Source organism: Herbaspirillum sp. FG34 (assembly GCF_057809315.1).
This window is the reverse complement of sequence record NZ_JBMDJS010000002.1, coordinates 284,708-467,009: the sequence shown is the minus strand read 5'-3', so window position 1 is coordinate 467,009 and position 182,302 is coordinate 284,708. Positions and strand designations below refer to the sequence as shown.

Below are 182,302 nucleotides of genomic sequence, written 5' to 3'. Positions count from 1 at the left end.
ACGCGGCGGTTCATGGCGCTGACCTCGCGCTGGGCCACCGAGTCCTGGCAGGTCGAACGACGACCGCGCGGGGTGAAGCTGTCCGGGAACAGGACGTTGTAGCCGGCATCGGTCAGAACCCGTGCCATGGCCAGGTGGCGCGGCGTGAATTCGCCGCGACCATCCTTGATGATGCTGTACAGTCCGCCGCAGCCATGCAGCGCGATCACGGTCGGATACGGTCCCTTGCTGTTGAGCGTCCTGCGTGCCTTGATCCACACCCCATAGAGCGCGGTGGCCTTGCCCCCCTTGTTGTCCACGCTGGTGAGCGATACGCGGCGCGCTTCCAGTGGTGGCGGCGGCGCCGAATAGGCGGCCGCCTGCGCCCAGGCGCCGATCACGGCCAGCGATGCTGCAATGCAGAACGCAGCCAGTGGTTTTCCCCAATGTCGCATGATGTCTGATTCCCTGTTTCGATGCCTGATCGTCGCCCGGCAACCATTCCCACCGTGGAAGAACATGGTCGCTGAAGCAATATGCTTCATGGATTGCAACGATTATGTGTATTTGAATTCTTCATCTTACATTTTACAAAAGTGAAGCGCTGAGCGGCAGGATGGATTCAGTTTTGCGGTGCAAAAAAACTGATCCATTACAAAAGCGTGGGCGCATTTGTGCGCCGCCCGCAACAGCTTGTCGCTTCGTCAAATGTCATCACAGCCATCTGTTATCGGCATGCAAACGCTGAACTTGAGACGGGGCGTCTCCTGGCAGCAATCCAAGCGAAAAGGGCCGCCCGCATCGGCGGGCAGCCCTCTTGTTGGCATGACGACAGCTTGGCTCAGCCGGTATTGCGCAAGCCGGCGGCGACCCCGTTGATGGTGAGGTGGATGCCGCGCTGCACGCGCTCTTCCGGCGTACGCTTGGCTGCAGCGGTGGCACGATGGCGCTTGATGAGCTCGACCTGCAGGTGGTTCAGCGGGTCGAGATAGGCGAAGCGGTTCTTGATCGAACGTGCCAGCAGCGGATTGCCCGACAGCCGATCCTTGGTTCCGGTGACGGACGAGAGCATGGCGCTGGTGCGTTCATGCTCGCCGGTGATGCGGCCAAAGATCGTGTTGCGCAGCTTGCGGTCCGCCACCAGCCCGGCGTAGCGCGAGGCCACGGCCAGGTCGGTCTTGGAGAGCACCATGTCCATGTTCGACAGCAGGGCCGCGAAGAACGGCCATTCCTTGCACATGGCGCGCAGGGTGGCCAGGCGTTTTGCGCTCTCCCTGACGTTGCCGGCTTCTTCCAGCCAGCCCGAGACCGCGCTGCCGAAGCCATACCAGCCCGGCAAGAGCAGGCGGCACTGGCCCCACGAGAAGCCCCAGGGAATCGCGCGCAGATCCTCGATGCGCTGGGTGGCCTTGCGCGAGGCCGGACGCGAACCGATGTTCAGTTGCGCGATCTCGGCAATGGGCGTGGCGGCGAAGAAGTAATCGGTGAAGCCCGGGGTCTCGTAGACCAGGTTGCGGTAGGCACGATAGGCACGTTCGGAGAGTTCTTCCATGACGCGCTCGAACTCGGCCAGCTTCTTGGCTTCCTTGCCGTCGGCGGCGGCCGGCATCAGGCTCGCTTCCAGGGTGGCGGCGACCAGCAGCTCCAGGTTGCGGCGGCCGATTTCCGGATTGGAGAATTTGGAGGCGATGATTTCGCCTTGTTCAGTCAGGCGGATCTGGCCGTTGACGGTACCCGGTGGCTGCGCCAGGATGGCCTGGTAGCTGGGGCCGCCGCCGCGACCGACGGTGCCGCCGCGACCATGGAAGAGGCGCAGCGTCACGCCGGCTTCATTGAACAGTTCCACCAGCTGGTTTTCGGCCTTGTAGAGCTCCCAGTTGGAGGTCAGGAAGCCGCCATCCTTGTTGGAATCCGAATAGCCCAGCATCACTTCCTGCAGCTTGCCGTGCTTGGCGATCAAGCCCTTGACCTGCGGCAGGGTCAGCCATCCACGCATGATCTCGGCGGCGCAGCGCAAGTCGGGAATGGTCTCGAAGAGCGGAATGACCATCAGCTCCAGCGCGTGCAGCTGGTTGCCTTCGATGTGCAGCAGCCCCGTTTCCTTCTGCAGCAGCAAGACTTCCAGCAGGTCGGAGAGGGTTTCGGTGTGCGAGATGATGTAGTTGCGGATGGCGCGCTCGCCATAGCGGCGGCGGATTTCACGCGCCGCACGCAGGATGGTCAGCTCGGAATTGGTCTCATCGGCGTACTGCAGGTAGGGCGAATACAGCAGGCGCGGCCTGGACAGTTCGCCCAGCAGCAGGGCGATCTTGCGTTCTTCAGTCAGGCCCGCATAGTCGGCCTCGACCTGGGCCTTGGCAAAGAGCTCGGCCAGCACGCGCTCGTGGACGTCGGAGCTCTGGCGCATGTCCAGCGTGGCCAGGTGGAAGCCGAAGATCTCCACGGCACGCTTCAATCCGGCCAGGCGCGGCTTGACCAGGGCGGCACCGTGATGAGCCTGCAGCGAGCTCACCAGCACCTCCAGTTCGGCCACGCATTCGGCCGGGCTGGCGTAGGGGGCGGCGGTACCGATTTCCTGGCGCAGGATGTTGACCACGCCCAGCGCACGGGCGGTGGCGGCCAGGCGCGCATAGATGCCGATGAGGGCACGGCGGTAGGGTTCGTCGGCGCGGTGCTCGGAATGGTCTGGCGAGGCATCGGCCAGGGCCAGCAGTTCCGGGCTGGCATCGACCATCAGGGTGGAGATGGACAGCTCGGCGCCCAGCGTGTGCACTTCGTCGAGGTAGTAATCGAAGATGGTGGTGGACTGGCGCTTCAAGGCATGCTGCATGGTGGCGGCATTGACGTTGGGATTGCCATCGCGGTCGCCGCCGATCCAGCTGCCCATCTGCAGATAGGGCGGCAGTTCTGCGGTGCGGGTCTTGGCGCGTGAGGGGAACTGGCTGTCGATCTCGGCTTCGATGTCGTCATACAGGGCCGGCAGTTCGCGCAGGAAGGTGATGCGGTAGTAGGAGAGGGCGTTCTCGATCTCGTCGGCCACCGTCAGCTTGGTATAGCGCAGCATGCGCGTCTGCCACAGCGTGGCGATGCGTGCGCGCAGCAGTTCGGTGTTGTGGCGCAGTTCGCGCGGTGTCAAGGGCAGGTCGCGTTCTGCCACCAGGCGGGCGATCTCGCGCTCGGCGTCCAGGATGGACTTGCGCTGCACTTCGGTGGGGTGGGCGGTGAGCACCGGCGAGACCAGTGCTTCCTTCAGGAAGCTGCGCACTTGTGCGCCCGAGACACCGGCATCATCCAGCCGCGACAGGGCATAGGCCACGCTGCCGGGCTGGGCTTCGGAGCCGGCCAGCAGGTGCGCGCGGCGGCGGCGGTTGTGGTGCTGGTCTTCGGCGATGTTGGCCAGGTGCGAAAAATAGGAAAACGCGCGCACCACCGAATTGGTCTGGTCGCGGGTCAGTTTCTTCAACAGCTTGTCCAGCTCGGCGCCGGCCTTGGCATCGGATTCGCGGCGGAAACGCACGGCAGTCTGGCGGATGGTTTCCACCACCTCGAAGACGTCATCGCCTTCCTGTTCCCGCACGACTTCGCCCAAGAGACGTCCGAGCAGGCGGATGTCTTCCTTCAGCGGCGCATCCTTGTCGGTGCTGCGGGCGGGTTTGCTGATGGTCTTGCTGGCCGGGCTGCTCTTGGTGGCAGCGGTGGCGCGGGGGGTGGAGGGAGTGGAACGGGCACTGCGTGGTGTTGGATTTTTGGTCGCCATGATCAACGGTTGCTGCGGTTTTCGGAGGAGAAAGTCGTGCTTGTGGATCGGATTGCCGTGGGTGTGCGTGCTAGAATTTGGCTCGTTTGTTTGCCTCGTTTTTGGTGTGCGTCTCGCTTCTGGTCTCTGTGATCGATGTTCGTTGCTGCTTGCCCTCGATCGCTTTTTTTAATCGTATTGTTCAGTCTGGATTCGCCGGTCTCCTGCTTTCCCTGTCTCCTCGGCCGCGGGTGCCACGACTGAATCGGAAAGCCCGTCTTGAAAGAATTTCCTCCTTCCAACATCGTCATCGTCTCGCGTGAGAGCCGCCTTGCCATGTGGCAGGCCGAGTACGTGCGGGACCGTCTGGCCGCATTATATCCGCAGTGCAGCATCAATATCCTCGGAACCACCACCCGTGGCGACCAGATTCTTGATCGCGCGCTCTCCAAGGTCGGCGGCAAGGGCCTGTTCGTCAAGGAGCTGGAGGTGGCCATGGCCGAAGGCCGCGCCGACCTCGCCGTGCACTGCTTGAAGGACATGCCCATGGACCTGCCCGAAGGCTTCGAGCTGGCCGCCATCCTGGAGCGCGAAGACCCGCGCGACGCCTTCGTCTCCAACGATTACGATTCGCTGGACGCGCTGCCCGCTGGCGCCATCGTCGGCACCAGCAGCCTGCGTCGCCAGGCCATGATCGCCGCGCGTTATCCGCAACTGGTGGTCAGGCCGCTGCGCGGCAATCTCGATACCCGCCTGGCCAAGCTGGATCGCGGCGACTATGCCGCCATCATCCTGGCCGTGGCCGGACTGAACCGCCTGGGTCTGAAGGCGCGCATCCGCTCCTTCCTCGATCCCGAACAGAGCCTGCCGTCGCCCGGCCAGGGCACGCTGGCCATCGAGATCCCCGAGGGCCGTGACGATATCAAGCGCCTGCTGGCCCCCCTGCATGACGAGCCCGCCGCCGTGGTCTCGGCCGCCGAGCGCTCGGTCTCGCGCATCTTTGGCGCCAGCTGCCAGATTCCGCTGGCGGCCTATGCCACGCTGGAGGGCGAGCGCCTGCACCTGCGCGCCATGATCGCCACCCCCGATGGCGCGCAAGCCGCCGCCGCCGAGGCCGAAGGTTCGCCGGATGCGCCCGAGGCGCTCGGTGCGCAAGTGGCCGAGCTGCTCAAGGCGCGCGGCGCCGATGCCATTCTGGCGGCCTGCAAGGCCCAGGCTGATGCCGCTTCGGCCTGACCCCCCCGCATCGTTGCCAGTGGTCGTGACGCGGCCACTGCAACAGGCCGGCAGCTTTGCCGAGCGCGTGCAGCAGTTGGGCCGGCGTGCCGTGGTGTTTCCGCTCCTGGTCATCGGTCCGGTGGACGATGACAGCGAACTCAAGGCCACGCTGGCGCGCCTGCAAGACTTCGCACTGGTGGTCTTCGTCAGCCCCAATGCCATCGATGCCGTCTTTGCCCATCTGCAGCAATGGCCGCGCGATGTGCCGATCGGCATCGTGGGAGAGGGCAGCAGGGTGGCCTTGCGCGGACATGGCATCGATGGGGGCAATGCCACCATCTACGGCCCCCAACGCGCCGACAAGATGGATTCCGAGGAATTGTTCAAATCCCTCCCTTTGGAACAATTGCGCGGCAGGCGTGCTCTGATCGTGCGCGGCCAGGCCGGCCGCGATTTCCTGAGTGAAGCTTTGCAACAACAGGGCGTGGAGGTTCAATTCCTCACCGCCTATCGCCGCCTGGCCCCCGAACTGGATGCGCCAAGCCGCCTGCAACTGCTGGATTTGCTCGATGGCGGGGCCGACTGGGTCATCACCAGTTCCGAGGCCTTGCGCAATTTGCTTCACTTGGCAAGACTAGCCGGAGGTGAGGAACGTGTGGTAAAACTGCAACGACAACGCATCGTCGTCTCTCACCACAGGATCGCCGAGACCGCGCGGGAGCAGGGTTTCGTGCAGGTGGTCCTGACCGGATCGGGTGACGAACGCCTGCTTGCCGCCCTTGCTCCACCCGCTCCCTGAGCGGCCGCGTAATTTGCCGCGTTACAATCCAGCCCATGAACGAACAGCAACCCACCCCCCAATTGCCGGAGCCTCAACCGCAAGCCAGCCACAACGCTGGTGCAGCGGCGCCGCAGGCGTCCTATACCTTCACCCCGCCCGATGGCACGGCGGTGCTGCGTCGCCGCCAGCGTGCGCAGACCATCGTGCTGCTGCTGGTCATCGCCGGCCTGGGCGCGCAGTGGTGGGTTTCGCATACCGAACTGCGCGACCTGCGCAGCGAAGTCGCGCAGCGCCTGCAGAATGGCGACAACAACAGCAATGAACTCAAGGGCGTGCTCAAGTCAGTGCAGGAAAGCACCAAGGAGCTGCAATCCAAGGTCAGCGTGCTGGACAGCAAGCAGGCCGAATCCCAGAGCCAGCAGCTGGCGCTGGAGCAGATGTACCAGGACTTGAACAAGAACCGCGACGACTGGGCCCTCTCCGAAATCGAGGAAGTGCTCTCCACTGCAGACCAGCAGCTGGAGCTGGCTGGCAACGTGCAAGGTGCGCTGATCGCCCTGCAGAATGCCGACAAGAGCCTGTCGCGTTCGGACAAGGCGCAGTTCATCGTGATCCGTCGTGCCATTGCGCATGACATCGAGCGCCTGAAGGCCCTGCCGACGGTGGACATCGCCGGCATCGCCGTGCGCCTCGATAGCGCCATCGGCCAGGTCGATACCCTGCCGCTGCTGGTGGACGAGCATCCGGTGGAGTCGGCCAGCGAGCCCAAGCCGCAGCCGGTGAAGGCCGCCGCCAAGGGCGAGACCAAGCATGGCAAGACCCGGGCCGAAGCCGCACCCGCCGAAGCCTCGGCCTGGTCGCAATGGCTGGCCGGTGCGCGTGAGACCTGGCAGAGCATGAGCACCGAGATGTGGTCCGAACTGCGCCAGCTGGTGCGCATCCGTGAAGTGCAGACACCGGAAGCGATCCTGCTCTCGCCGGGCCAGGCCTACTTCGTGCGAGAGAACCTCAAGCTGCGCCTGCTCAATGCGCGCCTGGCCCTGCTTTCGCGCAACGAGTTCGCCTTCCGCAATGACCTGTCGTCGGCCCAGGACACCATCGCCAAGTATTTCGATACCCGCGCCAAGCAGGTCCAGACTACCCAGGCGCTGTTGAAGCAGGTACAGGGCAGCAATGTCTCCATTCAGTTGCCCACGCTGGCCGAAAGCCTCAACGCCGTGCGCAACTACAAGGCCCGTCCGTGAGCCGCTGACGGGAACCTGATATGAAAATACTGCTCTGGCTTCTGACCCTCTTCGCGTCCGCCATCGGCCTGGCCGTGCTGGCGCGCTTCAACCCGGGCAATGTGGTGCTGTTCTATCCGCCGTACCGCATCGACCTGTCCCTGAACTTCTTCATCTTCGCCGTGCTGGCGGTGTTCCTGACCATCTACGTGGTCATCCGCGCCATCCGCCTGACGCAGAAGCTGCCCGGCCGCGTGATCGCCTATCGTCGTGCCAAGCGCGAGAATGAAAGCAACAAGGCCCTGCGCGATGCCCTGAAGGCCTATTTCGAAGGCCGCTTCGGCCAGGCCGAGAAGTCTGCCACACGCGCCTCCGACCTGCCCGACAACGCCGGCATCGCCGCCTTGATCGCAGCCCGTGCCGCGCACCGCATGCGCCAGGGCGAGCGCCGCGACATCTGGCTGGCCAGCACCGAAGTCGATCCGACCTTGAAAGCTGCGCGCCTGATGACGGCACTGGAACTGCAAGTGGACGAACATCACTTCAAACAGGCGCTGGAAACGGTGGAAGAGTTGAACGCCAACGGCACCCGCCACATCCAGGCCCTGCAGTGGGCCTTGAAGGCCAACCAGCAAGCCAAGAACTGGCCCGAGGTACTGCGCCTGGTGCAGACCCTGGACAAGCGCAATGCCCTGCATCCGGCCCTGTCCAATCGCCTGCGCGAGATGTCCTACGATGCCTTGCTGTCGGACCGCTCGCACGATGCCGAATCGATTCGCCTGCTCTGGAATGGCGTACCCGGTGCCGACAAGTTGAAGCCCTACATCGCCGTGCGGGCGGCCCAGGCCTTCTCCAGCCGTGGCCTGCATGACGAGGCGCGCAGTCTGCTGGAACGCGCCTTGGCTGCCGACTGGGATATCCGCCTGCTGCGCGCCTATCGTGAGTCGACCGCCGAAGCCGGCTCGCCGGCCTTGCTGTCGCAGATCGAGCATTGCGAATCCTGGCTGGCCAAGAACCCGACGGATGCCGAACTGGCGCTGACCCTGGGCATGTTCTGCCTGCGCCAGAAGCTGTGGGGCAAGGCCCAGCGCCATCTGGAGCAAGCCCTCTCGGACGCCATCGAACCCCGCACCGTGCGTGAATCGCACCTGGCCCTGGCCCAGCTGCATGAGGCCCTGGACCAGCCCGACCAGGCCGCTGCCCACTACAAGCAATGCGCCCTGGCGACGGCCATCCGCTGAACTTGTTGTGCGGGTCAATGACCAAGGCGGAAGCGGCGCAAGCCCTTCCGCCTTTTTCATGACCATGGCCGGGCGCTGTCATGTTGGCGTAAGTTGCACCGGCCAAGATGCCGGACTGAGCCTGAATGCCGCTATAATTGCGGCTTTCCGGTGTTGGCACGGCCTGGTTTGAGCATTAAGCCCAGCTTAATGCTTATTGCATCGAGCATTAAGCTCAGGCGGTGGCGACCCGAAAACCGCTTTTCGTTTCTTTCCCTAGTGAGAATCCCATGAGCCTGAACAACGTCCCCGCTGGCCGCGACCTGCCCAATGACTTCAACGTGATCATCGAAATCCCGATGAACGCCGATCCGATCAAGTACGAAGTGGACAAGGACACCGGCGCCATCTTCGTCGACCGTTTCATGGGCACTGCCATGCACTATCCGTGCAACTACGGCTACATTCCCCAGACCCTGTCGCAAGACGGCGACCCGGTCGACGTGCTGGTAATCACCCCGTTCCCGCTGATCCCGGGCGTGGTGGTGCGCTGCCGCCCCATCGGCGTGCTGAAGATGGCCGATGAATCGGGCATCGACGCCAAGCTGCTGGCCGTGCCGGTCGACAAGATCCTGCCGATCTACACCCACTGGCAAAAGCCGGAAGATTTGAACGAACTGCGTCTGAACCAGATCAAGCACTTCTTCGAACACTACAAGGATCTGGAAAAGGGCAAGTGGGTCAAGGTCGAAGGCTGGGAAGGCCCGGACGCTGCCCGTGCTGAAATCCTGGCCGGTGTGGAAGCGTTCAAGAACGCCAAGTAATTCCCCATCAGCAAGGCATAAAAAATCGCCCGACAGGTTTGCGCCTGTCGGGCGATTTTCATTTCATGACCGGCGCGGGCCGGTCGATGCGCTCAACGCCTGGTCAATCCAGCTTGGCCGCGTGCTCACGGGTCGCATGGAAAGTGATCTCGGGCCAGCGTTCCTGGGTCAGGCGCAGGTTCACGCCCGAGCTGGCCAGGTAGGCCATGTTGCCGGCTGCATCGATGGCCAGGTTGGCGCCGGCCGAGGACTTCTCGAAGTCGGCCAGTTTCTTCTTGTCATCGCAGCTGATCCAGCGGGCGCTGCTGATGCTGGTGCCTTCAAACACCGCATCCACGCCATATTCGTTCAGCAGGCGGCTGGCCACCACTTCGAACTGCAGCACGCCCACCGCGCCCAGGATCAGGTCGCTGCCGGTCACCGGTTTGAAGACCTGCACCGCACCTTCTTCACCCAGCTGCTGCAAGCCCTTGTGCAACTGCTTGATCTTGAGCGGATTGCGGATGCGCGCCACGCGGAAGAAGTCCGGTGCGAAGTAGGGAATGCCGGTGAACTGCAACATCTCCCCTTCGGAGAAGCTGTCGCCGATCTGCATGTTGCCGTGGTTGGGCAGGCCGATGATGTCGCCGGCATAGGCTTCTTCCACCTGCTCGCGGCTGGAGGCCATGAAGGTCACCACCGAAGACACCTTGATGTCGCGGTTCAGGCGCAGGTGCTTCAACTTCATGCCGCGCTCGAAGCGACCCGAGCACACGCGCAGGAAGGCGATGCGGTCGCGGTGGGCCGGGTCCATGTTGGCCTGGATCTTGAAGACGAAACCGGAGAACGGCTCCTCGGTCGGCTTGACCTCGCGCACGGTGGCATCGCGTCCGCCCGGACCCGGTGCCCAGTCCAGCAGCGCATCGAGGATCTCGCGCACGCCGAAGTTGTTGATGGCCGAGCCGAAGAAGACCGGGGTCTGCACCCCGGCCAGAAAGTCCTCCAGGTTGAAGGGGTGGGAGGCGCCATGCACCAGTTCCACTTCCATCTTGAGCTGTTCGATTTCCAGCGGGAACATCTCGGCCAGCTTGGGATTGTCGATGCCCTTGATGATTTCCACGTTGCCGTTGGCGCGTTCTTCACCGGCCTTGAACAGCATGATCTCGTCACGCAGCAGGTGATACACGCCACGGAAATTCTTGCCCATGCCGATCGGCCAGGTCACCGGTGCGCACTGAATCTTCAGTACCGATTCCAGCTCATCCAACAGCTCCAGCGAATCGCGGGTTTCGCGGTCCAGCTTGTTCATGAAGGTGATGATGGGCGTATTGCGCATGCGGCAGACGTTCAACAGCTTGATGGTCTGCTCTTCCACGCCCTTGGCGGCATCGATCACCATCAGCGCCGAGTCCACGGCGGTGAGCACGCGATAGGTATCTTCCGAGAAGTCCTGGTGGCCGGGGGTGTCGAGCAGGTTGACCACGTGGTCGCGGTACTCGAACTGCATCACCGAACTGGCTACCGAAATGCCGCGCTGCTTTTCGATTTCCATCCAGTCGGAAGTGGCGTGGCGACCGCTCTTGCGGGCCTTCACGGTACCGGCCAGCTGGATCGCGCCCGAGAACAGCAGCAGCTTTTCGGTCAGCGTGGTTTTACCGGCGTCAGGGTGGGAGATGATGCCGAAGGTGCGGCGGCGCTTGACTTCGCGCGCGATCAGGTCGGACGAGACCTTGCTGCCGCTGCCGGGCACACTGACGGCATCATCGCAGGCGGCGCCGGCGACTTCGGGGAGTTCGTTGCTGGGTTCTTGCATGGCGGATCGGTCGGGGTGGGAGCCCGCAGGAACGCGGCCCCTGGCGCGGCTGGACAATCCAACCCGCATGGCCTCGGGCTGCGCGCACTGGTCCTTTGACAAGGAGGCGCCGCACGCCCTGTTCCGTAAGCTCTGGAAAACCCGAGATTATAACTGAAGCGGCCCGCTTGCCCGCATGTTTGCTGATGGGTAACGTGCGGGCGGCGGGCTGCTCAGGGCCGGGCGGGCGGCGTTGTGACCAGATCACGAGCGCTCGTCGCGCCGGTCGTCACGGCGCGGATGGGCTTCATGCTGCCGCGTCTGCTGCTGGTGCTGCTCACGTTGCGCGACCTCATGTTGTTGCTGTTGCTGCTGCCGGGCCTGCTCCATCTGGCGATGCTGCTGCTCGCGCTGCTGGTTCAGCATCTGCTGCTGGCGCATCTGCTGCTCGCGCTGTTGTTGCTGCAATTGCTGTTGCTGTCTCTGCTGCTGACCTTGCTGGTGCTGCTGCCACTGCCGTTGCTCGGCCTGTTGCCGTTGGCGCTGCTCTTGGGCTTGCTGCTCGCGCTGGTGTTGCTGATCGCGGATCATCTGCTCACGCTGGCGTTGCTGGTCATTGGCCTGTTGTTCGCGCTGGCGTTGCTGCTCGACGGCCTGGCGCTGGCGGAACTGGTCTTGCTGGGCCAGGCGCTGCTGCACGTTGTCGACCACCGGCAGTGGCCGCACAGCCGGTGCATGGTGTCCCGGCGGCGGTGCCACGGCGGGCGCGGATGGCTGGGCATAGCGCCCACCGGCATAGCGTGGATCGTGGTGCCATACCACCGGGCGCTGGTTCATCGTCACGTTGCGGTTGACGGTGACATTGTTGACATAGCGTTGATGGATGATGTTGGTGTTGGTGACGTTGGTGACGTTGGTGATGCGGGTCTGCGTCACCAGCACCTGGCGCTGGCGCCAGTCCGGCCGCGCCTCACCGAAGACGGCACGCATCACGCCGATGCCCACCCCGAAGCTGATGCTGGCCGAGAAGCCCGGTTCATAGCTGGGCGGCCGATAGCGCGGCGGCGGTGCCCACACCACTGGCGGGGCCGAGGGCCACCACCAGCTGCCATAGACCACGGTCGGGTTGTAGTAGGGCACGTAGACCACCTGCGGATTGACCGGCACGATCTCGATCATCTCATCCTGCACCACCACGCGCTGCTGCGGGCTGGATTCGAGCGTGCCGGCAATGCGGGCACGCTCGCGCAGGTTCTGCACCGTATCCATCACGGGGGCTTGCTGGCCGAGGAAGGCCTGGCCCAGTTGCTGGGTCCAGTCCAGGCGGTCATTGAGCATGGCCAGCACCGAGGGAAACTGCACCAGCGCCTTCACGCTCGGGTCCCAGGGCATGGGGGCCACGGCGCGGGCCAGCCCATCGCCTTGCAGACCAGGTCGGGCTTCCACGAAGCGCTGGGCCTGCACCACCTCCAGCGGATAGGTCGAGGCCATCAGGACCTGGGCCAGCAGGGAATCCGGGTAGAGCGCCACCGGTGCCAGCATCTGGTCCAGCTGCTGCTGGGTATAGACCGGTGCAGGTGGCGCATAGGCCGTCTGCGCCTGCACGGGCAGGCCCGAGACCAGCGAAAAGACCAGGCAGGTAGCCCAGGCCAGGGATATCTTGTTCATGTCGTTCTCCTTGCCAATGGCGTGCGCGGGAGCCATACGGGTGATCGTGGTCGCTGCCGTCGCACCGAAGTGAATTCATGGTCTGCCAGCTTGAGTCGACAAGGTGTAACGGAAGTGCAAGCAATGTTTCAGCCGAAAGCGTCAGTCAGACGCTCTTGCTCGATGGAAAGCCTTGCGCAAGGCGGGGGCGGCTGTGGCATCATGAACGGCCACGGAACGAATCTCATCCACGGAAAAGATAAATCGGGCGATTTTTTGCACTGTCGCAGATCCGTCGTCAAGCCCGTCAGCACGCGCTGCAGCAGCTCGCCAGGGCGGGTTGGCGTGCCCATTCCGGAAGAGGAGAAACGTTCTAAATTGTTTTCGCAGTAACAGGCAACATGCACCAGGGCAAACTTTTTACGACAACAAGCCATCAAGCTAGGAACGACCATGAGCCATCACCTGATCTGGCGGCGCGATGATTTCCTCATCGACACCGATCCCGACCGGCTGGACATCCCTCTCATCCACGACGTACTGACCCATTCGAGCTGGTCCCCCGGCATCGACCTCAACACCGTGCGTACCGCCTTGGCCAACAGCCTTTGCTTCGGTCTTTATCGCGGCAAGCAGCAGATCGGTTTTGCCCGCGTGGTGACCGACCATGCCACCTTCGGCTACCTGTGCGACGTCTTCGTCGTCGGCGACTTGCGCGGCCAGGGTCTGGGGCGCTGGATGATCGAATCGGTGAACCAGCATCCGACCCTGCAGAAACTGCGTCGGGTCATGCTGACCACTTCTACCGCACCGTGGCTATATGCCAGCTGTGGTTTCGAGGCCATCAATCGCGGTGACTTCGTGTGGCATATCTCGCGTCCGGATATTTATCGGCAGGGCGCATAGCAGCAGATTCATCGTCTTCTGAATCAGCGGAGCGCAGGATGGCTCCGCTGTTTTCTTTTCCGCGTACGCCAAAGGCATGGCGAAAAACTTAGTTTTTCTTGCCTTTCTTCCGGCTGTACTTTCTTTCTCCCTGGTTCGATCCATTGATCTCACTGGCTGAATTGAGCTTGCGGGGACTATTTTCTTTTGCCGGATTTACTAATTCTTTTTATTGAATGAGTCCACTTATACGCGCTTTTGCGGAGGATGCAACTTAGTTTTTACGTTCGTTTGATCCAGCGTCGTTTTCCAGGCAGCAATCATGATTCGCATCAAGATGCGGGCACATGTGGATTTTCCATATTTTTTGCGGACATATAATTTTTTGGCGTCAACCCAACCCATTTCAGTCCATCCACCTGATGCGCGTCCACATCGAGCGCAGGAAACCTGATCATGACCATTGCCAATAAAATCCGTCTGCTTCTGCTCGCCGTCGTTCTGGGCCTGGCCGGCGTCACCGGTTTGAGCATCTATCACAGCAATCGCATTGCCGATGCGGCCAGCTATTCTTCGGTCAACACCGTGCCCAGTCTGCTGGTACTGGGCGAGGCCAGCGAGGCGATTTTCGGTATCCGTGTCGGCATCTGGCGCTATGCCGCCGCGACCGATGCCACCGCCCGCCTCCAGCTGGAAAAATCCATGATCACGCTGCGTGACCAGGTCATTGCCACCTTTGATCGTTACGAGAAGGACGTCCTCTCCGATGCCACCGACCGGCAGTTGCTGCAGGCAGACCGTGATGCCTTTGCCGAGTATGAGAAGAACCGACAGCGGGTCATCGCGCTGGGTGCCGAAGGCAAGAACGAGGAAGCGCTGGCGGCCGTGGAGCACTACGTGGTTCCGCCCGGTACCAAGCTCATCAACGCGCTGGCTGCACATCGCCGCCATAACGAGCAGCTCGGCCAGCAGGGTGTGCAGACGGCCCAGAACAGTTTGCGTTCGGCGATCTACCAGGCCGTGCTGATGAGCCTGTTCGTGTGTGTGGTGGTGGTGCTGGTGAGCCAGCTGATTTCGCGTGCCATTACCACTTCGCTGGGTGAAGCCATCCTGACTGCGCGCGCCATTGCCACGGGCGATCTCAGCACCCGCATCCGTCATCGCGCCAATGATGAGGTCGGCCAGTTGATGCAGGCCATCCAGCAGATGACCGACAGTCTGGTGCGCATCGTGAGCAATGTGCGCAATAGCGCCAATACCATTGCCACTGCCACCGCAGAAATCGCGGCTGGCAATCTGGATCTGTCCAGCCGCACCGAATCCCAGGCCGGGTCCATTGAAGAGACCGCTTCGGCCATGGACCAGCTCACCGCTGCCGTGCGCCAGAATGCCGATAATGCCCAGCAGGCCAATGCGCTGGCGATTTCTGCCTCCGGTGTGGCCAGCGAGGGTGGTCAGGCGGTACAGGAGGTGGTCAAGACGATGGAAGAGATCAATGCCTCGTCTCTGAAGATCGTTGACATCATCAGCGTGATTGACGGTATCGCTTTCCAGACCAATATCCTTGCCCTGAATGCCGCCGTGGAGGCGGCGCGGGCAGGCGAGCAGGGGCGCGGTTTTGCGGTGGTCGCCTCCGAGGTGCGCTCACTGGCGCAGCGCTCGGCAGCGGCGGCCCGCGAGATCAAGGAGCTCATCGATGATTCGGTCGGCAAGGTGGAAAGCGGTAGCCGTCTGGTGGCGCAGGCGGGTACGACGATGCAGCAGGTCGTGGGCAGTGTGCATCGCGTGGCCGATATCGTGGCCGACATCACGGCCGCCAGTGCCGAACAGAGTGACGGCATCGTCCAGGTCAATCAGGCCATTGGATTGATGGATCAGGCGACGCAACAGAATGCGGCGCTGGTGGAGCAGGCGGCTGCGGCGTCGCAGTCCTTGCAGGAGCAGGCGGTACAGTTGGCGGGGGCGGTGCAGGTGTTCAAGCTTGATCCTGAAAGGGACAAGCCCATTGAGATGGTGTCCGCAGCCACGCCCGTGGCCGTGGCACCAGTCGCGGAGCGCAGCGGTGAAATGCTGCTGGTCGGTGCGCACGCGCATGGGTGAAGACAAGAGGGACGCAGCGCGGCGTCCCTCTTGTCTTGCTGTTCTTCAATGCGGAATCAGCGAGCTCATTTCTTTGGGTTCGCTGAACAATGGTGGCTGGTGGTCAGTCATTGCCTGCCATTGCATTGATGGTCGATGCAGATCAGGCGGTCACCACTGATCCTGAGCGCCGCGGTTGCGTGTGCTGCAATGAAAATGCCGGGAAATGTGGCCTGCCCTGAGGGACTCGAACCCCCGACCTATGGCTTAGAAGGCCATTGCTCTATCCAGTTGAGCTAAGGGCAGTTCGGCGTGGCTGACGGTGTGATGCTGCGCCAATGCGCTACCGTCAACGATCCAGAAAAGAAAACGGGCTGTCCACGACAGCCCGTTTTTGATGAGTGGTCGGAGTACAAGGATTCGAACCTTGGACCCCCTGGTCCCAAACCAGGTGCGCTACCGGGCTGCGCTACACTCCGAGAAGCGAGATAATAGCAGCATCCCTTGCAAACGGTCAACAAACATCGTAATCCACGCTGCGAGGCCCTAGGCCGCCGTCTCACGCTCCCGTGCTTCGGCCTCGGCCACTACCTTGATCTCCACCATCAGCTTCTTGATCTCCGGCACGCACGAGCCACAATTGCCGCCCGCCTTCAGGCAGGCCGTCACCTGGCTCACTTCGCTCAGGCCCTGCGCGCGGATGGCGTTGCAGATGGTGTTGCGGCCCACGCCAAAGCAGGAACACACGGTCGGTCCGGTATCGGCACCTTTCTCGATGGGCTGGCCTACCAGCAGGCCGACGCGGTCCGCTTCTTCCAGTTTCTCCTTGGCAAAGAGCCCCGCCAGCCACGAGCGCGAGGGCAGGTCAGGTCGCGCCGACATGAACAGGCACATGTCGATGCGATCCTCCACAACGTGGACCGCGCGATAGCTGCCATCGCTCAAATCTTCATACTCCAGCCAGTCCGCATCATCGGCCTGCACACCCAGCAGTGCGCGCGCCCAGGCCGTATGGTCGCTGATGTGATTGCGTCCGGCCAGTTCATATCGCACAAAGTCGCGGCCCTGTACGCGCGTCCAATGCGTAATGTCGTCCAGGTCCAGCGCATGGCGCGTGAGAATGAAACCATGCCAGCCCACACGGAACTCCTCGATTGCTACCGGCGTGTGCTTGAACTCCGGTTCGCCCGAGACCGGGTCGACCACCGGATTGACCACCGCACCCACGCGCGCATCGGAGGCCGATTGCCCGTTCCAGTGGATGGGCACGAACACGTTGCCACGCGGAATGCCGCCGCCATGCTGCACGCGCGCCACCATCGCGCCCCAGCGACTGCTGATGCGCGCCAGGCCACCTTCACGCACGCCATACAGCAACGCATCCTGCGGGTGGATGTCGATGAAGGATTCAGGAATATGGCTGGCCAGCGTGGCCGACTTGCCGGTGCGCGTCATGGTATGCCAGTGGTCGCGCACACGACCGGTGTTGAGGATCAGCGGGTAATCCTCGCAGGGCGCATGCCCCGGCGCGCGCGGCGCGGTCGGTACAAAACGCGCACGCCCATCGGCGTGCGAGAAACGATGATCCTGCAAGACGCGCGCCGTGCCGCTCACGCTGCCATCGGACAAACGCTGCACCGGCCACTGGATCGGTGCCATGGCGTCATACGCAGCCTTGTCCATGCCGGTCAGGCCGGACAGGTTGAAGACACGCCGTGCACGCCCGCCATCGGTCTCGCCATTGCGATGGGCGGAGAGCCGCGCATGTTCATCGAAGATCGCATGCGGGCCGTCGAAATCGAATCCCGCAAAGCCCATGCGTCGTGCGACCTCGCAGATGATCTGCCAGTCACCGCGGGCTTGACCCGGTGCGGTGAGGAAAGCGCGCTGCCTTGAAATGCGGCGCTCGGAATTGGTGACCGTGCCGTCCTTCTCGCCCCAGGCCAGTGCCGGCAGCAGCACGTGGGCCAGCGCATTGGTATCGGTCTGCATGACGACGTCGGAAGACACCACCAGCTCGCACTTCTGCAGCGCGCGTTGCACCAGGTCGGCATCAGGCAGGCTCACCAGCGGATTGGTGGCCATGATCCACACCGCCTTGATGCGACCCTCCTCGATGGCGCGGAACATGTCCACGGCCTTGAGGCCCGGCTTGTCCGCGATGCGCGGGGATTGCCAGAAGTCCTGCACGATCTCGCGATGCAGGGACTGATCCAGATCCATGTGTGCGGCCAGCATGTTGGCCAGGCCACCGACCTCGCGTCCGCCCATGGCATTGGGCTGTCCGGTGATGGAGAACGGCCCCGTGCCCGGCTTGCCGATGCGGCCCGTGGCCAGGTGGCAGTTGATGATGCTGTTGACCTTGTCGGTGCCCACCGAGGACTGGTTCACGCCCATGGAAAAACCGGTGACGACTTTCTCGGTCTCGGCAAAGGCTTCGTAGAAGGCCAGCAGGTCTTGCAGATCCACCTTGCACAGACGCGCTACCGTGGCGGGATCGGCGCAGTCGGCATCGGCTACCGCCAGTGCCTCGTCAAAGCCGTTCGTATGCGCAGCGATGAAGGCGTTGTCACGCAGGCCGCGATGGGCCAGATAGCTCATCAGGCCATTGAAGAGCCACACATCGGTGCCTGCCTTGACCGGCAGGTGCAGGTCCGCCAGCTCGCAGGTCGCGGTGCGGCGCGGGTCGATCACGATCAGGCGCATGGACGGCCTGGTTTCCTTGAGCCTGGCGATGCGTTGGAAGAGGATGGGATGGCACCACGCCGCATTGGATCCGACCAGCACGATCAGGTCGGCCAGTTCCAGGTCTTCATAACAGACCGGCACCAGGTCTTCACCGAAGGCGCGCTTGTGGCCGGCTACCGCCGAGGACATGCACAGGCGCGAATTGGTATCGATGTTGGCGCTGCCGATGTAGCCCTTCATGAGCTTGTTGGCGATGTAGTAGTCCTCGGTCAGCAATTGTCCCGAGACATACAATGCGACGGCATCCGGACCATGTTCGGCGATGACGGCTGAGAACCTGCTCGCCACCTGCTCCAGCGCCTGATCCCAGGAGACCTGCTGCAATGCGCCTTGCGCATCGCGCACTTGCGGATGCAGCAGGCGGCCATCCAGATCCACCGTTTCCGCCAGGGCCGATCCCTTCACGCAGAGGCGGCCGAAGTTGGCCGGATGCTGCACGTCGCCCTGCACGCCGATGCGCCCATCGTCCTTGAGCGCAGCCGTCACGCCGCAGCCCACCCCGCAGTAGGGGCAGGTCGTCGAGGTGGTGGCCACGGCCAGGGCCAGCGGAGTCTGTGCAAGATTCATTGGTATCCTTTGTTACTGATTGCCGTCGGTAGCCTGCCGGCTAGGCCGCATGCTGGCACATGGCCTGTCCGAAGGGCAGTTCGCGCCGGAAGGCGCTGATGTCGCGGCCACTCTGGATCAGGTCGAAGTACCACGGGCCATCCTTGACATCGCCGTACAGCACCGCGCCGACCAGCCGCGAGCCGCGCAATACCAGGCGCTTGTAGATGCCGCGGCGAGGATCGCGTACCACCAGGTCTTCGGTATCCTCACCGCCGATGAAATCACCCGCCGAATAGAGGTCCACGCCCGTGACCTTGAGCTTGGTCGCCGTGGCCTGCTGCACATAGCGGCGATGACCGGCCCCGGCCAGATGTGCACCACAGACACGGGCCTGATCCCAGATCGGCGCTACCAGTCCGAAGGTGGCCTTGCGGTGCTGCACGCATTCGCCCACGGCATAGATGCGCGGGTCATAGGTTTGCAGGGTATCGTCGACGATGATGGCGCGTTCACAGTGCAAGCCTGCCGATTTGGCTAGCGCAATGTTGGGGCGCACGCCCGCTGTCATCACCACCAGGTCGGCGGGAATGCTGCTGCCATCCTTGAAACGCACTGCGCTCACGCGATCCGGGCCGACGATTTCTTCGGTATGGGCATTGAGCAGGAAGCGCAGGCCCTTGTCTTCCAGTGCCTTCTTCAGCAGGGCGGCGGCGGGCTTGTCCAGTTGCTGGTTCATCAGCGCGTCAGTGACGTGCACCACGGTCACGTCCATGCCCTGGCGCATCAGGCCATTGGCCGCTTCCAGTCCCAGCAGGCCGCCGCCGATCACTACCGCATGACGGTGCGTGCGCGCCGCTTGCAGCATGATGTCCACGTCCTGAATGTCGCGGAAGGCGATCACGCCCGGCAATTGATGGCCCGGCACCGGAATGATGAACGGCGTGGAGCCGGTCGCCAGCAGCAGGCGGTCGTATTTCACCGTGAGGCCAGATTGCGCGTGGACGGTGCGCTGGCGGCGGTCGATCTGGATGACGGGATCGCCCGCATGCAGGGTGATGCCGTTGTCCTCGTACCAGGCACGCGGGTTGAGCATGATGTCATCGATGCTCTTGTCACCGGCCAGCACCGGCGAGAGCATGATGCGGTTGTAGTTGCCGTGCGGCTCGGCACCGAAGACGGTGATGTCGTAGAGGTCCGGCGCCAGCTTCAACAATTCCTCCACCGTGCGCATGCCGGCCATGCCATTGCCGACCACCACCAGCGAGGGCCTGGCTTGCGTGTTGTCGGCCGCGGTCACCATCTCAGCCACCGATCCAGACTTTGCCGCCATCGATGCGCGCCGGCCAGGCCGGCACCGAGTGGGCAGGTTCTTCCAGGCACTGGCCGGTGGTCAGGTCAAAATGATGCTTGTAGATGGGCGAGGCCACCACGATGCGTTCGCCCAGATTGCCCACCAGCCCACGCGAGAGCACGGCGGCCTGCGCATTGGGATCATAGTTGCCGATGGCGAAGACGCGCGGTTGCGCCTGGCCCTGGCTGCGGTCGATGACATGGAAGATGGCTACCTGCTGGTCACCGATCAGCGCGGCCACACCGGTGTTGGGGACGATCTCGGCCAGTTCGCAGACCGGAGTCCATTGCTTGATTTGTTGGTCGCTGTGCATGCTGGGCTCCTTCTTACACGGTCTCGGCGACGACGGGAATATCGAGCAGCTTCTTCTCGGCCACCGTGGCCGGACGGATCTGCCCGCGTTCCTCGACGAACTTGATGTTGCCATCGGCCGCCTTGCTGTTGACGAAGTGGCGGAAGCGCTTGCGCGTTTCCGGATCGGTGACGGCCTTCTTCCATTCGCACTGGTAGGTGTCGACCACGCGCTGCATTTCGCTCTCCAGTTCGGCGGCAATGCCCAGCTTGTCATCGATGACCACGCTCTTGAGATAGTCCAGTCCGCCTTCCAGGTTCTCGCGCCAGGTGCTGGTGCGTTGCAGGCGGTCAGCGGTGCGCACGTAGAACATCAGGAAACGGTCCACATAACGTGTCAGGGTGTCTTCATCCAGATCGGAGGCGATCAGTTCGGCATGGCGCGGTTTCATGCCGCCATTGCCGCAGACGTAGAGATTCCAGCCCCTCTCGGTGGCGATGATGCCCACGTCCTTGCCTTGTGCCTCGGCGCATTCACGGGTGCAGCCGGAGACGCCGAACTTGATCTTGTGCGGCGAACGCAGGCCCTTGTAGCGGTTTTCCAGACGCACCGCGAAGCCCACGCTGTCACCCACGCCATAGCGGCACCAGGTCGAGCCGACGCAGGACTTCACCGTGCGCAGCGACTTGCCGTAGGCATGGCCGGTCTCGAAACCGGCAGCGATCAGTTCTTCCCAGATGTCCGGCAACTGGTCCACGCGGGCACCGAACAGGTCCACGCGCTGCCCGCCGGTGATCTTGGTGTAGAGGCCGTATTTCTTGGCGATCTGGCCGACCGCGATCAGACCATCGGGCGTGACTTCGCCACCGGCCATGCGCGGCACGACCGAGTAGGTGCCATCCTTCTGGATGTTGCCGAGGAAGTAGTCGTTGGAATCCTGTAGTCCCGCGTGTTCCTTCTTGAGCACGAAGTCGTTCCACAGCGAAGCCAGCACATTGGCTACCATTGGCTTGCAGACATCGCAACCCAGACCCTTGCCATGCCTGGTCAGCAGTTCATCGAAGCTCTTGATCTGGCCCACGCGCACCAGGTGATGGATTTCCTGGCGCGAGTAGGGGAAGTGTTCGCAGACGTGGTTGTTGACCGCCAGACCCTGTTTCTTCATCTCGGCCTTCATCACCTGGGTGACCAGGGGCACGCAGCCGCCGCAGGCGGTGCCGGCCTTGGTACAAGCCTTCAGATCGCCGATAGTGGTGATGCCCGAGGCGACGGCTGCGCACAGCTGGCCCTTGGAGACGTTGTTGCAGGAGCAGATCTGCGCCGATTCCGGCAGTGCATCCACGCCCAGGCCTGGTTTGGCCTTGCCGTCCGATTGCGGCAGGATCAGGAATTCCGGCGACTCCGGCAGCTCGATCTTGTTGAGCATCATCTGCAAGAGCGTGCCGTATTCCGAGGCATCGCCCACCATCACCGCGCCCAGCAAATGCTTGCCGGATTCGGAAACGACGATCTTCTTGTAGATCTGCTTGCGCTCATCGGTGAACTGATACGAACGGCTACCGGCTTGCTTGCCGTGGGCGTCGCCAATGCTGGCCACGTCCACGCCCATGAGTTTCAATTTGGTGCTCATGTCGGCGCCGTTGAAGGCGGGCACTTCGATCGCTTCATCGCGGTGCGACAGCAGATGTTTGGCGGCGGTGCGGGCCATGTCGTAGCCGGGGGCGACCAGGCCGAAGATCTTGCCGTTCCACAGCGCGCATTCGCCGATGGCATACACGGCCGCGTCGGACGTGAGGCAGCTGTTGTCGATGACGATGCCGCCACGCTCGCCCACCTTCAGGCCGGCCTGGCGCGCCAGTTCGTCACGCGGGCGGATGCCGGCGGAGAAGACGATCATGTCGGTTTCCAGGTGCGAGCCGTCTTCGAAGTTCATGCGATGGGTGTGCTGCTTGCCATCGACGATCTCGACCGTGTTCTTTTGCGTATGGGCCGTCACACCCAGTTCCTCGATCTTCTGGCGCAGGATGCGGCCACCGCTTTCGTCGACCTGCACCGCCATGAGGCGTGGGGCGAATTCGACCACGTGCGTTTCCAGCTTCAGGTCGCGCAGGGCCTTGGCGCATTCCAGCCCCAGCAGGCCACCGCCGATGACCACGCCGCTCTTCGAACGGTTGCCGCATTCCAGCATCGCTTCCAGGTCTTCGATGGTGCGATAGACGAAGCAGTCCTTGCGCTGGTTGCCTGCCACCGTCGGCACGAAGGGGTAGGAGCCAGTGGCCAGTACCAGTTTGTCATAGGACAAGGTCTCTTCTGCGCCAGCCACGTTGACCAGTACCTGCTTGCGTTCCAGGTCGATGTGCTGGGCCTTGGCATTGAGCTTGAGATCGAACTGCACCGGACTGCGGCCTGCATCGAAGAAGCCGGGCGCGACCAGTGACAGGTCTTCTGCGCTCTTGCCGGCGAAGAATTCGGAGAGATGTACGCGGTCGTAGGCCGGGCGCGGTTCTTCGCAGAGGATGGTGACCTTCAGATCGGTCGCGCCGCTCTCGGCCAGGCATTCCAGGAATTTATGGCCGACCATGCCGTGGCCGATGACGATGATGTTCATGGCGTATCTCCTCAGGCGGCAACTTTGCTGTCGGCCAGGACGGCATCGCCGTGCTTGTCCGAGGCGGTGAAGCGGATGGCCACCGCGCACAGGGCCGAGATGGTCACCAGCACGCCCAGCATCGACAGGGTCTGCTGGGTATTGCCCAGGCCCTTCATCAGGAAGCCCGCCGCCACAGCCCCCACGTTGCCGCCAGCGCCGATGATGCCAGCCACGCCACCGAGCGCCTTGCGGTCGATGAAAGGTACCAGCGCATAGGTCGCGCCGCAGGCCATGTGGGTGAACAGTCCGAAGCACAGCATGGCGATGATCGCCGCCACCACGCTGCCGGCATGGGCGAACCACAGCAGTCCCAGACCTTCACCCAGCATCATCACGAAGAGCAGGGTGGCACGGCGGTTCAGACCGCCACGCAGGGCCACCTTGTCGGAGATGAAGCCGCCCAGGGCACGGGCAAACAGCGCCAGCAGGCCGAAGCTGGCCGCAGCGATGCCGGCCGACTCCAGCGAGAGCTGGAAATGTTCGACGTAGTAGATGGCGGCGATGTTGTGGATGAAGATCTCCACGCCGAAGCAGGCGCCGTAGGTGATGAAGAGCATCCACACCCGATAGTTGGCAGCGGCCGCGCGGAAGCTGGCCCAGCCGCCGCGCTTGCCGCTTTCGATGCTCACGCCGGCGGCGCGCAGATCGTCATAGTTGCCTTCCGGGCAGTCCTGGGTAAAGCGCCAGTAGAGTGCGGCCATTACCAGCATCAGCACGCCCGGCACCAGCAGTGCCGCGCGCCAGCCCCAGCTGTGCGAGACGCCCAGCATCAGCATGGCCGCCATCAGCAGGGGCATGACGCCCTGCGCCACGCCACCGCCCGCATTGCCCCAGCCGGCCGTGGCCGCGTTGGCCGTGCCGACCACGTTTGGGGCGAACATCACCGAGGTGTGATATTGGGTGATGACGAAGCTGGCACCCACTGCACCGATGAGCAGGCGGAAGAAGAGGAAGCTCTCGTAGCTCTGCGCGAAGGCCACGCCGATGACGGGCACCGCGCCGATCAGCAGCAGGCCGGTATAGGTCTTGCGCGGGCCGAAGCGGTCACACATGGGGCCGATGATCAGGCGCACCAGAATGGTCACGGCCACCGCCGCGATATTGATGTTGGCGATCTGGCCGGGGGTGAGGTGGAGCTCCCCCTTGATGACCGGCATCAGCGGCGCGCAGGCGAACCAGGCGAAGAAGCAGACGAAGAAAGCCATCCAGGTCAGATGGAAGGCGCGCATCTGGGGCGTGCCCAGGGAGAACAGCGCGATACGATTGGATTTGCTCATGTCGGGTCCCTTGAAAACAAAAAGGCGTCCGCTCAAAACCGAGGCCTTGCCTCGTTTCAAGCGGACGCCATTGTCCGTGTGCATTGCAGATCCATCGTTAGATCGGCATCAGATTGGGGGATCGTCCTTGATCCCGATGATCATTGAGCAAGGGTCGTGCCAGCCGGCGGGATTGGACCGAGAGGGCCGTCGCGAGAGGGTTTGCGGGAGGAAGGGTGGGGTCGAAGCGCGACATTGGGCGAAGCCAGCATCACCGATATATATCATTGCATGATGTATTCAGGTGCGGCCTGCGCGTTCGTGGTGCAGTGCATCGTGGCAGTGCGAGCTGGAAATGGGCAGGGGCAGTGCAGGAATGGAGGGGTGGTCTTGCCGCAGGGCCATGTGGCGCTTCAAGGGCGGATGACAATGTGTTTGCAGGCGTGATGCGGTCTCAGTCTTCTTCGCGGGCGCTGATGTCGGCGCGCTCGACATCGCTCTTGCGCAGCCATTGGCGGTGCAGGAAGTGTTCCAGCGGGCGGCCCACCACGAACAGGGCCAGGATCAGGCCGGTAGCCATGAGCGCCACGCGCCACCAGCCGGCCCCGCAGACGATGCCCACCGCCGCCGTGACCCAGATCGAGGCCGCCGTGGTCAGTCCGCGCACCTTTTCGCTGCGCTGCTCATGGATGATGACCCCGGCACCGAGGAAGCCGATCCCGGTGATCACGCCCTGGATGGTTCGACTGATGGCATCGCGGTTCTCGGCCGTGGCCTCCAGCGCAAAATTCATGGCGGCCATCGTCACCAGTGCCGAGCCCAGCGATACCAGCCCCAGGGTCTTCATGCCGGTGGGCTTGCCGCGCAGGTTGCGGTCGATGCCGATGACGCAACCGATGAGCATGGCGAAGAGCAGTCGGTAAAAGATTTCCAGGTGATCGGTCATGAGTAGGCGTGTGCAGTGCGCGAAGGCGACATTGTAACCTTCGGCGGGCCCCATTCTGGCGTGGCCTGCAGGTCGGATACACGCGATCGGATACACGCGATCGGATGCAGTCTCCATCGCGTGGTCCACCGGACGCGGGGACGTATTCAGGGCAGGGTCTGACGCAATTCGCTGGGACTGAGTCCGTAGTGCTGCCGAAAGCGCATCGCGAAGCGCGATGGCGAGTCGTAGCCGCATGCCGAGGCGATATCGGCGATGGGTAAGGAGGAGGCCTGCAACTGGTCCAGCGCCAGTCCCAGTTGCACCTTGTCCAGCAGTTCCCGAAAGCCGGTTTGCTCCCGTGCCAGCCGCCGTCGCAGGGTCGAGACGCTGCAGTGAAACGCCTCGGCCACGCGTTCCAGGCTACGCTGCTCGGGAGGCAGCATCAGCAGGACCTGTTCGATATGGTGGCTGATGGCGTCGCCGCGCTCACGCAGCAGGCCGCCGATGGCGCCGCGCAGGCTCAGAGCCAGCAACAGACCCTCGGCTGCCTGGCATTGCAGCTCGCTCGCGGCGTCGTCGCGGATGCAGTCCTGCAGATGACGCCAGGCGCGCAGGATGTCGGCATCCTGCGCTACGCTGCTGACGGCGCTGACATCGCGCGCCTGCACGCCCTGGCCGGGATAGTGCAGACGGAAGCGCTCGATCAGTGCCGGCGGCAGCGAGATCATGTCCGCGGCATACTCGCCGCCCTTGGGCAGGTTGGCGACATTGACCCGGGTGCCGGCAGCGATGAGCACCAGTACATCTTGTGCGCACACCAGATGGCGGTGGCCCCACTGTAGCCGCTTCTTGCCCTGGCGCACGTGGCAGATGCTGGCCAGGCCGATGAAGACCTGGCGCAACTGCTGTTCATGACGGGCGCGGATGCGCGTCAACGCTGGGCGGGGACCATGGGTGAAGGGCAGGATGGCAATGTCACTTTGCATGCGGGAGGTCACGTCCGTAGTAGGCGGTCAGCCGGGCCTGGCCGAGGGCGGAGGCATTGAGGAAGAAGCCGAGCATAGCACCGCTGGCTTGCGCATCCAGTGGCAATTTTTCGGTATTGAGTGCCCAAATGACGAATTGATAGCGATGCGGCTTGTCGCCTGGCGGCGGGCAGGCGCCGCCGAAGCCGCTGCTGCCGAAATCGGTGCGACCCTGCATGGCCCCTGCGGGCAGGCCACGACCTTGGGCATCGATACCGCCCGGCAGGCTGGTGGTGGAGGCCGGCAGGTTGAACACGGTCCAGTGCCACCAGCCGCTGCCGGTGGGAGCATCCGGATCATAGACGGTCACGGCAAAACTCTTGGTGCCGGCCGGCGCGCCCGACCACGACAACTGCGGCGAGCGGTTCGCGCCCATGCAGCCGAAGCCGTTGAAGACTTCAGAGATCGACAGCATCTGGCCGTCCTTGATGTCGGTGCTGCTGACCGTGAAATCGGCGGCCTGGGCCGACAGTGCAGAAAACGTCAGGGCCGCTGCGGCCACGCAATTGCGGAGAAAGGACATGAAAGCGCTCCAGTGAAGGTTGAGAAGCGCCCATGGTAGAAGGCCGATGACAGATACATGGTGCAGAAAACGTCAGCCTCGGTGCAGAAAGCGTCAATGCACCCGATAGCGAGACCGGGCGGGCTTGTGTCACACTGGCGTGGATGGTCTGCCTTCGGAAGGTCAGGCTCTCCGGTTTTCCTTCCTTTTCCTTTTCCTTTTTCTTTGTCATGGCTGCTGTCCGTTCCGTTTCGTGTTCTTCTGCTGGCGCAGCGGTTTGCGCGTCGGACCACGCGGTGCCGCGCCTGCGCGTGCAAGACCTTGGTTCGGCCGTTGTGGCACCGCTCAGTTTTTCGGTGCAGGCCGGCCAGTGCCTGGCGGTGGAAGGCGCATCCGGCGCCGGCAAGACGCGCCTGCTGCGCCTGATCGCCGATCTTGACGAAGGGCAGGGCGAAGCCTGGCTGGAGGGCCGGTCGCGCAGTGCCATGCCGGCCCCCCAATGGCGGCGCCAGGTGCTGTATCAGGCGGCTGAGGCGGCGTGGTGGGACAGCAGCGTCATGGCGCATCTACAGCCGCAGCAACGCGAGGCCGCCTGTACGCTGGCGATGCGCCTGGACTTGCCTGCCAGTCGCCTCGAAGCCGATCTGACGCAATTGTCGACCGGTGAGCGCCAGCGTGCCGCGCTGATCCGGTCTTTGCTGCAGCGGCCCGCCGTGCTCATGCTGGATGAACCGACCAGTGCGCTCGATGCCGATAACGTGGCCCGGGTGGAAGCCGTCTTGCGGGAGGCCATGCAGCAGGGCATGGCGCTGCTGCTGGTGACGCATGCGCAAGAGCAGGTGCAGCGTCTGGCCAGCGGTGTGCTGCGCGTGATGAAGCGGGAGCGCGCATGAGCGTCCTGGAATTGTCCTCTGGCGACCTGGCCTTGTCGGCCATCCTGGTGCTGGTCAACGCCATTGCGTCGCTGGCGCTGGGTTTGCAGATTCACCGTCCACTGCTGGTAGCGGCGCTGCGTATGGTGGTGCAACTGCTGCTGGTGGGGCTGGTGCTGCGCTGGATTCTCGGCCATCAATCGCCCTGGCTGACGGCGGTGGCGGTGCTGCTGATGATCGCCGCCGCCGCACGCGAAGTCGCCAGCCGTCCGCGTACGCCGCTGGCGGGCAGCGCCGGACTGCGCATCAGCGCCGTCGTGGTGGGTACGGCCTCCCTGCTGACGGTGGGATTGGCCTTGTCCACGGCGCTGCGTCCTGATCCCTGGTACGACCCGCGCTATGCCATCCCGCTGATGGGGATTGTGCTGGGCAGCGTCCTCAATTCGGCCAGCATCGCGCTGGACGCCTTCCTCACCGGGGCACGCCAGTCGACGGCCATCATCGAAGCGCGGCTGGCATTGGGCCAGACCCGCCAGCAAGCCTTGCGTGCGCCGCGCATGGCGGCCATCCGCAGCGGCTTGCTGCCGGTCATCAACCAGATGTCGGCGGCGGGCATCATCACCCTGCCGGGCATCATGACCGGCCAGGTGCTGGCCGGCATGGATGCCTTGTCGGCCGCCAAATATCAGATCCTGTTGATGTTCATCCTGGCCGGGGCCAGCGGGTTGGCTGCCTTTGGTGCGGCGACGCTGGCCATGTGGCGATTGACGGATGGGCGGCAGCGGTTGCGGTTGGATCGGTTGCGGGATCAGACTCGGACATAGCAATAGTTGCTTGATCATTGTTGAGCACGGTTGCTGATCGGAGGGACGGTGAAGGCCTCTGGCTCTGCTGCTTGGCCAGCATTTGCAGTCGAGCTTTTATAATGATCTCGCCTCCATACTCTCAGCGAGTCATCATGAACCTCACCCCCCTAGCCATCCTGCTGGTCTTCCAATGCCTGGGCGAAGGCGCCGCGCAATTGCTGGGCCTGCCCATTCCCGGTCCGGTGATCGGCATGCTCCTGCTGCTGATCGCCTTTCTCTCATCCCCGCGTCTGGCGCAGCTGATGGAGCCCACTTCCTGGGGCATCCTGCAGCATCTGTCGCTGCTGTTCGTACCCGCCGGGGTTGGCGTGATTGCCGCCGCCGGCCAGCTCAAGGGCGATCTGCCGGCCATCGTGGTGGCGCTGGTGGTGAGTACGGTATTGGCCATCGCCGTCGGTGCGCTGGTGACCAACGCCGCGATGAAGCGCTTCTCCAGCGCGCGGCAGGCAACCGGCGATGAGGAGGAAAACTGATGCACGGCATGGCTCGTCTGACCGATGTCTGGGTCTATCTCGCGGCTTCGCCGCTGCTGGGGTTGACCACCACGCTGGTGGCCTATCTGTTCGCGTTGTGGGTTTACCGCCGCCTGGGCTACAACCCGCTGGCCAATCCGGTGTTGATCGCCATTGCCATCGTGGTCAGCATCCTCACCCTCACGCATACACCCTACAAGACCTACTTCGAGGGCGCGCAATTCGTCCACTTCATGCTCGGCCCGGCCACCGTGGCGCTGGCCATGCCGCTCTACAAGCAGTGGCACAATTTCCGCCGCGCGGTGCTGCCGCTCTTGCTGGGACTGGCGGCAGGGTCGGTGACCGCCGTGGTCTCGGCAGTCGGCATTGCCTATGCGATGGGGGCTTCGCGTGACATCGTCATTTCCATGGCTCCCAAGTCCGCCACCACACCGATTGCCATGGCCATCTCGGAACGCTTCGGCGGCCTGCCTTCACTGACCGCCGTGCTGGTCATCTGCACCGGTATTCTGGGCGCAGTGCTGGCGCGCTACGTGCTCAACTTCCTGCGCATCGACAGCCACCCCGTGCGCGGCTTCGCCCTGGGCGTGGCCTCGCATGGCATCGGTACCGCGCGTGCCTTGCAGGTCAGTGCCGAAATGGGCGCATTCGCCGGACTGGGGATGGGGCTCAATGGTGTCTTCACCGCCGTGCTGGTGCCGGTGCTGATGCCCTTGTTCCTGCGCTGGACTGCGCATTGAAAATGAAATAAATGATTTACGCCGCAGGTCGGGGGCACCACGGCGGTACCTTGAATTGTTCCACCAGGAAGTCACGCATGCGCTGCACCTTGGGCGGCAGATGAGTGCGGGTGGGATAAAGCGTATGCACCACCAGTTGCTCACCGGTGCTCCAGCCCTCGAACAGCTCCACCAGTTCTCCGGAGCGGATGGCAGCATTGACGATGAAGTCTGGCTGAATCGCAATGCCCTGGCCGGCCACGGCCATGGCACGGCAGGTGGCACCGTTGTTGACGTAGACGGTGGAGCGCACGCGTACCTGGCAGGTGTCGCCGTGCTCATGCCTGAAATGCCACTCGTCGCCGCCATTGCGGTAGCTGTAGGAGATGAAAGGGAAGTCACGCAGCTCGGCCGGAGTCTGCGGTGTGCCGTGCCGTTGCAGGAAGCCCGGTGAGGCGCAGGCGATCATGCGCACCGGCGCCAGCGGGCGCGCGACCATGCGGCTGTCACCCAGGGCGCTGATGCGGATGACCATGTCGAATCCCTCTTCCAGCAGATCGATGGTGCGATCCGACAGGGTGATGTTGAGCGTGATCAGGGGATTGCTCTCGGTGAACCTACCCCACAGCGGTGCCAGCTGTTCCACCCCAAAATCCTGCGGCGCGCCGATGCGCAGCCGTCCACAGGCCTGGTCGGAATTGAGCCCGACTTCGCTCTCCACATCCTGAATCGATTCCAGCAATTCCTTGCAGCGAGTGAAGTAGACGCGGCCTTCATCGGTCAGCGAAAGCCGTCGCGTGGTGCGATGAAGCAGGCGGATGCCGAGAAACTGTTCCAGTTCCGACACTTGGCGCGAGACCGCCGGTTTGGAGAGGCCCGTGACATCCACCGCGGCCACGAAGCTGCCGCTCTCGACCACGGCCACAAAGGTTTCCATCGCTTGCAACTTGTCCATGGCTGCCTTCCGATCCGCAAGAAAAATACCGGCCAGACTGCCACAGGCAAACAGATTTGCCCATGCTACGTTTGGATAATGGCGCGCTGACGCAATACCTTCATCGCACCGTGGCCGCCCAGGCCACGACCTCGCCAGCCAGCCGCGCCGAGGCGCTGCCAAAGGCGCTGACCACTTCCGGTACCTTGCTGCCAGCCACCGCTTCCACCACCGCAAAGCGTCGCGCCGCCAGTTGCTGGCGCGTGGCGGCGTCCACCAGGCGGGCGTCGTAGACGATCACCACGCTGGGCGTACCATGGCGATACTCGGTCTGGAAGGCCGTCAGTGCGCCATCGAGTTCGACCTCGGCAGCAATGTTGGCATTGTCGCCGGACAGACGCGGGAAGCGCCCGTCGGCCTGGAAGGCATCCAGCAGGCGGTCACGCAACAGCTGCGGTGCCGGATCACTCCAGCGTACTCCCGCATAGGACTTGATCACGTCGCCCTCAGGCAGCACCAGGATGCGTTCACTGTCGATGCTGCGACTGGCCGCAGGCGTGGCGATACGCAGCGCGCGATACGCAGTGCCGCTGGCCGGGGTGGCGCCGGAGGCCAGCGGCGGCAGGCGATAGACCGCCAGCGGATCGGCCTTGGGAAGGATGGAACACGCCGTCAGGGCCAGGCTGGCGGCCACCAGGGCGGTGCGCAGGAGCGGGGTCATCATGGTTGGAATTCCTGGAGATTGTCTTGGCCCAGCAGATAGGCGCCGGGATTGCTTTCCAGCTTGCGGCTGATGGTCCGCACGGAGGCCAGCGTGCTGCGCAGTTCGGTGATGGCCGGGCCGATCTCGGCCACACCCTGGGCGCCGTTGTTGAGGGCGGCCTGGTTCTGCTGGATCAGCTTCTCGATCTGCTGGCTGCTGGCGGCCAGCGAACGCATGGCTTGCTGCAGGTTGCCCATGGCGTCGTTGCCGCGCGTGGCCAGCAACTGGTTGGCGGACTGCATGGCCAGGTTGGCCTGGCGCGCTGCGGCTGCCAGTTCCTGCATGGCCGTGCCGACATTGCCGCGCTGGGAGGCCAGGGTGTCGGTCAACTGTTCCAGATGGGCCAGGGTCTGGTTCAGGCGCCGCGCATTTTCCGGGGCCAGGAACTGCTTGGCGTTGAGCAGCACTTCATTGACGTTGGAGAGCAGGTCTTCGCCGTTGGAGAGCAGAGACGACAGCGGCGAGGGCGAGGCGATGATGATGGGGTCATTGCCATCCTTGGATTCCAGTCGCGGACTGGCAGGCGAGCCATTGGTCAACTGGATCAGCGCGGTGCCGGTGATGCCGGCCAGGGCCAGCTTGGCGCCGGTGTCTTCCTTGATGGGAGCCTTGCCGGTGACGCGGATGCGGGCGCGTACCTTGCGCGGATCGGCGGGGTCCAGGCTCAGGCCGACCACGTCGCCCACCTTGATGCCGCTGTACTGCACCGGGCTGCCGCGCGAGAGACCGCTGACGGCTTCGTTGAAGATGACCGTGTAGTAGTCGACATCGCGATCCTGTCCGGCCTTGGTCAGCCACAGGCAGAACAGCAGCGCCGCCAGGGCGACCAGGATGGTGAACAGTCCGATGAGGACATGATGGGCACGCGTTTCCATTAGGCGTTTCCTTGATGCGTTGGGGTGGCCGCCGCACGCAGCGCGGCCTGGCTGGCGGCCCGTCCGCGCGGGCCCTGGAAGTATTGCTGTATCCACGGATCATCGAAGGCCGCCACGGCCTCGATGCGGTCGGCCACCAGCACGCGCTTGGCCGAGAGGACGGCAACGCGGTCACAGATGGCGTAGAGGGTGTCCAGGTCATGGGTGACCAGGAACACGGTCAGTCCCAGCGCATCGCGCAGGGTCAGGATCAGGCGGTCAAAGGCGGCTGCGCTGATGGGGTCCAGGCCGGCCGTGGGTTCGTCCAGGAACAGGATGTCCGGGTCCAGCGCCAGCGCCCGGGCCAGCGCGGCGCGCTTGATCATGCCGCCCGAGAGCGCGGCCGGATACTTGTCGCCAGCGGCGATGGGGAGTCCCGCCAGGGCCAGCTTCATGGCCGAGACGCCGCGCGCCTCGTCGGCATCGAGCCCGCCGTATTCGGTCAGGGGCAGGGCGATGTTTTCCAGCACCGTCAACGAAGAGAACAGTGCACCCTGCTGGAACAGCACCCCGAAGCGCCGCTCGTACTGCGACCGTGCCTCGTTGGAGAGGGCCGCCAGGTCCTGCCCGAACACCCTGATCTGGCCTGCTGCGGGCGCTTGCAGGCCGACGATGCTGCGTAGCAGAACCGACTTGCCGGTGCCGGATCCGCCGACCACGCCGAGGATTTCACCGCGCCGCACCTGCAGGTCCAGCTGGTCGTGCACCACCTGGGTACCGAACTGGTTGCGCAGGCCGCGCACGTCGATGATGGACTCCACGGCGCTCTCGTCGTGAACACGATTCACCATCCCATCTCCATGAAGAACAGGGCTGCCAGCGCATCCAGCAGGATCACCACGAAGATCGACTGCACCACGCTGGAGGTGGTGTGCTGGCCCACCGACTGGGCGCTGCCGCTGACCTTGAAACCTTCATTGCAACCGATGATGGCGATCACGAAGGCAAACAGCGGCGCCTTGACCATGCCCAGCAGGAAATGACGGATGCCGACATCCTGCTGCAGCAGCGAGAGGAACATGGTCGGGCTGATGTCCAGCGACAGTGCACAGACCATGGCTCCGCCCAAGAGGCCGGACATCATCGCGATGAAGGTCAGCAGGGGCATGGAAATCAACAGGGCGATGATGCGCGGCAGCACCAGCAGATTGACCGGATCCAGGCCCAGTGCGCGGATGGCGTCGATTTCCTCGTTGGCCTTCATCGAGCCGATCTGCGCCGTAAAGGAACTGGCAGTACGTCCGGCCATGAGGATGGCGGTCAGCAGCACGGCGAATTCGCGCAGGAAGGAAAAGGCCACCAGGTCCACCGTATAGAGACTGGCGCCGAAATCGGCCAGCACGGTGGCGCCCAGGAAGGCGACCACGGCACCCACCATGAAGGTCAGCAGGGACACGATGGGTACGGCATCCAGCCCGGTCTGTTCGACCTGGGCCACCACGCCGGTAAAGCGCCAGCGCGAGGGTCGCCAGAACGAGGCGGCCAGCGTTTGCAGGCACAGTCCTGTAAAACCCAGCAGGTCGCGTGTACAGCTGCGCAGATTGAGGGTAGCCATGCCCACGCGTTCCAGCATGTCGGTAATCCACGCCTGCGGCGGCGGGGCGGCCTTGGGCATGGCGATGGCGCGGGCCTCGGCCACGGCAGCCAGCAGACCGCGCCAGGCACGCGGCAGGGTGCTGTGCTCGCCGGTCTGGCGCAGGGCGCCCGGGACGCCCAGCAGATCCACCAGCAGCTTGGCACCGACGGTATCGAAGGCGGTCAGTGCAGAAAACGTCAATTCCGTTTCCTCGTTCATGGCTGGCCGCTGCTGCGCAATCTGGCGCGACAGGGCGCGGTAGTTGCGCAAGGTCCAGTCGCCTTCCACGTGCAGCACGGGCGGGCTGGACGGTTCGAGGCGGAAGGTGGCGGCAGTATTCAAATCAGGTCGTGCCAGCGGGCAGGGAGTGGGAAGGGGGCAGTGTAGCGAACTTGCCGGCCCATGTGCAAAAAGCGTCAGCAGGCTGCGGCAAGTATGGCATGCAGGGAGGCTTCGCGCCAGCGGTCGGGCGGTACGGCGGCACACTATCCCAAGAGGTAATTGTCGGGGGCGTGGCCTATCCATCGGCCCCGGCTGACGACAGCAGCCAGAACGTCGTGCGCATCGGTTTGCGGCACAGGTTCTGAGTCCGGTGCCGGGCGGGCGCACGCTACGCCTCGCCCGGCGTTGCATCTTTTTCATTTCAGCCAGAAAAGGAGGAAGATTTCTTCGCTTGCGATTTTCGCAGGCTTATTCATATAAATTATTTTGGTTCGACTTGCCCGTCTAGGGCGAGGATGAACAAGTTTTCATCTGGCCCAAATGCGGCGGTGTGGCGGGCCTGTCAGGACGCAGCATCTCGGCACCATGGTGCGATTGTCGGCAGCGGCAAGCTTGGGTTGAATGGCAGCGGGAAGAAGTTTTACGAGTTTTGACACGAACAAATTCGAGATGAGGCTAGAGGCGCCGGGATGTCAGCAATGCCATCCGCACAGTGCGACCTTGGCCCGACAACAAGCTCGATGCGTGTCATTGCCATCGATTCACACTGCTCAGGGAAAACACCATGACCATCACCATTGTCCCCAATCGCCTTTTGGCATTGGCTTCCGCGCTGCCGACCACGGCCCCGCGTCCACTCAAGTCGACCTCTGCCGTCATCACCAGGACCGCCAGCTTTGCCCACGCACCGCGAGTAGCCGAGGAGGGTATCACGCCCGTCTCGGTCTTTGCGATGGACCCGGCTGCCGAGACTCATTCGCTTCCCGGTTCGACCACGGCGGCGCAGACAGCCCGCACAAGCCGGCGTGAACGGGCCGCACGCGCCAGGGCGGTGCAGGCGCAGGAGATGGCAGCGCCGAGCATCTCGGGGACTGCGGGTGCCGGCTTGCCGGCCTGGAGCGAGACTGGCTCGTCCGAGCTCGCGCAGGCCGATCTGCTCAAGGGACGCACCGTTGGCCCTGCCTCGGACAAGCTTCCGGTGGCGTCGGGCGAGGTCATGCCGGGCTTGTCGGCGGCTCCGGCAGCGCCAGCGCTGGCTCCGGCTCCGGCTCCGTCGGCGCTGGTACCCGGATCCGCGTTGCCGGTCCCCGCTGCAGCTCCCACGGTCTGCCCGGTCATCCAGACCGTGCCAGCGCAGGTCCCGCCTTGCAATGCGCCGGTCCAGCCGCCTTGCTGGACGACCGACCTGGTACCTTTGGCGGATGCTTTTCCGCCGGATGTGATCCTGATTTCCGATTGCGTACCCGTGCCGATCTCCTCGCTCGTTCCGCCTCCGGTATGTATCCCTGTCCCGGTTCCGGCACCGCGCGTCTCGCCTGCGGTACCCGCCAGCTCTCCCGCAGTGGCGGCGCTACCTGTGTCCGCGCTGCCGCCGGTGGCCTCACCGCCGGCAGCGCCCGCACCAAGCGCCTACGTGGCGCCGCCCGCTGCGGTCTATGTGGAGGCACCTGCGGAGCCACCGGTCCCCGACAGCCATTTCCGCGACTTGCGTGACGATGACAGTGCCTTCAAGCTCGACAATGGCCGCACGGTGAACTTCGGACCGGACCAGATCAAGGCGCTCAACAGCAGCCCCGGCTACCTGATCGGTACCGACGGCAAGGACCTGCTCGATCCCAACCTCGGCACTGGCAACTACAACGTCAACGTTCAGGCCGGGCCCTTCAGACAGTTGGCCGGTGGTGGCGGTGACGACATGATCAATGGCAGCAAGCTCGATGACACTCTCTGGGGCGGCGATGGCAAGGATCTCTTGTGGGGGAAGGAGGGTGACGACCAGCTCTATGGCGAAAACGGCAACGACCAGTTGGTCGGCGATGACGGTAATGATCTGCTTTCAGGCGGCGCCGGTGCCGACCGTGTTTTTGGTGGTCTGGGCAATGACCGCATCTGGGGTGGCGACGGCGATGACGAATTGTATGGCAATGACCTGAACTTTTTCGGCATCAAGGGCTTGCAGGCCGGACAGACCGATGACGACCAGGTCGCGGGCGGTGCGGGCAACGACAGCATCTCGGGCGGCCTCGGCAATGACCAGCTGTGGGGCGGGATCGGTGACGACAGTCTTTACGGGGATGACGGTGATGACAAGCTCTATGGTGACGAGGGCAACGACCGCATTTTTGGCGGTGCCGGCAACGATGTCCTCCAAGGCGGCGACGGCGATGATGTGCTCTATGGTGACTACATGCGCGCCTACGCCGCAGTCACCAATGACATCGGTGGCAATGACCTGCTTTATGGCGGCACCGGCAATGACACCCTGTATGCCGGCGTGGGCAACGACTTGCTCGACGGCGGTGCGGGCAACGACTACATGGAAGGCGGCAAGGGGGACGATACCTATGTGGTCGATTGCGGCGGCGACACCGTGGCCGAGGATGCCAACGAAGGCCACGATACCGTCATCGCCTCCTGCGACTACGCGCTCACGGCCAAGGTGGAGGATCTGCACCTGGCCGAAGGTGGCAGCTTCAATGGCACTGGCAATACCCTTGACAACCTGATCACCGGCAACAGCGCTGACAACCTGCTCGACGGTGGCCAGGGGGCCGACACCCTCATCGGCGGCCAGGGCAACGACACCTATGTGGTCGACAACATCGGCGACAAGGTGGTGGAGATGGCCGGCGAAGGGATCGATACCGTCCGCGCCAAGATCAGCCATACCCTGGGCGACAACCTGGAAAACCTGAGCCTGATGGACAGCACCAGCGCACAAGCCGAGACCATCAACGGCAAGGCCGTGCTGGTGTATGGCTTTCCGCGCAATTACGACCTGGACTATTCGCAGGGCGACGAAGTGCCCGGCTACAAGGGCACTTGCGGTGAGACCAGCGTGGCCAACATCTGCATCATGTCCGGCCTGCAGGAGACCGAGGCCGATGTGGTCAAGCGCGCCATCGCCAATGGCTGGTGCCGTACGCAGGGCAGCAGCGACGCTTCGCGCGGGGGCTGCAATCAGTACGATCAGGTGAACCTGCTCAAGAGCTTCGGCCTGCAGGCGGATTACAGCAACGGGTATGACCAGGCCAGGCTGGCCAGCCTGCTCAAGGATGGCCGTGGCGTCCTGATCGCCGTCAATGCCGGCAAGCTGTGGGGCGATCCTGACTATATCCAGGGCGGTGTTCTCAACCATGTGGTGACGGTCACCGGCGTGGCTTGCGATGCCGACAGCGGCAACGTGCTCGGCTTCTATATCGCCGACTCCGGACGCGGCCAGGCCAGTGATGCCAACCGCTACCTGTCGGCCGACGACATGCGCAATGTGGCCGACGCATACGGCGCCAACATGGTCTATACGCTTGATCCCATCAAGGTCCGCAACGAGAACATCGATGCCACCGGCAATGCGCTGGACAACGTGATCACGGGTAACCGCGGCAGCAACATCCTCACCGGTGGACGGGGCGACGATATCCTCATCGGCGGCGCCGGCAACGATACCTATGTCTTTGCCCGTGGCGATGGTCGCGACCAGATCATCGACAGCGATGCCACAAGCGGCAACCAGGACGTCCTGCAGTTCAAGGACATCAACCAGACCGACCTCTGGTTCAGCCAGGCCGGCCAGGATCTGCAGATCGATGTGCTGGGCAGCAAGGACGGCGTCACCATCAAGGACTGGTACGTGGGCGGCAAGAGCGGTACCGATCATCACATCGAGCGCATCTGCACTGCCGATGGTTATACGCTCTACGACACCGATGTGGCCCAACTGGTGCAGGCCATGGCCAGCTTCGCACCGCCGCCGCCCTTGCAGGCCGAATGGAGCAGTGGCCAGTCCAGCGCGACGGGCAAGGTCCTGCTGACAGTCAACCACTGAACGGGCATGTGGACGGGCACGGCAGTGCCTTCGCGCCTTCGATCACGACGACAGCCGTCTCGCCATCTTCGGGAATTCTATGAACCAGAGTGATAACGACCCCGGCCAGGCCGGCACGGACAGCGGCCTGCTGTGCCTGATCCTGCTGGCCAGGCTGCATGGCATCGCTGCCGATGCGCAACAATTGCAGCACCGCTTCGGCCGTCAGCCCTTCGGTGTGCAGAACATCCTCCTGGGTGCGCGCATGCTGGGCATGAAGGCACGCTGCATCCGCCAGCATCCCGCGCGCCTGGAGCGCACCCCCTTGCCGGCCATCGGCATCGACCATGCCGGCCGTTTCTTCGTACTGGCCAAGATCGAAACCGATCCCAGCCAGCCCGTGGCCGCCGCGCGCATGCTGATCCAACGGCCGGGACAAGCGCCGCAGGTGATGTCACGCGCGGAGTTTGCCGCCTTCTGGTGTGGCCAGGTGATCCTCATGACCAGCAAGGCGAGCTATGCCGCTGAATCGGCGCGCTTCGACTTCACCTGGTTCATTCCGGCCGTGGTCAAGTACCGCAAGGTGCTGGGCGAGGTCTTGCTGATCTCGCTGGTGCTGCAGATCATCGGCCTGGTCACGCCGCTGTTCTTCCAGGTGGTGATGGACAAGGTGCTGGTCAATCATGCCATGATGACCTTGAACGTGATTGCAGTCGGCTTGGTCGCCGCCACCATTTTCGAGGCCTTGCTCAATGGCATCCGCACCGCCATCTTCGCCAAGGCCAGCAGCAAGATCGATGTGGAGTTGGGGGCGCGCCTGTTTGCCCATTTGCTGAGCCTGCCGCTGGCTTACTTCCAGGTGCGTCGCGCGGGCGATTCGATTGCCCGCGTGCGCGAGCTGGAGAACATCCGCAGCTTCCTCACCGGCAATGCCATGACGCTGGTGCTGGATCTGGTGTTTTCCTTCATCTTCCTGGCGGTGATGCTTTGGTACAGCGTCCCCTTGAGCCTGATCGTGCTGGCCTCCATCCCGGTGTATCTGCTGCTGTCGCTGATCTTCACACCGCTGCTGCGCGCGCGCCTGAACGACAAGTTCAACAAGAGCGCCGAGAACCAGTCCTTCCTGGTGGAGACCCTCACCGGCATGGATACCGTCAAGGCCATGGCCGTGGAGCCGCACTGGCAGCGCAAGTGGGACCAGCAGCTGGCGGGTTACGTGGCTGCCGGCCTGACCACCACCAACATCAGCCTGTTGGCCAGCGGCGGCGTGAGCCTGGTCAGCAAGCTGGTTGGCGTGGGCATCATGTGGTTGGGAGCGCAGCAGGTCATCGACAATGCCTTGTCGGTCGGCGAGCTGGTGGCCTTCAACATGCTGGCCGGGCAGGTGGCCGCGCCCATCCTGCGGCTGGCGCAATTGTGGAACGACTTCCAGCAGGTCGGCATTTCCATGAGCCGCCTGGCCGACGTGCTCGATGCCCGCAGCGAAGTCGCCGGCCATCGCACGCGCTTGCCTCGCGTGAACGGGGCGATCGCCTTCGACCGCGTGAACTTCCGCTATCGTCCCGAGACACCGGAAGTCATTCGTGGCCTGTCGCTGGAAATCCGGCCTGGGGAGGTCATCGGCATCGTCGGCAGTTCCGGTTCCGGCAAGAGTACCCTGGCCAAGCTGGTACAGCGGCTCTATGTCTGCGAGAGCGGGCGCATCAGCGTGGACGGGCAGGATATCGCCATCATCGATACGGCTTCGCTGCGTCAGCAGATCGGCGTGGTGCTGCAGGAGAATACGCTGTTTTCGCGCTCCATCCGCGACAACATCGCCCTGGTCGATCCTTCGGCGCCGATCGAGGAGGTGATCGCTGCAGCCCGGCTGGCGGGTGCGCATGACTTCATCTGCGAGCTGCCCGAGGGTTACGACACGCTGGTGGGTGAGCAGGGAACAGGTCTGTCCGGCGGCCAGCGCCAGCGTATTGCCATTGCGCGCGCCCTGATCAGCAATCCCGGCATCCTCATCTTCGACGAAGCCACCAGCGCGCTGGATTATGAATCCGAAAAGATCATCCAGGACAACATGCGCCAGATCTGCGCCGGCCGCACCGTACTCATCATTGCGCACCGGCTCTCGGCGGTGCGCGAGGCCGACCGCATCCTGGTGATGGAGCGCGGCAATGTGGTCGAGAGTGGCCGCCACGAAGAACTGCTGCGGGTAGCCAACGGGATCTATGCGCACCTGCACGCGTTGCAGGCGGGCAAGCCGCTTCGGGGGGGATCAGCATGAGTCTGCATTATCGTTCCCAGGCCTGGATGGCCTTGTGGCAGCGCTACGTACGTCGCTTCCTGCACGCCTGGCGTGAGCGCCACCAGCATCCAGCGGGCCTGTTCCAGCAGCAGGAAGCGGAGTTCCTGCCGGCCGCGCTGTCGCTGCAGGAAGCGCCCGACTCGGCCAGCCTGCGCTGGACGGCACGGGTGCTGGTCGCCATGGTCGTGTTGACGCTGGTGTGGTCGGTGATCGGACAGATCGATATCGTCGTCAGCGCCAATGGCAAGGTCATTCCCTCCGGCCGGATCAAGACCATTGCCTCGGTCGAGGTGGCCAGCGTGCGGGCACTGCTGGTGCGCGAGGGCCAGCACGTGCAGGCCGGGGAGGTGCTCATGGAACTGGATGCCACCAGCAGTGACAGCGAGCGCGACAAGGCCGCCGACGTGCTGGCCCAGGCGCGCCTGCAGGCGGCACGTGCGCAGGCCATGATGCAGGCAGTGCAGCAGCTGCGTGCACCGCAACTGGAGGAGGTGGCCGGCGTGACGCAAGCGCAATGGGATTCCGTGCAGCGCCAGTTGCAGGGGCAGTACCAGGACTTTCACGCCCGCCTGGTGCGCCTGGATGACGAAATCGTCCGCTACGGCGCGGCGCTGCGTCTGGCCAGTCAGCGTGCCAGCGACTATCGGGATCTGATGAGCGACCATAGTGTTTCCAGGCACGCCTGGCTGGAGAAGGAACAGGCGCGTGTGGATGTACAAGGCCAACTGGCCGAGGCCCGCAATCAGCGGACTGCCCTGCTGGCACAGACCCGGAAGGAGGCGCACGACAGCCGCATCGAGGCCGAGAAGATCATCGAGAGCGCCCGCCAGGACCAGCGCCGCGCCGAAGAGCACAGCAAGCTGCTGCGCCTGACCGCACCGGTCAGCGGCACAGTGCAGCAGCTCGCCGCGCACACCATCGGCGGAGTCGTTGCGGCCACCCAGCCGCTCATGCAGATCGTACCGGAGGATGGCGACATCGAAATCGAGGCCCAGATCGAGAACAAGGATGTGGGCTTCGTCGAGGTAGGGCAGGAGGTGGAGGTGAAGGTCGATGCTTTCGACTACACCAAGTACGGCACCCTCCCGGCCAGGGTGGTATCCGTGTCGCGCGATGCCATCCAGGATGAGAAGAAGGGATGGATCTATATCGCCCGCATCGTCCTCTCCAGGAACAGCCTGGACGTAGATGGACGCAGGCTGCCTCTGTCAGCGGGTCTGGCGGTCAATGTGGGCATCCGCACCGGTAGCCGCAGGGTGATTGAATATGCCTTCTCCCCGTTGTTGCGTCATCAGAAGGAGGCACTGCATGAGCGCTGATCATCGGCACCGTCGGATGGCCGCCCTGGGTATGGCTGCCGCGTTGCTGGCGGTGTCACCAGCACGTAGCGGCGAGCCTGGGCGTTTCGATCCGCTGCTGGCGCGACCGCCTGAACTGGACCATGGCAAGCCCTTGCCCGGTGATGAACAGCCGATGGTCTGTACCAGCAGCAGCTTCGCGCCCGGCAAGGTACTGACCCTGGCCGATGCCGTGGATCTGGCACTGTGTCACCAGCCCCAGATACAGGCTGGTTGGGCCAGCATCAAACTGCAGGCGGCGCAGCTGGGGGAGGCGCGGGCCGCCTATCTCCCCACCCTGGGCGCTGGCGCCAGCCGCTATCGTGGCAGCACGAGTTCGGATCAGGGCAGCAGCAGTCGTTCCATCGGCACGCTCTATGCCACGTTGACCTGGCGTCTGCTGGATTTTGGCGGCCGCAGTGCCAACCAGCGCGCCGCCGACGTCTTGTTGCAGGCGGCCTTGGCCAGCCAGGATGCCGCCCTGCAAAAGGCCATGGCCGGGGCGGTCGGTCTGTACTACGACGCCCACAGTGCCCGTGCGGTGGTACAGGCGCGTGAGCGCGGCCTGCAGCTGGCGCGGCAGGTGCTGGAGACCGCTATCCGGCGCGAGCAGCGCGGCGTGGGCGCCTTGCCGGAAACCCTGCAGGTGCGCAGTTACGTCGCCAGAGCAGAACTGGAACTGGCGCGCGCCAACGGTCAGCACAGGCGCAGCCTGGTAGCGCTGGCGGTGGGCTTGGGCTTGCTGGATGAGGCAGGGGATGCGCCGGCGCTGACGCTGTCTTCCGAGGTTGAGGAAGATCCGCTCGGGTTGGAGCAGAATCTGCCGGGATGGCTGCAGTCGGCCAAGCAATACCATCCGGCCATCCTGGCGGCGCGCGCCCAAGTCGAAGCCGCTCGTGAGAAAGTGACAGTGGTGCGCTCGGAGGGATTGCCGACGCTGGATCTGAGTGCCAGCCGCTTCGTCAATGGTCGACCCAATCAAGGCGGCGGCAATCGCGGTGATCGTGAAACCGTGGTCGGGCTGAATCTGAATATTCCCATCTTCGAAGGCTTTACGCGCAACTACAAGATCGACGGTGCGCAGGCCCAGGTAGAGTTGCGCGAAGCCGAGCTGCGCGACGTCCAGGCCCAGGTGCTGGGCGACATCGCCATCACCTATGCTGAGGCGACCACGGCCTTGCGCAGCCTGGCCTCCTCGCGCAGCCTGCTGGAGGCGGCGCAACGGGCGCTGCAATCGGTGCAGCGCAAGTACGATGCAGGTAGCGCCGACATCGTGGAAATGCTCAACGCGCAATCGGTACTCAGCGAGGCCGAGCTGGAGCGCATTCGTTCGTTGTCGGACTGGCGCTCGGCACGGCTGCGACTGTTGGCCAATGCCGCCGAAATGGGGCGCAGCAGTTTCACCACGGCGTCGCGCCGCTGACCCGGCTCGCGCGGCTTCAGTGGTGGCGGTGTGGTGCGCGGCGCCAGGTCTGCCAGCCTGTGAGCAGGCACAGCAGGGCGCCCAGGGTAAAGACCAGGCCGCTGCAGAAGCGTTGCGTGATGGCCAGGGTCAGCACGGTCGGCAACAAGACCACGCCGATGAAGCCGGCAAAGACGCACAGTCCGGTCGCCCGGCCCACCTCTTCGCGCGCAACGACGATGGCAATCTCGGAGAACAGCACGCCATTCCACGCGATGACTGCGATACCCAAGGCTGCCGCTGCCAGGTAGAGCATGAACGCGGGTATCGAGGCGAAGGCGGCCCAGGCCAGGATGGTGAATCCCGATGTGCCGAGCAGGCCGGAGAGCGCCAGCATGTGCAGCGCCGACACACCACGGTCAACGCAGCGGCCCCAGACCAGGCGGAAGATCACGCCCACCAGGTTCACGAGCGTGAGCAGCCAGCCTGCCTGTGCGATCGTCATCTGCTGGAAGCCATGCAGGAAGGGCACCAGCATGGCCAGGGTGGTCACCTGCAGTCCGGAGAACAGAAAGGCTACCACTGCCAGGATGCGTAGTGGCGGATAGCTGGCCAGGAGCGACCAGACGCTGGCGGGTTTGGCGACGGCGTGGGATTGTGCTGCCTGGCTGCGCTCCTGCGGGGATCGGCTGGTGAAGGCCGCGGCGCCCGCCAGGCCGATGATGCCCGGTGCGATGAAGGCCCACGACAGTCCCAGATGCTGCGTCATGGCCGGCACCACCAGGGCGGCCAGCGCAGCCCCGGCGGGCACGCCGCTTTGCCGGATCGAGAACAGCAGGCTGCGATGCTTGATGGAGGTGCCCTGGCTCAGGAAGTACGAACTGGCCGGTGTGATGCCGCCATATCCCATGCCCATGAGCACACTGCCGGTCAATACGCCCGCGATCCGCGAGCTGGCGATGAGCAGCATGCCCAGCGCACACAGTGCCAGGCACCAGCGGCTGACCTGGAAGGCACCGAGCCGATGCACACGGTTGCCGAACCAGATCGAGGAGCAGGCTGCTGCCGCATAGAGCAGCGCCGTGTAGACACCGACCCAGCGTGCCGACACGGCCAGCGAGTCCGCCAGCAGAGGAGAGATGGTCAGCACGGCGGTGGCGGCGAAGGAAGTGGCGATCTGGATGATGGTCAGCAGGAGCAGGGCGGTGAGCGCATTCATGGAAGGGAGCGTGGTGGCGTTCTGTTGGGGGTGGCAGGCAGGGAAACCTGTCGCCCTCGGGAGCAGAACGCGCTTGCGGGGGGAAGTATCAAAGGCATGATTGTAGGAAAAGATGCGACATCGTGTTTTGCCCGATGGATTCGATGCCCATCAATAGCCGGGCCTCATGCGCGGGACAGGCATGGACCTGTATGACGTGATGCGCATGCAGGCCGGCATGCTTTCCAGACCAATCATCTTTCCGAGGCAGCATCATGGATTTTCAGAGCGCGGCTGGATGGGCTGCAGCAATCATCATCATCTTGATTCTGCTCAGGCTGCAGAGGCGATGGCGCAAGGGCCATTGCATCGATGCCGGACTGGGGTGGTCCGGCGCGGCTGGTCCGGGCAACAGGATCTACCTGTACAACCTGACCGCGCGCGCGATCGTGGTGAAGCGATGGAGTCTGCACATCACCTGCGGCCGCTTCCGACGGCGCCGCGTGCTCGAGATGGCAGACGCCGGCTGGCCCTTGGAGGAGATTCGCATCGAAGCTCATGGGGCTCATGTGCTGTACTTCTGGGATGCGGGATTTCTTGCAGGAGAGGCTCACCGGGGGCGGCGGGGAAGGCTCTATATCAAGCTCGGGATCCTCGGCGGAAGGTCACGTACTTGTTGCCTGTATCCGGTTGGAAGCGCATTGCCGGGGTACGGTCTTGGCGTGAGGTGCAGCTGATGGGACGAACGAATTGATTCTCCAATCGGGGCGGTTCACTACTCCAGGTATCAAGGTAGGTGCCCAGAAATTTCTGGGCACCTACCCCAAGAATCGTGATGGGGTAACGAAACGTTATCCCCTTCAACCTTTAGAGGTTGACTATGCCGCAACTGCTTTAGGCGGCTTGATCAAGCTTTCTGCAGGGATGCCGAGCCCCTGGTTGAGCTTCCAGATCATACCGAGTGTAAGGGGGCGCTTGCCATTGAGGATTTCATAGACTCTGTTGGAACGGCCAATATACGGTTCCAGATCTTTAACAGTCAGGCCAGCCTGCTCCATGCGAAATTTGATGGCCTCAACAGGGTCAGGCAGGTCAATTGGATAGTGCTTGGCCTCATAGGCTTCAACCAGCGTGACCAAGACGTCCAAGCGATCACCTTCCGGAGTGTTCAGTTTGGCCGTCATCAGGCCTTCAATCTCCTTCAGGGCAGCGCGGTAATCGGCGTCAGTTTTGATGGGTTTGATATCCATGATGTTCTCCGTTAAATCGTCTGTGCGTCGATGTCATCGTACTGAGCATGGGTGCCGATGAAGCGCACATACACAACGCGAAAGTCATAATTGATCCAAACAACAAGTCGATACTTGTTCCCGGCAATGTTGAAGACAGCGCGGCCGTCTTTCAGGATGCTTGCATTGCCAAATGTTGCTTTGACCTCATCGGGTTTGCTCCAATCTGCCTTCAACACAACTCGATACCACGCTAAGCCTGGTTCCTCTGCGTCAGCATAATCTGGCGATTCCCAAAATTCCTTGAGTGTCGAGAGGGCAATAATGCGCATGAACTTGATCAAATTTGACTATGAAAGCATAGTAGTCCCAAATTGGGACTTCTGCAAGGTTTAAGGCAAAGTTGTCGAGCTATGGCGCAGGAGCATTTTTTATCGTCGGCGCTTTCGAATTCTAAGCGGCGGGTTTTGTTACCCTAGTTGTTACCTTGCCGATTAGGGTAACAACTAGGGTAACAAAACAGGGTAACAACTCAGGTAACGATCCGAATTTTCGGGCGCAGGCAGCGTATCCGCCAGGGAGGGGAGATCATCGTCGCCCCGCGCCGCGGGCTGATCGATGCTGACGGCGTACCTCACCGATTTGCCGGGGCGGACAGACTGGTTGTAGACGGTGGCCAAGATCCAGTCTTGATCTTGCTTGTTGGAGAAGTCAATTTCTGACTTTCTCTTCTCTCCCAATTCTGAAGCTACGACCCACGCGCTGCTCTGGAGCTCTTCAAGTTCAACCTGTCCGCGAGCTTGTCGAACCATGCGGCGGAAGTCTGAAATCTTCTCTGATAGGAATTTTTTGAACTGCTGGTACATCAGTTTGCCCGAGGTCTATGAGTTGCCTCGCAGCATACTTTCTCGATGTTACAGGCGTATGAGCGCCTCGCTACCACGCTTTAGTTTGTGGGTGAATTTGTGGGTAGAAATGATAAACGGGCCTGTGGGGCCGGTTCTATATGATGTCCTGGCGGAGGCTGTGAGATTCGAACTCACGGACGGGTCACCCCGTCGGCAGTTTTCAAGACTGCTGGTTTAAACCACTCACCCAAACCTCCTTGTGCTGCAGCCGGGCATGGCGCCCGTCGCACGAGGGCCGCATTATACATCACATCACTTGCTTTGCATCCATCCCTTTCCGGCATGCCATGCGCCAGCGCAGCAGACCGGCCTCAGAACGTCCCCGGATAAGCCCCGCCATCCATCAACAGATTCTGTCCCGTGATGAAACCCGCCTGAGCACTGCACAGATAGGCGCAGGCATCGCCAAACTCGGCCGGATCACCGAAGCGCCCGGCCGGGTTGAGCTTGCGCCGCTCCGCCAACACTTCATCCACGCTGCGCCCGCTCTCGGCGGCGGCACCGCTGGCGGTGGAACGCAGGCGATCGGTCTCGAACGGCCCCGGCAGGAGATTGTTGATCGTCACGTTGTGCGCCACCGTCTTGCGCGCCAGTCCCGCCACAAAACCGGTCAGCCCCGAACGCGCACCATTGGAGAGTCCCAGAATGTCGATCGGCGCCCGTACCGCGCTGGAGGTGATATTGACGATGCGCCCGAAGCCGCGCGTAATCATGCCATCCACCGTGGCCTTGATGAGCTCGATGGGCGTGAGCATGTTGGCGTCCACCGCCGCAATCCAGTCCTCCCGCGTCCACTCACGGAAGTCCCCAGGCTTGGGGCCGCCGGCATTGGTCACCAGGATGTCCGGTGCAGGGCAGGCAGCCAGCGCCAGGGCGCGTCCTTCCGGGGTGGTGATGTCGCAGACGACGGCGGCAATGACGGCGCCGGTGGCGGCGGTCTCCGCGCGGATCGCCCGGGCCGTGGCTTCCAGCGCCTCGGCACCGCGCGCCAGCAGGGTCACGTGGACGCCCTCACGCGCCAGCGAGAACGCGCAGGCGCGACCAAGTCCCTTGCTCGATGCGCAGACCAGCGCAGTTTTACCTTTGATGCCGAGATCCATTCTGTTGTCCTTTGCTTGAGGGGGATGGCAGAAAAACACAAGCGGCCGGGACAGCATGGGCCGGCTGCGCTACACTGTCGGGCCTGAACGGCGGCGCTACTTCTTCATCACCATGTAGATGGCCAGCGCAATGAGGGCGATAACGCCCATCTCCAGCGCAAACACGATGACGCCGCTCATGTCAGTCTCCTTTTTTATCCTTCGATGCGGCCACTGCATCCTGCAGCCGGCCAGCAGAGGCATCACTGTACACCGATGACGGCTTCCTTGTTTTTCTCCGGCGTAGTCAACTTCCTGCTCGGTGGCCTGCTGGGCGCCATGGGCGGTCTGTTCGGGATCGGCGGCGGGCTCATCGCCATTCCGGTGCTGGGCTACCTCTACGGCATGGACCAGCAACTGGCCCAGGGCACGGCGCTGGTGATGATCGTGCCCAATGTCGTCATCGCCTTCTGGCGCTACCGGCAGCGCAATCGCATCCAGTGGAGTACGGCCGCGATGATGTGCGTGCCCGCCGTCGTGACCACCTACCTCGCGGCCCGGATAGCCACTGCCATGGCCGCACGCAGCCTGCATGTCTGCTTCGCCGCCTTCATGGGGCTGCTCGCGCTTTACTACCTGTGGACGCTGTTGCGCAACAAGCGCAGCGTCGAGTCGTCCATGGTGCTCTCACGCCGCTACATTCCACTGGTGGGGATGTCGGCCGGAGCCTCGGCCGGTTTCTTCAGCGTGGGCGGCGCCATCGTGGCCGTGCCCATGCTGACGGCCTTGTTCGGCGTGACGCAGACCGCCGCGCAAGGCCTCGGACTGGCCATGGTCACGCCCGGCACCCTGGTGGCGCTGTGGACCTACGCCCAAGCGGGCCACGTGGACTGGTCAGTCGGTCTGCCCATGGCGCTGGGCGGCGTGCTGAGCATCTCATGGGGCGTGGCGCTGGCGCACCATTTGCCGGAACGGCGTCTGCGCATCCTCTTCTGCGCGGCATTGTTGTTGCTGTCGGTCTGGATGATGATCGGCGGCTGAGCGTTTCTCTTCCGGCCAGCACCACCTCAGGCGCTCTTCCTTGCACGAGCGACAGGCTTGCCTGCATCGGGCGCGGATAGTTTATCTTCGTCATTGTCCGGCATCATCTGCTCGCTGATGAACTCCACCAGGTTGCGGGCATGCGGCGAGAGCGTCTCCATGTTCTGAAACACCATGCTGCGCTCGCGCACGCTCCACGGATCGCTCAATTCCACCACCGATAACTGCATGGTCTGCTGATGCCGCTGTGCCGCTGAACGCGGCACGATGCCGATGCCGACATTGGTCTCGATCATGCGGCACATGGCTTCGAAGCTGCGTACCTGGATACGCAACTTGAGCCGCTGGCCATGCCCGGCCACGATGTTGTTGAGGAAATGGTGCAGGGTGCTGCCCTCGTGCAGGCCGATGTGTTCGTATTCCAGCGTGTCCTGGAAGGGAAGGCTGCCAGCGCCGGCCAGCGGGTGTTCCAGCGCGGTGGCCAGGACCAGGCGGTCGGTGGAGAAGTTGAGCACCTGCAATCCATCTCCCTGTACCGGACCGGCGACGATGCCGATGTCGGCCGTGCCTTCCTGGATGCCGCGCAGGATGTCATGGTTCAGGCGTTCTTCCAGGGCGACATTGACCTGCGGATACCTGGCCAGGAACTTGCCGAGAATCTCGGGCATGAATTCGGTCACCGCCGTGGTGTTGGCGAAGATGCGGATATAGCCCTTGATGCCGTTGTTGTACTGCTGCATGTCGCTCTTGAGATGTTCCATCTGCTGCATGAAGAGCTGTGCGTGATGCAGCAAGGTCTGCCCGGCCGGTGTCAGTTGCACGCCCTTGCTCTCGCGATAAAGCAGGCGCGTACCGAAACGTGTCTCCAGTTCCTTGATGCGGTTGCTGGTGGCGGCCAGCGAGAGATTCATGCGCTCGGCGCTGCGGGTGAGGCTGTTGAGTTCGGCAATCAGGATGAACAGGCGCAGGTCGGTCAGATCGAAAAGCATGATGTCTCCCGGAAAGGATCAGTGAGGATCTCGCTTGCATTCCGGCAAGCCGCCCTCTCTTGTGTTGCGGCACGTTCCCGCGTTCGTTGCGCGCGTGCCCTCGGTGGCTGCTCATGGTACGCCGATTTGTCCGAGCGCATGCAGAGAAATCCCTGGCGCGCGTGATGCGATGCCGCATCCGCATCCTGGGCGTGACTTCAGTTCTGCGTAAGCCCCCCTTCCAAAAATACAGATTGTTTGCCGCGTCGGCTGGCCACAGACTGGCGCCCATTGCACAACAACGACACGAGCAGACATGTCGCATCCCGACCTGGATATCACCTTGCTGCGTCAGTGGCTGGACAAGACCGAAACGCGCCACGACCAGATCAATCCTGCCTTTGCGGCAGCGCTGGCGGCGACGCTGGACGGTCCGCGTTATCCCGTCGCCGGGGATGCGCTGCCGCCCTTGTGGCACTGGATCTATTTCTGGAACGTGTGCCCTCAGTCGGAGGTGGGCGCGGATGGGCATCCGCAGCGTGGTGGCTTCCTGCCGCCGGTACCCTTGCCGCGGCGCATGTGGGCCGGAGGCCGGCTGCGCTTTGCCGCGCCGCTACCCATCGGCGCACAGGCCGAGAAAGTCTCGCGCATTGCCAGCGTGGACGTGAAGCAGGGACGCACCGGCGCGCTGGCCTTCGTGACCGTGCAGCACACCATCCATCATCAGGGCCAGCTCTGCCTGAGCGAAGAGCACGATATCGTCTATCGCGATTTGCCGCAGCCTGGTGCACCGGTGGCGGTAGCCCAAAGCGCGCCCGCCGATGCGCGCTGGTCGCGCCGGGTGGTGCCCGATCCGGTGCTGCTGTTCCGCTATTCGGCACTGACCTTCAACGGTCATCGCATCCATTACGACCGCAGCTATGTCACCGAGGTTGAGGGCTATCCTGGCCTGATCGTGCATGGTCCGCTGATCGCCACCTTGCTGGTCGACCTGCTGGCGCGCGAGATGCCGCAGGCGGTGCTGCGCGAGTTCAATTTCCGTGCCGTGGGCAGCCTGTTCGATATCGAGCCCTTCACGCTGTGCGGCAAGCCCGCAGCCGATGGCAGGAGCGTGGCGCTGTGGGCGCAGAACCAGCGCGGCGAGCTGGCGATGCAGGCGCAAGCCCTGTTGGGCTAAAAAAATAAATCATTTACACAATATTGAGCCGGAGTCCCTCATGTCGTATCAAACCGTCCCCGATGCCTACACCGACCTGCGCGATGCCGTGCGCGACCTGTGCCAGACCTTCCCCGCAGAATACTGGCGCAAGGTCGACGAGGCACGCGGCTATCCCGAGCAGTTTGTCGATGCTCTCACCAAGGCCGGCTGGATGGCCGCGTTGATTCCGCAGCAATACGGCGGTTCCGGATTGGGGTTGACCGAAGCCTCGGTCATCATGGAAGAGATCAACCGTACCGGTGGAAATTCCGGGGCCTGCCACGGCCAGATGTACAACATGGGCACCTTGCTGCGTCACGGCTCCGAACGGCAGAAGCAGCAGTACCTGCCCAAGATCGCCAGCGGTGAACTGCGCCTGCAATCGATGGGCGTGACCGAACCGACCACCGGTACCGATACCACGCGTATCAAGACCGTGGCGGTGAAGAAGGGCGATCGCTACGTGGTCAACGGCCAGAAAGTGTGGATATCCCGAGTCCAGCATTCGGATCTGATGATCCTGCTGGCACGGACCACGCCGCTGGACCAGGTCAAGAAGAAATCCGAAGGCATGTCCATTTTCCTGGTCGATCTGAAGGAGGCCATCGGCAAGGGGCTGGAGGTGCGGCCCATCCTGAACATGGTCAACCATGAGACCAATGAACTCTTCTTCGACAACCTGGAAATCCCCGCCGAGAATCTGATCGGCGAGGAAGGGCGGGGCTTCAAGTACATCCTCGACGGCCTCAATGCCGAACGCACCCTGATCGCCGCCGAGTGCATCGGCGATGGTTACTGGTTCATCGACAAGGCTACCGCCTATGCCAATGAGCGCGTGGTGTTTGATCGGCCCATCGGCATGAACCAGGGCGTGCAGTTCCCGATTGCCGACGCCTACATCGAGATCGAAGCCGCCAACCTGATGCGCTACAAGGCCTGCGAACTCTTCGATGCGCACCAGAATTGTGGCGCCCAGGCCAACATGGCCAAGTACCTGGCAGCCAAGGCCTCGTGGGAAGCGGCCAATGTCTGCCTGCAGACCCATGGCGGCTTCGGCTTTGCCTGCGAATACGACGTCGAGCGCAAGTTCCGTGAGACGCGCCTGTACCAGGTGGCGCCGATTTCGACCAACCTGATTTTTTCCTACGTGGCCGAGCACATTCTCGGTCTGCCGCGTTCCTTCTGAGGCAAATCATGCAGGCCATTGCAGAAAACTCCACCCTTGGTGCAGAAAACGTCAGGCCCGATGAGCATCCCTCGCGCCTGCTGGCGGCCTTTCTGGCCGGGCTGCGTTACGAGGATATCCCGACGGCGGTGATCGCCCGTACCGAAGATCTTTATCTCGATTGGTTCGCCTCGGCGCTGGCCGGCAAGACCGCGCGCCAGGTCGGCATCATCGAACGCTATGCGGCGCAGATGGGGCCGCAGCAGGGACCGTCGACCATCCTCACCAGCCGTCGCAGTACCACGCCGTATTTTGCGGCGCTGGTCAATGGTGCAGCCTCGCATGTAGTGGAGCAGGATGACGTGCACAACGGTTCGGTGTTCCATCCGGCGGCCGTGGTATTCCCGGCTGCGCTGGCTGCTGCGCAGGCACTGGGCAAGTCCGGTGCGGACTTGCTGGTGGCCGCCGTGGCAGGCTATGAGGCCGGCATCCGCATCGGCCAATTCATGGGGCGCTCGCACTACCGGGTCTTCCATACCACCGGGACAGTGGGCACGCTGGCCGCTGCGGTGGCGGTGGGCAAGTTGATGGATTTCGATGCGCGACAATTCCTGCATGCCATGGGTTCGGCCGGAACCCAGGCCGCAGGGCTGTGGGAGTTCCTGCGCGATGCGGCCGATTCCAAGCAACTGCATACCGGCAAGGCCGCTGCCGACGGGCTGCTGGCAGCGTATCTGACGCGGGATGGTTTCACCGGCGCGCAACGCATCCTCGAAGGTGCCCAGGGCATGGCGGCCGGCATGTCCAGCGACGCCGATCCTGCTCGCCTCACCGATGGCCTGGGTACGCGCTGGGCTACGGCGGAGACCTCGTTCAAGTTCCATGCTTCCTGCCGTCATACGCATCCAGCCGCCGATGCGCTGCAATTGCTGATGCAGCGTGAAGGTCTGCGTCACGACCAGATCGCCCTGGTCACCACGCGCGTGCATCAGGGTGCCATCGATGTGCTGGGGCCGGTGGTCGATCCGCAGACGGTGCACCAGGCCAAGTTTTCCATGGGTACGGTGCTGGGCTTGATTGCCGTGCATCAGCAGGCCGGGCTGAGTGAATTTGAACAGCAGGCCTTGAGCGATCCGCGCGTGGCGCAGTTCCGCCAGAAGGTGCAGATGCGGCTCGATAGCGAGGTCGATCAAGCCTATCCTGCACGCTGGCTCGGCCGCGTGGAAGTACAGACCACTGATGGCCGCCGCTTCGAGGCAGCCGTCGATGTACCCAAGGGCGATCCCGAGAACACGCTCTCGCGGCCTGAGCTGGAACAGAAGGCGACACGGCTGATGCGTTTCTCGCACGCGGCCAGCGACGCCGAGATCGCCGCGATCATCGCACGTGCCTGGCGCCTGCACGAGACGCGCGATCTGCAGCAGTTGTTCTGAGGCCCGACCCTATCCGATCATCCCGACGCGCCAAGTACGCCAGGAGCACACGCCATGTCGCAAGCCAATCGCCCGCTGGAGGGCATCACCGTCATCAGCCTGGAGCACGCCATCGCGGCGCCGTTCTGTACACGCCAGCTGGCGGACCTGGGCGCCCGTGTCATCAAGATCGAGCGACCCGGGGTGGGAGATTTTGCCCGCGGCTACGATACGCGCGTCAACGGCCTGTCTTCGCACTTCGTGTGGACCAATCGTTCCAAGGAAAGCCTGACCCTCAACCTCAAGGACGAAGAGGGCAAGCGCATCATCGACCAGCTCCTGGGTGAGGCCGATGTCCTGGTGCAGAACCTGGCACCGGGCGCTGCCGCCGGTCTGGGCCTGTCGGCCAAGGTACTGCATGCGAAGCACCCGGGCTTGATCGTCTGCGATATTTCCGGTTATGGTGAGGACGGTCCTTATCGTGACAAGAAGGCGTATGACCTCTTGATCCAGAGCGAAGCAGGTTTCCTCTCGGTCACCGGTACGCCCGATGAAGTGGTGAAGGCTGGCTGCTCGATTGCCGACATCGCCGCCGGCATGTATGCCTATTCCAACATCCTGGCTGCGCTCATCAAGCGCGGGCGCGATGGACGCGGCAGCCATATCGATCTGTCGATGCTGGAGGCGTTGACGGAGTGGATGAGCTTTCCCCTGTATTACGCCTATCAGGGGGCCAGTGCGCCGGGTCGCTCGGGCGCGGAGCATGCCACCATCTATCCCTATGGCCCCTTCAAGGCCGGTGATGGCAAGACGGTCATGCTGGGCTTGCAGAACGAACGTGAATGGAAAGTCTTCTGTGAAGTGGTATTGCAGGATGCCGCGCTGGCCAGCGATGCACGCTTCTCCAGCAACGCGCGACGCCATGAGCATCGCGAAGCGCTGCGCCAGTTGATCCTGGGGATGTTTGCCGACATGAGCGCCGAGCAGGTCGTGGCGCGGCTGGATGATGCGCAGATCGCCAATGCCCGTGTGAACACCATGCAGGAACTGTGGCAGCACCCGCAACTGGCTGGGCGCGAACGCTGGGCCGAAGTCGATACCCCGGTCGGCAAGGTCGCCGCACTGCTGCCCCCCGGTGTCAATGACAGCTACGACTACCGCATGGAGGCCATCCCGGCACTGGGCCAGCATACCGAGGCCATCCTCGGCAGACTGGGCTATGACGCGGCCGCCATCGCGGCCTTGCGCGAACGGGGAACCGTGTGATGGCACCGCATATCACTGCTGCCAACAGCTACCTGTTCGTGCCGGCCAACCGGCCCGAGCGCTATGCCAAGGCACTCGAGAGCGGGGCGGACGCCGTCATCGTCGACCTCGAAGACGCTGTGGCCCTGCCGCAGAAGGAAGAGGCGCGTGCCACGCTGGCGCGCTGGCTGCGCGGCAATGGTCCGCAGGCGCGTCTGTGGGTGCGCATCAACGCCGCCGACACGGTCTGGCATGGCGATGACCTGCTGACGTTTTCTGCACTATCGATGGCGGGCATTGTTCTGCCCAAGGCGGAGGACGCCAAGACGCTGTCCTCCATCGCTCGTCGGCTGGGACCGGGGCGCGGACTGATCGCCCTCATCGAAAGTGCCGCCGGTCTGGCCGCCATGCGTGAGATCGCTGCCGTGCCGGGTGTGCAGCGGCTGGCTTTTGGTTCCATTGATGCACAGGTCGATCTGGGCATGCAGTGCGGACCGGAGGAGGAAGAGCTGACGCACTTCCGCATCGAGATGGTGATGGCCTCGCGCCTGGCCGGTATTGCCCCGCCCATCGATGGCGTGACCACGGATTTCAATGACGATGCCTTCCTCACGCGCATGGTGCAGCGGGCCCGGCGCATGGGCTTTGGCGCCAAGCTGTGCATCCATCCGCGCCAGGTCGACGGGGTGCGACGTGGCTTCATGCCCAGCGAGCGGGAACTGGCTTGGGCCGAGGAAGTGATGGCGGCCGTGCGCGCCGGCGACGGTGGTGCCATTTCGCTCAAGGGCAAGATGATCGACAGGCCGGTGATCTTGCAGGCGGAGAAATTCCTGCATCAGGCCGGGCGCTTGATGGACTGAGCAGGGCGGGCCTCGGATTGCGCCGACCGTGGCTCGTGTAACCTATGCGTTTTCCAACCAAGAGGGAGACGACACCATGAAAATCCAAGCTGCCGTGCTGCGCGAAGTGACCGAGGCGCACCCGTTTGCGCAGAGTCAGCCGCTGAAGATCGAGGAACTCGATCTCGATGGGCCCGGCCCCGGTGAAGTGCTGGTCAGGATGAAGGCGGCCGGCCTGTGCCATTCCGACCTGTCGGTCATCACCGGCGTGCGTCCGCGTCCGGTACCGATGGCCCTGGGCCACGAGGCCTCGGCTGAAGTGGTCGAGGTCGGCAGTGGCGTGACCGACCTGCGCGCCGGTGACCTGGTGGTGCTGGTTTTCGTGCCCAGCTGCGGTCACTGCCTGCCCTGCATGGAGGGCCGACCCGCGCTGTGCGAGCCGGGCGCGGCCACCAATACCGTGGGTGAATTGCTCTCCGGTCAGCGTCGCCTGCGTGACCGCACGCAGCACGTGCACCATCACATGGGCGTGTCGGCCTTTGCCGACCATGCGGTGGTCTCGCGCCGCTCCTGCGTGAAGATCGAGGCCGACATCGATCCCGTTCAGGCCGCCCTGTTCGGCTGTGCGGTGCTCACCGGCGTGGGCGCGGCGGTCAATACTGCCGAGGTCAAGGCCGGCACCACGGCTGCCGTGCTGGGGCTGGGCGGTGTGGGCCTGTGCACCCTGCTGGGCGCGCTGGCTTCGGGTGCTCGCGAGGTGATTGCCGTCGACCTGCATGACAGCAAGCTGGAGGTGGCGCGCGCACTGGGGGCCACGGCCACCGTCAATGCCCGCGATCCGGATGCGGTGGAGAAGGTCAAGGCACTCACCAAGGGTGGGGTCGACTATGCCTTCGAAATGGCGGGCTCGGTACAGGCCATGGAAGCGGCCTATCGCATGACCCGCCGCGGCGGCATGACGGTCACCGCCGGTCTGCCGGCACCGAATCAGAACTGGGCGCTGCAGCAGGTCAGCCTGGTGGCCGAGGAACGTACCGTCAAGGGCAGCTACATCGGTTCCTGCGTGCCGGTGCGCGATATCCCGCGCTACATCGGTCTGTACCAGGCCGGCAAGCTGCCGGTGGACAAGCTCATGGGCGAGCGCCTGGCGCTGGCCGATATCAATCGCGGCTTCGATCGCCTGCACAGCGGGGAGGGACTGCGTGACCTGATTGTGTTTTAACGCGAGCGGGTCGAGGTCATCGGCCTGCTTGCATCACCCCGGAGGAGACATCCATGACCATCATCACAATGCGGGCGGCACTGACCGCCTGCGCCTTCGCCTCGTTGAGCCTGTCGGCCACCGCCGCGCTGGCCCAGCAGACCATCGTCATCAAGTTCAGCCACGTGGTAGCCAATGACACGCCCAAGGGCAAGGGCGCGGAGCGCTTCAAGGAACTGGCGGAAAAGGCCACCAACGGCCGCGTCAAGGTCGAGGTCTATCCCAACAGTACCCTCTACAAGGACAAGGAAGAACTGGAGGCCCTGCAACTGGGTTCAGTGCAGATGCTGGCGCCGTCCCTGGCCAAGTTCGGGCCGCTGGGCGCCAAGGAATTCGAGGTCTTCGATCTGCCCTACATCTTCCCCAACAAGACCGTGTTGAAGCGTGTCACCGAAGGACCGATCGGACAGGGACTGTTCCAGAAGCTGGAGAGCAAGGGGATCAAGGGCCTGGCCTACTGGGATAACGGCATGAAGGTGATGACGGCCAACCGTCCGCTGCACAAGGTGGCGGACTTCCGGGCGCTGAAGATGCGCATCCAGTCCTCCAAGGTGCTGGACGAACAGTTCCGCGCGCTCAAGGCCAATCCGCAGGTGCTGGCGTTTTCCGAGGTCTATCAGGCCATGCAGACCGGCGTGGTCGATGGCAGCGAGAATACGCCCTCCAACATCTATACGCAGAAGATGCACGAAGTGCAGTCCGACCTGACGGTATCGGACCACGGCTACATCGGCTATGCGGTGATCGTGAACAAGAAGTTCTGGGAAGCCCTGCCAGCCGACGTGCGCGGCCAGCTGGAGGGCGCCATGAAGGAAGCGACGGAGTATGCCAACACCATCGCCCAGAAGGAAAATGATGATGCCCTGGCCGCCATCAAGGCCAGCGGCAAGACCAGGGTCTATACCTTGAGCGAGGCAGAAAAAGCCGAATGGCGGCGCGCCTTGCTGCCGGTGCACAAGAGCATGGCCTCGCGCGTGGGACAGGATCTGATTGACGCGATCTACAAGGAAAGCGAGGCGGCGGGCGTGAAGATGAACTGAGCGACTGACCGGTTGGCCTTGCCCGGCGGCCTGCAGCGATGCAGGCCGTTTTTCATGATGCGGAGGCGGGCCGGAAACCTTATTTCTTCTTGCGCTCGCGCACGTATTGTTCGGCGGCGGTGACGGCATTCTGCAGGGCTTCCATCTTGGAGTTGCCCGGCTTGAAATCGCCGAATTCATGCGTGGTGCGATCCGGGAAGTCGATATGGACGAACGCCGTCCATTTGCCATCGGTACGCAATACGGGAGTCAGTTTGATGGTCGCGTCAAGATACTTGCACGCGATGGCGCCTAAGGTGGTGGACATCTTGCTTCGAAGCGGGGCGACGGCGGGTGCTTGCCAGTCCATCGCCTGCAGGTTGTGTGGCAAATCGAACCGGCATGATGCCACAGCCTGTCCATTCCTGCCTTGTTCGCAACGTCGGCTTTACGCGATTTTACGAGTCTTCCGCTTGACGATGAGCCGGGCCTTGTGGTTTTGGCTTGTTCGTCAAGCTTCTTGAGATGATGAGCTTGTAAAAAAGATGCGAGTCAGCGAGCGCCCAGCAGCAGGTCCAGGTTTTGCACGGCGGCACCGGAGGCACCCTTGCCAAGGTTGTCGAACACCGCGCACAGCAGAATGTGGCCCGCCGTCGCGTTGCCGAAGACCCCCAGTGTCATGTCGTTGCTGTTGTTGTGGCGGGTCGGGTCGAGCCGGGTGGTGGCCGCGCTTTGCTCTGCATCCAGCACCATGACGTGGCGCGCACCGGCGTAATGCGCCTGCAGCGTTGTGCGCAGGCTCTCCAGCGTGGCCTGGGGCGGCAGCAGACGGGTCTGCAGGGCGATGGACAACACGATGCCCTGCCTGAAGGCGCCGTAGCTGGGCACGAACACCGGACGTTGCGACAGGCCCGCGTGCAGCTGCATCTCGGGCGGATGCTTGTGTGCCAGGCCCAGTCCGTAGAGCACGAAGGGCGCGGCCTGGGCGGCATCCGGACCTTCGTATTGCTCGACCTGGGCGCGTCCGCCACCGGAATAACCGGAGACGGCATGGATGGCCAGCGGGTAGTCGGCCGGCACCAGTGCTGCCTGCACCAGCGGGCGCAGCAAGGCGATGGCGCCGGTCGGATAGCAGCCGGGATTGGTCACGCGCTGTGCGTTGGCAATGGCCTGCGGCTGTGTCGTCGACAGTTCGGGGAAACCATAGACCCAGCCGGGGCTGGTGCGATGGGCCGAGCTGGCGTCGATCACGCGCACCCGGGGATTCTCGATCAAGGTGACGGCCTCGCGGGCGGCGTCGTCCGGCAGGCACAGCAGGGCGATGTCAGCGCTGTTGAGGGCCTCGGCGCGACGCCGCGCATCCTTGCGCTCGGCAGCCGGCAGGGTCAGGATGCGCAGGTCATGGCGGCCACGCAGGCGCTCATGGATCTGCAGGCCGGTCGTGCCTTGGTCGCCATCGATGAAGATCAGGGGAAGTGTGCTCACGGTTCGCTCCAATACAGGGAAAGGCGCCGAAATCGAATGGCCGACGCTTGCCGAAGACTGCATGTTGAAGCGGATCGTATAATTGGAAAAGTTGAATATTCTAAAGAGTTCGTTCAGCTTTTCTGAATGTCTACTGAACGTGATCTTTGGAACGTGATCTTTGGAACGTGATCTTTTTCTGTCGGGAGTCATGCGATGCGTGAATTGAGCCTGGATCGCCTGCGTACCCTGGTGGCCATTGCCGACCTGGGTTCCTTTGCCGCTGCCGCGCGCGAGTTGCACCTGGCACCGCCCACGGTGAGCCTGCACATCAGCGAGCTGGAAGAGCGCATCGGTGCGCCGCTGCTGTTGCGCCAGCGCAGCCAGGTGCGGCCATCGGGCATTGGCGCCACCCTCATCGTCCGCGCCCGGCAATTGCTGGCCGCAGCTGATCAGGCGCTGGAAGAAGTAGGGCGGCAGGTGCTGGGGCTGGCCGGGCGCGTACGATTGGGCGCCTCTACCGGCGCCATTGCCACGCTGCTGCCGCAGGTACTGGAACGGCTGGGGCAACGTCATCCGGATATCGACGTGCAGATCCACATTCTGACCTCGCAGGAAACCTTGTCGCAGCTGCACGAAGGGCTGCTCGACATCGGCCTGGTGGCGCTGCCGCAATCACCCGTCCAGGGGCTATGCGTCAAGCCCTGGCGGCGCGATCCGGTGATGGCCTTCCTGCCGGCGGCCTGGCAGGTGCCGCGACTGGTCACGCCCGGCTGGCTGGCCGCGCAGCCGCTGATTTTGAATGCACCCGAAACACGGCTCTCGCGCCTGACCACGGAATGGTTCGCGGGGGCCGGGGAAGCACCGGTGGCGCGCATCCAGCTCAATTTCAACGATGCCATCAAGAGCCTGGTGGCCGCCGGTTATGGCGCCACGCTCTTGCCGCACGAGGCCAGCGCGCAAGGCCGGCCCGTGCTACTGGATCCGCGCATCGTCATGCGACCGCTGCGACCGGCGCTGTGGCGCCCCCTGGGCATTGCCCACCGCGCCAGCCAGCTCGAACCGGCCACGTGCCATGTGCTGGAGGCGCTGTGGGAACTCAAGCAGTTGAAGACATCGCGTTGACGGGCGCGAGTGCAGCGCGCGTCAGGGCGGAGAGCGACTGGCGCTGCTGTCCCCTGGTATCGAAATTTTCATCATCCAGCCACTGTTCGAAGGCCCGGCGCAGGGCTGGCCATTCGCTGTCGATGATGGAGAACCACGCCGTATCGCGGCTGCGGCCACGATAAACGATGGCCTGACGGAACACGCCCTCGAAGCGGAAACCCAGACGCTGCGCCGCCGCGCGCGAGGGCGCATTGAGGCTGTCGCATTTCCATTCGTAGCGGCGATAGCCGAGGTCTTCGAAGACATGGCGCATCAGCAGGTAATGCGCTTCGGTGGCCATGCGGCTGCGCTTGAGACGCGCTGACAGCGCGATGTGGCCGACCTCGATGACGCCATGTACCGGTTCGATGCGCATGAGTGCCAGGGTGCCGATCGCTTCGCCGCTGGCCAGGTCGATCACGGCATGATGCAGCGGGTCCTGCGTGGCCTGCATCTGCTCGGCCTGCTGACGGTAGCTGGCGGCATCAGCGAAGGGGCCGCTCATCATGTAGGTCCAGTCGCGCCCGTCCGGGGCGGTGGCAAAGGCGGCGTACAGTTGTCCGGCATGGCGGGCTGCATCCAGAGGCTCGATCCGGCAGCTGCGGCCTTGCAGGGTCTGGCCGTCGGGGCGTGGACGCGGCTGCCAGTCGGGCAGGGCGGGGCCGATGGCTTGCTGGTATTCATTGGTGCGGGGGAGATCAGTCATGGTTGCTTTCGTGGCGGGTGTGAACAGATCCTGGCACGATAGCGTTTTCGTGGCATCATCAAAAGTGCCACAGGATACTCATTTGATGGAGCCACGAAAGCACCTTGCCATGCCTCTTTCCCTGTTGTCTTCCCCGCTCGACCTCAGTGCCGGTTCCATGTCGCGCCAGCAGCAATTGCTGGCGCGCTTCAAACGCGCCATTCTTGGCGGCCAGTTGCCGCCGGGCAGCCGCCTGCCCTCCACCCGCAGCCTGTGCGAGCAGTTGCAGGTAGCGCGCAATACGGTGCTGGCGGTGTACGAGCAACTGACGGCCGAAGGTTATGCCGAAGCGGATCGACAAGGAACCCGGGTGGCGACGCTGCTGGCGATGCCTGCCGGTATCCGCGCCGAACCGTCGGTAGCACGCCAGGACCGTCAGCGGCCATCACGCCGGGTCAGTGCGATCAAGTCCACGCGTGATGCCGGTGACCGTGCCCTGCCGCTGACACCGGGCATGCCGGCCCTGAACCGGTTTGCGCTCAATGCCTGGCTGCGCGCGCAGGAGCGCGCCCTGAAGCGGGCAGGGCCGATGGCGCTGGCCTATGGCGAAGCGCTGGGTGAACCGGCCCTGCGCGAAGCCATCGCGCAATATCTGCGGGTGGCGCGCGGGGTGCGATGCGAAGCGGGGCAGGTGGTGGTGACCGAAGGCGCACAAGGAGCCCTGTCGCTGTGCGTGCGGCTCTTCGCCAATCCCGGCGAGCGCGCCTGGGTGGAAGATCCCGGCTATGGCGGGGTGCTTGCAGCCTTCCATTCAGGCGATATGAAGATTCGTTCCATGCCGGTCGACGACGAGGGCATCCTGATTGCCGATCGGGACTGGCGTTGGCCGCCCCGGCTGATCCATGTGACGCCTTCGCACCAATATCCGACCGGCGCGGTATTGTCGCTGGCGCGGCGTCTGGCGCTCATCGCGCGGGCGCGTGAGCATGGCTGCTGGATCATCGAGGACGACTACGACAGCGACTTCTGCCATCACGGCCACCCCATCCCGGCCATGCAGGGGCTGGTGCCGGAGGCGCCGGTGCTGTACGTGGGAACCTTCAGCAAGACGCTGTTTCCGGGTTTGCGGATCGGTTTTCTGATCTTGCCGGCGTCGGTGGGGGAGGACACCTGGCGCGCGCTGGCCGAAATGTTGCGCGGCGGGCACAGGCTGGAACAACTGGCGCTGGCGGAGTTCATGGCGGGTGGCCAGTTCGCGCGCCACCTGGGCCGCATGAAACGGCTCTATCGTGAACGCCAGCAGGCCTTGCGGGCCGCCTTGCAGACCCATTTGCCGGGGCTGGACATCTCGGGCGGCGCCAGCGGCCTGCACCTGACGCTGCGGTTGCCACCGGGTTGTGCCGACGGCGCAGTCAGCGCGGCGGCGCGCGCCGCAGGAATGAACGTGGGGGCGCTGTCCTCGTTTTCAGCAGGGTCGCCACAGGCTCGCCACAACGGGCTGGTGATCGGTTACGGCAATACGTCCGAAGAGCAATACGATGCGCTGATCCGGCGCCTGGCCGGGATCGTCAGGCGCACTCTGCGCCATCAGATCAGAGCGTGGCAGGCTGACGCAGGCGCTGCTTGACGCAGCGCGTGACGAGGTCCATGTAATCGGCGGCGCGCGCGGGCTTGGCGGCATACCAGATGCGGCTGTCCTGCTCCTGTGCGAAATCGGCGGACATCGGTGCGGCCGTGAAGAGCACCAACGGAATCTGCGCCAGTTGCTGGTAGATGCACAGGGTGCGCAGCAATTCATAGCCTTCGGTGCCGGAAAAGCTGCGTGGATCGAGCAGGATCAAGGCCGGGAGATCCTTGCTGCGGCACAGGGCCTTGGTCAGCAGGGACGCATTGGCCAGCTCGGCATCATCGAACCATGCGAACTGGCAGGGCAACTGGCTGCGCCAGATGGCAAAGCGGGCGGTTTCTATGGCGTCCAGGTCGGCATCGACGACGAGTACGCGGGGCAGGTGATGAGTCAGGGACATGGCAGCCTCCTTGCTGGGATGGCACCATCTTAGGAGAGTCGGGCGACGGGGACTATCAGGGGCTTCCTGATGCTTCCTGATGCTCTGCGGTGGAGACGGGGACCGTCAATGCCCGGCCAGGGCAGTTCAGCTCATTTCAGCTCGACTGCCTTCGCCGGGGCTGGTTTCGAACTGTCTGGCGTATTCGGCACGGCGCGCCTGGTCTGATTCGATGAGCAGGCGGTAACGGGTTTCGGATACGCGCTGCTGGAGCACGGCGGCATAGCGCTCGCGCTGCAGCCATTCAATGATGATCGAGGCGGTGGCGACGATGACGATGTAGACCAGGATCAGGAAGATATCCTTGTCGTTCAATCCATCCATCGTATAGAAGGGCTTGCGGAAGAAGAACATCGCCGTGGGAATGCTCACGGCCAGCAGGCCCAGGGAATAGAGATAGCCGAACAGATAGCTCATCACGATGCAGTTGACGGAGAAAAACAGCATCGACAGCGCCTCATCCACAAACGGTGCCAGCGCATAGCGCAGTCCGAATGCCGCCACGAAGCCGACGGTACAGACGTACACTGGCCGGAACCCCTGCGGGCGCCAGCTCTTGGCATTCTTGAGTCGGATCAGGCTCATGATGGTCTTGGAGTGGGGGCGTGTGGTATCCATCTTGGTTCACATTGCTCGATGCTGCAATGGGCTCATGTTAAGAATGTAAGAATGCGGGTCTGTCAAATGGCGGATCGGCGGCAGGCAGCGTGGATCAGCGGTTTTTCTGCACATCCACTCAGTGCCGTCTGTCTTTGAGCGGCGAGGAGTGGGCGAGATACTTGCGGTTCATCTCGTTGCCGTGGATCTCGATGCTGCGCTTGATGAACATCACGGTTTCATTGGTGACGATCTCGCGTTCATTGTCCACGGTGATGATGTGATAACAGTCACCCAGCCAGACGACCTTGCGTATCTCGGCATTGATGTGCTGCAGGATCACTTCGGCATTGCGCGGCGAGGCGGTTTCATCGTCGATGGAATGAATGATCAGGGTATCGGTACGCACCAGCGGCAGCGACTTGCGCACGAAGGCGATCATGCGCAGGGCCGCGCGCAGGTGGCGTGCCGGGATGGAGGCAGCGCCCACGGCGGCGACGCCATCCTTCTCCAGCGCGGCGGCCACGCGACGACGCATTTCGAAGTTCTTGATGCCGTAGGGTTCGCTTTCCTTGTAGGACCAGTCGCGCACGCCCATGTCATAGACCACGGTGAGCAGTTTCCAATACCAGGGTACCGACCAGCCGTCATACTGCAGCACCGGCGAGAGCAGCACCACCGACAGCAGCTCCTTGCTGCGCGCCGCCACCGCCAGGGCCAGCGTGGCGCCCATGGACAGGCCGCACAGCGAGACGGTGCGGAATTCTTCCTTCAGGCGCGCCACCCGGCTCTCGACCACGGCGCACCAGTCCTCCCAGTCGGGGGAGACGCGGGGATTGGTCAGGGCCGCGGAATAATTGTCGATGTTCAGGGCAATGACGGTGCAGCCGGCCTTCTTCAACTGCTTGGGGATGGAGCCCATTTCCAGCTGCGAACCGCACAGGCCGTGCAGCAGGATGACGGCGTGGTCCTTGTGGGGGCCGCCTGGTCTTTCTTCAGTATGCCGCTGGGCAGCGTCGTTGTCCGGCAATGGGCTGGCCGGACGGATGGTTTCTGTGGATGACTGTGAGTCCATAAATCTTCAAACGCTTTTCGCGCCCCTTCGGCGCGGCCTGGCGAATCGTTCGCCCCCCGTTCAGTACGAGTAAGCGGGTCGACGCTTGAGCGCGTTCTGTTTCCCGGCTACTAACTCCGCTGGCGTCCAGGCGGATGACTTTTTGCGGAAGTCTAACTGCCTCGACAAAATGTTGCCAGCGTTTATCACCTGCATCCCCACGATGGCCGCACGAGGGTGGCCTGACATGCCATCCGGCAGGAATGTGACAATGTGATGTCAGCATAACGTTGTAAAGCCGCAATCGGTGCACAAACCTTCATATATTGCACTAAAGGGCGAGATGCGGGCCCCCATCGGGTGCAGGGAAAACGAAAAAGCCCTTCGAGGCGAGTCGAAGGGCTTGCGGTCGGTGTAGCGGGGCAGGATAAATGCCGTCGGGCATCAGCCTCGGCCTTCCAGGCGGCCATTGACTACGCGCACCTGGTCGCCGACGCGCCAGTTTTCGCTGGTTTGCGGGAAGCTGCGGGTCTTGCCGTTTTCCATGCGTACGTCGACGACGTAGCTGGTGGTGGCGCGCACGTTCTTTTCTACCTCGTTACCGGCATAGCCGCCGCCGACGGCGCCAGCGATGGTGGCCAGGGTACGGCCGGTGCCGCCGCCGATCTGGTTGCCCAGCAGGCCACCGACCACGGCTCCCCCGGCGATGCCCACGCCGCTGGTGGGGGCGGTATGGCGCACGGTACGTACGCCCACCACTTCACCGCAGCTGCTGCAGACGGCCGGGGCGCGCTGGGCCACCGGAGCTGCCGCCTGGGCCGGGTAGGCGCCAGGCTGTGGCTGGTAGGAAGTCGATTGCGGTGCGCGCTGTTGCGCCAGCCCTTGCTGGCCCTGGCCCGCTTGATCCGCCTGCTCCAGAGCGGCGACCTGTTGCGGCGAATTGGCACTCTTGGAGCTAGGCAGCAGACCGGTCATGGCGGCCACGCCGATCAGGCTGACCAGGATGACGGCCACCGAGGCGCCGGCCACCAGCGGATGGATACGACCGGAGGAAGCCGGCTGGGCGGGCTGGGTCAGGGCATTGTTGCTGGCGTTCGGGTGCTGGGGGGTATTGGTCTTGGTTTCCATGTTGACCTCTCTAGTTGTTCTGTTGTCGTTGATGAGTGGATGACTGGATTATGGAGTGGTCATGAGCCAAAAAAAATCCCGATTCTGTGTCAGTTGTAAGGACTTGTAATCCTGCAACAGTCATGCTGGGTGTGGCTTTGCGGCAAACCAGGATGGTCTTGCAAGGGGGAGGGGGCAGGCGGGGCAATGCGGGGAGGCTTGGGTTGCGCATCCGGGGAGCGGGATGCGCAGGCGGGCTGGTCAGGCAGAGGGGAGACGGCGGCGGGATGCGCCATCTCCCTGCTGCAAGGATCAGTCTTCGCGACGCAGGTGCGGGAACAGGATCACGTCGCGGATGTTGGGCGAGTCGGTAATGAGCATCATCAGGCGGTCGATGCCGATGCCGCAGCCACCGGCCGGGGGCATGCCATATTCCAGGGCGCGGATGTAGTCCGCATCGTAATACATGGCTTCTTCGTCACCGGCATCCTTGGCCGCGACCTGGGCCTGGAAGCGGGCAGCCTGGTCTTCGGCGTCATTCAGCTCGGAGAAGCCATTGGCGATCTCACGGCCGGTGATGAAGAGCTCGAAGCGCTCGGTGATGCCGGCCACCGTGTCGGAGGCGCGCGCCAGCGGCGAGACTTCAACCGGGTAGTCGATGATGTAGGTCGGGTTCCACAGTTGCGACTCGGCCGTCTCTTCGAACAGCGCCAGTTGCAGCGCACCGATGCCGGCGCCGGCCAGCGGGGCCTGGTCGGTCTTGACGCCGAACTTCTTCAGTTCGGTACGCAGGAAGTCGATGTCGGCCAGTTGCGTCTCGGTGTAGTTCGGGGCGTACTTCAGGATCGCGCCGGTGATGGTCAGGCGGTCGAAGGGCTTGGACAGGTCCAGCTCGCGGCCCTGGTAGGTCAGCACGGCAGTGCCGTGGGCGTCGATGGCAGCCTGGCGGATCACCTGTTCGGTGAAGCCCATCAGCCACTGGTAATCCACGTAGGCGGCGTAGAACTCCATCATCGTGAATTCGGGATTGTGACGTGGCGAGACACCTTCGTTGCGGAAGTTGCGGTTGATCTCGAAGACACGCTCGAAGCCGCCCACCACCAGGCGCTTCAGGTACAGCTCGGGGGCGATGCGCATGAACATCTGCATGTCCAGCGCATTGTGATGGGTGATGAAGGGCTTGGCCGCCGCGCCGCCCGGGATCGGGTGCAGCATCGGAGTTTCCACTTCCATGAAGCCGTTGGTTTCCATGAAGCGGCGGATCGACGACATCGCGGCGGTACGCGCCTTGAAGGTGCGGCGGGTCTCTTCGCTCATGATCAGGTCGACGTAGCGCTGGCGATACTTCATTTCCTGGTCGGCCAGGCCGTGGAACTTGTCCGGCAGCGGGCGCAGCGACTTGGTGATGAGCTTGAGCCTGGTGACCTTGATGGACAGTTCGCCGGTCTTGGTCTTGAAGAGCGTACCCTCGGCACCCAGGATGTCGCCCAGGTCATAGTGCTTGAAGGCGGCCATGGCTTCTTCGCCGGTGACGTCGCGGGTCACGTAGAGCTGGATGCGGCCATCGGCGCGCAGGCCCGAGGCATCCTGCAGGGTGGCGAAGGCGGCCTTGCCCATGACCCGCTTCAACATCATGCGACCGGCGACGGTGACGGTGACCGGCTCGGCTTCCAGGGCCTCATTCTCGAAGCCGTCGTATTTCGCATGCAGGTCGGCGGCGTTGTTGGCCGGACGGAAATCGTTGGGGAAGGCGATGCCCTGTTCGCGGATCGCCGCCAGCTTGGCGCGGCGCTCGGCGATGATGCTGTTCTCGTCGGCTGCCGGCTGGGCGGCGGGGGTGTTTTGCGTGGTCATGGTTGGAATTCTTGAAGGTTGAACGGTCGGATCAGCATGAGCCGGCCGCGCAGCAAGGCCGCGCAGCCGCTGCGGATCAGACGCCCTGTTTCAGCGAGGCCGCGATGAAGTCGTCGAGGTCGCCATCGAGGACGGCCTTGGTATTGCCGGTTTCGAAGTTGGTGCGCAAGTCCTTGATGCGGGACTGGTCCAGCACGTAGGAGCGGATCTGGTGCCCCCAGCCGACGTCGGTCTTGGAGTCTTCCAGCTTCTGCTGTTCGCTCATGCGCTTGCGCAGTTCCAGTTCGAACAGCTTGGCGCGCAGCATGTCCCAGGCTTCGGCACGGTTGCGGTGCTGGCTGCGGTCGTTCTGGCATTGCACGACGATGCCCGACGGCGCGTGTGTCAGGCGCACGGCGGAGTCGGTCTTGTTGATGTGCTGACCACCGGCACCGGAAGCGCGGTAGGTATCGACACGCACGTCGGCCGGATTGATCTCGATCTCGAAGGATTCGTCCACTTCGGGGTAGACGAAGAGACTGGAGAAGGAGGTATGGCGGCCATTGGACGAGTCGAAGGGCGACTTGCGCACCAGACGGTGCACGCCGGTTTCGGTGCGCAGGAAGCCATAGGCGTATTCGCCTTCGACCTTGATGGTGGCGGTCTTGATGCCGGCCACTTCACCGTCGGACTGTTCCAGGATCTCGGCCTTGAAGCCCTTGCGTTCGCAATAGCGCAGGTACTGGCGCAGCAGCATGGAAGCCCAGTCCTGGGCTTCGGTACCGCCGGCACCGGCCTGGATGTCGATGAAGCAGTTGTTGGCGTCCATGGGGCCGCTGAACATGCGGCGGAATTCCATTTCTTCCACCAGCTTCTTCAGGTTCTCGGCATCGGCCTCGATGGCGACGATGGTGTCCTCGTCCTTTTCCTCGCGCGCCATCTCGAACAGGTCACGCGCATCGGTGAGTTCGCTGTCGATCTTGACGAGGGTGTGAACGATCGCTTCCAGCGATTTCTTTTCCTTGCCGAGGTCCTGGGCCCGCTTCTGGTCATTCCAGACGTTGGGGTCTTCCAGTTCGGCGTTGACTTGTTCGAGTTTCTCCGACTTCACATCGAAGTCAAAGATACCTCCGAAGCTCGGTGGCACGGGTGGCCAGGTCGTCGAGCAAGGATTGGAGGGAATTGAGGCGTTCTGCTTCCATGATGGTTTCTTTTGCGATCAAACCTCGAATTATACAAGAGGAGGAGGGCAGTTTCACCCCCGTCACGCGCCTGTCATTTTCCCTCGCTACCATCGGCGCGCTTGTTTGACTGACAAAATCCTGACAGCGGCGCCCGGCGCTGCCTGCCATCTGCTAGCCAATACGGAGAACCTTCGATGAGACAGCCTGCCCCCACCGCTACCCAATCCGACGTCGATCAGCCGCAAGCCGGCCGTCGCAACCTGCTCAAGGCGCTGGGCGCCGCGCCCCTGCTGCCGCTGACCGGCGGCCTGTCGGCCTCGGCCCTGCTGGCGGCCTGCGCCACCCCCGGCGCGGGCAAGCCCTTTGCCTCGGCGCGCTTCACCGGCATGCCGGCTCCGACTCTGGCCAATCCGGCCGCGATGGCCACCACCACCGTCGGTTCGGCCCTGGAAGTGACCTTTGCCGATGGCAGCAAACAGAGTTACAAGCTGGCCTATCAACCCTTCTTCATGACCGGCGACATGGTGCCCGACGGAAAGGGCGGCACCATTCTCGCCGGCGGCTACCTCGACATCAACAATCAGCCCATCATCGACCGTTCGGTGCCGGGCAAGGAGCGCCAGTTCTATTCCGACTGCCCGGACGGCTCTTCGTTGCTGACCGTGGCCGGTGCCAAGGTGCCGGGCGTGAAGGGCAATGCGGTATTTGCCGTGGTGCAATTCGAATACACCACCCGCGACCAGAAGCAGGCCGCCATGTACGGCCAGCTGCCGTCGCCCATCGCCGTGCTGACGCTGGACCAGGACCCGTCCTCGGGCAAGTTGTCGCTGGTGCAGTACCACAATGTCGATACGTCCCAGGTCAACGGTCTGTGGATCACCTGCGGCGCCAGCCTGTCGCCCTGGAATACGCACCTGTCGTCGGAAGAATATGAACCGGATGCCTCGGCCATCGCCTCCAACCCGCAATTCAAGGCCTTCAGCAAGAATCTGTATGGCGACGAGAACCGCGCCAATCCCTACCACTACGGCCACTTGCCGGAAGTGACCGTCCACCCCGACGGCACCGGCTCCATCAAGAAGCACTACTGCCTGGGCCGCATCTCGCACGAGCTGGTGCAGGTCATGCCGGACCAGCGCACCGTGTTGATGGGCGACGACGCCACCAATGGTGGCCTGTTCATGTTCATCGCTGACCGTGCTGCCGACTTGTCGTCGGGCACGCTCTACGTGGCGCGCTGGGAGCAGGTCTCGGGCGTCGGTCCGGGCGCGGGCAAGTTGTCCTGGGTGCGCCTTGGCAGCGCCACCAGCGCCGAAGTCAAGGCCATGGCAGACCGCTACAAGGCCGCCGACATCATGGACATCCGCACCACTGATCCGGCCGACGGTTCCTTCTCCAAGATCCCGTTCAACGGCAAGTTCAACTGGGTGCGCGTCAAGCCGGGCATGCAGAAGGCCGCGGCCTTCCTCGAAACCCACCGCTATGCGGCACTCGCCGGTGGCAGCCTGGGCTTCACCAAGATGGAAGGCACGACCGTCAACGCGCAGGACAAGATCGCCTATTCGGCCATGTCCTACATCCAGACCTCGATGCTCAATGGCTCCGGTCACATCAAGGTCGCCGGGCCCCGGGCCGGCGCCGTGTACGCCCTGAACCTGCGCGGTGGCCAGCGCGATACCGGCGGCAATGTCATCGACAGTGAATGGGTCGCCATCGACATGGCCCCGCCGGCGGCCCTGGTGGGCGTAGACCTGAAGACACCGGATGCCCTCGGCAACCTGGCCGATCAGGAGCACATTGCCAATCCGGACAACATCAAGTTCTCCGAGAAGCTGCGGACCTTGTTCATCGGCGAAGACAGCGGCATGCACGTCAACAACTTCCTGTGGGCCTACAACGTCGATACCAAGGCGCTCACCCGCGTACTGTCCTGCCCGGCCGGTGCCGAATCGACCGGCCTGCACGCCGTCGATGAAATCAACGGCTGGACCTACGTGATGAGCAATTTCCAGCACGCCGGCGACTGGGAAAAAGGTTTGCACGACAAGGTCAAGGACACCCTCGACCCGCTGGTACGCGCCAACTACAAGGATCGCTTCGGTGCCACGGTGGGCTATCTGACCGGTTTGCCGCAGACCGGCAAGGCCTGAGGTGAAGCAAAAGGCTTCAGTCTGAAGGGGGCGGAGGGAACGCATTCTGCTAGGATCAGGCCCTGTCAGCTCGTTTCGTGCCGCCCGCCGATGACCAGAAAGCTGTTTTTTCTCCTGCCGCCCCTGCTGTGCCTCGCACTGCTGGCCGGGTGCGCCTCGACACCCGCCCCGCATGGCGAAGTCAAGGGCGCCCAGGCCAGTTCACGCGAGATGGGCCAATCCGACAGCAACCGCGTGGCTACCCTGGCCATGCGGGCCAATCTCGACAGTCTCTACCTGCTGATGTCCAAGCTGTATCGGCGCAATCCGGCCGAATGGAAAAAGACTGCGGCCAGCCGCGACGAGGCCGAGCAGAAGGTGCGCCAGGCCATCGAACAGCGCCAGGCCTGGCCGGAACTGCAGGGCAAGCGCGATATCGAGGCCATGACGCTGGCCTTGTCGCCGGAGTTCAAGGGGGATAGGGTCGCGGCCTTCATCGATGCCACCGCCGACATGATCATCGTGGCGCATGGCAACAAGATTGAATTCTTCCTGGTCGACGGGCTCGATGCCCAGCGTCTCTACAACGCTGCCCGCAATGTGGAGATCGCCGCCTGGATCCTCTCCAGTCGCCGCCATGCCAGCGGTGCACCCTTGCTGCTGTCCGACGAGATCGGCAGCCAGGCACGCAATCTGAGTTTCGAACGTGAATTCGGCAAGATCGTCGGCCGCCTGGACCTGATGGCCGAATTCATGACCGAGCGCTATCGCCGTGCCGGCATCAGCTATGTGCAGAACCTGTTGGGCGGGTCATTCCTGCAGTTCCTGCCGGTACGTTGAGTTCGTCGGCCACCGTCGGCCGTGCCGGGGCAATCACGTAGCAGCCACGGCCGTTGCCCTTGGCGGCATACATGGCCTTGTCGGCCGCCTGCAGCAGGCTGTCGGCGTCACAGCTGCCGTCACACACGGCGATGCCCACCGACACGCCCAGCTGATAGTCTCCCTGCGCCAGGTGCAGCGGTTCCGAGACCACCTTGATACATTTTTCGGCCAGCACCTGCGCGCCCTGTTCGTAGGGCTGGCCGAGATCGGTAATGAGCAGCACGAATTCATCCCCGCCCACGCGCGCCAAGGTATCGCCGTGGCGGGCCACCTGGCGCAGGCGCCGTGTGACTTCCTGCAGCACCAGGTCGCCGGCCTTGTGGCCGAGGGTATCGTTGATCGGTTTGAAACCGTCCAGATCCAGGAACAGCAGCGCCACACCATTGCGTTCGCGGCAGGCGTGGGTGAGCGCCGCCTCCATCCGTTCGGCCAGCATCATGCGGTTGGGCAGGCCGGTCAGCACGTCGTGATGGGCCTGATGTTGCAGTTCGGCCTGGTGCAGCTTCAGGCGCGAGAGCAGCCCATTGAAGGCCATGGTGAGGTGGCCGACTTCATCGCGCCGCTCCACCGGCAGCGGCGACAGCGGCAGCTCGCCGCGCGTCATGCGGTCGGCCAGGGCGGCGGCACGGCGCAGCGGGCGGAAGAACCACAGGTAGGCCAGCACCACCAGCGCAACCACCATGACCCCCTGAATCAGTCCACCGCGCCCGATCAGGGCGCGGGTACGGGCGACTGTGGGCAAAGCGTCGGCCAGCGGCAGCGTCACCGCTACCAGCCAGCTGGTGCCGGGCACCGAGGAAAAGGCTTTGATTTCACTGACCCCATTGGCCGCCACGTCCACGCCATTGCCGCGGTATCCCTGCTGCAGGGCCTGGTCCATCAGCTTGTCCTGGCCCACGGGAGGCAAGCGGGTATAGACCAGGGCCTCGTCACTGGAGGCGATGATCAGGCGCTGGTTGGGTGCAATGAGCAGGAAACTGCCGGTCGGCCCCAGTCTGGCCCGTTGCAGGTGATCGAGGAAGCCCGGCGCAGTCAGTTCGGTGCTGCCGCCCAGTACCCCCACGATCCGGCCCTCGGCATTGCGCAGCGGCGTCATGATCGCAAGGATGGGTTTGCCGCTGGCCGGGCTGGTCAGGGGCGGGCAGATCACGGTGGCGCCCCGCATGACGCGTTCGAAATCGGGGTACCCGGTCAGCGACAGGGCGCGGCGGCCATTGAGCGTGGGGTAGTCGACGACGATCATGCCGTTGGTGTCGGCCACGAAGAGTCCTTGCGCAAACAGCGGCTGCAATTCCTGGTGCTCCTGCAGCCAGGTGTACAGTCCTGCGCGGTCTGCCGGCATCGACGCCGGCAGGTGCCGGGCCAGGCGTTCCAGGTAGTGCGCCCGCTCCTGTACGCGGTACCCGATGTCCTCGGCCAGATAGCTGGCGATGGTGCTTTGCTGGTCGGCTGCGACCTGGGCTTGTTCCTTTTCCAGAAAGTCGATCAGGATGTAGTAGCGCATGAAGGCGCTGACCACGATCAGCAGGAGGCCGAAGAGGACGAGTCGAGACACCAGGCTGCAATGGATGCGCTTGAGCTTCATTCAGGGATTTGATGTTGTTGTTTTTGCTCGGAGCGCCCTTGTTGCCCACTTCCTTCAAAATTGCCCGGAAGTCGCTCCAAGCCAATATTGTGCCACTGCAATGTGGTGCCGGTGCTCTTTTTTTAGCTATTGCCGGGCTGCAATCCTTGCAGGGCAAGGCTTTGCCCGCGTGCGCAGCCCGCCTGGCTCGACGAGGGGCCTGTCAGGGTTTCAGGCGGGTTCCGCATGTTCCACCATCAGTTGCACGCTGGTCTTGCCGTTGTATTCGTTGGCATCCAGCCGGAAGGCGACCTGGGCATGGTCGGGCAGGGCATCGGTATGGCCGAACCAGATGGCGTCATACTTGCGCCCCCCCTTTTCCAGTTGCAGCTTGAGGTGCTTGTCCTTGAGGATGCGCTGGCTGAGCACGCGGAAATGGTCGCAGAACACCGGCGGGGCAAAGCCCTGGCCCCACACTTGCTGGTCCATCAGGCTGATGAATTCCACCGAATAGTAGCTGTCCTCGAGTTCGCCATCGGTCTCGATGACGCGCTCCAGCTGGTTTTGCGTGAGCCAGTCGCGCCCTACCGCCTCGAAAGCCTGCGCAAAGGCATCGAAGGCTTCAGCATGGATGGTCAGCCCGGCCGCCATGGCGTGGCCGCCGAACTTGGTCATCACCGAGGGGGCATGCTTGGACACCAGATCGAGCGCGTCACGCAGGTGGAAACCGGCGATGGAGCGGCCCGAGCCCTTGATGAAACCTTCATCTCCCGGTGCGAAGGTGATCGTGGGGCGGTAGAACTTGTCCTTCAGGCGCGAGGCCACGATGCCGATCACGCCCTGGTGCCAGGAGGGATCGAAAACGGCGATGGTGCGCCGGTCGGCCGGGTTGAAATCGTCCAGCAGCAGCAGGGCGGTGTCCTGCATGCCGGCTTCGATGTCGCGCCGTTCGCGGTTGATGGCGTCGAGTTGCTGGGCGATGGCCCAGGCACGGCCTTCGTCATCGGTAGTGAGGCATTCGATGCCCAGCGACATGTCGGCCAGGCGGCCGGCCGCGTTCAGGCGCGGGCCGACGGCAAAACCGAGGTCGAACGGAGTAGCGCGGCGGGCCTCGCGGCCGGCGGCGCGAAACAGGGCGGCGATGCCGGGGTGCATCTTGCCGCTGCGCATGCGCTTCAAGCCCTGCGCCACCAGGATGCGGTTGTTGGCGTCCAGCTTGACCACGTCGGCCACGGTGCCCAGGGCCACCAGGTCGAGCAGGCTGTCCAGCCGTGGCTGGGTCTGGGCATCGAAGAGGCCGCGCTTGCGCATCTCGGCGCGCAGCGCCAGCAGCACGTAGAACATCACGCCCACCCCGGCCAGGTTCTTGCTGGGGAAGCCGCATTGCGGCTGGTTGGGATTGACGATCACGCGCGCCTCCGGCAGGGCGTCGCCGGGCAGGTGGTGGTCGGTCACCACGACGTCGATGCCGCGCCGCTTGGCTTCGGCCACACCATCGATGCTGGCGATGCCGTTGTCGACGGTGACGATGATGTCGGGATTCTTCTCGCGCACGGTCAGCTCGACGATCTCGGGCGTCAAGCCGTAACCGTATTCGAAGCGATTGGGCACGATATAGTCGACCTGCGCACCCAACAGGCGCAATCCGCGCAGGCCGACGGCACAGGCGGTGGCGCCGTCGCAGTCGTAGTCGGCGACGATGACCAGCTTCTTGCGCGCAGCGATGGCGTCGGCCAGGTAGCTGGCGGCGGCATCGATATGCAGCAGGCCGGACGGGGCGATCAGGGCATTGAGCTCGCTGGCCAGCTCACGTGCGGTGGACAGGCCGCGCGCCGCATAGACACGTGCCAGCACCGGGTGCACCCCTTCGGCGATGAGTTGCTCGGCCTGGGTGATGTCATAGGAGCGGGTGGTGACGCGTATCATGCCGACAGCCCCGCCAGTGAAGGTTTGTGCCAGAAACGCCGCAGCGCGCCACGGGTGACCGTCACTTCCAGGCTGCGATCCGCGCCGCTCAGGATCAGATTGAGCGACTCCAGGCTTGCTGCCCGCAGCGATACCAGCAAGGGTGCCAGCCAGTCGCGGTCCAGGTGTTCCAGGTGCTGCAGCCAGAGACCCCATTCCTCGGCCAGCGCGGCTTCGGCCAGGGCATCGAGCACCAGCAGGCGGTGGCCGCTGCCGCGCACGAGCTGGGCCGCGCCCCCATCGATGCGCTCCTGCCCGAAGGCGCGCAGCCAGCCACGCAGGCCGAAGCGTTCGGTGTAGATGTCCTGCGCCAGCACGCCGGCATCGGCGCCGCCCCAGATCCAGATCGAGTTGATGGCCTTCTGGCCGCGCATTTCGCGCTGTTCGTTGAGGGACTCGGCGAACCATTGCATCTGCACTTCGTTTTGCAGCTTGCGCCAGGCCAGCTCGCCCGGTCCTTCGGGCATCCAGATATCGACATTGCGCCCGCTGGCCGCCGAAGGGGTGGAGGTGCGCAGGCCGGCCCAGGCATCGGCCCGGATGAACCAGGTACGGGCGTCGCCATAGACCAGCTCATGGCCGATCTCGGTAAAGAGCGGCAGGGCGGCGTCGAACAGGCGGCGCGATTCGTCCTCCTCCAGTTGCAGCTGGCCGATGTCGGTCAACACCAGATGATCGCGGGCCACGTGGATGTGGGCCGGATGCAGCACGAACCAGTGGCCGGCGCTGGGCGCGTGGCCCAAGCGCTGCATCAGCGCGCTGGCGGCAGCCGGGCTGCAATCCTGGGCGGCAGGCGGCAGGCCGAAGCGTCGGGCCAGCCAGTGTTCATGCGGCAGGGCGCGTGAAAACGGATCATGCGCCTGGCGCGCCACGGCCTTGCCCCGGCCCAGCAGCATGGCCAGTGCCGGCGCCTGGCACTGGCGCAGCAGGTCGCGCGCCAGCTCGGCCGGGGGCAGGGCGAAGGGGATGAGGATGTCGAGTTGATTCATGGGGCGCTATTTTAGCGGCTGGCGCGCCGCTTGGCCCCGTCGACTGCACAAAGCTTCACTTCAAGGCAGTGTCATTGCTTGTTCCAGGCGTTTTTGGCGCGCTGTCGTACCAGCATGCGTACGCTGTCGGGCATGGGCGTGCGCGCGCCATTGGTCTCGGCCGAGAACCACAGGCTGTCCTCGAAGAAAGGCAGCATGCGCGGCGTGATGAAACGGCTGCGGATGCCGTTGATGTGGCGCTCGCCCTGCGCCGTCTGCTGGGTGATGTAGAAGCGCTGTGGTACCACCAGGTGCAGATACTCCCTGGCGCGTGTCATGGCCACGTACAGCAGACGCCGTTCCTCGGCGATCTCGGCCTCGCTGCCGGTGGCCAGGTCGGACGGAATGCAGCCGTCGACCACATTCAGTACATGGACCGAGCGCCATTCCTGGCCCTTGGCGGAGTGGATGGTGGAGAGCGTCAGGTAATCTTCGTCGCGATAGGGCGGGCCGGAGAAATCGCTGCTGGCCTCGGGCGGGTCCAGGGTCAGTTCGGTGAGGAATTTCTCGCGCGAGGCATAGCCCCTGGCCAGCGCGGTCAACTGCTCGAGGTCGGCGGCGCGGGCGTCGGCATCCTCGTAGCGTTGTTCCAGCTGCGGCAGGTACCAGTCGCGCGCGGCCTGGAGGTCGGTCGGCCAGGTCGCGCTGGCGCGACGCATCAGGTCATAGGTGTCGGCAAAGGCCTGCCATTGCAAGGCGATGCCGGAGGGCGCGCTGAAGTTCAGGAGCGCGTCGGTCGGGTCGCTGGCACCGGCCATCAGGTCCAGCACCTTCCTGGCGGTAGCGGGACCGACCCCGGGGATCAGTTGCAGCGCCCGGAAGCCCGCCATCCGCCCACTGGGATTGTGGGCCAGGCGCAGCAGGGACAGCAGGTCCTTGATGTGTGTGCTTTCCAGGAACTTGAGGCCGCCGAACTTCACGAAGGGAATGTTGCGCCGGACCAGTTCCAGTTCCAGCGCCGCGCTGTGGGTGGCGGTACGGAAGAGCACCGCCTGCGACTTCAGCGTGAGTCCTTCTTCCCGATGCGCCAGGATGCGGTTGGCCACCCAGCGCGCCTGTTCGGCCTCATCCGGGATCACCACCAGTTGCGGCTTCTGCGAGGAAGGCTTGTCGCTCCAGAGCTGCTTGAGGTGCCGCTCCGGCGCATCGGCGATGACCGCATTGGAGGCCTGCAGGATGGGCTGCGTGGAGCGATAGTTCTGTTCCAGCGTCAACAGCCGCGCCGACTGCGTGAACAGTTCGGGAAAGTCGAGGATGTTGCGCACCGTGGCGCCCCGGAAGGAATAGATGGACTGGGCATCGTCGCCTACGGCGGTCACACCGGCGCCATCCGGTTTCATCCTTTGCAGGATCTCGGCCTGCAGGCGGTTGGTGTCCTGGTATTCATCCACCAGCACGTGGTCGAAGCGCGCGCCTGCCGACTGCGCGATCACTGGGTCCGAGAGCATGTCGGCCCAGAACAGCAGCAGGTCGTCGTAATCCAGCACATGCTGGGCTTCCTTGGCCTCCACATAGCGGGTAAAGAGTTCGCCCAGCAGCCTTTCCCATTCCCGGCACCAGGGGAACTGGGTTTGCAGCACCGTGCCCAGGTCTTGCCGGGTATTGACCGCACGTGAATAAATGGACAGGCAGGTCGCCTTCAGCGGAAAACGCTTGTCGGTCGAGGACAGCCCCATCTCATGGCGCAGCAGGCCGATCAGGTCTTCCGAATCGCCGCGATCCTGGATGGTGAAGTCTTCTTCCAATCCGATGACGGTCGCGTACTCGCGCAGCAGACGCGCGCCGATGGCGTGGAAGGTGCCCGACCAGGGCAGTTGCGGCGGGCTGTCGGCAGGCGCGAGCCCCAGGACCTGTCGGATCACCTGGCCGACGCGCCGGCCCATGTCGGCGGCCGCCCGGCGCGAGAAGGTCAGCAGCAGGATGCGCTGCGGGTCGGCCCCATCGAGGATCAGTCTGGCGACGCGGTGCGCCAGGGTATTGGTCTTGCCGGTACCGGCGCCGGCCACGATGAGCAGCGGCAGCTGCTGTGCCGGCGGAAGCTTGCTGCCGTGCTCGACCGCCTCGCGCTGCTGCGCGTTCAGGCGCGCAAACGGATCGCGCTCGCCGCTGGGCGGGCTGCTGGTGTCGGGGACGTCCTGGGCGAGTTCGGGTGGCATGGTGCGGGAAATCCGGAGGGGCGAGGGGGCGCAAGCAGATACTGTATATATAACCAGTTCATGATGCAACATCAGGAAGTGCTTTTATATGAAGTCACTGAGCGCGAACCTCTGCCGTGGAAGTGAATCTATAGACATCACGGCGGGCGACCGACGGGTCAGGCGCGAGCAGGCGGCTGAGGGCCAGGGATGGGCCGTCGGTCCAAACTGTGGCAAACTTCGCGCTTTGTCTTCGCCCGTGTTGGCGTGCGGCCGGAGCATTGCGCCCCTAGCCTGGGGCGCGAGGCGACTGGTGGCACATTGTGCAGGCCCTCTCCCGGAGCAATTTTGAGTCTGATTAAAAACCTGCCGTTCGAATGGCTGGTCGGTATCCGCTACACGCGGGCCGGCAAGCGCAGCGGTCGCAACAGTTTCATTTCCTTCATTTCCCTCATTTCCATGGCCGGCATCGGGCTGGGCGTGGCCGCGCTGATCGTCGTGCTGTCGGTGATGAACGGCTTCCAGAAGGAGGTCCGTGATCGCATGTTGTCGGTGCTGCCCCATATCGAGGTGTTTGACGCTTCCGGTGCCATGCACGACTGGCAGGCCGTCGCCAAGCAGACCTTCCAGAACCCGGAAGTTCTGGGCGCGGCGCCCTACGTGTCCGGTCAGGGCATGATGACGCGTGACGACAACCTGCGCGGCGTCATGGTGCGCGGCGTGCTGCCCGAAGAAGAGCGCAAGGTGTCCGACGTGGCCGGGCAGATCAAGCAGGGCAGTTTCGATTCGCTCAAGCCCGGCGAATTCAACATCGTCATCGGCGGCGAGCTGGCGCGCGGCATGCGCGTGGGCCTGGGGGACAAGGTCACGCTGATCGTGCCGCAGGGGCAGGTGACCCCGGCGGGCGTGCTGCCGCGCCTGAAGCAGTTCACCGTAACCGGCATCTTCGAGGCCGGCCATTATGAATTCGACTCGTCGCTGGCGTTCATCGACATCAAGGATGCCGAGACCCTGTTCCGCATGGATGCCCCTACCGGCGTGCGCCTGCGCATCCGCGACATGCTGCAGGCCCCGGAAGTGACTCAGCAACTGGCCCACACTCTCACCGGCGACCTCTACCTGCGCGACTGGTCGCAGCAGAACAGCAACTGGTTCGCGGCCGTGAAGACCGAAAAGCGCATGATGTTCATCATCCTCGCCCTCATCATCGCGGTGGCGGCCTTCAACCTGGTGTCCACGCTGGTGATGACGGTGACCGACAAGCAGGCCGACATCGCCATCCTGCGCACGCTGGGGGCCTCTCCCGGTTCCATCATGAAGATCTTCGTGATCCAGGGCGCACTGGTGGGCCTCATCGGTACGGCTGCCGGGGTCGGTCTGGGCGTGCTGGTGGCACTGAACATCGATGTGCTGGTGCCGGCCATCGAGCGTGCTTTCCATGTGCAGTTCCTGCCCAAGAGCATCTACGTGATTTCCGAATTGCCGTCCGAGCTGATCTGGTCGGATGTCACCACCATCGGCGGCCTGGCCGTTGTGCTGGCATTCCTGGCCACGCTCTATCCGAGCTGGTCAGCGGCCCGTGTCAAACCGGCGGAGGCGCTGCGCTATGAATAATATTGATCCGATCAAGAACCGCCAGGCCGTGCTCTCATCGCGCGGGCTGGGCAAGACCTTCACCCAGGGCAAATATTCCGTGAAGGTGTTGGGCAATGTCGATATCGACGTCTACCATGGCGAGCAGGTCGCCATCGTCGGCGCCTCCGGTTCCGGCAAGTCGACCCTGTTGCACTTGCTGGGCGGGCTCGATACCCCCAGCAGCGGTACCGTGAGCCTGCTGGGCAAGGATTTCGCCAGCCTGGGCGAGCGCGAGCGCGGAACCCTGCGCAACCAGTCGCTGGGCTTCGTCTACCAGTTCCACCACCTGTTGCCGGAATTCTCTGCGCTGGACAATGTGGCCATGCCGCTGATGATCCGCCGCATCAAGCGTGCCGAGGCGCAGGAACAGGCCCGCGAGATGCTGGACAAGGTCGGCCTGGCGCAACGCGTGACGCACCGGCCGGGTGAACTTTCCGGCGGCGAGCGCCAGCGGGTGGCGCTGGCGCGCGCGCTGGTCACGCGCCCGGCCTGCGTGCTGGCCGACGAACCGACCGGCAACCTCGACCGCAGCACCGCCGATCGCACCTTCGAACTGATGATCGAACTCTCGCGTACGCTGGGTACGGCCTTCGTCATCGTCACCCACGATATCGAGCTGGCCGGGCGTTGCGCACGCGTGCTGCGACTGTCCGACCAGGGGCTCAAGGCGGCCGGTCAGCAGTCTTGAGGCTTTCCGGGTAAGCTATGCCCTTGATACCGCCGTCTTTTGGAGACGGCGGTATGCTTTTGAAGACACGAATACCTGAACAGATACAGATGGAAACTGGAGCAAGACAATGAACACCCGCCAATGGCTAGAGACCCTGGTCGCCTTCGATACCACCAGCCGCAATTCCAACCTGGAACTGATCACCACCGTGCGGGACAGCCTGGAAAAGCAGGGCATCTCCTCCTGGCTGGCGCACAACAAGGAGCAGACCAAGGCCAACCTGTTCGCCACCTTGCCCGCTACCGCCGGTCCCGATGCCGGCAGCACCGAGGGCGGGATCGTGCTCTCCGGACATACCGACGTGGTGCCCGTGGATGGCCAGAAATGGGATACCGACCCCTTCAAGCTGACCGAAAAGGAGGGCAGCCTGTACGGTCGCGGTACCTGCGACATGAAGGGCTTCATAGCCACCTCGCTGGCGCTGGTGCCGGAATTTCTGGCCATGCCGCGTGTGAAGCCTATTCACCTGGCGTTCTCCTATGATGAAGAAATCGGCTGCATCGGCGCTCCCGTGATGCTGGAAGAGATCGTCAAGCGCGGCATCAAGGTCGATGGCTGCGTGGTCGGTGAGCCCACCAGCATGAACGTGGTGGTAGCGCACAAGGGCATCAACGTGTTCGCCTGCAAGGTACACGGCAAGTCCGCGCACTCTTCGCTGACCCCGCAGGGCTGCAATGCCATCGAGCATGCCGCGCGCCTGATCTGCGCCATCCGCGATTTCGCCGATGGCTACAAGGCCAATGGCCCCTATGACCAATTCTTCGATGTGCCTTTCAGCACGATGACCACCAATCAGATCCGTGGCGGTATCGCGGTCAATACTATCCCTGAGCTATGTGAATTTACTTACGAATTCCGCAACCTGCCCGGCATGAGCGTGGCCGACATCCAGGCCCGGATCGACAAGTACATCGCCGAGGTGCTGTTGCCCAAGATGCGCAGCGAGTTCCCGGACGCCCGCGTGGAGATCGACAACTTCGCCGGCAGCCCGGCGCTGGAAGCGGTGGAGCAGGCAGCCATCACCGAACTGGTACGCGCACTGACGGGCGACCGTGAAACCCGCAAGGTGGCGTATGGTACCGAGGCGGGGCTGTTCCAGCAGATCGGCATTCCGACCATCGTCTGCGGTCCCGGCGACATCGGCAATGCCCACAAGCCCAACGAGTTCGTGACGCTGTCGCAGATGGAACGCTGCGAGCAGTTCCTGCGCAAGCTGGGCAAGTCCTTGCAGCCGGCCTGATCGCACACAGGATCAGCCAGGCTCGACAGCCATGGACGCGGGACGCGAGCGATCGCGTCCTTTTTTCATGGTGCTGCGCGCCTGCTGCCGTCATTCTTTACGATTGTTAATCCCTGCAAGAGCGCGTTAGACGGTAAACTGCCGTCTCCGAAGCCGGTGCCAACCGGCTATGCTGTTGAAACAACAAGACGCTTCGGGGGAAGCGAGCCGGATCAGCCTGGCTGAGCCATGCGGTCGCGGCCCCTGTTGCGGGTGTCGTCATCCGGAGCCGTTGCCCGCCGGGCCGGTCTTTCCGATTTTCGCCAAGCCATCCAGCACATGTGGGTTGATACGCACTGCCATCTCGATGCCGGGGAATTCGGCGCCCGTTCCGCTGCCATCGCTGCCGAGGCCGCGCAGGTTGGCGTGCGCGTCATCGTCATCCCGGCCATCGCGCGGGTGAACTTCCGGGAGGTCGCCCGACTGGCGCGCGAGGTCGGCAACGCCGTCTATGCGCTGGGCATCCATCCCCTCTACGTGCCCACGTCCGAAGAAAGCGATCTGGACACGCTGCGCACGGCCATTGCCGAGGCGCTGGACGATCCGCTATTTGTAGGGATTGGCGAAATCGGGCTGGATTTCTTCGTACCAGCCCTGAAGGAGGCTCCGCTGCGCGACAAGCAGGAATTCTTCTTCGCCGAGCAGCTCAAGCTGGCGCGCGAGTTCGCGCTGCCGGTCCTGCTGCATGTGCGGCGCTCCCAGGACATCATTCTCAAATACCTGCGCCGTATCCGCGTGCCGGGCGGCATCGCCCATGCCTTCAATGGCAGCGACCAGCAGGCCCGGACCTTTGTTGAACTGGGGCTGCACCTGGGATTCGGCGGTGCCATGACCTTCCCGCGTTCGCTGCAGATTCGCCGCCTGGCCGCCGAATTGCCCTTGTCGTCCATCGTGCTGGAGACCGACGCGCCGGATATTTCCCCGGCCTGGCGCCATCCCGACATCAACACGCCGGACCAGATCCCGCGCATCGCTGAAGTCCTGGCCGGGCTGCGCCAATTGCCCGTGCACGAGATCGCCGCCGCCACCACGGCCAATGCCCGGGCCGCGCTGCCGCGCCTGGCCCATGCGGGACTGCACCTCTGATGCGCGCGCTGATCATCGGATTTGCCGTCGGCGTGGGCTTGCTGCAGGTGCAGGGCCAGTTGCCCGGGACCGAGTGGTATGCCGTGGGCCTGGTGCTGGCCGCCTTGCTGGCCTTGACTGCCTGGAAGTTCTGGCAGCCTTTCCTGCGGGTGCCGTTGTTGCTGACCTGCGGCGCCTGGCTGGGTTTCCTGTGGGCCGCCTCGTTTGCGCTCTATTACCTCGACCAGGCTTTGCCGACAGCCTGGGAAGGAAAGGACATCACCGTCATTGGTACCGTCGCCGATCTGCCCGTCCACAACGAGCAGGGGGTGCGTTTCCGTTTCGACGTGGAGCAGGTGGTGCTGCAGGGGGGCGTGAAGCCGCCGGTGCCGCCCCGGCTGGCGCTGTCCTGGTATGGCACCCAGCGTTACCAGCTGCCGTCCGAAGATGGCGAGCAGCTCGCCCCGCCCCGGCTGGCCGTACCCGACCTGCGCCCCGGCGAACGCTGGCGGTTGCAGGTGCGCCTCAAGCGTCCGCACGGCAATGCCAATCCCGACGGATTCGACTACGAACTGTGGCTGCTGCAGGACGATGTGCGTGCCACCGGCTATGTCGTTGGTCGTCCGGCGGCGGCGGGCGCGCCGCTCACGGCGCTGAACCGGCGCGTCGATGAATTCGTCTGGACACCTTCCCACGTCATCGACAGCGCGCGCGGCTGGCTGCGCGATCGCATCCATGCGGCGTTGCCCGATGCGCCCTATGCCGGGGTGATCGCGGCGCTGGTCATGGGCGACCAGCGTGGCATCAACCAGGCCGACTGGACCGTCTTCAATCGCACCGGCATTGGCCACCTGATGGCCATCTCCGGTCTGCACATCACCATGCTGGCGGCCTTGTGCGGCGGGCTGGCGAGCTGGCTGTGGCGGCGTTCCTTCTTCACCGGGGCGCAACTGCCGCTGCGCCTGCCGGCCCAGAAGGTGGCGGTGATCGTGGGCATGCTGGTGGCTTTCCTCTATGTTCTGCTGGCCGGCTTCGGTGTGCCGGCCCAGCGCACCTTCTACATGCTGGTCGTGGTCGGGGTCGCCTTCTGGCGCGGCCGCATCGTGCGCGTCTCGGTAGTGCAGTGCCTGGCTCTGGGGCTGGTCTTGCTGCTCGATCCCTGGGCGGTACTGTGGCCTGGGTTCTGGCTGTCTTTCGGGGCGGTGGCCTTGCTGCTCTATGGCTCGGTGGGTCGCATGCAGCCGCCGCAGGCCATGGCTGCCGCGGCCTCGCGCAGGCACTGGTGGTCGGCGCTGCTGCAGCGGATCAAGCAAGCGGGATACGCCCAATATGTCGTCACGCTGGGGCTGGTGCCCTTGACGGTGCTGCTGTTCGGGCAATATTCCCTGGTCAGTCCGATCGCCAATGCGCTTGCCATTCCTCTGGTCTCGCTGGTGATCACGCCGCTGGCGCTGCTGGGCAGCATCCTGCCGGAACTGCTCGCCCACTTCGTGTTGCAGGTCCCACACCAGCTGCTGGCGTGGCTGGCCGATTTTCTGCGAGTACTTGATGCCATGCCCTGGGCGGTGTGGCAAACGCCGCTGCCGGGCGTCTGGATGTTCGCGCTGGCCCTGGGGGGAACCTTGCTGGTGCTGGCGCCGCGCGGCTGGCCGGTGCGCTGGCTGGGCCTGTTCGGCTGGTTGCCGTTGCTGCTCAATGCGCCCGTGGCACCGGCCGAAGGCAGCATGCGCGTGACCGCCTTTGACGTCGGGCAGGGCATGGCCGTGCTGGTGGAAACGCCGGGACATCGCCTGCTCTACGATACCGGGCCGTATTACACCGCCGAATCCGACGGGGCTACCCGCGTGATCCTGCCTTACCTGCGTGCGCGCGGTATCGATCATCTGGATCGTGTGGTGATTTCCCACAATGACAACGATCATTCCGGCGGGGCAGTGTCGCTCTTCAAGCATCTGCCGGTGGACAGCGTCTATTCATCGCTGGCACCACAGAGCCCCATCCTGCGCGCCGCGCCCGCGCATACACGCTGCCAGGCCGGGCAATCGTGGAACTGGGATGGCATCGGCTTTACCATCCTGCATCCGCAGGCGGCCAGCTATGACAGCGACAAATGGCGTCCGAATGCCCGCAGTTGCGTGCTGAAGGTGCAGATCGGGCGGCAGTCGGTGCTGCTGGCCGGAGATATCGAGGCCGTGCAGGAAGACGAACTGGTCAACGGTCCGCTGGCCGACCGCTTGCCCTCGACGGTGCTGCTGGCACCGCATCACGGCAGCGGGACCTCGTCCACCGAGCCCTTCCTGCGGGCGGTGCGGCCGGAACTGGCGGTATTCCAGGTCGGCTATCGCAACCGTTTCAATCACCCCAAGCCGGAAGTCTATGAGCGATATGGTCGTCTTGGCATCCGCCGCCTGCGCACCGATGAAACTGGCGCGCTGACCATGACGCTGGGGGATCAGTTGCAAGTGGATCAATACCGCAAGCAACATGCGCGGTATTGGTACGGCCAGTAAGCAGGCAAGGCGCTCGACGCCTGCCTGTCGTTCCATTTCGCGATGCGGGAAAATAGCACGCTCGCGGCGTCAGCCGTTTTGCTATGCTGCGGCCATTGCCTAGCCTGCGCCTGTCCATGAGCCTTCCCATTCTTCATTTCGCCCACGCCAACAGTTATCCGGCGGGGACTTACGGCATGTTCTTCGAACAATTGCGTGCCCACTACGATGTGCGCGCCTTGCCTATCCACGCCCATGATCCACGCTTTCCGGTCGACGACGGCTGGCGCACTCTGGCGCGCGAACTGCGTGAGGAACTGGAGCGCAGCTATGCCGAACCGGTGATCCTGGTAGGGCATTCCATGGGCGGCATCCTGGCGTTGATGGCTGCGCGCAAGCGCCCGGCGCTGGTGCGCTGCGTGGTACTGCTGGATTCGCCCATCGTGGCCGGCTGGCGCGCGCAGCTGCTGCGCCTGGCCAAGTTGCTGAAGTATGAAAGCCGTCATTCGCCTTCGGTGGCCTCGGCGCGCCGCCGTGACAACTGGCCGGACATGGAGGCAGCCTACCGGCACTACGCCGCCAAGTCCCTGTTTGCGGCCTGGCCGCAGCAGGTGCTGCGCGACTATCTGCAACATGGCCTGGTGGCGCAGCCCGATGGGGGCGTGCGCCTGCGCTTCTCGCGCGAGACCGAAACCGCGGTCTATCGCACCATTCCTCATCACCTCGGGCGCCTGGCGCGCCAGACCTATCCGGTGCCGGTAGGCTTCGTGGGCGGCGTCGATTCGGTCGAGTGCCGTCTGGCCGGCCTGGAGGCCACGCGTCGGCTGGTCGGACCGAACTTCCTCCAGATTGCCGGCGGCCACCTGTTTCCGATGGAATCCCCGGTGGCGGCGGCCCAAGCCACGCACGGCATGATCGGGCAGCTGTTGCAGGGCAGGCAGCTTCATGGCCAGTGAAGTGCAGATGAACCAATTTGCCGGGACGATGGTCAAGAATCCAGTGCGCGGGGCCGCGCATGTTTTCCTGCTGCAAGATTGTCGATGGAGAGACACTAATCGCAGGGAGGCTTAAAAAACGAGCCGGATTTGGGGTATAATTTGAATTTCCCGCATGTGCCGTTCGGCACTCATCTGTAATGACCAAGTTTGTATTTGTCACTGGCGGCGTCGTGTCTTCCCTGGGTAAAGGGATTGCCGCCGCGTCCCTGGCTGCGATCCTCGAATCGCGCGGCCTCAAAGTCACCCTCCTGAAGCTCGATCCCTACATCAACGTCGACCCCGGCACGATGAGCCCGTTGCAGCACGGTGAAGTGTTCGTCACCGATGACGGCGCCGAAACCGACCTCGACCTGGGCCACTACGAGCGCTTCATCTCGGCCAAGATGAAGAAGGTGAACAATTTCACCACCGGTCAGGTGTATGAATCGGTGATCCGCAAGGAACGCCGTGGCGAATACCTGGGCAAGACCGTCCAGGTCATCCCGCACATCACCAACGAGATCCAGGAATTCATCCATCGCGGCGCCGAAGGTTTCGAGGTCGCGCTGGTGGAAATCGGCGGCACTGTCGGTGACATCGAGTCGCTGCCCTTCCTGGAAGCGGCGCGCCAGTTGAGCCTGCGCTCCGGCCGCAACGCCACCGCCTTCGTGCATCTGACCCTGGTTCCCTTCCTGGCCTCGGCCGGCGAACTCAAGACCAAGCCCACCCAGCACAGCGTGCAGAAGCTGCGCGAGATCGGCATTTCCCCCGACGCGCTGCTGTGCCGTGCCGACCGCCGCATCCCCGACGACGAGCGCGACAAGATCTCACTGTTCTCCAACGTCGCCGCTGACGCCGTCATTTCGGTGTGGGATGCCGATAGCATCTATAAGATTCCGCAGATGCTGCACGACCAGGGTTTGGATACCATCATCTGCGAAAAGCTGGGCCTGTCGCCCAAGCCGGCCGACCTGTCGATGTGGGACAAGCTGATCGATGCGCAGAACAATCCTTCGCACGAAGTCACCATCGGCATGGTCGGCAAGTACGTCGACCTGACCGAGTCCTACAAGTCGCTCACCGAAGCGCTGCGCCACGCCGGCATCCATACCGGTAGCCGCGTCAACATCGAGTACCTGGATTCGGAAGAGATCGAAGCCAACGGCACCGACAGCCTGACCAAGTACGACGCCATCCTGGTGCCGGGCGGTTTCGGCAAGCGCGGAGTGGAAGGCAAGATCGCCGCCGCCCGCTATGCCCGCGAAAACAAGGTGCCTTACCTGGGCATCTGCCTGGGCATGCAGGTAGCGCTGCTGGAATATGCGCGCAACAAGGCCGGTCTGTCCAAGGCCAATTCGACCGAGTTCGATCCGGATACCGAACAACCGGTGGTGGCCCTGATCGATGAATGGCAGAACCATGACGGCAAGGTCGAGCGGCGCGATGCCAACTCCGACCTGGGTGGCACCATGCGCCTGGGGGCGCAGACCTGTGCGGTCAAGCCGGGTACCCTGGCTGCCGAAATCTACGGCGACAGCGTGACCGAACGTCACCGCCATCGCTATGAAGCCAACAACTTCTACCTGGGTCGCGTGGAAGAGGCGGGCATGATCGTGTCGGCCCGTACGCCCAGCGAAGACTTGTGCGAAATCATGGAACTGCCGCGCACCGGCGAGAACGCTCACCCGTTCTACATCGGCGTGCAGTATCACCCGGAGTTCAAGTCCACTCCGCGTGACGGCCATCCGCTGTTCATTTCGTACATCCGCGCGGCGCTGGCGCATCACGCAGCGTCGAAGGGCCAGGCATAAGCTGCCGGCCAGGTGCATGAAACGGCTGCCGTCGGGCGGCCGTTTCAACATGGGCGCCCCGGCTACCGGGCCTGCACCCGCCAATCATTTTTAAAACCTTGATGGAGATCTGGAATGAGTGCAATCGTTGATATTATCGGCCGCGAAGTGATCGATTCGCGCGGCAATCCGACCGTGGAATGCGACGTGCTGCTGGAATCCGGCGTGCTGGGTCGCGCTGCCGTGCCCTCGGGCGCATCCACCGGCTCGCGCGAAGCGATCGAACTGCGTGACGGCGACAAGAGCCGTTACTTCGGCAAGGGCGTGCTGCAAGCCTGCGAAAACATCAACACCGAGATCTCGGAAGCCATCATGGGCCTGGACGCCAATGAGCAAGCCTTCCTGGATCGCACCCTGATCGATCTGGACGGCACCGAGAACAAGAGCCGCCTGGGCGCCAACGCCATGCTGGCCGTCTCGATGGCCGTGGCCAAGGCCGCTGCCGAAGAATCGGGTCTGCCCCTGTATCGCTACTTCGGCGGCAGCGGTTCCATGCAGATGCCGGTGCCGATGATGAACGTCATCAACGGTGGTGCCCACGCCGACAACAACCTGGACATCCAGGAATTCATGATCATCCCGGTGGGCGCACCGAGCTTCCGTGAAGCCCTGCGCTATGGCGCCGAGGTGTTCCACACCCTGAAGAAGATCCTGCACGATCGCGGCCTGGCCACCTCCGTCGGTGACGAAGGCGGTTTCGCTCCCAACGTTTCCAGCCACGAAGAAGCCATCAAGCTGATCATCGAAGCCATCGAGAAGGCGGGTTACGAGCCGGGCACTCAGATCGCCCTGGGTCTGGACTGCGCTGCCTCCGAGTACTACAAGGACGGCAACTACCACCTGGCCGGTGAAAACATGGTGCTGACCCCGGCGCAGAAGACGGGGCTGCTGGCGTCCTGGTGCGACAAGTACCCCATCATCAGCATCGAAGACGGCATGGCCGAGAACGACTGGGCCGGCTGGAAACTGCTGACCGAAACCCTGGGCAAGAAGGTCCAGCTGGTGGGTGACGACCTGTTCGTCACCAACACCAAGATCCTGAAGGAAGGCATCGACAAGGGCATCGGCAACTCGATCCTGATCAAGATCAACCAGATCGGCACCCTGACCGAGACTTTCGCCGCCATCGAAATGGCCAAGCGTGCCGGCTACACCGCGGTGATCTCGCACCGTTCGGGCGAAACCGAAGACTCGACCATCGCCGATATCGCTGTTGGCATGAACGCCTTGCAGATCAAGACCGGCTCGATGTCGCGTTCGGACCGCATGGCCAAGTACAACCAGCTGCTGCGTATCGAAGAAGACCTGGGCGACATCGCCAGCTATCCCGGCCGCGCTGCGTTCTACAACCTGAAGTAAGAAGCTTGCGGCGCCCACCCCAAAGGCAGGCGCCGCATTGAGAGCTCCCGGCTATGCGCCTGATCATCCTTTGCCTGTCCTTCCTGCTGGTTGTGATCCAGTATCCGCTCTGGCTGGGCAAGGGCGGCTGGTTCAAGGTCTGGGAGCTCGACCGCCAGGTGCAACTGGCGCACAAGAAGAACGACGAACTCAAGGAACGCAACGCCAAGCTGGCCTCTGAAGTGGACGACCTGAAGCAGTCCAAGGGGGCGGTGGAAGAGCGTGCGCGCTTCGAGCTGGGCATGATCAAGCAGAACGAGGTCTTCATCCAGCTGCTCGATGGCAATTCGACCAAGCCTGCCCCTGCCGTCAATCCAAATCCTTTCATGCCCGGTTCCGGGCAGCCGAACAGCGTTTCCGTTCCCGTCAATGCGCCCGCCTCCAGCGCCCGCGTTGCTGCGCGTTGAGCGCCTGTCCGGCGTCGTCCTGTCTTTCGCATGAGCCTTGATACCCCGCTGAACTGGCTGGGCCTGAGCACCACGCCGCTGGAGCTGGTCTCCTTCGTGCTGGCGGTGATCACCGTCTGGCTCAACATCGCCCAGAATCATTGGGCGTGGTTGTTCTCCATTCTCTCTTCCTTGTTGTACGCGGCGGTGTTCGCCGATGCCCGTCTCTATGGCGATGCCGGCTTGCAGTTCGTCTTCGTGGCGGTCTCGGTCTGGGGCTGGTCGCAGTGGCTGCGTGGCGGCGAGCAGCAGGGGCCGCTGCAGGTATCGAGGCTCTCGGCACGGGGCTGGCTGCTCATGGGCATGGCCTGGGTGGCGGGGTGGGGGATACTGTCATGGTTCCTGCAGCGCTACACCGATACCGATGTGCCGCACATGGATGGCCTGCTCACCGCCGGCAGTCTGGTCGGACAATTCCTGCTGTCGCGCAAGAAGCTGGAGAACTGGCTGGTCTGGATCGTCGTGGATGTGCTCTACGTGGGACTGTATCTCTACAAGCACCTGACGCTGACGGCCATTCTCTATGCCCTCTTCGTGCTCATGGCCGCAGCCGGCTGGCGCAGCTGGCGCCGCGCCTAGCGGGATGGCGGCAGTGCCGGTGTCGCCGCTGGCGGGTCGGCGAAGACGATGCGGTTCTTGCCGGCATTCTTGGCCTTGTACAGCGCCACATCGGTGCGCTTGAGCAAATCCGCCTGGCTCTCGCCGGGCTGATACACCGCCACGCCGGCACTGAAGGTGATGAGCAGGCGCTGGCTTTCGTGCATGAAGATGCGCTTGGTCAGTTCGCGCTGGACTCGCGTGATGATCTGGACCGCGTCCTGCGGACTGGTCTCCGGCATCAGCACCACGAACTCCTCGCCACCGAAACGCGCGATCACATCCAGCTTGCGCAAGGTCTCGCGAATGACCTGCACCATGTGTACCAATACTTCGTCACCGGTGGCATGGCCGTGCGTATCGTTGATGCGCTTGAAGTCGTCCAGGTCCAGCAGGGCCACGCACAGGGGCGTTTCGCGACGCAGGGCGTTGGCGATCTCGCGATCCAGGGATTCATCCATGCCGCGCCGGTTGAGGCTGCCGGTCAACTGGTCTTCGCGCACCAGTTCGCCCATCTGCTGCAGTTGCTGCTCCAGCGCCTGGATGCGTTCCTCGGCCTTTTCCACTTCCTGGCGCGCATCTTCCATCGCATCGCGCGAGCGGGTGGCTTCTTCCTGGGCTTTCTGCGTCTCGGTCATGATCTCGCTGAGCACGCTGTTGAGGTCGGCAATGTTGCCGGCCTGGCTGATCTGTTGCGAGAACCCGCGGATGGTGCGCTGGTAGTTGTCGGTAGTGGAGACCATGGCCGAGAGTCGATCCACGAAGGTCAGCATCATGTTCTTGACCACCACTTTTTCCTCGGACAGGGTGTTCTTCAACAGGCCCTGCTTGTAGATCACTTCCTTGAGGTTCTTGGTGGCGTCGGCCAGGGAGGTGCTGCTGAGCGGGCCGGCGATCAGACTCTGCACCGTCTCGATCTGGCTCGACAGCCAGGAACCTTGTTCCAGCAGGCCGTTGATGTTTTCCAGCAGCAACTGGAACAGGCGCATCAGCAAATCCTGCTGCTGGGCCATGTCGTCGGTCTTGAGCTCGATCTGGAAGCTGAGCTGCCTGACGCGGCTGATGATGTCGTTCATCGCCTGTTCCGAGAACGCCATCTTCAGCTCCTGGCCACTGTTGCGCGACTCATTGGCCAGTTCCGGCGCGGTCGACAGCAGCGAGGGCAGATTGAAGACCAGGATGCGCGCCAGCATTTCGCGCAGCATCTTCTCCTTGATGCTGTCACGGATGAACTGGCGTTCCAGGTCGATTGGCACCAGTTCGCCGTGGGGCACTGCCGGCTTGGCGGGCAGGATGGGGCGACTCTGCCAGTTGGCGTCGGCAAACTCGGTCAGCTGGCGTTCGAACTCGCTCCAGTCCCCATTCTCGCGCGCACGTACCAGGCGCGTGCCGAGCAGGCCGTTCTCACCGGGCTGGCGCGAGAGCTTGGTGGCGAAATTGCCGAGCACCGACTCAGCCGTCACCCCTGGCAATCCGCCCTGGATTTCCTCGTAGGCGATGCGGTAGGCGTCCGGCGTGGGCGCAATGCGCCTGGCCCCCAGCCTCTGGAAAGCTTCTCGGGCGATCTCGACAGGCGTGAGCGTGGTCGGTTTCTTGGACATGCCGGCTGGTGACTGTATTGTTGGTGTGATTGTCTGGGTGCCACGGGGAATTTAATAAGGTATCGGCGCAGGCCGGCATTGCTTGAGCACGGCGCCTTCCCCTGTCATCGCGCAGACGCGGCGTAGTCTCCCCTTGCGCCGTAGTCCGTTGCCGCTGTCCCTCAAGGTAGAGGCAAGAATGACAACTAATTGTACTTCAGCGCATGTGCTCTGGATGCTTTTAATAGGAGGAGAAAAGCCCCTTTCCAACAAGGAAGCCACGGCTTGCTGACTGCTTGTCAGGCGTCAGCGAGGAAAGGGCGAGGCAAACTCATTCGACCAGCTTGTTCTTGAGCGCGTAATGCGTCAGCTCGGCGTTGTGGCGCATCTTCATCTTGGTCAGCACCCGCGAGCGATACATGCTGATGGTCTTGACCGACAGCAGCAGCTCGGCGGCAATGTCGCTGACGGTCTTGCCGGAAGCGATCATGACCATGGTCTGGTATTCCCGGTCGGAGAGGGTTTCATGCAGCGGCGTGTCGTGGTCCACGCCGATCTGGTTGGCCAGTTCCTGCGCCAGCGAGGGGCTCACGTACTTGCGCCCGGCGGCGGCCTGGCGGATGGCTGCCAGCAGTTCGCCAGGACTGGCCTGCTTGTTGAGAAAGCCGGCCGCTCCGGCCTTGAGCGAACGGATCGCGTACTGGTCCTCACGGTGGATGGAGAGCATCAGCACCGGCAGCTCCGGCTGCTCCTTGCGGATCTGCTTGAGGATGTCGATGCCGCTGCGGTCGGGTAACACGATGTCCAGCAGCATCACATCGCCATTGCCTTCGCGGGCCAGCTTGATGGCCTCCAGACCGTTGGCAGCATTGCCGACCACGACGATGTCCTTGCTGCCGGCACAGATCTGGCGCAGACCCTCGCGTACGATGGCGTGGTCATCGGCGATCAGGACCTTGATGGCGGCGGTGGATTTCTTGCTCATGGGCGGACGGCGACACTCCTCTGAAACCCTTGCTGCAAGCTGCGGCGGGCGAGGGCGTATTCTATAGCGTTCATTCAGAGTGTGACAGGTATGACGATATTTACGCAGGTACCGCCACTGGCGCGGGCCTCCCATGTCGCACTGCCGCCCAGGGCTGCGGCGCGCTGGCGCATGTTGGTCAGGCCATGGCCACGCCTGCCGTCGCGCCCGGCCAGGGCGGGATCGAAGCCGCCACCGTCATCGGCGATGCTCAGGTGCAGGTGTTTGCCGCTCTGCTCCAGGCGCACCTGCACCGTTCGGGCCGCTGCATGGCGCGCCACATTGTTGAGCGCCTCGCGCAGGATGCGCAGCAGGCCCAGTACCAGGAATTCATCGTGCACGGTCAGGCCCTGCTCAGCGTGGAAGCGGCAGTCCAGGCCGCTCTGGCGACTGAAATGGCGGCACTGCCAGTGCAGGGCATCGACCAGGCCGAACTCGACGATGGGGGGATGCAGTTCGTCAATGATGCGCTCCATGCCTTCGCGTGCCTGCTGCAGCAATTGTCCGGCGTAGTCGGCCTGCGGCAGGGCGGCATGGTGTTCCAGGGCCAGCTGTTCGCGCAATTGGCCCAGTGCCATGCCGATGCCGGTCAATTGCGCACCCAGTTCGTCGTGCAGGTCGCGGGCGATGCGCGTGCGTTCTTCTTCACGGAGGCGATAGGCATCTGACAGATCGAGGGCGGCAGAATCGGACATGCGAGGCAGGTAAGCGGAGGAAGCTGAATATTGTTTCATAATAGCCGCGAGCCACCCATGTGCAGGCCGGATTTCCCTTTCGGCAAAAAATCTCGGTCGAGGGCTTCCCAAAGGGGAAAACTTGCTGCTATAATTTTGTTTTTCGCGGCTGTAGCTCAGCTGGATAGAGTACTTGGCTACGAACCAAGGGGTCGTGGGTTCGATTCCTGCCAGCCGCACCAGATATAAAGGGTCCATCGCAAGATGGGCCCTTTTGTCTTTTTCGCCTTCACTTTTACGCTTCCAATTTCCGCCTCCATTTTTCCGGCTTTGCTCAGTGCCTGCTGCGCGCAGGCACTGGCCGGTCAGCGTGGCTCGGTCTGAGCCGGGGGCGCTTGCAGCCAGTGCTGGACGGTCTGGTTGACCAACTCCATGAATTCACGCGCATCCACCGGTTTGACCAGGTAGTCGTTGGCGCCTGCTTCGCGCGAACGCGTGGCATCGGCTTGGTCATGAGAGGTGGCGAACATGATGACCGGCAGCGCGCGCGTATGCGGCTGGCTGCGTAGCATGTGCAGCAGGTCCAGCCCTTCCATGCGCGGCAGTCGCGGTTCCAGCAGGATCAGGCAGGGCAGGGTTTCGGGGTGCTGCTGCGCGTGGGGACTGAAAAGCGATTCCATCGCCCGTTCCGCATCCTCGAACCAACCGAAGTCGCACTCCAGCTTGCTGCGCCAGAGGCTGAAGCGCGCCAGTTCCACCGACTCCGGACTGGGATCGACCATCAATATGCTGGGGCGGGACATGCGTTATGTGCGGGACAGGGCGTTGTTCTTTGAATGCGGCATTTCTGAGTTCCGGCAAGTTTGACATAGCAGGGGGCAGAAATCCATTGTTCAATACGCAGCCAACCCCCAGGCAGCGCCTCAATCTCGTCGATGTCAGGTGTTTCCCTCAGGCCGTGGGTTATCGCAATGAGCTTACGTGACAATTACAGATACGCCTTGACTGCCCGCCCGGGCCGGCATTCGCCGCGCGCGGCGGCAACCCTGCTGGATCATTCAATTTCTGAATGCCAGATATGAACGAATAAAATCTCGCGTTGCAGCATTCCTGCTGGCCTGCTCGGCTATATTCCTGACAGCTGTGTCATGAGTTGCAACGAAGCTCATTCGCGAACCTCTTCGCACAAGCGACGGCAATGCCTTGGGTGCATTGCACAAAAAATCGAACAAAGACGGACAGGCAAGTCAGCCAGGGGGAGTCTTTTTCTTCACCTCTTTTCGTGTCTTGTAGTTGAACCGGCGTGCTGTGGCGCGCCTCCTTTGCATGGGTGAATTTTCCATCATGACCATTACCAAGCGCCTCATTCTCACTCTCTCGACAGCCCTGGTGGCGCTGCTGTTCGTCGGTGCCGACGGGCTCTGGCAATTGCAGCGTGCCCAGCAGCGACTGGAACTGATCCAGAATCGCATCATCCCCGGCATGGACAGCCTCAATCTGTTGAAGGGCTATCTGGCCGATTCGCGCCTGGCCGGCTATCGGCTCTCGGTGTTTGCCAATCTGCCCGACAAGACCGCCTTGCAGAAGGCGGTCGATGCCGCCAACAAGGCGCTGGACGAGGAATTCGCCCACTACGAGCGCGATCTCGTGTTCGATGACAAGGACCGCGCCCTGATCCTGGCCGACAAGGCCAACATTGAAGCCTACCGCCGAGCCCTGGTGCCGTTCTTCGCCGCCGCCTATGCCAATGACATGGAGGGCGTGCGCGCCACGCTGCAGGCAGGCACGCCGCTGGCCCTGTCGGCGGCTGCCGCCAAGAAGGGCTTTGATGACCACATCCTGATGGGGCGCCAGATGATCGACGCCATCAAGCACGAGAGCGACGCTGCTTACGCCTTCGCTCTGCGCGCGATGATCGGGGTGATCGTGCTGGCGGTACTGCTCACGGGATTGCTGGGGATGCGCACCCTGCGCAGCGTGACGCACAGCCTGGGCAAGATCCAGCAGACCTTCGAACATGTCAGCCAGACCCTCGACCTGTCGCGTCCGGTGCCGGTGGAGCGCATGGATGAAATCGGCCGTACTGCCGCCGCCTTCAACAAACTGCTGGCGCGCATCGTCGAGGTGGTAAGCACCACGCGCAGTTCCACCGATTCGGTGACGGTGGCAGCACGTCAGATCGCTGTGGGCAATGCCGATCTGTCGGCCCGCACCGAGCAGCAGGCCGCTGCGCTGGAGGAAAGCGCTTCCAGCCTGGAACAACTGACTTCCGTGGTTCAGCAGAATACCCATAACGCGCGCCAGGCCAACGCGCTGGCGCAATCAGCCTCGCAGATCGCCGCGCAGGGCGGGGACGTGGTGCGCCAGGTGGTCGACACCATGAACTCCATCAATGACTCCTCGCGCAAGATCGTCGACATCATCGCAGTCATCGATGGCATCGCCTTCCAGACCAATATCCTGGCGCTGAATGCAGCGGTGGAAGCAGCGCGGGCCGGCGAGCAGGGGCGTGGCTTTGCCGTGGTCGCCTCGGAGGTGCGTTCGCTGGCGCAGCGCTCGGCGGCTGCCGCCAAGGAAATCAAGGCGCTCATCGACGATTCCGTCGACAAGGTCGGTAGCGGCAGCAAGCTGGTGGAACAGGCCGGCGCCACCATGAGCGACATCGTCGACAGCGTGCAGCGCGTGACCCAGATCGTCGGCAGCATCGCCGATGCCAGCGAGGAGCAGAGCGCCGGTATCACCCAGGTCAATCAGGCCATTTCGCAGATGGACCAGGGCACCCAGCAAAATGCCGCGCTGGTGGAAGAGGCCGCAGCAGCGGCCCAGGCTTTGCAGGCGCAGGCCGAGAGGCTGGAGAGCGTGGTGGCGGTCTTCCAGCTGGAAGGGCGCCTGGCGGTACCCGTGCGCAGCGTGGCGGCAGCACCTGCAAAGCCTGGGCCGCTGGTCTCGCACTCGCTGGCGCAGCTGGAACAAATCTGAGTGGCATGGGGCGGGCCTGGCAACCCCCATCTGATGCCGCTCGCAGTCCCTATGAACCGCCCGGTGCCCGCCGGGCGGTTTTTCATTGCTCGCGCATTTTTACTCTTCGGTCAGCATTGCTATGAAGGATTGCACTAAGGTGACCCGCTCACTACCTCAAAGGGTGATATACTTAATGCTAATCATTATCATTTGTCACCAGGAGAATACGCAATGATCGGTTTGAAGAAACTAGCTGTCGCCGCAGCGCTTGGCCTGTGCTTTGCAGGTTCTGCCGTGGCCGCCGAATACCCCATTGGCAAGCCGCAGATCCAGAATGGTTTTGAAGTCAATGCCGTCTACCTGCAACCGGTGAAGATGGAACCGGACGGCATGATGCGCAAGGCCGAGGATTCCGACATCCACCTGGAAGCCGACATCCGCGCCGTGGCCAAGAACCCCAACGGGTTCGCTGAAGGTGACTGGATGCCCTATCTGGTCGTGAAGTACGAGCTGACCAAGGTCGGTTCCACCAAGTCACTCAAGGGCGACATGATGCCCATGGTGGCCAACGACGGTCCCCACTATGGCGACAACGTCAAGCTGGAAGGTCCGGGCAAGTACAAGCTCAAGCTGACCATCTCCTCGCCGCAAGCCAATGAGCACGCCCACTTTGGTCGTCACGTCGACAAGGAAACCGGTGTCGGTCCGTGGTTCAAGACCTTCGAGCTGAACTACGACTTCACCTTCGCCGGCATCGGCAAGAAGGGCGGCTACTAAGCCGGTGGCAGGCATTGAACCAGCGCCTGCCTTTGCAGTGAATCGATGCCGGTCTGGCCAGGATGGCGGACCGGCTTCACCGTTTTGAGAGTTCCGGAGTCTTCATGATCGCAAGAATCGTCCGACTGATCTGCCCGGGCCTGGTCGCTCTGACCATGCTGGGTGGCGCCGCCCAGGCCAGCGCTTCCGACCTGCCGACCTTCAAGCTGGAGATGCAGGACGGCAAACTGATCCCGTCGCGTATCGAAGTGCCGACCGGGCAGCGCATCAAGATCGAAGTGCACAACATCGGCAAGTCCGCCGCCGAGTTCGAAAGTGTCGAACTGCGCAAGGAGAAGGTGCTGGCGCCGGGTGCGCAGTCCTTCGTGGTGATCGCCCCATTGCGTGCGGGCGAATACAAGTTTTTCGATGACTTCCACCTCGACATGCCGCACGGCGTGATCGTCGCCAAGTAAGTCCGGATGCGCGCAAGCGACACGGAAGTCCAGGTTTTCAGGAAGGGAAGGGTTTCATGGGACAGGTCATGTTCATCGTCTGGCGCGAAAGCGTCGAGGCGCTTCTGGTGGTCGGCATTCTGTATGCCTGGCTGAAGAACGGCGATGTCAGCGCGCGGCGCGGCATCCCCTATCTGTGGGGCGGCGTGGTGGCCGGCGTGGTACTGGCGGCAGCACTGGGCGCAGCCCTGCTGGGCTTTTCGGAACTGCTCTCGGGCGACGCCCAGACCTACTTCCAGATCGCCATCGTCCTCATTGCCGCCGTGCTGATCGTGCAGATGGTGTTCTGGATGCGCAAGCATGGACGCACCCTCAAGAAGGACATGGAAAGCTCCATGCAGTCCAGCTATGAAAGTGGCAACTGGTGGGGTGTGTTCGTGCTGGTGATGCTGGCCATCGCCCGCGAGGGCAGCGAGACGGCTGTCTTCCTGTACGGCATCGGCCTGGGGCAGCAGAACGCCAGCACCGCTTCGCTGGTGCTGGCCGGCGCGATCGGTTTCGGGCTGGCCTTCCTGACCTTCTATCTGTTGCAGCTGGGCGGCAAGATCTTCTCCTGGCGTCGTTTCTTCCAGGTCACCGAAGTGATCCTGCTGCTGCTGGCGGCCGGTTTGCTGGTCACCGGCGTGGAAAAGCTCTTCGACGTCCTGCTGGAAAGTTCGGACATGCTGGCCTCGGCCAACTGGACCATGACCCTGACAGGTCAGCTCTGGGATACCTCGGCACTGCTGGATGATTCCACCACCCTGGGCAGCCTGATCTCGACCCTGACCGGTTACCGCGCCCGTCCGGCGCTGCTGTCGGTGATCGTCTATACCGTTTATTGGGTCGTGGTATGCTCCGCCCTCTATCGAAAACCCCAGCCTCAGCTCAAAAGCAAGAGGCAGGAAGCCGTCTGAACCTGATGACAACCTGTACGCAATCGCCGACTCTGCTCACGCGTACCGGAGACTGGATGCGCCGCCATGGCGCATTCATCCGAGGCCTGCAATGGATCGTGGTGGCCGTGTATGCGGTGCTGATCCTGGTTCCGGTGTTCCTCCCGCTGCCTGACGAAACCGCCCATCTCTGGTCCAATCTGACGCTGATCGCCCAGTTCGCCTTCTGGGGCATCTGGTGGCCCTTCGTGCTGGTGAGCATGGTGCTGATGGGACGCGTATGGTGCGGTGTGCTCTGTCCGGAAGGCGCACTCACCGAGTTTGCCAGCCGTCATGGACGCGGCCGCGCCATTCCCCGGTGGATGCGCTGGGGTGGCTGGCCCTTCGTGGCCTTCGCCCTGACCACGGTCTACGGCCAGATGGTCAGCGTCTACCAGTATCCCAAGGCGGTGCTGCTGGTGCTGGGCGGCTCCACCGTCGGCGCCATGATCGTCGGTTACCTGTATGGCCGCGACAAGCGCGTCTGGTGCAAGTACCTGTGCCCGGTCAATGGCGTCTTCGGCCTGCTGGCCAAACTGGCCCCGGTTCACTACAAGGTGAACGAAGACGCATGGCGCGCCTCCTATCATCCCGAACACAAGATCATTCCGATCAACTGCGCACCGCTGGTGCCTTTGCGCAATATGAAGGGGGCTTCCGACTGTCACATGTGCGGTCGCTGCAGTGGCCATCGCGATGCAATCGCTCTGAGCTTCCGTCCCCCGGCGGTGGAAGTGGTGCAGTTCGGCAAGACCCACAATAATCTGTGGGAAAGCGCCCTGGTCCTCTACGGTCTGCTGGGCATTGCCATCGGCGCCTTCCACTGGACGGTCAGTCCCTGGTTCATCACCATCAAGCAGGACATTGCCACCTGGCTCATCGATCGCGACATCATGTGGCCCTTCGGTACCCAGGCGCCCTGGTGGCTGCTGACCAATTATCCGCAGCAAAGCGACGTCTTCACCTGGCTCGACGGCGCCATGGTGGTCGGCTACATCCTCACCACCGGCCTGGTGCTGGGTACCGGCGTGGCCCTGATGTTCGGCCTGGCTACGCGCCTGTTGGGCAAGTGGGAATGGAGCCGCTTCAACCACCTGGTGCAAGCCCTGATCCCCCTGGCGGGCTGCGGCGTCTTCATTGGGCTCTCGGCCACCACCATCAGCCTGCTGCGCGCCGAGCACTGGCCCGTCTACTGGGCCAATGACGTGCGCGCCGCGCTGCTGAGCGCCATGACGCTGTGGAGCCTGTGGCTGTGCTGGAAGGTCGTGGCGCGTCACGCGACCCACTGGTTGCAGCAGGTGCTGACCATGCTGCCCTTGATCGGTGGCCTGGCGCTGGTCAATACCGCCTGGTGGCTGATGTTTTGGGGCTGGTAAGACAGACGTTACACGCATCGCATGAAGGAAAACGGCAGGTTTGCCCGCAAGCCTGCCGTTTTTATTTGCGTCTTGTTTGATCTCGGGTCTTGCTGGCTATGTGAAGTTGGCTGCCGAAGCAGTACAATCGCTGCCTTTTCAAGCCAATTGCCGGAGTTTTCATATGAGCACCTTGCCCGCCTGTCCCCAATGCCAATCCGAATTCACCTATGAGGATGGTGGTCAGTTCGTCTGCCCCGAGTGCGCCCACGAGTGGAGCGCCCAGGCCGCGCCCGCCGAGGCGGCCCGGGTCTGGCGCGATGCTTCCGGCAACGTGCTGCAGGATGGCGATACCGTCACCGTCATCAAGGACCTGAAGCTGAAGGGCGGCGGCGGTGTGGTCAAGATGGGTACCAAGGTCAAGAACATCCGTCTGGTCGAGGGCGACCATGACATCGACTGCAAGATCGACGGTTTCGGCTCCATGGGCCTGAAGACCGAATTCGTGCGCAAGGCCTGATCGCTTGCCGGCCCCGGGAGCGGGTCCTGCAAGCCAGGGCCGCTCTCACGTAGAATGGCGGTTTGTCCGCAGCCAATGTATACATAAGCATGCGGGCGTCCCGATCACGACAACAACGAAACTGCCATGGCCCGTCCCCGCTTCCTGCCCGATAACATGACCCTGATGCTGCTGGCCGTCGTGCTGACTGCATCTTTTCTTCCCTGTACCGGCCAGGTGGCCGAGGCCTTCGATGGTCTGACGACCTTCATGATCGGTCTGCTGTTCTTCATGCACGGTGCCAAGCTCTCGCGCGAAGCGGTGGTGGCCGGCTTTACGCACTGGAAGCTGCATGTGACGGTACTGCTGTGTACCTTTGCGCTGTTCCCTCTGATCGGCCTGGCCTTGAAACCGGTGCTGCTGCAATTCATCACCCCCGATCTGTACCTGGGGCTGCTGTTCCTGTGCGTGCTGCCCTCGACCGTGCAGTCTTCGATCGCCTTTACCTCGGTGGCGCGCGGCAATGTGCCGGCGGCGATCTGCGCGGCCTCCGCGTCCAATCTGCTGGGCATCTTCTTCACGCCCCTGCTGGTGGGGGTGCTGGTGGTGGCGCATGATGGCAGCGGGCATTCCTCGCTCGGTTCCATCCTGAAAATCGTTTATCAGTTGCTGCTGCCCTTCGTGGCCGGCCAGATCGCGCGCCCCTTCATCGGTCGCTGGGTCGAGCGCAACAAGTCCTGGCTCAAGTTCGTCGACCAGAGTTCCATTCTGCTGGTGGTCTACGTGGCCTTCAGCGAGGCGGTGGTGCAGGGCCTGTGGCACCAGGTGCCGGCGACGATGCTGGTGGCGCTCTTGGTCATCAATGCCGTGCTGCTGGCCATCATCATGGCACTGACCACCTTCGGCAGCCGCCGCCTGGGCTTCAACAAGGAAGACGAGATCACCATCGTCTTCTGCGGTTCCAAGAAAAGCCTGGCTTCGGGCGTGCCCATGGCCAAGGTGCTGTTTTCCAGCGGCGCCATCGGCATGGTGCTCTTGCCGGTGATGCTGTTCCACCAGATCCAGCTGATGGTGTGCGCCGTCATGGCCGCGCGTTACGGCGCGCGCGAGGAACAGGTGCGGGCAGCGGTAGCGACCGAAAGCGGCGGCGACTGATCGTCCCCGGTACGACCTCTCCGCCCACAAAAAAGACCGGCACGCAGCCGGTCTTTTTTTGCCTGTAGGGTCGCTCCGTTTCGGTTCAGGGCGCCGGATTGGGCTGCCTGCGATGGATGGCCTCGATCGCGGCCAGTACCTCCTCGCTCAGCTGTACCTGGGCACTGTCGATGTTGCTGCGCAGTTGCTCCAGCGTGGTCGCGCCGATGATGTTGGAGGTCAGGAAGCGGCGGCTGTTGACGTAGGCCAGCGCCATCTGCGCCGGGTCCAGTCCATGCTGACGCGCCAGCGCGACGTATTCTGCGGTGGCCCGTTCGGCCTGCGGATTGGTATAGCGCACGAAGCGTTCGAACAGCGTCAGACGACCGCCGGCCGGACGCGCGCCATCCAGGTACTTGCCGCTCAACATGCCGAAGGCCAGGGGCGAATAGGCCAGCAGGCCGACCTGTTCGCGGTGCGCGAATTCAGCCAGGTTCACTTCGAAACTGCGGTTGAGCAGGTTGTACGGGTTCTGGATGGTGACGATGCGCTCCAGTCCATGCTGCTCGGCCGCGCGCAGGAATTGCGCGACTCCCCAGGCGGTCTCGTTGGACAAGCCAATGGTGCGGATCTTGCCGGCCTTCACGAATTCGGAGAGCACCGTCAGGGTTTCCTCGATGGGCACCGTGGTTTCATCCTCCACGTGCTCGTAGCCGAGCTGGCCGAAGCTGTTGACGCTGCGGTCCGGCCAGTGCAGCTGGTACAGGTCCACGTGATCCAGTTGTAGGCGCTCCAGACTGCCATGCAGAGCGTCGGTCAGGCCCTTGCGGTCGAGGTCGTTGATGCCGCCGCGGATGTGGCGCGGGTTGTGCGCCTTGCGGGCCGGGCCGGTGCACTTGGTGGCGATCAGCAACTGGTCGCGCTTGCCGGATTTCTTCAGCCAGGTCCCCAGATAGCGCTCGGTCAGACCTTGCGTTTCAGCCTTGGGCGGGACCGGATACATTTCGGCGACGTCGATGAGGTTGATGCCGCGTTCGACGGCATAGTCCAGCTGCGAATGGGCGTCGGCTTCGGTGTTCTGCTCGCCCCAGGTCATGGTACCGAGGGTGATGAGGCTGACCTTGAGGTCGGTGCGGCCGAGTTGGCGATACTGCATGGGGATTCTCCTTGTGATGCGCAGGCAGGCGCGCGGAGCGCGTCCTGCCGGCTGGCGCGGGATCGGGTAGTATAGCGGCGCCCGCCCTGGCTTGCAGGGCAGGGCCGCAGCGGCGCCAAGACCGCTTGCGCCAGCCGGGTTCCTGCTTGCAGTCCCGGACTCCATCACGCCAGAACACCGCCTTCCCATTCACGAGACATGTCATCCACTTCCCCCAGCGCGACCCCCGATGATGCCGCCGAGCCGCTGCGTCATCACACGCCCTTCAAACTTTTCTGGTGCGCCAGCGTGGCCTCCACCATCGCCTTGCAAATGCAGATCGTCGCGGTCGGCTGGCAGGTCTACCAGCTCACCCACAGCGCCTTCGATCTGGGCATCGTGGGCCTGGTGCAGTTCATTCCTTCGTTGATCCTGGTCTTCGTGGTGGGCCATGTGGCAGACCGCTTTGATCGCCGCAACGTCGCGCGCGTCAGTTCGCTGGTGGAAGCGGCCGCTGCCGCCACGCTGGCAGTGGGCAGCCTGCAAGGCTGGCTCAGCCGCGAGATGATGTTCGCGATCGTGGCCGTCATTGGCGCGGGCCGGGCCTTTTCCAAGCCGACCATGTCGGCCCTGCTGCCCAGCCTGATGTCGCCCAAGGCCTTGCCGGGCGCCGTGGCGGGCTCGGCCTCGGCGACCCAGTTCGCCATCATCATCGGCCCGGCATTGGGGGGCTTTCTCTACGTGGCCGGGCCGGCCGTGGTGTATGCCAGCAGCTGCGCGCTGTTCATCGCCTGCAGCGTACTGTTGTCGCTGATCCGGCGTCCGGCCCAGGTGACGGCATCCCAGGCAGCACCGTCCAAGCCCACTGGTGCCAGCTTGTCGTCGGTGTTCGCAGGCCTGGCCTTCATCCGCAGCAAGCCCGCCATCTTCGGTGCCATCTCCCTGGACATGTTCGCCGTGCTGCTCGGTGGCGCCACTGCCTTGCTGCCGGTCTACGCCAACGACATCCTGCACACCGGTGCGGTCGGCCTGGGTCTGTTGCGCTCGGCACCGGCTGCCGGGGCCCTGATCGTGGCGCTGCTGCTGGCGCGCTTTCCGCTGGGTGGCCGGGTAGGGCGCACCATGTTCATGGCCGTGGCCGTGTTCGGACTGGCCACCATCGTCTTCGGCCTGTCGCGTTCCTTCCCGCTCTCGCTGGCCGCGCTGGCGGTGCTGGGTGCGGCCGACATGATCAGCGTGGTGGTGCGCTCCTCCTTCGTTCAGCTGGAGACGCCCGACGCCATGCGCGGTCGGGTCTCGGCCGTCAATTCGGTGTTCATCGGTACTTCCAACCAGCTTGGAGAATTCGAATCGGGCCTCACTGCAGCCTGGTTCGGTGCAGTGCCTGCGGTGCTCATCGGCGGCTTTGGCACGCTCTTGATCGTGCTGCTGTGGATCCGCCTGTTCCCGTCGCTCTACCAGGTCGACCGGCTGGCGGCGCGTCAGTCCTGAGCTCCGGCGGCAGGCCAGCGGCGGCGCTCAGGGCGGATCGCCCGCGGTCATCAGCATCTGGCTGGCCTGGCGTGCGGCCTGCTGCTGTGCCAGCAGCATCTGCAGGAACTGCGTATAGGGCACCGGCTTGCTGAAGTAATAGCCCTGGTATTCATCCGAGCCAAATTCGCGCAGGGCCTGCAACTGCTTCTCGGTCTCCACGCCTTCGGTCACCACCTTCAGGTTCAGCGCATGGCTCATGGCGATGATGGCCTGTACGATGGCGCTGCTGTTGGCATCGTCGGGAATGTCGTTGATGAAGGATTTGTCGATCTTCAGCGTATTGACCGGGAAGCGCTTCAGATAGGCCAGCGATGAATATCCGGTACCGAAGTCATCGATCGAAATGGTGAAGCCTTCTGCACGGATGCCATCCATGATGGCAATGGCACGATCGCGGTTGTGCATCACCATGCTCTCGGTGATCTCGAACTCCAGGCAGGCCGGCGGTGTTCCGTGGCGCTGGACCACGGTCTTGATGTCTTCCAGCAGGTGTTCATCGCCGAACTGGCTGCCGGTGAGGTTGATGGAGATGCGTCCGCACACCAGGTCGCGTTCCAGCATCAGGCCGATGTCGTGGCAGGCCACGTCCAGCACCACCAGGCCGATCTGGTCGATCAGCCGGGTTTCTTCGGCCAGCGGTATGAATTCGCCTGGTGGCAGCAGGCCACGCACCGGATGCTGCCAGCGCACCAGTGCCTCGGCGCCGACAATGCCGCCGCTGGCCAGGTTGATCTTGGGCTGGTAGTGCACCACGAACTCGGCGCGCTCGATGGCGCGGCGCAGCTCGGCCTCCAGCGCGATGCGCTCGACCGTATTGGTGTTGACCTCGTCGGAGAAGAAGCGATAGTCATCCTTGCCATGGTGCTTGGCGCGGTACATGGCGATATCGGCGTTCTTGATCAGGGTCTGCGCATTGTCGCCATCGCCGGGATAGGTGGCGATGCCGATGCTGGCCGAGAGCATGGCTTCCTGCCCATCGATGATGAAAGGCTTGCGCGCCTCGGTCAGCAGCTTCTGGGCGATCTCGCCCAGTTGCAGCGGATCGTCGAAGTCATCCACCAGCACGATGAATTCATCCCCGCCCACGCGCGCCAGGATATCCAGTTCGCGCAGCGCGTTGCGAAAGCGCTGGGCGATTTCCTGCAGCACCGCCTCGCCGGCCTCGTGGCCGAAGGTATCGTTGATGTTCTTGAAGCGGTCCAGGTCCATCAGCAGCACCGCCACCATGCCGTTGCGGTGCTCGGCGTGGGTGATGGCGTTGGAGACGTGCTGGGTGCACAGGAAGCGGTTGGGAAGGCCGGTGAGCTCATCGTAGTGCGCCAGGTGGCGGATGCGTTCGTCGGCGCGACGACTCTCGATGGCCACGCTGGCGAGGTCGGCGGCGATGTTGGCCAGTTGCAGGTATTCGTTGCTGGGAGCCTGGTTTTCCTTGAGCAGGGCGGCGAACACGCCCAGCAACTGGCCTTCCTTGCCGATGATGGGCCAGGCACCGCAGGACGGGTAGACCTCCACATCGATGAGCACCCGCAGATGTTCGGTCACCGGATCGCGTGCGATATCGGTGACGATGCAGGGACCGCGCCGCAGGGCCGCCTCGGCGCCGACCCCGCAGCCATGACGGATCGGCATACCCTGCAGGGCACGCAGCAGACGCGGCGGGTAGCGGCGGCTGAGCACCGAGGTGAAGTGCGAGGCCTGTTCATTGACCAGCATGACGCAACTGGCTCCGTAAGGAATCTGGGCATCGGCAAAGCCGACGATCTCGTGCAGGATGCCATCGAGGTCGTCATCGGCCATCACCATGTGCAGGACACGGTTCTGTTCGCTTTGCAGCAGCTCGGCGCGTTTGCGGGCGCTGATGTCGCGCAGGATGGCGAAGATCGCATAGCCGCGCTCGAATTGCGCGCGATTGAGGGTGACGTCGGTATGGATGATCTTGTTGCGGCGGACCGTCACCCACTCGAACTGCTGCGGCTGGCCGGCCAGTACCCGGCCGACCAGTTCGTCGATATCCGGCTGGTCCGCCTGGCGCGCCTTCTGGCGCGAGAACAGGCCGACCTTGCGGCCGATGATGCGTTCCTTGTCCGGTACCCCGAAAAAGCGCAGCGCCGCCGCATTGCAGTCCAGATAGCGCAGCTCGGACGAAATCAGCACGATGGGATCGCTGCCTTCCTCGTAGAGCTTGCGGTAGCGGTATTCGCTGGAGGACAGCGCGTGATCCAGGCGGCGCTGATAGCGGAAATACACCAGGAAGGCAATCAACGCGATGAGGATGAAACCCAGGATGCCGGTCGTCAGCAGGATGCGATTTTCGGTACGGCTGCGCCAGGGCGCCAGCACGTCTTCCATGCGGCGCGCATAGACTGCCACCAGCGACCATTTGTCCAGCCGTTTGTAGGAGAACAGCAGCGGTTCGCCGGTCAGATACGAAATCTCCTCGAACGCGCCTTCCTCGGCCCCGGCGCGGATGCGCGCCATGCTCCTGGCATCGGCCAGGCTGACGCTGAGCCAGCGTTCCTCGAAGGGCGAGCGCAGCATCATCGAGCCGCTCTCCGTGCGCAGCGAGACGATGGCCTCGAAATTGGTGATGCGCTTGTAGAAGTCGAAGAAGGTCGATGCCTTCAGTTCCGCCACCAGTAACCCGATCGGTCGTGAACTGCGATCGTAGAGATTCATGGCCACCGGCAGCACCAGCTCGCGGTTGTAGCGGCTGCGCATGAGCTGGCCGACGAACAGAGCGGGCCGGGTCGGGTTGCCATCCACATGGGTGAGCTTGTGATCTTCCGGGATGCTGGTGGTATCGAGGGCTCGCAGGGAGCTGGCGCGCGTGTTGCCGTTGCGGTCGATGTAGCGCAGCACCATCACGGTGGGCAGGCGCTGCTGCAAGTCAGCCAGCAGGCGATACAGGGCCGGGTCGTTGTCCAGCAGATCGGGGCCGGCGGCCTGGACCTGCCTGGCACCGGACCAGAGCAACTGGTCGAGCTCGCTGAAGACACGTTCGGCCTGTTCCTGCACGCTGCGCACGGCCGCCATCGAGCTGGCGCGCTCGGCGTCGATGGTCAGCTGGCGGTCCTGGCGGATCTCCCACCAGGTCTGCACGACAATGAATGACCCGACGAAGCCCACGAACAGCAGCAAGGTCTTCAGGGTGGTGCCTGGGCGCCCTGGCGATTTGTTCTGTTTTCCCATGTGACCAACTATCACATTACCTGTCGTTAGGCAGCGCATCGCTGCACATCCCTTGGCCCGGAAAGATGCCGGACGACCGTGTCGACAGCCCTCGCACGCAATTGGCGCGTTCGCGCCAGCGCAACGGCCGGCACTGACAGGGCCGTGACGTACAGCGCATGTCAATGCAGCAAGCCGCAGCCGTTCACCCGGTATGAACGCGCTTACGCCAGAATTACGTGGATGCCCCCACTTCGTGATACGCGAGATGTCAGTATGCCATCTCGTGTCCTGCTGCGCTTTGTTGGCGCTTGTCCTTGCTTCGTGTACTTGTTGTGCGCTGATGGATGGCGATATCCTGACCACCCTCATCGTTTGTTCTGTAGCAACCTTACCGCAAGCCCAAGCCTTTGTCATCCTGCCCGCAACCTCGCTGCAACGCGACAGCGTGATTTTCATGTCAAATGGAAATTTTCACCAGTTATGGCATCAACATGAAGGATGTAAAGCCCGGCGCATGGTTTTCCGTTTGCAATGCGATAATACTGCCCAGCCAGAAGTTTCACAGGCATCACAGTTTTACTGAATATCCCTGACCAAGCGCGGCATTGCCGGTCGGGGACGTCTTACATCAATCATCACGCAAAGGACCCATCCCTATGAAGACAAGAGCAGCGGTAGCATGGCAGGCAGGCAAGCCCTTGACCATCGAGGAAGTCGAGCTCGGCGGCCCCAAGGCTGGCGAGGTTCTGGTCGAGATCAAGGCCACCGGCATCTGCCATACCGACTATTACACGCTCTCGGGCGCTGATCCGGAGGGTATCTTCCCGGCCATTCTCGGCCATGAAGGAGCGGGCGTGGTGGTCGACGTCGGTCCGGGCGTGAAGTCGCTCAAGAAGGATGACCACGTCATTCCCCTGTATACGCCGGAATGCCGCGAGTGCAAGTTCTGCCTGTCGCAGAAGACCAACCTGTGCCAGGCCATCCGTGCCACCCAGGGCCGTGGCCTGATGCCCGATGCCACCAGCCGCTTCTCGCTGGACGGCAAGCCGCTGTTCCACTACATGGGTACCTCGACCTTCTCGAACTACATCGTCGTGCCTGAAATCGCGCTGGCCAAGATCCGTTCGGATGCGCCCTTTGACAAGGTCTGCTACATCGGCTGTGGCGTGACCACCGGCGTGGGCGCGGTGCTGTTTACCGCCAAGGTGGAAGCGGGGGCCAACGTGGTGGTGTTCGGTTTGGGCGGCATTGGCTTGAACGTCATCCAGGCGGCCAAGATGGTGGGCGCCAACAAGATCATCGGCGTGGACCTGAACCCGGCACGTGAAGCCATGGCGCGCAAGTTCGGCATGACCGACTTCATCAATCCCAAGGACGTGCCCAACGTGGTCGATGCCATCATCGGCATGACCGATGGCGGCGCCGACTACAGTTTCGAGTGCATCGGCAACACCACCACCATGCGCCAGTCGCTGGAGTGCTGCCACAAGGGCTGGGGCCAGTCCATCATCATCGGCGTGGCCGCAGCCGGCCAGGAGATTTCCACTCGTCCGTTCCAGCTGGTGACCGGCCGCGTCTGGAAGGGCTCGGCCTTCGGTGGCGCGCGTGGCCGCACCGACGTGCCCAAGATTGTCGACTGGTACATGGAAGGCAAGCTCAACATCGATGACCTGATCACGCACAAATTGCCGCTGGAGCGCATCAATGAAGGTTTTGACCTGATGAAGAGCGGCGAGTCGATCCGCTCCGTGGTCGAGTTCTGAGGAGGGCGCGATGCTGGAGACTCTCTCCGAGCACGGCTGTTTTGGCGGCGTACAGGGCTTCTATCGCCATGCTTCGCCGGCCATCGGCCTGGATATGCGTTTTTCGGTATTCGTCCCGTCCCAGGGCGGGCAGGGCGGAGGCAAGCTGCCGGTGCTGTTCTATCTGGCGGGGCTGACCTGTACCGAAGAAACCTTCATGATCAAGGCCGGTGCGCAACGCGTGGCGGCGCAACTGGGCCTGATCCTGGTGACTTGCGACACCAGCCCGCGTGGTGCCGGCATTGCCGGCGAAAGCGACAGCTGGGACTTTGGCATCGGTGCCGGTTTCTACCTCGATGCCACGCAGGCGCCGTGGTCCGGGCATTACCGCATGGAGAGCTATGTGGTGGAGGACTTGCGTCGCGCCGTGCTGGAGAACTTCCCGGCTGACGGGCAGCGCATGGGCATTTTCGGTCACTCCATGGGGGGGCATGGAGCGCTCACGCTGGCCTTGCGCCACCGCGAGCTATACCGCTCGGTGTCGGCCTTTGCCCCGATTGCCGCGCCGATCCACTGCCCTTGGGGCCAGAAGGCTTTCGGCAATTATCTGGGCCCGGATCAGGAAAGCTGGAAGGAGCATGATGCCAGCGAACTGATGGGCAAGCTCTATGCGCCGTTCCCGCAGGGCATCCTGATCGACCAGGGGCTGGCCGACAAATTCCTGATCGAGCAGCTGCAGCCGGAACGTTTCGAAGCGGCCTGCAAGGAAGCCTCACAGCCGCTGAGCTTGCGCCGGCATGCGGGGTATGACCACGGGTATTACTTCATCGAGAGTTTTGTGGAAGATCATTTGCGCTTCCATCATGCGAATTTGATGGCTTGAAGCCCTTGTAAGGGTGCAGCCGGGTTTGAGCAAGGGGACTGCGATCAGTGTCGGCAGTCCTCTTTTTTTTGCTCAGCTTTTCTTGCTGTTGGTCAGCCAACAGCCTCATCTTTTTGAAAGATTGTGAATAGCTACTTCCTTGTTTTGCCAGCACGGCGCAGCAATAGCTGGCCATGATTATGTTGCCGAGAAATCGTCATTTGACGATGGGTCGATCAGTGGTGGCCGCTTACCTTCTCCGTTTTCAGAGGAGAAAGCATGTCATCAGCAATCATTCGAAAAGGAGACTCGACGTCGCACGGCGGTACGGTTCTCGAAGGACTTGTCTCGTTTAAGGTACTCGGCCTGCCTGCTGCGTTAGTTGGACATATGGTGTATTGCCCACGCTGCAAAGGCAGCTATGCCATTGTGCAGGGTGTCCAACATTTCAGATGTGGGGGAAACCCTGTTGCAGTGGCTGGTATGAAGACAGCCTGTGGGGCGGAGCTGCTGGCCAGCCAGAGTGCTTTTCTCATCGGTGTCAGCGCAAGTCCTGTTGTCGCTCCCTTGCGAGCCACCGAAAAATATGATGAAGAGGTTATTGAACATTGGTATAGCCTGGAAAACGACGAGGGAAACCCGGTAGAAGGCTACCTTTTCGACGTTTATCAGCAAGAGAAAATCGTTGCCCAGGCGTGCCATTTTCTTGGGGGGAGGAGTGTTTCCTTTGCAGGTGATTCATCAGGCATGGTCATGTGGTTGGCTGGCGAGTCAGAACATGCCGCCAAGGACATGCCATGACAAAGGACATCCCAGAGCCTGCCGTGAAGCCGATAGAGCCACAGGTCCGATTGCTCGCTGCGATGGCCTATGGAGAGGCTTCCACCCAAAATAACGCAGATGAAATATATGCCCTTGCCAGCGTATTAAAAAGGCAAAGAGACGCCAGAGGATATTCATCAATGGAGGCGTTTGTTCGCGGAGAAGCAAGTTTCAGTTTCGTTGTCAATGATGGCAATAAACGATATCAACATTTCCGACGCTCTACGGACACGCAGATTTTGTCAGATTCGGCAATGAAGACGGCTGTTGAAGCAGCCGAAAATGCTTTGGCAGATGGGCCTGACAAGTCCAATGGTGCTTGGTTTTGGGACGGCGAAGATATCAGCAGCAACTATGTGAAGCATTTCAAAGTAAAAAATGGTATCCGCTTTGGGCAGCCTTCTCATAACATTTATTCCATCAAGGAGTCTTCAAGGCTGGTCATCAAGTACAAGACGGTAAAAAAGAAGATCAACGGTGAAATCAAGATCGAGAAACAAGAGGTTTATCGTTATGACCATATCTATGTGTCAACCGCTGCGCATGGCGGAACCATCTTCTGGAAGCAAGATGCCGCCTATTTGAAGCATACGAAAGCTAAGGAGTACAAGTGAGGCACTGCTTATTGGTTTTGTTCGTGCTATCGACGCGAGTGCTCGCCGCTCCCTCCGAGGGTGCCGTCAGAAGCTGCCTCTCAGCCACTTCCCTTGGCGGAGCGTCGCTTACTTCCATCGAAACCCGTGAAATCTATCTCGAGGACAATTACCGACCCGGTTACCAGGCCGAGTATCTTTTGTTTCGTGGCTTGGTGATCGGAGTGGCCCGGTCTCTAAGAGGCGATGCGCTGGTCTATCGCGGCTTACTCCACCCACTGCGGGGAGCGACCGCCTTGCCGCAGACAAGGACCAGAGCAGGACAGACGATCCAGGTTGCGCTGGCAGATTGGTCCCTGATCCGGGAGAGGGGCAAGCAGTATCTGTGCGTCAGCGATCACTTCGACGGTATCGGTCGCAGTGGCAGTTTCCAGAAGGCCAGATATGGCTATCTGTTGGAGACGGCCAAGAAGGGGAGGTTATTTTTTTTCGATGGGGTAGTGGATTGATTCAGCGTTTCAAAGCGGAAAAATCGGCCCGAGGGGGCCGATTTTTCTGAATCGATGCAGCTCGACGCCGCGTGCGCGTCATCAGACGAACGCGTCCGTCACCACATGCTCCCCCAGCATGAACGCATCGGCCACATGCCGCAGTGGCGCCACATCCACATCGGACGATCCGCTACGGATCAATTGGCAGAAATGTGCATACAGCGAGGGATACTCCCCCTCCACCGGCAGCGCGCACGGCTTATCGTTGATCCAAAGTTCATGTCCGCCCTTTTTCAGGTGGACCCGGGTGCTGTCGGTCTCGATGACGATATCCCAAGTCTGCTCACCCGTCTGGCGCCAGTCGAAGTCGGCCTGCACATCGGTGCCCAGCGCATCGGTAAAGCCCAGGCGCGCGGCAATCGGGGTCTGGCGGTTGGACGGCACTTCCAGCGTGGCCTGCTTCAGGAACATCGCCTGCGGCAGGATCTCGGTGACGATCGACAAGGCATTGATGCCCGGATCGAACACGCCCAGGCCGCCCGGTTGCCAGATCCATTCCTGGTCCGGGTGCCAGTGGCGCACATCTTCACGCCAGATCACCTTGACCTGGCGCGGTGCATGTTCCTGCAAATGACGCTTGACCACCTGCACCGCCGGCGCATGGCGCGAGTGCCAGCTGGCGAACAGGGTCACGCCTTTTTCCGCCGCCAGGTGCTTCAGCGACTCGACTTCGGAAAGCGTGGCGCCGGGCGGCTTTTCCAGGAAGACGTGCTTGCCTGCCCCCAGCGCTTCGCGTGCGGCTTCATAGCGGTACTGCGGCGGCATGCACAGGGAGATGGCGTCGATGACCGTGCCCGAGGCCAGCATCTCGGCCATGCTCTTGTAGGCCGTCACGCCCTCGATGCTGTGGTTGCGACTGGCCGTGGCGACCAGCTTGAAATCAGCATTGCCGGCAATGGCCGGAGCATGCTGGTCATAAACGATCTTGCCGACGCCGGCGATGGCTAGCTGGATGGGTGTCATGGTGTCCTTGCTTGTTATTGGTGACATGAGGGGAGGGGCCACAGATTACCAGCGTTGATGGACATGCGGTGCAATGTCGTGCAGATAGAGTTCGCGCAATGCCTGCATCACCTCGTCGGTCAGCGGCGGCAAGTCGCTGGCAGCACTGTTGGACTGCGCCTGCGCGACGTTGCGCGCACCGGGGATGACGGTGCTGATGCCGCTTTCCATCAGGATCCAGCGCAGCGCGAATTGCGCCATGGGAACACCCGGCGGCAGCAACGCACGGATCTTCTCCACGGCGGCCAGCGCGACGTCATACGGCACGCCCGAGAAGGTCTCGCCGACATCGAAGGCTTCGCCATGACGGTTGAACTGCCGATGGTCGTCGGCAGCAAAGGTGGTCTGCGCATTCATCTTGCCGGTCAGCAGGCCCGAGGCCAGCGGCACGCGGGCGATCACGGCGATGTCGCGGCGCTGCGCTTCCTGCAGGAACAGGCCGATGGGGCGCTGGCGGAAGATGTTGAAGATGATCTGCACCGATTTCACGTTCGGATATTCGATGGCCTTGAGAGCTTCTTCCACCTTCTCCACCGAGACGCCGTAATGAGCGATCTTGCCGGCCGCCACCAGCTCATCCATATGGGCGAACACTTCCTGCTGGTAATACACCTCGGTGGGCGGGCAGTGCAGTTGCACCAGGTCCAGGCAATCCACCTCCAGGTTCTTGAGCGAACGGTCGACGAAGGCGGTGAGATTGTCCTTGTTGTTGTAGCCGCTGGCCACATGCGGCGAGAGGCGGCGGCCGGCCTTGGTGGCCACGAACGGACGTGCGCCGCCGCGTTCCTTCAATACCTGCGCGATGAGCTGCTCGGAGCGGCCATCGCCATAGACGTCGGCTGTATCGATGAATGTCACGCCAGCATCCAGTGCTGCGTGCAGTGCGGCCTTGGCATCCTGTGCCGAGACATCGCCCCAGGAGCCACCGATGGCCCAGGCACCAAATCCGATTTCCGAGACTTCTGCGCCGGTGCGGCCAAAGCGTCTTGATTTCATGTGCGTACTCCTTGCGAGCATGTTGAAAACCGTATTTATACCGCGCACCACGCGCGAGGGCGCTTGGTTTAAGATGAGCCAGATTCATTCCTGAAGTGATTTCAATTCATCCATGTCCCTCCTCGACCATATCGAATTTTCCGATCTGCGGATCTTCGTCACCATCCTGCGCACCGGCAGCTTCAAGGCCGCCGCGATCCAGCTCGGCCTGACGCCCTCGGCCACCAGCCATGCCATGAAGCGGCTGGAGGAGCGGCTCTGCACACAGCTGCTGTACCGCTCCAGTCGTGCGATCTCGCCCACGGCGGCGGGTAGCGAACTGGCCGCCCGACTGGAGGAGGGCTTTGAACAGATCGCCCGGGCGCTGGGTCACCTGGAAAGCTCGGCAGAAGGCAGCCTGGGGGAGTTGCGCATCAACGTCTTTGCGGACGCGGCCCATCTGCTGATCGAACCGGCCATTCCCGAGTTCGTGCGGCAATGCCCCCGGGTCAAGCTCACCATCGTGGTCGATGACAAGCCCATCGACATCGTCAGCGAAGGCTATGACGCCGGGATTCGCTATGGCCATTACGTGCCGGAAGGCATGGTGACTGCGCCGCTCACCCGCGCGCATCGCTGGGTGGCAGCGGCTTCGCCCGCGTATCTGGATCGGCATGGACGGCCCCTGACGCTGGAGGATCTGCAGCAGCACACCTGCCTGCAATTGCTGCTGGGGGACAACTCCAGCTATCAGTGGGAATTTGGCAAGGGAAGGTATCGGCAGCGCATCCGCGTGCCGGGCCTGGTGACGATCAACAATACCGCCGCCACCATCGCGGCGGCCAAGGCCGGGGTCGGTATCGCCTATCTGTTGGAGGGAAGGATCAGCAAGGAAATCGACGAAGGTTCGCTGGAAGCCATCCTGGAAGAATGGGCGGCCCCCAGCGAGCCTTTCCACATGTACTACAGCAGCCGGCGCCATGCGCATCCGGCCTTGCGCAAGCTGATCGACATCATCCGGTTGCAGAACGGCCTGTCACGACTGCGGTAGCCGCCACAGGTGCCGCGTCAGTGCGCCGCCGAGGCTTCGGCGGCACCGGCACCGCCCTTGGATGGCTTGATGATCCAGATCAGCGGGATGATGACGATGAAGATCACGGCCGAGACATAGAAGATGTCATTGATGCCCAGCATGGCCGCCTGGAAGGTGATGGTCCGCTCCAGCATGCCCACGCTCTGCTCGGCGTTGAGCCCCAGGGTGCTGCTTATGTTGTTGAGGCTTTCCTGCAGCCAGGGACTGTAGGGTGTCGCATGTTCGGTCAACTGGGCGTGGTGCATGATGCTGCGGTTGTTCCAGGCCGTGGTCGAGATCGAGGTGCCGACCGCACCGCAGAATACCCGCACGAAGGACGACAGCCCGGCGGCGGCCGGGATGCGCTCCGGCGGCAGGCCGGACAGCAGCAGCACCGTCAGCGGAACGAAGAACATCGCCGTCGGAATCCCCTGCAGCAGCGTGGGCAGGATCACCGTCATCTGGTCTACCTGCAGGTTGTAGCGCGAGCGCAACCAGAACACGATGGCAAAGCCGATGAAGGACGCCGTGGCCACCTTGCGGGCATCCACCAGCGGCAGGAAGCGCCCGATCAGCGGCATCAGGATCACCGCGAAGATGCCGATGGGAGCGGTCGACAGACCCGAATCGATGGAGCGATAGCCCAGATATTGCTGCAGCCATTGCGGCAGGATCACCAGGTTGCCGAAGAACACGCCATAGCCGATGGAAATGGCGATGGTGCCGCCGGCGAAGTTGCGCCGTCCAAACAGACGCAGGTCCACCACCGGGTGGTCATTGTTGAGCTCCCACACCACGAAGTAGGCAAAGGCGACCAGCGCGATGATGCCCAGCGTGACGATGGTGGGTGAGGCAAACCAGTCCAGGTCCTTGCCCTTGTCGAGCATGATCTGGAAGGCCGCGACCCAGGTCACCAGCAGTGCCAGGCCGATCTTGTCGATGGGCAGATGGTGGGTCGGCGTCTCGCGCGAGCGGTAGATCGCCAGCGTGATGCCGGCCGCGATCAGACCCACGGGGATGTTGATGTAGAAGATCCACGGCCAGGTGTAGCTGTCGGTAATCCAGCCGCCCAGTGCCGGCCCGGCCACGGGCGCCACCACGGCCGTCATGCCCCACAGTGCCAGCGCAAAGGAGGATTTCGATTTGGGGTAGGCCCCCAGCAGCAGCGATTGCGACAGCGGCACCATGGGGCCGGCCACCAGACCCTGCAGCACGCGTGCGGCCAGCAGGATGGGAAGGGTGGGCGCCAGTCCGCACAGCCAGGAGGCCAGCACGAACAGCAGCACCGAAGTCACGAACAGGCGCACCGCGCCCAGGCGCTGCGTGAGCCATCCGGTCAGCGGAATCGAGATGGCATTGGCGGCGGCAAACGAGGTGATGACCCAGGTGCCTTCATCGATCGACACACCCAGGTTGCCCGAGATGGTCGGGATGGCGACGTTGGCAATGGAGGAATCCAGCACGTTCATGAACACCGCCAGCGACACCGACAGGGTGCCCAGCACCAGGTTGGCGCCGCTCAGCGGTGGCGGCGGCGTGTAGGGTTTGGGGGGAGTAGTGGCCATAAGGCTTGATCATTGTCCGGTGGAGGTCTGATGAGGACAGCGGCATCGCCTCAGGTGTGCGGCACCGCCACCGCTGCGGCGGCGGCCTTGCCCTTGCGCGCCTGCGCCAGTGCGCCGGCGTTGTCGCTGATGATGCGCTCGACGATGGCATCGGCCTGTTTGCCCAGATCGTCATAGACCTTGGTCTGGTAATCGGTCGGCACCGCTTCCAGCGCGCGGCCATCGCCATGGATGTCTACCGTGGCGGTCGTGGACAGGCCGATGCGCAGCGGATGCGCGCGCACCTGTTCCGGGTCCAGCGCAATGCGCACCGGTACGCGCTGCACCACCTTGATCCAGTTGCCGGTGGCGTTCTGCGCCGGCAACAGCGAGAAGGCACCACCGGTCCCGGCCGAGAAACCGATCACGGTGCCCTTGTACTTGACGCCGGAACCGTAGACATCGGCGATCACTTCCACCGGCTGGCCGATGCGGATGTGCTGCAACTGGCCTTCCTTGAAGTTGGCGTCGATCCAGATCTGCTCCAGCGGTACGATGGCCATGAGCGGGTTGCCGGCGGCGATACGCTGGCCGACCTGCACCGAGCGCTTGGAGACGTAGCCTGAGACCGGCGCCACGATGTTGACACGGGCGTAGTTCAGGTAGGCATTGCGCACGGCGGTGGCAGCCTGCAGCACGTTGGGGTGCTCGGTCACGCTGGTGTGATCGGTCAGGGCACGGTTGGCCGCAGCGGCGGCACGCGCCTGGTCCAGCGCGGCCACGGCGCTCTTGACGGCATCGCGGGCGTGCGAGACGTCTTCCTGCGAGACCGCACCGGAGGACAGGCCGGCCTGGCGGCGCTGCAGGTCCTCGCGGGCACGGGCCAGGTTGCTGTCGGCAGCGGCCACGTTGGCGGCCAGGGTGTCATTGTTCAGGAACAGCTGGCGCGTCTGGCGCACCGCCTGGGCCAGTGCGGCCTCGGCCTGGTCCAGCGCCAGCCTGGTATCGGCCGCATCCAGCGTCACCAGTTGCTGACCGGCCTTGACCACCTGCGTGTCGTCGGCCTTCACGGCCACGACGGTACCGCCGACCTGGGCGGAGATCTGAATGACGTTGCCGCCGACATAGGCGTCATCGGTCTCTTCATAAAAACGCGCATGCAGGAACCAGTACAGGAAGCAGGCAGCGGCAATGAGCAGCAAGGCCAGCGTCAGCACGATGAGCTGGCGCTTGCGTTTGCCATTACCGTTGCCATTGCCGTTGGCTTGCGGGTTTTGTTGGGTGGTGCTGTCACTCATGGAGGACTCCGTTCTATCTCTTTGTAGTCGGTCGATCAGCCCTGCCGCGAAGGCGGGGCCGTCCCGGTCACCGGCAGGCGGGGTGGAGAAGCCGGTGGCGGGCTGGGTTCAATTCAATGGCTTGCGTGCTCAGGTGCACAGGTTCAGTGCGAGGGCGGTCCTGCGGCCAGTCCGGCCTGCTGGGCATCGAAACCGCCGCCCAGGGCCTTGTAGAGAGCGACCTGCTGGTCGCGGCGCTGGGCTTGCAAGGCCACCAGTGACTGGCGCTGGGCCAGGACGCCGGTTTCCGATGACAGCAGGGTCAGCTGCGACACCAGGCCCAGGCGATAACGTTCGCGCGCCAGGTCGTAGGCGCGTTCGGCGGCCTGCAGGGCTTCGCGGCGGATCGGCAGCTGACGCTCGATCGAGTGGATCGCCGCGATCTGCCGTGCCACGTCGGCATAGGCATCGTTCAAGGTCTTGTTGTAGGTGGCCACGGCCAGCTCGTAGTTGGCGTATTCACCCTTGAGTCCGGCGCGCAGCGCGCCGCCCTCGAAGATTGGCAGCGTGAGCGCCGGACCGAAGGCGATGGTCTTGCTGGCCGCGGTGAAGGGGTTGCTGTCGATGAGGCTGTCAAAGCCGATCATGGCGCTTAAGTTGATGTCCGGGTAGAAGCGCGCCTTGGCGACATCGACGCCGCGGCTGGCGGCTTCCACCTGCCAGCGCGCGGCGACGATGTCGGGGCGGCGTCCCAGCAGGTTCAGCGGCAGGTCCGCCGGCAGGCCCGGCGTGGTCAGGTTCTGCATCGACGGCGGTGCCAGTTGCAGGCCACGGTCCGGACCCTTGCCGCTCAGGGTGCCGAGCTGCTGGCGCAGCAGGACGATCTGGCCGGCGCTTTGCTCCAGCTGGGCGCGGGCGTCGGCACTGCTGGCGCGCGACTGGTTGCGTTCGATCTGGCTGTCCAGACCGGTCTTGACGCGCTCGGCGGTAATGCTTTCCAGGGCGCTGCGCTGTTGCACGGTGCGTTGCAGGATATCCTGCAGGGCGTATTGGGCCGCCAGCTGGCTGTAGACCGAGACGATCGAGGCGGTCAGCGCCAGGCGCGCTTCCTGCTCGCTGGCCTGGGCGGCTTTTTCGCTGGAAATGGCCTGTTCCAGGGCGGCCTGGTTCTTGTTCCAGAGATCGAGCTCGTAGCCGACATTGAGGCCGGCCTTTTTCTCGTTGAACCAGTTGCCGCCATAAGGCGACGGATAGATCGAGGTGCTGGAGAACTGGTTGCGGATGACCGAGGCTTGCGCCTCCACGTTCGGCAGCAGCGGGGCGCCGCGCGACTCGGCCAGCGCGGCGGCCGCGCCGATGCGTGCACGCGCCTGTTGCAGGCTGGGGTTGGCGGCCAGGGCCTGCTCGATCAGGGTGTTGAGCTGGGCGTCGCCAAACTGACGTACCCAGTCACTGCCCGGCCATTGCCCGTCGGGGGCGCCGGGATTGGGATCGGACAGGCTGCGCGCGGTACTGAAGTCGCTTGCCCGGGCCAGCTGCTTGTCGCTGCCGATGCCCTCGAAGCTGGCACAGCCCGCCAGGCCGATGGCGCCGATCAGCGCCACCAGCAGGGCGCTGGCCGCCTTCGCCCGCGGCCGGGAGGCGGGCGAGATGATGCGTTGCATAGAATTCTCCACGAAGAGTATTTGGCGATACGAGTTGTTTTTCGAGTTTTGCGAGGTGTGCCGTGCCAATCATCCGGCACTCACCCGCGCAGGCTCGTCGGACCGGGCAGACGGCGCAGCAAGCGCTTGCAGTGATTTACGAGTACCATCCACAGGTCGGGCGAGTAAAAACTCATTTTTCGTATTATACTTCGATATACGAACAATCACTCACGTTGTGAATTCGCGTCGGGGGCGGGCGAATTCCTTACCAAAGCTGCCAATGAAACTGCAACCCAGAAAAGAACCTCGCCAGGCGCGTTCGCGGGCGATGGTCGATACCATTCTCGATGCCATGTCGCGCGTGCTGGTCGAGCGTGGCTATGCCAAGACCAATACCAATCTCGTGGCCGAATCGGCCGGTATCAGCGTCGGTTCGCTGTACCAGTATTTCCCCAACAAGGATGCGCTGATCTTCGCGCTGCGCGAGCGGCACAGTACCCGCATGCTGAGCTTGTTCGAGGATGTGGTGGCCCACATCGACGCCTCCGGCACGCTCTCGGGCGATTTCGAGAAGCTCATCAATGCACTGGTGGCGGCACACCTGCTGGAGCCGGAACTCAATCGCATCCTCGAAGAGGAATTCCCGGCCTACAATCTGCCGATCTCTCAGGAGATCCGCCAGGGTTTCTTCGAGGCCATCCGCCGCGTGCTGGAAAAGCACCGGGCCACCATCACCCCGCCCGATCTGGATGTGGCCACCTTCGTGGTCCAGCGCATGATGAAGGCGCTCATCAAGGCCGTGGTCCTGACCGGTTACGGCGGGGTTTCGCCGGCCAGCGTGCGCACCGAAATCCTGCCGGCCGTGATCGGTTACCTGACCGCCGCACGGACCTGACTGCGCTGACTTCGGCGGCGCTGGAGGGCAGAGGGGCTCCAGCACGCGAATTCACGTGCATAATGTTCAACATGAAGATCCTGACTGCACTCCGTGCAGCCTGTCGTGGCAGGGTCGGCAAGCGGATGTCGTGATGTTGTTGCCAGGCAATTCAGAAACTTCCCGATAGGCAGCACGCAGGGCTTCCGTATAGTGCAGGGGCAGGTGATGCCGGGGGATGCGCTGTGGCGGCGTCCTTGGCCGGAGACCTTCATTGCCCGAATTTTCCAGTGACAGCGATATGCAGAAAAAAAACATGCGCCGCGCCCCCCTCCTGACTGCCTTCCTGTTGTTGGCCGGTACGTGGGCCTGTGCGGCCCAGGCTGCCGTCTCGGTACAGGTGCTCGACAGCGCCGGCCAGCCCGTTCCCAACGCCGTGGTCTATGCCGAACCGGCTGGCGGCGGGTCATCGGCCAAGGCGCCGCACCAGGTGGAGATCGAGCAGAAGAACAAGACCTTCATTCCGCTGGTCACGGTGGTGCAGACGGGGACACCGATCCTGTTTCCCAATCATGACAACGTGCGGCATCATGTGTATTCCTTTTCGCCGGCCAAGACCTTCGAACTGAAGCTGTATTCGGGCGTGCCCGGCAGCCCGGTGATGTTCGACAAGGCCGGTACCGTGGTGTTGGGCTGCAATATCCACGATGAGATGGTGGCGTATGTTCAGGTGGTCAATACGCCGTATTTCGGCGTCAGTGACCGCAGCGGCATGGTGCGGCTGGAGGGTATCGCCAATGGGCGCTATGCGCTCAAGGCCTGGTATTTCACCATGGGGCCGAATCAGGCTGCGGTAGCGCAGCCGCTGGAAGTGCAGGGCGAGGGCCGCGCTACCATCAAACTCAATGTCAAGGCGGTACCGCTGTAGAGCGGGCCGTCCGGCGCATCGACAGAAACATTACTAGAGAAAACGGGGCAGGGGTGCGTCTTTACCGTCTGGAAAGCAAGATTGTCGCGCTGTTCATCATCCTTATCGTGGTGGTGCAACTGGCCGGCTTCGTGGCGATCCGAACCGCCATTGATCGCAATGCACGCAGTGCCATCAGCGACGAGCTGGTCGTTGGTGAGCGTGTCTTCACGCGTCTGCTGGATCAGAACGCCCAGCAACTGACCCAGGGTGCGCGACTGCTGGCCTCGGATTTCGGTTTCCGCCAGGCCATCGGCACCGATGACCGCGCCACCATCGCCTCGGTACTGGCCAACCATGGCGCGCGCATCGGCGCCTCCATGGGCATGCTGGTGGGGACCGATGGTCTCATCCATGCCTCCACGCTCGCTTATCCCGATACCGATCTGCAACGCAGCAGTCTCGAACTGGTGCGCCGTGCCGGCAACGGCAATGGCGCCGCCGAGAGTGCGGTGGTTGGCGACAGCCTGTTCCAGATCGTGGCCGTTCCGATCAAGGCGCCGGTCACCATCGCCTGGGTGGTGATGGGTTTCCCGGTAGATCGCAGTCTGGTCAACGACATGCGCGCGCTGTCGCAGTTGCAGGTCTCCATCCTGGTACGCCAGCGCGGCAATGCGGTCTGGACGGCCGATGTTTCTTCCCTGCCCGGGCCGCAGGCGCAGATGATGGTCACACAGGCCAGCCGCCAGCCGATGGACCAGGCCGGGGCCACCGACCTGCAGATCGATGGCAACCAGTATCGTGCGCGCGTGCTGCCGCTGGCCCGCGCCAGCAATGGCCAGGAAGCGGTGGCGGTATTGCAGCGCTCGGTCAGCGAGGCCGTGGCGCCGTACCAGCGCCTGCAACTGATCCTGCTCAGCATCACCGTGCTGGGTGTGCTGGGCGCGGCGGTGGCCAGTGCCGTGATGGCGCGTCGCATCACCAGTCCCCTGCGCGACCTGGCTGCGGTGGCCAAGCGGCTGGGCGAGGGCGATTACGGTGAAGGCCTCTACATCCGTCGCCAGGACGAGATCGGCCGGTTGGGCGCAGCCTTCGAAACCATGCGCTCGGAAATCGCCAGCCGTGAACTCAAGATCAGCCGTCTGGCCTATCAGGACCAACTGACCGGTTTGCCCAACCGGGTGCAATTCTCCGACCTGCTCAGGGAAGCGATCAGCCAGGCGCAGGCGCAGCCCGGCACCCACTGCCACATTCTCATGATGGACCTGGACCGTTTCCAGCAGGTCAATGACGTGCTGGGACACAGCTTCGGCGATGACCTGCTGCGCCAGGTGGCCGTGCGCCTGGCCGCCCAATTGCAGTATCCGGGGGCCAAGGTGGCGCGCCTGGGCGGGGATGAATTCGCCATCCTGCTGCCGGGGGTGGACCTGGACGGCGCGCTGGCCCAGGCCGTGCAGATCCTGCGCGCGCTGGAACAGCCGCTGTCGTTGCAGGAACAGACCGTGGATCTGGGCGCCGGCATCGGCGTGGCCGGTTATCCCGCCCATGGTGAAAGCAGCGAGGTGTTGCTCAGCCGTGCGGAGGTGGCCATGTACACCGCCAAGCGCAAGGGCAGCGGCGTGGTGATCTATGACCCGGCCATCGACCAGAGCAGCCAGGAAAGCCTCTCGCTGCTGTCCGAACTGCGCCGCGCGCTGGAGCGCGACGAATTCATGCTGTACCTGCAACCCAAGCTGGACCTGGCCACCGGTGCGGTGGTCGGCGGCGAGGCGCTGGTGCGCTGGGTGCATCCGGAGAAGGGCTTCATCGGTCCGGACAATTTCATTCCCTTTGCCGAGACCACCGGTTTCATTCGCATGCTGACCATCTGGATGATGGAAAAGGTCGCGCAGCTGTCGGCCCGCCTGCACGCGCAGGGGCTGCGTCTGAAGTTTTCGGTCAATCTTTCCACGCGGGACTTGCTGGACCTGGAGCTGCCGGCCGCCTTTGCTGCCATCCTCGAACGCCATCGCCTCACACCCGACGCGCTCTGCCTGGAGATCACCGAAAGCGCCATCATGGACGACCCGGCCCGCGCCCAGGGCACCCTGGACCGGCTGGCGGACATGGGCTTTGCCTTGAGCATCGACGACTTCGGCACCGGCTATTCGTCCCTGGCCTACCTGAAGCGTCTGCCGGTCAATGAGTTGAAGATCGACAAGTCCTTCGTCATGAAGATGGCGCAGGACCAGGACGATGCCAAGATCGTGCGCTCCACCGTGGACTTGGGCCACAATCTGGGCCTGCGGGTGGTGGCCGAAGGCGTGGAAAGCGAAGAGGTCTGGTTCCTGCTGCGGCAGATGGGCTGCGACCAGGGGCAAGGGTATTTCATGGGCAAGCCGATGCCGGTGGAGCGCTTCCTGGAGTGGTTGCCGCAATGGCGGGCGCCGGAGGCGCTGGATCAGTCGGAAAACGTCGCGATATGAACGATGGCGCAGGGGGCCGCGCCAGCAAAGCATCACCAAGAGGGGGCAGGGGGCAGTATGAAGAAAATTGCCAAAAGTGGCATGTTCGCATTGCTGGTGACGCTGGCCGTGCCGGCCATGGCGCAGATCAGTGATGCCCAGCGGGAGGCCTGGATGCAGGCCCAGCAGCGCAAGGCTGCGCAGGCCATGCGCAGCGCGGCTGCCACCGACGGTGCGAGAGCGGCAACGGCCGCGTCGGCAGCCGCCCAGGACAACGCCCGCTGGATGCCCGACCTGGGCAAGCTCAGCGCCACCGGCGGCGTGATCCAGGTCGAGGGTGCGGGTGGTGGCGGGCTCACGCCGTGGGCGCTCATCACCGGCTATGGCACCCGCGACAGCTATGGCGCCAACGCCCATTACACTTACCTGTCCACCCAGGACTACACACTCAAGTCCTATGGCGTGGCCGTGGGTCTGCGGGACCGGGTGGAACTGTCGCTGGCCAAGCAGGAGCTCTATGGCAGCCTGGCGCCGCTGGCCGATCTCCGGATCACCCAGGACATCGTCGGCATCAAGGTCAAGCTGGCCGGCGACGCCGTCTACGACCAGGACCGCTGGCTGCCGCAGATTGCCGTGGGCGCCATGTTCAAGCACAACAACGGCATCGGCGGACTGGGCTCGGTGACCAGCGTGAAGCAACTGGGCGCGGCCAGCGACAGCGGCATCGATTATTACGTGTCGGCCACCAAGATCCTGCTGGCGCAGAGCCTGTTGCTCAATGGCACGCTGCGGCTGACCAAGGCCAACCAGATGGGGCTGCTCGGTTTCGGGGGCGACCTCAATGATCGCTATCAGGCCATGGGCGAGTTCTCGGCGGCTTACCTGCTCAACCGCAAGCTGGCGCTGGGGGTGGAATACCGCATGAAGCCGCGCAACCTGGCCGCCGACCATGAGAAGGATTACTACGACGCCTTCCTGGCCTGGTTCCCCAGCAAGAACCTGTCGATGACCCTGGCCTACGTGGCGCTGGGTGACATCACCGTCTACAACCCCAAGCGGCAACGCGGCGTCTATCTGTCGCTGCAGGCCGGTTTCTGAGCCCACGGGAGCAGCGATGAACCAGTTTGCAATGAAGCAGGCCGCCACCGTACTGGCCCTGGCCTGCACCCTGGGCCTGGCGCAGGCCCAGAGTCCGGCCACGGCCGATGACAGCCTGTTCCGCGCCCTCGGTGGTCTGCCCGTGATCGAGCGGGTGGTACAGGACTTCATGGACAACATGCTGGCCGATGCCCGCATCCGGCATACTTTCGACCATTCCAACATCAAGCGCGTGAAGGAAAAGCTGGTGGAGCAGTTCTGTGAGTTGAGCGGTGGCGGCTGCGTCTATACCGGCGACCCCATGCGCGAAGTGCATCAGGGCCTGAAACTGAGCAATGCCGATTTCAACGCCCTGGTCGAGGATTTGCAATTGTCGATGGACAAGAACGGCATCCCTTCGCGTACCCAGAACCGACTGCTGGCACTGCTGGCACCGATGCAGCGCGAGACGGTGACGCGGTAGCAAAAAATATTTCCTGGCGGCGGGAATAAAGCAGGGCCGCCTTCCGTATACGTCGGCATGGGTATGGCACACCGCGCAACCCGACCACGAAAAGGAAAAACACCATGAGACTGCTCGCAACCTCCCTGCTGGCCCTGGCCTGCGCTTCGGTTTCCTTCACCGCCTCGGCCCAGAGCGCCGGTGTCAAGACCATGGATGGCATCCTGGTCGATGCCAAGGGCATGACCGTCTACACCTTCGACAAGGACACTGCCAACAGCGGCAAGAGCGTCTGCAACGGCCCCTGCGCCAAGCTGTGGCCGCCGGTGGCGCCCATGGGCATGGCTGCCGCACCGTATTCCACCGTCACGCGCGACGATGGCAGCGCCCAGCTGGCCTACCAGGGCAAGCCGCTGTACCTGTACGAAGCCGACAAGAAGCCGGGTGACCGCACTGGTGACAATTTCAAGGACGTCTGGCATATCGTCAAGCCCTGATCCTGGCTGACGCACACCATGTTCGGACGCACCGCCAGGCTGCAGCGACAGCAACGGGAACGACAGGCCGACGAGCAAGCCATGCTCGCCTGCCTGCCGCGCCTGCGCCGCTATGCCCGCGCGCTGACGGGCCAGCGCGACAGCGCCGACGATCTGGTGCAGGACACGCTGGAGCGTGCCTGGCAGAAGCTGGACAGCTGGCAGCGTGGCAGCGACATGCGGCCCTGGCTGTTTGCCATCATGCACAACCTGCATGCCGACCAGCGCCGCCAGCCGGCGCTGGTCACGGTGGAGCTGGAGCAGGCCGCCGAGGCGGCGTTGCCGGCGTCCTCGGCCGAGCCTGGTCTGGCCCTGGACCTGGAAGCTGCCCTGCAACGGCTTCCCGCCGAACAGCGCGAAGTCCTGCTGCTGGTGGTGCTGGAAGAAATGCGTTATGAAGACGTCGCCGCCACGCTGGGCATTCCGACCGGGACCGTGATGTCTCGCCTGTCGCGTGCCCGCGAGCGGCTGCGGCAATGGATGGAGGGCGCCGGCGGCCAAGGTGAAGCCGGCGCGACCCTGAAGGTGGTGAAATGAAGACCCCGGCACTTCCCGAAGAAGACCTGCACGCCTATACCGACGGCCAGTTGAGCGCCGCCCGTGCCGCCGAGATGGCCACCTGGCTGGAACAGGACCCGGTACACGCCGAGGATCTGCATCGCGTGCGCGCCTGGCGGGCCCAGAATCGCGCCCTGCATGCCCATTACGACCCGGTCCTGGAAGAAGCGTTGCCACCGCGCCTGGCGGCGGCCGTTCTGGCCGGCGCCGGGGAGCCGCATCGGCGGCGTGACCAAGACAATGAGGGCGCCGCAGGTGCCGCCAACGCCCCTCGCTGGTGGTCTTATGCGGCCATGCTGTTGTTGACCCTGGCCGGGGCTGCCGGTGGCTGGCTGGCGCATGACCTGGCCCCGGGCGGTGCTGCCCGCACCAGCCTGGCGGCAGCGCCCGTGATGCTGGCACGTCAGGCGGCGGTGGCGCATACCGTCTTCAGTGCCGACCTGCGCCGACCGGTGGAAGTCGGCGCCGAGCAGGAGCAGGCGTTGGTGACCTGGCTCTCGCGGCGGCTGGGGGCGAATGTACGCGCTCCCAAGCTGGCCCCGCTCGGTTATGACCTCATCGGTGGCCGCCTGCTGCCGGGCCAGAGCGGTCCGGTGGCGCAGTTCATGTACCAGGATGCGGCCGGCCAGCGGCTGACCCTGTATGTCTCGCACGACCAGGTACAGAACCGGGAGACCGGTTTCCGTTTCGCTCAGGAAGGCAAGGTCAATGTCTTCTACTGGATCGATGGCCAGTTCGGTTATGCGCTCTCGGGCAGCATCGCCCGCGCGGAACTGTCCCGCATTGCCGGTTCGGTCTATGAGCAACTGGTCTCGCTGCCGGCGGCGCCATCACGCTGAGCCTCCCACGGCCGGCGTCGCCCCGACTTGAGGTTTACACATGCAAAAGCGCGTAAGGACTGGGCAAATCCTGTCAAGACTGGCCGCTTGCCTGCCGCTAACACATTTACCCATGACGTAAAGCCTGATCAACCATGGTAGGGGGGTAGAGAAAACATGGCCGATCAGGCGGGCGTCATGGTCCGGTTGCACTTCAGACAAGGAGTCTCATATGGAGCTAGCAACTATCGCCAGCGGTGCAGCAACGGCCTGGTTGGTCGACAAGGCGGCGCAGTCCGTCGGCATTGATCTGGGCAAGGTCGCCAAGACGGCGGTGGATGATGTGTTAGGTGCGGCCACGACAGTGGCGCGCCTGCCGTCCAATGTCAACATCGGGCGCATCATCAATACCATCGTCTAGGCAGTCACGGCGTGCTGGACTGGCGTCGGCTCGATCGCACCCTTCGGGGTGCGATTTTTTTTGAGTGAAGCAATCTTCATCAAGGCGAGTCTTGTGATACTGACAAATACTCAAAAAAATCCTTGATTGATGTAAAGAAACAGCGTTCAATGCCGTAATCAAGGCACCGGGCGACGCATCCTGTTTCCCGGCATCCCCCACAAGGAGAGTTCCATGGATGTCACTCAAATCGCATCACTGGCCACCAGCATGGCGTCGGCGCAGACTTCGGATTCGGTCAACGTACTGATGCTGAAGAAGGCGCTCAACACCCAGGCTGCCGCTGCCGTGGGGGTGTTGCAGGCACTGCCGCCGTTGCCGGCCAACCCGAATATCGGGCGCAACGTCAATACCACTGCCTGAACACCGTCCTCTTGAAATCGCAGCCCTTGCCGGGCTGCGATTTTTTTTGCGTACTTCGTGCCGAGTTCAGCGCTTTCCCTTCCTTAAAAAGAATAATAAATTGGTCTTTTAATGAAAAGACCAATTAATTGGTCTTGATTTCGCTCAGATGACCAATACAATGGTCATATGTAAAAAGAACCATTTAATTGGATCTTCCCATGACCACTCTGGTAGACATCGGCCACCGCATTCGCATTGCCCGCAAGGCGCGCGGGATGACCGCCATCGCCCTGGCCGAGCTGGCCGGGATGCACCGCAATACCTTGCTGGCCCTGGAAACCGGGCGTGGCAACATCGAGCTGGTCAAGCTGCTGGCCTTGTGTGAAGCGCTGGACCTGGATCTGTTGCTGCTGCCGCGCCAGGCCGCACCGCTGCGTGCTGCCGATGCCCAGGGCAGCGGCAGCCAGACCGAACTGGGTGCGCGCCTGCAGGCGCTCATGGGCCAAGGAGAGGGCGCATGAGCATGCTGCGTTCGCTGCGCATCCGTCTCGGTCAGACTGACGTCGGGTCGCTGTTTGCCCTGGATGACGGGCGCTGCTACTTCCGCTTCGATGATGCCTATGCCATGCAGGGGCCGGATCGTCCTGTGCTGTCGCAGCTCTACCTGGCCTCGAGCGAAGAACGCACCCGGGCCCAGTTGCTCGATCCCACGCTGGCCGCCAACCGGGGGGATGGTCGCGGCGGATTGCCCTCCTTCTTCCAGAACCTGCTGCCCGAAGGGCAGTTGCGCAAACACCTGATCCAGCGCGCCGGACTGCCGCCGGACGATGAATTTGGCCTGCTGGCCTATTGCGGACGCGATCTGCCCGGCGATGTCTCGGCCCTGGCCGAAGCGCTGGATGAGCGCGCACTGGGTCGCCTGCTGGGGCAAGGACACGACAGTTACGAGATGAGCTCCGGCCAGTTGCCGGTACCGGACGGGGAATCGCTCTCGGGCGTGCAACCCAAACTGGCACTGGTGCGCGAGAGCGGGGGGCGCTATGTGATGCGCTCCAGGGATAGCCAGGGCAGCCACTTCATCGCCAAGCTGCCGGCCACCGACTATCCCAACATGCCGCAGGTGGAGTTCGCTTCGCTCACCCTGGCCGAGGCAGCCGGCGTACGGACCTGTCGCTTCAGCCTGGAGCCGCTGTCGGCCATCGCCGAGCACCTGCCGTTCGGGTTGCGCAATGACGCCAGCCGTTTCCTGCTGGTACAGCGTTTCGACCGCGATGCCCCCACGCCCACGGCACGTCGGCACATGGAAGATTTCGCCCAGGTCACCGGGACTGCGCCGGCGGCCAAGTATGTCGGTACCTATGCGGCCATCGGCGTGGTATTGCTCGAACGCAGTACGCGCGGGGCCGAGGATGTCTACGAATTGCTGCGGCGGATCAAGGTCAACGAACTGCTCGGCAACTTCGATGCGCACCTGAAGAACTTCAGCCTGCTCTACCACACGCCGCAGGCTGCAGCGCTATCGCCAGCCTATGACATCGTGGCCTATGCCGCCTACGTGGGCGGGAATGGTCATGCGCTGGCCTTCGTACCAGGGCAGAAGGGCAAGCAATTGCTCACGCCTGCCATCCTGCGCCAGCTGGCCAACCTGTGGCGTCTGCCCGAACCCCGGCTGCAGGCGGTGCTGGTGGAGACGGTGGAGCGCGCCATGAGTCAATGGCCGGCCCTGATCGAGAGCCTGCCCTTCACCGATGCCCAGCGCACCAGATTGCTGGCGCATCTGGAGGCCAATGCCAGCGTGGTGGCCTGGCATCGCCGCGCCGCGCGCAGGAAACCGGTGAACGGGGAGGGCGCATGAGACCCACGCCGACCCTGCCCATGCGCGAGGGCTTGTCACCCAGCTATCTGTGGCTGCAACCGGGACCGTGGCGCGACATGCTGTCTTTCCTGGCCGAGCACTTCACCGCTGTGCCCGAAGCGATCTGGCGCGAGCGTCTTCTGCGTGGAGAGGTGCGCAACCAGCAAGGGGAGCACTTGCGTCCGGAGTCGCCCTATCGCAGCGGGGATTGCATTTTCTATTACCGGGAATTGCCCCAGGGTGAAGAACGCATCCCCGTGGAAGAAAAGATCCTGCATCTGGACGATCACCTGCTGGTAGCCGACAAGCCGCATTTCCTGCCGGTGATCCCGACTGGCCGCTTCGTGCAGGAAACCTTGCTGGTGCGCCTGAAGAAGGCCACCGGCCTGCAGGACCTGGTACCCATCCACCGGCTGGACCGCGAGACGGCCGGGGTGATCGTCTTTTCACATCAGCCGGCCAGCCGGGGCAAGTACCAGTCCATGTTCCAGCAGCGGGCGATGTTCAAGGTATATGAAGCCATCGCCCCGCTGCGGCCTGATCTTGCGCTGCCACGGGTGCATCGCAGCCGCGTGGAAGAGATGCCTGAACAATTCTTCAAGATGGTCGAGGCTGAAGGCGCGCCCAATTCGGAAACCCATATCTCCCTGCTGGAGGCACGCGGAGAACTGGGCCTGTACCAGCTGGAGCCAGTGACCGGCAGGCGCCACCAGTTGCGCGTGCACATGGCCGCACTGGGCATTCCCATCCTCAATGATCTGTTCTATCCCGATGCGGTCCCGGTCGGGGTGGCCGATGATCTGGACAAACCACTCAAACTGCTGGCGCGTTCGCTGTTCTTCATTGATCCGCTGGACGGCAGCGAGCGCCATTTCGTCAGCCAGCGCAGCCTCTAGCCGGCTGGCCGCAGCTCATGCGGCCGACTTGAGCTGGTGCAGCGAGGCCACCAGGTCGGCAAAGCGCTGCCCCTGGATCATGATGTGCTGGCGCAGCACTTCCACGGTGCGCTCCGGGTCACCGGCGATGATGGCGTCGACCACGGCCTGGTGCTCGTCATAGGACATCTTCAGGCGATCCCGCACCCGCAGCTGCAGCCGACGGTAGGGGCGCAGGCGACGATGCAGGGCGCGCGCCTGCTCGGCCAGGAAGCCATTGTGGCTGCCGGCGTAGATGTGGTCGTGGAAGGCTTCGTTCAGGTAGAAATAGGCGTCCGGATCGCAGGCATCGCGCGCGGCCTGGCAGGCCTGGTGCGCCGCCAGCAGTTCGGCATGCTCGGCCGGTGTCATGCGGCGTGCGGCCAGGCGACCGCACATGGCCTCGAATTCGGCCATCACTTCAAACATCTCGATCAGTTGCTGCGGGCCGATCTCGGCCACGATGGCGCCCCGGCGCGGGCGCATCTCGACGATGCCCATCGAGGCCAGCTGGATCAGCGCCTCGCGAATGGGCGTGCGGGAAACGCCGAACTCCTCGGCCAGCGAGGTTTCGTCCAGATGTTGGCCCGGCGCCAGCTTGCCGACGGCAATCATCTCTTCGATCGATTCGCGCAGGGTTTCGGAACGGGTCTTGGGCGTGTCCATGGTGGTTTGTCTTCAAAGCAAGCATTGTAAAGGGAAGGGCTCCCAGTGGATTAATGCTTGACAATGTATTCGTTTCGGCTGAAATTGTATACACGATGAGAGCATAAAAACACACGCGTAGTTCCATCAATATCTGGAGGAGACACCAGCATGACCAGCACAAGCAACCAAAGCCGCCGCCACTTTCTTGGCACCCTTGCCGCCGCCCCTCTGGCTGCCGCCATGCCCGCCGCATGGGCGCAAACGGCCAGTCTGAAGATTTCTCACCAGTTCCCCGGTGGCACCCTGACCGAAGGCGACTTCCGCGACCGCCTGGTCCGCATGTTCGCCCAGCAGGTGAACGAAAAGACCAAAGGGGCCTTGAAGTTCGAGATCTATCCCGGCTCGTCCCTGATGAAGACCAACGCGCAGTTCTCGGCCATGCGCAAGGGCGCGCTGGACATGTCGCTGGTGCCGCTGAACTACGCCGGCGGCGAAGTCCCGGAAACCAACATCGGCCTCATGCCCGGCCTGGTGACGTCCTACCAGCAGGGCGCGGCCTGGAAGAATGCCGAGGTTGGCAAGGAACTGGCCCGCATCCTGGGCGAGAAGGGCGTGGTCATCGTCAGCTGGATCTGGCAGGCTGGCGGCGTGGCCTCGCGCGGCAAGCCCATCGTCGAGCCGGCTGATGCCAAGGGCATGAAGGTGCGCGGCGGTTCACGCGAGATGGACCTGATCCTGAAGGAAGCGGGTGCCGCCGTGGTGACCCTGCCGTCCAATGAAATCTATGCCGCCATGCAGACCGGCGCGATGGATGCGGCGATGACCTCGTCGACTTCCTTCATGTCCTTCCGTCTGGAGGAAGTGGCCAAGGCGCTCACCACCGGTCGCGACAAGGCCTACTGGTACATGTTCGAACCGCTGATGATGTCCAAGGCCGTCTTCGAACGCCTGCCCAAGGACCAGCAGGCCGTCATCATGGCCGTCGGCGCCGAGATGGAGCAGTTCGCCATCAAGGCCGCGCAGGCCGATGACATCGCGGTGGCCCAGGTCTACCAGAAGGCCGGCGCCAAGGTGGTCGACCTGAACGCCGAGGTCGTCAAGAAGTGGCAGGACATCGCCCGCAATACCGCCTGGAAGGACTTTGCGGCCCGCAATGCCAACTGCGCCAAGCTGCTGGCGCTGGCGGAGAAGACCGTATGAGCCATGGCTTCGAGATGCCCGGCGCGGCAGTGGCGCGCCCGGCCGTCCCGGCCAGTGCCCCGGTGGCCTGGCTGGCGGCCTTCCTGCAGGGCTACCATCGCGTGGCCGTGTTCCTGGGGATGATCGCGCTGCTGGTGACCTCCTGCATCCTGACCTATTCGGTGGTGGTGCGTTATTTCTTCCACCAGCCGACCGACTGGCAGGATGAAGCCTCGGTCTTCATGCTGGTGGGCGTGATCTTCCTGTGCTCGGGTTATGTGCAGTCGCTGCGCGGCCACATTGGCATCGAGGCACTGGCGGGCATGCTCTCGCCGCTGGCCAACAAGGTGCGCATGTTCATCGTGGATGTGCTGTCCTTCCTGTTCTGCGCCTTCTTCACCTGGAAATCGTGGACGTTGTTCCATGAAGCCTGGGCCGAAGGACAGACCACGTCCTCGACCTTCGCGCCGCCGCTGTGGATTCCCTATTCGCTCATGGCGCTGGGCATGACCATGCTGACGCTGCAATTGCTGGTGCAGGTCTTGACCCGCATCACCGGCACCGTTCCTGCCGCACAGAGCGGAGGTGCGCAATGAGTCCGCTGACCTTGGGTGTGCTCTATGGGGTGGTCACCATCCTGGTGATGTGTTCGGGCATGCCGATCGCCTTCGCGCTGGGCGTGGTGGCCACCGGTTTCATGGTCTTCTTCATGCCGGCATCGTCGCTGGACACCATCACGCAGAATGTCTATGAGGAAATCGCTTCCATCACCCTGCTGTCGATCCCGCTGTTCATCCTGAAGGGGGCGGCCATCGGCAAATCACCTGCCGGCAAGGACTTGTATTCGGCCATCCACGCCTGGTTGAACAAGGTGCCGGGCGGGCTGGGCATTGCCAACGTGTTCGCCTGCGCGCTGTTTGCGGCGATGGCGGGGTCTTCGCCTGCGACCTGCTCGGCCATCGGTTCGGCAGGTATTCCGGAGATGCGCCGACGCGGTTACTCGCCCGGGTTCGCGGCCGGCATCATCGCCGCCGGGGGGACGCTGGGCATTCTGTTGCCGCCCTCGATCACCATGATCCTGTATGCGGTGGCCGCTGAACAATCGCTGGGCCGCCTGTTCCTGGCCGGCATCGGTCCCGGGCTGCTGCTGGTGATGCTCTTTGCCGGCTATGCGGTCTTCCGTGCCCGCAAGGAATACAAGCTGGCACATGCGGTCTACAGCGCCGGTGGCGCCAAGTCGGCCTATCTGGATGACGAGCATTTCACGCTGGCGCAGAAGGTGGAAATGCTGCCGCGCGTGCTGCCCTTCCTGATCCTGCTCATCGGCGTGATGGTGGCTCTCTATGGTGGCCTGGCCACGCCCTCCGAAACCGCAGGCCTGGGCGCGCTGCTGGCGCTGGTGCTGATCGCGGTGGTCTATCGCATCTACAAGCCGAAAGAGATCGCGCCCTTCCTCAGTTCCACCATCAAGGAATCGGGGATGCTGCTGCTCATCATCGGCATGTCGCTGCTGTATTCCTACGTGATGAGCTACCTGCACATCAGCCAGTCGGCGGCGCAGTGGGTGGTCGATCTGCATCTGTCGAAATGGCTGCTGCTGGCGGTGATCCTGGCCATGGTGATCGTGCTGGGCTTCTTCCTGCCGCCGGTGTCGATCATCCTGATGACCGCGCCCATCATCCTGCCGCCCTTGAAGGCGGCGGGTTTCGACCTGATCTGGTTCGGCATCGTCATGACCGTGGTCATGGAGATGGGCCTGATCCACCCGCCGGTGGGGCTGAACCTGTTCGTGATCAAGAACATCGCACCCGATATCGCACTGGGCGATGTCATCAAGGGTACGATTCCTTTCCTGGCGCTGATGTTTCTTGCGGTCCTGCTCTTGTGCATGTTCCCGGGCATCGCGACCGTATTGCCTGACCTGTTGATGGGAGCCAATTAAATGAGTGGTAGCGAACGCGTGTGGAATGCGCGCCAGAAGAACCGTGAACAGCGGCTGGCGCGCGCCACCGCCGCATTGGGCAGCCAGTTGCAGGGCAAGATCGCCCCTGCCGACAAACTGGCCGAGCTGCTCTATGCGGTGCTGGAAAACGGCGACCGGGTCTGTGTCGAGGGCAACAACCAGAAGCAGGCCGATTTCCTGGCCAAGGGACTGGCCGCGCTCGACCCGGCCCGGGTTCATGGCCTGCACATGCTGTTCTCCGTGCTGGCCCTGCCGGAACATCTGGACGTGTTCGAGAAGGGTATCGCCGACCGGCTCGATTTTTCCTTCTCCGGTCCGCAGGCCGGCCGTCTGGCCAAGCTGGCCTCGGCCGGCAAGCTCAACATCGGGGCCATCCATACCTATCTGGAACTGTTCGGTCGCTACTTCGTCGACCTGACCCCGCGCGTGGCACTGGTGGCCGCACAGGCCGCCGACCGCCACGGCAATCTCTATACCGGGCCCAATACGGAAGATACGCCCGCCATTGCCGAAGCGACGGCCTTCTCCAGCGGCATCGTGATTGCCCAGGTGAACGAAATTGTCGATGAGCTGCCACGCGTGGATATCCCTGCGGACTGGGTCAGCTTCGCCATCAAGGCGCCCACGCCGCATTACATCGAACCGCTTTTCACGCGCGATCCGGCGCAGATTTCCGAAATCCAGGTCTTGATGGCGATGATGGCCATCAAGGGCATCTATGCCGAATACGGCGTGCAGCGACTGAACCACGGCATCGGTTTCGATACTGCGGCCATCGAGCTGATCCTGCCGACCTACGCCGAATCGCTGGGCCTGCGCGGCAAGATCTGCAAGCACTGGGCGCTCAATCCGCATCCGGCCTTGATTCCTGCCATCGAGGCCGGGTTTGTGGAGTCCGTGCACTCCTTCGGCTCCGAGCTGGGCATGGAAGACTACATCCGCGCGCGGCCCGATGTCTTTTTCGTCGGCCCCGATGGCTCCATGCGCAGCAACCGCGCCTTCTCGCAGACGGCCGGTCACTATGGCTGCGACATGTTCATCGGCTCCACCCTGCAGATCGACTTGCAGGGCAATTCCTCCACGGCCACGCTGGGCCGCATTGCCGGGTTTGGCGGCGCCCCCAACATGGGTGCGGATGCGCGCGGACGCCGCCATGCCAGCGAGGCCTGGCTCAAGGCGGGCCAGCAGGCGCGCGCCGGCCGCAATACCATCCCGCGCGGACAGAAGCTGGTGGTGCAGACGGTGGAGACCTTCCGTGAACACATGCAGCCGGCCTTCGTCGAAAAACTAGACGCCTGGCAACTGGGCGAACAGGCCAAGATGCCGATTCCGCCCGTGATGATCTATGGCGATGACGTCACCCACATCCTCACCGAAGAAGGCATCGCCAACCTGCTGCTGTGTCGCACCGAAGAAGAGCGCGAGCAGGCCATTCGCGGCGTGGCCGGTTACACGGCCGTGGGCATGGGGCGCGACAAGCGCATGGTGGAAAACCTGCGCGACCGCGGCATCATCCGCCGCGCCGAAGATCTGGGCATCGACAAGCGCATGGCCACCCGCGACCTGCTGGCGGCCAAGACCATGAAGGACCTGGTGCGGGCTTCCGGTGGGCTCTACAACCCGCCCAAGCGTTTCCGCAACTGGTAATCCCTCTGCAACGAAAGCGACACTATGGAAACTTTGACTTTTCGCTTCGAGCACGGCCAGCGCCGTCTCAAGGCTGCGCCTGAACTGGTCGGTGTGGTCAGCTCGGGCAACCTGGAAGTGCTGATCGAGAATGCGTCCCTCAACGGTGCCTGCGCCATCGAGGTCAAGACCGCCGCGCGCGGTTTCGGCACCATCTGGGAAGCGGTGATGAATGACTTCCAGCAGCGCTGGCAACTGGCCGATACCCGTATCTCCATCAATGACATGGGCGCCACGCCGGCCGTGGTCAGCCTGCGCCTGGACCAGGCTGTGGAAGCCATGGTGGAGGCGGGCCAATGACCGCGAGCTATCTGGAAGCCACGGCGCGCGAGCGCATCCTGGCGGTACTCGACGCCGGCAGCTTCAAGGAACTGCTGCCACCCGCGCAGCGCGTGGTCAGCCCGCACCTGGGCCAGCTCGATGCGCCGGTGTCCTTCGATGATGGCGTCATCATCGGCGAGGGCCTGCTGGGCGGACGCGCCGTGATGGCCGCCGCGCAGGAGGGCGGATTCATGGGCGGGGCCGTGGGCGAGGTACATGGTGCCAAGCTGGTGGGCCTGCTCAAGCGCGCCATTGCCAAGCAGGCCGCAGGCGTCGTCCTGCTGCTGGAAACCGGCGGTGTGCGCCTGCATGAAGCCAATGCCGGGCTCATCGCCGTCTCCGAAGTGATGCGCGCGGTGCTGGAAGCCCGTGCCGCAGGCATCCCGGTGATTGTGCTGGTCGGTGGTGCCAATGGCTGTTTCGGCGGCATGGGCATCGTGGCGCGCTGTGCCAATACCGTCATCATGTCCGAGGAAGGGCGGCTGGCCATGTCCGGTCCGGAAGTGATCGAGACTGCCAACGGCGTCGAGGAATTCGATTCGCGTGACCGTGCCCTGGTCTGGCGCACCACCGGCGGCAAGCATCGCTACCTGATCGGCGACTGCCAGCAACTGGTCAGCGATGATACCGAGGCATTTCGCACCGCCGCCATCGGCGCGCTGGGCAGCATCGCCGATACGCAACTGACCCTGGCATCGCTGGAAGCCGAGCAGGAAATGCTGCGTCGTCGCATCGCCACCTTCGGCCACGCCGAAGATCCGATGGACATCTGGGCCGAGCTGGGTGTGGCCCGTCCGGAAGCGGTGCCGATGCTCGAAGCCGCTGCCTTCACTGCGCTGGCCGAGCACCTGCGCATTGTCTCCAAGGCCTGAGAGGAATTCATGAACCAGACTGTTACTCCACCCCAGGTCGACTGGCGCGCACTGGCGCAGGACCTGTTCCCGCAGGGCCACGCGATCACCGAGCAGGATCAGTTCCTCTCCGGCACGGCGCAGGTTGATGGCCGTACCGTCACCGTGGTCGGCACCACCGGCCATACGCCCATCGGCATCGAGATCGCCCTGGCCCAGGCCAGCGTGATCCTGCAGACGGTGCGGGAACATCCGGGCCGCCCCATCGTGATCCTGGTCGATACCCAGGGCCAGCGCCTGCGCCATCGTGATGAAATGCTGGGCATCAACAGCTACATGGCGCATCTGGGCAAGTGCGTGGAACTGGCGCGCCGCCAGGGCCATCGGGTCATCGGCCTGGTGTATGACCAGGCGCTCTCGGGCGGCTTCATCACCAGCGGCCTCATCGCCGATGCCTGCTATGCCTTGCCCGACGCCACCATCCGCGTCATGGGCTTGCCCGCGATGGCGCGCATTACCAAGGTACCGGAAGAACGGTTGACCGAACTGGCCAGGAGCAATCCGGTCTTTGCGCCCGGTCCCGAAAATTATTTACGCATGGGCGGTGTCACCGAGATCTGGAACGCCGACCTGGCCCGGGCGCTGGCCGATGCGCTGGCCCAGGATCGCAGCGCCGATACCCGTGCGGCCACCGGGCTTGCGCGCGGCGGACGCAAATGGGCGCAACGGGTCATCGATGCGGTCGCCCACGATACTGCCTTGAACGGATGAGCATGTCGTCCGCGCAGTCCCTGGTCCACGCGCGCCACCACCTGCTCTGGTTGAGCCAGGCCGGCTGGCTGCGCCTGCAGGCCACTGATATGGATGCCCGCCAACACGCCACGCTGCAGCATTGGCAGCAGATGCGCTGGCCGGTGATCGTGCGTCGTCGCGATGCACAGGCCAGCGAGCAAGAGATCTGCGTGGGCATCGCCCTGCCGCCCGATGCGCAGGGCAACAAACCGCGCATCGCCTTGCGGGTGGGGACGCAGGAGGTGGCGGCCAGCCGGGCGCCGTTGCTGCTGCGTGACATCGTCGCTGCGCGTCTGAGCACGCTGCCCGCCGCGTGGCAGACGGGATTGGCACAGTTGCAGGAGCACATGGGGCGCGCGGACATCGCGCTGTCCGTCTTTGGTTCGCTGGCCTGGCAGGCGCTCACTGCGCAAACCTATCTGCGCAGCAGTTCCGACATCGACCTGCTGTTCCAGCCACGCAGCCAGTCCCAGCTGGAAGCGGGCGTACGCTTGCTGGCCTGGCAGGCCATGTTCCTGCCGCTGGATGGCGAAATCGTGTTTCCCGACGGCGCCGCCGTGTCGTGGAAAGAATGGCGACAGGTGGCGGTGCTGGGCCACCACCCTGAGGGGCAGGTCTTGGTCAAGCGGCCCGCCAGTGTGGCGCTGGAGCGCGTGGGCGCATTGCGGGCCAGCCTGCCACTGGAGCATCCATGCGCCGCCTGATGCAGCATCCCGATACGCTCAGGCAGCCCCTGCATCACACGCAGAAGCGTCGTGCTGCCCGCGAGAACCTGGCGTTCTGCCGGCAACTGGCGCGGCTGGCGGTGCGCAGCCTGTACCAGGAGCTGGTGCTTTATCCCAAACCGGGTCTGGTCTCGCGCGTGGACAATGGCAGCCACACCGACATGACGGCCGAGACCTTCTTGCGCAGCCTGTTCGCGCTGCGCCATTATTTTTTCCAGATTGCCGCTGCCGGACTGGATGGCGCACCCTTCCACACCTTGCAGAAACTGGCCCTGCGCGCCGAAGAGCGCATGCTGCGCGCCACGGGCGGCGTCAACACGCACCGGGGCGCGATCTTCGTACTGGGCATGCTGTGCGCTGCCACGGCCTATGCGCGTGGCCGCCACATGTCCTTGCAGCCGGCCACACTGCGCGCCACCCTGCTGATCCAGTGGGGCGATGCGCTGGCGCGTCATAGTGCAGCGGTCGCCGACGCCGAAGCGCCCAGTCACGGCCAGCGCGTAGCGGCCAGGCATGCCGTGGGCGGGGCGCGTGAAGAGGGGGCTTTGGGCTTTCCCGCCGTCTTCGAAGTGGCCTTGCCGCAATGGCAGGCCACCCTGGCGGCGGGGCGGGATCTCCATCATGCCCGCATCGATACGCTCTTCGCGCTCATGGCGCATCTCAGCGATACCAATGTCTATCATCGCGGCGGTGCCGAGGGGGCGGCGCTGGTACGCAATCGCAGTGCGGCCTTTCTCTGCGCCGGTGGCACGGCGCGCGCCGATTGGGAAGCCGATGCGCTGGACTGTCATCGTGATTTCGTCGCCCGGCGCTTGTCTCCGGGCGGGGCGGCCGATCTGCTGGCGGCGACCTGCCTGCTCCATGCGGTCGGCTTGCTGGAGGCCGACAAGGCATGAGCCTGCGCCTGGCCATCCTGTGCCCGGGGCAGGGCGCGCAGCACGCGGGCATGTTTGACCTGCTGCGCGATGATCCGCAGGCCAGCGCCTTCCTTGCACAAAGCGCCTTGTCGGCGCATCTGCAAGCGCCCCTTGAAACGGTGCTGGCGGACCCCGCCCAGTTGTACGCCAATCGCAATGCCCAACCCTTGATCGTAGCGGCGCAGCTGGCTGCCTGGCAGGCCTTGCACGCGCCGCTGGCAGCCATCGCCGGGGCGCCCGCGGTGGTGGCGGGCTACAGCGTGGGCGAACTGTCCGCCTACGCATTGGCCGGACTCATCGATCCCGCCGAGACAGTCGCGCTGGCCGCGCAACGTGCGGCAGCCATGACGCAGGCCGCCAGCGCGCAACCGGCACAAGGATTGATGGCCATCGGTGGTTTGCCGCTGGCGCTGATTCAGGCGTGCCTGGCGCGTCACGGCGGCCATGTCGCCATCGTCACCGGTGAAGACACGCTGATCGCCGGAGGGGCGAACGCCTGCCTGCAAGCCGCAGCCGATGCGCTTGTCACAGCGGGAGCGCGCGCTGCCTTGCTGCCTGTTGGGCTGGCCTCTCATACTCCCTTGATGCAATCGGCGACGGCGCCGTTTGCTGCCGAGCTTGCGGCGCATCCCCTGCGCTCACCCGGCCCGGCCTTGCTGGCCGGCGTCACCGGGCAGGCCATCACCGATGCCGCCCAGGCCCGGGCGCTGCTGGTGCGCCAGCTGGTCGAACCCATCCAGTGGGCCGCCTGCATGGATGCCCTGGTCGAACGCGGCGTCACGGTCGCGCTGGAACTGGGCCCGGGCGCGGCGCTCTCGCGCATGCTGCGCGAACGCCATCCGCAGATCGCCTGCCGTTCGCTGGCCGATTTTCGCAGCCTCTCCGGCGCGCTGGCCTGGCTGCGCCGTCAGGCCGACTGAGTGGCCCGGCCGGCACATCCGGCTGGTAGTCCGGTGTTGTCGGTGCTATCTTGAAATGAAGCATCTTTCCTTTCCTTCGCCGCGTACTGCTGTCGGATCAGGCTGACAGCGCAAGCCGCTTTGTGCATCCCCGTACCTTCCTGTGGCGAACCAATGGCAGATAGTCCAGTCGCATCTGGAAGCAGTGCCCATGTTCAACCCGACCAGGAGGCCCCAAGATGAAAGTCGATGTGTACAAGCGCCCGGACGGCGGCGGATTGTTTTCCTACCTCGTCCTGCCCCACGAAGAAGCGTTGCCGCCAGAGGTGACCAATACCGACTGGCAACTCCACGAGCAGAATGTGGACTTCGAGCGCGACGGCAAGCGGCATTTCACGCTGGAGGCAGAAGACGCCTTCATGCAGATCGGCGAGAAAGGCTATGCCATCACCCATCTGAACCAACGCAGCGGCGACGGCGCGGCCTGAGGCCGTCGCCATCGACAGAGGAGACCATCATGCCCACCGAACAAGTAGGCGACTACGAAGTGGAATATGCCGGCGTGCGCCTCATCGGCGGCGAGGAGTGGGTGGCCCAGGTGGCCATCTTCGGCCACTCGACCAATCCCATGCACCGCAATCCGGTGTTCCCGGTACAGCGCGTGCTGCCCGACCAGACCTTTGCCGACGAAAAGTCGGCCGAGCAGGGCGCGCGCCAGGCTGCGCATGACCTGCTGGAGAAGCAGACAGCGCGGCACTGACCGCAGTGCTCCGGCAAGCCTGACTCCAGGCCCGATGCGCCCGCAGGCACGTCGGGCTTTTTCCGTTTCACACAGAGCGGCCATGGCATGGAATTCGCATGCAGAAAGGCGCAGTGGCCGATGGGCGGCAGGCTGCCCGCTGTGCCGTTTCGCAATAGAATGACGCATCTTGCGTTTTTCTTCCTATTTTCCTTTTCCTCGTCCGGCCAGGTCCCCTCATGAAACCCCCTCTGCTCGTCCTGATTCACCTCTCCGAAGAAAGCACGGCCACCATCGCCGCCCACTATGACATCCTCTACGCGCCGGATCGCCCGCGCCGCGACGCGATGATCGCCGGCCCGGCCAGGAAGGTGGCGGTGGTGCTGACCAATGGGTCCACCGGCCTGAGTGCTGACGAAATGCGCGCCATGCCGCATCTGCAACTGGTCTGTGCACTGGGCGCCGGCTTTGAAAACATCGACGCCGCCCACGCCCGTGCACATGGCATCGAGATCGCCACCGGTGCCGGCACCAACGAAGACTGCGTGGCTGACCACACCCTGGGCCTGCTGCTGGCCATCCTGCGCAATATTCCCGTGCTGGACCGCTACACCCGCGAGGGCGGCTGGCGCGAAACCATTCCCCTGCAACCTCAGCTGGCGGGCAAGCGGGTGGGCATCGTCGGCATGGGCAACATCGGCAAGAAGATCGCCCGCCGCGCGACCGCCTTCGATGCCGAGATCGCCTATTGCAACCGCAAGAAGCGCGATGATGTCGATTTCCATTATTTCCCGGACGTCGCCCAACTGGCCGGCTGGGCCGACTGCCTCATCGTGGCCGCGCCGGGCGGTGCCCAGACCCAGCACCTCATCAATGCGCGGGTGCTGGAAGAGCTCGGTTCCCGTGGCTACCTGGTCAACATCGGCCGTGGCAGCATCGTCGATACCGAGGCACTGGCGGCAGCCCTGTCCTGCGGGCGTCTGGCCGGTGCGGCCCTGGATGTCTACGAGGGCGAACCCAAGCCGCCCGCCGCCCTGATCGGCTTGCCCAACGTCGTATTGACGCCGCATATCGCCGGCTGGTCGCCGGAGGCCATCAGCGCTTCGGTCCAGCAATTCCTGCGCAATTGCGAGGAACATTTCGCCGCCGCCGAGCCGGTGGTGCGCGCCTGAGCAAGTTGCCCAGCGTGCGCGGATGCGAGTTTTTTTGCCATAGCGGGGCTGGCTGGCCGATAATGTCGGCCGCGGTCGGATCGCTTTCCTCCACGAAAGCTGTCCGGTCGGCCGCCTGCGCGCGCTCGGGGGAGCGTGTCGGCCGACGGCGCCGCCGTTTCAACGACTCCAAGACCAACCCATCGCCATCACACTACAGAGAGAGCCAAGCACCATGGATCTGCCATCTCACCAACTCACCATGACGGTCCTGATGACCCCGGACATGGCCAACTTCGCCGGCAACGTGCACGGGGGAACCATCCTGAAGCTGCTTGACCAGGTGGCCTACGCCTGCGGCAGCCGCTACGCCGGCCAGTACGTGGTGACCCTGTCGGTGGACCAGGTCATGTTCCGTCAGCCCATCCACGTGGGGGAGCTGGTGACCTTCCTGGCCAGCGTCAACCATACCGGCAAGTCTTCCATGGAAATCGGCATCAAGGTGGTGGCCGAAAACATCCGCACCCAGGAAACGCGCCACGTCAACAGCTGCTTCTTCACCATGGTGGCCGTGGACGATCAGCGCAAGCCGATCCCGGTGCCGCCGCTGCGTCCCTTCTCGCAGGAAGAAAAGCGCCGCTTCGATGCAGCCGTGATCCGCAAGTCGCTGCGCCAGGAACTGGCGCGCCGCTACGAGGAAGTCAAGCCCGGCAACGACAAGGTCGGCTAAGCGGCCCAAGCCGCGAAAGCAAAAAGGGATGCGCCCGTCGGACGCATCCCTTTTTTACGTGCTGCCCGGGCCGACGGTCAATCCAGATGCACCACCACCGAGCCGAGCACGCCCAGTTCAGCCAGCACGCGCTGTCCGGCGCGCACCGGCATGGGCACGATGGTCGAACCGCTGGCCACCAGCTGTCCGGCCGCCAGGGTGAGGCCGTGCTCACGCAATTCGTTGGCCAGCCAGGTCAGTGCCACGCGTGGATCGCCCAGCACCTGGGCGCCACTGCCGCTGCGCCGTTCGCCGCCCTCGATGCTGCCCGAAGTGGTCAGCGCGGCCAGATCCAGGCCGCGCCAGTCCACGCTGGCCGGTGCGCCCAGCACGAACTGGTCGGCGCAGCTGTTGTCGGCGATCAGTTGGGCCGCCCCGACCTGGTCGAACTGGTCGTAACGGGTATCGGGGATTTCGATGGCCGGATGCACCGCCGCCACGGCCGCCATGACCTCTTCCTGCGTATAGGGCGTACTGCGCGGCGCCAGTGTACTGCCCATGCGGAAAGCCACTTCCACCTCGGCCACCCGCATCAGGTTGTCACCCAGCGTGATGTGCGCACCGCTGCGGTGAAGGCGTTCGGCCAGCAAGCGGCCTGCCAGCGGTGCATCGACATTGAGCAATCCCTGTCCGCCGGGGCCGGTGGCAGCGATCTTCCAGCCGGCCAGCGGGGCGAAGCTGCGCGCTTCCAGGCGGCGCTGGATGTCATAGGCCTGGCGCCGGTCGCCCGGTTGCAGATGCACGGGCAAGCGGGCGATGCGGCGGTTGTGCGCCCAGCAGTCCCAGAGCAGGTCGGCCGCTTCCTGGCATTGTGTATCGGTCAGCACGGATGTCTCCCTCCAGATTGCTTGTTTTCAGAGGCTCAAGGGGCCCAGGGCACCGATGGCGATGGTCAGCAGGCCCAGGCACAGGTTGATGCCCACCAGCACGCGCACCTGGCGCAGCGCGCGCGAGGCGCGGTCCCAGTCCTGCTGGGCGGAGGCCAGCTTGAGACGGCGGAAGGGTGCAAAGAATATGTGGGCGAAGATCAGCATCATCACCACGCCGATACCGGTCATGGCGTGCACGTAAGGCGGCAGCTTGGCCGCACCCGCACCCATCACGGCCATCATGTGCAGACCGCTGCCCAGCACCAGCGCAATGGCCACCCACACCCAGATGAAGAAATTGGCCAGCACCGCCGCCATGAGAGAGAGCCGCTGCTCCGGATGCAGCACCCCAAGCCCGGGCCGCAGCGCCATGTGGGCGAAGAACATGCCGCCGACCCAGACGGTCAGCCCCAGCAGATGGAAGAATTTGGCAAACAACATGGCGCTCCCGTCAAAAAGTTCATATCAATCCGTGGCGCATTGTCGCATGAGCAGGAACACAACGTATCGTCATGCTGGCAAAGCGCCCGCTTGTGGTAATGTCTTGCCGAAACATTATCACCAATACTTTTCAGGCGTTGGCAGGCGCCACCATCCGGGGGGACGGTCCATGACGAACAGCAGCATCAGCAGCATCAGCACCATCAGCGCCATCTTTTTCTATCCCATCAAGTCCTGTGGCGGGCTCTCCCTGACCCGGGCCGAGATCGGCCCGCTGGGCCTGGCGCTGGACCGCCACTGGATGCTGGTGGATCGCCAGGGCCGATTCCTGACCCAGCGCACCCATCCCGGGATGGCCTGCATCACGCCCGCCTTCGAGGGCGATGCGCTGGTGCTGCGCGCACCGGGCATGTCCCCGCTGCGCCTGGCGGCTGCCGGCGAGGACGGTGCCACGCTCGCCGTCACCGTCTGGGACAGCCGCCTGGAAGCCCTGGACCAGGGCGAACAGGCGCGCACCTGGTTCTCCGACTACCTGCAGGCCGACGCCCGGCTGGTGCGCTTCAATCCGGCCGTCAAACGCGCCTGCAGCCCCCGCTGGACCGGTGACTACCGCGCTACCACACAGTTCTCGGATGGCTATCCGCTGCTGGTGATCGGCCAGGCTTCGCTCGATGAGCTCAACACCCGCTTGGCGGCCAAAGGGGCGCCAGTCTTGCCCATGGATCGCTTCCGCCCCAACCTGGTGATCGCCGGTCTGGAGGCATATGAAGAAGATTTCATCGATACCCTGCGCCTGGGCAGTGCAGACCGTCCGGTGCAACTGAAGCTGGTGAAGCCTTGTGCAAGATGTCCCATTCCCGGCATCGACCAGCGCAGCGGCCAGCGTGATCCGCAATGGCCCGATGAGCCGCTGGACACGCTGAGCACCTATCGCGCCAATGCCCGGGTGGGCGGGGGCATCACCTTTGGCCAGAACGCCATCGTCATCGCCGGGGAGGGCGGCCAGATCGAGGTCGGCCAGCCCTGCGAATGGGAATTCAATTTCTGAGCACGTCCACGAGGACGCCATCCAGTCCACATCAATGCGATCTCCAGTGAACATCAAGACACGCGCCATCAGCACGATCTCAGGCAAGCTCATGACCAGGGCTGCCCGCCGCCACCTGCTCGCCCTGGCCCTGGCAGGCGTCTGGTGCAGTATGGCCGGCAGCAGCGCATGGGCCACGCCGCGTACCGTGGTCATCGGCCTGGCCGCCCCCATGAGTGGTCCCTCCGGCAGCACCGGCGTGAGTCTCGAGCGCGCCGCTCAACTGGCCGTGGACGATATCAACCACGGCAAGCCCGTCATCGGTGGCGAGCCGGTGTTGTTCCGGCTGCTGCCACAGGACGACCGCGCCGATCCGCGCACGGGCGAGCTCATCGCCGACTACTTCGTCAAGAGCAAGGTCGCTGCCGTGGTCGGCCACTGGAACAGTGGCGTCGGTGTTCCGGCTGCGCGTATCTACGCCGCTGCCGGCATTCCCCATGTGGCCCCCGCCGTGACGGCTCCGGCCTATACGCAGCAGGGCGATGCCAGTGCCTTTCGCATCGTGCCGCACGATGGCGAGGGCGCGCGCCTGACCGCCGACTACGTGGTGCGTGAGCTGAAGGCCCGCAACATCGCCGTGATCGATGACAGCACCCTCTTCGGCAGTACCTATGCCGATGAATTCGCCAAGTCGGTCAAGGTCTTGCAGGGCAGGGTGACGGGACGCTACACGGTGAGCAGCAAGACCTCCGACTTCAACAACGTTTTGCGCAGCATCCGCGACAGCGAGCCCGATGTGGTGCTCTTCGCCGGTCTCGATGCCCAGGCTGCACAACTGGTGCAGGACATGCGGCGTCTGCAGATCCGCGCCCCGCTGGTCGGCATCGGCGGCCTGGTGGGGCCGACCTTTCTGAGGCTGGCAGGTCCGTCAGGCGAGGGCGTGAGCGTAGTGGAGCCAGGACTTCCCTCCTACAAGGGACCGCAGTGGCGCCATTTCGAACAGGCCTGGAAGGCCGCCTGGCAGGACGAAATCTATCTCTATGCGCCCTTTGCCTATGATGCCGTGCGCGTGATCGCGGCGGCCATGCAGCAGGCCGATTCCACCGATCCGGGCAAGGTGACGGCCAGCCTGCACCGGATTGGCTACAAGGGCATCACCGGCAATATCGCCTTCGATGCCCAGGGCAATCTGCGCGATCCGGTCTTTACCCTGTACCGCGTCAACGGCGGCCACTGGCGCGTCGTGCGCAGCATGGCCCAGCACGACAGAAACTGAACGCCACGGCCGAAAAACCTGCGCAAAAAACAATGCCGCCCGGGCGTAACCGGGCGGCATCAGGGACAGGCGGGCAGGGCGGCAGACCATGACATCACGGCCCGCTGTCGGCCTGCTTATTTTTTGGGACGGCCTACCTTCAGCGGGGTCAGGCTGCCGAGGATGTCCTTCAGTTCGGCGATCTTCAGGTTCTTGATCAGCGACACGCCGATGCGCAGCAGGTCGCTCTTCTTGATCTCGACGCCGGCCTTCAGGCAGGACTTCTTGACCTGGGCCAGGACCGCGTATTCGTTCTCGGGCATGGTGAAGCTGTCGCGGACCTGCTTGACCTTCTTGGCCTTCACCGGCTTGTCAGTCTTTTCGGGCTTGGCGATTTTCTCGACCTTCTTTTCGGGCTTGGCTGCCGCCGGTGCTGCTGCGGCGGGCTTGGCGGCCGCACGGGTGGCGGGCTTGACGGCAGGTTTCTTCACCGCGGCGGGCTTGGGGGCTGCCGCCTTGGCGACAGGTTTCTTCGTTTCGGTTGATGCTGCTGCTGCGGCTTGAACTCTGGTGGCCATGAACGCTCCTCTGAAAATTGATATAAACAATATATATTTTTTGCGCCTTTGCCGCAACATTCCTGCCGACTGGCAACGATTTCATCGTCGGATTTCTATGCTGGAAACGTTTACAGCTTGTGTGCGGTGGCCACAGCATACGCTTGTGGGCAGGGGAAGTGCGGCGACCTGCTTTGTCCCGGGCGAAATGAACTTCTCCGATTCATGGCCGCGATGCTAGCAAGTCCAGGTTAAAACTCCGTGACAAAGGTCAAAACAATTTACTAGAACGCATCTCACGCCTATTGATGAAATGGGTTCCAGAAGCGTGGGCACGAAAAAAAGCAGCCCGGCCTTGCGGACGGACTGCAATCAACAACGGTCTCTACCGGGGACTGACAGGATTACATGACGCTACGGGCTACGGCTGGCTGCTTTTCGGTGGAGGCTGCGGCGCTGGCGGGCGTACTGCCGGCGGCGGGCTTCAATGGGGTGACGGTGGCCGGGCCCTTGGGTTGGGCGGCCTGGGTCAGGTCATGCTGGCTGACGAATTCCTGCAGGAACTGCGCGAAGCCGCTGCCGACTTCCTTGTGCTTGAAGCCCATGGCCACGGCCGCCTTGAGGTACCCGAGCTTGGAGCCGCAATCGAAGCGCTGGCCCTCGTAGCGATAGGCGAGGATCTGTTCCTGTTGCAGCAGGGCCGAGATGGCATCGGTGAGCTGGATCTCGCCACCGGCACCGGTGCCGATGTTTTCCAGACGTTCGAAGATGGCCGGGGTCAGCACGTAGCGGCCCACGACGGCCAGGGTGGAGGGGGCATCTTCGGGCGAGGGCTTTTCCACGATGCCGCTGAGCAGCTCGGTACGCTCACCATGCGGGCTGCCGCTGACGATGCCGTACTGGCGGGTTTCCGGACGCGGCACGTCCTGCACGGCTAGCAGGCTCTTGCCTTCGCGCTCGTAGAGTTCGGTCATCTGCGCCATCACGTTCTTCTGACCGGGGGCGGCATCCATGAAGTCGTCGGCCAGCAACACGGCGAAGGGTTCGTCACCCACCAGCGGCTTGGCCAGCAGCACGGCGTGTCCCAGGCCCAGCGGTTCGGCCTGGCGGACGTAGACACAGTTGATGTGCTTGGGGATGACGTTGCGGATGGTTTCCAGCAGTTTCACCTTGCCGGCGGCTTCCAGTTCGGATTCCAGCTCGTAGGCCTTGTCGAAATGGTCTTCGATGGCGCGCTTGTTGCGGCCGGTGATGAAGATCATCTCGGTGATGCCCGCTTCCACCGCCTCTTCAACGGCGTACTGGATCAATGGCTTGTCGACGATGGGCAGCATTTCCTTGGGCTGTGCCTTGGTAGCGGGAAGAAAACGGCTGCCGAGGCCAGCGACGGGAAAGACGGCTTTGGTGATTTTTTTCATGGTAAGTCCAGGTTTGGTTGAGTGACGGGCGTGGCACCCTCATGCACACAATGCAGGCTCGCTGGCGAATGCGCCTCCTTACGCCTTTACGCCTGTCTGTTGTTCTTGATCATCTTCATCTGAAGCAGAGCACGGCATCCCTGCAACAACGAGGCCACGCCAGCCAGGGCATGCCCTGCCTTTTCGCGCAGCCGGGGGCGTCGCTGCGGGGCGCTGGCCTCGTCATCAGCCAGCGCGATGCGTTGCGCCAGACTGCCTTCGTTGAGCTGTTCCAGCACCGAGGCCAGTTGCGGCGCCTTCATCGATATCTGATGCAGCAGCTCGGCAGATTCACGGGCATAGCGTGCATAGTGCTCGACGAAGTCAGCGCCTTCTTCGGCGCGCGGTGCGTTGCCGAACGCATTGAGCGCGTAGGCATTGGCAAAGACGGACGAGGGGCGTGCGCTGGATTCGGTGGCGGACATGATGGCGACTCTCTACGTAATCGGGCGGGCAAATGCGGTATCGGTATACGGTGCGGCTGACGGATTCATGCTGCACTGTGCCTACGGAAGCAAGAGTAAGAAAACTCGCGCTTCCTCTCTATAGGAATGCCGCCTTTTGCGCTGTAGGAAAAGAGGAAGACCCCGGCCCGCCCGCCACGCGGGTACTGCGCCGCCACGAGCAGGCCGCGGTCAGCGCGACAGCCGCCCATGCCGGGCTTGTCCTACAAGGAAATGGGCCGCTGTCCGATAGCTGGCCGGGACGCCTTTTTCTATCATCACCTCATCTGTTGCGCAGAGCGCTTGCAGAGAGGAGGAGGCCTGCCGACGGCTTCCGACATCAATCCAAGAACGACAGAACAATGGAAAGGGAACATCATGGAACACGGACTCATCGCATGGCTGATCATTGGTGCCGTTGCCGGCTGGCTTGCCGGCGTGCTGGTCAAGGGTGGCGGCTTCGGTCTGCTGGCCGATATCCTGATCGGTATCGTCGGTGCCGTCATCGGCGGCTGGCTGGCCGGCCTCCTGGGCATCGCCGTGGGTGGTGGCATCCTGGCCTCGATCGTTACCGCCACGCTGGGCGCGGTCGTGCTGCTGGTGATCGTGCGGGCCTTCCGCAGGGCCTGACCCGGCAGGCCCGCGCCGTGGAGGCAGGCTCCCGGCGCAGGCCTGGCGCTCCTGACCCATGAGCAATGCGTCCGCGGCCCGGCCCGGACGCGTTTTGCGTTTTGGACACGCGCCTTCATCTTGCCCGCCCAGGGCGTAGCGCCCATGCCCGGCCAGGCGCATGGGGAGTGATCTGCGGCAATGCTCCTGCAAGTTTCTGCATATCCATGCTGCAGCGCGCCATCCTGGCGTTACAATGTCCCGGACGTTGAAAAAAGATCAAGTAGCGAAGGGGATGTCCGGCATCTACCGCGTCCGCTTCGCTTCCTCCGATATCCATTCATCCAGAAAAAATTATGAGTAGCGTCCATCCCCTCGCCGGCAAGCGTGCCGCGCCTTCGGCCCTGGTGAACCTGCCGGTGCTGCTGTCGAACTATTACAGCCTGCGTCCGGAGGTGGCCGAGGCCAGCCATCGGGTGGCCTTCGGGACGTCCGGCCATCGCGGCAACGCCAATGCCCACAGCTTCAATGAATGGCACGTGCTGGCCATCACCCAGGCCATCTGCGACTACCGCAAGGAACAGGGTTTCAAGGGCCCGCTGTTCCTCGGCATTGATACCCATGCCTTGTCGGAGCCGGCCTGGCACAGCGCACTGGAAGTGCTGGCGGCCAACGCGGTGCTGACCATGCTGGCCGAAGGCAGCCCCTATGCGCCCACGCCGGCCGTCTCGCATGCCATCCTCACGCACAACCGGGTGCACCGCGACAAGCTGGCCGATGGCATCGTGGTCACGCCCTCGCACAATCCGCCGGACAATGGCGGCTTCAAGTACAACATGCCCAATGGCGGCCCGTCGGACTCCAACGTCACCAGCTGGATCGAGAAGCGCGCCAATGCCTATCTGGAGCAAAAGCTCGAAGGCGTACGCCGCATCAGCTTCGAGAAGGCCCTCAAGGCCGACACCACGCGCCGCTACGATTATCTGGACAACTACGTCGGCGACCTGCCCAACATCATCGACCTGGGCGCCATCTCGGCGGCCAACGTCAAGATCGGCGTAGACCCGCTGGGTGGCGCCGGGCTGCATTACTGGTCGGCCATTGCGGATCGCTACAAGCTCAATCTGGAAGTGGTCAATACCGATGTGGATGCGAGTTTTCGCTTCGTGCCGCTGGACTGGGATGCACAGATCCGCATGGATCCGTCCTCGCCCTATGCCATGAGCGAGCTGATCGCGCTCAAGGATCGCTTCGACGTGGCCATGGCCTGCGATACCGACCATGACCGTCACGGCATCGTCGCCAGGAGCACCGGCCTGCTGCCGGCCAACGATTATCTGTCGGTCGCGGTGTACTACCTGTTCGGCCATCGTCCGGCCTGGCGTGCCGATGCCGCCGTGGGCAAGACCCTGGTGTCCAGCCAGATGATCAATCGCGTGGCCGCCCACCTGGGCCGCAAGCTGCTGGAAATGCCGGTGGGCTTCAAGTGGTTCGTCGATGGCCTCTATGACGGCAGCCTGGCCTTCGGCTGCGAGGAAAGCGCCGGCGCCTCTTTCGTGCGTTTCGATGGCCAGCCCTGGAGTACCGACAAGGATGGCATTACCGCCGCCTTGCTGGCCGCCGAGATGACTGCCCGCACCGGCAACGATCCCGGCCAGATCTACCAGGATCTCACCCGGCAACTGGGCGCACCGCTCAATGGCCGCAAGGAAGCCGCCGCCACGCCGCAGCAGAAGGCGCGCCTGTCCAGGCTGTCGCCGCAGGATGTCACGTCCACCGAACTGGCCGGCGAAACCATCCGCGAAGTCATGACCACGGCCCCGGCCAATGGCAAGGCTTTCGGCGGCCTGAAGATCGTCACGGACAATGGCTGGTTCGCCGCCCGTCCTTCCGGCACCGAGAGCATCTACAAGATCTATGGCGAGAGCTTCCGCGATCAGGCCCATCTGGACCGCATCTTTGCCGAGGCGCAGGAGATCGTGACCCGCGCACTGAAGGCGGACTGAGCCCGGTCGCCGCGCCTGTCATGACCACGCCGCCCTCGGGGCGGCGTTTTTGTTCCTGCCTTCCTACAGGAAAATGGGCCGATGTCTGGCTGAGAGCAGGGCAGGGGCTTCGTAAGATGGTCATCGTCTGCCATCCCCGTCAAGGAGGACCCTCATGGCCCATTCTGATCCGGATCCCGTCTCGACCCGTGCGGCGCCTGCCTTGCTGCGTCCCCCCGCCATGTCGGCTACCGCCGAAACGCCGACCCCGCCGGACCACATCCAGCCGGACCCGGCCCAGGTGATCGAGCCCGACGGTACCGAAGATCCCCTGGCCAACGCCGATGACGGCCTGCTGCCTCGCCCCGGCAGTGCCGAGCCGGACCGCAGTCCGCCCCTTCCACCCACTCAGGAGAACCCCATGCACAAGCCCCAGGACACCCCGCCGGTGGAGGTGCCGCCGCTGGACCCGACCCCGCCGCAGGACCCCATTCCGCATCAGAACCCGATGGCCGGTCGCTGACGACCTGCTGTCGGCACACCCCGGTCGCTCCGACCAGGGATCGCTCCGAGGAGATCTGTTTGAACCTGAATCTGCATACCCCCCAAGAGACCCCTCCCGTCAACGAACCCAACATCCCGCCGCCGCCCCTGCCCGATGATGAGCCGGTCCCGGTGCAAGAGCCGCCGCTGAGCCCCCGGCCTTCTGACCCGCCGCTGCGCATGCAGGGCTGATTTTGCACTTTCGCACCGATCCGGTCGCAGCATCGCTGCGGCCTGATTGTCTCGCTTTTTTGCCTTTTCCTTCATGACGCCATAGCGCTGCCTGAGCTGCCGACCCTGTGCAAGGGCGTAGCGAGGCATCCTCTTCCTTTTTCTTCATCTGCCCCGGAAACCCCCGTCCTGCGGGGGTTTCTTCATTCTTTTGCGCGGATTGAGACTTTTCTCATTCAAGCCGACAAGCATTCGTGAAAGCATCTCTTTTTTCCGGCGACAGAAGATGAATTGAGCAAGGCTGCCGCCACGGTCGTGTTTTCTCTGAGGAGTAGCGCCGTGTTTCCATATTCCCCGCTGTCAATGGGCTTTCCTGCCGGTCGTCGACACACGCTGCTGTCGGCTCTTCCGCTCTACGTGCTGGTACGTCAGCCCAGTGCCGGCAGTGGCCCCGGCCAGGTACTGTGCGAACCCGTCATCGCCGGCGAGGCCGCCGGCAGCCAGGCGATGGTGGTTTATCTGTCGCCCTTCGAGGCCAGCCTGGACGCGCTCTGGCGGGGCATGCCGCCGACGGCCTACCAGGTCTTGCCGGCCTCGTCCTTCTCCCCGGACGAACTGGTGGCGCGCCACCACGGCTATCTGCCCTATTGTCTGCACGTGGCCTGGGGCGCGCGCGACGGTCGCCTGGCGGTGCGCGCGCAGGGCGAGCCGGTACGCTTGTCCTCGGCCAGCCTGGCCAAGGCCTCGCCGCTGATCGACTCCATCACGCTGGACATCGCGCTGCCCGATCTGGAGTGCTACGCCCGGCTGTGGGAATGCGCCGGACTGTTCGCCCGCAGCGAGACGCAGGCCAGCCTGCTGGCAATGAGTCCGCTGGAGCGCCACCGCCATGCCGCCCGCGCCATCGACCGGTTGCCCGGTACCGCCCCGCCAGGCCGCCAGATCAACCAGGTCGCGGTGTATGACGCCGAATCGGCCCAATGGCATTTCATCTCGCTGGATCTGCTGGCCGGGCCGGCCGCCGTCCAGTATTGACACCACGGTGGGCAGGCCGGGACGCCCCGGCCCGCCGCGTCACTTACTGACGGTCATTGAGAGTTTTCTGATATCCATCGGGTTTCCCTTCTGCAACTATTCGGAGTGGGTGTGGCCTCTGCCGCGCCCACCCCGATTCCTGTTCCCCGAAGGAGCTGCCCTTGAACCGCTTACTTCCTGCTGCATGCAGTTCAACGGCGAGCGCATTGCGCTGCCTGCCCGTGGTCTTGCTGTTGGTTTGTCTGGTGGCGCTGCCCGGGGCGCCGACGCCGCCGGCGCAGGTACTGGATCGCTGCCTGGTGGTCGACCGCATGACGGTGGGCCCGGTCAGCATCGATCCGGTGGCCGGGCGGGTGGAAGTCATGGAGGGCGGCGCGGCCTCACCCTACAGCCTTTATCTGCCCGATGCCGACAACCGCATGCTGCGCATCGGCTATGCCAGCGGCAAGGCGTCCGTGCGCGATTACCTCTTCGTCAACGCGCACCGTGGCTACCTGGACCGCGCCGTCGGCCTGACAGTGGACGCACCGCTACGGCTGGAGCGTCCGCACCGGGCCTCCTTTGCCGTACTGGGCTATCTGGGCGAGCGCTACCTGTGCCTGATGGAAGTGCACGGGCAGGGCGACCGGACGGGCCAGCGCTCGGCCTATGTGGCCCGCATCCCGCGCGGCATGGGGGCGGACATGCGGCTGTACTACAAGCAGTCGGACGCGATCCCGCCGGCGCCCCGCTGAGTTCGCCAGCAGCCGACCGGCTGGCCGATCAGGCTGACAATGCCGGTTGCCCAAGCCGGTCCCCGCCTTTATACTTCGCCCCTTAGCATTGCTTCTGGTATCCCGTGTGCAGCCGCGCCCGGGATTGAAACGGGAAGCCGGTGCGGCCGATGCCTCAGCATCGTGCCAAAGCCGGCGCTGCCCCCGCAACGGTAAGCGAGCAAGGACACGCACTACGCCACTGTGCCCCGCGCATGGGAAGGCGCCTGTCCGGAAGCCCCAGGCTTCAGCTCGCCAGCCCGGAGACCGGCCAGTGGCAACTTCTTGAATGTATCGCGGAGGGCGATCATGCGGAAAGCTTCCAACATGTCCCGCTGGCATTGAGCGGCGCCGTCGGTGCACGGCGGGATGTGGCATGGGCGCTCGCCGTGTGGCTTCCTTCGTTTCATCCACCTGCCCAAGGAAAGCGCATGTCCACTCCCTCCGGTCTCAATGCCCGCAGCACCGCCGACTCTTCCACTTCCAGCCGCACCGGCAGCCAGGTCTGGCGTGACCGCATCGCGCCGTCGCTGCTGGCCTTCGCGCTGGGCGTGGCGCTGATCTACGGCGCCGGCTTCGCCTCCCGCGTCGAGTTGCACAATGCTGCCCACGATGGCCGTCACTCGGCCGGTTTTCCCTGCCACTGAGGAGCGGATCATGAACTGGACGGTGTTTCGCCGCATGGCGTCGGCGGTGGTGGTGGCAGGGGCCTTGTCGGGCTTGCTGCTGTCGGGGGTGCAGCAATTCCAGGTGGAAAAGCTCATCCTCAAGGCCGAGCAATATGAAAAGGCCGGCGAAGCGACGGCCTCCGCAGCCCATGACCCTGGCGGCGAACCCGCTACCCAGGCGGGTGCCCACGACCATGCCCATGCCGGTGCCGATGAGCACAGCCACCATCACGACGCCCAAGCCTGGGAGCCCGCCGACGGTGCCGAACGCACCGCCTACACCGTGCTGGCCAACGTCAGCATGGCGGTCGGTTTTGCGCTGATGCTGGTGGCGGCCTTTGCCCTGAGCGGACGCCAGATCAGCTGGCGCAGCGGTCTGCTGTGGGGTCTGGCCGGTTATGGCGTGTTCTTCGTGGCGCCTTCGCTGGGCTTGCCGCCGGAAGTGCCTGGCACGCTGGCTGCGCCCCTGCAGGCGCGTCAGCTCTGGTGGGTGATGACCGCCGCCATGACGGCCGCCAGCCTGGGTCTGTTCGTCTTCACCCGGGGCTGGCCGGGCAAGCTGATCGGCGTGTTGCTGCTGGTAGCACCGCACTTCATCGGGGCGCCGCAACCGGAAGTGCACGGCAGCGTGGCGCCGGAAGAACTGGCGCAAGCCTTCATCGGCGCCACTGCGGCGGCCAATGCCGTGTTCTGGCTGGCGCTGGGCGGCCTGAGCGGTTTCTTCTATCGCCGCTTCGGCTGATGGGTCCGATCCGTCGGGGAAAGAAAGCAAGCAAGCCATGAGAACTCATCATCGTCACGTGCTCATGTGCGTGGGTCCGCGTTGTACCGACAATGGCGTGCTGGCCGAAGCCATGTTCGGCGTGTTGGGCGAGCAGATCGACGCCCGCCCCGCGCTGCGCGTCAAGCGCACCCGAACCCACTGCATGGTGGCCTGCAAGGCGCAGGCGCCGGTGCTGGTGGTCTATCCCGAGGGGGTCTGGTACCGCTGCGAGGATGCCAGCGCCATCGAGCGCGTCGTAGTGGAGCACCTCGAAGGCGGACGCGAGGTGAGCGAGCTCATCTTCCATCGCCTGGGCAGCGGCGACGTGCTGCCGCAACCGGAGTCCGGCGATGTCTGAACCCTTGCCCCGCATCGTCCTGCTGACCCACGCCCCGACCGACCTGGCCATGCTGGCGGCGGCGCGCAGCCAGTTGCCGCCCGACTTTGCGCCACTGGCGGGGCATGATCTGCAGGCCCTGCAATCCCGTACCGACGAGCAAGGGCAGCCCCTGCGCACGCTGGCCACGCTGCTGCGTTCGGAGCTGGCCAGCGCGCAGGTGATCGTGCTGCGGGTGCTGGGCAGGCTGGGTGCGGTGAGCGGCGTGGGTGAATTGTTGCGGGTCGCGCGTGCGCAAGGGCGTCACCTGATCCTGCTCTCCGGCACCGGCGAACCCGATGCCGAACTGGCGGCAGCCTCCACCGTCGCAGCGGACGTGCAGCAGCAGGCACTGGCCTACTTCAACGGTGGCGGCAGCGTCAATCTGGCGCAACTGTTGCGCTACCTGTCGGATCGCCTGCTCTTGAGCGGCTATGGCTATGAGCCTGCGCAAGCCTTGCCGGAACACGGCCTCTACCATCCCGATCTGGAACAGGATGCCAGCCTCGATGACTGGCTGGCCCTGCGCGCCAGCGCACCCGCAGGCAAGCCCGCCGTGGGCATCATCTTCTACCGCGCGCACTGGCTCTCTGGCAATACCGCCTTCATCGATGCACTGGTCGCGGCGCTGGAGGCGCGCGGCATGGATGTGCTGCCGGTCTTCACTTCCTCGCTGCGGGTGTCTGCTCATCGTGGCGCGGACCTGCCGCCCGCGCTGGCGTATTTCGCCCGGGGCCGGGTCGACCTGATCATCAATACCACCAGCTTCGCCATGGGCGAGATCACGGCAGGCGGGGTCACACCAGCCGGCTGGTCGGTGTCGGTGCTGGAACAGCTGGACCGCCCGGTGCTGCAAGCCATCACCAGCGGCATGACGCAAGACCAGTGGCAGCATTCCACGCGCGGCATGAACCCGCTGGATGCCGCCATGAATGTGGTCTTGCCGGAATTCGATGGCCGCATCATCGGCGTACCGCTGTCCTTCAAGCACACCACGGACAGTGGCGTGGTGCAGTATCAGGCCCTGCCGGACCGCGTGCGCCGCCTCGCCGGTCTGGCGCAGCGGCTGGTGCGGCTGCGCTGCACGCCCAATGCGCAAAAGCGCATCGCCTTCATCTTCACCAATTCCAGCAGCAAGGCCGCGCAGATCGGCAATGCCGTCGGGCTGGATGCGCCCGAGTCGCTCATGGCCGTGCTGCGCGCACTGGCTGCTGACGGCTATGCCATCGGCGAACTGCCCGCGACCGGCACGGCCCTGATCCACGAACTGGTGGACCGTTGCTCCTACGACGATATCCTCCTCACCGAAGACCAGTTGCGCCGCGCCGCCGCGCGCATTCCGGCCGCGCGTTACGCGCAGTGGTTCGCCGCCTTGCCCGCGGCCTTGCAGACGCGCATGCAGCGCCAGTGGGGCGCCGCACCCGGCCAGGCTTATGTTCACGATCAGCACCTGGTCATTGCCGGCCTGGACCTGGGCAACGCCTTCGTGGCCCTGCAACCGCCGCGCGGCTACGGCATGGACCCGGACGCCATCTACCACCAGCCCGATCTGCCGCCCACGCATCACTACTACGCCCTGTACCGCTGGCTGGATGAAGAATGGGGCGCCGATGCCATCGTCCACGTCGGCAAGCACGGCACGCTGGAGTGGCTGCCGGGCAAGGGCGTGGGATTGTCTGAAGAATGTTTCCCGGATGCCCTGCTGGGTGACGTGCCGCTGTTCTATCCCTTCATCATCAACGATCCCGGCGAAGGCTCGCAGGCCAAGCGCCGCGCCCACGCCGTGGTGGTGGATCACCTGACCCCACCGATGACCACCGCCGACAGCTACGGCGCCCTGGCCCAGCTGACGCAGCTGGTGGACGAGTATTACCAGGTCGAGGTGCTCGATCCTGCCAAGCTGCCGTTGTTGCAGCAGCAGATCTGGGAGCTGGTGCGACAGACCAATCTGGAGTCGGACCTGCAATACAAGCTGCTTCATCACGATCATGACCACGATCATGATCACGGCCATGCTCACCATCATCATGGACATCACCACCATGATGACCACCATCACCCGCACGACCACGCCCACGAAGACGGCACCTTGCCCCATGCCCTCACCGAACTGGACGGTGCCGGTGTGGCGCACCTGATCGAGGATCTCGATGGCTACCTGTGCGAACTGGGCGCGGCCCAGATCCGCGACGGCCTGCACATCCTCGGCCGCATGCCCGATGCAGCGCAGCTGCCCGACATGCTGGTGGCGCTCACGCGCCTGCCCAACCAGGACCTGCCGGGCCTGCAGGAAGAGGTGGCGCGCCTCTTCGGCCTGTCGCTGGACATGCTGCTGGAGCACAAGGGACGGCGCCTCAACATCGATGACGCCCTCGCGCGCACTGCCGGTCGCGCCATCGTCACCCGTGCCGATGCGCTCGAAGCCATCGACGCACTGTGCCTGTCGCTGATGCAGTCGCTGCAGCAGCAAGACTTTGCCGTGCAGGCCATCGATGGCGTGATCCAGTCGCTGCTGGCGCCCTTGTTCACCGCGCCCGTCGAAGAAAAACCGCGCCTGCAACCCACCCTGCAAAAGAGTGCAGGCAGCGTGCTGGGCGGCATGCGCGCCATGGCGCGACCGCTTGCCCCGCAAAAACGTGCCGCACCGGTAGCGACGATCAAGCCGACCGATACCCGCGCCCTGGGCCGCATCCTCGCCTTCACCTGCGAACAACTGGTGCCGCGTCTACAACGCACCCACGAAGAAATCGGCAACCTGCTCAACGGCCTGCGCGGTGGCTACATCCCGGCTGGTCCCAGTGGATCGCCTACGCGCGGCATGGCGCACATCCTGCCCACCGGCCGCAATTTCTATTCGGTCGATCCGCGCAGCGTGCCCTCGCAATCGGCCTGGCGCGTGGGCCAGCAACTGGCGCGCGAAGTGCTTCAGCGTCACCACCGCGAAAGCGGCGACTATCCCGAGAGCGTGGCCATCAGCATCTGGGGCACCAGCGCCATGCGCACCCACGGTGATGACGTGGCGCAGATCCTCTCGCTGATGGGCGCGCGCCCGGTCTGGCGCGAGGGCAACCGGCAGGTCGCCGGTGTCGAGCTGGTCCCGCTGGAGCAATTGCAGCGCCCGCGCATCGACGTCACCACGCGCATCAGCGGCTTCTTCCGCGATGCTTTCCCGCAACTGATCGAACTGATCGACGATGCCGTGCAGCTGGCCATTGCCGCCGATGAACCGGAAGACATGAACTTCGTGCGCAAGCATTACCTGCGCGACCTGCAGCAGGCCATGCAAAGCGGACTGGGTCAGGCCGAAGCCGCTGCCCAGGCGTCCTACCGCGTCTTCGGCGCCAAGCCGGGCAGCTACGGCGCCGGCATCCTGCCCCTGATTCAGGAAAGGAACTGGCAGGACCAGGCCGACTTCGCCGAGGCCTACATCAACTGGGGCGGCTACGCCTATGGTCGCAAGGTGCAGGGCACTGACCAGCGCGAGGCATTCCGCCAGCGCCTCTCCGGCGTGCAGGTCGCCTTGCACAATCAGGACAACCGCGAGCACGACCTCTTCGACAGCGACGACTACCTGCAATACCACGGTGGCATGATCGCCACCATTCGCGCCTTGTCCGGCCAGCAGCCGCGCCATTACTTCGGCGACAGTCACGACCCGCAGCGCGCTGCCGTGCGTGACCTCAAGGAAGAGACCCTGCGCGTCTTCCGTGCCCGTGTGGTCAATCCCAAGTGGCTGGCCAGCATCCGTCGACACGGCTACAAGGGTGGACTGGAACTGACGGCCACCGTCGATTACCTGTTCGGCTACGACGCCACCGCGCAGGTGCTGGAAGACTGGATGTACCAGCAACTGGCCGAGAGCTACGGCTTCGATCCGGCCATGCGCGAGTTTTTGGAACAGGCCAATCCCTGGGCCCAGAACGCCATCGCCGAGCGCTTGCTGGAAGCCGCCAGCCGTGGCATGTGGGAAACACCGGCGGTACAGACACTCGAACAGTTGCGCACACTCTACCTGCACAGTGAAGCCCTGCTGGAAGCCCGCGGCGAGACCGTGCGCGGCAGCGAACATACCAAGGACATGCAATGAGCGCAGCAGTCAACGGCCCCGCGTCTTATCCCTTTGCCGCCATCGTCGGCCAGCCGCTGCTGAAGCAGGCGCTGCTGCTGTGCGCAGTCGATCCGTCCATCGGTGGCGTGCTGGTGCGCGGTGACAAGGGCAGCGCCAAGAGTACCGCCGCACGCGGTCTGCCCCAGGTGTTGCCGGCCATCACCCTGGCCGAGGGCTGTGCCTTCCACTGCGCGCCCGGTCAGCCGGCTACTGCCTGCACAGTGTGCAATACAGCACCAGTACACTTTCCGGCCACCGTCCCCTTCGTGAACCTGCCACTGGGGGCCACCGAAGACCGCGTACTCGGTTCGCTCGATCTGCAACAGGCCCTGCAAGGCGGCCAGCGTGCGTTCCAGCCGGGCCTGCTGGCGGCGGCCCATCGCGGCATCCTCTACATCGATGAAGTCAATCTGCTGGCCGATCACCTGGTGGACGTGCTGTTGGACGTGGCGGCCATGGGGGTGAATTCGGTGCAGCGCGAGGGGCTGTCCATCAGTCACCCGGCGCGCTTCACGCTGATCGGCACCATGAATCTGGAAGAGGGCGACTTGCGGCCGCAACTGCTGGACCGCTTTGGTCTCATGGTGGAAGTGAGCGCACCGACCGACAAGACCGTACGCGCCGAGGTGGTACGCCGGCGCATCGCCTTCGAATCCGATCCCGCCGCCTTTGCCGAACGCTGGCAGTCGCAGCAGGACGCCTTGCGCCTCCAGGTCGCCGAGGCGCAAGGTCTGCTGGCCGAGGTGGTGCTGGACGATCCCATGCTGGAACTGAGCAGCCATCTCTGCTGCGAGTTCGAGGTGGCCAGCCTGCGCGCCGACATCGTCATGCACAAGGCCGCGCGCGCCATCGCGGCCTTGCAGGCGCGCACGCGTGTCACCCCGGACGATGTGCGTGAGGCCGCCTTGCTGGTGTTGCCGCATCGCCGCCGTCGCAAGCCCTTCGAGCAGAGCGGCATGGATCAGGACAAGCTCGATGAACTGGTCGACCAGGCGCGCCAGCCTGAACCGCCACAACAGCAAGGTTGCGGTGACGAGTCGCCGGATCAAGAACCGGCCGAGCCGCCGCCGTCTGAAGATGCTTCGCAAGAACAGCAAGGCGAGGGTGGTCAACAGACCTTCGCTATCGCCGCCACCGGAACGGCCCGCAAGATCAGCGTCGCCACCACGGCCCGGGCATCGGCCAACGTGGCCAGCGGCCGCCGCAGTGCCGTGGCCGATGCCAGCCGGGGCAGCGCCGTGCGCGCCGTACCGGACGCCAATCCGGACCGGCTGGCCATCGGTGCCACCCTGCGCAGCGCTGCCGTTCGGGGCGCCCTGGCCGGTGAGACAGGCGAGCCACTGAGCATCACCCGCGCCGACCTGCATCGTCAGGTCCGCAGCGGACGCGGCGCCAACCTGATCGTCTTCGTCGTGGATGCCTCCGGTTCCATGGCCGCACAGCGCCGCATGGAAGCAGTCAAGGGGGCGGTCCTGGCCTTGCTGACCGATGCCTACCAGCGCCGTGATCAACTGGCCGTGATCGCCTTCCGTGGCGAGCAGGCGCAATTGCTGCTGGCCCCGACCCGCAGCGCCGACCTGGCCGAGCAGGGCCTGCGCGAACTGCCCACCGGGGGCCGCACACCGCTGCCGCATGCGCTGCAACTGGCGGCGCAGATGCTGCAACAACAGACGCAGGAAGCACCGCCCCTGCTGGTGATCCTGTCCGACGGCAAGGCCAACGTCAGCCTGCCCGGCAGCAGCGGCGAGCCCTGGAGCGAAACCCTGCAAGTCGCACAGACCCTGGCTGCGCAAGGCGTGCCCGCGCTGGTGCTCGATACCGAATCCGGCTACCTGCGCCTGGGCCGCGCGGCGCAACTGGCCGAGGCGCTGGGTGCGCCTTGCCTGACCCTGGAACAACTGACCGGCGACGCCCTGGCGTTGACCGTGCGCGCGCAACTGGGCGCGCGCTGAAAGGAAAGAACATGATCATCTGCATCGGCGCCGGTCCCGGCGACCATTCCTACCTGACCCTGCGCGGCGCGGACCTGATCCGCAATGCCGACGTGGTGGCCGGCTTCAATGCCGTGGTCGATGTGGTCAAGGACCTCATCCCCGCCAGCGCGCAAGTGGTGCTGATGGGTTACCGCGATCAGGTTGCCAGGCTCGACGAAGTCGCCGCCCTGCATCACGCCGGCAAGCGCTGCGTGGTGGTCTTCATGGGCGATATCCACTTCAGCGGCTTCCAGTATCTGGAACGGGTGGAGCGCGCCTGCGGCCATCGCGTGGAAACTCTGCCGGGCATTTCCTCGGCCCAGATCCTCGCCTCCAGGGCGCGTGTGTGCTTTGATGAAACAACGTTCATCACCTTCCACCGGCGCGGCGATCTGGAGCCCTTCAAGCGCCATCTGGTGAACGTCTTGAACGATGGACGCAATGCCATCGTCATCCCCTGTCCGTGGGATGCGGCGCGCTCCTTCATGCCGCGTCACATCGCTACCTATTTGCTGCAACAAGGGGTCAGCCCGGACCATCCCGCGGAAGTCTGGGAAAACCTCACCCGGGGCGACGCCGAATGGCATGGCAAGCTGGCCGACTGTGCCGACCAGGAATTCAGCGACATGAGCATCATGCTCATCCGCACGCTCACGCCCATGGCCAGCCAGATCGAACCACCGCCGCAAGCAGCCAGCGGAGCCACGGCATGAATAGCCCGCGCAAGTCAGCCGTGGTGATCGCCGGCCACGGCAGTCGCGATCCCGATGCCCTGCGCGAATTCGAGGCGCTGGTAGCGCTGGTGCGTGAACGCGCCGCGGGACGCATCGTGCGCCATGGCTATCTGGAATTTGCCGCGCCCACCATCTCGGAGGCTGCCGCCGCCTGCGTGGCCGAGGGCGCCACCGACGTGGCCGTGGTACCCGGTGTGCTGCTGGGGGCGCGTCATGCCAAGAACGACATGCCAGCCGAACTGCTGGCGCTGGCGCGGGATTATCCGCAGGTCGATTTCCATTTCGGCGCGCCCATGGATCTGCATCCGCTGCTGCTGCAACTGGTACAGCAGCGCGTGGTGGAAGCCGAGGCCGGTTCTGAAGAAATCATCCATCGCCAGGATGCCTGTCTGGTGCTGGTCGGGCGCGGTACCACCGATCCCGATGCCAATGGCGAGATCGCCAAGCTGGCGCGCATGGTGCAGGAGGGCATGGGCTTTGGCGGCGTCAAAGTCTGCTTCTCGGGCACGGCCACGCCGCTGGTGCGGGATGGCCTCTCGCAGGCTGCCGGTGAAGGCTGGCAGCGGCTGGTGGTGCTGCCGTTCTTCCTCTTCGATGGTGTGCTGGTCAAGCGCATCTATGCCGCCGCCGACGAGCTGATGCTGCGCGAGCCGGGTGTGGAAGTGCTCAAGGCCGCTTATCTGGGCGTGCATGCGCACGTGGCCGATGTCATGCTGGAACGCGCCCGCGATGCCGCCGAAGGCCGCGCCGCCATGAACTGCACGCTCTGCAAGTACCGGGTGCAGATCGTCGGTTTCGAGCAGCAGGTCGGCGAGCCGCAGCGGGCACATCACTTGCAGGTGCGCGATCTTTCTGCGCGCGAGCTGGCCCCGGCCGTCAGTGGCACCGCCCCTTACGTGGCGCATCCCATCGAAGCCGAGAGCATGGAAATCATCCAGGCCGGGCGCGACTGGGGCGGCTTCCCGCCCGAGCAGCTGACCGTCTTGCAGCGCCTGGTCCATACCAGCGGCGACTTTGCCGTGGCCGATGAAATCTATTTTTCCGCTGGTGCGGTTCAGGCCGGGATGAAAGCGCTGCTGCGCACCAAGCGAGTCGTCACTGATGTGACCATGGTGCAAACCGGTCTCAAGCGCGCGGTGCTGCAACAGCTGGGCGTAGAGACATGGTGCGGCGTACATGATCCCGAATCGCACCTGATGGCCCGGAACCTGGGCATGACGCGCTCGGCGGCGGGGATTCGCCGTGCCTGGCAGAAGTTCGGCAATGACCTGGTGCTGGCCATCGGCGATGCACCCACCGCCATCACCGAGGCGGTACGCCTGATCCGCGAGCACGGCTGGCGTCCGCAACTGGTGATCGGCTTGCCGGTCGGTTTCGTCGGCACGCGCGAGAGCAAGGAGGAACTGCGTCGCTGCCTGCAGGTGCCGCGCATCACCAACAGCGGCACGCGCGGTGGTTCGCCCTGGGCGGCCAGCGTGGTCAATGCCCTGATGATCGATGCCATCGCCTGGCTGGTCGCCCGGGAAGCGCAGAGCGAAAGTGTGCAGTAATGGACGCGCCCCCCGAGCTGCAACGGGCCGAGTATGACCTCGCCGTACTCGCCCCCAATGGCTTGCGTCGTGGCCGCAGCACCGGCAGTTGCGCGACCGCAGCGGTACGCGCCGCACTCTATCGCCTGCTGGGCGGCATGAGCGTGCAGCACGCCGAAGTCAGCCTGCCGGATGGACTGCATTATCTGAGCGTACCAATCAAGACGGTCACGCTGATCGATGCCGATACCGCCCAGGCCGAGGTGCTCAAGGATGGCGGAGACGATCCCGACAATACGCACGGCGCCACCATCGTGGCACAGGTGCGGCGCAATGCGGCAGGGGAGATCCGTTTCTTTGCGGGCCAGGGCGTGGGCACGGCCACCATGCCGGGCTTGCGCGTGGCCGTCGGTGAACCCGCCATCAACCCGGTGCCGCGCGCCATGATGCGGGCCGCCGTGGCAGAGGTGCTGGCGGAGTTGCAGTCGGGCGAACCGGCCTGCGGTTTTGATCTGACCATCGGTTGCCGGGAGGGCCTCGCCATTGCGCCCAAGACCTTCAATCCCAAGCTGGGTATCGTCGGCGGCATTTCCATCCTGGGCACCTCCGGCATCGTGGAGCCGATGTCCATGGCCTCCTGGATCGCCTCCATCGAGGTCTACATCCGCGTGGCCCTGGCCGCCTGTGCGCCGGGGGATGCGGTGGCCTACCTGCCGGGCAAGATCGGCCGCGTCTTCGTGGCGCAGACACTGGGCCTGCCGGACAAACGCAGCGTGCAGATCGCCAATTTCCTCGGTGATGCGCTGGATTTCACCCAGAAGGCGCTGGCCGAGGAGGGCAGGACACTGCCGCTGCTGTGGCTGACCGGGCATCCCGGCAAGCTGGCCAAGGTATTGGATGGGGTGTGGGATACGCATTCCAGCAAGAGCAACATGGCCATGCAGGGCGTGGCCCGCGTGGCTGAAGAAATGAATACGGCAGGGCAGGGCGTGCTGTTTGACGCCGCCCTGCTGCAGCAAATGAAGGAAGCCAATACGGTGGAAGCAATCATCACGCTGGTCCGCCAGCAGGACGTCGGACTGTCGCGCCGCCTGTGGCGCGAGATCGAAACCCGCATCGCCGTGCTTGCCCATGCGCGCGTGCCGGCAGTGCAACGCATCGAAGTGCGCCTGTTCGACCTCGATGGAGAGCAACTGGGGGCAGGCGCATGAGCGGGCGTCTGACCGGCATCGGTGTCGGCCCCGGCCCCGCAGGCTACCTGCCGCTGGCAGCCATCGCTGCGCTGCGCAGTGCCGACCTGATCTACATTCCGCGCGCACGCGGGGCCGACCTGTCGGTGGCCCTGCAATGCCTGGAGGGCGTGGAGTTCGACCGCAGCCGTCTGTGCGAGATCGAGTTCAACATGGACCCGGATCGTCAGGTCCTGCAGGAACATTACGCGCAGCTCGGCCAGCAGTTGTCCGAACAATTGCGGCAGGGCCTGCAGGTGGTCTACCTCACCATCGGTGATGCACTGACCTATTCCACTTATGGCTACGTGCTGGCCGCCGTGCGCGATCTCTATCCCGAGTGCGACTGCGTGACCTTGCCCGGCATCACCAGCTACGCCGCTGCTGCCGCCGCGCTGGAATGGCCGCTGGGCGTGGGCAAGGAGCGCACGCTGATCCTGCCTTGCCCGGAGGACCCAGCGAGTCTGCGCGCCGAGATCGAAAGCCACGACATCGTGGTGCTGATGAAAGTCGGCGCACGTCTGCCCTGGGTACTGGCGCTGCTGCGCGAGATGGACATTGCGCAGCATTGCGGCTTTGCCCGTCGCATCGGGCTGGATGGCGAAGTGCTGGTCAGCGACCTCACCACGCTGGATGCGGCAGAGGCGAGCGGCTACCTGGCCGTGCTGCTGATCCGCAAGACGGCGCAGGCGCAACGTCACCGCGCGCCGCAAGCATCATCGAAAGGAAATCCATGAAAGTCTATTTCGTCGGTGCCGGTCCTGGTGCAGCCGACCTCATCACCCTGCGCGGTGCACGCCTGCTGGGCCAGGTGCGTATGGTGCTGTACGCCGGTTCGCTGGTGCCCACCGCCTTGCTGGAACATTGCCACCCCGAGGCCGAGATTGTCGACACCGCCGCACTCGATCTGGAGCAGCAGCAGGCCTGCTACGTGCGTGCGCAGCAACAGGGTATCGACGTGGTGCGCCTGCATTCGGGCGACCCGGCGATCTATGGGGCGACGGCGGAACAGATGCGGCGGCTCGATGCCCTGGGCATCGCCTATGAAGTGGTGCCGGGCGTGTCGTCCTTCACCGCTGCGGCGGCCGCCGTGTCGGCTGAACTGACCAAGCCGGAAGTGTCGCAGAGCGTGATTCTGACCCGTGTCTCGGGCCGTGCCTCGGCGGTGCCCGAATCGGAATCGATTGCCTCGCTGGCCGCGCACCGGGCGACCATGTGCATCTTCCTGTCCGGGCCGCACCTGAAGAAGATCGTCACCGACCTGCTGCTGCACTATCCCCCCGAGACGCCCGTCACGCTGGTCTATCGCGCCACCTGGCCGGAGCAGCGCGTCTATCAGGGCCGGCTCGACAAGGTGCTGGAAGAGAACAAGCGCGGGGAGTGGAATCTCACCACCATGATGCTGGTCGGTGCCGCGCTGAACAAGGAGCAGGTGGCCGAATCCAGTCTGTACTCCAAGGACTTCACGCACCTCTTCCGCGTGGTCAAGAAGAACAAGGATGCCGCATGAATCCGCCCGTCGTCCCGGCAGACCTGGGCCTGTGGCCCGTGCGCGCCGAGGCGGTGGCACTGGCCATGCACTTGCAGGACTGCCTGGGCGGTGAACTCTACCGGCCCTGGCTTCATGCAGAGGGCGGCCTGTCGCAGCGCCAGCAGTTTGCCCTGGCCTACCGCCGCCACCGGCAGTGGATCATGATTGGTGCGACCGGCATTGCCGTGCGCTTCCTCGACGGCCTGCCGCAGGACAAGCACCGGGATCCCGCCCTGGTGGTGCTGGATGAGGCGGGACGTTTTGCCATCCCCTTGTTGGCAGGGCATGAAGGCGGTGCCAACAGCCTGGCCTATCGCGTGGCCCAGATCACGGGCGCGCAGCCGGTGGTGACCACCGCGACCGAAGCCGTCAAGCCGCTGGTGCTGGGCATCGGCTGCCGCAAGCTGGCCTCGGCCGAGCAGATCGGCCGTGCCGTCGCGCAGGCACTGGAACAGTGCCCCGGTGCCGCACTGTCCCAGGTGCGCGAAGTGGCCACCATCGATATCAAGGCCGGGGAACCCGGCCTGCTGGCCTTTTGCGCTACGCATGGCTTGCCCTTGCGCGTGATCGCGCGCCAGCAGATCGCCCAGCGCGCCTGGGTGGGCAAGCCCTCGGACTGGGTGCGCCAGAACGTGGGCGTGGAGGGCGTGTGCGAGCCGGCGGCGTTGATCGCCAGTCCGCGTGGACGGCTGTTGCTGGGCAAGAGCGCGCTGGAGGGCGTGACCGTGGCCATCGTCGATGATGGCGATGGCTGGCGCAGTTTCATGAAAAATCCGTAAATCATTTGCAGGAAACCCGATGGAAGCAGTCAAGAAAAAAGGCGTATTGAACCTGGTCTCGGTCGGCCCCGGTTTCGAAGAGATGATCATCCCGCGCGCCATTGAAGCCTTGCGCGAGAGCGAGGTCATCGTCGCCTACGCGTTGTACCTGCGCTGGATCGCCGCGCATATCGAGGGCAAGGAGATTCATACTCCGCCGCTGACCCAGGAGCGCGAGCGCGCCTTGCTGGCCATCGAACAGGCCCGTGCGGGGCGGCGCGTGGCCCTGATCTCCAGCGGCGACATCGGCATTTACGCCATGGCCGCCCTGGCCTTCGACGACATGCGCGAGGACGATAGCTTCGAGGTCAATATCATCCCCGGCGTGACCTCGGCCAATGCCTGCGCCTCGCTGCTGGGTTCGCCGCTGTCGCATGATTTCGCCACCTTGTCGCTGTCCAACCTGCTGTGCCCGTGGTCATGGATCGAGCAGCGCGCCAGTCACATCGCCCAGGCGGACCTGGCCTGCGTGCTCTACAACGTGCAGAGCGCGGGACGGCAGGAGGGCGTCTACCGCATCCTGCAACTGATGCTGGAACACAAGGCTCCGCATACCCTGTGCGGGGTGGTGCGCAATGCCTATCGCCCAGGGCAGCAGGTCTCCATTCATCGCCTGGATGAATTACCCGGCCTGCAGTTCGACATGCTGACCTCGATCGTCATCGGCAACCGCTTTACGCAGCGCAAGCGCGACTGGATCTTTACCCCGCGCGGCTACAACGACTGGAGCGAACAGGCGCAGGCGCCTGAGGCGGCACAACTGCCGCGCCGGGCGGTGTGGGTCTTTGCGGGCACCAGTGACGGCAACCAGTTGGCGCGCGAACTGACCGGGCAGGGCGAGCGCGTGGTCATTTCCACGGCGACCGCCTATGGCGGCGAACTGGCCAGCCAGGATTGTCCGGGTGCCCAGGTCTGGTCCGGCCGCCAGGGTGTGGAGGCGCGCCGACAAGCGCTGCGCGACAGCCAGGCGCGGGTGCTGGTGGATGCGACCCATCCCTTTGCGGTGCAGATGTCGCAGCAGTTGATGATGCTGGCGCAGGAGCTGGGCCTGCCGTATCTGCGCTATGAACGTCCGAGCGAGATCGCTGCCGATGACCCCTATGTCTGCGCCGACATGACAGAAGCCGCCGGGCGCGCCATCGCCCTGGGCCGCCGCATTTTCCTGGCTACCGGCTCCAAGGATCTGGGCAGCTTCCTGAGGGCACCCGGCGCGGCGGGCAAGCAATGGTTCGCCCGCGTCACGGCCGATCCGGACTTCCTCCGGCGCGCACTGGAACTGGGCCTGCCGCGCGCCCACCTGTGCGCCATGCAGGGACCGTTCTCGCAGGCATTCAATGAAGCGCTGTGGCGCGACTGGGGTATCGACTGCGTGGTGACCAAGGATTCCGGCGAGGCCGGGGGCTACCGGGCCAAGGTCGCGGCTGCGCGCGCCCTGGGCATCCCTCTGGTGACGGTGCGTCGACCTGGACTGGCCTATGCGCAGGTGGCGCACGATGTGCCCACCCTGCAGGCGCAACTGGCAGCGTTGGCCGGAGCCTGAGCATGGCCAGTCTTCAGTCGTCCATGCCGCCTGCCTTGCCGCCGATCCCGGTGACGGTGGTCACGGGCTTCCTGGGGGCGGGCAAGACCACCTTGCTGCGCGGCCTGGTACAGCGTCGCCAGTCGCGGCGACTGGCCTTGCTCATCAACGAGTTCGGCGAGGTCGCCATCGATGGCGACCTGTTGCGCGCCGAAGGCGATGCGCTGGGCCAGGTGCAGATCCAGGATTTCGCCCATGGCCTCATCGCCTACGGCGACGATGAACATTTCGTTCCCGCCATGCTGGCCCTGGCCGCGCGCCGCGCGCAGATCGACCATGTGCTCATCGAGACTTCCGGTCTGGCCTTGCCCAGTGCGGTGATGGAAGTGTTGCAATCCCCTGAACTGGCACCGCACTTCGTGCTGGACGCCACGCTGGCCGTGGTCGACACGCCGCTCCTGCTGGAACAAGCCTTCGCCAGCGGCGATGCCGTGCGCGATGCCACGGCGCAGCTGTTCGCCCGGCAACTGGAGTGCGCCGACGTGGTGGTGCTCAACAAGATCGACGGCATGGACGAAGCGCCCTTGCTGCAAGCAGAGCAAACGGTACGGTCACTGGCGCCCAACGTGCGCTTCCTGGAGCTGGCCTATGATGCGCGACTGGATATCCGTCTGGCGCTGGGCTTGCGGCTGCACCAGGCCGGTACGAGCGTGCATCATCACTACACGCCGGTGGCCATGCCGGGCGAGCGCGCCACGGTGGCGGCCGAGCAGTGGCGCTTCAACGGCCATGCGCATTCCGGCCTGGGGGCGCACAGCCACGGCTTGTCCACCCACAAGCATTTCCACGAGCAGGACCCCGGCTGGCAATCCTTCACGCTGCGCAGCACCGATGCGCAGGATGCCGAAGCCCTGCGCCGCGCCGTGGTCGCCGTGGCGCTGGACCAGCCCATCCTGCGCAGCAAGGGATTCATCGTCACCGGCCACGGGCGTACCCAGTTGCTGCAAGCCGTGCGGGCGCGTGCGGTGGTGGCCGAGGCGGGTGGCGGCAAGCGGGCCGGGACTTCGGAGCTGGTCTTCATCGGTTACCATCCCAGCCGCGCACGTGTGGCGCAATTGCTGTCCTCGCTGACGGCGACCGACTGGCATTGATTTCGCAGCAGCATCAAGAAAGAAGCACATCATGAAAACCGACCCCGAATCGCACAAGCGCATGACCCAGCGTCACAAGGAAGGCTTCGAAAAGAAGAAGGCCGCCGCCCGGAAGGAGAAGGGCCTCCTGATCGTCAACACCGGCACCGGCAAGGGCAAGTCCAGCGCCGCCTTCGGCATGGGCATGCGCATCCTCGGCCACGGCATGCGGCTGGGCGTGGTGCAGTTCATCAAGGGCGCACTCTACAGCGCCGAACGTGACTTCCTGGGCAGCCACGCGCGATGCGACTTCCATGTGGTCGGCGCAGGCTACACCTGGGACACCCAGGACCGTGAGGCCGACATGCGCACCGCTGCACGTGGCTGGGCCGAGGCCGTGCGCATGATCCAGGACCCCGGCTATGACATGGTGATCCTGGATGAACTCAACATCGTCCTCAAATACCAGTATCTGGATCTGGAGGAAGTACTGCGGGTATTTGCGGCGCGCCGCGAGATGCTGCACATCGTCGTCACCGGTCGCCATGCACCGGAGGCGCTGATCGAGCAGGCCGATCTGGTCAGCGAGATGCGCCCGCTCAAGCATCCCTACAAGGAGCAGGGCGTGAAAGCGCAGAAAGGCGTGGAATTCTGATGACGCATCCGGATTACCGCTGCCCGGCCCTGTTCATCTCGGCCCCGGCTTCCGGCCACGGCAAGACCACCATCACCGCCGCCCTGGCCCGCTTGTACCGGCAGCAGGGCAAGCGCGTGCGGGTGTTCAAGACCGGCCCCGATTTCCTCGATCCGATGGTGCTGGAGCAAGCCAGTGGCCAGCCGGTAATCAACCTTGATCTGTGGCTGGGAGGCGAAGATCATTGCCGCCGCCAGGTGGCGTTGGCTGCCGCCGAATCGGATGTGCTGCTGGTCGAGGGCGTGATGGGCCTCTTCGATGGCGAGCCCAGCAGTGCCGACCTGGCCCAGTTGCTGGGCATTCCCGTCGTGGCCGTGATCAATGCGCGCGGCATGGGCCAGACCATCGGCGCACTGGCGCAGGGCCTGCTGGCCTATCGTCCCGAGCTCAAGTTTGCCGGGGTACTGGCCAATGGCGTAGCCAGCCCGCGCCATGCGCAGATGTTGCGCCAGGGTCTGCAGAATGCGCGGCCCTCGGTGCCACTGTTGACGGGGCTGCAGCGCGACATGCAGTTCGCCTTGCCGGAGCGCCATCTGGGCCTGGTGGCCGCGCCCGAGATCGCCGATCTGGAGGCACGCCTGGATGCCGTGGCCGAAAGAATGTCAGCGACTTCACTGGCCAATCTGCCCGCGCCGGTGGACTTCGGTACGCCTCCGCCGGAACGCGCCTTCCCGCGCCTCCTGGAGGGCAAGACCATCGCCGTGGCGCGCGATCTGGCATTTTCCTTCATCTACACCGCCAACCTCGATCTGCTGGCGCTGATGGGTGCGCACGTGAGCTTCTTCTCGCCGCTGGCCGATGAAGCACTACCCGATTGCGATGCGGTCTGGTTGCCGGGCGGTTATCCCGAACTGCACCTGCCGGCCTTGCAGGTCGCGCAGCGCACCCAGTCCAGCCTGCGTGCCCATGCCGAGGCCGGCAAGCCGCTCTATGCCGAATGCGGCGGCATGCTGTTCCTGCTGGAGACCGTCGTCGCCGGTGACGGCAGCAGCGGCCAGCTGTGCGGCATCCTGCCCGGCCAGGCGACGGTGCAGCCGCGCCTGCAAGGGCTGGGTTACCAGACTCTGCAACTGAACCTGCCCGGTGCGGTGGGCGAGCATCTGCGCTGCCATACCTTCCACTATTCGCGGGCGGTGGTCGGGGCGCAGTTCATGGCACGTGGCGAGCGACTCTTCGATTCCTCGGAAGGGGAGGTGGTCTATCGTCGCGGTCAGGTCACGGCCAGCTATCTGCATGCGTATTTCCGCTCGGCGCCACGGACGGTAGCGGCGCTGCTTGGTGGGGCGCCATGACGCAAACTGTTTCGCATCGCTATCCTCAGGCGCAGATCGATGCGCTCTATCGCGTCATCCGCGAGCGCCGCGACATGCGCCATTTCCTGCCCGACCCGGTCGCGCCCGAGCTGTTGGAACGCCTGCTGCAGGCGGCCCATCAGGGCCCCAGCGTGGGCTTCATGCAGCCCTGGCGCTTCATCCGCATCCGCAATCAGGCGCTGCGCCAGCAGATCCATGCCCTGGTGGAACAGGAACGCATCGCCACTGCCCGCGTACTGGATCAGCGCGAGGACGAATTCATGCGTCTGAAAGTGGAAGGCATCCGCGAGTGTGGCGAATTGCTGGTGGCTGCGCTCATGGATCAGCGCGAGCGCCATGTCTTCGGTCGTCGCACCTTGCCGCAGATGGACCTGGCCTCGCTGTCCTGCGCCTTGCAGAACATGTGGCTGGCCGCGCGCGCAGAAGGGCTGGGCATGGGCTGGGTGTCGCTGTTCGAACCGGCCGCGCTGGCCCGTTTGCTGCACCTGCCCGAGGGCGCCGAACCGGTCGCCGTACTCTGTCTGGGTCACGTCCCCGCTTTCTATGACAAGCCCATGCTGGAACAGGAGCAATGGGCCAGCCGCCAGCGCCTGCAAGACCTGGTCTTTGAAGACCGCTGGCCCGTGCAAGGAGACCTGCAAGCATGACCACCGCATCCTCGAACCGACACCGCAGCCTCATCTTTGGCGGCGCCCGCAGCGGCAAGAGCGCCCATGCGGAACGCCTGGCGCTGGCCGCATCACCCGGCGGCGCGCGCGAGATCGTCTATCTGGCCACCGCCAGTCGCGCCGCCAGCCGCGACGACGCCGAGATGCAGGAGCGCATCACCCATCATCAGCAACGCCGCCGCGCGCTGGGTGCACACTGGAGTACCGTGGAAGAGCCACTGGCGTTGGGCCACGCACTGCGCTGCCTGAGCCGGCCCGAGACCGTGGTGCTGGTCGACTGCCTCACCGTCTGGCTGGCCAACCTGCTCTTTGCCGAGGGCGTGGACTATCCGGAACTGGGACCGGTCACGCCGCCCCCGGCCTTCGCGCAGCAACGCGCCGATTTCCTGCTGGCCCTGGAGGAAGTGCAGGGGACCGTCATCCTGGTGTCCAACGAAGTCGGCATGGGCATCGTGCCGCAGGGGGCCATCTCGCGCTGGTTCGTCGATGAGGCGGGGCGGCTGAACCAGGCCGTGGCTGCGCTGTGCGAACGCGTGCAATGGGTCGCTGCCGGCTTGCCCTTGACCTTCAAGGACAGCGCGTGCTGAGCGGCTTGTCCTTGCCCTGGCTGGCGCTGCTGATGGCGCTGGGCCTGGCCCTGGATCTGCTGCTGGGGGAAGCGCGGCGCTGGCATCCGTTGGTCGGGTTCGGCAATCTGGCCAAGCGCATCGAAGCGCGGCTCAATCACGCCCCGGCCTTGCGCCTGCGTGGCGTGCTGGCCTGGTCGCTGGCAGTGTTGCCGCCGGTACTGGCCTGCACCTGGCTGCTGGCCGCGCTGCCCGTCTGGATGGCGGCATGGATCCATGCGGTGCTGCTGTATTTCTGCATCGGCCTGCGCAGCCTGCGCGAGCATACCTTGCCGATTGCACAGGCGCTGGCGCAGCGGGACTTGCCGCTGGCGCGGCGGCTGACTTCCTTGATCGTCAGCCGTGAGACGCGCCAGTCCGACGAAGCCGAGCTGGCCAAGGCCGGGGTCGAATCGCTGCTGGAGAATGGTAACGATGCCGTCTTCGGTACCTTGTTCTGGTTCCTGGTGGCGGGTGGCCCGGGCGCCTTGCTGTTTCGCCTGGCCAATACCCTGGACGCCATGTGGGGTTACCGCAATGCGCGCTTCCTCTATTTCGGCTGGGCCGCGGCGCACATTGATGATGCCCTCAACTGGTTGCCTGCGCGACTGACCGCCTGCTCTTATGCCTGGCTGGGCCAGCGTCGCCAGGCGCTGGATTGCTGGAAGACGCAGGCGCCTGCGTGGAGCAGCCCCAACGCCGGTCCGGTGATGGCGGCGGGCGCCGGAGCACTGGGCCTGGCCCTGGGCGGTCCGGCCCGGTATGACGGCCAGCTCGAAGAGCGCCCGCCATTGGGATCGGGCCTGCCGCCGCAGGGACCGGACATCGTCCGTGCCTGGCGCCTGGTGGCCATGAGCACGGCGCTGTGGCTGGCCGTGGTGGGCGCCCTGGCGCTGCTGAGCCTGGTCACCGGGGTGGGGGCGAGCCATGCTTGAGCACGGTGGCAACCTCGACGCGGCGGCCCGCCATTATGGTCGTCCGCGCAGTGACTGGCTGGATCTCTCCACCGGCATCAACCCGCGACCCTACCCGGCAGCTGCACCGGCGGCGCACGCCTGGCACCGCCTGCCCGAGCCGTCACACGCGCTGGAGCAAGCGGCCTGTGCGTATTACGATGCGCCGCGTCTGCTGGCCGTGGCAGGCACCCAGGCGGCGATTCAGGCGCTGCCGCAACTGCGTCTGCAACAACAGCGCCGCCCTGCACAGGTAGTGGTGGCGGCCCCCATCTACGCGGAACATGCGCACTGCTGGCGGCGTGCGGGGCATGCCGTGCGTGAAGTCGCGTATGCCGATCTTGATCAGGCCGTGCGCGAGACTTCGTGCGAGGTGCTGGTGCTGTGCAATCCCAACAATCCGACCGGTGCCCTGGTCGCGCCGGCGGACCTGCTGCGCTGGGCGGCCCTGCTGGCCGGGCGGGGGGGCTGGCTGGTGGTCGATGAAGCCTTCGGCGATACCGTCAATGGTTACAGCGTGTGCGCACACAGCCACCAGCCGGGCCTGATCGTGCTGCGTTCGGTCGGCAAGTTCTTCGGGCTGGCGGGCTTGCGGCTGGGCTTTGTCGGGGCGGCAGCCCCTTTGCTGGATGCGCTGGCTGACTGGCTCGGGCCGTGGTCCATCAGCGGTCCGGCCCAGCAGATCGGCAGCGCGGCACTGCTCGACCGCCCTTGGCAGGCTGCGACGCGACAGACCCTGTTGACCGAAGGCGCGCGCCTGCATGCGCTGCTGGCGCAGCATGACATCCGCGCCAGTGGCACGGCATTGTTCCAGTGGTGGCCCGAAGCTCAGGCGCCGGCGTTTCATGAAGCGATGGCGCGCGTCGGCATCTGGGTGCGCCTTTTCACGCGCGGTGCTGGTGGTATCCGCCTCGGACTGCCGCCGGATGAGGCGGGTTGGGTACGCCTGCAAGAGGCCCTGAACAGATGGAGTCAACGTGGCTGATTTTCCTTTTCATACCCTGATGATCCAGGGCACCACGTCGGATGCCGGCAAGAGCACTCTGGCCGCTGCGTTATGCCGCCTGCTGAAGAAGGATGAGATCAGCGTCGCTCCCTTCAAGCCGCAGAACATGGCCTTGAACAGTGCGGTGACCAGCGACGGTGGCGAGATTGGACGCGCTCAGGCCCTGCAGGCGCAGGCCGCCGGCATCGCGCCGCACACCGATATGAACCCGGTCTTGCTCAAACCCTCCAGTGATACCGGCGCCCAGGTCATCGTGCAGGGCAAGGTACGCGCCGATATGAACGCCCGTGACTATCACCGCTACAAGACCGAAGCCATGCAGGCCGTGCTGCAATCCTATGCGCGGCTGCGCTCGCAATATGCCTGCGTGATCGTGGAAGGCGCCGGCAGTCCGGCCGAGATCAATCTGCGCGCGCGCGACATTGCCAACATGGGTTTTGCCGAAGCGGTCGATTGTCCCGTCATCATCGTGGCCGATATCGACCGGGGTGGTGTTTTTGCGCACCTGAGCGGCACGCTCGATTGTCTTTCCGAGAGCGAACGGGAACGCGTGATCGGCTTCGTCATCAACCGCTTCCGTGGCGACATCAGCCTGCTGCAAGGGGGGCTGGACTGGCTCGAGGCCCGCACCGGCAAGCCCGTGCTGGCGGTGCTGCCCTACCTGCATGGGTTGCACCTGGATGCCGAGGATGCGGTGGCAGCCACGCAGGAGAGTCGCGGCCAATTCCGTATCGTGGTGCCGGTCTTGCCGCGCATCAGCAACCATACCGACTTCGATGCACTGCGCGCCCATCCCGATGTCGATCTGCGCTTCATTGGCCCGGGCCAGCCGGTGCCGCCGGCTGATCTCATCATCCTGCCCGGCAGCAAGAATACCCGCGGGGATCTGCACTGGCTGCGGGAACATGGCTGGGAGGCGGCCATTGCCCGTCATCTGCGCTATGGCGGCAAGCTGATCGGAATCTGTGGCGGTTTCCAGATGCTGGGGGAGAGCGTGGATGATCCGCATGGTGTGGAAGGCGTGCCCGGCAGCAGTGTCGGTCTCGGCCTGCTGCCGATGCGTACCGAACTGAGGCGAGACAAGAAGCTGCTGCAGGTCAGCGGCCACTGTGTCTTCAGTGAGACGGCTGCAACGGTCAGCGGCTACGAGATCCACATGGGCGTGTCTTCCGGCCCGGCGCTGGCGCGTCCTGCGTTCGTCATCGAGGGGCGCGGCGAGGGTGCGCAATCGGACGACGGGCAGATCCTGGGTAGCTACCTGCACGGCATGTTCGATACACCGCAAGCCTTTGGCGCACTGCTGAGCTGGGCGGGATTGGCGGGCAGCGCGCCGGTCGATCTGGATGCCTTGCGCGAGGCCAGCCTGGAGCGTCTGGCCGAATCCTGCCGGCCCTTGTATGACGCCTTGCGGCGGGTACCGACACGGTTTGCGCGGAAGTAATACGGCAGGCCAAGCGCACCTCTGAATGCGTGGCGCTGCCGGAGGGGCGGCTTGCTAACGCAAGGTGTACATCAAGGTGCCATAGCCGGTCTGGTCGTAACCACCACTGTTGGGTCCGTAGTCGCCGCCGCCGCCTTCCGGCCGCACCTTCTCGGCGAAGCGTTGCAAGGCGGGTGCGGGCAGGCCTTTGAGCACCACATAGTGCTGGTACAGCAGTTCCCAGATGGGGCGTAGTTCGCCACGGCCTGTGGGCGAGATGGTTTCCTGCGTCACGTCGCTGTTGTGATAGGGTGTGAAGGGGACGGCATCGCCCAGGTTGTAGCGCGCCACATATTCGGCACCGCGCAGCAGTCGATTGTTCTCGTACCCGAACAGGTCATCACCCTGGTTCCAGGCCATCTGGCAGAACGTGCCCGCAAGGGCCAGGTCCAGCAGGCTGTGTCCCTGGTCGCGGCCACTCTCCTGAATCTGGCCAAGACCGTCGGGATAGAGCGTCCAGACCAGATTGTTGATGGCACCATTGCCTGCTCCCTGCTTGAAGTAGCGGACGGCTTCCTGGTAGAGGTCGTGGCGATCGGCCAGGATCCCGATCGCCATCATCGAACTCATGTTGGCAAGGTCCCAGTTGGCCCAGTAGTGATCGATGCGGGCCCCATTGTGGCGCGTCAGGAAGTCGTGATTCATCGGGTAGAAGACCCGTAGCATCATGCCCTTGAAAGCGCTGAAGCCGCCGCCGGGCCAGTGTGGATAGTCGCGCAGGAGTTCTCCTGCGTTGGCCAGCTGGTAGCCATAGATGCCCGATGCCAGGAAGCGGTCCGAACTGCCTTCGATGGCCTGCAAGGTGCTGGCCCATGCGTCAAGCAGGAGCGTGGCGCGTGCAGCGTAGCGATCATCACCGCTGATTTTCCAGCGCAGGGCCAGGGCGTAGGCTGCGGCGGCATCGTTGAACAGGCGGCTGTAGTTTTCGGCATGTCCTGCTCCATCCTTGCCGCGATAGATCACCGGAACCGCTGCCGGCTGCCCGTCGAGGCCGGCGTGGCGGTTGCCGGTGAGACGCCGCCAGCCTGCGGTCCAGGGCTGGTCCATGGCGGCCAGGCGGGTCTTGATCCGGGTGAAATCCGCAGTGGTGTGCAAGCCGCCTGGATGAACGAAGGCACTGCCTTCGGCCACTGCCAGCGGCGCGCTTGCCGCGCACAGGCAAAGCAAGGCGATACGAAGTGTATCTCGGGTGGTCTGAAAGAAAATTGTCAGCATAGCGTGCGCGTGAAGGGGCAACAGTGGGGTGTCCTGTAAAGCCTGGCATCACTGAACCGGGCTCGTCCTCTGACTGCGTAACATTGGCTGGGTTCAGCTCAGATCACAGGCGTTTCACGTGTCTTGTCCTGTGACCGCTGGCCTGCCCCGGCGGCACAATGCCGCATGTCAGCCAAAGAAAATCCCGGCCTTGCGGGCCGGGATGCGGTTGGGGGAGTGGCGCAGAAGAGTCAGGCCAGGGCTTCCTTGGCGGCTTCTTCCGGGGTGAGGCCATCGTAGTAGAGGTCGGTGAACCATTCCACCTGTTCTTCGATGTGCTCCTGTGCCTGGTCCAGCGTGGCGCCGCCCTTGACCAGGAATTGCTCGACTTCGGTACACCATTGGATCAGGGCTTCAGTTTCCGGGTCCAGTTTCTCTTTCTTGGGCATGTTGCCTCCTTGCTTCGGTAATGATGGGCGTAAGTGCCCTGTGCAAGGATAGGCCAAACTCGCCCGGCGTGTGCGCCTTTATTGCATCGGCTTCATTGCAGCAACTGTGTCCCGCTGCTGGCACCGCTAGAGGTGGCCAGACTGCTCGCCAGCACCGCCGCCGCCGAACGCGTCTCCACCCCCAGCTTCACGAAGATATGTTCCAGGTGCTTGTTGACCGTACGCGGACTCATGCCGAGGATTTCTGCGATGTCGCGGTTGGTCTTGCCCTTGCCCAGCCAGAGCAGGACGTCGCTCTCGCGCGGCGTCAGGCGCGCGCCCTCCAGGGTAGGCGGCAGGCTCATGCCGTCGTCGCCACGCTGGGTGGCGCCCGCCGTTTTTTCTTCCAGCACCAGGCTCACGCCATGCCCCTGCCCGGGTCCGCAAAGCGTGATGTGCAGCTCGTCCTGCTGCTGTCGCACGATCAGCGGTGGCACCCGGTCCAGGCTCTCGCCCTGGCGTTGCCGTACCAACTGCTCGTTGAGCCATACCTGCAAGGGAGCCGGCAACTTGTGGCTGCTCGGTGCAGCCGGACCGTAATACTTCTCCAGCCACTGTGATGCCTTGCTGGTCTGCCACATCGGCAGGCCATGGCCGCCCAGCACGATCACCGCATGGGCGGCATGTTCCAGCACGCCGCGCGTCTGCGTCATCATGCGCGCGGTACGGATATGCGCGCCGATGCGCGCCACCACTTCCTGCGGACGGATCGGCTTGGTCACGTAATCGATGCCGCCCACCTCGAAGCCGCGCACCACGTGCTCAGTCTCCGACAGTCCCGTCATGAACACCACCGGCACATGCGCCACGCGCTTGACCTGCTTGATGCGGCGGCAGGTCTCGAAACCGTCGATGCCGGGCATCATCGCGTCCAGCAGGATCAGATCGGGCGTGATGTGGTCCAGCCGCTCCAGCGCCGCCAGTCCGTCCGTGGCGACGAGGACGATGTGGCCGCTTTCATCGAGCGCATCGGACAACATGGCCAGGTTGTCGGGCATGTCATCGACGATCAGGACCACGTGTCTATCGAACGTCGTTGAGATCATGTCGGATCAGCTCCTGGATGCGGGTGACGTATTCATTCAAGCGGAATTGTTTGACCAGCTGTCGCAGCTCGGTCGTGAAGGGCAGGTAGGCCGGTTGCTGGCGTTCCATGGCGTCGAGCTGGCGCAGGATTTCCTTGGCATAGCCGATGCGGCCCAACTCCAGCAGTGAGGCCAGCCTGTCCTGGGACGGTACCAGCAGGAGGGCTTGCGTCGCTGCCGATGCTGGCGGCGGCTCGGCAGGCTGTGCCGACGCCACCCAGTCCAGTTGCAGATGCTGGCGCAGCTTGCCCAGCAATTCGTGATACGAGACCGGCTTGACCACGAAATCATTGACCAGCGCTGGCTCGTTGCGCTCATGCAGGTTCTCGAAGGCATTGGCCGATACCAGCAGGATGGGTAACTGCGCAAGGCCGCGCGCGCGGATGGCGCGTGCCACGCTCCAGCCATCCATCTGCGGCATGGCGATATCCAGCAGGAGCAGGTCGGGGATGTCGTGGCCCAGCCGCTCCATGCAGGCCAGCCCGCTGTCGGCCTCGCTCACCACGAATCCCAGCGGCATGAGCATGTCCTTGAGCAGGCGCCGTTGCGAAGCCTGGTCATCGACCACCAGGATGTGGCGCGAAGGGCCTGCGTAACCCGACATCTGATCCTCCAGCTTGATGCGCGGACGCGGTACGTGCACTTGCGGCAGATAGATCTTGAGGTGGAAGCTGCTGCCCAGCCCGACCCGACTCTCTACCCCCAGTTCGCCGCCCATGATGTGCACCAACATGCGGCTGATGGCCAGTCCCAGCCCGGTGCCGATGTCTTCGCGCAGATTGGCCGCGCTGCTGCGCTCGAAGGGCAGGAAGATACGTTCCAGGTCGTCGTCGGCAATGCCGATGCCGGTATCGATGACATCGAAATACGCAATCTCGCGTGCATAACGCACCCTGAGCGTGACGCCGCCGTGATCGGTGAACTTGACGGCATTGCCCAGCAGGTTGATGAGGATCTGGCGCAAGCGTTTCTGGTCGGCATGGACGATCTGCGGCAGGCGTCCGCTTTTCTCAAAGCGGAAGTGCAGGCCCTTCTGTTCGGCCTGCGGGGCGAACATGCCGACGATCTGCTCCAGGAAGGCTTCCAGTGCCAGTTCGTCGGAGGCCAGGCGCATCTTGCCAGCCTCGATCTTGGCAA

At 63.9% G+C, this 182,302-nt stretch carries 164 protein-coding genes, 4 tRNA genes, 1 pseudogene and 1 riboswitch (1 of these 170 only partly in view); of the genes and pseudogenes, 108 read left to right on the top strand and 61 right to left on the bottom strand.

Going from position 1 to position 182,302, the window contains the following annotated elements; all coding sequences use genetic code 11:
• Together ACODSZ_RS04185 and ppc are read right to left on the bottom strand one after the other, a co-directional pair.
• Nucleotides 1-434, bottom strand: a pseudogene (locus ACODSZ_RS04185) (dienelactone hydrolase family protein); the annotation flags it as partial.
• A gap of 386 nt (nucleotides 435-820) precedes the next feature.
• Nucleotides 821-3,736 (bottom strand): phosphoenolpyruvate carboxylase, encoded by a 2,916-nt coding sequence (gene ppc, locus ACODSZ_RS04180; RefSeq protein ID WP_488927091.1) that lies wholly within the window; start codon nucleotides 3,734-3,736, stop codon nucleotides 821-823.
• 258 nt (nucleotides 3,737-3,994) lie between these two features.
• On the opposite strand from ppc, the gene hemC reads away from it, so the two are divergent.
• The 5 genes from hemC to ppa all read left to right on the top strand — a co-directional run bounded on the left by hemC (nucleotide 3,995) and on the right by ppa (nucleotide 8,981).
• A complete protein-coding gene (hemC, locus tag ACODSZ_RS04175; RefSeq protein WP_008329821.1) occupies nucleotides 3,995-4,951 on the top strand; it encodes a hydroxymethylbilane synthase in 957 nt (318 codons plus the stop codon).
• Complete coding sequence (locus ACODSZ_RS04170) at nucleotides 4,935-5,732, top strand: uroporphyrinogen-III synthase (protein ID WP_488927090.1); 798 nt, start codon at nucleotides 4,935-4,937, stop codon at nucleotides 5,730-5,732. The genes hemC and ACODSZ_RS04170 overlap by 17 nt, the downstream gene beginning before the upstream one ends.
• A 35-nt stretch (nucleotides 5,733-5,767) precedes the next feature.
• Nucleotides 5,768-6,958: a uroporphyrinogen-III C-methyltransferase gene (locus ACODSZ_RS04165; RefSeq protein ID WP_241821989.1), complete on the top strand. Its 1,191-nt coding sequence runs from the start codon at nucleotides 5,768-5,770 to the stop codon at nucleotides 6,956-6,958.
• Between the two features lie 20 nt (nucleotides 6,959-6,978).
• Entirely contained in the window at nucleotides 6,979-8,178 is a 1,200-nt protein-coding gene (locus ACODSZ_RS04160; RefSeq protein WP_175344590.1) for a heme biosynthesis protein HemY, read from the top strand.
• Between the two features lie 269 nt (nucleotides 8,179-8,447).
• Entirely contained in the window at nucleotides 8,448-8,981 is a 534-nt protein-coding gene (ppa, locus tag ACODSZ_RS04155) for an inorganic diphosphatase (protein WP_006463345.1), read from the top strand.
• A 103-nt stretch (nucleotides 8,982-9,084) separates the two neighbouring features.
• On the opposite strand, the gene ACODSZ_RS04150 is transcribed toward ppa, so the two are convergent.
• On the bottom strand, nucleotides 9,085-10,773 hold the full coding sequence (locus ACODSZ_RS04150; RefSeq protein WP_175344589.1) for a peptide chain release factor 3: 1,689 nt from the start codon (nucleotides 10,771-10,773) through the stop codon (nucleotides 9,085-9,087).
• Between the two features lie 243 nt (nucleotides 10,774-11,016).
• Nucleotides 11,017-12,420, bottom strand: coding sequence for a DUF3300 domain-containing protein (locus tag ACODSZ_RS04145; RefSeq protein ID WP_488927089.1), 1,404 nt, complete (start codon nucleotides 12,418-12,420; stop codon nucleotides 11,017-11,019).
• 432 nt (nucleotides 12,421-12,852) lie between these two features.
• Here ACODSZ_RS04145 and ACODSZ_RS04140 point away from each other — a divergent pair, with 432 nt between their 5' ends.
• Together ACODSZ_RS04140 and ACODSZ_RS04135 are read left to right on the top strand one after the other, a co-directional pair.
• A complete protein-coding gene (locus ACODSZ_RS04140) occupies nucleotides 12,853-13,305 on the top strand; it encodes a GNAT family N-acetyltransferase (protein ID WP_008329813.1) in 453 nt (150 codons plus the stop codon).
• Between the two features lie 435 nt (nucleotides 13,306-13,740).
• Entirely contained in the window at nucleotides 13,741-15,384 is a 1,644-nt protein-coding gene (locus tag ACODSZ_RS04135) for a methyl-accepting chemotaxis protein (protein WP_488927088.1), read from the top strand.
• 208 nt (nucleotides 15,385-15,592) lie between these two features.
• Here ACODSZ_RS04135 and ACODSZ_RS04130 read toward each other — a convergent pair.
• The 10 genes from ACODSZ_RS04130 to ACODSZ_RS04085 all read right to left on the bottom strand — a co-directional run bounded on the left by ACODSZ_RS04130 (nucleotide 15,593) and on the right by ACODSZ_RS04085 (nucleotide 26,685).
• Nucleotides 15,593-15,669: transfer RNA gene (locus ACODSZ_RS04130), tRNA-Arg, on the bottom strand.
• A gap of 96 nt (nucleotides 15,670-15,765) precedes the next feature.
• Nucleotides 15,766-15,842, bottom strand: a tRNA-Pro gene (locus ACODSZ_RS04125).
• 67 nt (nucleotides 15,843-15,909) lie between these two features.
• Nucleotides 15,910-18,678, bottom strand: coding sequence for a molybdopterin-dependent oxidoreductase (locus ACODSZ_RS04120; protein WP_488927087.1), 2,769 nt, complete (start codon nucleotides 18,676-18,678; stop codon nucleotides 15,910-15,912).
• A 40-nt stretch (nucleotides 18,679-18,718) separates the two neighbouring features.
• Nucleotides 18,719-19,960, bottom strand: coding sequence for an NAD(P)/FAD-dependent oxidoreductase (locus ACODSZ_RS04115; protein WP_008329804.1), 1,242 nt, complete (start codon nucleotides 19,958-19,960; stop codon nucleotides 18,719-18,721).
• A 1-nt stretch (nucleotide 19,961) separates the two neighbouring features.
• Nucleotides 19,962-20,324 carry a nitrite reductase small subunit NirD gene (gene nirD / locus ACODSZ_RS04110; RefSeq protein WP_008329803.1) on the bottom strand — a complete coding sequence of 121 codons (363 nt, stop codon included), beginning with the start codon at nucleotides 20,322-20,324 and terminating at the stop codon, nucleotides 19,962-19,964.
• Nucleotides 20,325-20,337: 13 nt separating this feature from the next.
• A complete protein-coding gene (gene nirB, locus ACODSZ_RS04105) occupies nucleotides 20,338-22,911 on the bottom strand; it encodes a nitrite reductase large subunit NirB (RefSeq protein WP_488927086.1) in 2,574 nt (857 codons plus the stop codon).
• Between the two features lie 11 nt (nucleotides 22,912-22,922).
• Nucleotides 22,923-24,230 (bottom strand): MFS transporter, encoded by a 1,308-nt coding sequence (locus ACODSZ_RS04100; protein ID WP_488927085.1) that lies wholly within the window; start codon nucleotides 24,228-24,230, stop codon nucleotides 22,923-22,925.
• Between the two features lie 433 nt (nucleotides 24,231-24,663).
• Nucleotides 24,664-25,155, bottom strand: coding sequence for an MgtC/SapB family protein (locus ACODSZ_RS04095; protein ID WP_175344582.1), 492 nt, complete (start codon nucleotides 25,153-25,155; stop codon nucleotides 24,664-24,666).
• 146 nt (nucleotides 25,156-25,301) lie between these two features.
• Nucleotides 25,302-25,580, bottom strand: coding sequence for a helix-turn-helix transcriptional regulator (locus ACODSZ_RS04090; RefSeq protein WP_488927096.1), 279 nt, complete (start codon nucleotides 25,578-25,580; stop codon nucleotides 25,302-25,304).
• 532 nt (nucleotides 25,581-26,112) lie between these two features.
• On the bottom strand, nucleotides 26,113-26,685 hold the full coding sequence (locus tag ACODSZ_RS04085) for a kinase inhibitor (RefSeq protein WP_488927084.1): 573 nt from the start codon (nucleotides 26,683-26,685) through the stop codon (nucleotides 26,113-26,115).
• 275 nt (nucleotides 26,686-26,960) lie between these two features.
• On the opposite strand from ACODSZ_RS04085, the gene ACODSZ_RS04080 reads away from it, so the two are divergent.
• The 4 genes from ACODSZ_RS04080 to ACODSZ_RS04065 all read left to right on the top strand — a co-directional run bounded on the left by ACODSZ_RS04080 (nucleotide 26,961) and on the right by ACODSZ_RS04065 (nucleotide 29,615).
• On the top strand, nucleotides 26,961-27,557 hold the full coding sequence (locus ACODSZ_RS04080; RefSeq protein ID WP_366915582.1) for an ABC transporter ATP-binding protein: 597 nt from the start codon (nucleotides 26,961-26,963) through the stop codon (nucleotides 27,555-27,557).
• Nucleotides 27,554-28,360 carry an ABC transporter permease gene (locus ACODSZ_RS04075; RefSeq protein ID WP_488927083.1) on the top strand — a complete coding sequence of 269 codons (807 nt, stop codon included), beginning with the start codon at nucleotides 27,554-27,556 and terminating at the stop codon, nucleotides 28,358-28,360. Before ACODSZ_RS04080 ends, ACODSZ_RS04075 begins: the two co-directional genes overlap by 4 nt.
• 134 nt (nucleotides 28,361-28,494) lie before the next feature.
• Entirely contained in the window at nucleotides 28,495-28,875 is a 381-nt protein-coding gene (locus tag ACODSZ_RS04070; protein ID WP_175344577.1) for a CidA/LrgA family protein, read from the top strand.
• Nucleotides 28,875-29,615, top strand: a complete 741-nt coding sequence (locus ACODSZ_RS04065) for an LrgB family protein (RefSeq protein WP_488927082.1) — start codon at nucleotides 28,875-28,877, stop codon at nucleotides 29,613-29,615. The genes ACODSZ_RS04070 and ACODSZ_RS04065 overlap by 1 nt, the downstream gene beginning before the upstream one ends.
• Nucleotides 29,616-29,631: 16 nt before the next feature.
• On the opposite strand, the gene ACODSZ_RS04060 is transcribed toward ACODSZ_RS04065, so the two are convergent.
• The 5 genes from ACODSZ_RS04060 to ACODSZ_RS04040 form a co-directional block, all read right to left on the bottom strand.
• Nucleotides 29,632-30,549 carry a LysR family transcriptional regulator gene (locus ACODSZ_RS04060; protein WP_175344576.1) on the bottom strand — a complete coding sequence of 306 codons (918 nt, stop codon included), beginning with the start codon at nucleotides 30,547-30,549 and terminating at the stop codon, nucleotides 29,632-29,634.
• A 100-nt stretch (nucleotides 30,550-30,649) separates the two neighbouring features.
• A complete protein-coding gene (locus tag ACODSZ_RS04055) occupies nucleotides 30,650-31,252 on the bottom strand; it encodes an ABC-type transport auxiliary lipoprotein family protein (protein ID WP_175344575.1) in 603 nt (200 codons plus the stop codon).
• Entirely contained in the window at nucleotides 31,249-32,166 is a 918-nt protein-coding gene (locus tag ACODSZ_RS04050) for an MlaD family protein (RefSeq protein WP_175344574.1), read from the bottom strand. The genes ACODSZ_RS04055 and ACODSZ_RS04050 overlap by 4 nt, the downstream gene beginning before the upstream one ends.
• On the bottom strand, nucleotides 32,166-32,996 hold the full coding sequence (locus ACODSZ_RS04045; RefSeq protein ID WP_175344573.1) for an ABC transporter ATP-binding protein: 831 nt from the start codon (nucleotides 32,994-32,996) through the stop codon (nucleotides 32,166-32,168). Before ACODSZ_RS04045 ends, ACODSZ_RS04050 begins: the two co-directional genes overlap by 1 nt.
• A complete protein-coding gene (locus ACODSZ_RS04040) occupies nucleotides 32,990-34,123 on the bottom strand; it encodes an MlaE family ABC transporter permease (protein WP_175344572.1) in 1,134 nt (377 codons plus the stop codon). Before ACODSZ_RS04040 ends, ACODSZ_RS04045 begins: the two co-directional genes overlap by 7 nt.
• A gap of 664 nt (nucleotides 34,124-34,787) precedes the next feature.
• Between ACODSZ_RS04040 and ACODSZ_RS04035 the strand changes: the two genes are divergently transcribed.
• The 4 genes from ACODSZ_RS04035 to ACODSZ_RS04020 all read left to right on the top strand — a co-directional run bounded on the left by ACODSZ_RS04035 (nucleotide 34,788) and on the right by ACODSZ_RS04020 (nucleotide 43,083).
• Nucleotides 34,788-38,048 carry a calcium-binding protein gene (locus ACODSZ_RS04035; protein ID WP_488927081.1) on the top strand — a complete coding sequence of 1,087 codons (3,261 nt, stop codon included), beginning with the start codon at nucleotides 34,788-34,790 and terminating at the stop codon, nucleotides 38,046-38,048.
• Between the two features lie 79 nt (nucleotides 38,049-38,127).
• A complete protein-coding gene (locus ACODSZ_RS04030) occupies nucleotides 38,128-40,302 on the top strand; it encodes a type I secretion system permease/ATPase (protein ID WP_488927080.1) in 2,175 nt (724 codons plus the stop codon).
• Entirely contained in the window at nucleotides 40,299-41,642 is a 1,344-nt protein-coding gene (locus tag ACODSZ_RS04025; protein WP_175344569.1) for an HlyD family type I secretion periplasmic adaptor subunit, read from the top strand. The genes ACODSZ_RS04030 and ACODSZ_RS04025 overlap by 4 nt, the downstream gene beginning before the upstream one ends.
• Complete coding sequence (locus tag ACODSZ_RS04020; protein ID WP_488927079.1) at nucleotides 41,632-43,083, top strand: TolC family protein; 1,452 nt, start codon at nucleotides 41,632-41,634, stop codon at nucleotides 43,081-43,083. Before ACODSZ_RS04025 ends, ACODSZ_RS04020 begins: the two co-directional genes overlap by 11 nt.
• 16 nt (nucleotides 43,084-43,099) lie before the next feature.
• Here the strand turns inward: ACODSZ_RS04020 and ACODSZ_RS04015 are convergent, their stop codons facing one another.
• On the bottom strand, nucleotides 43,100-44,281 hold the full coding sequence (locus tag ACODSZ_RS04015; protein WP_488927078.1) for an MFS transporter: 1,182 nt from the start codon (nucleotides 44,279-44,281) through the stop codon (nucleotides 43,100-43,102).
• A 254-nt stretch (nucleotides 44,282-44,535) separates the two neighbouring features.
• On the opposite strand from ACODSZ_RS04015, the gene ACODSZ_RS04010 reads away from it, so the two are divergent.
• On the top strand, nucleotides 44,536-44,997 hold the full coding sequence (locus tag ACODSZ_RS04010; protein ID WP_488927077.1) for a hypothetical protein: 462 nt from the start codon (nucleotides 44,536-44,538) through the stop codon (nucleotides 44,995-44,997).
• 141 nt (nucleotides 44,998-45,138) lie between these two features.
• On the opposite strand, the gene ACODSZ_RS04005 is transcribed toward ACODSZ_RS04010, so the two are convergent.
• The 6 genes from ACODSZ_RS04005 to ACODSZ_RS03980 form a co-directional block, all read right to left on the bottom strand.
• A complete protein-coding gene (locus ACODSZ_RS04005) occupies nucleotides 45,139-45,510 on the bottom strand; it encodes a helix-turn-helix domain-containing protein (protein WP_488927076.1) in 372 nt (123 codons plus the stop codon).
• An 11-nt stretch (nucleotides 45,511-45,521) separates the two neighbouring features.
• Nucleotides 45,522-45,821, bottom strand: coding sequence for a type II toxin-antitoxin system HigB family toxin (locus ACODSZ_RS04000; RefSeq protein ID WP_175344564.1), 300 nt, complete (start codon nucleotides 45,819-45,821; stop codon nucleotides 45,522-45,524).
• Nucleotides 45,822-45,995: 174 nt separating this feature from the next.
• On the bottom strand, nucleotides 45,996-46,355 hold the full coding sequence (locus ACODSZ_RS03995) for a hypothetical protein (RefSeq protein WP_175344563.1): 360 nt from the start codon (nucleotides 46,353-46,355) through the stop codon (nucleotides 45,996-45,998).
• A gap of 149 nt (nucleotides 46,356-46,504) precedes the next feature.
• Nucleotides 46,505-46,594, bottom strand: a tRNA-Ser gene (locus ACODSZ_RS03990).
• A 114-nt stretch (nucleotides 46,595-46,708) separates the two neighbouring features.
• Nucleotides 46,709-47,497 (bottom strand): SDR family oxidoreductase, encoded by a 789-nt coding sequence (locus ACODSZ_RS03985; protein ID WP_175344562.1) that lies wholly within the window; start codon nucleotides 47,495-47,497, stop codon nucleotides 46,709-46,711.
• A gap of 96 nt (nucleotides 47,498-47,593) precedes the next feature.
• Nucleotides 47,594-47,740, bottom strand: a complete 147-nt coding sequence (locus tag ACODSZ_RS03980) for a hypothetical protein (protein WP_157174226.1) — start codon at nucleotides 47,738-47,740, stop codon at nucleotides 47,594-47,596.
• 12 nt (nucleotides 47,741-47,752) lie between these two features.
• Here ACODSZ_RS03980 and ACODSZ_RS03975 point away from each other — a divergent pair, with 12 nt between their 5' ends.
• Nucleotides 47,753-48,517 carry a sulfite exporter TauE/SafE family protein gene (locus ACODSZ_RS03975; protein ID WP_008329753.1) on the top strand — a complete coding sequence of 255 codons (765 nt, stop codon included), beginning with the start codon at nucleotides 47,753-47,755 and terminating at the stop codon, nucleotides 48,515-48,517.
• A gap of 26 nt (nucleotides 48,518-48,543) precedes the next feature.
• On the opposite strand, the gene ACODSZ_RS03970 is transcribed toward ACODSZ_RS03975, so the two are convergent.
• The gene (locus ACODSZ_RS03970; RefSeq protein WP_008329751.1) at nucleotides 48,544-49,506 is read right to left on the bottom strand and encodes a LysR family transcriptional regulator; all 963 of its coding nucleotides are present in this window, start codon (nucleotides 49,504-49,506) and stop codon (nucleotides 48,544-48,546) included.
• A gap of 295 nt (nucleotides 49,507-49,801) precedes the next feature.
• On the opposite strand from ACODSZ_RS03970, the gene ACODSZ_RS03965 reads away from it, so the two are divergent.
• From ACODSZ_RS03965 to ACODSZ_RS03935, 7 genes are all read left to right on the top strand, one after another.
• Nucleotides 49,802-50,662 (top strand): HTD2 family dehydratase, encoded by an 861-nt coding sequence (locus ACODSZ_RS03965; protein WP_488927075.1) that lies wholly within the window; start codon nucleotides 49,802-49,804, stop codon nucleotides 50,660-50,662.
• 40 nt (nucleotides 50,663-50,702) lie between these two features.
• Nucleotides 50,703-51,869: an acyl-CoA dehydrogenase family protein gene (locus tag ACODSZ_RS03960; RefSeq protein WP_175344560.1), complete on the top strand. Its 1,167-nt coding sequence runs from the start codon at nucleotides 50,703-50,705 to the stop codon at nucleotides 51,867-51,869.
• 8 nt (nucleotides 51,870-51,877) lie between these two features.
• Complete coding sequence (locus ACODSZ_RS03955; protein WP_488927074.1) at nucleotides 51,878-53,281, top strand: MmgE/PrpD family protein; 1,404 nt, start codon at nucleotides 51,878-51,880, stop codon at nucleotides 53,279-53,281.
• Between the two features lie 54 nt (nucleotides 53,282-53,335).
• Complete coding sequence (locus ACODSZ_RS03950; protein ID WP_488927073.1) at nucleotides 53,336-54,526, top strand: CaiB/BaiF CoA transferase family protein; 1,191 nt, start codon at nucleotides 53,336-53,338, stop codon at nucleotides 54,524-54,526.
• On the top strand, nucleotides 54,526-55,365 hold the full coding sequence (locus ACODSZ_RS03945) for an HpcH/HpaI aldolase/citrate lyase family protein (RefSeq protein WP_175344558.1): 840 nt from the start codon (nucleotides 54,526-54,528) through the stop codon (nucleotides 55,363-55,365). The genes ACODSZ_RS03950 and ACODSZ_RS03945 overlap by 1 nt, the downstream gene beginning before the upstream one ends.
• A gap of 76 nt (nucleotides 55,366-55,441) precedes the next feature.
• The gene (locus ACODSZ_RS03940) at nucleotides 55,442-56,566 is read left to right on the top strand and encodes a zinc-dependent alcohol dehydrogenase family protein (protein WP_175344557.1); all 1,125 of its coding nucleotides are present in this window, start codon (nucleotides 55,442-55,444) and stop codon (nucleotides 56,564-56,566) included.
• Between the two features lie 53 nt (nucleotides 56,567-56,619).
• Nucleotides 56,620-57,645, top strand: coding sequence for a TRAP transporter substrate-binding protein (locus ACODSZ_RS03935; protein WP_008329739.1), 1,026 nt, complete (start codon nucleotides 56,620-56,622; stop codon nucleotides 57,643-57,645).
• Between the two features lie 79 nt (nucleotides 57,646-57,724).
• Here the strand turns inward: ACODSZ_RS03935 and ACODSZ_RS03930 are convergent, their stop codons facing one another.
• Both ACODSZ_RS03930 and argC read right to left on the bottom strand, forming a co-directional pair.
• Entirely contained in the window at nucleotides 57,725-57,952 is a 228-nt protein-coding gene (locus tag ACODSZ_RS03930) for a hypothetical protein (protein WP_050978085.1), read from the bottom strand.
• 224 nt (nucleotides 57,953-58,176) lie between these two features.
• Nucleotides 58,177-59,109 (bottom strand): N-acetyl-gamma-glutamyl-phosphate reductase, encoded by a 933-nt coding sequence (gene argC / locus ACODSZ_RS03925; RefSeq protein WP_175344556.1) that lies wholly within the window; start codon nucleotides 59,107-59,109, stop codon nucleotides 58,177-58,179.
• A gap of 195 nt (nucleotides 59,110-59,304) precedes the next feature.
• Between argC and ACODSZ_RS03920 the strand changes: the two genes are divergently transcribed.
• On the top strand, nucleotides 59,305-60,213 hold the full coding sequence (locus tag ACODSZ_RS03920) for a LysR family transcriptional regulator (protein WP_008329735.1): 909 nt from the start codon (nucleotides 59,305-59,307) through the stop codon (nucleotides 60,211-60,213).
• Here ACODSZ_RS03920 and ACODSZ_RS03915 read toward each other — a convergent pair.
• Complete coding sequence (locus tag ACODSZ_RS03915; protein WP_488927072.1) at nucleotides 60,188-60,940, bottom strand: GNAT family N-acetyltransferase; 753 nt, start codon at nucleotides 60,938-60,940, stop codon at nucleotides 60,188-60,190. The two genes, ACODSZ_RS03920 and ACODSZ_RS03915, sit on opposite strands and share 26 nt — an antisense overlap.
• A 109-nt stretch (nucleotides 60,941-61,049) precedes the next feature.
• Here ACODSZ_RS03915 and pdxR point away from each other — a divergent pair, with 109 nt between their 5' ends.
• On the top strand, nucleotides 61,050-62,546 hold the full coding sequence (gene pdxR, locus ACODSZ_RS03910; protein ID WP_175344554.1) for a MocR-like pyridoxine biosynthesis transcription factor PdxR: 1,497 nt from the start codon (nucleotides 61,050-61,052) through the stop codon (nucleotides 62,544-62,546).
• Here the strand turns inward: pdxR and ACODSZ_RS03905 are convergent.
• The 6 genes from ACODSZ_RS03905 to prfB all read right to left on the bottom strand — a co-directional run bounded on the left by ACODSZ_RS03905 (nucleotide 62,512) and on the right by prfB (nucleotide 68,778).
• The gene (locus ACODSZ_RS03905) at nucleotides 62,512-62,946 is read right to left on the bottom strand and encodes a response regulator (protein ID WP_175344553.1); all 435 of its coding nucleotides are present in this window, start codon (nucleotides 62,944-62,946) and stop codon (nucleotides 62,512-62,514) included. The two genes, pdxR and ACODSZ_RS03905, sit on opposite strands and share 35 nt — an antisense overlap.
• Before the next feature lie 126 nt (nucleotides 62,947-63,072).
• Nucleotides 63,073-63,603, bottom strand: coding sequence for a DUF4118 domain-containing protein (locus ACODSZ_RS03900; protein ID WP_034350434.1), 531 nt, complete (start codon nucleotides 63,601-63,603; stop codon nucleotides 63,073-63,075).
• A gap of 118 nt (nucleotides 63,604-63,721) precedes the next feature.
• Nucleotides 63,722-64,657 (bottom strand): alpha/beta hydrolase, encoded by a 936-nt coding sequence (locus ACODSZ_RS03895; protein WP_008329730.1) that lies wholly within the window; start codon nucleotides 64,655-64,657, stop codon nucleotides 63,722-63,724.
• Nucleotides 64,658-65,080: 423 nt separating this feature from the next.
• Complete coding sequence (locus tag ACODSZ_RS03890) at nucleotides 65,081-65,764, bottom strand: glycine zipper 2TM domain-containing protein (protein WP_175344552.1); 684 nt, start codon at nucleotides 65,762-65,764, stop codon at nucleotides 65,081-65,083.
• A 291-nt stretch (nucleotides 65,765-66,055) separates the two neighbouring features.
• On the bottom strand, nucleotides 66,056-67,597 hold the full coding sequence (lysS, locus tag ACODSZ_RS03885; protein WP_008329721.1) for a lysine--tRNA ligase: 1,542 nt from the start codon (nucleotides 67,595-67,597) through the stop codon (nucleotides 66,056-66,058).
• 76 nt (nucleotides 67,598-67,673) lie between these two features.
• Nucleotides 67,674-68,778, bottom strand: a protein-coding gene (gene prfB / locus ACODSZ_RS03880) for a peptide chain release factor 2 (RefSeq protein WP_175343815.1) whose coding sequence is annotated in 2 segments (ribosomal slippage) — nucleotides 67,674-68,696 and nucleotides 68,698-68,778 — 1,104 coding nt in all. Because the reading frame shifts where the segments join, the coding sequence is not laid out codon by codon here.
• A 176-nt stretch (nucleotides 68,779-68,954) separates the two neighbouring features.
• On the opposite strand from prfB, the gene ACODSZ_RS03875 reads away from it, so the two are divergent.
• Both ACODSZ_RS03875 and ACODSZ_RS03870 read left to right on the top strand, forming a co-directional pair.
• Complete coding sequence (locus ACODSZ_RS03875) at nucleotides 68,955-70,910, top strand: PhoX family protein (protein WP_488927071.1); 1,956 nt, start codon at nucleotides 68,955-68,957, stop codon at nucleotides 70,908-70,910.
• 90 nt (nucleotides 70,911-71,000) lie between these two features.
• A complete protein-coding gene (locus ACODSZ_RS03870; RefSeq protein ID WP_034350432.1) occupies nucleotides 71,001-71,729 on the top strand; it encodes a hypothetical protein in 729 nt (242 codons plus the stop codon).
• Here the strand turns inward: ACODSZ_RS03870 and ACODSZ_RS03865 are convergent.
• The 4 genes from ACODSZ_RS03865 to ACODSZ_RS03850 all read right to left on the bottom strand — a co-directional run bounded on the left by ACODSZ_RS03865 (nucleotide 71,671) and on the right by ACODSZ_RS03850 (nucleotide 78,484).
• Nucleotides 71,671-73,356, bottom strand: coding sequence for a diguanylate cyclase domain-containing protein (locus ACODSZ_RS03865; protein ID WP_175343817.1), 1,686 nt, complete (start codon nucleotides 73,354-73,356; stop codon nucleotides 71,671-71,673). The genes ACODSZ_RS03870 and ACODSZ_RS03865 overlap by 59 nt on opposite strands.
• Nucleotides 73,357-73,566: 210 nt before the next feature.
• Nucleotides 73,567-75,261, bottom strand: a complete 1,695-nt coding sequence (gene recJ / locus ACODSZ_RS03860; RefSeq protein WP_008329713.1) for a single-stranded-DNA-specific exonuclease RecJ — start codon at nucleotides 75,259-75,261, stop codon at nucleotides 73,567-73,569.
• A complete protein-coding gene (locus ACODSZ_RS03855; RefSeq protein ID WP_008329712.1) occupies nucleotides 75,258-76,289 on the bottom strand; it encodes a hypothetical protein in 1,032 nt (343 codons plus the stop codon). The genes recJ and ACODSZ_RS03855 overlap by 4 nt, the downstream gene beginning before the upstream one ends.
• 71 nt (nucleotides 76,290-76,360) lie before the next feature.
• Complete coding sequence (locus ACODSZ_RS03850) at nucleotides 76,361-78,484, bottom strand: ATP-dependent helicase (protein WP_488927070.1); 2,124 nt, start codon at nucleotides 78,482-78,484, stop codon at nucleotides 76,361-76,363.
• A gap of 327 nt (nucleotides 78,485-78,811) precedes the next feature.
• Between ACODSZ_RS03850 and ACODSZ_RS03845 the strand changes: the two genes are divergently transcribed.
• From ACODSZ_RS03845 to pnuC, 10 genes are all read left to right on the top strand, one after another.
• Nucleotides 78,812-80,077, top strand: coding sequence for a lipoprotein-releasing ABC transporter permease subunit (locus ACODSZ_RS03845; protein WP_175343821.1), 1,266 nt, complete (start codon nucleotides 78,812-78,814; stop codon nucleotides 80,075-80,077).
• A complete protein-coding gene (lolD, locus tag ACODSZ_RS03840) occupies nucleotides 80,070-80,786 on the top strand; it encodes a lipoprotein-releasing ABC transporter ATP-binding protein LolD (RefSeq protein ID WP_008329705.1) in 717 nt (238 codons plus the stop codon). Before ACODSZ_RS03845 ends, lolD begins: the two co-directional genes overlap by 8 nt.
• Nucleotides 80,787-80,895: 109 nt before the next feature.
• The gene (gene argE / locus ACODSZ_RS03835) at nucleotides 80,896-82,068 is read left to right on the top strand and encodes an acetylornithine deacetylase (RefSeq protein ID WP_008329703.1); all 1,173 of its coding nucleotides are present in this window, start codon (nucleotides 80,896-80,898) and stop codon (nucleotides 82,066-82,068) included.
• 318 nt (nucleotides 82,069-82,386) lie between these two features.
• Complete coding sequence (locus tag ACODSZ_RS03830; protein WP_488927069.1) at nucleotides 82,387-83,193, top strand: TatD family hydrolase; 807 nt, start codon at nucleotides 82,387-82,389, stop codon at nucleotides 83,191-83,193.
• A complete protein-coding gene (locus tag ACODSZ_RS03825) occupies nucleotides 83,193-85,682 on the top strand; it encodes a DNA internalization-related competence protein ComEC/Rec2 (protein WP_175343823.1) in 2,490 nt (829 codons plus the stop codon). Before ACODSZ_RS03830 ends, ACODSZ_RS03825 begins: the two co-directional genes overlap by 1 nt.
• A 116-nt stretch (nucleotides 85,683-85,798) precedes the next feature.
• Complete coding sequence (locus tag ACODSZ_RS03820) at nucleotides 85,799-86,617, top strand: alpha/beta fold hydrolase (protein WP_175343824.1); 819 nt, start codon at nucleotides 85,799-85,801, stop codon at nucleotides 86,615-86,617.
• 179 nt (nucleotides 86,618-86,796) lie between these two features.
• On the top strand, nucleotides 86,797-88,449 hold the full coding sequence (pyrG, locus tag ACODSZ_RS03815) for a CTP synthase (RefSeq protein ID WP_008329694.1): 1,653 nt from the start codon (nucleotides 86,797-86,799) through the stop codon (nucleotides 88,447-88,449).
• 114 nt (nucleotides 88,450-88,563) lie between these two features.
• The gene (gene eno / locus ACODSZ_RS03810) at nucleotides 88,564-89,847 is read left to right on the top strand and encodes a phosphopyruvate hydratase (protein ID WP_039785546.1); all 1,284 of its coding nucleotides are present in this window, start codon (nucleotides 88,564-88,566) and stop codon (nucleotides 89,845-89,847) included.
• Nucleotides 89,848-89,900: 53 nt separating this feature from the next.
• Nucleotides 89,901-90,293, top strand: a complete 393-nt coding sequence (ftsB, locus tag ACODSZ_RS03805; RefSeq protein WP_175343825.1) for a cell division protein FtsB — start codon at nucleotides 89,901-89,903, stop codon at nucleotides 90,291-90,293.
• Between the two features lie 30 nt (nucleotides 90,294-90,323).
• On the top strand, nucleotides 90,324-90,911 hold the full coding sequence (gene pnuC, locus ACODSZ_RS03800) for a nicotinamide riboside transporter PnuC (protein ID WP_008329684.1): 588 nt from the start codon (nucleotides 90,324-90,326) through the stop codon (nucleotides 90,909-90,911).
• Here pnuC and ACODSZ_RS03795 read toward each other — a convergent pair.
• From ACODSZ_RS03795 to ACODSZ_RS03785, 3 genes are all read right to left on the bottom strand, one after another.
• A complete protein-coding gene (locus ACODSZ_RS03795) occupies nucleotides 90,908-92,530 on the bottom strand; it encodes a GGDEF domain-containing protein (protein ID WP_175343826.1) in 1,623 nt (540 codons plus the stop codon). The two genes, pnuC and ACODSZ_RS03795, sit on opposite strands and share 4 nt — an antisense overlap.
• A 310-nt stretch (nucleotides 92,531-92,840) precedes the next feature.
• The gene (locus ACODSZ_RS03790; protein ID WP_008329681.1) at nucleotides 92,841-93,494 is read right to left on the bottom strand and encodes a response regulator; all 654 of its coding nucleotides are present in this window, start codon (nucleotides 93,492-93,494) and stop codon (nucleotides 92,841-92,843) included.
• 74 nt (nucleotides 93,495-93,568) lie between these two features.
• Complete coding sequence (locus ACODSZ_RS03785; protein ID WP_175343827.1) at nucleotides 93,569-94,228, bottom strand: sensor histidine kinase; 660 nt, start codon at nucleotides 94,226-94,228, stop codon at nucleotides 93,569-93,571.
• Nucleotides 94,229-94,372: 144 nt separating this feature from the next.
• On the opposite strand from ACODSZ_RS03785, the gene ACODSZ_RS03780 reads away from it, so the two are divergent.
• Nucleotides 94,373-94,449 (top strand) — tRNA-Arg (locus tag ACODSZ_RS03780).
• Between the two features lie 123 nt (nucleotides 94,450-94,572).
• Here ACODSZ_RS03780 and ACODSZ_RS03775 read toward each other — a convergent pair.
• Nucleotides 94,573-95,010, bottom strand: a complete 438-nt coding sequence (locus ACODSZ_RS03775) for a response regulator (protein WP_034350428.1) — start codon at nucleotides 95,008-95,010, stop codon at nucleotides 94,573-94,575.
• Between the two features lie 541 nt (nucleotides 95,011-95,551).
• On the opposite strand from ACODSZ_RS03775, the gene ACODSZ_RS03770 reads away from it, so the two are divergent.
• The 7 genes from ACODSZ_RS03770 to ACODSZ_RS03740 all read left to right on the top strand — a co-directional run bounded on the left by ACODSZ_RS03770 (nucleotide 95,552) and on the right by ACODSZ_RS03740 (nucleotide 102,362).
• Entirely contained in the window at nucleotides 95,552-97,186 is a 1,635-nt protein-coding gene (locus ACODSZ_RS03770; RefSeq protein WP_488927068.1) for a methyl-accepting chemotaxis protein, read from the top strand.
• Nucleotides 97,187-97,399: 213 nt separating this feature from the next.
• Entirely contained in the window at nucleotides 97,400-97,945 is a 546-nt protein-coding gene (locus tag ACODSZ_RS03765) for an iron transporter (RefSeq protein WP_008329671.1), read from the top strand.
• A 104-nt stretch (nucleotides 97,946-98,049) separates the two neighbouring features.
• Complete coding sequence (locus ACODSZ_RS03760; RefSeq protein ID WP_175343829.1) at nucleotides 98,050-98,400, top strand: cupredoxin domain-containing protein; 351 nt, start codon at nucleotides 98,050-98,052, stop codon at nucleotides 98,398-98,400.
• Between the two features lie 56 nt (nucleotides 98,401-98,456).
• A complete protein-coding gene (locus ACODSZ_RS03755) occupies nucleotides 98,457-99,335 on the top strand; it encodes an FTR1 family iron permease (protein ID WP_008329667.1) in 879 nt (292 codons plus the stop codon).
• 56 nt (nucleotides 99,336-99,391) lie between these two features.
• On the top strand, nucleotides 99,392-100,729 hold the full coding sequence (locus tag ACODSZ_RS03750) for a 4Fe-4S binding protein (protein ID WP_008329665.1): 1,338 nt from the start codon (nucleotides 99,392-99,394) through the stop codon (nucleotides 100,727-100,729).
• A 163-nt stretch (nucleotides 100,730-100,892) separates the two neighbouring features.
• The gene (locus tag ACODSZ_RS03745) at nucleotides 100,893-101,228 is read left to right on the top strand and encodes a zinc ribbon domain-containing protein YjdM (protein ID WP_008329661.1); all 336 of its coding nucleotides are present in this window, start codon (nucleotides 100,893-100,895) and stop codon (nucleotides 101,226-101,228) included.
• Between the two features lie 126 nt (nucleotides 101,229-101,354).
• A complete protein-coding gene (locus tag ACODSZ_RS03740) occupies nucleotides 101,355-102,362 on the top strand; it encodes a bile acid:sodium symporter family protein (RefSeq protein ID WP_008329659.1) in 1,008 nt (335 codons plus the stop codon).
• An 85-nt stretch (nucleotides 102,363-102,447) separates the two neighbouring features.
• Here ACODSZ_RS03740 and ACODSZ_RS03735 read toward each other — a convergent pair whose 3' ends face one another.
• The gene (locus tag ACODSZ_RS03735) at nucleotides 102,448-103,497 is read right to left on the bottom strand and encodes an NADP(H)-dependent aldo-keto reductase (RefSeq protein WP_241822679.1); all 1,050 of its coding nucleotides are present in this window, start codon (nucleotides 103,495-103,497) and stop codon (nucleotides 102,448-102,450) included.
• 198 nt (nucleotides 103,498-103,695) lie between these two features.
• On the opposite strand from ACODSZ_RS03735, the gene ACODSZ_RS03730 reads away from it, so the two are divergent.
• Complete coding sequence (locus ACODSZ_RS03730) at nucleotides 103,696-104,967, top strand: MFS transporter (protein WP_175343831.1); 1,272 nt, start codon at nucleotides 103,696-103,698, stop codon at nucleotides 104,965-104,967.
• A gap of 27 nt (nucleotides 104,968-104,994) precedes the next feature.
• Here the strand turns inward: ACODSZ_RS03730 and ACODSZ_RS03725 are convergent, their stop codons facing one another.
• The gene (locus ACODSZ_RS03725) at nucleotides 104,995-108,198 is read right to left on the bottom strand and encodes an EAL domain-containing protein (RefSeq protein WP_488927067.1); all 3,204 of its coding nucleotides are present in this window, start codon (nucleotides 108,196-108,198) and stop codon (nucleotides 104,995-104,997) included.
• A 322-nt stretch (nucleotides 108,199-108,520) separates the two neighbouring features.
• Between ACODSZ_RS03725 and ACODSZ_RS03720 the strand changes: the two genes are divergently transcribed.
• From ACODSZ_RS03720 to ACODSZ_RS03700, 5 genes are all read left to right on the top strand, one after another.
• Complete coding sequence (locus ACODSZ_RS03720; protein ID WP_157174224.1) at nucleotides 108,521-108,763, top strand: hypothetical protein; 243 nt, start codon at nucleotides 108,521-108,523, stop codon at nucleotides 108,761-108,763.
• A gap of 73 nt (nucleotides 108,764-108,836) precedes the next feature.
• Nucleotides 108,837-109,943, top strand: coding sequence for an S-(hydroxymethyl)glutathione dehydrogenase/class III alcohol dehydrogenase (locus tag ACODSZ_RS03715; RefSeq protein WP_013234687.1), 1,107 nt, complete (start codon nucleotides 108,837-108,839; stop codon nucleotides 109,941-109,943).
• A 10-nt stretch (nucleotides 109,944-109,953) separates the two neighbouring features.
• On the top strand, nucleotides 109,954-110,805 hold the full coding sequence (fghA, locus tag ACODSZ_RS03710; RefSeq protein ID WP_488927066.1) for an S-formylglutathione hydrolase: 852 nt from the start codon (nucleotides 109,954-109,956) through the stop codon (nucleotides 110,803-110,805).
• 258 nt (nucleotides 110,806-111,063) lie between these two features.
• Nucleotides 111,064-111,585 carry a PAAR domain-containing protein gene (locus tag ACODSZ_RS03705; RefSeq protein WP_488927065.1) on the top strand — a complete coding sequence of 174 codons (522 nt, stop codon included), beginning with the start codon at nucleotides 111,064-111,066 and terminating at the stop codon, nucleotides 111,583-111,585.
• The gene (locus ACODSZ_RS03700; protein ID WP_488927064.1) at nucleotides 111,582-112,220 is read left to right on the top strand and encodes a hypothetical protein; all 639 of its coding nucleotides are present in this window, start codon (nucleotides 111,582-111,584) and stop codon (nucleotides 112,218-112,220) included. The genes ACODSZ_RS03705 and ACODSZ_RS03700 overlap by 4 nt, the downstream gene beginning before the upstream one ends.
• A 569-nt stretch (nucleotides 112,221-112,789) precedes the next feature.
• Here the strand turns inward: ACODSZ_RS03700 and ACODSZ_RS03695 are convergent.
• Both ACODSZ_RS03695 and ACODSZ_RS03690 read right to left on the bottom strand, forming a co-directional pair.
• Nucleotides 112,790-113,713, bottom strand: a complete 924-nt coding sequence (locus tag ACODSZ_RS03695) for a Gfo/Idh/MocA family protein (protein ID WP_488927063.1) — start codon at nucleotides 113,711-113,713, stop codon at nucleotides 112,790-112,792.
• A 45-nt stretch (nucleotides 113,714-113,758) separates the two neighbouring features.
• Complete coding sequence (locus tag ACODSZ_RS03690; RefSeq protein WP_008329630.1) at nucleotides 113,759-114,748, bottom strand: aldo/keto reductase; 990 nt, start codon at nucleotides 114,746-114,748, stop codon at nucleotides 113,759-113,761.
• A 112-nt stretch (nucleotides 114,749-114,860) separates the two neighbouring features.
• Between ACODSZ_RS03690 and ACODSZ_RS03685 the strand changes: the two genes are divergently transcribed.
• Nucleotides 114,861-115,778, top strand: coding sequence for a LysR family transcriptional regulator (locus ACODSZ_RS03685; RefSeq protein ID WP_488927062.1), 918 nt, complete (start codon nucleotides 114,861-114,863; stop codon nucleotides 115,776-115,778).
• Nucleotides 115,779-115,795: 17 nt separating this feature from the next.
• Here the strand turns inward: ACODSZ_RS03685 and ACODSZ_RS03680 are convergent, their stop codons facing one another.
• The 3 genes from ACODSZ_RS03680 to ACODSZ_RS03670 all read right to left on the bottom strand — a co-directional run bounded on the left by ACODSZ_RS03680 (nucleotide 115,796) and on the right by ACODSZ_RS03670 (nucleotide 120,284).
• The gene (locus ACODSZ_RS03680; protein WP_488927061.1) at nucleotides 115,796-117,364 is read right to left on the bottom strand and encodes a DHA2 family efflux MFS transporter permease subunit; all 1,569 of its coding nucleotides are present in this window, start codon (nucleotides 117,362-117,364) and stop codon (nucleotides 115,796-115,798) included.
• A gap of 50 nt (nucleotides 117,365-117,414) precedes the next feature.
• Nucleotides 117,415-118,641 carry an EmrA/EmrK family multidrug efflux transporter periplasmic adaptor subunit gene (locus ACODSZ_RS03675; protein WP_488927060.1) on the bottom strand — a complete coding sequence of 409 codons (1,227 nt, stop codon included), beginning with the start codon at nucleotides 118,639-118,641 and terminating at the stop codon, nucleotides 117,415-117,417.
• Between the two features lie 143 nt (nucleotides 118,642-118,784).
• The gene (locus ACODSZ_RS03670; RefSeq protein WP_488927059.1) at nucleotides 118,785-120,284 is read right to left on the bottom strand and encodes an efflux transporter outer membrane subunit; all 1,500 of its coding nucleotides are present in this window, start codon (nucleotides 120,282-120,284) and stop codon (nucleotides 118,785-118,787) included.
• Between the two features lie 262 nt (nucleotides 120,285-120,546).
• Between ACODSZ_RS03670 and ACODSZ_RS03665 the strand changes: the two genes are divergently transcribed.
• The 13 genes from ACODSZ_RS03665 to ACODSZ_RS03605 all read left to right on the top strand — a co-directional run bounded on the left by ACODSZ_RS03665 (nucleotide 120,547) and on the right by ACODSZ_RS03605 (nucleotide 131,499).
• On the top strand, nucleotides 120,547-121,161 hold the full coding sequence (locus tag ACODSZ_RS03665; RefSeq protein WP_034350422.1) for a TetR/AcrR family transcriptional regulator: 615 nt from the start codon (nucleotides 120,547-120,549) through the stop codon (nucleotides 121,159-121,161).
• Between the two features lie 295 nt (nucleotides 121,162-121,456).
• Nucleotides 121,457-122,068, top strand: a complete 612-nt coding sequence (locus ACODSZ_RS03660; RefSeq protein WP_249776984.1) for a methylamine utilization protein — start codon at nucleotides 121,457-121,459, stop codon at nucleotides 122,066-122,068.
• A 53-nt stretch (nucleotides 122,069-122,121) separates the two neighbouring features.
• Nucleotides 122,122-124,512, top strand: a complete 2,391-nt coding sequence (locus ACODSZ_RS03655) for a putative bifunctional diguanylate cyclase/phosphodiesterase (protein WP_175343840.1) — start codon at nucleotides 122,122-122,124, stop codon at nucleotides 124,510-124,512.
• 57 nt (nucleotides 124,513-124,569) lie between these two features.
• A complete protein-coding gene (locus ACODSZ_RS03650; RefSeq protein ID WP_175343841.1) occupies nucleotides 124,570-125,589 on the top strand; it encodes a DUF3034 family protein in 1,020 nt (339 codons plus the stop codon).
• Between the two features lie 16 nt (nucleotides 125,590-125,605).
• Entirely contained in the window at nucleotides 125,606-126,052 is a 447-nt protein-coding gene (locus ACODSZ_RS03645; RefSeq protein WP_008329590.1) for a group I truncated hemoglobin, read from the top strand.
• A 104-nt stretch (nucleotides 126,053-126,156) separates the two neighbouring features.
• Entirely contained in the window at nucleotides 126,157-126,528 is a 372-nt protein-coding gene (locus ACODSZ_RS03640) for a COG4315 family predicted lipoprotein (RefSeq protein ID WP_008329589.1), read from the top strand.
• An 18-nt stretch (nucleotides 126,529-126,546) separates the two neighbouring features.
• Complete coding sequence (locus ACODSZ_RS03635; RefSeq protein WP_299540253.1) at nucleotides 126,547-127,104, top strand: RNA polymerase sigma factor; 558 nt, start codon at nucleotides 126,547-126,549, stop codon at nucleotides 127,102-127,104.
• Nucleotides 127,101-127,964 (top strand): anti-sigma factor family protein, encoded by an 864-nt coding sequence (locus ACODSZ_RS03630; protein ID WP_488927058.1) that lies wholly within the window; start codon nucleotides 127,101-127,103, stop codon nucleotides 127,962-127,964. The genes ACODSZ_RS03635 and ACODSZ_RS03630 overlap by 4 nt, the downstream gene beginning before the upstream one ends.
• 211 nt (nucleotides 127,965-128,175) lie before the next feature.
• Entirely contained in the window at nucleotides 128,176-128,364 is a 189-nt protein-coding gene (locus ACODSZ_RS03625; protein ID WP_008329586.1) for a hypothetical protein, read from the top strand.
• A 213-nt stretch (nucleotides 128,365-128,577) separates the two neighbouring features.
• Entirely contained in the window at nucleotides 128,578-128,766 is a 189-nt protein-coding gene (locus ACODSZ_RS03620; protein ID WP_008329585.1) for a YjfB family protein, read from the top strand.
• A gap of 200 nt (nucleotides 128,767-128,966) precedes the next feature.
• On the top strand, nucleotides 128,967-129,269 hold the full coding sequence (locus ACODSZ_RS03615; protein WP_034350420.1) for a helix-turn-helix transcriptional regulator: 303 nt from the start codon (nucleotides 128,967-128,969) through the stop codon (nucleotides 129,267-129,269).
• The gene (locus ACODSZ_RS03610; protein ID WP_008329582.1) at nucleotides 129,266-130,603 is read left to right on the top strand and encodes a type II toxin-antitoxin system HipA family toxin; all 1,338 of its coding nucleotides are present in this window, start codon (nucleotides 129,266-129,268) and stop codon (nucleotides 130,601-130,603) included. The genes ACODSZ_RS03615 and ACODSZ_RS03610 overlap by 4 nt, the downstream gene beginning before the upstream one ends.
• Nucleotides 130,600-131,499 (top strand): pseudouridine synthase, encoded by a 900-nt coding sequence (locus ACODSZ_RS03605; protein WP_008329579.1) that lies wholly within the window; start codon nucleotides 130,600-130,602, stop codon nucleotides 131,497-131,499. Before ACODSZ_RS03610 ends, ACODSZ_RS03605 begins: the two co-directional genes overlap by 4 nt.
• A gap of 15 nt (nucleotides 131,500-131,514) precedes the next feature.
• Here the strand turns inward: ACODSZ_RS03605 and ACODSZ_RS03600 are convergent, their stop codons facing one another.
• Complete coding sequence (locus ACODSZ_RS03600; protein WP_175343845.1) at nucleotides 131,515-132,183, bottom strand: GntR family transcriptional regulator; 669 nt, start codon at nucleotides 132,181-132,183, stop codon at nucleotides 131,515-131,517.
• 150 nt (nucleotides 132,184-132,333) lie between these two features.
• Between ACODSZ_RS03600 and dctP the strand changes: the two genes are divergently transcribed.
• The 14 genes from dctP to ACODSZ_RS03530 all read left to right on the top strand — a co-directional run bounded on the left by dctP (nucleotide 132,334) and on the right by ACODSZ_RS03530 (nucleotide 144,118).
• Nucleotides 132,334-133,365, top strand: coding sequence for a TRAP transporter substrate-binding protein DctP (dctP, locus tag ACODSZ_RS03595; protein ID WP_175343846.1), 1,032 nt, complete (start codon nucleotides 132,334-132,336; stop codon nucleotides 133,363-133,365).
• On the top strand, nucleotides 133,362-133,940 hold the full coding sequence (locus ACODSZ_RS03590; RefSeq protein WP_008329575.1) for a TRAP transporter small permease: 579 nt from the start codon (nucleotides 133,362-133,364) through the stop codon (nucleotides 133,938-133,940). The genes dctP and ACODSZ_RS03590 overlap by 4 nt, the downstream gene beginning before the upstream one ends.
• Nucleotides 133,937-135,286 (top strand): TRAP transporter large permease, encoded by a 1,350-nt coding sequence (locus ACODSZ_RS03585; protein ID WP_008329574.1) that lies wholly within the window; start codon nucleotides 133,937-133,939, stop codon nucleotides 135,284-135,286. Before ACODSZ_RS03590 ends, ACODSZ_RS03585 begins: the two co-directional genes overlap by 4 nt.
• Nucleotides 135,287-136,954 (top strand): malonate decarboxylase subunit alpha, encoded by a 1,668-nt coding sequence (gene mdcA, locus ACODSZ_RS03580; RefSeq protein ID WP_488927057.1) that lies wholly within the window; start codon nucleotides 135,287-135,289, stop codon nucleotides 136,952-136,954.
• A 24-nt stretch (nucleotides 136,955-136,978) separates the two neighbouring features.
• Nucleotides 136,979-137,293 carry a malonate decarboxylase acyl carrier protein gene (gene mdcC, locus ACODSZ_RS03575; protein ID WP_175343848.1) on the top strand — a complete coding sequence of 105 codons (315 nt, stop codon included), beginning with the start codon at nucleotides 136,979-136,981 and terminating at the stop codon, nucleotides 137,291-137,293.
• Nucleotides 137,290-138,186: a biotin-independent malonate decarboxylase subunit beta gene (locus ACODSZ_RS03570; RefSeq protein ID WP_175343849.1), complete on the top strand. Its 897-nt coding sequence runs from the start codon at nucleotides 137,290-137,292 to the stop codon at nucleotides 138,184-138,186. Before mdcC ends, ACODSZ_RS03570 begins: the two co-directional genes overlap by 4 nt.
• A 9-nt stretch (nucleotides 138,187-138,195) precedes the next feature.
• Nucleotides 138,196-138,936 carry a biotin-independent malonate decarboxylase subunit gamma gene (gene mdcE / locus ACODSZ_RS03565; RefSeq protein WP_488927056.1) on the top strand — a complete coding sequence of 247 codons (741 nt, stop codon included), beginning with the start codon at nucleotides 138,196-138,198 and terminating at the stop codon, nucleotides 138,934-138,936.
• Nucleotides 138,937-138,938: 2 nt separating this feature from the next.
• Nucleotides 138,939-139,661, top strand: coding sequence for a malonate decarboxylase holo-[acyl-carrier-protein] synthase (gene mdcG / locus ACODSZ_RS03560; RefSeq protein WP_299540279.1), 723 nt, complete (start codon nucleotides 138,939-138,941; stop codon nucleotides 139,659-139,661).
• Complete coding sequence (gene mdcB, locus ACODSZ_RS03555; protein ID WP_175343851.1) at nucleotides 139,649-140,578, top strand: triphosphoribosyl-dephospho-CoA synthase MdcB; 930 nt, start codon at nucleotides 139,649-139,651, stop codon at nucleotides 140,576-140,578. The genes mdcG and mdcB overlap by 13 nt, the downstream gene beginning before the upstream one ends.
• Nucleotides 140,575-141,519, top strand: a complete 945-nt coding sequence (locus ACODSZ_RS03550; protein ID WP_488927055.1) for an ACP S-malonyltransferase — start codon at nucleotides 140,575-140,577, stop codon at nucleotides 141,517-141,519. Before mdcB ends, ACODSZ_RS03550 begins: the two co-directional genes overlap by 4 nt.
• A 218-nt stretch (nucleotides 141,520-141,737) precedes the next feature.
• The gene (locus ACODSZ_RS03545; protein WP_008329559.1) at nucleotides 141,738-141,986 is read left to right on the top strand and encodes a DUF6139 family protein; all 249 of its coding nucleotides are present in this window, start codon (nucleotides 141,738-141,740) and stop codon (nucleotides 141,984-141,986) included.
• A gap of 29 nt (nucleotides 141,987-142,015) precedes the next feature.
• Nucleotides 142,016-142,258: a hypothetical protein gene (locus tag ACODSZ_RS03540; RefSeq protein ID WP_488927054.1), complete on the top strand. Its 243-nt coding sequence runs from the start codon at nucleotides 142,016-142,018 to the stop codon at nucleotides 142,256-142,258.
• A gap of 218 nt (nucleotides 142,259-142,476) precedes the next feature.
• On the top strand, nucleotides 142,477-143,409 hold the full coding sequence (locus ACODSZ_RS03535; protein ID WP_488927053.1) for a 2-hydroxyacid dehydrogenase: 933 nt from the start codon (nucleotides 142,477-142,479) through the stop codon (nucleotides 143,407-143,409).
• A 214-nt stretch (nucleotides 143,410-143,623) separates the two neighbouring features.
• A complete protein-coding gene (locus ACODSZ_RS03530; RefSeq protein ID WP_034350416.1) occupies nucleotides 143,624-144,118 on the top strand; it encodes an acyl-CoA thioesterase in 495 nt (164 codons plus the stop codon).
• Nucleotides 144,119-144,195: 77 nt separating this feature from the next.
• Here ACODSZ_RS03530 and ACODSZ_RS03525 read toward each other — a convergent pair whose 3' ends face one another.
• Together ACODSZ_RS03525 and ACODSZ_RS03520 are read right to left on the bottom strand one after the other, a co-directional pair.
• Nucleotides 144,196-144,984 carry a 2-keto-4-pentenoate hydratase gene (locus ACODSZ_RS03525; RefSeq protein WP_008329554.1) on the bottom strand — a complete coding sequence of 263 codons (789 nt, stop codon included), beginning with the start codon at nucleotides 144,982-144,984 and terminating at the stop codon, nucleotides 144,196-144,198.
• Nucleotides 144,985-145,011: 27 nt separating this feature from the next.
• Complete coding sequence (locus tag ACODSZ_RS03520; protein WP_175343855.1) at nucleotides 145,012-145,467, bottom strand: CopD family protein; 456 nt, start codon at nucleotides 145,465-145,467, stop codon at nucleotides 145,012-145,014.
• A gap of 169 nt (nucleotides 145,468-145,636) precedes the next feature.
• On the opposite strand from ACODSZ_RS03520, the gene ACODSZ_RS03515 reads away from it, so the two are divergent.
• Together ACODSZ_RS03515 and ACODSZ_RS03510 are read left to right on the top strand one after the other, a co-directional pair.
• Nucleotides 145,637-146,515 (top strand): MOSC domain-containing protein, encoded by an 879-nt coding sequence (locus ACODSZ_RS03515; RefSeq protein WP_488927052.1) that lies wholly within the window; start codon nucleotides 145,637-145,639, stop codon nucleotides 146,513-146,515.
• A gap of 46 nt (nucleotides 146,516-146,561) precedes the next feature.
• Entirely contained in the window at nucleotides 146,562-147,770 is a 1,209-nt protein-coding gene (locus ACODSZ_RS03510) for a branched-chain amino acid ABC transporter substrate-binding protein (protein ID WP_008329546.1), read from the top strand.
• A 116-nt stretch (nucleotides 147,771-147,886) separates the two neighbouring features.
• On the opposite strand, the gene ACODSZ_RS03505 is transcribed toward ACODSZ_RS03510, so the two are convergent.
• The 3 genes from ACODSZ_RS03505 to ACODSZ_RS03495 all read right to left on the bottom strand — a co-directional run bounded on the left by ACODSZ_RS03505 (nucleotide 147,887) and on the right by ACODSZ_RS03495 (nucleotide 150,188).
• Complete coding sequence (locus ACODSZ_RS03505) at nucleotides 147,887-148,327, bottom strand: hypothetical protein (protein ID WP_175343858.1); 441 nt, start codon at nucleotides 148,325-148,327, stop codon at nucleotides 147,887-147,889.
• 383 nt (nucleotides 148,328-148,710) lie between these two features.
• The gene (galU, locus tag ACODSZ_RS03500) at nucleotides 148,711-149,724 is read right to left on the bottom strand and encodes a UTP--glucose-1-phosphate uridylyltransferase GalU (RefSeq protein ID WP_008329544.1); all 1,014 of its coding nucleotides are present in this window, start codon (nucleotides 149,722-149,724) and stop codon (nucleotides 148,711-148,713) included.
• Nucleotides 149,725-149,810: 86 nt separating this feature from the next.
• The gene (locus tag ACODSZ_RS03495) at nucleotides 149,811-150,188 is read right to left on the bottom strand and encodes a hypothetical protein (RefSeq protein WP_175343860.1); all 378 of its coding nucleotides are present in this window, start codon (nucleotides 150,186-150,188) and stop codon (nucleotides 149,811-149,813) included.
• A 396-nt stretch (nucleotides 150,189-150,584) separates the two neighbouring features.
• Here ACODSZ_RS03495 and ACODSZ_RS03490 point away from each other — a divergent pair, with 396 nt between their 5' ends.
• From ACODSZ_RS03490 to ACODSZ_RS03365, 26 genes are all read left to right on the top strand, one after another.
• Complete coding sequence (locus ACODSZ_RS03490) at nucleotides 150,585-150,836, top strand: GlsB/YeaQ/YmgE family stress response membrane protein (RefSeq protein WP_008329542.1); 252 nt, start codon at nucleotides 150,585-150,587, stop codon at nucleotides 150,834-150,836.
• A gap of 335 nt (nucleotides 150,837-151,171) precedes the next feature.
• A complete protein-coding gene (gene pgm / locus ACODSZ_RS03485) occupies nucleotides 151,172-152,821 on the top strand; it encodes a phosphoglucomutase (alpha-D-glucose-1,6-bisphosphate-dependent) (protein WP_488927051.1) in 1,650 nt (549 codons plus the stop codon).
• Between the two features lie 154 nt (nucleotides 152,822-152,975).
• Nucleotides 152,976-153,323, top strand: a complete 348-nt coding sequence (locus ACODSZ_RS03480) for a hypothetical protein (protein ID WP_488927050.1) — start codon at nucleotides 152,976-152,978, stop codon at nucleotides 153,321-153,323.
• Nucleotides 153,324-153,382: 59 nt separating this feature from the next.
• Nucleotides 153,383-153,535: a hypothetical protein gene (locus ACODSZ_RS03475; protein ID WP_175343863.1), complete on the top strand. Its 153-nt coding sequence runs from the start codon at nucleotides 153,383-153,385 to the stop codon at nucleotides 153,533-153,535.
• A 318-nt stretch (nucleotides 153,536-153,853) separates the two neighbouring features.
• Nucleotides 153,854-154,549 (top strand): hypothetical protein, encoded by a 696-nt coding sequence (locus tag ACODSZ_RS03470; RefSeq protein WP_008329537.1) that lies wholly within the window; start codon nucleotides 153,854-153,856, stop codon nucleotides 154,547-154,549.
• 161 nt (nucleotides 154,550-154,710) lie between these two features.
• Nucleotides 154,711-155,283, top strand: coding sequence for a hypothetical protein (locus ACODSZ_RS03465; protein ID WP_488927049.1), 573 nt, complete (start codon nucleotides 154,711-154,713; stop codon nucleotides 155,281-155,283).
• A gap of 78 nt (nucleotides 155,284-155,361) precedes the next feature.
• A riboswitch (cobalamin riboswitch) is annotated at nucleotides 155,362-155,591 on the top strand.
• A gap of 141 nt (nucleotides 155,592-155,732) precedes the next feature.
• The gene (locus ACODSZ_RS03460) at nucleotides 155,733-155,948 is read left to right on the top strand and encodes a CbtB domain-containing protein (protein WP_175343865.1); all 216 of its coding nucleotides are present in this window, start codon (nucleotides 155,733-155,735) and stop codon (nucleotides 155,946-155,948) included.
• A 10-nt stretch (nucleotides 155,949-155,958) separates the two neighbouring features.
• Nucleotides 155,959-156,711 carry a CbtA family protein gene (locus tag ACODSZ_RS03455; RefSeq protein WP_488927048.1) on the top strand — a complete coding sequence of 251 codons (753 nt, stop codon included), beginning with the start codon at nucleotides 155,959-155,961 and terminating at the stop codon, nucleotides 156,709-156,711.
• Between the two features lie 37 nt (nucleotides 156,712-156,748).
• The gene (locus ACODSZ_RS03450) at nucleotides 156,749-157,090 is read left to right on the top strand and encodes a (2Fe-2S) ferredoxin domain-containing protein (RefSeq protein ID WP_488927047.1); all 342 of its coding nucleotides are present in this window, start codon (nucleotides 156,749-156,751) and stop codon (nucleotides 157,088-157,090) included.
• Entirely contained in the window at nucleotides 157,083-161,195 is a 4,113-nt protein-coding gene (locus ACODSZ_RS03445) for a cobaltochelatase subunit CobN (RefSeq protein WP_488927046.1), read from the top strand. Before ACODSZ_RS03450 ends, ACODSZ_RS03445 begins: the two co-directional genes overlap by 8 nt.
• Complete coding sequence (locus ACODSZ_RS03440; RefSeq protein WP_488927045.1) at nucleotides 161,192-163,168, top strand: putative cobaltochelatase; 1,977 nt, start codon at nucleotides 161,192-161,194, stop codon at nucleotides 163,166-163,168. Before ACODSZ_RS03445 ends, ACODSZ_RS03440 begins: the two co-directional genes overlap by 4 nt.
• Nucleotides 163,169-163,179: 11 nt before the next feature.
• Nucleotides 163,180-163,902 (top strand): cobalt-precorrin-7 (C(5))-methyltransferase, encoded by a 723-nt coding sequence (locus ACODSZ_RS03435; RefSeq protein WP_008329521.1) that lies wholly within the window; start codon nucleotides 163,180-163,182, stop codon nucleotides 163,900-163,902.
• Nucleotides 163,899-165,473, top strand: a complete 1,575-nt coding sequence (locus ACODSZ_RS03430) for a precorrin-8X methylmutase (RefSeq protein WP_488927044.1) — start codon at nucleotides 163,899-163,901, stop codon at nucleotides 165,471-165,473. The genes ACODSZ_RS03435 and ACODSZ_RS03430 overlap by 4 nt, the downstream gene beginning before the upstream one ends.
• Nucleotides 165,473-166,663 (top strand): cobalt-precorrin-5B (C(1))-methyltransferase CbiD, encoded by a 1,191-nt coding sequence (cbiD, locus tag ACODSZ_RS03425; RefSeq protein ID WP_488927043.1) that lies wholly within the window; start codon nucleotides 165,473-165,475, stop codon nucleotides 166,661-166,663. Before ACODSZ_RS03430 ends, cbiD begins: the two co-directional genes overlap by 1 nt.
• On the top strand, nucleotides 166,660-167,418 hold the full coding sequence (gene cobI / locus ACODSZ_RS03420; protein ID WP_488927042.1) for a precorrin-2 C(20)-methyltransferase: 759 nt from the start codon (nucleotides 166,660-166,662) through the stop codon (nucleotides 167,416-167,418). Before cbiD ends, cobI begins: the two co-directional genes overlap by 4 nt.
• Nucleotides 167,415-168,191, top strand: a complete 777-nt coding sequence (gene cobM / locus ACODSZ_RS03415; RefSeq protein ID WP_008329515.1) for a precorrin-4 C(11)-methyltransferase — start codon at nucleotides 167,415-167,417, stop codon at nucleotides 168,189-168,191. Before cobI ends, cobM begins: the two co-directional genes overlap by 4 nt.
• Nucleotides 168,188-168,991, top strand: a complete 804-nt coding sequence (locus tag ACODSZ_RS03410) for a cobalamin biosynthesis protein (protein WP_488927041.1) — start codon at nucleotides 168,188-168,190, stop codon at nucleotides 168,989-168,991. The genes cobM and ACODSZ_RS03410 overlap by 4 nt, the downstream gene beginning before the upstream one ends.
• Before the next feature lie 19 nt (nucleotides 168,992-169,010).
• Nucleotides 169,011-170,570, top strand: a complete 1,560-nt coding sequence (gene cobJ / locus ACODSZ_RS03405) for a precorrin-3B C(17)-methyltransferase (protein WP_488927040.1) — start codon at nucleotides 169,011-169,013, stop codon at nucleotides 170,568-170,570.
• A gap of 2 nt (nucleotides 170,571-170,572) precedes the next feature.
• Nucleotides 170,573-171,700, top strand: coding sequence for a CobW family GTP-binding protein (locus ACODSZ_RS03400; RefSeq protein WP_488927039.1), 1,128 nt, complete (start codon nucleotides 170,573-170,575; stop codon nucleotides 171,698-171,700).
• 31 nt (nucleotides 171,701-171,731) lie between these two features.
• Nucleotides 171,732-172,334, top strand: coding sequence for a cob(I)yrinic acid a,c-diamide adenosyltransferase (cobO, locus tag ACODSZ_RS03395; RefSeq protein WP_008329511.1), 603 nt, complete (start codon nucleotides 171,732-171,734; stop codon nucleotides 172,332-172,334).
• Nucleotides 172,334-173,665: a cobyrinic acid a,c-diamide synthase CobB gene (locus ACODSZ_RS03390; protein ID WP_008329509.1), complete on the top strand. Its 1,332-nt coding sequence runs from the start codon at nucleotides 172,334-172,336 to the stop codon at nucleotides 173,663-173,665. The genes cobO and ACODSZ_RS03390 overlap by 1 nt, the downstream gene beginning before the upstream one ends.
• Entirely contained in the window at nucleotides 173,662-174,333 is a 672-nt protein-coding gene (gene bluB, locus ACODSZ_RS03385; RefSeq protein ID WP_488927038.1) for a 5,6-dimethylbenzimidazole synthase, read from the top strand. The genes ACODSZ_RS03390 and bluB overlap by 4 nt, the downstream gene beginning before the upstream one ends.
• The gene (cobU, locus tag ACODSZ_RS03380; RefSeq protein ID WP_008329506.1) at nucleotides 174,330-174,941 is read left to right on the top strand and encodes a bifunctional adenosylcobinamide kinase/adenosylcobinamide-phosphate guanylyltransferase; all 612 of its coding nucleotides are present in this window, start codon (nucleotides 174,330-174,332) and stop codon (nucleotides 174,939-174,941) included. The genes bluB and cobU overlap by 4 nt, the downstream gene beginning before the upstream one ends.
• A complete protein-coding gene (gene cbiB / locus ACODSZ_RS03375; protein ID WP_488927037.1) occupies nucleotides 174,935-175,894 on the top strand; it encodes an adenosylcobinamide-phosphate synthase CbiB in 960 nt (319 codons plus the stop codon). The genes cobU and cbiB overlap by 7 nt, the downstream gene beginning before the upstream one ends.
• Nucleotides 175,887-176,897, top strand: coding sequence for a threonine-phosphate decarboxylase CobD (cobD, locus tag ACODSZ_RS03370; RefSeq protein WP_488927036.1), 1,011 nt, complete (start codon nucleotides 175,887-175,889; stop codon nucleotides 176,895-176,897). The genes cbiB and cobD overlap by 8 nt, the downstream gene beginning before the upstream one ends.
• A complete protein-coding gene (locus ACODSZ_RS03365) occupies nucleotides 176,890-178,359 on the top strand; it encodes a cobyric acid synthase (RefSeq protein ID WP_175343881.1) in 1,470 nt (489 codons plus the stop codon). Before cobD ends, ACODSZ_RS03365 begins: the two co-directional genes overlap by 8 nt.
• 54 nt (nucleotides 178,360-178,413) lie before the next feature.
• Here the strand turns inward: ACODSZ_RS03365 and ACODSZ_RS03360 are convergent, their stop codons facing one another.
• From ACODSZ_RS03360 to ACODSZ_RS03345, 4 genes are all read right to left on the bottom strand, one after another.
• Nucleotides 178,414-179,613, bottom strand: a complete 1,200-nt coding sequence (locus ACODSZ_RS03360; protein ID WP_175343882.1) for an alginate lyase family protein — start codon at nucleotides 179,611-179,613, stop codon at nucleotides 178,414-178,416.
• A gap of 230 nt (nucleotides 179,614-179,843) precedes the next feature.
• Nucleotides 179,844-180,041, bottom strand: coding sequence for a hypothetical protein (locus ACODSZ_RS03355; RefSeq protein WP_008329502.1), 198 nt, complete (start codon nucleotides 180,039-180,041; stop codon nucleotides 179,844-179,846).
• Nucleotides 180,042-180,133: 92 nt separating this feature from the next.
• Nucleotides 180,134-181,126 carry a response regulator gene (locus tag ACODSZ_RS03350; RefSeq protein WP_488927035.1) on the bottom strand — a complete coding sequence of 331 codons (993 nt, stop codon included), beginning with the start codon at nucleotides 181,124-181,126 and terminating at the stop codon, nucleotides 180,134-180,136.
• On the bottom strand, nucleotides 181,104-182,302 hold the final stretch of the coding sequence (locus ACODSZ_RS03345; RefSeq protein ID WP_175343886.1) for an ATP-binding protein. 2,239 nt of this gene lie beyond the right edge of the window; the window shows 1,199 of its 3,438 coding nt (coding positions 2,240-3,438); its start codon lies beyond the right edge, outside the window; its stop codon occupies nucleotides 181,104-181,106. The genes ACODSZ_RS03350 and ACODSZ_RS03345 overlap by 23 nt, the downstream gene beginning before the upstream one ends.

What these genes read in the sequence shown, in the direction of transcription:
- ppc (WP_488927091.1), bottom strand. Translation starts at nt 3,736, where the DNA reads ATGGCGACCAAAAATCCAACACCACGCAGTGCCCGTTCCACTCCCTCC.
- ACODSZ_RS04170 (WP_488927090.1), top strand. Translation starts at nt 4,935, where the DNA reads ATGCCGCTTCGGCCTGACCCCCCCGCATCGTTGCCAGTGGTCGTGACG.
- ACODSZ_RS04165 (WP_241821989.1), top strand. Translation starts at nt 5,768, where the DNA reads ATGAACGAACAGCAACCCACCCCCCAATTGCCGGAGCCTCAACCGCAA.
- ACODSZ_RS04160 (WP_175344590.1), top strand. Translation starts at nt 6,979, where the DNA reads ATGAAAATACTGCTCTGGCTTCTGACCCTCTTCGCGTCCGCCATCGGC.
- ppa (WP_006463345.1), top strand. Translation starts at nt 8,448, where the DNA reads ATGAGCCTGAACAACGTCCCCGCTGGCCGCGACCTGCCCAATGACTTC.
- ACODSZ_RS04150 (WP_175344589.1), bottom strand. Translation starts at nt 10,773, where the DNA reads ATGCAAGAACCCAGCAACGAACTCCCCGAAGTCGCCGGCGCCGCCTGC.
- ACODSZ_RS04145 (WP_488927089.1), bottom strand. Translation starts at nt 12,420, where the DNA reads ATGAACAAGATATCCCTGGCCTGGGCTACCTGCCTGGTCTTTTCGCTG.
- ACODSZ_RS04140 (WP_008329813.1), top strand. Translation starts at nt 12,853, where the DNA reads ATGAGCCATCACCTGATCTGGCGGCGCGATGATTTCCTCATCGACACC.
- ACODSZ_RS04135 (WP_488927088.1), top strand. Translation starts at nt 13,741, where the DNA reads ATGACCATTGCCAATAAAATCCGTCTGCTTCTGCTCGCCGTCGTTCTG.
- ACODSZ_RS04120 (WP_488927087.1), bottom strand. Translation starts at nt 18,678, where the DNA reads ATGAATCTTGCACAGACTCCGCTGGCCCTGGCCGTGGCCACCACCTCG.
- ACODSZ_RS04115 (WP_008329804.1), bottom strand. Translation starts at nt 19,960, where the DNA reads ATGGTGACCGCGGCCGACAACACGCAAGCCAGGCCCTCGCTGGTGGTG.
- nirD (WP_008329803.1), bottom strand. Translation starts at nt 20,324, where the DNA reads ATGCACAGCGACCAACAAATCAAGCAATGGACTCCGGTCTGCGAACTG.
- nirB (WP_488927086.1), bottom strand. Translation starts at nt 22,911, where the DNA reads ATGAACATCATCGTCATCGGCCACGGCATGGTCGGCCATAAATTCCTG.
- ACODSZ_RS04100 (WP_488927085.1), bottom strand. Translation starts at nt 24,230, where the DNA reads ATGAGCAAATCCAATCGTATCGCGCTGTTCTCCCTGGGCACGCCCCAG.
- ACODSZ_RS04095 (WP_175344582.1), bottom strand. Translation starts at nt 25,155, where the DNA reads ATGACCGATCACCTGGAAATCTTTTACCGACTGCTCTTCGCCATGCTC.
- ACODSZ_RS04090 (WP_488927096.1), bottom strand. Translation starts at nt 25,580, where the DNA reads ATGCTGCCTCCCGAGCAGCGTAGCCTGGAACGCGTGGCCGAGGCGTTT.
- ACODSZ_RS04085 (WP_488927084.1), bottom strand. Translation starts at nt 26,685, where the DNA reads ATGTCCTTTCTCCGCAATTGCGTGGCCGCAGCGGCCCTGACGTTTTCT.
- ACODSZ_RS04075 (WP_488927083.1), top strand. Translation starts at nt 27,554, where the DNA reads ATGAGCGTCCTGGAATTGTCCTCTGGCGACCTGGCCTTGTCGGCCATC.
- ACODSZ_RS04070 (WP_175344577.1), top strand. Translation starts at nt 28,495, where the DNA reads ATGAACCTCACCCCCCTAGCCATCCTGCTGGTCTTCCAATGCCTGGGC.
- ACODSZ_RS04065 (WP_488927082.1), top strand. Translation starts at nt 28,875, where the DNA reads ATGCACGGCATGGCTCGTCTGACCGATGTCTGGGTCTATCTCGCGGCT.
- ACODSZ_RS04060 (WP_175344576.1), bottom strand. Translation starts at nt 30,549, where the DNA reads ATGGACAAGTTGCAAGCGATGGAAACCTTTGTGGCCGTGGTCGAGAGC.
- ACODSZ_RS04055 (WP_175344575.1), bottom strand. Translation starts at nt 31,252, where the DNA reads ATGATGACCCCGCTCCTGCGCACCGCCCTGGTGGCCGCCAGCCTGGCC.
- ACODSZ_RS04050 (WP_175344574.1), bottom strand. Translation starts at nt 32,166, where the DNA reads ATGGAAACGCGTGCCCATCATGTCCTCATCGGACTGTTCACCATCCTG.
- ACODSZ_RS04045 (WP_175344573.1), bottom strand. Translation starts at nt 32,996, where the DNA reads ATGGTGAATCGTGTTCACGACGAGAGCGCCGTGGAGTCCATCATCGAC.
- ACODSZ_RS04035 (WP_488927081.1), top strand. Translation starts at nt 34,788, where the DNA reads ATGACCATCACCATTGTCCCCAATCGCCTTTTGGCATTGGCTTCCGCG.
- ACODSZ_RS04030 (WP_488927080.1), top strand. Translation starts at nt 38,128, where the DNA reads ATGAACCAGAGTGATAACGACCCCGGCCAGGCCGGCACGGACAGCGGC.
- ACODSZ_RS04025 (WP_175344569.1), top strand. Translation starts at nt 40,299, where the DNA reads ATGAGTCTGCATTATCGTTCCCAGGCCTGGATGGCCTTGTGGCAGCGC.
- ACODSZ_RS04020 (WP_488927079.1), top strand. Translation starts at nt 41,632, where the DNA reads ATGAGCGCTGATCATCGGCACCGTCGGATGGCCGCCCTGGGTATGGCT.
- ACODSZ_RS04015 (WP_488927078.1), bottom strand. Translation starts at nt 44,281, where the DNA reads ATGAATGCGCTCACCGCCCTGCTCCTGCTGACCATCATCCAGATCGCC.
- ACODSZ_RS04010 (WP_488927077.1), top strand. Translation starts at nt 44,536, where the DNA reads ATGGATTTTCAGAGCGCGGCTGGATGGGCTGCAGCAATCATCATCATC.
- ACODSZ_RS04005 (WP_488927076.1), bottom strand. Translation starts at nt 45,510, where the DNA reads ATGGATATCAAACCCATCAAAACTGACGCCGATTACCGCGCTGCCCTG.
- ACODSZ_RS04000 (WP_175344564.1), bottom strand. Translation starts at nt 45,821, where the DNA reads ATGCGCATTATTGCCCTCTCGACACTCAAGGAATTTTGGGAATCGCCA.
- ACODSZ_RS03995 (WP_175344563.1), bottom strand. Translation starts at nt 46,355, where the DNA reads ATGTACCAGCAGTTCAAAAAATTCCTATCAGAGAAGATTTCAGACTTC.
- ACODSZ_RS03985 (WP_175344562.1), bottom strand. Translation starts at nt 47,497, where the DNA reads ATGGATCTCGGCATCAAAGGTAAAACTGCGCTGGTCTGCGCATCGAGC.
- ACODSZ_RS03980 (WP_157174226.1), bottom strand. Translation starts at nt 47,740, where the DNA reads ATGCCTCTGCTGGCCGGCTGCAGGATGCAGTGGCCGCATCGAAGGATA.
- ACODSZ_RS03975 (WP_008329753.1), top strand. Translation starts at nt 47,753, where the DNA reads ATGACGGCTTCCTTGTTTTTCTCCGGCGTAGTCAACTTCCTGCTCGGT.
- ACODSZ_RS03970 (WP_008329751.1), bottom strand. Translation starts at nt 49,506, where the DNA reads ATGCTTTTCGATCTGACCGACCTGCGCCTGTTCATCCTGATTGCCGAA.
- ACODSZ_RS03965 (WP_488927075.1), top strand. Translation starts at nt 49,802, where the DNA reads ATGTCGCATCCCGACCTGGATATCACCTTGCTGCGTCAGTGGCTGGAC.
- ACODSZ_RS03960 (WP_175344560.1), top strand. Translation starts at nt 50,703, where the DNA reads ATGTCGTATCAAACCGTCCCCGATGCCTACACCGACCTGCGCGATGCC.
- ACODSZ_RS03955 (WP_488927074.1), top strand. Translation starts at nt 51,878, where the DNA reads ATGCAGGCCATTGCAGAAAACTCCACCCTTGGTGCAGAAAACGTCAGG.
- ACODSZ_RS03950 (WP_488927073.1), top strand. Translation starts at nt 53,336, where the DNA reads ATGTCGCAAGCCAATCGCCCGCTGGAGGGCATCACCGTCATCAGCCTG.
- ACODSZ_RS03945 (WP_175344558.1), top strand. Translation starts at nt 54,526, where the DNA reads ATGGCACCGCATATCACTGCTGCCAACAGCTACCTGTTCGTGCCGGCC.
- ACODSZ_RS03940 (WP_175344557.1), top strand. Translation starts at nt 55,442, where the DNA reads ATGAAAATCCAAGCTGCCGTGCTGCGCGAAGTGACCGAGGCGCACCCG.
- ACODSZ_RS03935 (WP_008329739.1), top strand. Translation starts at nt 56,620, where the DNA reads ATGACCATCATCACAATGCGGGCGGCACTGACCGCCTGCGCCTTCGCC.
- ACODSZ_RS03930 (WP_050978085.1), bottom strand. Translation starts at nt 57,952, where the DNA reads ATGTCCACCACCTTAGGCGCCATCGCGTGCAAGTATCTTGACGCGACC.
- ACODSZ_RS03920 (WP_008329735.1), top strand. Translation starts at nt 59,305, where the DNA reads ATGCGTGAATTGAGCCTGGATCGCCTGCGTACCCTGGTGGCCATTGCC.
- ACODSZ_RS03915 (WP_488927072.1), bottom strand. Translation starts at nt 60,940, where the DNA reads ATGACTGATCTCCCCCGCACCAATGAATACCAGCAAGCCATCGGCCCC.
- pdxR (WP_175344554.1), top strand. Translation starts at nt 61,050, where the DNA reads ATGCCTCTTTCCCTGTTGTCTTCCCCGCTCGACCTCAGTGCCGGTTCC.
- ACODSZ_RS03905 (WP_175344553.1), bottom strand. Translation starts at nt 62,946, where the DNA reads ATGTCCCTGACTCATCACCTGCCCCGCGTACTCGTCGTCGATGCCGAC.
- ACODSZ_RS03900 (WP_034350434.1), bottom strand. Translation starts at nt 63,603, where the DNA reads ATGGATACCACACGCCCCCACTCCAAGACCATCATGAGCCTGATCCGA.
- ACODSZ_RS03895 (WP_008329730.1), bottom strand. Translation starts at nt 64,657, where the DNA reads ATGGACTCACAGTCATCCACAGAAACCATCCGTCCGGCCAGCCCATTG.
- ACODSZ_RS03890 (WP_175344552.1), bottom strand. Translation starts at nt 65,764, where the DNA reads ATGGAAACCAAGACCAATACCCCCCAGCACCCGAACGCCAGCAACAAT.
- lysS (WP_008329721.1), bottom strand. Translation starts at nt 67,597, where the DNA reads ATGACCACGCAAAACACCCCCGCCGCCCAGCCGGCAGCCGACGAGAAC.
- ACODSZ_RS03875 (WP_488927071.1), top strand. Translation starts at nt 68,955, where the DNA reads ATGAGACAGCCTGCCCCCACCGCTACCCAATCCGACGTCGATCAGCCG.
- ACODSZ_RS03870 (WP_034350432.1), top strand. Translation starts at nt 71,001, where the DNA reads ATGACCAGAAAGCTGTTTTTTCTCCTGCCGCCCCTGCTGTGCCTCGCA.
- ACODSZ_RS03865 (WP_175343817.1), bottom strand. Translation starts at nt 73,356, where the DNA reads ATGAAGCTCAAGCGCATCCATTGCAGCCTGGTGTCTCGACTCGTCCTC.
- recJ (WP_008329713.1), bottom strand. Translation starts at nt 75,261, where the DNA reads ATGATACGCGTCACCACCCGCTCCTATGACATCACCCAGGCCGAGCAA.
- ACODSZ_RS03855 (WP_008329712.1), bottom strand. Translation starts at nt 76,289, where the DNA reads ATGAATCAACTCGACATCCTCATCCCCTTCGCCCTGCCCCCGGCCGAG.
- ACODSZ_RS03850 (WP_488927070.1), bottom strand. Translation starts at nt 78,484, where the DNA reads ATGCCACCCGAACTCGCCCAGGACGTCCCCGACACCAGCAGCCCGCCC.
- lolD (WP_008329705.1), top strand. Translation starts at nt 80,070, where the DNA reads ATGAATAATATTGATCCGATCAAGAACCGCCAGGCCGTGCTCTCATCG.
- argE (WP_008329703.1), top strand. Translation starts at nt 80,896, where the DNA reads ATGAACACCCGCCAATGGCTAGAGACCCTGGTCGCCTTCGATACCACC.
- ACODSZ_RS03830 (WP_488927069.1), top strand. Translation starts at nt 82,387, where the DNA reads ATGTGGGTTGATACGCACTGCCATCTCGATGCCGGGGAATTCGGCGCC.
- ACODSZ_RS03825 (WP_175343823.1), top strand. Translation starts at nt 83,193, where the DNA reads ATGCGCGCGCTGATCATCGGATTTGCCGTCGGCGTGGGCTTGCTGCAG.
- ACODSZ_RS03820 (WP_175343824.1), top strand. Translation starts at nt 85,799, where the DNA reads ATGAGCCTTCCCATTCTTCATTTCGCCCACGCCAACAGTTATCCGGCG.
- pyrG (WP_008329694.1), top strand. Translation starts at nt 86,797, where the DNA reads ATGACCAAGTTTGTATTTGTCACTGGCGGCGTCGTGTCTTCCCTGGGT.
- eno (WP_039785546.1), top strand. Translation starts at nt 88,564, where the DNA reads ATGAGTGCAATCGTTGATATTATCGGCCGCGAAGTGATCGATTCGCGC.
- ftsB (WP_175343825.1), top strand. Translation starts at nt 89,901, where the DNA reads ATGCGCCTGATCATCCTTTGCCTGTCCTTCCTGCTGGTTGTGATCCAG.
- pnuC (WP_008329684.1), top strand. Translation starts at nt 90,324, where the DNA reads ATGAGCCTTGATACCCCGCTGAACTGGCTGGGCCTGAGCACCACGCCG.
- ACODSZ_RS03795 (WP_175343826.1), bottom strand. Translation starts at nt 92,530, where the DNA reads ATGTCCAAGAAACCGACCACGCTCACGCCTGTCGAGATCGCCCGAGAA.
- ACODSZ_RS03790 (WP_008329681.1), bottom strand. Translation starts at nt 93,494, where the DNA reads ATGAGCAAGAAATCCACCGCCGCCATCAAGGTCCTGATCGCCGATGAC.
- ACODSZ_RS03785 (WP_175343827.1), bottom strand. Translation starts at nt 94,228, where the DNA reads ATGTCCGATTCTGCCGCCCTCGATCTGTCAGATGCCTATCGCCTCCGT.
- ACODSZ_RS03775 (WP_034350428.1), bottom strand. Translation starts at nt 95,010, where the DNA reads ATGTCCCGCCCCAGCATATTGATGGTCGATCCCAGTCCGGAGTCGGTG.
- ACODSZ_RS03770 (WP_488927068.1), top strand. Translation starts at nt 95,552, where the DNA reads ATGACCATTACCAAGCGCCTCATTCTCACTCTCTCGACAGCCCTGGTG.
- ACODSZ_RS03765 (WP_008329671.1), top strand. Translation starts at nt 97,400, where the DNA reads ATGATCGGTTTGAAGAAACTAGCTGTCGCCGCAGCGCTTGGCCTGTGC.
- ACODSZ_RS03760 (WP_175343829.1), top strand. Translation starts at nt 98,050, where the DNA reads ATGATCGCAAGAATCGTCCGACTGATCTGCCCGGGCCTGGTCGCTCTG.
- ACODSZ_RS03755 (WP_008329667.1), top strand. Translation starts at nt 98,457, where the DNA reads ATGGGACAGGTCATGTTCATCGTCTGGCGCGAAAGCGTCGAGGCGCTT.
- ACODSZ_RS03750 (WP_008329665.1), top strand. Translation starts at nt 99,392, where the DNA reads ATGCGCCGCCATGGCGCATTCATCCGAGGCCTGCAATGGATCGTGGTG.
- ACODSZ_RS03745 (WP_008329661.1), top strand. Translation starts at nt 100,893, where the DNA reads ATGAGCACCTTGCCCGCCTGTCCCCAATGCCAATCCGAATTCACCTAT.
- ACODSZ_RS03740 (WP_008329659.1), top strand. Translation starts at nt 101,355, where the DNA reads ATGGCCCGTCCCCGCTTCCTGCCCGATAACATGACCCTGATGCTGCTG.
- ACODSZ_RS03735 (WP_241822679.1), bottom strand. Translation starts at nt 103,497, where the DNA reads ATGCAGTATCGCCAACTCGGCCGCACCGACCTCAAGGTCAGCCTCATC.
- ACODSZ_RS03730 (WP_175343831.1), top strand. Translation starts at nt 103,696, where the DNA reads ATGTCATCCACTTCCCCCAGCGCGACCCCCGATGATGCCGCCGAGCCG.
- ACODSZ_RS03725 (WP_488927067.1), bottom strand. Translation starts at nt 108,198, where the DNA reads ATGGGAAAACAGAACAAATCGCCAGGGCGCCCAGGCACCACCCTGAAG.
- ACODSZ_RS03720 (WP_157174224.1), top strand. Translation starts at nt 108,521, where the DNA reads ATGGATGGCGATATCCTGACCACCCTCATCGTTTGTTCTGTAGCAACC.
- ACODSZ_RS03715 (WP_013234687.1), top strand. Translation starts at nt 108,837, where the DNA reads ATGAAGACAAGAGCAGCGGTAGCATGGCAGGCAGGCAAGCCCTTGACC.
- fghA (WP_488927066.1), top strand. Translation starts at nt 109,954, where the DNA reads ATGCTGGAGACTCTCTCCGAGCACGGCTGTTTTGGCGGCGTACAGGGC.
- ACODSZ_RS03705 (WP_488927065.1), top strand. Translation starts at nt 111,064, where the DNA reads ATGTCATCAGCAATCATTCGAAAAGGAGACTCGACGTCGCACGGCGGT.
- ACODSZ_RS03700 (WP_488927064.1), top strand. Translation starts at nt 111,582, where the DNA reads ATGACAAAGGACATCCCAGAGCCTGCCGTGAAGCCGATAGAGCCACAG.
- ACODSZ_RS03695 (WP_488927063.1), bottom strand. Translation starts at nt 113,713, where the DNA reads ATGACACCCATCCAGCTAGCCATCGCCGGCGTCGGCAAGATCGTTTAT.
- ACODSZ_RS03690 (WP_008329630.1), bottom strand. Translation starts at nt 114,748, where the DNA reads ATGAAATCAAGACGCTTTGGCCGCACCGGCGCAGAAGTCTCGGAAATC.
- ACODSZ_RS03685 (WP_488927062.1), top strand. Translation starts at nt 114,861, where the DNA reads ATGTCCCTCCTCGACCATATCGAATTTTCCGATCTGCGGATCTTCGTC.
- ACODSZ_RS03680 (WP_488927061.1), bottom strand. Translation starts at nt 117,364, where the DNA reads ATGGCCACTACTCCCCCCAAACCCTACACGCCGCCGCCACCGCTGAGC.
- ACODSZ_RS03675 (WP_488927060.1), bottom strand. Translation starts at nt 118,641, where the DNA reads ATGAGTGACAGCACCACCCAACAAAACCCGCAAGCCAACGGCAATGGC.
- ACODSZ_RS03670 (WP_488927059.1), bottom strand. Translation starts at nt 120,284, where the DNA reads ATGCAACGCATCATCTCGCCCGCCTCCCGGCCGCGGGCGAAGGCGGCC.
- ACODSZ_RS03665 (WP_034350422.1), top strand. Translation starts at nt 120,547, where the DNA reads ATGAAACTGCAACCCAGAAAAGAACCTCGCCAGGCGCGTTCGCGGGCG.
- ACODSZ_RS03660 (WP_249776984.1), top strand. Translation starts at nt 121,457, where the DNA reads ATGCGCCGCGCCCCCCTCCTGACTGCCTTCCTGTTGTTGGCCGGTACG.
- ACODSZ_RS03650 (WP_175343841.1), top strand. Translation starts at nt 124,570, where the DNA reads ATGAAGAAAATTGCCAAAAGTGGCATGTTCGCATTGCTGGTGACGCTG.
- ACODSZ_RS03645 (WP_008329590.1), top strand. Translation starts at nt 125,606, where the DNA reads ATGAACCAGTTTGCAATGAAGCAGGCCGCCACCGTACTGGCCCTGGCC.
- ACODSZ_RS03640 (WP_008329589.1), top strand. Translation starts at nt 126,157, where the DNA reads ATGAGACTGCTCGCAACCTCCCTGCTGGCCCTGGCCTGCGCTTCGGTT.
- ACODSZ_RS03635 (WP_299540253.1), top strand. Translation starts at nt 126,547, where the DNA reads ATGTTCGGACGCACCGCCAGGCTGCAGCGACAGCAACGGGAACGACAG.
- ACODSZ_RS03630 (WP_488927058.1), top strand. Translation starts at nt 127,101, where the DNA reads ATGAAGACCCCGGCACTTCCCGAAGAAGACCTGCACGCCTATACCGAC.
- ACODSZ_RS03625 (WP_008329586.1), top strand. Translation starts at nt 128,176, where the DNA reads ATGGAGCTAGCAACTATCGCCAGCGGTGCAGCAACGGCCTGGTTGGTC.
- ACODSZ_RS03620 (WP_008329585.1), top strand. Translation starts at nt 128,578, where the DNA reads ATGGATGTCACTCAAATCGCATCACTGGCCACCAGCATGGCGTCGGCG.
- ACODSZ_RS03615 (WP_034350420.1), top strand. Translation starts at nt 128,967, where the DNA reads ATGACCACTCTGGTAGACATCGGCCACCGCATTCGCATTGCCCGCAAG.
- ACODSZ_RS03610 (WP_008329582.1), top strand. Translation starts at nt 129,266, where the DNA reads ATGAGCATGCTGCGTTCGCTGCGCATCCGTCTCGGTCAGACTGACGTC.
- ACODSZ_RS03605 (WP_008329579.1), top strand. Translation starts at nt 130,600, where the DNA reads ATGAGACCCACGCCGACCCTGCCCATGCGCGAGGGCTTGTCACCCAGC.
- ACODSZ_RS03600 (WP_175343845.1), bottom strand. Translation starts at nt 132,183, where the DNA reads ATGGACACGCCCAAGACCCGTTCCGAAACCCTGCGCGAATCGATCGAA.
- dctP (WP_175343846.1), top strand. Translation starts at nt 132,334, where the DNA reads ATGACCAGCACAAGCAACCAAAGCCGCCGCCACTTTCTTGGCACCCTT.
- ACODSZ_RS03590 (WP_008329575.1), top strand. Translation starts at nt 133,362, where the DNA reads ATGAGCCATGGCTTCGAGATGCCCGGCGCGGCAGTGGCGCGCCCGGCC.
- ACODSZ_RS03585 (WP_008329574.1), top strand. Translation starts at nt 133,937, where the DNA reads ATGAGTCCGCTGACCTTGGGTGTGCTCTATGGGGTGGTCACCATCCTG.
- mdcA (WP_488927057.1), top strand. Translation starts at nt 135,287, where the DNA reads ATGAGTGGTAGCGAACGCGTGTGGAATGCGCGCCAGAAGAACCGTGAA.
- mdcC (WP_175343848.1), top strand. Translation starts at nt 136,979, where the DNA reads ATGGAAACTTTGACTTTTCGCTTCGAGCACGGCCAGCGCCGTCTCAAG.
- ACODSZ_RS03570 (WP_175343849.1), top strand. Translation starts at nt 137,290, where the DNA reads ATGACCGCGAGCTATCTGGAAGCCACGGCGCGCGAGCGCATCCTGGCG.
- mdcE (WP_488927056.1), top strand. Translation starts at nt 138,196, where the DNA reads ATGAACCAGACTGTTACTCCACCCCAGGTCGACTGGCGCGCACTGGCG.
- mdcG (WP_299540279.1), top strand. Translation starts at nt 138,939, where the DNA reads ATGTCGTCCGCGCAGTCCCTGGTCCACGCGCGCCACCACCTGCTCTGG.
- mdcB (WP_175343851.1), top strand. Translation starts at nt 139,649, where the DNA reads ATGCGCCGCCTGATGCAGCATCCCGATACGCTCAGGCAGCCCCTGCAT.
- ACODSZ_RS03550 (WP_488927055.1), top strand. Translation starts at nt 140,575, where the DNA reads ATGAGCCTGCGCCTGGCCATCCTGTGCCCGGGGCAGGGCGCGCAGCAC.
- ACODSZ_RS03545 (WP_008329559.1), top strand. Translation starts at nt 141,738, where the DNA reads ATGAAAGTCGATGTGTACAAGCGCCCGGACGGCGGCGGATTGTTTTCC.
- ACODSZ_RS03540 (WP_488927054.1), top strand. Translation starts at nt 142,016, where the DNA reads ATGCCCACCGAACAAGTAGGCGACTACGAAGTGGAATATGCCGGCGTG.
- ACODSZ_RS03535 (WP_488927053.1), top strand. Translation starts at nt 142,477, where the DNA reads ATGAAACCCCCTCTGCTCGTCCTGATTCACCTCTCCGAAGAAAGCACG.
- ACODSZ_RS03530 (WP_034350416.1), top strand. Translation starts at nt 143,624, where the DNA reads ATGGATCTGCCATCTCACCAACTCACCATGACGGTCCTGATGACCCCG.
- ACODSZ_RS03520 (WP_175343855.1), bottom strand. Translation starts at nt 145,467, where the DNA reads ATGTTGTTTGCCAAATTCTTCCATCTGCTGGGGCTGACCGTCTGGGTC.
- ACODSZ_RS03515 (WP_488927052.1), top strand. Translation starts at nt 145,637, where the DNA reads ATGACGAACAGCAGCATCAGCAGCATCAGCACCATCAGCGCCATCTTT.
- ACODSZ_RS03505 (WP_175343858.1), bottom strand. Translation starts at nt 148,327, where the DNA reads ATGGCCACCAGAGTTCAAGCCGCAGCAGCAGCATCAACCGAAACGAAG.
- galU (WP_008329544.1), bottom strand. Translation starts at nt 149,724, where the DNA reads ATGAAAAAAATCACCAAAGCCGTCTTTCCCGTCGCTGGCCTCGGCAGC.
- ACODSZ_RS03495 (WP_175343860.1), bottom strand. Translation starts at nt 150,188, where the DNA reads ATGTCCGCCACCGAATCCAGCGCACGCCCCTCGTCCGTCTTTGCCAAT.
- ACODSZ_RS03490 (WP_008329542.1), top strand. Translation starts at nt 150,585, where the DNA reads ATGGAACACGGACTCATCGCATGGCTGATCATTGGTGCCGTTGCCGGC.
- pgm (WP_488927051.1), top strand. Translation starts at nt 151,172, where the DNA reads ATGAGTAGCGTCCATCCCCTCGCCGGCAAGCGTGCCGCGCCTTCGGCC.
- ACODSZ_RS03480 (WP_488927050.1), top strand. Translation starts at nt 152,976, where the DNA reads ATGGCCCATTCTGATCCGGATCCCGTCTCGACCCGTGCGGCGCCTGCC.
- ACODSZ_RS03460 (WP_175343865.1), top strand. Translation starts at nt 155,733, where the DNA reads ATGTCCACTCCCTCCGGTCTCAATGCCCGCAGCACCGCCGACTCTTCC.
- ACODSZ_RS03455 (WP_488927048.1), top strand. Translation starts at nt 155,959, where the DNA reads ATGAACTGGACGGTGTTTCGCCGCATGGCGTCGGCGGTGGTGGTGGCA.
- ACODSZ_RS03450 (WP_488927047.1), top strand. Translation starts at nt 156,749, where the DNA reads ATGAGAACTCATCATCGTCACGTGCTCATGTGCGTGGGTCCGCGTTGT.
- ACODSZ_RS03445 (WP_488927046.1), top strand. Translation starts at nt 157,083, where the DNA reads ATGTCTGAACCCTTGCCCCGCATCGTCCTGCTGACCCACGCCCCGACC.
- ACODSZ_RS03440 (WP_488927045.1), top strand. Translation starts at nt 161,192, where the DNA reads ATGAGCGCAGCAGTCAACGGCCCCGCGTCTTATCCCTTTGCCGCCATC.
- ACODSZ_RS03435 (WP_008329521.1), top strand. Translation starts at nt 163,180, where the DNA reads ATGATCATCTGCATCGGCGCCGGTCCCGGCGACCATTCCTACCTGACC.
- ACODSZ_RS03430 (WP_488927044.1), top strand. Translation starts at nt 163,899, where the DNA reads ATGAATAGCCCGCGCAAGTCAGCCGTGGTGATCGCCGGCCACGGCAGT.
- cbiD (WP_488927043.1), top strand. Translation starts at nt 165,473, where the DNA reads ATGGACGCGCCCCCCGAGCTGCAACGGGCCGAGTATGACCTCGCCGTA.
- cobI (WP_488927042.1), top strand. Translation starts at nt 166,660, where the DNA reads ATGAGCGGGCGTCTGACCGGCATCGGTGTCGGCCCCGGCCCCGCAGGC.
- cobM (WP_008329515.1), top strand. Translation starts at nt 167,415, where the DNA reads ATGAAAGTCTATTTCGTCGGTGCCGGTCCTGGTGCAGCCGACCTCATC.
- ACODSZ_RS03410 (WP_488927041.1), top strand. Translation starts at nt 168,188, where the DNA reads ATGAATCCGCCCGTCGTCCCGGCAGACCTGGGCCTGTGGCCCGTGCGC.
- cobJ (WP_488927040.1), top strand. Translation starts at nt 169,011, where the DNA reads ATGGAAGCAGTCAAGAAAAAAGGCGTATTGAACCTGGTCTCGGTCGGC.
- ACODSZ_RS03400 (WP_488927039.1), top strand. Translation starts at nt 170,573, where the DNA reads ATGGCCAGTCTTCAGTCGTCCATGCCGCCTGCCTTGCCGCCGATCCCG.
- cobO (WP_008329511.1), top strand. Translation starts at nt 171,732, where the DNA reads ATGAAAACCGACCCCGAATCGCACAAGCGCATGACCCAGCGTCACAAG.
- ACODSZ_RS03390 (WP_008329509.1), top strand. Translation starts at nt 172,334, where the DNA reads ATGACGCATCCGGATTACCGCTGCCCGGCCCTGTTCATCTCGGCCCCG.
- bluB (WP_488927038.1), top strand. Translation starts at nt 173,662, where the DNA reads ATGACGCAAACTGTTTCGCATCGCTATCCTCAGGCGCAGATCGATGCG.
- cobU (WP_008329506.1), top strand. Translation starts at nt 174,330, where the DNA reads ATGACCACCGCATCCTCGAACCGACACCGCAGCCTCATCTTTGGCGGC.
- cobD (WP_488927036.1), top strand. Translation starts at nt 175,887, where the DNA reads ATGCTTGAGCACGGTGGCAACCTCGACGCGGCGGCCCGCCATTATGGT.
- ACODSZ_RS03360 (WP_175343882.1), bottom strand. Translation starts at nt 179,613, where the DNA reads ATGCTGACAATTTTCTTTCAGACCACCCGAGATACACTTCGTATCGCC.
- ACODSZ_RS03355 (WP_008329502.1), bottom strand. Translation starts at nt 180,041, where the DNA reads ATGCCCAAGAAAGAGAAACTGGACCCGGAAACTGAAGCCCTGATCCAA.
- ACODSZ_RS03350 (WP_488927035.1), bottom strand. Translation starts at nt 181,126, where the DNA reads ATGATCTCAACGACGTTCGATAGACACGTGGTCCTGATCGTCGATGAC.